The sequence below is a fragment of the uncultured Tateyamaria sp. genome (assembly GCF_947503385.1).
Classification (GTDB): domain Bacteria; phylum Pseudomonadota; class Alphaproteobacteria; order Rhodobacterales; family Rhodobacteraceae; genus Tateyamaria.
This window is the reverse complement of the sequence record NZ_CANNDO010000003.1, coordinates 1-223,879: the sequence shown is the minus strand read 5'-3', so window position 1 is coordinate 223,879 and position 223,879 is coordinate 1. Positions and strand designations below refer to the sequence as shown.

238 protein-coding genes, 1 tRNA gene and 1 pseudogene (1 of these 240 cut by a window edge) are annotated in these 223,879 nt (G+C 61.8%); 106 read left to right on the top strand and 134 right to left on the bottom strand.

Going from position 1 to position 223,879, the window contains the following annotated elements; genetic code table 11:
- The 3 genes from Q1A85_RS12175 to hpaE all read right to left on the bottom strand — a co-directional run.
- A protein-coding gene (locus Q1A85_RS12175) for a pyridoxal-dependent decarboxylase (protein WP_299689293.1) crosses the window boundary here: on the bottom strand, nt 1-1,093 show its 5' portion. The gene continues 305 nt to the left of window position 1, outside the view; 1,093 of the gene's 1,398 nt are visible here — the first part of the coding sequence; it begins with the start codon at nt 1,091-1,093; its stop codon lies beyond the left edge, outside the window.
- A gap of 18 nt (nt 1,094-1,111) precedes the next feature.
- Nucleotides 1,112-2,092 (bottom strand): 3,4-dihydroxyphenylacetate 2,3-dioxygenase, encoded by a 981-nt coding sequence (hpaD, locus tag Q1A85_RS12170; RefSeq protein ID WP_299689290.1) that lies wholly within the window; start codon nt 2,090-2,092, stop codon nt 1,112-1,114.
- A 105-nt stretch (nt 2,093-2,197) separates the two neighbouring features.
- Complete coding sequence (gene hpaE, locus Q1A85_RS12165; protein ID WP_299689287.1) at nt 2,198-3,709, bottom strand: 5-carboxymethyl-2-hydroxymuconate semialdehyde dehydrogenase; 1,512 nt, start codon at nt 3,707-3,709, stop codon at nt 2,198-2,200.
- Between the two features lie 90 nt (nt 3,710-3,799).
- On the opposite strand from hpaE, the gene Q1A85_RS12160 reads away from it, so the two are divergent.
- From Q1A85_RS12160 to Q1A85_RS12125, 8 genes are read left to right on the top strand one after another with little or no spacing between them, the layout of a single operon-like run.
- Nucleotides 3,800-4,600: an IclR family transcriptional regulator gene (locus tag Q1A85_RS12160; protein ID WP_299689284.1), complete on the top strand. Its 801-nt coding sequence runs from the start codon at nt 3,800-3,802 to the stop codon at nt 4,598-4,600.
- On the top strand, nt 4,597-5,958 hold the full coding sequence (locus tag Q1A85_RS12155; protein WP_299689281.1) for an aminotransferase class III-fold pyridoxal phosphate-dependent enzyme: 1,362 nt from the start codon (nt 4,597-4,599) through the stop codon (nt 5,956-5,958). Before Q1A85_RS12160 ends, Q1A85_RS12155 begins: the two co-directional genes overlap by 4 nt.
- A 50-nt stretch (nt 5,959-6,008) precedes the next feature.
- Nucleotides 6,009-6,695: a tripartite tricarboxylate transporter TctB family protein gene (locus tag Q1A85_RS12150; protein ID WP_299689278.1), complete on the top strand. Its 687-nt coding sequence runs from the start codon at nt 6,009-6,011 to the stop codon at nt 6,693-6,695.
- 1 nt (nt 6,696) lies between these two features.
- Nucleotides 6,697-8,187 carry a tripartite tricarboxylate transporter permease gene (locus Q1A85_RS12145; protein ID WP_299689275.1) on the top strand — a complete coding sequence of 497 codons (1,491 nt, stop codon included), beginning with the start codon at nt 6,697-6,699 and terminating at the stop codon, nt 8,185-8,187.
- Between the two features lie 32 nt (nt 8,188-8,219).
- Nucleotides 8,220-9,152, top strand: coding sequence for a tripartite tricarboxylate transporter substrate-binding protein (locus tag Q1A85_RS12140; RefSeq protein ID WP_299689272.1), 933 nt, complete (start codon nt 8,220-8,222; stop codon nt 9,150-9,152).
- A gap of 48 nt (nt 9,153-9,200) precedes the next feature.
- Nucleotides 9,201-9,914, top strand: coding sequence for a gamma-glutamyl-gamma-aminobutyrate hydrolase family protein (locus Q1A85_RS12135; RefSeq protein ID WP_299689269.1), 714 nt, complete (start codon nt 9,201-9,203; stop codon nt 9,912-9,914).
- Entirely contained in the window at nt 9,911-11,131 is a 1,221-nt protein-coding gene (locus Q1A85_RS12130) for a cytochrome P450 (RefSeq protein WP_299689266.1), read from the top strand. Before Q1A85_RS12135 ends, Q1A85_RS12130 begins: the two co-directional genes overlap by 4 nt.
- A 6-nt stretch (nt 11,132-11,137) precedes the next feature.
- Nucleotides 11,138-12,406 carry a glutamine synthetase family protein gene (locus Q1A85_RS12125; RefSeq protein ID WP_299689263.1) on the top strand — a complete coding sequence of 423 codons (1,269 nt, stop codon included), beginning with the start codon at nt 11,138-11,140 and terminating at the stop codon, nt 12,404-12,406.
- Between the two features lie 151 nt (nt 12,407-12,557).
- Here Q1A85_RS12125 and Q1A85_RS12120 read toward each other — a convergent pair whose 3' ends face one another.
- Nucleotides 12,558-13,301 (bottom strand): SDR family oxidoreductase, encoded by a 744-nt coding sequence (locus Q1A85_RS12120; protein WP_299689260.1) that lies wholly within the window; start codon nt 13,299-13,301, stop codon nt 12,558-12,560.
- A 1-nt stretch (nt 13,302) separates the two neighbouring features.
- Nucleotides 13,303-13,938: a YceI family protein gene (locus Q1A85_RS12115; protein ID WP_299689257.1), complete on the bottom strand. Its 636-nt coding sequence runs from the start codon at nt 13,936-13,938 to the stop codon at nt 13,303-13,305.
- A 96-nt stretch (nt 13,939-14,034) separates the two neighbouring features.
- On the opposite strand from Q1A85_RS12115, the gene Q1A85_RS12110 reads away from it, so the two are divergent.
- On the top strand, nt 14,035-14,922 hold the full coding sequence (locus Q1A85_RS12110; RefSeq protein ID WP_299689254.1) for a LysR family transcriptional regulator: 888 nt from the start codon (nt 14,035-14,037) through the stop codon (nt 14,920-14,922).
- 39 nt (nt 14,923-14,961) lie between these two features.
- Here Q1A85_RS12110 and Q1A85_RS12105 read toward each other — a convergent pair whose 3' ends face one another.
- From Q1A85_RS12105 to Q1A85_RS12080, 6 genes are all read right to left on the bottom strand, one after another.
- Entirely contained in the window at nt 14,962-15,633 is a 672-nt protein-coding gene (locus tag Q1A85_RS12105; RefSeq protein WP_299689251.1) for a D-lyxose/D-mannose family sugar isomerase, read from the bottom strand.
- Nucleotides 15,630-16,553 (bottom strand): carbohydrate kinase, encoded by a 924-nt coding sequence (locus tag Q1A85_RS12100; protein WP_299689248.1) that lies wholly within the window; start codon nt 16,551-16,553, stop codon nt 15,630-15,632. Before Q1A85_RS12100 ends, Q1A85_RS12105 begins: the two co-directional genes overlap by 4 nt.
- On the bottom strand, nt 16,550-17,179 hold the full coding sequence (locus Q1A85_RS12095; RefSeq protein ID WP_299689245.1) for a hypothetical protein: 630 nt from the start codon (nt 17,177-17,179) through the stop codon (nt 16,550-16,552). Before Q1A85_RS12095 ends, Q1A85_RS12100 begins: the two co-directional genes overlap by 4 nt.
- Nucleotides 17,169-17,936, bottom strand: coding sequence for an ATP-binding cassette domain-containing protein (locus tag Q1A85_RS12090; RefSeq protein ID WP_299689242.1), 768 nt, complete (start codon nt 17,934-17,936; stop codon nt 17,169-17,171). Before Q1A85_RS12090 ends, Q1A85_RS12095 begins: the two co-directional genes overlap by 11 nt.
- Entirely contained in the window at nt 17,933-19,003 is a 1,071-nt protein-coding gene (locus Q1A85_RS12085) for an ABC transporter permease (RefSeq protein WP_299689239.1), read from the bottom strand. Before Q1A85_RS12085 ends, Q1A85_RS12090 begins: the two co-directional genes overlap by 4 nt.
- Before the next feature lie 74 nt (nt 19,004-19,077).
- Nucleotides 19,078-20,097 carry a sugar ABC transporter substrate-binding protein gene (locus Q1A85_RS12080; RefSeq protein WP_299689236.1) on the bottom strand — a complete coding sequence of 340 codons (1,020 nt, stop codon included), beginning with the start codon at nt 20,095-20,097 and terminating at the stop codon, nt 19,078-19,080.
- Between the two features lie 153 nt (nt 20,098-20,250).
- On the opposite strand from Q1A85_RS12080, the gene Q1A85_RS12075 reads away from it, so the two are divergent.
- Nucleotides 20,251-21,453 (top strand): ROK family transcriptional regulator, encoded by a 1,203-nt coding sequence (locus Q1A85_RS12075; RefSeq protein WP_299689233.1) that lies wholly within the window; start codon nt 20,251-20,253, stop codon nt 21,451-21,453.
- Here Q1A85_RS12075 and ugpC read toward each other — a convergent pair.
- From ugpC to Q1A85_RS12050, 5 genes are all read right to left on the bottom strand, one after another.
- The gene (gene ugpC / locus Q1A85_RS12070; RefSeq protein ID WP_299689230.1) at nt 21,450-22,538 is read right to left on the bottom strand and encodes a sn-glycerol-3-phosphate ABC transporter ATP-binding protein UgpC; all 1,089 of its coding nucleotides are present in this window, start codon (nt 22,536-22,538) and stop codon (nt 21,450-21,452) included. The genes Q1A85_RS12075 and ugpC overlap by 4 nt on opposite strands.
- Before the next feature lie 52 nt (nt 22,539-22,590).
- Nucleotides 22,591-24,249, bottom strand: coding sequence for an alpha-glucosidase (locus tag Q1A85_RS12065; protein ID WP_299689227.1), 1,659 nt, complete (start codon nt 24,247-24,249; stop codon nt 22,591-22,593).
- Nucleotides 24,250-24,259: 10 nt separating this feature from the next.
- Nucleotides 24,260-25,414, bottom strand: a complete 1,155-nt coding sequence (locus Q1A85_RS12060) for a carbohydrate ABC transporter permease (RefSeq protein WP_299689224.1) — start codon at nt 25,412-25,414, stop codon at nt 24,260-24,262.
- Entirely contained in the window at nt 25,414-26,649 is a 1,236-nt protein-coding gene (locus Q1A85_RS12055; RefSeq protein WP_299689222.1) for a sugar ABC transporter permease, read from the bottom strand. The genes Q1A85_RS12060 and Q1A85_RS12055 overlap by 1 nt, the downstream gene beginning before the upstream one ends.
- Before the next feature lie 123 nt (nt 26,650-26,772).
- Nucleotides 26,773-28,131: an ABC transporter substrate-binding protein gene (locus Q1A85_RS12050; protein ID WP_299689220.1), complete on the bottom strand. Its 1,359-nt coding sequence runs from the start codon at nt 28,129-28,131 to the stop codon at nt 26,773-26,775.
- Between the two features lie 254 nt (nt 28,132-28,385).
- On the opposite strand from Q1A85_RS12050, the gene Q1A85_RS12045 reads away from it, so the two are divergent.
- The gene (locus Q1A85_RS12045; protein WP_299689218.1) at nt 28,386-29,411 is read left to right on the top strand and encodes a substrate-binding domain-containing protein; all 1,026 of its coding nucleotides are present in this window, start codon (nt 28,386-28,388) and stop codon (nt 29,409-29,411) included.
- Here the strand turns inward: Q1A85_RS12045 and Q1A85_RS12040 are convergent.
- Nucleotides 29,408-30,523, bottom strand: coding sequence for a Gfo/Idh/MocA family oxidoreductase (locus Q1A85_RS12040; protein ID WP_299689215.1), 1,116 nt, complete (start codon nt 30,521-30,523; stop codon nt 29,408-29,410). The two genes, Q1A85_RS12045 and Q1A85_RS12040, sit on opposite strands and share 4 nt — an antisense overlap.
- Before the next feature lie 21 nt (nt 30,524-30,544).
- Nucleotides 30,545-31,255, bottom strand: a complete 711-nt coding sequence (locus Q1A85_RS12035; RefSeq protein WP_299689212.1) for a GntR family transcriptional regulator — start codon at nt 31,253-31,255, stop codon at nt 30,545-30,547.
- A gap of 107 nt (nt 31,256-31,362) precedes the next feature.
- Between Q1A85_RS12035 and Q1A85_RS12030 the strand changes: the two genes are divergently transcribed.
- From Q1A85_RS12030 to dctP, 6 genes are all read left to right on the top strand, one after another.
- Nucleotides 31,363-32,517, top strand: coding sequence for an LLM class flavin-dependent oxidoreductase (locus Q1A85_RS12030; RefSeq protein WP_299689209.1), 1,155 nt, complete (start codon nt 31,363-31,365; stop codon nt 32,515-32,517).
- Nucleotides 32,517-33,407: an aldo/keto reductase gene (locus tag Q1A85_RS12025; RefSeq protein WP_299689207.1), complete on the top strand. Its 891-nt coding sequence runs from the start codon at nt 32,517-32,519 to the stop codon at nt 33,405-33,407. The genes Q1A85_RS12030 and Q1A85_RS12025 overlap by 1 nt, the downstream gene beginning before the upstream one ends.
- Complete coding sequence (locus Q1A85_RS12020) at nt 33,407-33,916, top strand: flavin reductase family protein (RefSeq protein ID WP_366140583.1); 510 nt, start codon at nt 33,407-33,409, stop codon at nt 33,914-33,916. Before Q1A85_RS12025 ends, Q1A85_RS12020 begins: the two co-directional genes overlap by 1 nt.
- Before the next feature lie 87 nt (nt 33,917-34,003).
- Entirely contained in the window at nt 34,004-34,588 is a 585-nt protein-coding gene (locus tag Q1A85_RS12015) for a TRAP transporter small permease subunit (RefSeq protein ID WP_299689204.1), read from the top strand.
- Nucleotide 34,589: 1 nt separating this feature from the next.
- Entirely contained in the window at nt 34,590-36,062 is a 1,473-nt protein-coding gene (locus Q1A85_RS12010) for a TRAP transporter large permease (protein ID WP_299689201.1), read from the top strand.
- A 32-nt stretch (nt 36,063-36,094) separates the two neighbouring features.
- Complete coding sequence (gene dctP, locus Q1A85_RS12005; RefSeq protein WP_299689198.1) at nt 36,095-37,153, top strand: TRAP transporter substrate-binding protein DctP; 1,059 nt, start codon at nt 36,095-36,097, stop codon at nt 37,151-37,153.
- 415 nt (nt 37,154-37,568) lie between these two features.
- Here dctP and Q1A85_RS12000 read toward each other — a convergent pair whose 3' ends face one another.
- Complete coding sequence (locus Q1A85_RS12000; RefSeq protein WP_299689195.1) at nt 37,569-39,158, bottom strand: calcium-binding protein; 1,590 nt, start codon at nt 39,156-39,158, stop codon at nt 37,569-37,571.
- A gap of 581 nt (nt 39,159-39,739) precedes the next feature.
- On the bottom strand, nt 39,740-40,210 hold the full coding sequence (locus Q1A85_RS11995) for a tetratricopeptide repeat protein (RefSeq protein ID WP_299689192.1): 471 nt from the start codon (nt 40,208-40,210) through the stop codon (nt 39,740-39,742).
- On the opposite strand from Q1A85_RS11995, the gene Q1A85_RS11990 reads away from it, so the two are divergent.
- The gene (locus tag Q1A85_RS11990; RefSeq protein WP_366140589.1) at nt 40,106-41,521 is read left to right on the top strand and encodes a cytochrome c peroxidase; all 1,416 of its coding nucleotides are present in this window, start codon (nt 40,106-40,108) and stop codon (nt 41,519-41,521) included. The two genes, Q1A85_RS11995 and Q1A85_RS11990, sit on opposite strands and share 105 nt — an antisense overlap.
- Nucleotides 41,522-42,282: 761 nt before the next feature.
- Here Q1A85_RS11990 and Q1A85_RS11985 read toward each other — a convergent pair.
- From Q1A85_RS11985 to Q1A85_RS11965, 5 genes are all read right to left on the bottom strand, one after another.
- Nucleotides 42,283-43,068 carry a carnitinyl-CoA dehydratase gene (locus Q1A85_RS11985; RefSeq protein WP_299689189.1) on the bottom strand — a complete coding sequence of 262 codons (786 nt, stop codon included), beginning with the start codon at nt 43,066-43,068 and terminating at the stop codon, nt 42,283-42,285.
- Entirely contained in the window at nt 43,065-43,670 is a 606-nt protein-coding gene (locus tag Q1A85_RS11980) for a DJ-1/PfpI family protein (RefSeq protein ID WP_299689187.1), read from the bottom strand. The genes Q1A85_RS11985 and Q1A85_RS11980 overlap by 4 nt, the downstream gene beginning before the upstream one ends.
- A gap of 3 nt (nt 43,671-43,673) precedes the next feature.
- Complete coding sequence (locus tag Q1A85_RS11975; RefSeq protein WP_299689184.1) at nt 43,674-45,674, bottom strand: acetate--CoA ligase family protein; 2,001 nt, start codon at nt 45,672-45,674, stop codon at nt 43,674-43,676.
- 100 nt (nt 45,675-45,774) lie between these two features.
- A complete protein-coding gene (locus Q1A85_RS11970) occupies nt 45,775-46,935 on the bottom strand; it encodes an acyl-CoA dehydrogenase family protein (protein WP_299689181.1) in 1,161 nt (386 codons plus the stop codon).
- Nucleotides 46,936-47,017: 82 nt separating this feature from the next.
- Nucleotides 47,018-48,691: a thiamine pyrophosphate-binding protein gene (locus Q1A85_RS11965; RefSeq protein ID WP_299689178.1), complete on the bottom strand. Its 1,674-nt coding sequence runs from the start codon at nt 48,689-48,691 to the stop codon at nt 47,018-47,020.
- A gap of 83 nt (nt 48,692-48,774) precedes the next feature.
- Here Q1A85_RS11965 and Q1A85_RS11960 point away from each other — a divergent pair, with 83 nt between their 5' ends.
- A complete protein-coding gene (locus tag Q1A85_RS11960; RefSeq protein ID WP_299689175.1) occupies nt 48,775-49,302 on the top strand; it encodes a thioredoxin family protein in 528 nt (175 codons plus the stop codon).
- Between the two features lie 60 nt (nt 49,303-49,362).
- Here Q1A85_RS11960 and Q1A85_RS11955 read toward each other — a convergent pair whose 3' ends face one another.
- The 3 genes from Q1A85_RS11955 to Q1A85_RS11945 are packed head-to-tail and all read right to left on the bottom strand — an operon-like array spanning nt 49,363 to nt 52,129.
- Nucleotides 49,363-50,136 (bottom strand): GH25 family lysozyme, encoded by a 774-nt coding sequence (locus Q1A85_RS11955; RefSeq protein WP_366140582.1) that lies wholly within the window; start codon nt 50,134-50,136, stop codon nt 49,363-49,365.
- Nucleotides 50,133-51,206 carry an FAD-dependent oxidoreductase gene (locus tag Q1A85_RS11950; RefSeq protein WP_299689172.1) on the bottom strand — a complete coding sequence of 358 codons (1,074 nt, stop codon included), beginning with the start codon at nt 51,204-51,206 and terminating at the stop codon, nt 50,133-50,135. The genes Q1A85_RS11955 and Q1A85_RS11950 overlap by 4 nt, the downstream gene beginning before the upstream one ends.
- Complete coding sequence (locus Q1A85_RS11945; RefSeq protein ID WP_299689169.1) at nt 51,203-52,129, bottom strand: aldo/keto reductase; 927 nt, start codon at nt 52,127-52,129, stop codon at nt 51,203-51,205. The genes Q1A85_RS11950 and Q1A85_RS11945 overlap by 4 nt, the downstream gene beginning before the upstream one ends.
- Nucleotides 52,130-52,352: 223 nt before the next feature.
- On the opposite strand from Q1A85_RS11945, the gene Q1A85_RS11940 reads away from it, so the two are divergent.
- On the top strand, nt 52,353-53,018 hold the full coding sequence (locus Q1A85_RS11940) for a DUF2461 domain-containing protein (RefSeq protein ID WP_299689166.1): 666 nt from the start codon (nt 52,353-52,355) through the stop codon (nt 53,016-53,018).
- A gap of 2 nt (nt 53,019-53,020) precedes the next feature.
- Here the strand turns inward: Q1A85_RS11940 and Q1A85_RS11935 are convergent, their stop codons facing one another.
- The 3 genes from Q1A85_RS11935 to Q1A85_RS11925 form a co-directional block, all read right to left on the bottom strand.
- Nucleotides 53,021-53,572 (bottom strand): DUF4453 domain-containing protein, encoded by a 552-nt coding sequence (locus Q1A85_RS11935; protein ID WP_299689163.1) that lies wholly within the window; start codon nt 53,570-53,572, stop codon nt 53,021-53,023.
- 38 nt (nt 53,573-53,610) lie between these two features.
- The gene (locus Q1A85_RS11930; RefSeq protein ID WP_299689160.1) at nt 53,611-54,540 is read right to left on the bottom strand and encodes a CehA/McbA family metallohydrolase; all 930 of its coding nucleotides are present in this window, start codon (nt 54,538-54,540) and stop codon (nt 53,611-53,613) included.
- Nucleotides 54,541-54,680: 140 nt separating this feature from the next.
- Nucleotides 54,681-55,643 carry an MBL fold metallo-hydrolase gene (locus Q1A85_RS11925; protein ID WP_299689157.1) on the bottom strand — a complete coding sequence of 321 codons (963 nt, stop codon included), beginning with the start codon at nt 55,641-55,643 and terminating at the stop codon, nt 54,681-54,683.
- Between the two features lie 102 nt (nt 55,644-55,745).
- On the opposite strand from Q1A85_RS11925, the gene Q1A85_RS11920 reads away from it, so the two are divergent.
- Nucleotides 55,746-56,219 (top strand): MarR family transcriptional regulator, encoded by a 474-nt coding sequence (locus Q1A85_RS11920; RefSeq protein ID WP_299689154.1) that lies wholly within the window; start codon nt 55,746-55,748, stop codon nt 56,217-56,219.
- 19 nt (nt 56,220-56,238) lie between these two features.
- Here the strand turns inward: Q1A85_RS11920 and Q1A85_RS11915 are convergent, their stop codons facing one another.
- The 11 genes from Q1A85_RS11915 to Q1A85_RS11865 form a co-directional block, all read right to left on the bottom strand.
- Nucleotides 56,239-56,997, bottom strand: coding sequence for a sugar phosphate isomerase/epimerase (locus tag Q1A85_RS11915; RefSeq protein WP_299689151.1), 759 nt, complete (start codon nt 56,995-56,997; stop codon nt 56,239-56,241).
- A 104-nt stretch (nt 56,998-57,101) separates the two neighbouring features.
- Nucleotides 57,102-57,809, bottom strand: coding sequence for an urea ABC transporter ATP-binding subunit UrtE (urtE, locus tag Q1A85_RS11910; protein ID WP_299689148.1), 708 nt, complete (start codon nt 57,807-57,809; stop codon nt 57,102-57,104).
- Nucleotides 57,799-58,539: an urea ABC transporter ATP-binding protein UrtD gene (gene urtD / locus Q1A85_RS11905; protein WP_299689145.1), complete on the bottom strand. Its 741-nt coding sequence runs from the start codon at nt 58,537-58,539 to the stop codon at nt 57,799-57,801. Before urtD ends, urtE begins: the two co-directional genes overlap by 11 nt.
- Nucleotides 58,536-59,852, bottom strand: coding sequence for an urea ABC transporter permease subunit UrtC (urtC, locus tag Q1A85_RS11900; RefSeq protein WP_299689142.1), 1,317 nt, complete (start codon nt 59,850-59,852; stop codon nt 58,536-58,538). Before urtC ends, urtD begins: the two co-directional genes overlap by 4 nt.
- A gap of 3 nt (nt 59,853-59,855) precedes the next feature.
- The gene (gene urtB, locus Q1A85_RS11895) at nt 59,856-61,760 is read right to left on the bottom strand and encodes an urea ABC transporter permease subunit UrtB (protein ID WP_299690194.1); all 1,905 of its coding nucleotides are present in this window, start codon (nt 61,758-61,760) and stop codon (nt 59,856-59,858) included.
- Nucleotides 61,761-61,898: 138 nt separating this feature from the next.
- A complete protein-coding gene (gene urtA, locus Q1A85_RS11890; RefSeq protein WP_299689139.1) occupies nt 61,899-63,176 on the bottom strand; it encodes an urea ABC transporter substrate-binding protein in 1,278 nt (425 codons plus the stop codon).
- Between the two features lie 297 nt (nt 63,177-63,473).
- Nucleotides 63,474-63,857 carry a hypothetical protein gene (locus Q1A85_RS11885; protein WP_299689136.1) on the bottom strand — a complete coding sequence of 128 codons (384 nt, stop codon included), beginning with the start codon at nt 63,855-63,857 and terminating at the stop codon, nt 63,474-63,476.
- 265 nt (nt 63,858-64,122) lie between these two features.
- Nucleotides 64,123-64,198: transfer RNA gene (locus tag Q1A85_RS11880), tRNA-Gln, on the bottom strand.
- A gap of 72 nt (nt 64,199-64,270) precedes the next feature.
- Nucleotides 64,271-65,590, bottom strand: a complete 1,320-nt coding sequence (locus Q1A85_RS11875) for a mechanosensitive ion channel family protein (RefSeq protein WP_299689133.1) — start codon at nt 65,588-65,590, stop codon at nt 64,271-64,273.
- On the bottom strand, nt 65,587-66,579 hold the full coding sequence (locus Q1A85_RS11870; protein ID WP_299689130.1) for an NADPH:quinone reductase: 993 nt from the start codon (nt 66,577-66,579) through the stop codon (nt 65,587-65,589). The genes Q1A85_RS11875 and Q1A85_RS11870 overlap by 4 nt, the downstream gene beginning before the upstream one ends.
- 81 nt (nt 66,580-66,660) lie before the next feature.
- Complete coding sequence (locus tag Q1A85_RS11865) at nt 66,661-67,119, bottom strand: SH3 domain-containing protein (RefSeq protein ID WP_299690191.1); 459 nt, start codon at nt 67,117-67,119, stop codon at nt 66,661-66,663.
- Between the two features lie 158 nt (nt 67,120-67,277).
- Between Q1A85_RS11865 and Q1A85_RS11860 the strand changes: the two genes are divergently transcribed.
- The 8 genes from Q1A85_RS11860 (at nt 67,278) to Q1A85_RS11825 (ending at nt 76,951) form a co-directional block, all read left to right on the top strand.
- Entirely contained in the window at nt 67,278-68,264 is a 987-nt protein-coding gene (locus Q1A85_RS11860; protein ID WP_299689127.1) for a D-glycerate dehydrogenase, read from the top strand.
- Between the two features lie 70 nt (nt 68,265-68,334).
- Nucleotides 68,335-70,116: a gamma-glutamyltransferase gene (ggt, locus tag Q1A85_RS11855; protein WP_299689123.1), complete on the top strand. Its 1,782-nt coding sequence runs from the start codon at nt 68,335-68,337 to the stop codon at nt 70,114-70,116.
- A 27-nt stretch (nt 70,117-70,143) separates the two neighbouring features.
- Complete coding sequence (locus Q1A85_RS11850; protein WP_299689121.1) at nt 70,144-71,556, top strand: FAD-linked oxidase C-terminal domain-containing protein; 1,413 nt, start codon at nt 70,144-70,146, stop codon at nt 71,554-71,556.
- Nucleotides 71,549-72,196, top strand: a complete 648-nt coding sequence (locus tag Q1A85_RS11845) for a spondin domain-containing protein (protein ID WP_299689118.1) — start codon at nt 71,549-71,551, stop codon at nt 72,194-72,196. The genes Q1A85_RS11850 and Q1A85_RS11845 overlap by 8 nt, the downstream gene beginning before the upstream one ends.
- Before the next feature lie 199 nt (nt 72,197-72,395).
- Nucleotides 72,396-74,897, top strand: coding sequence for an FAD-dependent oxidoreductase (locus Q1A85_RS11840; protein WP_299689115.1), 2,502 nt, complete (start codon nt 72,396-72,398; stop codon nt 74,895-74,897).
- 105 nt (nt 74,898-75,002) lie between these two features.
- The gene (ppk2, locus tag Q1A85_RS11835) at nt 75,003-75,866 is read left to right on the top strand and encodes a polyphosphate kinase 2 (protein ID WP_299690188.1); all 864 of its coding nucleotides are present in this window, start codon (nt 75,003-75,005) and stop codon (nt 75,864-75,866) included.
- Nucleotides 75,867-75,883: 17 nt separating this feature from the next.
- Nucleotides 75,884-76,120 carry a YdcH family protein gene (locus Q1A85_RS11830; protein WP_299689113.1) on the top strand — a complete coding sequence of 79 codons (237 nt, stop codon included), beginning with the start codon at nt 75,884-75,886 and terminating at the stop codon, nt 76,118-76,120.
- Between the two features lie 153 nt (nt 76,121-76,273).
- The gene (locus Q1A85_RS11825; RefSeq protein WP_299689110.1) at nt 76,274-76,951 is read left to right on the top strand and encodes a hypothetical protein; all 678 of its coding nucleotides are present in this window, start codon (nt 76,274-76,276) and stop codon (nt 76,949-76,951) included.
- Nucleotides 76,952-76,996: 45 nt separating this feature from the next.
- Here Q1A85_RS11825 and Q1A85_RS11820 read toward each other — a convergent pair whose 3' ends face one another.
- The 9 genes from Q1A85_RS11820 to xdhA all read right to left on the bottom strand — a co-directional run bounded on the left by Q1A85_RS11820 (nt 76,997) and on the right by xdhA (nt 87,554).
- Nucleotides 76,997-77,719, bottom strand: a complete 723-nt coding sequence (locus Q1A85_RS11820; protein WP_299690185.1) for a transporter substrate-binding domain-containing protein — start codon at nt 77,717-77,719, stop codon at nt 76,997-76,999.
- A gap of 163 nt (nt 77,720-77,882) precedes the next feature.
- Nucleotides 77,883-78,965, bottom strand: coding sequence for a BMP family ABC transporter substrate-binding protein (locus tag Q1A85_RS11815; RefSeq protein WP_299689107.1), 1,083 nt, complete (start codon nt 78,963-78,965; stop codon nt 77,883-77,885).
- A gap of 31 nt (nt 78,966-78,996) precedes the next feature.
- On the bottom strand, nt 78,997-79,917 hold the full coding sequence (locus Q1A85_RS11810; RefSeq protein ID WP_299689104.1) for an ABC transporter permease: 921 nt from the start codon (nt 79,915-79,917) through the stop codon (nt 78,997-78,999).
- 4 nt (nt 79,918-79,921) lie between these two features.
- Nucleotides 79,922-80,308, bottom strand: coding sequence for a hypothetical protein (locus Q1A85_RS11805; protein ID WP_299689101.1), 387 nt, complete (start codon nt 80,306-80,308; stop codon nt 79,922-79,924).
- On the bottom strand, nt 80,308-81,390 hold the full coding sequence (locus Q1A85_RS11800) for an ABC transporter permease (RefSeq protein ID WP_299689098.1): 1,083 nt from the start codon (nt 81,388-81,390) through the stop codon (nt 80,308-80,310). The genes Q1A85_RS11805 and Q1A85_RS11800 overlap by 1 nt, the downstream gene beginning before the upstream one ends.
- A 54-nt stretch (nt 81,391-81,444) precedes the next feature.
- Nucleotides 81,445-82,962 carry an ABC transporter ATP-binding protein gene (locus tag Q1A85_RS11795; RefSeq protein WP_299689095.1) on the bottom strand — a complete coding sequence of 506 codons (1,518 nt, stop codon included), beginning with the start codon at nt 82,960-82,962 and terminating at the stop codon, nt 81,445-81,447.
- Nucleotides 82,959-83,882 (bottom strand): xanthine dehydrogenase accessory protein XdhC, encoded by a 924-nt coding sequence (gene xdhC, locus Q1A85_RS11790; RefSeq protein WP_299689092.1) that lies wholly within the window; start codon nt 83,880-83,882, stop codon nt 82,959-82,961. Before xdhC ends, Q1A85_RS11795 begins: the two co-directional genes overlap by 4 nt.
- Nucleotides 83,875-86,178 (bottom strand): xanthine dehydrogenase molybdopterin binding subunit, encoded by a 2,304-nt coding sequence (gene xdhB / locus Q1A85_RS11785; RefSeq protein ID WP_299689088.1) that lies wholly within the window; start codon nt 86,176-86,178, stop codon nt 83,875-83,877. Before xdhB ends, xdhC begins: the two co-directional genes overlap by 8 nt.
- Nucleotides 86,175-87,554 carry a xanthine dehydrogenase small subunit gene (xdhA, locus tag Q1A85_RS11780; protein ID WP_299689085.1) on the bottom strand — a complete coding sequence of 460 codons (1,380 nt, stop codon included), beginning with the start codon at nt 87,552-87,554 and terminating at the stop codon, nt 86,175-86,177. Before xdhA ends, xdhB begins: the two co-directional genes overlap by 4 nt.
- 208 nt (nt 87,555-87,762) lie before the next feature.
- Between xdhA and dnaE the strand changes: the two genes are divergently transcribed.
- Nucleotides 87,763-91,263 (top strand): DNA polymerase III subunit alpha, encoded by a 3,501-nt coding sequence (gene dnaE, locus Q1A85_RS11775; protein WP_299689082.1) that lies wholly within the window; start codon nt 87,763-87,765, stop codon nt 91,261-91,263.
- A 74-nt stretch (nt 91,264-91,337) separates the two neighbouring features.
- Nucleotides 91,338-92,456 carry a hypothetical protein gene (locus tag Q1A85_RS11770; RefSeq protein ID WP_299689079.1) on the top strand — a complete coding sequence of 373 codons (1,119 nt, stop codon included), beginning with the start codon at nt 91,338-91,340 and terminating at the stop codon, nt 92,454-92,456.
- Between the two features lie 428 nt (nt 92,457-92,884).
- On the opposite strand, the gene Q1A85_RS11765 is transcribed toward Q1A85_RS11770, so the two are convergent.
- On the bottom strand, nt 92,885-93,079 hold the full coding sequence (locus Q1A85_RS11765; RefSeq protein ID WP_299689076.1) for a SlyX family protein: 195 nt from the start codon (nt 93,077-93,079) through the stop codon (nt 92,885-92,887).
- A gap of 117 nt (nt 93,080-93,196) precedes the next feature.
- Between Q1A85_RS11765 and hisS the strand changes: the two genes are divergently transcribed.
- From hisS to Q1A85_RS11745, 4 genes are all read left to right on the top strand, one after another.
- Nucleotides 93,197-94,669 carry a histidine--tRNA ligase gene (hisS, locus tag Q1A85_RS11760; RefSeq protein ID WP_299689072.1) on the top strand — a complete coding sequence of 491 codons (1,473 nt, stop codon included), beginning with the start codon at nt 93,197-93,199 and terminating at the stop codon, nt 94,667-94,669.
- Nucleotides 94,666-95,730: an ATP phosphoribosyltransferase regulatory subunit gene (locus Q1A85_RS11755; RefSeq protein ID WP_299689069.1), complete on the top strand. Its 1,065-nt coding sequence runs from the start codon at nt 94,666-94,668 to the stop codon at nt 95,728-95,730. The genes hisS and Q1A85_RS11755 overlap by 4 nt, the downstream gene beginning before the upstream one ends.
- Complete coding sequence (gene hisG / locus Q1A85_RS11750; protein ID WP_299689066.1) at nt 95,727-96,416, top strand: ATP phosphoribosyltransferase; 690 nt, start codon at nt 95,727-95,729, stop codon at nt 96,414-96,416. Before Q1A85_RS11755 ends, hisG begins: the two co-directional genes overlap by 4 nt.
- Before the next feature lie 138 nt (nt 96,417-96,554).
- Nucleotides 96,555-96,686, top strand: coding sequence for a hypothetical protein (locus Q1A85_RS11745; protein WP_299689062.1), 132 nt, complete (start codon nt 96,555-96,557; stop codon nt 96,684-96,686).
- Nucleotides 96,687-96,953: 267 nt separating this feature from the next.
- Here Q1A85_RS11745 and Q1A85_RS11740 read toward each other — a convergent pair whose 3' ends face one another.
- The gene (locus tag Q1A85_RS11740) at nt 96,954-97,385 is read right to left on the bottom strand and encodes a DUF1489 domain-containing protein (RefSeq protein ID WP_299689059.1); all 432 of its coding nucleotides are present in this window, start codon (nt 97,383-97,385) and stop codon (nt 96,954-96,956) included.
- A gap of 193 nt (nt 97,386-97,578) precedes the next feature.
- Between Q1A85_RS11740 and Q1A85_RS11735 the strand changes: the two genes are divergently transcribed.
- The 3 genes from Q1A85_RS11735 (at nt 97,579) to Q1A85_RS11725 (ending at nt 102,137) form a co-directional block, all read left to right on the top strand.
- Complete coding sequence (locus Q1A85_RS11735) at nt 97,579-99,873, top strand: adenosylcobalamin-dependent ribonucleoside-diphosphate reductase (RefSeq protein ID WP_299689057.1); 2,295 nt, start codon at nt 97,579-97,581, stop codon at nt 99,871-99,873.
- Nucleotides 99,874-100,046: 173 nt separating this feature from the next.
- The gene (locus tag Q1A85_RS11730; protein WP_299689054.1) at nt 100,047-100,925 is read left to right on the top strand and encodes a lipid A-modifier LpxR family protein; all 879 of its coding nucleotides are present in this window, start codon (nt 100,047-100,049) and stop codon (nt 100,923-100,925) included.
- Nucleotides 100,926-101,072: 147 nt separating this feature from the next.
- A complete protein-coding gene (locus Q1A85_RS11725; RefSeq protein WP_299689051.1) occupies nt 101,073-102,137 on the top strand; it encodes a Hint domain-containing protein in 1,065 nt (354 codons plus the stop codon).
- A 9-nt stretch (nt 102,138-102,146) separates the two neighbouring features.
- On the opposite strand, the gene Q1A85_RS11720 is transcribed toward Q1A85_RS11725, so the two are convergent.
- The 6 genes from Q1A85_RS11720 to Q1A85_RS11695 all read right to left on the bottom strand — a co-directional run bounded on the left by Q1A85_RS11720 (nt 102,147) and on the right by Q1A85_RS11695 (nt 106,165).
- Nucleotides 102,147-103,073 (bottom strand): sterol desaturase family protein, encoded by a 927-nt coding sequence (locus tag Q1A85_RS11720; RefSeq protein ID WP_299690182.1) that lies wholly within the window; start codon nt 103,071-103,073, stop codon nt 102,147-102,149.
- The gene (locus Q1A85_RS11715; RefSeq protein ID WP_299689048.1) at nt 103,070-103,459 is read right to left on the bottom strand and encodes a hypothetical protein; all 390 of its coding nucleotides are present in this window, start codon (nt 103,457-103,459) and stop codon (nt 103,070-103,072) included. The genes Q1A85_RS11720 and Q1A85_RS11715 overlap by 4 nt, the downstream gene beginning before the upstream one ends.
- Nucleotides 103,460-103,521: 62 nt before the next feature.
- Nucleotides 103,522-103,902, bottom strand: coding sequence for a hypothetical protein (locus Q1A85_RS11710; RefSeq protein WP_299689045.1), 381 nt, complete (start codon nt 103,900-103,902; stop codon nt 103,522-103,524).
- A gap of 127 nt (nt 103,903-104,029) precedes the next feature.
- On the bottom strand, nt 104,030-104,737 hold the full coding sequence (locus tag Q1A85_RS11705) for a TIGR02594 family protein (RefSeq protein WP_299689042.1): 708 nt from the start codon (nt 104,735-104,737) through the stop codon (nt 104,030-104,032).
- 566 nt (nt 104,738-105,303) lie between these two features.
- A complete protein-coding gene (locus Q1A85_RS11700) occupies nt 105,304-105,519 on the bottom strand; it encodes a hypothetical protein (protein WP_299689039.1) in 216 nt (71 codons plus the stop codon).
- A 79-nt stretch (nt 105,520-105,598) separates the two neighbouring features.
- Nucleotides 105,599-106,165, bottom strand: a complete 567-nt coding sequence (locus tag Q1A85_RS11695; protein WP_299689036.1) for a TlpA disulfide reductase family protein — start codon at nt 106,163-106,165, stop codon at nt 105,599-105,601.
- A gap of 24 nt (nt 106,166-106,189) precedes the next feature.
- Between Q1A85_RS11695 and argH the strand changes: the two genes are divergently transcribed.
- From argH to Q1A85_RS11665, 6 genes are all read left to right on the top strand, one after another.
- Nucleotides 106,190-107,584 (top strand): argininosuccinate lyase, encoded by a 1,395-nt coding sequence (argH, locus tag Q1A85_RS11690; RefSeq protein ID WP_299689033.1) that lies wholly within the window; start codon nt 106,190-106,192, stop codon nt 107,582-107,584.
- Complete coding sequence (locus Q1A85_RS11685) at nt 107,581-107,757, top strand: hypothetical protein (protein ID WP_299689030.1); 177 nt, start codon at nt 107,581-107,583, stop codon at nt 107,755-107,757. The genes argH and Q1A85_RS11685 overlap by 4 nt, the downstream gene beginning before the upstream one ends.
- Before the next feature lie 4 nt (nt 107,758-107,761).
- The gene (locus tag Q1A85_RS11680; RefSeq protein ID WP_299689027.1) at nt 107,762-108,079 is read left to right on the top strand and encodes a DUF2834 domain-containing protein; all 318 of its coding nucleotides are present in this window, start codon (nt 107,762-107,764) and stop codon (nt 108,077-108,079) included.
- 93 nt (nt 108,080-108,172) lie between these two features.
- Nucleotides 108,173-109,339 (top strand): sugar-transfer associated ATP-grasp domain-containing protein, encoded by a 1,167-nt coding sequence (locus Q1A85_RS11675; RefSeq protein WP_299689025.1) that lies wholly within the window; start codon nt 108,173-108,175, stop codon nt 109,337-109,339.
- 39 nt (nt 109,340-109,378) lie between these two features.
- On the top strand, nt 109,379-110,644 hold the full coding sequence (gene lysA / locus Q1A85_RS11670) for a diaminopimelate decarboxylase (RefSeq protein ID WP_299689022.1): 1,266 nt from the start codon (nt 109,379-109,381) through the stop codon (nt 110,642-110,644).
- Between the two features lie 34 nt (nt 110,645-110,678).
- Nucleotides 110,679-113,297, top strand: coding sequence for a TIGR02302 family protein (locus Q1A85_RS11665; RefSeq protein WP_299689019.1), 2,619 nt, complete (start codon nt 110,679-110,681; stop codon nt 113,295-113,297).
- Between the two features lie 14 nt (nt 113,298-113,311).
- On the opposite strand, the gene Q1A85_RS11660 is transcribed toward Q1A85_RS11665, so the two are convergent.
- A complete protein-coding gene (locus Q1A85_RS11660) occupies nt 113,312-114,190 on the bottom strand; it encodes a zinc-ribbon domain-containing protein (RefSeq protein ID WP_299689016.1) in 879 nt (292 codons plus the stop codon).
- Nucleotides 114,191-114,333: 143 nt separating this feature from the next.
- On the opposite strand from Q1A85_RS11660, the gene Q1A85_RS11655 reads away from it, so the two are divergent.
- Genes Q1A85_RS11655 through Q1A85_RS11640 form a run of 4 tightly spaced genes read left to right on the top strand, consistent with a single transcriptional unit; the run spans nt 114,334 to nt 117,233 of the window.
- On the top strand, nt 114,334-115,011 hold the full coding sequence (locus Q1A85_RS11655; protein WP_299690179.1) for an ATP-binding cassette domain-containing protein: 678 nt from the start codon (nt 114,334-114,336) through the stop codon (nt 115,009-115,011).
- The gene (locus Q1A85_RS11650) at nt 115,008-115,913 is read left to right on the top strand and encodes an FtsX-like permease family protein (protein ID WP_299689014.1); all 906 of its coding nucleotides are present in this window, start codon (nt 115,008-115,010) and stop codon (nt 115,911-115,913) included. The genes Q1A85_RS11655 and Q1A85_RS11650 overlap by 4 nt, the downstream gene beginning before the upstream one ends.
- Nucleotides 115,913-116,644, top strand: a complete 732-nt coding sequence (locus Q1A85_RS11645; protein ID WP_299689011.1) for a lysophospholipid acyltransferase family protein — start codon at nt 115,913-115,915, stop codon at nt 116,642-116,644. The genes Q1A85_RS11650 and Q1A85_RS11645 overlap by 1 nt, the downstream gene beginning before the upstream one ends.
- Nucleotides 116,631-117,233 carry a pyridoxamine 5'-phosphate oxidase family protein gene (locus Q1A85_RS11640; RefSeq protein WP_299689009.1) on the top strand — a complete coding sequence of 201 codons (603 nt, stop codon included), beginning with the start codon at nt 116,631-116,633 and terminating at the stop codon, nt 117,231-117,233. Before Q1A85_RS11645 ends, Q1A85_RS11640 begins: the two co-directional genes overlap by 14 nt.
- A 70-nt stretch (nt 117,234-117,303) precedes the next feature.
- Here Q1A85_RS11640 and Q1A85_RS11635 read toward each other — a convergent pair whose 3' ends face one another.
- From Q1A85_RS11635 to mdh, 20 genes are all read right to left on the bottom strand, one after another.
- Nucleotides 117,304-117,804, bottom strand: a complete 501-nt coding sequence (locus tag Q1A85_RS11635) for a fasciclin domain-containing protein (RefSeq protein ID WP_299689007.1) — start codon at nt 117,802-117,804, stop codon at nt 117,304-117,306.
- Between the two features lie 188 nt (nt 117,805-117,992).
- Nucleotides 117,993-119,381, bottom strand: a complete 1,389-nt coding sequence (lpdA, locus tag Q1A85_RS11630) for a dihydrolipoyl dehydrogenase (protein WP_299689005.1) — start codon at nt 119,379-119,381, stop codon at nt 117,993-117,995.
- Between the two features lie 74 nt (nt 119,382-119,455).
- Nucleotides 119,456-119,854 (bottom strand): MAPEG family protein, encoded by a 399-nt coding sequence (locus Q1A85_RS11625; protein ID WP_299689003.1) that lies wholly within the window; start codon nt 119,852-119,854, stop codon nt 119,456-119,458.
- Complete coding sequence (locus Q1A85_RS11620; protein ID WP_299689001.1) at nt 119,851-120,234, bottom strand: hypothetical protein; 384 nt, start codon at nt 120,232-120,234, stop codon at nt 119,851-119,853. The genes Q1A85_RS11625 and Q1A85_RS11620 overlap by 4 nt, the downstream gene beginning before the upstream one ends.
- Nucleotides 120,231-120,623, bottom strand: coding sequence for an MAPEG family protein (locus tag Q1A85_RS11615; RefSeq protein ID WP_299689000.1), 393 nt, complete (start codon nt 120,621-120,623; stop codon nt 120,231-120,233). The genes Q1A85_RS11620 and Q1A85_RS11615 overlap by 4 nt, the downstream gene beginning before the upstream one ends.
- Nucleotides 120,620-120,976 carry a VOC family protein gene (locus tag Q1A85_RS11610; protein WP_299688998.1) on the bottom strand — a complete coding sequence of 119 codons (357 nt, stop codon included), beginning with the start codon at nt 120,974-120,976 and terminating at the stop codon, nt 120,620-120,622. The genes Q1A85_RS11615 and Q1A85_RS11610 overlap by 4 nt, the downstream gene beginning before the upstream one ends.
- Before the next feature lie 4 nt (nt 120,977-120,980).
- A complete protein-coding gene (gene odhB, locus Q1A85_RS11605; RefSeq protein WP_299688996.1) occupies nt 120,981-122,489 on the bottom strand; it encodes a 2-oxoglutarate dehydrogenase complex dihydrolipoyllysine-residue succinyltransferase in 1,509 nt (502 codons plus the stop codon).
- Nucleotides 122,490-122,493: 4 nt separating this feature from the next.
- Nucleotides 122,494-125,451, bottom strand: a complete 2,958-nt coding sequence (locus Q1A85_RS11600) for a 2-oxoglutarate dehydrogenase E1 component (RefSeq protein WP_299688994.1) — start codon at nt 125,449-125,451, stop codon at nt 122,494-122,496.
- A gap of 3 nt (nt 125,452-125,454) precedes the next feature.
- Nucleotides 125,455-126,060, bottom strand: a complete 606-nt coding sequence (locus Q1A85_RS11595) for a hypothetical protein (protein WP_299688992.1) — start codon at nt 126,058-126,060, stop codon at nt 125,455-125,457.
- A gap of 126 nt (nt 126,061-126,186) precedes the next feature.
- The gene (gene sucD / locus Q1A85_RS11590) at nt 126,187-127,071 is read right to left on the bottom strand and encodes a succinate--CoA ligase subunit alpha (RefSeq protein ID WP_299688990.1); all 885 of its coding nucleotides are present in this window, start codon (nt 127,069-127,071) and stop codon (nt 126,187-126,189) included.
- A 12-nt stretch (nt 127,072-127,083) separates the two neighbouring features.
- Nucleotides 127,084-127,902, bottom strand: a complete 819-nt coding sequence (locus tag Q1A85_RS11585) for a glycosyltransferase family 25 protein (RefSeq protein WP_299688988.1) — start codon at nt 127,900-127,902, stop codon at nt 127,084-127,086.
- On the bottom strand, nt 127,899-128,414 hold the full coding sequence (locus Q1A85_RS11580) for a hypothetical protein (RefSeq protein WP_299688986.1): 516 nt from the start codon (nt 128,412-128,414) through the stop codon (nt 127,899-127,901). Before Q1A85_RS11580 ends, Q1A85_RS11585 begins: the two co-directional genes overlap by 4 nt.
- 34 nt (nt 128,415-128,448) lie before the next feature.
- Nucleotides 128,449-129,165, bottom strand: coding sequence for a lipoprotein (locus tag Q1A85_RS11575; RefSeq protein WP_299688984.1), 717 nt, complete (start codon nt 129,163-129,165; stop codon nt 128,449-128,451).
- A complete protein-coding gene (locus Q1A85_RS11570; protein WP_299688982.1) occupies nt 129,166-129,615 on the bottom strand; it encodes a hypothetical protein in 450 nt (149 codons plus the stop codon).
- Nucleotides 129,612-130,805, bottom strand: a complete 1,194-nt coding sequence (gene sucC, locus Q1A85_RS11565; RefSeq protein ID WP_299688979.1) for an ADP-forming succinate--CoA ligase subunit beta — start codon at nt 130,803-130,805, stop codon at nt 129,612-129,614. The genes Q1A85_RS11570 and sucC overlap by 4 nt, the downstream gene beginning before the upstream one ends.
- A 169-nt stretch (nt 130,806-130,974) precedes the next feature.
- Entirely contained in the window at nt 130,975-131,817 is an 843-nt protein-coding gene (locus tag Q1A85_RS11560) for an adenylate/guanylate cyclase domain-containing protein (protein ID WP_299688977.1), read from the bottom strand.
- Nucleotides 131,818-131,895: 78 nt separating this feature from the next.
- Nucleotides 131,896-132,156, bottom strand: coding sequence for a hypothetical protein (locus tag Q1A85_RS11555; protein WP_299688975.1), 261 nt, complete (start codon nt 132,154-132,156; stop codon nt 131,896-131,898).
- Between the two features lie 101 nt (nt 132,157-132,257).
- On the bottom strand, nt 132,258-132,575 hold the full coding sequence (locus Q1A85_RS11550) for a hypothetical protein (protein WP_299688973.1): 318 nt from the start codon (nt 132,573-132,575) through the stop codon (nt 132,258-132,260).
- Nucleotides 132,576-132,627: 52 nt separating this feature from the next.
- Complete coding sequence (locus Q1A85_RS11545; RefSeq protein ID WP_299688971.1) at nt 132,628-132,903, bottom strand: hypothetical protein; 276 nt, start codon at nt 132,901-132,903, stop codon at nt 132,628-132,630.
- Between the two features lie 307 nt (nt 132,904-133,210).
- Nucleotides 133,211-134,173 carry a malate dehydrogenase gene (gene mdh, locus Q1A85_RS11540; protein ID WP_299688969.1) on the bottom strand — a complete coding sequence of 321 codons (963 nt, stop codon included), beginning with the start codon at nt 134,171-134,173 and terminating at the stop codon, nt 133,211-133,213.
- A 166-nt stretch (nt 134,174-134,339) separates the two neighbouring features.
- Between mdh and Q1A85_RS11535 the strand changes: the two genes are divergently transcribed.
- Both Q1A85_RS11535 and Q1A85_RS11530 read left to right on the top strand, forming a co-directional pair.
- Complete coding sequence (locus Q1A85_RS11535; RefSeq protein WP_299688967.1) at nt 134,340-135,095, top strand: sulfite exporter TauE/SafE family protein; 756 nt, start codon at nt 134,340-134,342, stop codon at nt 135,093-135,095.
- A complete protein-coding gene (locus tag Q1A85_RS11530) occupies nt 135,092-135,529 on the top strand; it encodes a GNAT family N-acetyltransferase (RefSeq protein WP_299688964.1) in 438 nt (145 codons plus the stop codon). Before Q1A85_RS11535 ends, Q1A85_RS11530 begins: the two co-directional genes overlap by 4 nt.
- Nucleotides 135,530-135,584: 55 nt before the next feature.
- On the opposite strand, the gene Q1A85_RS11525 is transcribed toward Q1A85_RS11530, so the two are convergent.
- Nucleotides 135,585-135,893, bottom strand: a complete 309-nt coding sequence (locus Q1A85_RS11525) for a hypothetical protein (RefSeq protein ID WP_299690176.1) — start codon at nt 135,891-135,893, stop codon at nt 135,585-135,587.
- A 367-nt stretch (nt 135,894-136,260) separates the two neighbouring features.
- On the opposite strand from Q1A85_RS11525, the gene Q1A85_RS11520 reads away from it, so the two are divergent.
- From Q1A85_RS11520 to Q1A85_RS11455, 14 genes are all read left to right on the top strand, one after another.
- Complete coding sequence (locus tag Q1A85_RS11520) at nt 136,261-137,115, top strand: CoA ester lyase (protein ID WP_299688961.1); 855 nt, start codon at nt 136,261-136,263, stop codon at nt 137,113-137,115.
- A gap of 1 nt (nt 137,116) precedes the next feature.
- Entirely contained in the window at nt 137,117-137,674 is a 558-nt protein-coding gene (locus Q1A85_RS11515; RefSeq protein WP_299688958.1) for an NnrU family protein, read from the top strand.
- A 4-nt stretch (nt 137,675-137,678) separates the two neighbouring features.
- A complete protein-coding gene (locus Q1A85_RS11510) occupies nt 137,679-137,882 on the top strand; it encodes a DUF1737 domain-containing protein (RefSeq protein ID WP_299688955.1) in 204 nt (67 codons plus the stop codon).
- Nucleotides 137,882-138,925, top strand: coding sequence for a MaoC family dehydratase (locus Q1A85_RS11505; RefSeq protein WP_299688952.1), 1,044 nt, complete (start codon nt 137,882-137,884; stop codon nt 138,923-138,925). Before Q1A85_RS11510 ends, Q1A85_RS11505 begins: the two co-directional genes overlap by 1 nt.
- Nucleotides 138,926-138,996: 71 nt before the next feature.
- On the top strand, nt 138,997-139,707 hold the full coding sequence (locus Q1A85_RS11500) for a DUF4344 domain-containing metallopeptidase (protein WP_299688922.1): 711 nt from the start codon (nt 138,997-138,999) through the stop codon (nt 139,705-139,707).
- 50 nt (nt 139,708-139,757) lie between these two features.
- Nucleotides 139,758-140,417, top strand: coding sequence for a DUF1194 domain-containing protein (locus Q1A85_RS11495; RefSeq protein WP_299688919.1), 660 nt, complete (start codon nt 139,758-139,760; stop codon nt 140,415-140,417).
- Between the two features lie 150 nt (nt 140,418-140,567).
- Complete coding sequence (gene sdhC, locus Q1A85_RS11490) at nt 140,568-140,951, top strand: succinate dehydrogenase, cytochrome b556 subunit (protein WP_299688916.1); 384 nt, start codon at nt 140,568-140,570, stop codon at nt 140,949-140,951.
- A gap of 10 nt (nt 140,952-140,961) precedes the next feature.
- Entirely contained in the window at nt 140,962-141,333 is a 372-nt protein-coding gene (gene sdhD, locus Q1A85_RS11485) for a succinate dehydrogenase, hydrophobic membrane anchor protein (protein ID WP_299688913.1), read from the top strand.
- A gap of 23 nt (nt 141,334-141,356) precedes the next feature.
- Complete coding sequence (sdhA, locus tag Q1A85_RS11480; protein ID WP_299688910.1) at nt 141,357-143,162, top strand: succinate dehydrogenase flavoprotein subunit; 1,806 nt, start codon at nt 141,357-141,359, stop codon at nt 143,160-143,162.
- 64 nt (nt 143,163-143,226) lie between these two features.
- Entirely contained in the window at nt 143,227-143,910 is a 684-nt protein-coding gene (locus Q1A85_RS11475; protein WP_299688907.1) for an FkbM family methyltransferase, read from the top strand.
- Complete coding sequence (locus Q1A85_RS11470; RefSeq protein ID WP_299688904.1) at nt 143,907-144,236, top strand: hypothetical protein; 330 nt, start codon at nt 143,907-143,909, stop codon at nt 144,234-144,236. The genes Q1A85_RS11475 and Q1A85_RS11470 overlap by 4 nt, the downstream gene beginning before the upstream one ends.
- A 13-nt stretch (nt 144,237-144,249) precedes the next feature.
- Nucleotides 144,250-145,029, top strand: coding sequence for a succinate dehydrogenase iron-sulfur subunit (locus tag Q1A85_RS11465; RefSeq protein ID WP_299688901.1), 780 nt, complete (start codon nt 144,250-144,252; stop codon nt 145,027-145,029).
- A gap of 7 nt (nt 145,030-145,036) precedes the next feature.
- The gene (locus Q1A85_RS11460) at nt 145,037-146,038 is read left to right on the top strand and encodes a hypothetical protein (protein WP_299688898.1); all 1,002 of its coding nucleotides are present in this window, start codon (nt 145,037-145,039) and stop codon (nt 146,036-146,038) included.
- Nucleotides 146,039-146,057: 19 nt separating this feature from the next.
- Nucleotides 146,058-146,909 (top strand): DUF1989 domain-containing protein, encoded by an 852-nt coding sequence (locus Q1A85_RS11455; protein ID WP_299688895.1) that lies wholly within the window; start codon nt 146,058-146,060, stop codon nt 146,907-146,909.
- Between the two features lie 186 nt (nt 146,910-147,095).
- On the opposite strand, the gene deoD is transcribed toward Q1A85_RS11455, so the two are convergent.
- From deoD to Q1A85_RS11435, 4 genes are all read right to left on the bottom strand, one after another.
- Nucleotides 147,096-147,800, bottom strand: a complete 705-nt coding sequence (deoD, locus tag Q1A85_RS11450; protein ID WP_299688892.1) for a purine-nucleoside phosphorylase — start codon at nt 147,798-147,800, stop codon at nt 147,096-147,098.
- Nucleotides 147,801-147,846: 46 nt separating this feature from the next.
- Nucleotides 147,847-148,164, bottom strand: a complete 318-nt coding sequence (locus Q1A85_RS11445; protein ID WP_299688889.1) for an H-NS histone family protein — start codon at nt 148,162-148,164, stop codon at nt 147,847-147,849.
- 181 nt (nt 148,165-148,345) lie between these two features.
- The gene (locus tag Q1A85_RS11440) at nt 148,346-150,307 is read right to left on the bottom strand and encodes a protein meaA (protein WP_299688886.1); all 1,962 of its coding nucleotides are present in this window, start codon (nt 150,305-150,307) and stop codon (nt 148,346-148,348) included.
- A 197-nt stretch (nt 150,308-150,504) separates the two neighbouring features.
- A complete protein-coding gene (locus Q1A85_RS11435) occupies nt 150,505-150,993 on the bottom strand; it encodes a hypothetical protein (RefSeq protein ID WP_299688884.1) in 489 nt (162 codons plus the stop codon).
- On the opposite strand from Q1A85_RS11435, the gene Q1A85_RS11430 reads away from it, so the two are divergent.
- The 6 genes from Q1A85_RS11430 (at nt 150,992) to Q1A85_RS11405 (ending at nt 157,166) form a co-directional block, all read left to right on the top strand.
- Nucleotides 150,992-152,368, top strand: a complete 1,377-nt coding sequence (locus tag Q1A85_RS11430; RefSeq protein WP_299688881.1) for a 1-acyl-sn-glycerol-3-phosphate acyltransferase — start codon at nt 150,992-150,994, stop codon at nt 152,366-152,368. The genes Q1A85_RS11435 and Q1A85_RS11430 overlap by 2 nt on opposite strands.
- Before the next feature lie 113 nt (nt 152,369-152,481).
- Nucleotides 152,482-153,762: a crotonyl-CoA carboxylase/reductase gene (gene ccrA, locus Q1A85_RS11425; RefSeq protein ID WP_299688878.1), complete on the top strand. Its 1,281-nt coding sequence runs from the start codon at nt 152,482-152,484 to the stop codon at nt 153,760-153,762.
- Between the two features lie 214 nt (nt 153,763-153,976).
- Nucleotides 153,977-154,183, top strand: coding sequence for a hypothetical protein (locus tag Q1A85_RS11420; protein WP_299688875.1), 207 nt, complete (start codon nt 153,977-153,979; stop codon nt 154,181-154,183).
- Nucleotides 154,134-154,850: an autoinducer binding domain-containing protein gene (locus tag Q1A85_RS11415; protein WP_299690171.1), complete on the top strand. Its 717-nt coding sequence runs from the start codon at nt 154,134-154,136 to the stop codon at nt 154,848-154,850. The genes Q1A85_RS11420 and Q1A85_RS11415 overlap by 50 nt, the downstream gene beginning before the upstream one ends.
- A 112-nt stretch (nt 154,851-154,962) precedes the next feature.
- Nucleotides 154,963-155,598 (top strand): acyl-homoserine-lactone synthase, encoded by a 636-nt coding sequence (locus Q1A85_RS11410; RefSeq protein WP_299688872.1) that lies wholly within the window; start codon nt 154,963-154,965, stop codon nt 155,596-155,598.
- A gap of 41 nt (nt 155,599-155,639) precedes the next feature.
- Nucleotides 155,640-157,166 (top strand): AAA family ATPase, encoded by a 1,527-nt coding sequence (locus tag Q1A85_RS11405; RefSeq protein WP_299688869.1) that lies wholly within the window; start codon nt 155,640-155,642, stop codon nt 157,164-157,166.
- Between the two features lie 78 nt (nt 157,167-157,244).
- Here the strand turns inward: Q1A85_RS11405 and Q1A85_RS11400 are convergent, their stop codons facing one another.
- The 16 genes from Q1A85_RS11400 to Q1A85_RS11325 form a co-directional block, all read right to left on the bottom strand.
- On the bottom strand, nt 157,245-157,994 hold the full coding sequence (locus Q1A85_RS11400; protein ID WP_299688866.1) for a TIGR02186 family protein: 750 nt from the start codon (nt 157,992-157,994) through the stop codon (nt 157,245-157,247).
- Nucleotides 157,994-158,911, bottom strand: a complete 918-nt coding sequence (locus Q1A85_RS11395; RefSeq protein WP_299688863.1) for a sulfite exporter TauE/SafE family protein — start codon at nt 158,909-158,911, stop codon at nt 157,994-157,996. Before Q1A85_RS11395 ends, Q1A85_RS11400 begins: the two co-directional genes overlap by 1 nt.
- Nucleotides 158,912-159,006: 95 nt before the next feature.
- On the bottom strand, nt 159,007-159,972 hold the full coding sequence (locus tag Q1A85_RS11390) for an ABC transporter permease (RefSeq protein WP_299688860.1): 966 nt from the start codon (nt 159,970-159,972) through the stop codon (nt 159,007-159,009).
- 3 nt (nt 159,973-159,975) lie between these two features.
- On the bottom strand, nt 159,976-161,085 hold the full coding sequence (locus tag Q1A85_RS11385; protein ID WP_299688857.1) for an ABC transporter permease: 1,110 nt from the start codon (nt 161,083-161,085) through the stop codon (nt 159,976-159,978).
- Between the two features lie 106 nt (nt 161,086-161,191).
- Nucleotides 161,192-162,712, bottom strand: coding sequence for an ABC transporter ATP-binding protein (locus Q1A85_RS11380; RefSeq protein WP_299688854.1), 1,521 nt, complete (start codon nt 162,710-162,712; stop codon nt 161,192-161,194).
- 73 nt (nt 162,713-162,785) lie between these two features.
- On the bottom strand, nt 162,786-163,781 hold the full coding sequence (locus Q1A85_RS11375; RefSeq protein ID WP_299688851.1) for a BMP family ABC transporter substrate-binding protein: 996 nt from the start codon (nt 163,779-163,781) through the stop codon (nt 162,786-162,788).
- Nucleotides 163,782-163,983: 202 nt separating this feature from the next.
- Nucleotides 163,984-164,391 (bottom strand): ribosomal protein S18-alanine N-acetyltransferase, encoded by a 408-nt coding sequence (gene rimI / locus Q1A85_RS11370; RefSeq protein WP_299688849.1) that lies wholly within the window; start codon nt 164,389-164,391, stop codon nt 163,984-163,986.
- Nucleotides 164,388-164,963 carry a tRNA (adenosine(37)-N6)-threonylcarbamoyltransferase complex dimerization subunit type 1 TsaB gene (tsaB, locus tag Q1A85_RS11365; RefSeq protein WP_299688846.1) on the bottom strand — a complete coding sequence of 192 codons (576 nt, stop codon included), beginning with the start codon at nt 164,961-164,963 and terminating at the stop codon, nt 164,388-164,390. The genes rimI and tsaB overlap by 4 nt, the downstream gene beginning before the upstream one ends.
- Nucleotides 164,960-165,334: a GFA family protein gene (locus tag Q1A85_RS11360; protein WP_299690168.1), complete on the bottom strand. Its 375-nt coding sequence runs from the start codon at nt 165,332-165,334 to the stop codon at nt 164,960-164,962. Before Q1A85_RS11360 ends, tsaB begins: the two co-directional genes overlap by 4 nt.
- Before the next feature lie 46 nt (nt 165,335-165,380).
- The gene (locus tag Q1A85_RS11355; protein WP_299688843.1) at nt 165,381-165,944 is read right to left on the bottom strand and encodes a NifU family protein; all 564 of its coding nucleotides are present in this window, start codon (nt 165,942-165,944) and stop codon (nt 165,381-165,383) included.
- 75 nt (nt 165,945-166,019) lie between these two features.
- Nucleotides 166,020-167,375, bottom strand: coding sequence for a hypothetical protein (locus Q1A85_RS11350; protein ID WP_299688840.1), 1,356 nt, complete (start codon nt 167,373-167,375; stop codon nt 166,020-166,022).
- A gap of 9 nt (nt 167,376-167,384) precedes the next feature.
- Nucleotides 167,385-167,840 (bottom strand): universal stress protein, encoded by a 456-nt coding sequence (locus tag Q1A85_RS11345; protein WP_299688837.1) that lies wholly within the window; start codon nt 167,838-167,840, stop codon nt 167,385-167,387.
- 143 nt (nt 167,841-167,983) lie between these two features.
- A complete protein-coding gene (locus Q1A85_RS11340; protein WP_299688834.1) occupies nt 167,984-168,844 on the bottom strand; it encodes a branched-chain amino acid aminotransferase in 861 nt (286 codons plus the stop codon).
- Nucleotides 168,845-168,901: 57 nt separating this feature from the next.
- A complete protein-coding gene (locus Q1A85_RS11335) occupies nt 168,902-169,753 on the bottom strand; it encodes an SDR family NAD(P)-dependent oxidoreductase (protein WP_299688831.1) in 852 nt (283 codons plus the stop codon).
- Nucleotides 169,754-169,808: 55 nt separating this feature from the next.
- Nucleotides 169,809-170,045: a hypothetical protein gene (locus Q1A85_RS11330; protein WP_299688828.1), complete on the bottom strand. Its 237-nt coding sequence runs from the start codon at nt 170,043-170,045 to the stop codon at nt 169,809-169,811.
- A gap of 9 nt (nt 170,046-170,054) precedes the next feature.
- A complete protein-coding gene (locus Q1A85_RS11325; protein WP_299688825.1) occupies nt 170,055-171,224 on the bottom strand; it encodes a MalY/PatB family protein in 1,170 nt (389 codons plus the stop codon).
- A gap of 99 nt (nt 171,225-171,323) precedes the next feature.
- Between Q1A85_RS11325 and def (Q1A85_RS11320) the strand changes: the two genes are divergently transcribed.
- From def (Q1A85_RS11320) to Q1A85_RS11305, 4 genes are read left to right on the top strand one after another with little or no spacing between them, the layout of a single operon-like run.
- Entirely contained in the window at nt 171,324-171,848 is a 525-nt protein-coding gene (def, locus tag Q1A85_RS11320) for a peptide deformylase (protein WP_299688822.1), read from the top strand.
- Nucleotides 171,849-172,352, top strand: a complete 504-nt coding sequence (def, locus tag Q1A85_RS11315; RefSeq protein WP_299688819.1) for a peptide deformylase — start codon at nt 171,849-171,851, stop codon at nt 172,350-172,352.
- A 3-nt stretch (nt 172,353-172,355) separates the two neighbouring features.
- Nucleotides 172,356-173,267 carry a methionyl-tRNA formyltransferase gene (fmt, locus tag Q1A85_RS11310; RefSeq protein ID WP_299688816.1) on the top strand — a complete coding sequence of 304 codons (912 nt, stop codon included), beginning with the start codon at nt 172,356-172,358 and terminating at the stop codon, nt 173,265-173,267.
- A gap of 3 nt (nt 173,268-173,270) precedes the next feature.
- The gene (locus Q1A85_RS11305) at nt 173,271-173,507 is read left to right on the top strand and encodes a hypothetical protein (RefSeq protein ID WP_299688813.1); all 237 of its coding nucleotides are present in this window, start codon (nt 173,271-173,273) and stop codon (nt 173,505-173,507) included.
- A 65-nt stretch (nt 173,508-173,572) separates the two neighbouring features.
- Here Q1A85_RS11305 and Q1A85_RS11300 read toward each other — a convergent pair whose 3' ends face one another.
- The 10 genes from Q1A85_RS11300 to Q1A85_RS11255 all read right to left on the bottom strand — a co-directional run bounded on the left by Q1A85_RS11300 (nt 173,573) and on the right by Q1A85_RS11255 (nt 179,120).
- Nucleotides 173,573-173,869: a hypothetical protein gene (locus tag Q1A85_RS11300; RefSeq protein WP_299688811.1), complete on the bottom strand. Its 297-nt coding sequence runs from the start codon at nt 173,867-173,869 to the stop codon at nt 173,573-173,575.
- Between the two features lie 263 nt (nt 173,870-174,132).
- Nucleotides 174,133-174,534, bottom strand: coding sequence for a hypothetical protein (locus Q1A85_RS11295; protein ID WP_299688808.1), 402 nt, complete (start codon nt 174,532-174,534; stop codon nt 174,133-174,135).
- Nucleotides 174,531-174,986 (bottom strand): ribonuclease HI, encoded by a 456-nt coding sequence (gene rnhA, locus Q1A85_RS11290; RefSeq protein ID WP_299688805.1) that lies wholly within the window; start codon nt 174,984-174,986, stop codon nt 174,531-174,533. The genes Q1A85_RS11295 and rnhA overlap by 4 nt, the downstream gene beginning before the upstream one ends.
- Complete coding sequence (locus tag Q1A85_RS11285; RefSeq protein ID WP_299688802.1) at nt 174,979-175,569, bottom strand: class I SAM-dependent methyltransferase; 591 nt, start codon at nt 175,567-175,569, stop codon at nt 174,979-174,981. The genes rnhA and Q1A85_RS11285 overlap by 8 nt, the downstream gene beginning before the upstream one ends.
- A 1-nt stretch (nt 175,570) precedes the next feature.
- Nucleotides 175,571-176,020 (bottom strand): DUF3429 domain-containing protein, encoded by a 450-nt coding sequence (locus Q1A85_RS11280; protein WP_299688799.1) that lies wholly within the window; start codon nt 176,018-176,020, stop codon nt 175,571-175,573.
- On the bottom strand, nt 176,017-176,466 hold the full coding sequence (locus Q1A85_RS11275; protein WP_299688796.1) for a YdeI/OmpD-associated family protein: 450 nt from the start codon (nt 176,464-176,466) through the stop codon (nt 176,017-176,019). The genes Q1A85_RS11280 and Q1A85_RS11275 overlap by 4 nt, the downstream gene beginning before the upstream one ends.
- Complete coding sequence (locus Q1A85_RS11270; protein ID WP_299688794.1) at nt 176,463-177,077, bottom strand: LysE family translocator; 615 nt, start codon at nt 177,075-177,077, stop codon at nt 176,463-176,465. Before Q1A85_RS11270 ends, Q1A85_RS11275 begins: the two co-directional genes overlap by 4 nt.
- 65 nt (nt 177,078-177,142) lie before the next feature.
- Nucleotides 177,143-177,532 (bottom strand): RidA family protein, encoded by a 390-nt coding sequence (locus Q1A85_RS11265; RefSeq protein WP_299688792.1) that lies wholly within the window; start codon nt 177,530-177,532, stop codon nt 177,143-177,145.
- Nucleotides 177,529-178,479 (bottom strand): 4-hydroxy-3-methylbut-2-enyl diphosphate reductase, encoded by a 951-nt coding sequence (gene ispH / locus Q1A85_RS11260; RefSeq protein WP_299688789.1) that lies wholly within the window; start codon nt 178,477-178,479, stop codon nt 177,529-177,531. Before ispH ends, Q1A85_RS11265 begins: the two co-directional genes overlap by 4 nt.
- A 68-nt stretch (nt 178,480-178,547) precedes the next feature.
- Nucleotides 178,548-179,120, bottom strand: coding sequence for an NYN domain-containing protein (locus Q1A85_RS11255; RefSeq protein ID WP_299688786.1), 573 nt, complete (start codon nt 179,118-179,120; stop codon nt 178,548-178,550).
- 132 nt (nt 179,121-179,252) lie between these two features.
- Between Q1A85_RS11255 and folK the strand changes: the two genes are divergently transcribed.
- From folK to recO, 14 genes are all read left to right on the top strand, one after another.
- Entirely contained in the window at nt 179,253-179,840 is a 588-nt protein-coding gene (folK, locus tag Q1A85_RS11250; protein WP_299688783.1) for a 2-amino-4-hydroxy-6-hydroxymethyldihydropteridine diphosphokinase, read from the top strand.
- An 81-nt stretch (nt 179,841-179,921) separates the two neighbouring features.
- Nucleotides 179,922-180,275, top strand: coding sequence for a DNA-directed RNA polymerase subunit omega (rpoZ, locus tag Q1A85_RS11245; RefSeq protein WP_299688780.1), 354 nt, complete (start codon nt 179,922-179,924; stop codon nt 180,273-180,275).
- A gap of 22 nt (nt 180,276-180,297) precedes the next feature.
- Nucleotides 180,298-182,445, top strand: a complete 2,148-nt coding sequence (locus Q1A85_RS11240) for a bifunctional (p)ppGpp synthetase/guanosine-3',5'-bis(diphosphate) 3'-pyrophosphohydrolase (RefSeq protein ID WP_299688777.1) — start codon at nt 180,298-180,300, stop codon at nt 182,443-182,445.
- A gap of 21 nt (nt 182,446-182,466) precedes the next feature.
- Nucleotides 182,467-183,150, top strand: a complete 684-nt coding sequence (locus Q1A85_RS11235) for a DUF2062 domain-containing protein (protein ID WP_299688774.1) — start codon at nt 182,467-182,469, stop codon at nt 183,148-183,150.
- Nucleotides 183,151-183,247: 97 nt separating this feature from the next.
- Nucleotides 183,248-183,997 (top strand): pyridoxine 5'-phosphate synthase, encoded by a 750-nt coding sequence (locus tag Q1A85_RS11230; protein WP_299688771.1) that lies wholly within the window; start codon nt 183,248-183,250, stop codon nt 183,995-183,997.
- Nucleotides 183,994-184,302: a Dabb family protein gene (locus Q1A85_RS11225; RefSeq protein WP_299688768.1), complete on the top strand. Its 309-nt coding sequence runs from the start codon at nt 183,994-183,996 to the stop codon at nt 184,300-184,302. The genes Q1A85_RS11230 and Q1A85_RS11225 overlap by 4 nt, the downstream gene beginning before the upstream one ends.
- 3 nt (nt 184,303-184,305) lie before the next feature.
- The gene (locus tag Q1A85_RS11220; RefSeq protein WP_299688766.1) at nt 184,306-184,926 is read left to right on the top strand and encodes a LysE family translocator; all 621 of its coding nucleotides are present in this window, start codon (nt 184,306-184,308) and stop codon (nt 184,924-184,926) included.
- A complete protein-coding gene (gene acpS / locus Q1A85_RS11215; RefSeq protein WP_299688763.1) occupies nt 184,923-185,330 on the top strand; it encodes a holo-ACP synthase in 408 nt (135 codons plus the stop codon). Before Q1A85_RS11220 ends, acpS begins: the two co-directional genes overlap by 4 nt.
- A gap of 78 nt (nt 185,331-185,408) precedes the next feature.
- Nucleotides 185,409-186,233 carry a signal peptidase I gene (lepB, locus tag Q1A85_RS11210; protein WP_299688760.1) on the top strand — a complete coding sequence of 275 codons (825 nt, stop codon included), beginning with the start codon at nt 185,409-185,411 and terminating at the stop codon, nt 186,231-186,233.
- Nucleotides 186,230-187,228, top strand: coding sequence for a signal peptidase I (gene lepB / locus Q1A85_RS11205; protein WP_299688757.1), 999 nt, complete (start codon nt 186,230-186,232; stop codon nt 187,226-187,228). Before lepB (Q1A85_RS11210) ends, lepB (Q1A85_RS11205) begins: the two co-directional genes overlap by 4 nt.
- Nucleotides 187,225-187,911: a ribonuclease III gene (gene rnc / locus Q1A85_RS11200; protein WP_299688754.1), complete on the top strand. Its 687-nt coding sequence runs from the start codon at nt 187,225-187,227 to the stop codon at nt 187,909-187,911. The genes lepB (Q1A85_RS11205) and rnc overlap by 4 nt, the downstream gene beginning before the upstream one ends.
- On the top strand, nt 187,908-188,816 hold the full coding sequence (gene era / locus Q1A85_RS11195) for a GTPase Era (RefSeq protein ID WP_299688751.1): 909 nt from the start codon (nt 187,908-187,910) through the stop codon (nt 188,814-188,816). The genes rnc and era overlap by 4 nt, the downstream gene beginning before the upstream one ends.
- Nucleotides 188,817-188,906: 90 nt before the next feature.
- Nucleotides 188,907-189,236 carry a DUF1491 family protein gene (locus Q1A85_RS11190; RefSeq protein ID WP_299688748.1) on the top strand — a complete coding sequence of 110 codons (330 nt, stop codon included), beginning with the start codon at nt 188,907-188,909 and terminating at the stop codon, nt 189,234-189,236.
- Between the two features lies 1 nt (nt 189,237).
- The gene (gene recO, locus Q1A85_RS11185; RefSeq protein ID WP_299688745.1) at nt 189,238-189,963 is read left to right on the top strand and encodes a DNA repair protein RecO; all 726 of its coding nucleotides are present in this window, start codon (nt 189,238-189,240) and stop codon (nt 189,961-189,963) included.
- On the opposite strand, the gene Q1A85_RS11180 is transcribed toward recO, so the two are convergent.
- Nucleotides 189,947-190,336 carry an META domain-containing protein gene (locus Q1A85_RS11180; RefSeq protein WP_299688742.1) on the bottom strand — a complete coding sequence of 130 codons (390 nt, stop codon included), beginning with the start codon at nt 190,334-190,336 and terminating at the stop codon, nt 189,947-189,949. The genes recO and Q1A85_RS11180 overlap by 17 nt on opposite strands.
- Complete coding sequence (locus Q1A85_RS11175) at nt 190,333-190,857, bottom strand: TetR/AcrR family transcriptional regulator (RefSeq protein WP_299688739.1); 525 nt, start codon at nt 190,855-190,857, stop codon at nt 190,333-190,335. The genes Q1A85_RS11180 and Q1A85_RS11175 overlap by 4 nt, the downstream gene beginning before the upstream one ends.
- A gap of 161 nt (nt 190,858-191,018) precedes the next feature.
- On the opposite strand from Q1A85_RS11175, the gene Q1A85_RS11170 reads away from it, so the two are divergent.
- On the top strand, nt 191,019-191,609 hold the full coding sequence (locus tag Q1A85_RS11170) for a hypothetical protein (protein WP_299688736.1): 591 nt from the start codon (nt 191,019-191,021) through the stop codon (nt 191,607-191,609).
- Here the strand turns inward: Q1A85_RS11170 and Q1A85_RS11165 are convergent.
- Nucleotides 191,606-192,202, bottom strand: a complete 597-nt coding sequence (locus Q1A85_RS11165) for a LysE family transporter (RefSeq protein ID WP_299688733.1) — start codon at nt 192,200-192,202, stop codon at nt 191,606-191,608. The genes Q1A85_RS11170 and Q1A85_RS11165 overlap by 4 nt on opposite strands.
- Before the next feature lie 73 nt (nt 192,203-192,275).
- A complete protein-coding gene (locus Q1A85_RS11160; RefSeq protein ID WP_299688730.1) occupies nt 192,276-193,964 on the bottom strand; it encodes an acyl-CoA dehydrogenase family protein in 1,689 nt (562 codons plus the stop codon).
- Between the two features lie 143 nt (nt 193,965-194,107).
- Between Q1A85_RS11160 and Q1A85_RS11155 the strand changes: the two genes are divergently transcribed.
- Nucleotides 194,108-194,875, top strand: coding sequence for a sulfite exporter TauE/SafE family protein (locus Q1A85_RS11155; protein WP_299688727.1), 768 nt, complete (start codon nt 194,108-194,110; stop codon nt 194,873-194,875).
- Between the two features lie 3 nt (nt 194,876-194,878).
- Here Q1A85_RS11155 and Q1A85_RS11150 read toward each other — a convergent pair whose 3' ends face one another.
- On the bottom strand, nt 194,879-195,238 hold the full coding sequence (locus Q1A85_RS11150; protein WP_299688724.1) for a helix-turn-helix transcriptional regulator: 360 nt from the start codon (nt 195,236-195,238) through the stop codon (nt 194,879-194,881).
- Between the two features lie 191 nt (nt 195,239-195,429).
- On the opposite strand from Q1A85_RS11150, the gene Q1A85_RS11145 reads away from it, so the two are divergent.
- Nucleotides 195,430-196,290: a LysR family transcriptional regulator gene (locus Q1A85_RS11145; RefSeq protein ID WP_299688721.1), complete on the top strand. Its 861-nt coding sequence runs from the start codon at nt 195,430-195,432 to the stop codon at nt 196,288-196,290.
- 68 nt (nt 196,291-196,358) lie between these two features.
- Complete coding sequence (locus Q1A85_RS11140) at nt 196,359-197,087, top strand: hypothetical protein (RefSeq protein ID WP_299688718.1); 729 nt, start codon at nt 196,359-196,361, stop codon at nt 197,085-197,087.
- A 15-nt stretch (nt 197,088-197,102) separates the two neighbouring features.
- Here Q1A85_RS11140 and Q1A85_RS11135 read toward each other — a convergent pair whose 3' ends face one another.
- Nucleotides 197,103-198,701 carry a phosphoenolpyruvate carboxykinase gene (locus tag Q1A85_RS11135; protein WP_299688715.1) on the bottom strand — a complete coding sequence of 533 codons (1,599 nt, stop codon included), beginning with the start codon at nt 198,699-198,701 and terminating at the stop codon, nt 197,103-197,105.
- 338 nt (nt 198,702-199,039) lie between these two features.
- Between Q1A85_RS11135 and Q1A85_RS11130 the strand changes: the two genes are divergently transcribed.
- The 7 genes from Q1A85_RS11130 to Q1A85_RS11100 all read left to right on the top strand — a co-directional run bounded on the left by Q1A85_RS11130 (nt 199,040) and on the right by Q1A85_RS11100 (nt 204,398).
- Complete coding sequence (locus tag Q1A85_RS11130) at nt 199,040-199,741, top strand: response regulator transcription factor (protein WP_299688712.1); 702 nt, start codon at nt 199,040-199,042, stop codon at nt 199,739-199,741.
- A 90-nt stretch (nt 199,742-199,831) separates the two neighbouring features.
- Nucleotides 199,832-201,505 (top strand): sensor histidine kinase, encoded by a 1,674-nt coding sequence (locus Q1A85_RS11125; protein ID WP_299688709.1) that lies wholly within the window; start codon nt 199,832-199,834, stop codon nt 201,503-201,505.
- Nucleotides 201,506-201,511: 6 nt separating this feature from the next.
- Nucleotides 201,512-201,928 carry an HPr kinase/phosphatase C-terminal domain-containing protein gene (locus Q1A85_RS11120; RefSeq protein WP_299688706.1) on the top strand — a complete coding sequence of 139 codons (417 nt, stop codon included), beginning with the start codon at nt 201,512-201,514 and terminating at the stop codon, nt 201,926-201,928.
- Entirely contained in the window at nt 201,925-202,818 is an 894-nt protein-coding gene (gene rapZ, locus Q1A85_RS11115) for an RNase adapter RapZ (protein ID WP_299688703.1), read from the top strand. The genes Q1A85_RS11120 and rapZ overlap by 4 nt, the downstream gene beginning before the upstream one ends.
- Nucleotides 202,815-203,210, top strand: a complete 396-nt coding sequence (locus tag Q1A85_RS11110; RefSeq protein WP_299688700.1) for a PTS fructose transporter subunit IIA — start codon at nt 202,815-202,817, stop codon at nt 203,208-203,210. Before rapZ ends, Q1A85_RS11110 begins: the two co-directional genes overlap by 4 nt.
- Before the next feature lie 3 nt (nt 203,211-203,213).
- A complete protein-coding gene (locus tag Q1A85_RS11105) occupies nt 203,214-203,483 on the top strand; it encodes an HPr family phosphocarrier protein (RefSeq protein ID WP_299688697.1) in 270 nt (89 codons plus the stop codon).
- 39 nt (nt 203,484-203,522) lie between these two features.
- On the top strand, nt 203,523-204,398 hold the full coding sequence (locus Q1A85_RS11100; RefSeq protein WP_299688694.1) for a lysophospholipid acyltransferase family protein: 876 nt from the start codon (nt 203,523-203,525) through the stop codon (nt 204,396-204,398).
- 27 nt (nt 204,399-204,425) lie between these two features.
- Here Q1A85_RS11100 and Q1A85_RS11095 read toward each other — a convergent pair whose 3' ends face one another.
- Entirely contained in the window at nt 204,426-205,301 is an 876-nt protein-coding gene (locus Q1A85_RS11095) for a 3-hydroxybutyryl-CoA dehydrogenase (RefSeq protein WP_299688692.1), read from the bottom strand.
- 151 nt (nt 205,302-205,452) lie between these two features.
- Between Q1A85_RS11095 and Q1A85_RS11090 the strand changes: the two genes are divergently transcribed.
- The gene (locus Q1A85_RS11090; RefSeq protein WP_299688689.1) at nt 205,453-206,274 is read left to right on the top strand and encodes a DUF6473 family protein; all 822 of its coding nucleotides are present in this window, start codon (nt 205,453-205,455) and stop codon (nt 206,272-206,274) included.
- A gap of 49 nt (nt 206,275-206,323) precedes the next feature.
- Here the strand turns inward: Q1A85_RS11090 and Q1A85_RS11085 are convergent, their stop codons facing one another.
- Nucleotides 206,324-207,253, bottom strand: a complete 930-nt coding sequence (locus Q1A85_RS11085; protein ID WP_299688686.1) for an FAD-binding protein — start codon at nt 207,251-207,253, stop codon at nt 206,324-206,326.
- Nucleotides 207,253-208,011, bottom strand: coding sequence for an electron transfer flavoprotein subunit beta/FixA family protein (locus Q1A85_RS11080; protein ID WP_299688683.1), 759 nt, complete (start codon nt 208,009-208,011; stop codon nt 207,253-207,255). The genes Q1A85_RS11085 and Q1A85_RS11080 overlap by 1 nt, the downstream gene beginning before the upstream one ends.
- Nucleotides 208,012-208,195: 184 nt before the next feature.
- Between Q1A85_RS11080 and Q1A85_RS11075 the strand changes: the two genes are divergently transcribed.
- Nucleotides 208,196-208,561 carry a VOC family protein gene (locus tag Q1A85_RS11075; protein WP_299688680.1) on the top strand — a complete coding sequence of 122 codons (366 nt, stop codon included), beginning with the start codon at nt 208,196-208,198 and terminating at the stop codon, nt 208,559-208,561.
- An 87-nt stretch (nt 208,562-208,648) separates the two neighbouring features.
- On the opposite strand, the gene Q1A85_RS11070 is transcribed toward Q1A85_RS11075, so the two are convergent.
- The 4 genes from Q1A85_RS11070 to Q1A85_RS11055 all read right to left on the bottom strand — a co-directional run bounded on the left by Q1A85_RS11070 (nt 208,649) and on the right by Q1A85_RS11055 (nt 211,016).
- Nucleotides 208,649-209,224 carry a cob(I)yrinic acid a,c-diamide adenosyltransferase gene (locus tag Q1A85_RS11070; protein ID WP_299688677.1) on the bottom strand — a complete coding sequence of 192 codons (576 nt, stop codon included), beginning with the start codon at nt 209,222-209,224 and terminating at the stop codon, nt 208,649-208,651.
- 4 nt (nt 209,225-209,228) lie between these two features.
- The gene (locus tag Q1A85_RS11065) at nt 209,229-209,435 is read right to left on the bottom strand and encodes a twin transmembrane helix small protein (RefSeq protein WP_299688674.1); all 207 of its coding nucleotides are present in this window, start codon (nt 209,433-209,435) and stop codon (nt 209,229-209,231) included.
- 73 nt (nt 209,436-209,508) lie between these two features.
- A complete protein-coding gene (locus Q1A85_RS11060; RefSeq protein ID WP_299688672.1) occupies nt 209,509-210,339 on the bottom strand; it encodes an SDR family oxidoreductase in 831 nt (276 codons plus the stop codon).
- Nucleotides 210,340-210,398: 59 nt separating this feature from the next.
- Complete coding sequence (locus Q1A85_RS11055; protein WP_299688669.1) at nt 210,399-211,016, bottom strand: SH3 domain-containing protein; 618 nt, start codon at nt 211,014-211,016, stop codon at nt 210,399-210,401.
- A 222-nt stretch (nt 211,017-211,238) separates the two neighbouring features.
- Between Q1A85_RS11055 and Q1A85_RS11050 the strand changes: the two genes are divergently transcribed.
- The 3 genes from Q1A85_RS11050 (at nt 211,239) to Q1A85_RS11040 (ending at nt 215,950) form a co-directional block, all read left to right on the top strand.
- A complete protein-coding gene (locus tag Q1A85_RS11050; protein WP_299688666.1) occupies nt 211,239-213,530 on the top strand; it encodes a DNA topoisomerase IV subunit A in 2,292 nt (763 codons plus the stop codon).
- Between the two features lie 63 nt (nt 213,531-213,593).
- A complete protein-coding gene (locus Q1A85_RS11045; protein ID WP_299688663.1) occupies nt 213,594-214,805 on the top strand; it encodes a DUF898 family protein in 1,212 nt (403 codons plus the stop codon).
- The gene (locus Q1A85_RS11040; protein WP_299688660.1) at nt 214,805-215,950 is read left to right on the top strand and encodes a M48 family metallopeptidase; all 1,146 of its coding nucleotides are present in this window, start codon (nt 214,805-214,807) and stop codon (nt 215,948-215,950) included. The genes Q1A85_RS11045 and Q1A85_RS11040 overlap by 1 nt, the downstream gene beginning before the upstream one ends.
- Before the next feature lie 81 nt (nt 215,951-216,031).
- Here Q1A85_RS11040 and Q1A85_RS11035 read toward each other — a convergent pair whose 3' ends face one another.
- From Q1A85_RS11035 to Q1A85_RS10990, 10 genes are all read right to left on the bottom strand, one after another.
- Nucleotides 216,032-216,853, bottom strand: a complete 822-nt coding sequence (locus tag Q1A85_RS11035) for a fatty acid desaturase (protein WP_299688657.1) — start codon at nt 216,851-216,853, stop codon at nt 216,032-216,034.
- Between the two features lie 26 nt (nt 216,854-216,879).
- On the bottom strand, nt 216,880-217,227 hold the full coding sequence (locus Q1A85_RS11030) for a hypothetical protein (RefSeq protein WP_299688654.1): 348 nt from the start codon (nt 217,225-217,227) through the stop codon (nt 216,880-216,882).
- 13 nt (nt 217,228-217,240) lie between these two features.
- Complete coding sequence (locus Q1A85_RS11025; protein ID WP_299688651.1) at nt 217,241-217,681, bottom strand: hypothetical protein; 441 nt, start codon at nt 217,679-217,681, stop codon at nt 217,241-217,243.
- A gap of 26 nt (nt 217,682-217,707) precedes the next feature.
- Entirely contained in the window at nt 217,708-218,244 is a 537-nt protein-coding gene (locus Q1A85_RS11020) for a MarR family transcriptional regulator (protein WP_299688648.1), read from the bottom strand.
- Between the two features lie 88 nt (nt 218,245-218,332).
- Nucleotides 218,333-218,590, bottom strand: a complete 258-nt coding sequence (locus Q1A85_RS11015) for a hypothetical protein (RefSeq protein ID WP_299688645.1) — start codon at nt 218,588-218,590, stop codon at nt 218,333-218,335.
- Nucleotides 218,587-219,201 carry a glycerol-3-phosphate 1-O-acyltransferase PlsY gene (gene plsY / locus Q1A85_RS11010; RefSeq protein WP_299688642.1) on the bottom strand — a complete coding sequence of 205 codons (615 nt, stop codon included), beginning with the start codon at nt 219,199-219,201 and terminating at the stop codon, nt 218,587-218,589. Before plsY ends, Q1A85_RS11015 begins: the two co-directional genes overlap by 4 nt.
- Nucleotides 219,201-220,484, bottom strand: coding sequence for a dihydroorotase (gene pyrC, locus Q1A85_RS11005; protein ID WP_299688639.1), 1,284 nt, complete (start codon nt 220,482-220,484; stop codon nt 219,201-219,203). The genes plsY and pyrC overlap by 1 nt, the downstream gene beginning before the upstream one ends.
- Before the next feature lie 40 nt (nt 220,485-220,524).
- On the bottom strand, nt 220,525-221,073 hold the full coding sequence (locus tag Q1A85_RS11000) for a hypothetical protein (protein ID WP_299688636.1): 549 nt from the start codon (nt 221,071-221,073) through the stop codon (nt 220,525-220,527).
- Nucleotides 221,070-221,549: a hypothetical protein gene (locus tag Q1A85_RS10995; RefSeq protein WP_299688633.1), complete on the bottom strand. Its 480-nt coding sequence runs from the start codon at nt 221,547-221,549 to the stop codon at nt 221,070-221,072. The genes Q1A85_RS11000 and Q1A85_RS10995 overlap by 4 nt, the downstream gene beginning before the upstream one ends.
- Nucleotides 221,546-222,490, bottom strand: a complete 945-nt coding sequence (locus tag Q1A85_RS10990; RefSeq protein WP_299688630.1) for an aspartate carbamoyltransferase catalytic subunit — start codon at nt 222,488-222,490, stop codon at nt 221,546-221,548. The genes Q1A85_RS10995 and Q1A85_RS10990 overlap by 4 nt, the downstream gene beginning before the upstream one ends.
- 413 nt (nt 222,491-222,903) lie before the next feature.
- On the opposite strand from Q1A85_RS10990, the gene Q1A85_RS22975 reads away from it, so the two are divergent.
- Nucleotides 222,904-223,197: a hypothetical protein gene (locus Q1A85_RS22975; protein ID WP_366140580.1), complete on the top strand. Its 294-nt coding sequence runs from the start codon at nt 222,904-222,906 to the stop codon at nt 223,195-223,197.
- A gap of 323 nt (nt 223,198-223,520) precedes the next feature.
- Nucleotides 223,521-223,879 (top strand): annotated as a pseudogene (locus tag Q1A85_RS10985) (transposase); the annotation flags it as partial.

Here is a 223,879-nt window from a genome sequence, read left to right as displayed (position 1 = left end):
GCAGCCCCTCCATCCCGTAGTGGCGCATCAGGAACCACAATTTGAGCGCGCGGAACCGACGGCCCAGCGGAGTGGACCATTCGGAGTAGTCGATGATGTCATGAGTGCCGTGCGTCTTGAGGTATTCGGGCCGGATGGCAAGGGTCTGCCGCAGCACGTCCGGGTCGCGCAGGAAATGCGCAGCGCAGTCGAATTGCGCACCGAGCCATTTGTGCGGGTTGAACACGATGCTGTCGAACCGTTCCGCCCCGGTCCAAAGTGTGCGAAATTCCGGGCAGATCATCGCCGACCCCGCCCATGCGGCGTCGAGATGGGTGTAAAGCCCGTGTTCTTCGGCCACGGCGGCAACGCTTTCGAGATCGTCGCAGGCCCCCATGCCGGTTGCCCCGGTGGCAGCGATGATCCCGGCGGGCACGCGCCCGGCCAGCTTGTCTTCGGCAATCGCGGCCTCGAGGTCCATCGGATCCATATGGCGCAGATCGCCCGTTGTGCGGATTTTGACCAGATTGTTCTGCCCGATGCCTGCCACCCAGATCGCGCGGTCGATGGAGCTGTGAACCTGATCCGAGCAATAGATGCGCAATTGCGGTTGGCCATGCAGCCCGTCGATATTGCCGCGGAAGTTCAACGCGCGCTCGCGCATGGTGAGAACAGCGGCAAGGGTTGCCGATGATGCGCTGTCCTGAATCACGCCCTGAAAGCCGCGGGGCAGGCCAAGGCCCTGCCGCAGCCAGTCAAGCATCCGCGTCTCCATCTCAGTTGCCGCCGGAGAGGTCTGCCACAGCATACATTGCGGCGCGATGATCGCTGCGATGAATTCGGCCAGAACGGATGCGGGGGCGGCATTCGAGTTGAAATAGGCAAAAAAGCGGGGATGCTGCCAGTGGGTGATGCCGGGCATCACGACCCGTTCGAAATCAGCCATGATCCTGTCGAGGCCGGTGCCTGTCTCGGGTGGGCTGGTGTCCAGCAGGGCGGCGATATCACCGGGTTTGGTCTGGGCGCGGACTGGCTGATCACGAATTGTCTTGCGATAATCGGCCCCCCAGTCGGCAGCGGCCTTGGCGTAGTGGGCGAAGTCGTCCCAGCTCATCATCTTATCCTTTTGCGGTCAGGGTGCCACGATGGGCTGTGCCTTGAGAAGGGGGTCAGAGGTGGGCACGGCATCAAAATTGCTGCCCTGCTCGAACCAGCTGCGCGGGGCGGGTGCCCCCCACAGCGTCTGGCGCTGCGGGTCCTTGAGGTCCCATTTGATCGGTTCGTGATCCGGATCGACGGTCTGGTAGTCGGAACAGTAGATCTCGATCCGGTGGCCGTCCGGGTCGCGAATGTAGAGGAAGAAAGCATTGGAAATGCCGTGCCGTCCGGGGCCGCGTTCGATGTTCTCGCGGTAGCCTGTCGTGCTCATCAGGTCGAGCAGGTCGATGATATTGAGCGGCGTTGGCACCCAGAAGGCGCTGTGATGCAGGCGGGGGCCGATGCCGTTGGTAAAGGCCACATCGTGCACGCCGCCCTTACGGTGCATCCACGCGGCCCAGCATTTTCCCGTCTCGGCGTCTTCGGTATATTCGGTCGTCCGGAAGCCCATCCGTGAATAAAACGCGACTGCGCTGTCGACGTCTGGTGAAAACAGGTTGAAATGGTCGATCCGGAGCGGTCTGACGCCCCGGTAGAGCGCGTAGTTTTGGGTGATGTTTGGCAGGCGTTCCATCTCGACGTAGAATTCGAGCGGGACCCCCCACGGATCTGTGGTTTGCAGGACGCGCCCCATGAAAGGGCGTTCGATCCATGATGTTGGGCGCCCTTGGGCCTTGAACCATGCTTCGGCCTTGTCGAGGTCGGGGTGGTCGTAGAGCTTGAAGCCAAGACGGGCGACGTTCGCTTGGGTCGCTTGGGTGAGGATCATACAGTGGTGGCCGCGTTCCTCCATCGCACGCAGATAGATCGTTTGTGCGTCCTCGTGGGTGACTTGCAGGCCCAGCGTGTCCACGTAAAAGCCACGGGCGGCGGCCAGATCGGTGACACGGTATTCCACATGGCTCAGGCGCACGATGTTGAACGGCGGGTAAAGCTCGGGCGGGGGGACGGGCATGGCTGTTCCTAAAAGGGGCGGCTTTGCCGCACGCGATTCATTTTGTCTGATGAGGGGCTGTCTGCCCCTCAAACACCCCGATGGTATTTCTGGTCAGAAGAAGCGTCATGCGCCCAAGCGGGGGATGTTTGGGTCACCGGTGGCGATGCCGATATGCTTTTGCTCCATGTAAAATTCGAAGGACCAGTCGCCGCCGTCGCGGCCAATCCCGCTGGCTTTCATGCCGCCAAACGGTGTGGGCAGGTGGCGGACATTGGCGGAGTTGACCCATATCATACCAGCCTCGAGCCGGTCGGTGAAGCGCATGGCGCGGGTGACATCTGCCGTCCACACATAGCCGGTGAGGCCGTAGGCGGTGTCGTTGGCGATCCGGAGCGCCTCGTCTTCTGTCTCGAAGCGGATGGAGGTCAGCACGGGGCCAAAAATTTCGTCTTGCGCAATGTTCATATCATTCGTTGCGTTGGTGAAAAGCGTTGGCGCCACGAATTGGCCTATGTCGCCCACGCGCGTGCCGCCTGCGGCGATTGTGGCGCCCTCGGCCTGTGCGGTGGCAAAGCTGGCCTCGACTTTCTCGCGGTGGACCGCGTGGATCAGGGGGCCCAGTTCGGTTGCGGGATCGAGCGGGTGGCCCACCTTGATCGCCGCGGCGCGCGCGGCCAGTTTTGTCTCGAAGTCGTCGGCGACCGTGTCTTGGATCAGCAGGCGCGAGGACGATGTGCAACGCTCGCCGTTGAGCGAATAGATCATGAAGATTGCCGCATCGAGGGCGCTGTCCAGATCGGCATCGTCAAAGACCACCACCGGGTTCTTGCCGCCCAGTTCGAAGTGCACACGTTTCAGCGTCGGAGCGCCCTGCGCCATGATGGCGGAGCCGGTTCTGGATTCGCCGACAAAGGCGATGGCGCGGATATCTGGATGTTCGGTGAGCGCGCGGCCTGCCTCCTCACCCATGCCATTGACGAGGTTCCAGACCCCGGGAGGCAGGCCCGCGTCTTCGGCAATTTCCATCAGGATACGCGCAGTCCACGGACTGAATTCGGCGGGTTTGTGCACCACTGTGCAACCGGCAGCGAGGGCCGGGGCAATTTTCCAGGTGGACAGCATGAACGGCGTGTTCCACGGGGTGATTACACCCACAGGGCCAATGGGCACGCGGGTGGTGACGTTCATCAGCGTGGGCGACGGCAGGGCCTGACCGTCACGGGCGGCAGGCGCGCGGTCTGCAAAAAAGCGGAAGTTGGCCGCGCCGCGCAATGCCGCCTTTGACATAAAGCGGAGCGCCTGTCCGGTGTCCCAGCATTCGCAGAGCGCGATGTCTTCGGCGCGCGCCTCAATGCCGTCGGCGATGGCGTGCAGGATACGCTTGCGTTCGGTCGGCGCGATATCGCGCCATGCCGGAAAGGCGGCCTTGGCCGCCGTGGCGGCGGCATCGACGTCGCGCGCATCGCTGCGCGCAACGCGGGCGATCAGGCTGTCATCAACCGGTGAGTTTGTGTCGAACCACGCACCGTTTGCTGCGGGCTGTGCCATCCCGCCAATGTGGTTGAGAATGCCCGTGTCGGCCACCTTGGCGAGATGTGGCGCAAGTTTGGCGATGTTGTCCTGAAGTGCTGACATTCCATGCAATCCTCTGGCGTGGTTCAAATAATGAACCGATAGACGCAAAAATATATTGCAAGGGCGTTTTTCCTGCGTCAAGCTGAATTCATGTCAACGATTTCCAAAGCGCTTGGCCTGTTGGATCTGTTCAGCGAAGCCCATCCCCGTCTCGGGTTGACGGATGTTCAGCGCATGACCGGGCGGGACAAGGCGACGGTGCATCGCCATCTGACCGCCCTCGAAGAGATCGGATTTCTGGAGCAGGATGCGGGCACACGGGCTTACCGCCTTGGGCCTGCGATCACGCGGCTTGCGGGGATGCGCGCGCGCACGGTTGCCGAAGTGGAGATGGTGCGCAGCGTGATCGACGCGCTAAGCCGTGATGCAGGGGAGTTGGTGCATATCAGCCGCCTGCAGGGTTTTGACCTTGTCGATGTCTATCACGCGGAGCTTCACGATCACCCGGTAAGGGTGAGCTTTGACGCCTACGGCCTGCCGCCGCTTTTTGCGACCGCGTCGGGCAAGGCGTATCTGGCCTTTTCCACATCTGGCCTGCTGGACATGGCGCTGGCCGATCCGCGCACCGTGCAGGAGGGGGCCGCGCGCCCCGACCCCCATGCCGTTGCAGCCGAGCTGTCCCAGATTGCCAAACGCGGCTATGCCAGCAACCGCGACACGTTGCGGATCGGCGTATCATCCGTTGCGATCCCGGTGTTTGATGCAAGCGCGCGGGCCTTTGCGACCTGTTCCATCGCCTATCCGACAAGCCGTGGCGGCGCGCGGCGCGCGGCGGACCTGGCCGCGCTTCTGATGTCGCGCGGGCGCGACATAACCGAGGCGATGGGTGGGGCCGTACCACCTGATGTGCAGACGATCTGGACACCCGAAGCCGAAAGGGCCGCGTCATGAAAGACAGCAATTTCCTCAAGGAAAACAATGCCCGCCAGTTCTGGCACCCGATGGCGCATCCGGCAGACAGCATGGCCAACCCGCCGACGATCCTGACCGGAGGCGAGGGGGTATACATCACGGATGTGGACGGGCACCGCAGCATCGATGCAGTGGGGGGGCTGTGGAACGTGAACCTTGGCTATTCCTGCCAGCCGGTCAAGGACGCCATTGCCGCGCAGTTGGAGGCGTTGCCCTATTACTCGACCTTCCGCGGCACGTCGAACGACAAGGCAATCGAACTGGCCTACCTGCTCGCCGAATTCTTTGGGCCGGATGGCATGGCGCGCAGCTTTTTCACCTCTGGCGGGTCAGACAGTATCGAGATCGCGCTAAAGCTCGCCCGCCAGTTCCACCGGATAAGGGGTGAAGGCACGCGGACCAAGTTCATCAGCCTCGACAAGGGCTATCACGGGACCCATTTCGGCGGCGCATCGGTCAACGGCAATGCCAAGTTTCGCAATACGTATGAACCGTTGATGCCGGGCTGTTTTCATATTCCGGGACCGTACCTTTACCGCAATCCTTTCGGCGCGACAGACGCAGCAGAGCTGGCGCGGTTGAGCGCGGGGATGCTGGAGCGCGAGATTGCCTTTCAGGGGGCCAACACGATTGCCGCCTTTGTGATGGAGCCGGTGCAAGGTGCGGGCGGGGTGATCCCGCCGCATCCCAGTTTTATGCCGATGGTGCGCGATATTTGCGACAAGCATGGTGTGTTGCTGATTGCGGATGAGGTGATCACCGCCTTTGGCCGTGCGGGAACGGAAACGGGGTCGCGCCACTGGGCTGTGCAGCCGGATTTGATGTGCACCGCCAAGGCGATCACAAATGGCTATTTCCCCTTTGGAGCCGTGATGATCTCCGACCGCGTCGCGGCGGTGTTCGAGGATGACGAGACCGGCGTGGGATCGGTCGATCAGGGCTATACCTATTCGGGTCACCCGGTCGGGGCTGCGGCGGCTGTTGCGGCCCTCGAAGAAACGATGCGCATCCGCCCTTGGGAAAACGCAGCCGCCCGTGGGCCGGAACTCAAAACCGGGTTGGAGGCATTGGCACACCGCTATGACATGATTGGTGACGTGCGCGGCGAAGGGCTGATGTGTGCCATCGAACTGGTCCGCGACCGCGCGACCAAAACGCCGGTGGGCAAGGCCCTGCCTTTGGCCTTTCAAAAGGCAGCCTACGAAGACGGGGTGATGATCCGGGTGTCGGGGAACAACGCCATCTTTTCGCCGCCGCTGGTGGTGGATGCAGGCCATGTGCAGAAAATCCTGTCTGCGACGGAAACGGGCCTCAAGGCCATGGAAGAGGCCGCTTGAAGAGCGGCACGACCTCTGTTGCGCTGAAAAGCGCATGTTCAGAGCGCGCCATGCGCTCTGCAACCGGGACACGTGGATTTGTCAGCACGTGCCCGCCGGATGCAAAGATCAACGTACAGGATGTCACCGATTTTCGCCGGGGCCGGGGGGATTTGGTGTTCTCGCTGGTGATGGTCGCGATTGCCCTGTTCTTCTTGGTGTTTTTCTTTTCCCAGACCGGGTGGGAGGACCGAAAACTGCCCGCCAATATGGCGCGTTACTGGATGGACCAGTTTGGCATCACCTCGCCCGAGGAACGCCCGGCACGGCTGGGCCGCATCCTGAAACAAAGTTGGATTGCACCGCTGGCCTGCCTGACCTTGCTGGTGCCTGCGGCGCTGTGGAACCTTTATGGCGCGGTGCGGGCCTACCGCTGGCGCGCGCGGTTCCAACTGCCCAACGGCATGGCGCATGAGCTGACGCAGTGGGTCTGTGCACTGGAATTTGTGGCGTGGTTTGTCGTCTATACGCTGCTGGTGCCGGTGCTGGGGTATCTGATGTCGACCCTGCTGCTCGGCACGGGATTGCCGTGGCGGCTGGGTTATCGGGGGGCGCGGTGGATGGGCATCTGTCTGGCGACCAGCCTCGCGATTGTGCTGGTGTTTCGCACTGGCCTGCAAATCCGAACGCCGGTGAACATCTGGCTCTATGATCAACTCCCGCAAGGCCTGAGCACTTTCCTGAAGGTGTGGTTCTGAGATGGAGGCGCTGTGGCAGGGCATCGACAACCTCGCCGCGTGGCCCGTCCTTGTCGCCATCCTGATCGGGTCGGTCGGCGGGCTTGCCATCGGGGCCGTGCCGGGGATCGGTCCGGCCATTGCCATTGCGATCCTGTTGCCCGCGACGGTGTTTCTGGACGATCTGGTCAGCCTTGTTCTGCTGTTGGGTGTCTATGGCTCAAGCATGTATGGCGGCGCAATCCCGGCGATCCTGATCAACACGCCGGGCACGCCCGTGAACGCGCTGACCACCTATGACGGATACGCCATGACCCGGCGGGGCGAGGCCGCGCGCGGGTTGGCGCTGGCCTATTCGGCATCCTTTTTTGGCGGGTGTTTTTCGATCCTGCTGGGACTGTCGGCGCTGATCCTCTTTGGTCCTTACCTGCGGGATTTGGGCGCGCTGTTTGGGCAGCGCGATATCTTTATGGCTGCCGCTCTGGGGGCTGTGCTGCTGATCGCGGCGCACCGGCGCAACATGGGGATTGCCGCGCTGCTCTTTGCCTTTGGGATGCTGATTGCCATGATCGGGCGGCAATCGCTGAAACAGATCGACCGGTATACGTTTGGCATCGACTACTTCTATGCGGGGTTCAACCTGATCGTTGTTATCGTCGGACTCTTTGCCATTTCGCAGGCGCTGTTTTTGTTGACCGGCAAAGACGCAGACCCGCCCGAGGCGCGGCTGCGCGGCGGCCTTCTGCGCGGTTTTGGTGAGTTAAAGAAACATCCGCTCGTTGTGACGATCAGCGCAGGTTACGGCACCATAATGGGCATCATCCCGGGTGTGGGTGAGTTTGTGGCGCAGTTCTTCAGCTATTCGACCGCCCGCGCGCTGTCCAAGGAACCGGGCAAGTTCGGGCGCGGTGCGCCGGATGGCCTGATCGCGTCCGAGGCCAGCAACAACGCTGTGCCCGCCGCCGCCATGGTGCCGCTGCTGGCGCTGGGTGTGCCGGGCGAGGCGCTGACCGCCATGATGATGGTCGTATTCTTTGACGCGGGGATCAAACCGGGGCCAGATATCTTTGAAAACAATGCGGATTTCCTGTTTTCGCTGTTTATCGCGCTGCTGATCATCAACGTATTGGTTGTCGTGACGCTCCTCGCTTCTACGAAGCTCCTCGCCCGGATCATCTATGTGCCCAACCGGCTGCTTGGGGCGTTCATTCTGATCCTTGCTTTTGTCGGCGTGTTCTCGATCCGCAATTCCTTCACCGATTGCATGTTTGCCGCCGGGTTCGGCTTTCTCGGCTATATCCTGCGCCGTCTCGACTGGCCGCTTGTGCCGATCGTGCTGGGCCTCGTGCTGGGGTCGATCATGATCGACAAGCTCACCGCCGGGGCGAGCCAGATCAAGACGGTCTTTGACCTCGTCAACCGGCCTGTGTCGGGCACGTTGTTCATCGTGATCCTTTGCGTTCTCGTCTTCACTTTCGTCACCGCCCTGCGACAGCGCAGGTTCGAACATTGAAAACCAAAAGCAAAACAACAGGGAGACAAACCATGAAAAAGCTTTTGACATCCGCGGCCTTTGCCTTGGCCGCGCTGGCCAGTCCTGCGCTGGCCGAATACCCGACCGGTCCCGTTCAGTTCATCGTGCCATGGCCTCCGGGTGATTTTGAGGACATCCTGACGCGCATGATTGCCGCCGACATGGCCGAGGCGACGGGCCAGCCCGCCAGTGTCGTGAACCGCCCCGGTGGCGGTGACGGGCCATTCCCCGGCGCGCTCGAAGTGCTCGAAGCGCCCAATGATGGCTCTGTCATCGGCTCATTTGTCATCGGCGTGCCAGTGGTCGGTCCCAAGATCGACATCGGTATCGAAGAAGACAGTTTCGTGCCCGTGGGCATCTTTCTGACCTATCCGTTTGTGTTGGCCGCCGCTGGCGATGCGCCCTATTCCAACATGGCGGAACTGGCGGATTACGCGAAAGAAAACGACGTTGTGCTGGGCCATTTTGGCGCAGGCCTGACGCCCACGGCTGTGTCCATGGCGGCGGCGGCCAAGATGGGATTTGAATTTGCGGATGACAGCGCCTTTGACCTTCTGGATTGCAACACGTTGTCCTCGGGCGACGCGGATGTGATCAACACCACACTGGCACTGATCGAACCCTGTTTGAGCGAACTCAACGTGCTGGGCAATATTGGCGCCGATCCCATCGCCAAGCTCGATGGGGTGGAGACCATCGCCGCGCAGTCCGGTGTCAACGATGTGGAACTGTGGAACGGTCTGTTCGTGACCAAGGGCACGCCGCAGGAGGTGATCGACACCATCGCGGCGGTGGCTCAGAAAACGATGGCGTCGGAGGCCGCACAACAGCTGATGGCCGAAACGGGTGCTGCTGTCTATTGGCAGGGTCAGGACGAAGCGCAGGCGCGCATCGAAGCGGACCGCGCCAAATCGGCTGAGATCAACAAGATCCTGGGCCGCTGAACCATTGGGGGGCGTCAGTGCGCCCCCCTTTTTGCCAACGGGGTGAACATGGCACGTCTGAAACTGGGACTTTTGCAGGTGAACCACGACCGGTCGGTCGAGGTGGGTGATGCGTTCCCGGATGACAGCCACCGGTTCCGCGATCTGTTTGACGCGCAGGATCAACGGTTCAACTACCGGGTCTATATGACCATCGGGGGCGAGGTGCCGCGCGATCTGGACGAACAGGACGCGTATCTGATCACCGGCTCACCGTTGAGCGTGCTGGACGATCTGGCGTTTTTGCCAGCACTCTATGGTTTTATCCGCGCGTGTGACGCGGCCCGCAAACCGCTCTTGGGGGCCTGTTTCGGGCATCAGGCGATTGCTGTGGCCCTCGGGGGCCGGGTGGAACGGCAGGCGTGGAACATCGGGATCGACCATCTGCGGATCGACACGGGCTTGCCGTGGATGACGCCTGCGGCGCGTGCGCTGGACCTCTATCAATTTCACCATGACGCGGTGACGGGCCTGCCTGACGGATGCACGCGCTACGTCCAGTCCGACGCCTGCGCGATAGCCGGGTTTGCCAAGGGACATCACATTTTTACAACGCAGGCGCATCCCGAATTCACCGACCCATTCATGCGCTGCGTTCTGGATGCGACACGCCCGCATCTGAGCCCGGAGGACGTGGCGCGGGCCGAATCCACGCTGACGCGCACCGCTCGGGGCGATGTTTTTGCCGATTGGGCCACACGGTTTTTCGGAGGCACGCCATGAAGAACCTCGCCGATCATGACAGCTTTGTGGATGGCGTCCCGCATGACACATTCGCGCAGATGCGCGCGGACGCGCCGGTGCATTGGACCGCGGCGCATGGCGGCGACAAGGGCTTTTGGTCGCTCACCCGCTATGCCGATATTATGGCGGCGCAGCGCGATGCGGCCCTGTTTTCCAGCGCGCGCGGCATCCGGATCGAGGATCAGAGCCATGCGGAATACATGGCCCGTCGCACCTTTCAGGAAACCGATCCGCCCGAACACACAGCCACCCGCCGCACCGTGAACCCCGCCTTTGCCAAACCGGTTGTGGCGCGGTTTGCGCCGCTCATTCAAGACCTTGCGCGAGATATCGTCGGCGCGGCGCTGGAATACAGCGCATTTGACGGGGTGGAGCATATCGCCAAACGTCTGCCGATGCTGATGCTGGGTCGCATTCTGGGTGTGCCGGACGACGACCTCGATTGGTTGGTGGAGCGGGGCGACGCGCTGATCGGCAACACGGATCCCGATTTCACCGACACCGTTCTGGACAAGGTCGACACCGACGCCTACCGGATGATGCCCTTTCGGTCGCCTGCGGGCGTTGAATTGTATGACTACGCCGACGCGATCCTGAACGGTACGCGCGGGGTGGACCCGGACGGCATTCTGGCGCGTGTGCTGAACAGCCCCGAGGGTCGGATGGAGGGGCAGGACTTCAAGAACTTCTTTTGCCTGCTGGTGGCGGCGGGCAATGACACGACGCGTTATTCGATTGCCATGGCGCTGTGGCTGATCGCGCAGGACAACGGGCTATTGCAGCGGATGCAGGCAGGTGACGTCTGGGGTACGGCTGCGGATGAGATCATCAGGCTTGCCTCACCCACCTTGCATTTTCGCCGCACCGCCACGCGGGATGTGGAGATGCACGGTCAAACGATCCGGGCGGGGGACAAGGTGCTGATGTGGTTCGTGTCCGGCAACCGTGATGCCGCAGCGTTTGATGCGCCGGAGACCGTAATGCTGGACCGCAGTCCCAACCGCCATATGGCCTTTGGTCAGGGCGGGCCGCATGTCTGTCTGGGCATGTGGCTGGCCAAGCTCGAGGTGACAGCGGTGTTGCAGGAACTGTCATCGCGGCTCAGCGGTCTTGAGGCGGTGTCGGCCCCCACCTGGACCCGTTCGAATTTCATTTGCGGGGTCAAATCCCTGACCCTGCGCCCCAAGCTGAAGTGACTGATTATGACGACCCGCACGCGCGCCCTTTTCTGTGATCTGTTGAACCTGCCCCGGGGCAAATACGTGCCGTCGGATGTTGCGGCGGGGGGCAGGATCGGGTTTGCGCGCGGCGTGTTCGGCACGACCTTTGACCGGGACCTGATCCCGGTGCCCGGTGCGGGCGTGTTTGATGGCATCCCGGATATGGAGCTTGTGTTGGATGACGCGCGCCGACCGGACTGGAAGGAGGGGACGGAAATTGCGCTTGGCACGCTGCACGCTGATGGCGCGGTTATGCCGCTGTGCGCGCGCGGGCGTCTTCAGGCGACAGTGGCGGCGTGGCAGGCGCGGGGGCTCGCGCCGAAGGTCGGTCTGGAGTTGGAGGCCTATGTGTTTGAGCAGGACGAGGCCGGGGTCTGGCGGCCCTATGACACACCCGGCGCCTTTGTGTACGGGACCGGACCCCAGAACGATCCGCGCGGTCTGATGGATGCCATCTGGCGCATGGCAGAGGCTGTGGAACTGCCCGTGGAATCGATGAACGGAGAATATGACAACGGGCAGTTTGAACTGACCCTGCGGTTTGGCGATGCCATGACAGCCTGTGATAATGCATTTCTTTTCAAGACGATGGCACGGGACGTGGCCGCGGGCATGGGCTTGTTGCTGACGTTCCTGCCCAAACCCATCCCCGAAAGGGGTGGGTCAGGACTGCACGTGAATTTCAGCTTTGAAGACGGGCAGGGGGCCAATGTGATCGCGCCGGATGGCGTGTTGTCGGATGTGGCCCAAGGGGCGATGGCCGGGCTGATCCACCATCACGAGGGATTGGCGGGCCTGCTGGCGACCACCGTGAACAGCTATGACCGGTTGGGCCCTGCGTCGATGGCCGGGTATTGGGCCAATTGGGCCGATGATCACCGGCTGGTCACCACGCGGTCCTGCGTGGCTGCGCCCCGGTCGGCGCGGCTGGAGCATCGGATGGCGGATCCGGCGACAAATCCGTATCTGGCGGTCACAGCCGTTTTGCAGGCGGCTTTGCTCGGGGTGACGGAAGGCTACACGCTGGCACCCGCCGAGGATCTGGACGGGCTTGAGACTGTGCGGGCCACACGGCACGTGCCGTCGGCGTTGGACAAGGCGCTGGACGCGCTGGACGCGGACAAGCCGCTGCGGATGGCGGTGGGGGAGGGGATGTGCGACGCGCTGATCTTTCTCAAGCAGGATGAATGGAAACGGCTCAAGGACAAGTCCGTGGATGAGGTGCGGGACTACTACCTGCCGTTCGTATGAGAGGCCGGTAGACCACAGACCGCACGCACCGCCAAAACGGCGCGCGCGGTGATCCAAAGGACGCTGCGCGACGACATTATTCAGGGGGCTCTGCCCCCCGCGCGTGCCGCGCGTCCCCCGTGGTATTTCTGGTCAGAAGAAACCAGCGAGGTCAGGCGATGGGGGGAAGACCCACGAGGCTGCGCTCTTTGTTTGTTTTGAGGGTGAAATCGATGCCGCTATAGGCGTCGCCAACAGGACCCATAAGCATTCCGATGGCCTGACCGACCCATTCGGGCGGGATGTGTTTGTCCCAGTCAAGTTGGCTGACGGGGTTGATACCGGAGGCTTTGATCTCGCGCTGCATGTCGGTGGCGACGGTGCCGGGCGACAGGCCGATGACGCGGATGCCTTTGTCGCGCATTTCCTTGTCGGCGTTGCGTGTGAGGGACAGCACCGCAGCCTTGGTGGCGCAATAGTGGCTCCAACCTTCGAGCGCGCCGGTGGCGGCACCGGAGGAGATGTTGATGATGGTGCCGCCACCTTGGGCCACCATGCGCGGCAGGGCGGCGCGGATGCCGTGATAGACGCCCTTGACGTTGACGTCGACGACCTTGCCCCATGCGTCCGGGTCGCTGTGTTCGAGCCGGGCGATGGGGTCGATGAGACCTGCATTGTTGACGAGCACGTCAACTTTGCCTGCGGCCTCCATCAGCGCCTCGACTTGGCCGTAGTCGGAGACGTTGCAGGGCACCGCGAGCCCGCCGGTTTCGTTGGCGAGCGTCCGGAGCGCGTCGGCTGAGCGGGCGGCGAGGACCACCCGCGCACCGTGTTCTGCCAGCACGCGGGCCGTGGCGGCCCCGATGCCTTTGCTGGCGCCGGTAATCACCACGGTTTTGCCGTTTACATGTTCCATCTCAGCGCCCCCAGTTGCACGGAATATTCGTCTCGGATGCGTTTGTGCATTGCACGAGGTCAAAGTGCAAATCCACATCGACGCTGAGACCGGTAGGGCTGTCGAGAAATGCGATAAAGTCCATGCCGTGTTCAAGGCGCAGGATTTCGCCCGTCGCTTCAAAGCCCACCACGCGCACCTCGTCGTAGTTGGGGATGAAATCGGGGTAGGTCCGGTCGCGGACCAATTCGAAGTCGAGCGTGACGGGTGCTGCGGTGCCGCGCAGGGTCAGGTCGCCGTGCAGTTTGCCGGAGGTTGGGGTGAGCATCTGTATTGCGGTGGAGGTAAAGGTGATCTGCGGATTGTTTGCCGCATCCAGATAGTCGGCGGCGCGCAGGTGTTGGTCGCGGGGGGCGTGATTGCTGTCGTTGCTGGTGGCGTCGATGGTGAAGGTGATGCGTGATGCTTCGGGATTTTCCTCGTCGATCAGAAAGCTGCCGTCAAAGCTGTTGAACCGCCCCACGGTGCGGCTGAGGCCCATGTGGTCGATCTCCCAGCCGATATGGGCGTGTCCCAGATCGAGGGTCCATTCGGTGGGTGCCGCGTGGGCTTGGGCGGTGGCCAGAAGGATGGCGGCGAGGGGGAGGGTGCGGTGCATATCATGTCTCCGGTTTGGTGTGTTGACAGAGCTACGCCGTGCGATGTGCGCAAAAAAGACTTCGCTTTGCAGGATAATCGTGCAAATTTGGCATGAATGGATACGGATGCCCTCAGGATCGTGCAGTTGGTTGCGCAGCATGGCAGCTTTGCCGCGGTGGCACGGGTGATGGCCATGGATCCGTCATCGGTCAGCCGCACGGTGGCAGGGATCGAGGCGCAGTTGGGGCTGCGCCTGTTCCAGCGATCCACACGGCAGTTGCGTCTGACCGAGGCGGGGGCAGTCTATCTGGCCCGCCTTGGTCCTTTGCTGGATGATCTGGACCTTGCGCGTGATGCGGCGGCAGAAATTGGCACCGTGCCCAAAGGGCGCGTGCGGCTGACGGCTTCGGTGGCCTTTGGCCATGACGTTTTGGTGCCTGTGCTTGGCGCGTTGCGGGCTGAGTTGCCGGACATCGCGCTGGAACTGATCCTGAGCGATCAGAACGTGGATCTGGTGGCGGGGCAGGTGGATCTGGCGATCCGGTTGGCGCCCGCGCCCAAGGGCGATTTGATCAGCACGCGGCTGCGGTCAACCCGCTACCGGGTCGTGGCGTCACCGGATTACGTGGCCGCGCATGGCGCGCCCGACCGGCCCGAAGCATTGGTGGACCACGAGGTGCTGCGTCTGACCCTGCCGGAGTACCGCACCGATTGGCATTTTCGGGGGCCGCGCGCGGTGACGGTGCCGGTTGCAGGCCCGGTGCTGATTTCCAACGCGCTGGCGCTGCGCGCGGCGGTACTTGCGGGGCTGGGGCCTGCCTTGCTGGCGGATTGGCTGATTGACGCGGACATTGCGGATGACCGTCTGCTGGACCTGTTTCCGACCTACGCGGTGAGCGCCACCACTTTCGACACCGCTGCATGGTTGCTGTACCCCAGCCGTGCCTATCTGCCGACCAAGGTGCGGGCCGTCATAGATGCCCTGCGGCGGCACATCAGCTAAGCGCGCCGCTGCGGCTTTCGCCCATTTTGCACCGGCGTGTCAGGTGTTGTAATCGCTGACCAGCAGGTGGGTCGGCGCCACGTCCTCTTCGATGTTCGAGAACCGCCCGATCGGTTCGGCAAAGATATTGTCGGTGAGGTCATCATTGACCGTCGAAACCTCGTGGATCAGGCAATCGCCGCCCTCACCCCAAAAGGCGTGCCATGTGGTCGGGGTCAGTGTGACAGAGGCCCCCACAGGCAGTTTGAGGTGCCCGCCAGCGGGCAGAGTCACAGGCACGCCATCGGTCCGCACATGCACATCCGCCTTGCGATCGATCCCGCCGTGGTCGTCGCAGGTGAACAGTTCCAGCACCAGCGTGGCACCGCCGCGGTTGATGATATCCTCTGTCTTGAGGACGTGGCGATGCATGGGTGACAGTTGATCCTGCCGCGAGATCATCAGCTTTTCCGCGTAAAGCATTGCGCCCTGCTGGCCCATCTCGCTGAGATCGCCGTTGCGCAAGGTGAACAGAAACAGGCCCATCTCGTCAAACCGACCCTCGCCGTAATCGGTAATGTCCCAGCCAAGGCGGCGGTCGCGGATCTGGGCGGCTTTTTCGGACCGCATGTCGTCCGGGCTCCACCCTGCGAAGGGCGGCAGGGACCAGCCGTGTTTGGCAAAAAAGGCCGCACCGTCGGCGAGGATGTCATTTACGCGGGATCGTTTCATGTGCCGTTCTCCAACTCGTGCGCCCATGGCGGATTGGCCCCGGCGCGGGACACGGTGACAGAAGCGACGCGGGCAGCATAGGCCAGCATGTCGGTCAGCGCCGCAGCGTCGAGGTTCAACAGGGCGGCTGGCGTCAGCGCGCCCGCTTGGCGCAGGGCAATGAGGCAACCTGCGTTGAACGTGTCGCCCGCGCCCACCGTATCGACCACGCTCACCTTTTGGGCGGCCACGCGCACAGAGGTGCCGCCACGCAGGTAGGCCGTGGCGCCGTCGCCCCCTTCGGTCAGCAGCAGCATCTTGGGACCCATGTCGAGCAGGGCGTGCGCCTTGGCCGTCAGATCACCGTCGGGGATCAGCCAGCTGATGTCATCGTCGGACAATTTGGCGATGTCGACCCGGCCCAGCAGTCGGGTCAGCCGGTCGCGATAGGCCGTCTGGTCGCGGGCAAAGCCGGGGCGGATGTTCGGATCGGCCATCACCAGCGTGCTTGCGGGAATGCCAATGGCCATGTTGATCAGGCTGTCGGCCACGGGTGGGTTGCACAGAGAAATGCCGCCAAAGAACACCGCCTCGGTGCCCATAGGCACGGCAGGCAGGTCGGCGGGTTGGATCGCGCTGGTCGCCGTTTCCTCGTCGTAGAAGGTGTAGGTGGCGTTGCCCTGATCCAGATGAACAAAGGCCAGCGTGGTGTTCCGGCCCGAGCGGACCGAATGGGATGTGTCCACATGGCTTGCGTGCAGGTGGTCGGCAATCATCTGGCCAAACGGGTCCGAGGACAGGCCCGTCACGAGGCCCGAAGGCGCACCCAGCCTCCCCAGCGCCACGGCGGTGTTCAGCACCGCGCCGCCCACATGGGGCACATAGGCACCGTCGTCGTTGGGGATCATGTCGATCAAGGCTTCGCCAGCGCACAGGATCATGTCGGGGCCTCCGTGAGGGTAATATCGGCTGCGGTCGAACCCGTCAGCACGGTTGCGGCATTTGGCACATCATTGCTTTCGATCCAAGCCATCGGATCGGGTTTTCCGTGCTGTGCCCACCGGTCGCGCAATCTGGCGACAATCTCTTGCTTGGGGGGGTGCAGCGCGATGGACAGGGACCAGCGGTCATGCAGGTCACACCAAGGCGGTGTCTTCAACAGCAGGTAGTTCCCTTCGACCAGAACCGTCCGGCAGGATGCCGGCACGCGCCCGGCCCCTGCGATGGCAATTTCCCGTTCCCGGTCAAAGACCGGGAAAATCACCGCGTCCGGCGATTGCAGGGCTGTCACAAGCCGGACAAAGCCTGGGGCGTCAAAGGTATGAGGCGCGCCCTTGCGGTTTTTGGTGCCGTCCGTTTCCAGCAGCCGGTCGTCGAGGTGAAAGCCGTCCATAGGCACCACCGCCGTCTCTTCCCCGGCCATCCGCAGCGCAGCGGCGAGCGCAGAGGCGAAGGTTGATTTGCCACTGGCAGGCGGACCAGCAACGGCGATGAGTCTGCGGTGCGGTGTGGGAGAAAGCGCGGTGATGCGCGTCACCACATCCGCAAGGGTGACGTCAGGCGGCAAGGTCCGGCTCCGCCGCGCCGGTCATGTAGGCCACCGCGTCCGACATCGAATGCTCGGACGGATCAATGACACACAGACGTTTGCCCAGCCGGTGCACGTGGATGCGGTCGGCCACTTCGAACACGTGGGGCATGTTGTGGCTGATCAGGATGATCGGGATGCCGCGCGATTTGACGTCCTGAATCAGTTCCAGCACCCGGCGGCTTTCCTTGACGCCCAGTGCGGCCGTTGGTTCATCCAGAATGATGACCTTGGAGCCAAAGGCCGCCGCACGGGCCACAGCGACACCCTGCCGCTGGCCACCGGACAGGGTTTCAACAGCCTGATTGATGTTCTGGATCGTCATCAGGCCAAGTTCGCTGAGCTTTTCGCGGGCGAACGCCTCCATTTTGCGCCGGTCCAGTTGGTGAAAGACCTTGCCCATCAGCCCCGGTTTTTTCAACTCGCGGCCCATGAACATGTTGTCGGCAATCGACAGGGCAGGGGACATGGCCAGCGTTTGGTAGACGGTTTCGATCCCCGCTTCGCGCGCGTCGATGGGGGTGCGGAAATGCACCTGCTGGCCATCAAGGAAAACTTCGCCCTGATCGGGGATCACAGCACCCGACAGCGCCTTGATCAACGAGGATTTGCCCGCACCGTTGTCGCCGATGACAGCGAGGATTTCGCCGGGATACAGTTCAAAGTCGCAGTGATCGAGGGCCGTGACCTTGCCATAACGTTTGACCAGATTTGTGGCGTGCAAAATGGGTTTCATGCCGAGACCTTTCTAATCCATTGGTCGACCGCCACGGCGGCGATGATCAACATGCCGATCAGCATGAAGGTCCATTGCGGGTCGGCACCCTGCATCCGCAGACCCATCTCGAACACGCCGACGATCAGCGCGCCAAAAAAGGCGCCAAAGATCGAACCACGCCCGCCAAACAAAGAGATGCCGCCGATCACCACCGCCGTGATGGCCTGAATGTTGCCAATAACCCCGGTAGACGCGGACGGCGTGACGGAACTGAACCGTCCGATCATCACCCAGCCCGCCACGGCGCAGATCAGGCCGGTCAGGATATAGACGGACATCAGCGTGCGGTGGACGTTCACACCGGCCAGTTCCGCCGCTTCCGGGTCATCGCCTACAGCGTAGACATGGCGTCCCCACGCGGTCGAGCGCAGCGCATAAGCCAGACCAATGACGATCAGGATCATCAGGATCACGCCATAGGTGAAATTCGCCCCGCCGATGGAAATCTTGTTGCCAAGAAACAGAAGTGTTGGCGCTTCCTCGCGCAACTGGCTGGAGCGCAGCGTTTCGTTGCGCGAAAACAGATAGGTCGAGGCCAGCACGATCTGCCACATGCCCAGCGTCACGATGAAGGGCGGGATTTTTACGCGGCTGACCAGAAATCCGCTGATTGCGCCAATGGCCGCGCCAAAGCCGATGCCGATGATCAGGCTTAATTCGGCGGGCAAGCCGTAGCGAAAGGTGAATTGCCCCATGATAACGGTGCAAAGCACGGCGATGGCGCCCACCGACAGGTCGATCCCCGCCGTCAGGATGACAAGGGTCTGCGCCGCGGCCAGCACGCCCACGATCTGCACCTGTTGCAGGATCAGCGTCAGCGTCCCAGCCGAGAAAAAGCGTTGCCCGATCAGCAGGCCAAACAGCGAAATGGCCACGACAAGAATGATTAGCGGCACCAGCGCCGGGTTCACATGCAGGGCGTGTTGAACCTTGCCCAGCAGCCCTTTGTGGTCGTCGTCGAAATGCGCAACCTCTTCGGCTGCGGACGCTTTGACGACGTTTTCATAGTCCTGTGTGTCTGCCATGTCCTGCCCCCCGGTTTTGAATGTCGGGGCGGGCCGCACTGCTGCAGCCCGCCCCGGTATCAGATGTCAGGCGATCAGCCCCAGCAGCGGTCGGTGCCTTCGGCCACGTCGATGCTGTCCACGCCATCCGCAGGCTTGTCGGTCACCAGCGACACGCCTGTGTCGAGGAAATCCTTGCCTTCGGTGTTGGCGGGCAGGGTGCCATCTTTGGCGAATTGTGCAATCGCCTCGATGCCGAGCGACGCCATCAGCAGCGGGTATTGCTGCGATGTGGCGCCGATCACGCCATCGGCCACGTTCTGCACGCCGGGGCAGCCGCCGTCGACAGACACGATCAGCACGTCGTTTTCGCGACCAATGGCGGCCAGCGCCTCATAGGCACCCGCGGCGGCAGGTTCGTTGATCGTGTAGACCACGTTGATCTCGGGGTCGCGGGCGAGGCAGTTTTCCATCGCCGTGCGACCGCCTTCTTCGTTGCCGGCCGTCACCTCGTTGCAGATGATGCGTGGGTCGTCTTCGTCGCCCCAGCGGCTCACGTCTTTGACGTCAATGCCAAAGCCGGTGAGGAACCCCTGATCGCGCAGCACGCCCACGGTGGGCTGACTGATCGCCAGATCCAGCATCGCGATTTTGGCGTCGGCTGCGGCGTCGCCCAGCGTGGCGGCAGCCCACTGGCCGATCAGTTCACCGGCAAGGAAGTTATCGGTGGCAAATGTCGCATCCGCCGCGTCAATCGGCTCCAGTGGCGTGTCGAGGGCAATGACCAGCAGGCCCGCCTCGCGCGCCTGTTCAACGGACGGGACAATGGCCGCCGTGTCCGAGGCGGTCAGCAGGATGCCCGACGCACCGTTCGCGATGCAGGTTTCGATCGCGGCCACCTGCGCCTCGTTGTCGCCGTCGACCTGACCGGCATAGGAATTCAGGGTGATGCCCAGTTCTTCGGCTTTGGCGGCGGCACCTTCGCGCATTTTGACAAAAAATGGGTTGGTGTCCGTTTTGGTAATCAGGCAGGCGGATGTGCCATGGCCATCGGCCCAAGCGGTGCCAGCGGTGACGGTCAGAGCGGCAGCAGTGCCCAGAAACAATTTCTTCATAGTGTCCTCCCAAAAATTCAACAGCCCCTCCGAACCTCCGGAACAGGCGTGCTAACCCAAGGGAAACGTGATTCTGGATGCGTGTCAATTAATAATTCAACTTGATTTATTAATTGACGGGCGTAAAAATTGCCACTGTGAGGAGGCGGTGTAATGACACTGGATCACGTGCGCAGCCTGTCCGGCGGCATCAACCAGATGGGCGTGCGGGCCTATAATGAACGGCTGCTTTTGTCGATCATGCAGCGCAATGGCGCCCTGTCCGGGGGGGAATTGGCGCGGCGCACCGGGCTGTCCCCGCAGACGACCTCCGTGATCCTGCGCAAGCTGGAACAGGACGGGCTGTTGCGGCGCGGCGACCCGGTCAAGGGCAAGGTGGGCAAACCGTCGGTGCCTTTTTCACTGAACCCCGATGGCGCGTTTTCCATGGGCCTCAAGCTGGGCCGACGCAGCGCGGATCTGGTGGTGCTGGACCTTGCGGGGCAGGTGCGTCAGCAATTGCGCCGCACCTATGATTATCCTCGTCCGGGGCCGGTGCTGGACTTTTTGAACATGGGCTTTCAGGACCTCACCAGCGCGATGTCCGACGATATGTCGAGCCGCCTGTGCGGCCTCGGCGTCGCGGCGCCGTTCGAGCTGTGGAACTGGCACGAGGTGCTGGGCGCGTCCGAGGACGATTTCGCCGCGTGGAAAGACGCGGACATGGTGGGTGAGGCGGCAGACCTGACCGGCCTGCCCGTGCGCATGGTCAACGACGCAACGGCGGCCTGCCGGGCGGAACATATATTTGGCATCGGGCGGGAATATCGCGACTACGTCTACTTCTTTGTCGGGGCATTCATCGGGGGTGGCATCGTGCTGGACCACGCCGTGTTCGAGGGCAATCAGCAAAACGCCGGTGCGTTTGGGTCGCTCATGGTGCCGGACCGCGCGGGCAGGGCGCGACCCCTTATTGATCTTGCGTCCATCCGGTCGCTGGAGAAACGGCTCGAAGAGGCGGGGCTTGATGCCCGCCAGTTGTGGGAGACGCCGCAGGACTGGTCCCATCTGGAGGACCACGTAGGCCCGTGGGTCGAAGAAACCGCGCACGCGCTTGCGGCGGCAAGCGTGGCGGCAAGCGCTGTGATCGACTTTGAGGCGGTGGTGATCGACGGCGGGATGCCAGAGAGCATACGGTCGCGTCTGGTTGCTGCGGCGTCAGAGGCGCTGCGCCACATGGACACGCGCGGGCTGATATCGCCAGTGATGACCGAAGGTCAGATCGGTGGGAATGCGCGCGGCATCGGGGCCGCTGTGGGGCCGATCATCAACCAGTATCTGCTGGATCGGCCCGCCACTTTGTTTGAACAGGCCTAGCGGTAGTAAAGCGAACGGCCATCCGCAAACAGCTGCACCTTTTCCGGCGCTGCGGTCACGGTCACGGTCTGGCCGCGCAGGCCGGGATGAATACCGGCCATCTTTGCCAGCACCGGTTCCTTGCCCTCTTCGGCCTCGAAATAGAGGATCGTAACCTCGCCCAGAGCTTCGGTGAAATCGACCTTGCCCTTGTAGATGCCATCGCCATCCGTTGCGACGCAATCCTCGGGACGCACGCCGACATTGACCTGCATCCCCATATCCGCATCGGTTGTGGGTACGGCAGAGACGGTCGTAAGACCGCTGGCCATCTTGACTGTCGTCTGTGCGCCGGTGCCGACAATCTCGCCCGGCAGGAGGTTCATGGCGGGTGAGCCGATGAACTGTGCCACAAATTCGTTTTCGGGCCGCTCGTATAGTTCCAGCGGCGTGCCGACCTGCGCGATGCCCTTGTTGGCCAGCACCACAATACGCGTGGCAAGGGTCATCGCCTCCACCTGATCGTGGGTCACATAGATCATCGTGCTGTCGGGCATCGATTCCTTGAGCTGTGCAATCTCGATCCGGGTGGCGACCCGCAGAGCCGCGTCGAGGTTGGAAAGCGGTTCGTCAAAGAGATACACTTTGGGGTCCCGCACGATCGACCGGCCAATCGCCACACGCTGACGCTGACCACCGGACAGCGCCTTGGGGAGGCGGTCAAGATAGGGTTCGAGTTGCAGGATACGCGCGGCCTTGTCGACGGCGGCGTCAATCTCTTCGGGCGACTTCTTGGCCAGTTTGAGGGCAAAGGTCATGTTGTCGCGCACGGTCATGTGCGGATACAGCGCGTAGGACTGGAACACCATCGCGATGCCACGCTGCGCAGGCGGCACGTCGTTGACGAGGGTGCCGTCAATATCAAGCGACCCGTCCGTGATGCTTTCCAGACCGGCGATCATCCGCAAGAGCGTGGACTTGCCGCAGCCTGACGGGCCGACAAAGACGATCAACTCGCCCTTTTCGATGTCGAGGTTGATGTCCTTGAGCACGTTGACCGTGCCGCCATACGTCTTGCCGACGCCGGTAAGTTTCAAATCTGCCATCGTGTCGTCCCCTCCCCGTGGACGGACGCGCCGTTCGCCGGCGCGTCTGGTGTTATGCCTTGAGCGCCAGTGCCACTTGCCACGGACCCAGATGCAGGTCGCCGTCCGGACCGGGCGCGATGCTGCCCAGTTCCGAGCCGATGTTCAGCCATTTGCTGCCCGCGGGCAGGGCGTGGCTTACCGGCACATCGCTCAGATTGAATGCGCAGTAGATCACCTCGGTGTCGTGACTGCGGGTGAAATGCAGGACGGACCCGTCCGCGGTGACATTGTCATGCGCGCCGCTGATCAGCGCGGGATGCGCCCGCCGGAACGCCAGCGCCTTGCGATAATGGTGCAGCAGGGCGGCGGGGTCTTCTTCTTGAACCGCCGCGGCGTGGTGCAGATGCTCGGTGCTGATTGGCAGCCACGGACGTTCCTCGGAAAAACCGCCATGGCTGTTCGAGGCTTCCCACACCATCGGTGTGCGGCACCCGTCGCGGCCCTTGAACTCGGGCCAGAACTCGATCCCGTAGGGGTCTTGCAGGTCTTCAAAGGCGACATCCGCCTCACCCAGACCCAGCTCTTCGCCTTGGTACAGGCAGACCGAGCCGCGCAGCGACAACAACAGCGTGGCCAGCGTCCGCTTGGCCGCGTCCGTCAGCGCCCAGCGGGTCGCGTGGCGCATCACGTCGTGGTTGGAAAAGGCCCAGCAGGCCCAGCCGTCCGTGACATACGCGTCCACATCCGTCAGCACCTTGGCAAACCGCTCAGCAGTCGGGGCATGGCCCGACAGGAATTCAAAGCTGTAGCACATGTGCACGCGGTTATCGCCTGCGGTGTACGCGCCCATGATCTCCAGACCCTTTTGCGCGTCGCCCACTTCGCCCACGGCAGTGGTGGCGCCGTATTCGTCCATCACTGCGCGGAACCGTTCGAGGAACGCGAGGTTCTCGGGCTGGTTCTTGGAATAGAGATGCAGCTGGTGGTTATAGGGGTTCACACGCGGCGCAATGCTTTCGTCGCGCTGATCCACGGGCAGGGCGGGGTTCGACCGCAATGCCTTGTCGTGGACGTAGAAGTTGATCGTATCGAGGCGGAAGCCGTCCACACCCCGGTCCAGCCAGAACCGTACCACGTCCAGCAATGCGTCCTGTACCTCCATGTTGTGAAAGTTCAGGTCAGGCTGTTCGACGAGGAAATTGTGCAGGTAATATTGCTCGCGGCGGCTGTCCCACTGCCACGCCGAGCCGCCAAAGATCGACAGCCAGTTGTTGGGCGGTGTGCCGTCGGGTTGGGGGTCGGCCCAGACGAACCAGTCAGCCTTGGGATTGTCGCGGCTGGCGCGCGATTCCGCGAACCACGGGTGCATGTCGGAGGTGTGCGACAGCACCAGATCAATCATCACGCGCAGGCCCAGCCGGTGGGCCATTGCCACCAGCGCGTCGAAATCGGCCAGCGTGCCGAACATCGGATCAACGTCGCAATAGTCGCTGACGTCATAGCCGAAATCCTTCATCGGCGAGGTGAAGAACGGCGAAATCCAGATCGCGTCCACACCCAAGGATGCGACATAAGGCAGGCGGCTGGTGATGCCGTTAAGATCGCCAATGCCATCGCCATTGCTGTCCTGAAAGCTGCGGGGGTAGATCTGGTAGATCACCGCACCGCGCCACCAGTCTTTGTCAGCGCTCAGCGTTTTGGCCATATCGGCGTTCGCGTGTGTGTTCATGAACGGTTTCCTATTTCACCGACCCGGCCAGCAGACCGCGGACGAGATATTTCTGCATTGCAAAGAAGACGCACAGCGGCACCGCAATGGACACAAACGCTGCCGTCGCGAGGATTTCCCAGTTGCCACCACGGGTCCCCAGCAAGTTCACGATCTGGTCGGTCATCACTGTGGTCTGCCCCGTGGCGTCAATCAGGAACACCTTGGCCACCAGCAGGTCATTCCACGTCCACAGGAACTGGAAGATTGCAAAGGACGCCAAGGCGGGGAACGACAGAGGGAGGATGATCTTGGTAAAGATCTGAAAATCCGTCGCGCCGTCCACCTTGGCGTTTTCGATGATGTCCCGGGGCAGGCCAACCATGTAATTTCGCAAGAGGTATATCGCCAGTGGAAGGCCAAAGCCGGTATGGGCGAGCCACACCCCCAGATAGCCTTTGCCGATGCCAATCCCGACATGCAGTTTCAGCAGCGGGATCAGCGCCAGTTGCAGCGGCACCACCAGCAGACCCACTACACAGGCGATCAGGATCGCGCGTCCCGGAAAGTCCATCCATGCCAGCGCATAGGCGGCGAATGCGGCCACAACGATGGGAATGATGGTTGCCGGAATGGTCACTGTCAGCGTGTTGAAGAACGCTTTGGCCATATTGTCGGTATCGTTGCCGCTGGTCATGATGTTCACGTAATTCTCGGTCGTGAACTCCGGGGGGGACACCGCCGTCACAAAGGCACGTTGACCGCGCCCGCTGATCTGCTCTTCGTTGCCGGACCAGGTATAGTTGCCGTCGGCGTCGACGCTGAACGTTTCGCCATCGCCGAGGTCCGCGACATCGCCCGGTTGGTAGGCGTCGACCGCACGGGACGATGTGCCCCAGCTTTGGATGTCGCCGCCGCCACCGTTTTCTTCAAAGATATTGCCCTCGACCACAAAGAGATCGCCGTTTTGCACGCGGTTCTCATCGGGGTCGGAGGCGCGGAAACGCTCGGTCTGTTCCGAGGGGAACATCGACGCCCACCAGCCCGAGCCGACAATCTGGTCCGCGGTGCGGAACGACGACACCAACAGCCCGAAGGTCGGGAACACCCACAGCGCCACAAGCAGCACAACCGAGATGTTGACGGCCCAGCCAAGGGACGATTTGGAACCAGCTATATTGTCCATTATTTCATCTCCTTACGGGCGTTGTAGACGTTCCAGACAAGGATCGGCGTCACCAGCAGCATGATGATGATGGCCGACGCGGACCCCACGCCCCAATCGTTGGCGCGGAACATTTTGTCGTACATGTAATTGGCCAGAACCTGCGTCTCCCACTGGCCGTTGGTCATCGCGAACACGATGTCAAAGACCTTGAGGACAACGATGGTGATTGTGGTCCAGACCACGACAATGGTGCCCATGATCTGCGGCACCTTGATCTTGAAAAAGATCTGGAACGGGTTGGCGCCGTCGATGATCGCCGCTTCGATCGTTTCTTCGGGAATGCCGCGCAGGGCCGCCGACAGGATCACCATGGCGAACCCGGTCTGAATCCAGATCAGCACAACCATGAGGAAAAAGCTGTTCCAGAACGGGATGGTCAGCCATGTCTGCGGCTCGCCATAGGGGTAGGTAAAAGTAAAGATACCCACCAGCGACGACAGCGACAGATATACAAGGTACAGCGCTGCAACGCCCACAAACAGGCGCAGCGGGACAAAGCCCGCACCGCCGCCACGTTCGCGGCTGTTGGCGATGGGCTGGACAAAAATCCAGCCGACATAGGCAACGATCCCGGCAAAACTCAGCAGGATTAGTGCAGGCAGGGCCTGTAGCAACAGGAACGATCCGAACCCGCCGTCAAATTGCAGCCACACGGCGTTCAGCACGCCGATCTGGCTTTGGTCTGCGGGACGCGCTTCGTACACCAGCTTGAAAATCACGCCCGCACCCACGAACGAGATCGCCATGGGCATAAAGATCAGCGATTTGGCCGCTGCCCCCCACTTGATCCGGTCGGTCAGCTGGGCCGCCAGCAGACCAAAGGCGGTCGATGCGGCAGGCACCACGATCAGCCACAGCAGGTTGTTGCGCAGCGCTTCCCAGAATTTCGGTTCGGCAAACATCTGGTTGTAGTTGGCCAGCCCGACAAACGCACCGCCTTGGTCCCTGTCCGTCAGCGACAGGCGCAGCGTTTCGAACACCGGATAAGCAAGGTAGAGGCCAAGGGCGAACATCGCGGGAAACAGGAACAGCCATGGACGCACCATATTGGCACGGTTGATATTCCGGCCTGCGTCGGGCCCTTCGGCGGGAAAGATCACCTTGTCGAGCACGACGTTCGAAAAGTAGAAATAAAATATGCACCCGCCAACACCCACAATGATGGTGGTCAGCCCGAGTAATGCGGCATCCATGGCAATCTCCCTGAATTTGAGGCCGTTTTTGGGTGGCCTTCGGACCCCGTGTCTTGCACCGGGGTTTTTTGGACCCGCCCGCGCGTCAGGCGCGGGCGGATCGGCTTCGTGAGTGGAAGCGGATTACTTCAGAGCGTCCCAGCTGGCCTGGATTTCGCTGGCCACAGCCGCGGCATCCTTGCCACCGGCATAGTCGACCATACCGGTCCAGAACGTGCCCGCACCAACGCCACCGGGCATCAGGTCGGAGCCGTCAAAGCGGAACGTGGTCGCGCCCAGCAGAACGTCACCCAGCGCGCGCAGCGTGTCGTCCTTGTAGGCTTCGGTGTTGACGCCCTTGTGCGGTGTCAAAAAGCCGGTTTGCGCCATCATGATCTCGTGGCTCAGCGGTTGCTGGAAGAATTCCATCAGCGCGTTGGCCGCATCCGACGGGTTGGTGATCGCCATCAGCGTGCCGCCACCCAGAACCGGGTTGCCCAGATCCTTGTCCGCATAGGACGGGAAGTAGAAGAAGTTTGTGTCGACACCAAACTCGACATCTTCCGGGAAGAAGGCCGGCACAAACGACGCCTGACGGTGCATGTAGCACTGCGGGGGCGAGGTGAAGAGGCCCTTGGGGCTGTCGCGGAAGTCTGTGGAGGCGACCGCACCGGCACCGCCAGACACTTTCGCGTCGTCACGGGCAAAGTGGCCGAATTCTTCGATCGCGGCGATCACACGCGGGTCATCAAACGGGATCTCGTTGGTGGTCCACTGGTCATACACAGCCGGATCAACCGTGCGCAGCATCATGTCCTCGACCCAGTCGGTTGCGGGCCAGCCTGTTGCCGCACCGGACCCCAGACCGATGCACCACGGGGTCTCACCATCGGCGACGATCTGGTCTGTCAGGGCCTTCAGCTCTTCCATCGACTCCGGGATGTCATATCCGGCGTCTTCAAAGTTCTCGGGGTTGTACCACACGAGGCTCTTGACGTTCACATTGTAGAAAAAGCCGAACATCTGGTCGTTGCCGTCCGCGTCCGCATAGGTGCCGAGGTCAACCCACGACTGGCCCGCCGCATAATTGTCGGCAACCCAGTCACCCATGCCGGCAGGCAGGGGATGCAGCTGACCCTTGGAGGCCATCACAGCCGCAAGGCCGGGCTGCGGGAACACCGCGACGTTGGGGGCAGAGCCCGCTTCGGCGTCGATCACGATCTGCTGCTCAAAGCTGTCGGAGCCGGTGTAGATCACGTCAGCGCCTGTCGCTTCCTCGAAATACGCCAGCGCATTGTTCAGGTAGCCATCCTCGGGCGTCAGCCACGGGCCGAACACGGTCACAGTCTGACCGCTCAGGTCAGGGGCGTTTTCGGCCCATGCGTTGTAGCTGTCCCAGCTGAAAGGCCCTTCGCCGGGCGCAAATGTCAGGTGGCCGTCAGCCGAAGCCATCGATGCCACCATCGCAAAGGCCGCTGTGCTGGCCAGAAGAGTGTTTTTCATTTTGGTCGTCCTCCCAAATTCAGTCCCATTCAGCCGGGCTCTTCCCCCGGCTATACGCGCTTGGATTGATTCCATCTCCCCCAAAGCGCTTTGGAATGATTGACCGTCGCGCAAAACGACACCCGAGTCAAACGTTGTGTGCGACTTGACCGGGATTCGCCAATTCGTCCCCGACCGGGCAGAAGGTTTTGACCTTGTGGTCAGGATTGGCTAGCGTCCACCGTCAGTAAAAGCGCTTTGGAACGGGTCTTTTCGTGAATCTCAAGGAACTGTCTCAGATGCTGGGCCTCAGTCAGACAACGGTCAGCCGTGCGCTGAACGGGTATCCAGAGGTCAGCGAGGCGACGCGGGCGCGGGTCGTCGCGGCGGCAGAGACGCATAACTACCGTCCCAACCCGCGGGCGCAGGGTCTGGCCACCGGCCATTCGCGCTGCATCGGTCACGTGATTTCGGCCAAGCATTCGGTCGAGACGGTGAACCCGATCTTTGGGGACTTCATGGCTGGCGCGGGCGAGACCTATGCCCGCCACGGCTACGAGACCATGCTGACCCGTGTGGATGCAGACGGTGAGGCCGAGGCCTATCGCAATCTCAAGGCGCGCGGCGCGGTGGACGGTGTGGTTGTCCATGCGCCGTGCATGAATGACCCGCGCCTGCCGGTCCTGCACGAGATCGGCCTGCCCTTTGTTGTACACGGGCGGGCCAGCGGGACTGACACGCCCTATGACTGGCTCGACGTGAACAACCGCCGCGCCTTTCAGGAGGCAACCCGCTATCTGCTCGACCTTGGGCACAGCCGCATTGCCCTGATCAACGGGCACGAGGACATGGATTTCGCCATGCGCCGCCGTGCCGGGTTCGAGGATGCCATGCGGGACGCCGGTGTCACGATCGACCCCGAATTGATGGTGGCGGGCGAAATGACCGAAGGGCACGGGTTTCGCAATGCGCAACGGATGCTGGCGCATCACGCGCCACCAACCGCGTTTTTGATTTCCTCCATCATCAGCGCGCTGGGCGTGCGCCGGGCGCTGGATGCGCGCGGGCTGCGCGTCGGGCAGGACGTCAGCATCGCGACCTTCGACGACTGCCTCAGCTATTTGCAAAACGGGGCCGACACGCCTGTGTTCACTGCCGCCCGGTCCTCTGTGCGTGCCGCCGGGGCGGCCCTTGCAGAGATGCTGATCGAACGCATCCAGAACCCGGACGGCGCACCCGCCACCTGTCTCTGGGAGGCGGAACTGGTCGTGGGTGCATCCACCGGACCGTGCCCGGACTAGCGCGGGGACATCCAGCGGCGCGGGTCGACGGCCTGACCGGTGCGGATGCTTTCCTGTGCGGCGATGCCCATCGCCACGGCGGCCCAGCCATCGTCCAATGACACTTCGGGGGCCATCCGCGTCCCCCGCACCAGTTCCGCGAACCTTTGATGCTGATAAAAGGTCGATCCGTTGTGGTCGCCCGCCTCCAGCAGCGTGGGATCAACCGGAATGTCGTGGACAACCGGACCTTTGGGCGCGCGCGGGCTACTGACCAGCTTTGCCACCGGGGCCGCGCCCAGATGCGACGGCCAGAACCGGCCCGGGCCGGGCACAAAGGCTTCGATCTTGCCTGCGGGCCCCACCGCTGACAGCTCTTCCTGATAGGTGCTGCCTTCGGCGAACATACACAGCTCAAGCATGGCGCGCGCACCGTTGTCGAAATCGACCAGCACGAACCCCGCGTCCAGAATGTCGGGCGTCTCGCCGCCATATTCCTCGTCCAGATGGTTCACCATCTGCCCCCCCGACGCCATCACCCGCACCGGATCCGCCCCCAGCGCCAGCCGCATCAGGTCAAAGAAATGGCAGCACTTTTCAACAAATGTGCCCCCGGTGTAGCGGTTGAACCGGTTCCAATCGCCGACCTTCTCCAGAAAGGGAAAGCGGTGTTCGCGAATGCTGATTTGGGTGATCCCGCCAGTTTCAACCGGCGCACGCTCCAGAAACGATGAGATCACCGGCATATAGCGATACTCCATCGCCACCCAGATCGGCGCCGGGTAGCTGTCGCGGAACGCGGCCAGCGCCTGCGCGTCGGCGGGGTCTGTGAACAGCGGTTTTTCCACCAGCATCGGCAGGGGGCGCGTTGCGGCAATCTCTTGCATCTGCGCCACGTGGCAATGGTTGGGGCTGACGATCAGCAGGCAATCCAGCGCCTCGACCGCCAGCAGGTCGGCCAGCGATGCGGCGGCATAGGCGTCCGGCACCAGCGCCCGCGCGGCGGCGGCCATGGGGGCGTTCGGCTCGAAAAAGGCGGCCACGCTGCACCCGTCGAGCAGGGCGATATTGCGAATATGCTCTTGCCCCATCATGCCGCAGCCGATGATGCCGTAACGGACGTGTTCTGCCATCTGTGGCGTTCCTTACTTAACTTACTTCAGTCTCTGGACGTAAACTGCGGTGCCCGGATCGAACCAGGTGCGCGAATATTCAATGGGGGCAGGGCGGTCGGCCCAGCTGAACCGTTCGATATAGCCAACCGTTGCGCCGGGGCGCGGACCGAAAGGCTCTGGGGCCCAAGCGGGTACGCGGCCCAGCGATACGCGGTCCTCGGCGCGGGTGATCCAGAGGCCCAGCGACTTGCGGTAGGTGGCATACAGCGATTCGGACATCACCCCTTGGTCGATGAGTCCCGCATCCGCATCCAGCCAGATTTCCTCGACCGCGATGATTGTTTCATTCAGACGCCGCAAGCGGCGGATGCGCGTGCCCCGGTCCGCGGTGCCAAAGGCGGGCAGGTCGCCCGGTTTGGCCATCACGGTCAGGTCCAGCACCTGCGCCCGCGGCAACCCGCCGCCCTCCAGCAGTTCGAGCCGGAACATCGCATAGACCGTGCCGGTGTCGCCGCTTGCCCGGATGTAATTCCCGGAGCCTTGGACACGCTCGACCAGACCCTTGTCGGCCATGATACCAAGCGCCTTGCGCAATGTGCCCACACTCACGCCCAGCTCGGTCGCCATGTCCCGTTCGGGCGCAAGACGTTCCCCGTCAATAAGCCGCCCGGCGACGATATCGCGGGTCAAAAGCTCGGCGATCTGCACGTAGATCGGCAGCGCTTGCGGAAAGTTGGCGTGATCGGTCACGTGGCGTTACAGACACATGGAAAGGAAATTGATACACTATTGATCTACATCAAAGCGGATGCTACGCAAGTGTTAAGTTGCCGTTTCAGGAAGAGGTCCATACGGACATGACCGTCGTCCCCATCACGTCCCCCGATCTGGATGCCGCCGAGGTGTCGTGGTTCTCTGCGCTGTGTTCGGACGATTACCAGTTTCTCGGGGTGCCTGACTGCGATCTGCGCTCAAGCTGGGCGCATTGTTCCGATATCGTGCGCGAGGCCGAGGCGCAGGGGTTTCGCAACATCCTGTGCCCGTCCTCCTATCAGGTGGGGCAGGACACGCTGAGCTTTGTGGCGGGCTGCGCGCCGATCACCGACCGCATCAACCTGCTGGCCGCCGTGCGCTGCGGCGAGATGCAGCCGATCATGCTGGCCCGCACCATCGCCACGCTCGACCACATGTTGCAGGGGCGGCTGACGGTGAACATCATCTCGTCCGACTTTCCGGGCGAAAAGGCCGACAGCGACTACCGCTACCAACGCTCGCGCGAAGTGGTCGAGATCCTCAAACAGGCCTGGACCCGCGACGAGATCAATTACAAAGGCGAGGTCTACAATTTCACGGGCCTCACCACTGACCCCGCGCGCCCCTACCAGACGGGTGGGCCGCTGCTTTACTTCGGGGGGTATTCGCCCTCTGCGCTCGAACTGTGCGGCCAGCACTGCGACGTCTACCTGATGTGGCCCGAACCGACCGAAAACATTGCCCAGAGGATGCGCGACGTGAACGCCGTGGCCGAAAAATACGACCGCACGCTGGATTACGGCCTGCGCGTGCACATGATCGTGCGTGACACCGAGGCCGAGGCCCGCGAATACGCAGACTATATCGTGTCCAAACTGGACGACGAATACGGCCAACTGATCCGCGACCGCGCGCTGGACAGCACTTCGCTGGGTGTGGCGCATCAGGCCAAGGCGCGCGAACTGGCGGACAAGTTCGGCTATGTGGAACCAAACCTCTGGACCGGCGTGGGCCGGGCGCGGTCGGGCTGCGGGGCCGCACTTGTCGGCTCAACGGATCAGGTCATGTCCAAGATCGAAGACTACCAAAAGATGGGCATCCGCGCCTTCATCTTCTCCGGCTACCCGCATCTCGACGAGGCAAAACATTTTGGCGCGCGCGTCATGCCGCACTTGAAAACCTGCTCACTGCCCCATGCTTATGGCCGGGTGCCCGCAACGGCCCCCGCCACACCCCTTGCCGCAGGAGAGCGCCGCTGATGGATCGCGTCACACTCGCACCGAAACTCGAAATGTCCCGCATCGTCTACGGTATGTGGCGGTTGGGCGATGACGCCGACACGTCCACAGCCCACGTGCAGGCCAAGATCCACGCCTGCCTTGACCAAGGCATCACAACATTCGACCAGGCCGATATCTATGGCGGCTACGTGGCCGAGGCGATCTTGGGCGAGGCGCTCAGGGCCGACACCGGACTGCGCGCCAAGATGGAGATTGTGACCAAATGCGATATCGTGGCCCCCGTGGGCCGCTATGCCGACGCGCCGGTCAAATATTATGACACCAGCCGCGCCCACATCCTGCAATCGGTTGAAAATTCGCTGCGCGATATGGCGATTGACCATATCGACCTGCTGCTGATCCACCGCCCCGATCCGTTCATGGACCACCACGAAACGGGTGCGGCGCTGGACGAGGTGGTGGCCTCCGGCAAGGTCGGCCATGTGGGCGTGTCGAACTTTCGCCCCTATGATTGGGAGTTGCTGCAATCGGGCATGAAAACCCCGCTTGTCACCAACCAGATTGAGGTCTCGCTGGGCGAAATCAGCCCGTTCACCAATGGTGATCTCGCATTCCACCAGCGTCACGGCCAGCACGTCATGGCGTGGTCGCCACTGGGCGGCGGCGATCTGATGACCGGGACCGGGCCGGTGCAGACGGTGCTGGACGAGATTGCGACAGGGCAGGGGGTGGACCGCGCCGCCGTCGCCACCGCGTTCCTACTGGCACATCCCGCAGGGATTGTCCCGGTGATGGGCACCAACAACATCGACCGGATCAAACGTATTGCCGAGGCCACGCGCGTGACCCTCGACCGACCCACATGGTTCCGCCTCTACGAGGCAGCCCTAGGACACGAGGTGGCCTGATGACAATGCAAAGCCCTGAGCAACCAACGATTTTCACGCCGGACGCCGACAGCAGCCGCAAGCTGCGCGATGCCTTTGGCAAATTTGCGACCGGCATCACCGTCATCACCGCCCCCAGCGCGGACGGCCCGGTGGCCATCGTGGCCAACAGCTTTTCGTCCGTATCGCTGGACCCGGCGCTGGTGCTGTGGTCCGTGGACAAGGGCGCGCGGCGCTATCCGTATTTCGAGGCAGCCGATCATTACGCCATCCACGTGCTCGCGGCAGAACAGCAGGATCTCTGCCAGTTGACCGCCCGCGACGCCCATGTGCTGGACCAGCATCCGCACGAGATAAACGCCGACGGCGTCCCACTGATTGATCATTGCCTTGCGCGGTTCGAATGCCGCAGAGTGGCAGCACATGAGGCCGGAGACCACGTGATCATCGTCGGTCAGGTCCAGCGCACGCAGATGCGCGACGGCCAGCCTCTGACCTTTTTCGCCGGCCAGTTCGGCAGCGTCGACTAGGACGCCAAGACCCGCCCGCGGGGTGAAAGCGGACAATGGGCCACGGCGGAACAAACTGCCGGGCGACCGACAATGGGAGGGCCCTTCATGGGCGCTATTCTGACGGTGCTTGCACCGATCAGCTGGGTGAACGGCGCACTGCTCAAGATCGGGCGGGGCATCGGGATCGTGGCGATTGCAGCCATGGTTGTGGCCATCCTGATTCAGGTTGTCGCCCGCTATCTTTTCAACAACGCCCTGCCTTGGCCGGACGAGGCCGCGCGGTTCTGCATGTTGTGGATGACGGGCCTCATGGCTCCGACCGCGTTCCGGCGCGGCGGGTTTGTGGCGCTCGACATGGTGTCCGGCCTGTTGCCCAAATCGGCGGCGGCGCTGCTGAGCTTGCTGTTGCTGGTCATTTCAATCGCCATTCTGATTGTGGCCCTGCCCATTGGCTATTCCGAGGTGACCGGCTTTGGCGGGCGCTTTGCCACCGCGTCGCTGTACCTGCCCACATTCGACGGCTGGTATCGGGTGCCGCGCAGCTGGATGATGCTGTCGCTGCTGGTGGGCGTGGTGCTGCTGCTGATGGTCAATGTCGAATTGATCCTGCGCAGCATCGTGACCCTTCTGGGCGGCGGCGACCGCCTGCCGGATCTCGATCTGGGCGATATGGCCGCGGGGAGCGAATGATATGCTGATCTGGTTCCTGCCGCTGTTCCTGCTGTTCCTGATGATCGGGTTGCCGGTGTTCTTTGGCCTGCTCGCGGCACCGGGCATCCTGCTGTACCTGAATGGTCAGGAAAAGGACATCACCCTGCTTTACCGTAATGTTTACAACGGGATGGACAGCTTTCCGCTGATGGCAATCCCGTTTTTCATGCTGGCAGGAGAGTTGATGAACAAGGGCGGGATCACCATCCGCCTTGTGCAGTTTTCGCAGGCCCTCATGGGGCATTTGCGCGGTGGTCTGGCACAGGTGAACGTGCTGTCCTCCATCCTGTTTGCGGGGCTTTCCGGGTCAGCTGTGGCGGACACCTCCGCGCTGGGCTCGATGCTGGTGCCCGCGATGGAGAAAGAGGGCTACACCCGCCGCTACGCCGCCGCCATCACCGCCGCCAGTTCGGTGATCGGGCCAATCATCCCGCCCTCGGGCATTATGATCATCTACGCTTACGTCATGGGCGAAAGCGTCGCTGCCCTGTTCCTTGCGGGCATCGTGCCGGGGGTGCTTGTGGGCGTCGGTCTCATGGTGATGATCCGCGTCACCGCAGACCGCTACGACCTGCCCGCCGCCCACAAGGTCGAATTCGACGGGGTCGAACTGGGCGCGCTGGAGCGTTGGACATCCTTTGCGCTTGTGCGCCTGAACATCGGCCTCTTGCTCTGGGCGTTCCTGCCTCTGGGCGAAGGCTCGGCCCTGATGCTCTGGGGAACCTTCATCGCCGCCGTTCTGGTGGCCCACGCCCTGATGCTGGCCCTGCGCACGCAAGTCTCTCCGGAATTCCGCACCATCTGCAAACGCGCCATCGTACCCCTGCAAACGCCCGTGCTGATCCTTGGCGGTATCCTCGGCGGTGTCTTCACCCCGACCGAGGCCGCCGCCGTCGCCGTGGCCTACGCCATCTTCGTGGCGTTCTTTGTCCTGCGCACCATGTCGTTCCGGGACCTGCCCGATATCCTCAGCCGCGCGGGCCTGACCTCTGCGGTGGTCCTGCTGCTGGTGGGGGCAGCGCTGGCGTTCAAAACCGTGGTGTCGCTCAGCTACGCCCCGCAAATCCTCGCCGACTTCATCCTCACCCTGTCGGAAAACCCGCTGGTCCTGCTGTTCCTGATCAACCTGCTCTTGTTCATCGTCGGCATGTTCCTCGACGCAGGCCCCGCCATCATCATCCTCGGCCCCATCCTCGGGCCCATCTTCGTCGACCTCGGCGTCGACCCGATCCACTTTGCCATCATCATGAGCGTGAACTTGACCGTTGGCCTCGCCACACCGCCCATGGGGCTGGTGCTTTTTGTGGCCGCCGCCGTCAGCCGCGAAAAGGTCGAGACCATCGCCCGCGCCATCCTGCCATTCCTGGCCATCGAGATCGCGGTGATCTTCCTGATCACCTACGTTCCGGCCATTTCCATGACGATCCCCCGCCTGACGGGGTTCGCGAACTAGACTTTGAGTTAAAAACGGGAGGACCTATCCAAATGCTCAAGACTTTGACGAAATCCCTTGCGGTCGCGGCACTTGTCGCCGGTTCCGCAATGATGGCCAGCGCGCAGGAATACACGATCCGCGCCACCGCCAACTCCAACACCAACGATGAGGATTACGACGGCCTCGTCGTCTTCAAAAACTATGTGGAGGCCGCCTCAAACGGTGCCATCGCCGTGGAACTGTTCATCGGCACACAGCTGTGCTCGAACGGCGCGGAATGCCTGCAAGGTGTGGCCGACGGCTCCATCGACGTCTACATCTCCACCTCCGGTGGCGCGTCGGGCATCTTTCCTTACGTGCAGGTCCTCGATCTGCCTTACCTGATGGCCGATGACCGTATCGCCGAACACGTGCTGTCGGGCGACTTCACCCGCAAGATGCGGGACATGGCGCTTGAGGATTCCGGTGGTGCGATCCGCCTGATGACCATCGGCAACACCGGTGGCTGGCGCAACTTTGCCAACACGCAGCGCCGTGTGGCCGAGCCTGCCGATATGGAAGGGCTGAAAATCCGCACCGTGGTCGCCGATCTGCCGCAGGAACTGGTCAAGGCTCTGGGCGCGTCCCCAACCCCGATCCCGTGGCCTGAACTCTTCACCTCGTTCCAGACCGGTGTGGTTGAAGGGTCCAAAAACGGCATCACCGACATCATGGGCATGAAATTCCCCGATGCGGGCCTGCAATACGTCACGCTCGATGGTCACGCCTACATGGGCGCGCTGTGGTGGATGTCGAACGAGAACTTCATGGCGATGCCCGAAGACATGCGCCGCGTGGTGGTCGATGGCTTCTACGCGCTGCAACAGGCGACATTCGCTTCACCCAAGCGCAAGTCGATCCAGGCCTACGAAGACTTCGTCGCCGGTGGCGGTGATCTCTATGTGCCGACACCGGACCAAAAGGCCGCCTTCGCCGCAGCCGCGGCACCGGTCTCCGAGTGGTTCACCGCCAACGTGGCCCGCGGCGACGAAATCCTCGCCGCCCTGACCGAAGCGGTCGCCGCCGCCGAGGCTGACGTAAACGCCGCACGGGCTGCCGACCTGAACTAAGGCGGATCAAGACCCGCATCCCAACGAAAGGCCGCCCCCGACCGGGGCGGCCTTTTGCATGGCATTGGCCGCTTAGGTTTGCGGGCCGTGATCCATAGATACGCCGCGTCGCCACTGGATTGCGCAGCGCGGGAAGGGGAGGTTGCAAAGTTTGACCCGATGGCCGCTTCGAGCCCAAAGTCACCGATGCTGCGTAGCCTCGAATGTCAGCGATGCGCAGGAAGCGGACACTGCAAAGTTGCAAAGCGCGAGCCTTTCAGCAACGACAGTTTTATATCGCTCTGAAGAGAGCCGTTCGATACACGGCCAAATTGGACCGATGCACCTCGAACACGTAAAGTAAAGTTGGGTTCAAGCGCCATGGACGAACCCATCCGCAAAGGCCAGGTTCGCACCAGTCAATTCTGAGCTTGTATCAGAAAATAAAGTCGGAACTTGTTAGGGAATTCATGCTAACGCCAAGCAAAGTGATCTGGTTGCCCGCTCCATCATCGATGATTGCGTTTCCTGAACCATCTTCCGTCAAGTGATTGTTTTGCAGATCGGTAAAGCTTGTAAATTCAGAGACACCAGAAAGATCGATAACTTCAAAACTGTTGGCGACATCAAAATCGTTGATCGTGTCATTCCCGAATTGACCGTTGAAAACAAAAACGTCCCAGTTCATGCCGCCGATCAAAAAGTCATTACCACTATTTCCATTTATGGTGTCGAACCCACCATCACCGTAAACGGTATCATTACCTGCACCGCCATTCACAATATCATCATGCGCATCCCCGTGTACGAGGTCGTTGCCTGAGCCACCGTTCACAGTGTCGTTTTCGCTGCCTGCCCACAGTGTGTCATTGCCGGAACCACCGTCCAGAAAATCAACGCCAGCCTCGCCAAAAAGGCGATCCGCGCCGACTTCTCCAAAGAGGGAATCGGCATTGTTTCCGCCCAACAAAGCGTCGTTGCCGTTGCCGCCATAGATTGTGTCGTGGCCACCCCATCCGGACAGCCAATCGTTACCGTCACCGCCGTACACCAAATCCTGTCCCGTCCCTGCCTGGACGTAGTCGTTGCCGTGACCACCATCAATCGTGTCGTTGCCATTTTCGGCGATTAGGCTGTCATCACCAATATTTCCCGACAAACTATCGTTTCCATTGCCGCCGTTGATTGTGTCGTTGCCACTGCCACCCCAAACAGTGTCGTTCCCTTCGCCAGCATTTACGGCATCGTCGTTCAGCCCAGCAGCTATCAAATCATCGCCGGTAAGATCCAACGTTAAATTGTTGTTGAAAGTAGCCGGGTCGTTCGGATCATCGTCATGCGTGTGCATCTCCACGCCATGTGCTATTACATCGGTGGAATCCAGATACTGATTGTCGTCATCAATGTAGGTAATGCCCGTTTGTGTAGAGTAATCAAACGGCACATGGTTTTGTGGGTCTATGTATCCAACAGTTTCGAGCGACGCTAGCTCGGATGCTGTCACGCGATGCCCCAAAGACGCACCGACGAAGTGGCTTTCTTGGTCGCCAGAGTTTGACCCGCCATTTCCATCTGTAACGCGGGCACCTTCCAATGCATAGAATACATATCCTTGACCCGTATCAATCAACAGCCACTGCTGTGTAGCAGTTTGATCATCACGAGTATCAGAATCGTATTCTACAATCCGCCAATTGTATCCTCCGGTTGTTCCTGAACCTGCCAGTAGATCATTTTCTTCGATCAGGTCGCTACCAATTCTGAGTTTATCCCTGCTGAGGTCAAAATCCTCGAGCCGCCCAACAACGACATGATCTACATTCTGCAAATTTACAAAATTAAAGGTGTCTGACCCACGAATACTCGAGCCATCGTTGTCGCCGCGTCCATGGTGACCGTACGAAAAACGATCAATACTCCCAAAGTCTAGGTCGATCGTGTCATCTCCACCTTTGGCGTAGAAGTGATTCTGCCCCATACCCACTGTTGCCAACTCAGTTTCAGTATCATTTCCTGGCGTGTACATGGCTTAAGTCCCTCATGGTGTTATTTGGTGCACACTAGGTTTTACCACCTGTGCGTGAAATTCAACCCAGAGCAGGGGTAATTTTCACTTCTTTCTCAATTATTTCTGCTTTGGCTGGTGGGCCTAGCCGCAAAAATAGAATTCGTATCGCGATCATCCCGAAGAGCCGCCAAGCCTTTGACAACTTTCTGACAAGATGTGTTTTTGAATGGATCGAAAGTTGGACTCGGAATAACGATAAAAACTCTTTCAGCGTTCGCTCAAAATCAGCCGAATTGCATGTATTGCTTAACGCCTTACTAGGTGTGCGTCGTCCACCCGGCGGTAACTCATGCGTGCGAGATGAGTGTCTCCTTTGGGCTGGAAGCCACCCTTTGGTTCATACCTGCAAAAATGCGTCCAATATACGTACACGCGTGACGTATAACGTCCTCTGTTTTGGGTGCAAAGATTAACGTATTGTGAATCCGTCTCTGTAACCCATTGAAAACACGCAGGCCGGTTTGTGTCCCAGCGTGGGACATCCCGATATCCGTGGTCCTGTTCTCCCCGCTTTTCAAACGCCCCAAGCCCTGCCAAACTCACCGGAACGGATACATCCACACCTTGTAGTCAGCGACCAGAATATGCGCCCGATCAATCTCATCCTGCGTCATTTTCTTGACCACCTCTTCCAGCGAAATCGCCGCGTCCGGGTCGCCTCCGATGGCCGACAGGGTGTACCACATATAGGCCCGCACAAGGTCCGGCGCGGGCATTCCACGGCCCACCTCGTAGTACCAGCCGACCCCGCTCTGCGCGCCGGGATGGCCCTTCATCGAGGACCGCAAATACCACTCGAAGGCCCGCTCGTCGTCCCGCTCGACCCCGAGCCCGAGGGCGTACATCACCCCGATCAATTCCTCAGCGTCGGCGTTGCCGGAGCGGGCAGCAGGCCACAGCGCCTCATAGGCGGCCTCATATGCGCCGGCTTCCATCAGGTCGCGCGCCTCCTCGATCTCCGCCCACGCTGGCAACGCCAGCCAACAAAGAGCTATGGCAAGTTTACGCATATCATACTCCTTGCAGCGACCCCGGCCTTTGCCACCGATCTGCCGCGTCCTCTGACTGCGGATGATTTCATCACCCCGGACCCTGCGCAAGCCAAACTGGGGCAACTGCTGTTCTATGATCGCATCCTGTCGGGCAACCGGAACATTGCCTGTTCCACATGCCATCATCCCGATCTTGGAACCGCCGACGGGCTGAGCCTTGGCATCGGGGAAGGCGGCGTTGGCCTTGGGCCGCAGCGCACCGCCGGAACCGGCGACAACCGCATTCGCAAGCGCATCCCACGCAACGCGCCGGGTCTGTGGAACCTCGGGGCCAAGGACCTGCATGTGATGTTCCACGACGGCCGGCTGAGCATTGCGGACACCTTTGAGAACGGGTTCAACTCTCCGGCGGAGGAATGGCTGCCCGAAGGGCTGGAGAACCTGCTGGCGGCTCAGGCGATCTTTCCGCTCGTGGCGCAGTTTGAAATGGCCGGGAACCCCAAAGAAAACGAAGTTGCCGGTGCGGTTCAAAACCGCATGGATTACGCTTGGCCGATCCTCACCGACCGGGTGCGGCACATCCCTGAATATACCAAAGCCTTTGCCGCAGCATATGATCACATCAATGGTCCCCAAGACATCACCATCGCCGACATCGCGAATGCTTTGTCCGCCTTCATGATTTTTGAGTGGACCAGTCTCGACAGTCCCTTTGACGCATATCTGAACGGGGATCTGACCGCGCTGACACAGGCGCAGCGGGCAGGAATGGACCTGTTTTTCGGTGCGGCGGGGTGTGCGGGGTGTCACAGTGGCCCCCTGATGAGCGATCAGGGCTTTCACGCCCTTGGCCTGCCGCCCTTTGGCCCCGGGCGTACGCGGCGCTTTGATCCGATGGTGCGCGATGTGGGGCGCATGGGCGAAAGCGACGCACTTGAGGATGCCTATGCGTTTCGCACGCCGATGTTGCGCAACGTGGCGCTGACGGCGCCTTATGGGCACAACGGGGCCTATCCGACGCTGGACGGGATCGTGCGCCACCATCTCAATCCGGAACAAGCCTTGGCGCAGTGGCAGCCAGAAGTTGCAGCGCTGCCCGAAGTTCCGTGGCTTGCCGCCATCGACTTCATGGTCTGGCAGGACCCGCGCGAGATGGCGCGCCAGCGGGCTGCCGTTCAGGTGCAGCCGACGGTTCTCAGCGATGCAGAGGTCGATGCGATTGTCCAGTTCCTGCACGCGTTGACAGGTCAGTCGGCGCGGGACGGATTGTTCGGTATTCCCGATGCGGTGCCGAGCGGCCTGCCTGTCGATCACGCGCAACGGCCATGAGCACCCTGGGTAAGGCACGCCCCACCGGCTGCGTGAGATTGCGTTGAACGACCAACCAGTCCCGAAGAGTTGGGGGGCATCTCAACTGCTTCATTGGCATTGCTTGCGTTGTTTATTCTTAAAACGAGATGGCCGGACTATCCCGGCATAGCCGTCGGCGACGTGGAATCTGGATTTTCGCCAAACGCGATGCTCAGGTGGCAAGCGGATTGCAGGGTTGGCTGGCCTGACATTTCTGCGCGCGCGCAAACGCAGGATTGTCTAGTCGAAACCTTCGTTGGCGGATGCACGAGCAGCGTCCGGCTTTCTGCGCGATACGGACCGGATGATTGCGGCATGGGGCTTCAGTCGATACTTCACCCCGTGGGTGGGACGGCATACGAACATGCGCACCGGCAAATTGCAGGTCTTAGCCTGTAAAAAGCCAATCTGATCCCGATGCCAGCGCCGGGCAGTCCGGCCGAGGCAGGGATAGTTTGACCGAACCTGTCCCGCGTCAATTCGGTCGGTTTCGTCGCCGGTTGCCGCCTCTAACTCCTGCGGCGAAGACGAAGACATGGGGCAAGGCCGTCGGCGATGGTCAGCGTCTTACCATCCGCCCTGTTGCGGCCACTGTTTTGGCCTAGTCCACTGTGGTCGGCTCGTGCCGGCGCAGCTGATACACCACGAGGTCCCCGTCTCTGTCCCCAAAAATCCCCCCCGGAGGGTCGATCGGACACAAAGCCCGGCGCAATGACGCGGCGCGCATCAGGGGGCAGGGGTCATCGACCCTTCCAAACCGGATCGCGCTTTTCTGCAAAGGCGCGCGCGCCCTCCAACTGATCTTCGGACCGGTACAGCGTCTCGACCGTCGCCAGTTTGCTTTGCGTGATACGGCTCATCGCGTCCTGAAACTTGGCGTCCTCGGCGTCGCGCACGATCTCTTTGATCGCGGCATAGACGAGCGGCGGGCCAGAGGCGATCAGTCGCGCCAGTTCCCATGTGCGGTCCATCAGATCCGTTGCGGGCACCACCTCGTTGACCAGCCCCCAGCGGTGCGCCTCTTCGGCGTCGAACCAACGCCCGGTCAGTAAAAGCTCCATCGCGATATGATAAGGGATGCGCTTGGGCAGCTTGACGCTTGCGGCATCGGCCACGGTGCCGGACCGGATTTCGGGCAATGCAAACGTCGCGTGATCCGCAGCAAGGATCATGTCCGCGCTCAGCGCCAGTTCCAGCCCACCGCCGCAGGCAATGCCGTTCACGGCCGCGATCACCGGTTTGTTCAGCCCGCGCAGCTCCTGTAGCCCGCCAAAGCCGCCGACGCCATAATCGCCGTCCACAGCGTCGCCATCCGCCGCCGCCTTGAGGTCCCACCCGGGGGAAAAAAATCGGTCGCCCGATCCGGTGATGATCGCCACGCGCAGATCAGGGTCGTCCCGGAATGCCATGAACGTCTCGCCCATGATGCGGCTGGTGGCGAGGTCAATGGCATTGGCCTTTGGCCGGTCCAACGTCACTTCGAGAATGGTGCCGTCGATGCGGGTCTTGATCGGGCTGTCTGTCATGGGGCCTCCGGTGCGGCAAAGGGATCGTTGTTGGCGTCGGTGTTGCGTGTGTATTCGGCCCAGCGGGCGGCGTCCTTGGCGGCCTTGGCACCAAGGCAGTCTTCAATCACGGCCAGCGTCATGTCCATGCCCGCCGACACGCCGGACGCGGTAAAGAGGTTGCCGTCACACACCCAGCGCGCCCGACGTTGCCAGTCCACACCCGTGGTCTGACCTGCCACTTTGTCAAAGGCCAGTTTGTTCGTGGTGGCCTTGCGCCCGTCCAGCACGCCGGCCTTGGCCAACAACAGCGACCCGGTGCAAACGGATGCGACATATTCCGCGCGCGCCGCTTGCACGCGAAGCCAGTTTAAAAGGGTTTGGTTGTCGACGATGCTCCGGGTGCCGCGCCCGCCGGGCACCAACAGCAAGTCATAATCCACGCCGTCCGTGACGGCATCCTGCGCCACCGTGTCGGGCCCGCCCGACGCCTTTACCGGTCCTGCCGCCAGCGCGACAGTCCGTATCTCGAACGCCTCCGGGAAAAAGCTGAACATCTCCAAGGGGCCGTACAAGTCCAGCATTTCGAAATCCGGAAACAGCACGGCGGCGATTTTGCGCATGGCTCAGGTCCCCTTTTTCATATGCAGCAGCGCATCCACGGCCACCGCCCGGGTGGACGTACACAGGAGCGGATTGATCTCGATCTCGCTTATACCCGCCCGGTGCGCGGATACGTAAGTCTGAAGCGCCATCACCGCTGACACAATCGCGGCCTCGGACGCCGCAGGCTGCCCGCGATAACCGCCGAGCACCGGAGCGATGCGCAAGCCCGACAAGGCACGGGACACCTCCGCCTCTGTTGCCGGCAGCAGCAGGGATGCGGTGTCGCGCATCACTTCGGTCCAGATGCCGCCCGCGCCGATGGTCAGGACAAAGCCATGGGCCGGATCGCGCGTGACACCCAGCAACAGTTCGGCCACGGGCCCTGTGATCATCTCTTCGATCAGCACGGTGTCCGTGCCAATCTCTCGTGCAACGCTGGCCGCGTCTTGCGGTGTCACGTTCAGCCGGACGGCTCCGGCGTCGGTTTTGTGTGCCAAGCCGACGCCCTTGACGGCAAGCGGACCTTGGAATGTCGCGACGGCCGCATCCACATCTGCAAGCGTGGTGGTGATGTTGCGTGGCGTGTCGACGCCATATGTGGCAAGGGCCGCCTTGGCGGCGCCTTCGGTTAGCAATTCCGCCCCGTCTATGCTCGGCGCTGGCCACACCGCATCGCTACGCGGCACCCCTATCTGCGCGGCCGCTTCTGCTGCGGCCAAGGCTTCGTTCAAACCGCACAAGGGCACCACGCCCCCGGCAATCAGGGTGGCGGCTGTGTCTTGGGGCATCAACTCCGGCAAGCTGGCAACAATCGCAAAAGGGCGCCCGGTGTGTGCGCGCACCGCCAATGCCGCATCGACCGTGCAGGCCCAATCGCTGGGATCGGTGCGCGGATAGTCCACGATTGACATCGTGAGGTCGATATCCGGCCCGGTCATCGCGGACCATGCCCGCGTCATCGCATCAATGTCACGCCAAATATAAGTATGGTAATCCAATGGATTGTTGAGGGCGACCATCGGGCCAAGGGTCGCGCGCAGCGCCTTTTGCTGCTGGGGGCTCAGCACTGGAAACTCGAGGCTGCGCGACAGCGCCATGTCGGCCACAAGGCTCGCCTCACCGCCAGAACAGCTGATCGAAGCCAGCCGGTTGCCGTTCAGCGGACCTGTGCAATGCAAGAGCTTCAGCGTTTCGAGAAAGTCGGTCAGCCCCCCCACGCGGGCAAAACCCAGCCGATCCAGCAGCGCTTGTGCCCCCGCATCCGACCCCGCCAGCGATGCTGTGTGCGACAAGGTTGCTACACGGGCCTGATCCGACGCGCCAACCTTGAGTGCGACGACAGGCACGCCGCACGCATGTGCCTTGGCCGCCAACGCTTCCCACGCGGCGATGTCGCCAAACCCTTCGATGTGTACACCGATGGCCGTCACGCGGGTATCATCCAGCAGGGCCAGTGCGATCTGCGCCTGAGAGGTCTGTGCCATGTTGCCACAGGTCACCACGTAGGCGATGGGCAGGCCGCGATCCTGCATTGTGAGGTTGATTGCGATGTTTGAGCTTTGCGTCAGGATTGCCACGCCCCGGTCCACCGGCGTGCAACCGTGCTGATCCGGCCAGAGCAATGCGGCATCCAGAGCGTTGATAAAACCATAGCAGTTGGGCCCAAGGATCGGCATGTCACCTGCCGCAACCACCAAACCCGCCTGTAAATCCCCGCTTGCTGCGTCCTCGCGATGCGCCTCCGCAAAGCCGGAGGCAAAGCAAACCGCTCCTCCGGCGCCCATCCGCGCCAACGCCGCCACAACCTCCACCGTGGTTTGCCGGTTCACCCCGACAAAACACGCGTCAGGGGGCGCAGGCAAATCCTCAACCGTGGGAAAGGCTCCATGCCCCGCCACGTGCATTTTCTGCGGATGCACAGGCCAGATTGCCCCGTCAAAGCCCATCAACTCCGCCTGCCGGATCACGGACGCGCACCATGCGCCCCCGCCGACAACCGCAATCGATCTGGGGCGCAGCAATCGGCGCAATGTCCCTGTCTCTGTCCCCAAAAAATCCCGGGGGGTCTGGGGGGCTGGCCCCCCAGGTCTGTCGGATGAGCCTTGCTCATTCGAAACCAAATCAGGCCCCCAACGGTCGCAGCAGGTCGCGGCTGATGATGTGCCGCTGGATTTCGGATGTGCCGTCCCAGATGCGTTCCACCCGTGCATCGCGCCAGAACCGCTCGATGGGAAAATCGTCCATCAGTCCCATGCCGCCGTAAATCTGCAAGGTCGCATCCGTCACCCGCGCCAGCATTTCCGAGGCATAGAGCTTGGCAGACGCGATTTCCCGGTTGGACGGGCCCCCCGCGTCGAGCCGCCATGCAGCGGCAAGGGTCAGCCAATCGGCGGCGTCGATCTCTGTCACCATATCTGCAATTTGAAAGCCCACGCCCTGAAATTTGCCAATCGGCTGGCCGAACTGTTTGCGCTCAGCCGCATAGTTCAGTGCATAATCGAAACAGCGTCGCGCGCGCCCCACGGAAAACGCGGCCACCGTCAGGCGCGTCGCGTATAGCCATTCGTTCATTACCGCAAACCCGCCATCCACCTCGCCCAGCACCTGCGCGTCCGACAGGCGGCAGTCAGAGAAATCGAGGATGCAATTCTTGTAACCCCGGTGGCTCACCGACGCGTAACCATCGCGCACCTCAAACCCCGGCGTGCCTCGATCCACGAGAAAGGTCGTGATGCGTTTCTTGGGACCTTTGGGGGTGTCGTCTACGCCCGTTGCGATGAAAACGATAAAGAAATCAGCGTGTTCCGCCCCCGAGATAAAGTGCTTGGAGCCGTTGACCACCCAATCGCCCCCATCCCGCACCGCCGTGCATTTCATGCCGCGGACATCCGATCCGGCATCCGGTTCGGTCATGGCCAGCGCATCCATCCGTTCGCCGCGCACGGCAGGCAACAGGTAGCGTTCGCGTTGATCGGCATTGCAGGCCATCAGGATGTTCTGCGGGCGGCCAAAGAAATGTGTCAGCGCCATGGACCCACGCCCCAACTCGCGTTCGACCAGCGTGAAATCCAAATGGCTCAGCCCGGCCCCCCCCACGTCTTCGGGGAAGTTGCAGGCGTAAAAGCCCATGTCGATGACCTTACGCTTGATCTCTTGGCCAAGCTCATGGGGGACTTGACCGGTGCGCTCGACCTCCGCCTCATACGGATAAATCTCGTTCTCGACAAAGCTGCGCACAGTGGAGACGATCATCTCCTGTTCTTGGCTCAGTCCGAACTGCATGTGGTCTTCCCCTGTCCTTCAAATGCAGCAAAGCGCATTTGCTTGCCCGCTGCTGCCCCGGTTTGCGACGCATCGCGTGTCGTTATCGGTCTCTTTCGGCCTCACCCGCCGCACGTATGGCGCTCAACGTCATGCGCGGCGTGAGCGCTTCGGCAGAGATCACCAGATCCAGCACCGCTCCGGTCGGCGAGGCCAGCGCGCGGGCAAAGGCGGGGGCAAAGTCTTGGGTCCGCTCCACCCGCTCGCCGTGACAGCCATAAGACCGGGCCAGCGCCGCAAAGTCGGGGCTGACCATTTCAGTGCCAGACACGCGGGTGGGGTAGTGGCGTTCCTGATGGGCGCGGATAGTGCCGTAGATGCCATTGTTGAGGATCAGGATGACGGGGCAGGCGTCGGCCTGCCGTGCTGTCGCAAGCTCTTGGCCCGTCATCTGAAAATCCCCGTCCCCGGCAAAGCATATCACGGTGCGCAAAGGCTCTGCCACCTTGGCGGCAATGGCGGCAGGCACCCCGTAGCCCATGGCACCGGATTGCGGCGCGAGCAGGCGCTGGCCGGGTCCAAAGCAGAAATGCTTGTTGGGCCAGATGGCAAAGTTGCCTGCACCGTTTGTCAGGATCGCGTCATTGGGCAGGACGTCTTGCAAGTGCGCCATGACGGCGGCCATATCGACGGGCGAGGGTTGCGATGGTGCGTGCAGCCCGGCCTCGTATTCGGCGCGCCCTTTTGCGCGCCAATTGTGCCATTGGCCCTGCACAGGACCCATTTCTGCAACAGCCGTGACAAAGGCACCGGGATCAGCGTGGATGCCAAGGGCGGGCTGGTAGACCTTGCCCAGTTCCGCGTCTGAGCCGTGGACGTGGATCAGCTTTTGATGGGGCACCGGCACGTCCAACAGGGTGTAGCCGTCGGTCGAATTTTCGCCGAAACGCGCGCCAAGTGCGAGGATCACATCGGCCTCACCCATCATGCGTTTGACCCAAGGCACCATGCCCACACCGGCCTCGCCCACAAAGGCGGATGAATGGTTGTCGAACTGGTCCTGATAGCGGAACACGGCGGCCACGGGGATGTCGGATGCTTCGGCAAAGCCTTGCAGTGCGGCGCGGCCAGCAGCGGTCCAATGGCTGCCCGCATAGAGGATCAGGGGGCGTTTGGCCGCGCTGAGCATTTCGTGGGCTTGCCGGACGGCATCCGGGGCCGGGTGGGGGCCGTGCAGTGATGCGGTGCCGGTCAACGGGGCGGCATCTGTGAGGGTGGTCAGCATGTCCTCGGGCAGGGCCACAACCACGGGACCGGGACGCCCTGTGGTGGCGGTGACCCATGCGCGTGCGATGATTTCGGGAATGCGATCGGCGTCGTCTATTTCGACGGCCCATTTTGCCATAGGGCCAAAAACAGCCCTGTAATCAAGTTCCTGAAACGCCTCGCGCCCCTTCATATATGTGGCGACCTGACCGACGAACAGGATCATCGGGCTGCTGTCCTGCATCGCGGTATGTACGCCGATAGATGCGTTGGTGGCCCCGGGTCCGCGGGTCACAAGGCAGATGCCGGGTTGACCCGTCAGCTTGCCCCATGCGGCGGCCATGAAGGCGGCGCCGCCCTCTTGCCGACATAGCACAAAATCAAGCGCGCCGCCGGTGTCATGCAGCGCATCGAGCACGGCAAGGTAGCTTTCCCCCGGCACGCCAAAGGCCTTGGTGGCCCCCAATCCGCGCAGGCAATCAACCAGCAGATGTCCCCCGATTTGCGCCATGTTCACCTCCCGTTTGCGCGCCAGTTGTGCGCGGCTGCGCGGCAGATGCAAGTGTGATAGAGCAGGGGCAAAGGAGAATGCGCATGTTGCTGGACACCCCCGTTTGCGACTTTGGCTGGCAGGGGCCGGATTTTACCCTGCCGGATGCTCATGGCAGGCAGCACCGGATGCAGGATCATCTGGGTGGCGCAGGGTTGCTGGTGGCCTTTATCTGCAACCATTGTCCGTATGTGATGCGGATCGCAGATCAACTGGCGGCGGATGCTGCCGCGTTGATGAATGAGGGGATCGGCGTTCTGGCTGTGATGTCCAACGACTTTGACGCCTACCCCGCAGACCGACCGGAGGAGATGGTGCGATTTGCCGCCGCGCATGGGTTCAACTTCCCCTATCTGGTGGACGCGGATCAGGCGGTGGCGCAGGCCTATGGCGCGGTGTGCACGCCGGATTTCTTTGGTTTTAACGCCTCGGGTGGGCTGCAATATCGCGGGCGGTTGACGGGACCAGACGGCACGCGGGACCTGCTTGAGGGGATGCGGCAGGTGGCGGCGACCGGTCGCGGCCCGCAGGCGCAGGTGGCGTCCATGGGGTGTTCCATAAAATGGCGATGAAGCGCGGGCGGCACCCCGGCCCTTCGGGGAGGATTTTTCGGGGACAGAGACGGGGCGGGATCAGCGAATGGTGCGTTCGGCCTTCCAGTTTGCCCAGTCGGTCGCGGAGCCGTTGAAAGCATTGATGTCGATCGCACCCGGTGTGCCGGGCAGGGTGCCGGTCGCGGTATATTGCCAAAAGCGCCAAGGCTGGCCGGGATAGGCCTGTGCGGGAGTTTTGGCCGTTGTACGCAACCAGAATTCATAGCCGTTCAAACGGTTTAGTCCGGCATCCTTGTAAAAGCCCGGCGTGGTGTAGATGACGGGACGTTGGCCGTAATGCACGGTCACAATGTCAAGCCACCGTTTCATTTCAGCGCGGACCGTCGCGCCGTCCGGGCGGCGCTGGCAGGTCGGGGAAAACGGGTTCCATTCCATATCGAGCACGGGAGGCAGGCTGCCCCGGGTGCGGGGGACATTGCGTATGAACCAGCGGGCCTGCACCTCTGGCGCGGTGCAGAAATAATAGAAATGGTAGGCACCGCGCGCGATGCCTGCGCGGGCGGCATCGCGCCAGTGATCGCGGAATTTCGGGTCCAGCAGGTCGCCACCTTCGGTCGCCTTGAGGAAGACAAACTCGATACCCACGGCCCTGGCGCGCGGCCAGTCGACATATTGTTGAAACCGGGCCGCATCCATGCCGCGTACCGCAAAGCTGGTGGGCTGGCGTCCGGCAAAGCGGACCGGTGCACTGTCGCCGATCACCATGGGACCAATCGGCACTTGGGGGGCGGGGCGCGGGGTGCCGCACGCGGCAAGAAACACGAGCATCAGGGCGGCGGCACGGCGCATCATATCACAGGCTCCGACTGTGTGGCAAAACGTGTGGCAGACAGGGCGCGCACGGTCTCGGGATCAAGCGCAGGCGCATGGCCCATCGTCAGATCGGCCAGCAACTGGCTGGCCGCCGGTGCGGATTGGAAACCATAGCCGCCTTGGCCCGCGCACCAGATGAAATCAGGTTGCTGCGGATCGGGGCCAAGGACCAGCGCCCGGTCAGGGGCAAAGCTGCGCAACCCGGCCCATGATGTGTCGAGCCGCGTGACCGGCTCCGTCACGGCGCTGGCGTACCGATCAAGCCCGTGCGCAAGCACCATATCATCCGCCCATGCGTCGTGCGGCTCCACCGGATCTTCGTCCGCGGGAGAGACCAGCAGCGCCCCGGCATCGGGTTTCGCGTACCAGCTTTCGCTTACGCCGAAGATCATTGGCCAGCTTGTCACATCGTGACCGCCCGGCGCGGGCAGGCGCGCCATGGAACGGCGAAAGGGTTTGATCCCAATGGGTTGCACACCGGCCATCGTGGCAACTACATCTGCCCATGCACCTGCCGCGTTTACGATCCGTTTTGCTTTATACGCACCGGCCTTGCTGTCCACGTGCCAGCCCGGACGTATCGCGGTGACGCGCGCCCCGGTGATCACTTGGCCGCCATGCTGGCGCACGGTTCGGGCAAAATCCTGCAACATGCGGTCGGTATCGATGTCTTGCGCATCTGCGTGATATGCCGCGCGCGTCACGGTGTCGTTCAGGATGGGAACCAGACTGCGGGCTCTTTCCATGTCGATCTCGGTTAGGCGCATGTCGTCCATGTCAGCCTCGAACGCGGCATCTTCGCCCTGTCGTGCCACCAGCAACAGTCCGCGGGGACTGAGATAGGGCTGATGAAAGGCGGCGCTGGCGCGGTTCAGGGCGCGCACGGGCGGCAGGCCATAGTTCTGTTCGAACAGCGCGGCAGAGCGGCCCGAGGCGTGATATCCCAGCGCATCCTCAGCCTCCAGCACGGTGACATGGCCGTGTGGGGCCAGCCGAGCGGCGGCGGACAGGCCTGCAATGCCACCGCCAATGACAACAAAATCGCTCATGCCTCTTCGATCCTGTCGGTTGCTGGCGGCGGCGTCACGCTGAGCGCTGTCATCCTGTCATACAGTTCTGCCGTCATCTCGATGTCGCGGGCCGCCAGCGACGGGGCGAGCTGTGCCGTCGACCGGGCCGACACGATGGGGCGCGGGCGCGCGGGATGGGCCATGGCCCACGCCACGGCGAGGCTGGCGGGGTGTACGCCCATCTCGTTGGCGAGTGCGGTGAGCCCGACGGCCGCCTCGCGCATCCATGCCACGTTGTAGCGGGCGGCATAGCGGTGATCCTCGGTCAGGCGGCCAGTGCCGCCGGAGGCGTATTTCCCGGTCAGCAAACCACCGCCCAGCGGGGAATAGGTCGCAAGTTCAATGCCTTGGTCCACACAGGCTGGGAAAATTTCGACCTCGGCCTGCCGTTTGATAAGACTGTGCATCGGTTGCGCGATGTCGATGCGTATATCGAACCCGGCGGCCACGCCCTGCGCCTTGACGATTTGCCAAGCGGCAAAGTTGGACACGCCGATGTGCCGGATGCGACCGGCATGTTTCAGCGTGGCCAACGCGTCAAAGGTTTCCTGCAACGGCGTGTCATCATCAAAACGGTGCAGGTAGAGGATGTCGACGACATCCATGTCCAGCCGACGCTGCGAGATGTCGAACCCGTCGAGGATATTGCGGCGGCTTGAGCCTCCCTCATACGCCGCCTTGGTTGCGATGATCAGGCTGTCGCGGTCGGCCTTGGCGCATTGGCCCAACAACGTTTCGGAGGCCCCGCCTGTATAGACATGGGCGGTGTCGAAATGCGTGATCCCTGCGGTGCGGGCAGCGTCGAACATCGCCGCACTTTGCGACGCATCGGCGCTGCCACCGAATTGCATCGTGCCGAAGGTGAGAGGCGATAGCGGGGTGCCGTTAAGAGACGTGATCATGTCCGAATTGGTGGCATGGGGGCACGGTACGCGCAACGGTTAACGTATAGCGTGTCGCGAAACGGTCGTGTGGCCCGCCAAAGCCCGGTTCTGCAGACGCATGTCTGTGCATAGCCACCCGCAAACAAGGGCGAGGGGTATATTTGCGACCACAGTGTTATCGGTGGACGGAGGCTGGCGCAGCGATAGGGTAGGGTGACACGCACCGCACGGAGGGCATGAGATGGCGGACGGGTTCGAGACGATGGTAGACGATGCTGTGCGCTTTTTCACTGAGCTGGAGCAGAACAATTCCAAGGCTTGGTTTGAGCCGCGCAAAGCCCATTACAAAGAGGCGATAGCCGGTCCTGCGGGGTTCTTTGCCGATCTGATGGCCGAGGATATCGCCCGACTGACCGGCAAGGCGCACAGACCAAAACTGTTCCGCATCTACCGCGATGTGCGGTTTTCTAAGGACAAGACACCGCTGAACACACATCTACATTTGATGTGGTCGCCCGCTGATCAGGATGCGCTGGCACCGTCATGGTTCTGGGGGCTTGCACCGTCCTATTTCATCGTTGGCATGGGGATCATGGGACTAAAGGGCGAAACACTGACGCGCTACCGTGCCTTTGTCGACAACTGGGGTGATGGCGTGCAGGAGGCACTGGATGGTGCCGCGCAATCCGTTGGCGCACAGATCAGCGATTGGGGGTCGGAGCCGCTAAAGAAGGTCCCCAAACCCTATGATCCCGATCACGCCCATGCGGATTTGCTCAGGCGCAAGGCGCTGGCGGTGTCAGCGCCGATGGCGGACGATTGGCGCACAGCGGGTGTGCTGAAGGCGTCGCTGTCGAGGGTAGAGGCATTGCTGCCCGTCTGGCAGCAGTTCGATATGCACCTCTGAGCCTATCCGGCCCACAGATCACAATCGCCCTCGGCCACGACATCCGCGAACCAGCCACCGCTACGGAACGCACGGGTGTCGGTGTAGGTGGTCACGTAGCTCCAGCCATTTGCGGGCAGGTGGGCATAGCTGATGGTGTCACCCGGTGTGATCTGGCCAATTACAGGCGCATTGGCGGAGGGGGCTGCGCGCAGGGCCAACGGCGTGGCGCGGTACCCGATACAGGCGCTTTCCAATCCGTCCGCGATGGGCAGCGCCAAAAGTTGCAGGCGCAGGTCGCGGTCGGGCAGGTTCAGCACAGGCTGGCTGGTGTCGACGCGGCACTGATAATCGGCCTCAAGACCGCGGATCTGGTTCACCGCGGCGGTGCTGGCGGGGTCCAGCGACACGGTTTTGCCGATGCAGCCTGTGTTGTCGAATTGTGCCTGCCCCAGCACAGAGCCAAAGCAGTAGCCAGCCCGGTCGATCACGAGGTTGCGGGTGAACCACCAGTCGTGACAGGCGTCGGCCCATGCGGGGCCTGCAAGCAGGCAGAGGAGAATGGTGAAGCGCATGAGATCAGCGTGGCGTCTGGGCGCGCGATGGTCAAGCGTCACATGGGCCGGTCGAACACCGGATTGGTCCATGCACGCTTGCCCGCAGCGTCTATGATGGTGGCGCGCAGCCACGGGCTGCCTGCGAACCGGTCCAGCGGCAATGTGGCATGGGTGAGCGCATCGCCCCGGACACAAGCGGACGCGGTGCCTTGGCCCTGAACGATAACCGAGATGGCGGCGGAACATTCGATGGTGACAGTGTCTTTGGTCCAGTGGACGCCGTGGAATTCGGGGCCTGTTGAGGCATAAAAGTGACCCGCTTTCAGCGCGACAAGCAAGGCGTCGGGATCGAGGCTGTCGGCCTTGACCATGACCCAGCCGCCAAAGGCGTCAGGTGTGCTGAAATGCGCGTCGTCCGTGGCACAAAGCGTCAGCTGTCGTCCTTCGCTCAGCAATTGATCGAGGGTGTAGAACCCGTGAGGCCGGTCGCAGTCGACGGCACAGCCGTGGTTGTAGATTTCGACAGCATGGGCGGCGTCGATGCTGCGGGCATCTGCGGTGGTCAGGCCGGACCATTCCGGATGCGCCACGGCGACAAAGGCACCCGCGTCGCGGGCACGCCGGGCGATTTGGGCCCCGGTTTCCTGATCTGGAATAGGCCGGAAACTTGGCGCGTTCGAAGGTGCGAAATCAGGTGGCAGCCCTACAGCGAGGATATGCCACAGCTCGCCGTTTTCCATCGCACCCGAGTGCAGTTCGGCCCCAAGGATCGTGGTGAAGTCGTCCGAGCGGTAAGGCGTCGTGTCCACGATTGGATAGTCAAAGGGGCCGACAAAGTGGTCGGTCAGCGCAATGAAATCATAGCCTTCGGCGCGGTAACGGCGGCAGACCTCGTCCGGGGGCAATGCCCCGTCGGACCGGGTGGAATGGGTATGCAGATTGCCGCGGTAGAACTGGCCGGGCAGGGCAAAGATATCTGTGGGCATGGGACGGGTCCTGATGGTCTGCTGCTGCATTAGCGCCATCGCAGCTGTTCATGGCAAGCAGATGACGTATCAGACCGTGCGCAAACCGGGTTGCGCAATTGCAAAGGGCCACCGGTACGAGACCGGCGGCCCCATTGTTGTCACATCCAGCTGGCGGGGACATAGGCATAGGCGTCCCCCGAGGTGACGACGCGGCCAAAGCCGGGGAAGGGCAGGTGGCTGCCCGCCACCAGCATTTTGTCCGCCGATATCTGGTCGAGCAGTGCCCGCCGCGAGGCTGCGGCCTGCGCCGAATCCACGTCAAAGCCAAAGCGGGTGTCAGGCAGAGCGAGGTGCAGCACCGAATTGTGGATTGTATCCGCAATCATCATCAGTTGCTGGTCGCCACCGTCGATGGACAGCGCTGCGTGGCCGGGGGTGTGACCGGGGACCAGTTGCATCGTGATGCCCGGCGCGACCTCTGTCCCATCGGCCACGGGACGGACGCGATCGGCATAGGACGCGTACATGGTTTGCGCGATCTGGAACAGGCCTTGGGCCTCCTCCGGCGCCTGCGCCATCATACCTGCATCCCCCCAAAAGCCGAACTCGACCTCGGAGATGATCACTTCGGCGTTGGCGAAAATCGCGCCGTCACCGCCGATCATCCCGCCAATGTGGTCGGGGTGCGCGTGGGTGACGATGATGGTGTCCACGTCGTCGGTGGTAATGCCCAGTGCCGCCAGCGCGTCAAAGGTGCGGCCAAAGCCCGGCCCAAGAATATCCACCGCGCCCATGCCCGCGTCGATCAGAATTGTGCGGTCGTCCGATTGCAGCAGGAATGCGGTGACCGGGGCAGGCAGCGCGTCGCCGGTGATGCCACCTGCGGCAAGGGCCGCGTCAATCTCGCCTTGATCCGGTCCGGAGAAGAATCCCTTGGCCAGACCCGCCATGCCATCAAACAGGGCCGTGATGCGGTACGCGCCCAAAGGGGCGTCGAACATGGCCGGTGCGGCCTTGGGCGTGGCGTGGGCGGCCGCCAGCGTTGCCCCGGCAGACAGGGTAGTGATCGCGGGCGCGGCAAGCAGACCTGCGCCAAAGGCGCGGCGGGTGAACATGGGCATATGATCTCTCCTATATTTAATTCGTATACGAACTAATCCAGCACGAATATACAGAAGTCAAGCCTTTCCAAGGCTGACATAAGTCTTTAGCGTCCGATGGCTATGAAAGACGCAAAAGACATCGCTCATCTCACAAGCCTGCTGTGCTTTAATGCCTATGCGCTGAACCGTGCGTTTGGCCGGTACTATCAGGCGGCGTTTGGTGAGACGGGGCTAACCTACCCGAAATTCGTCATCCTGACCGCGTTGAACGAAGCCGGGCCCATGACCGTGTCGGAACTGTCCGCGCGGGCGGCGGTGGAGCCGAACACGCTGTCGCCGCTGTTGAAAAAGATGGCGTCGTTCGACCTCATCACCCGGCAGCGCGCCGAAGAAGACGAGCGCCGCGTGGTGCTTGCCATTGCAGACACCGGTCGCGCGGTTCTGGCGCGGGCCCATGCGGTGGTGATGCAGGGATTTGAGGATTTGGGGCTTGATGCTGATGCGGTAGAGCAGGCCGTGCAGTTCATGCAACAGGCGCGCGGCAATGTGGACGCGGCAAAGCCGCCGCGCCTTAGCCTTGATGATCTGAAATAGCGCTGGCGCGTGCTACGGCTCAGCCTGCCATCCAGCCGTTGAATGTCGCAATCGCCTGCTCTGCAAAGACGTGGGGGTCACGCGGATTGTCATGTTCGGCAATCCACAGCACGTCGCCTGCCTCGGCCTTGATCGCCGCGATCAACGCGGGCCAGTCCACGGTGCCGTCACCCAAACCGGACCAGCCATCCTGATCAGCGTTTTCGCCTTTGGGCGCGATGTCCTTGACGTGGACCGCTGTCATGCGACTGCCGTATTTGCCGATCCACGCCGCCGGGTCCGCACCACCGCGAATGATCCATGCGATATCCGCCTCCCATGCCATGTCCGGCGCATCAGAAAGGATGACGTCCATGCCGGTGCTGCCGTCGCGCAGTGGGACAAATTCAAAGTCGTGGTTGTGCCACGCAAAGCCAAACCCCGCATCAGCACAGCGCCGGTGCAGCGCGCCCAGTTCGCGGGCCAGCGCGGCGTAACCGGTCCTGTCGTCAGGCCGTTTGGTTGCATCGAGATAGGGCGCGATTATCGTCTTGACGCCCAAGGTGCGGGCCACATCCGCGCAGCCGTCGAAATCCCTGCGCAGATCGGCAAGGCCGAAATGCCCTAACGGCATGGTCAGGCCAGCCTCGTCCAGCGTGGCGCGGACCGCTTGCGGGTCGGAATAGGCCCCGCCGAACCCTTCGACATGGGCGTATCCCATGGCGGCCAGATCAGTGAGAAAGGCGGAGAGGGTGGGCACGTTGCGTGCCGAGTAGAGTTGTAAGCCGAATGGGGTCATGGCTTGGACCTGTGGTGCCGCGTACGGACTTCTGTTTGAGGAAACCAGTGGCGCGGATGCGCGTGAGTTTTGTCTCACGCGGGGGCGCGTTTGTCCAATTGCGATCAGACAGAGACGGCGGCGTGCAGCCTGTCGCGTTCAATGTCGCCCGCCCGCCCGCTGAGTTTCTCGGCGCCGCGTTCGAGGACAAGGAACCGATCCCCGAGGTCAAAGGCAAAGTCAAAGAACTGTTCGACCAGCACGATGGCCATGTCGCCGCGTGTGCGCAGTTGGCCGATCACTTCTCCGATCTGTTTGATGATGTTTGGCTGAATGCCTTCTGTCGGCTCGTCAAGCAGCAAGAGTTTGGGCCGCGTGATCAACGCGCGGGCGATGGCCAGTTGCTGTTGCTGCCCGCCGGACAGATCGCCACCCCGGCGGCTGAGGAAATCCTTGAGGATCGGGAACAGATCAAAGATCTCATCCGGCAAGTGATGCTGGTCGCGGGGCAGACAGGCAAAGCCCGTCTCGAGGTTTTCGCGCACGGTGAGGAAGGGGAAAATCTCCCGCCCCTGCGGGACATAGGCCACGCCTTTCTGGGCAAGCGCGTGGGCGGAGGTTTTGCCGATATCCTCACCGTCGAGCGTGTAGCTGCCGCCTGACCGGGGATGCGTGCCCGAGATGGCCTTGAGCAGCGATGTCTTGCCCACGCCGTTCGTGCCCATGACGCATGTCACCTCACCCACCGCAGCGGTCATGTCTACACCGTTCAGGATTTGGCTGCCCCCATAGTGCAGCGTGAGATTTTCGAGATGGAGGAGGTCAGCGGCCAAGATACACCTCAATGACTTTCTCGTCCGATGTGACGCGATCAAGCGTGCCTTCGGCCAGCACCGACCCTTCGTGCAGGACGGTGACCTTGCAATCGAGCCGTCGGACGAATTCCATGTCATGTTCGACAACCACCACGGCGCGGGTCTTGGCCGCCTCAACAAGCAGAGCTGTGGTGTGTTCGCGTTCGGCAGGCGTCATTCCGGCGGCAGGTTCGTCCACGAGCAACAGTTGCGGGTCCTGTGCCAGCAGCATCCCAATCTCGAGCCATTGTTTCTGCCCGTGGCTGAGTTCACCTGCCTTGCGGTGCAGGGCGGCCTCAAGTCCGATTTCCTGCGCGATCTCGGCCACTTTGCCGTGATCCTGTGCGCTTGCCCTAAAGCGCAGGACCGACAGGGGGCTGCGGTTTTTGCGCAGCGCGAGCATGAGGTTGTCGGCCACGCTCTGGTCTTCGAACACTGTGGGGCGCTGGAATTTGCGGCCAACACCGGCTTGGGCAATCTGGCTTTCGGACATAGCGAGCAGGGACTGGGATTTGTCACCCCAAAGCACGCGGCCCGCGTCAGGCTTGGTCTTGCCGGTGATGATGTCCATGAAAGTTGTCTTTCCGGCACCATTGGGTCCGATCACGGCGCGCATCTCTGCTTGCCCGATCTGAAAGCTCAGATTGTTTATGGCGCGGAAGCCGTCGAATGAGACAGAGACGCCGGAAACCTCGAGAAGAGTGCTCATGTCTCGGCCTCCTTCTCGCGCAGGGCACCTGGGTCGGGGCCAAGGTCCGCGCCGTGGCGATTGGGCGTGGTGCGGCGTTCAATGATGACGATGAGACCGCCGATGCCCTTGGGGGCAAAGAGGGTGACGGCGACAAAACTGAGGCCCAGCAGGATCGTCCACCAGTCGACCCATTGGATCGTGTAGGGCCCGAGGTTGATATCCGGGGCCTGACCGCCGGTGAACCATGTGGACAACAGCGATACGAAAGCGGCCCCGATCACCGCCCCATAGAGCCTGCCGCGCCCGCCGATGGCGACCCAGACAGCGAGGTAGATGGAGGCGATAGGGGCAATTTCGGCGGGGTTGATGATGCCGGCCTGCGGGTAGTAGAGCGCGCCTGCGATACCGGCAATCACTGCCGTGACGGTGAAGATGAAGAGCTTGTACGCCTCCACCGAGTAGCCGAGGAACCGCACCCGCGCCTCGTCATCGCGTATGGCGCGCAGGACCGAGCCGAACTTGCCCGAAACGATCCACGCGCAAAAGAGGTAGCCAAGGCCGAGGGCGGCAGCCGAGGCCCAGAGGAACCACATGGACACGGTGGATTGCGGTACGTCACCAAGGCCGGGGAGGTTTTGCAGGCCCGAAAGGCCGTTATTGCCCCTTAGACCGCTGTCATTCTGGAACAGGTAAAGCGCGAGGGCGAGCGTCATGGCCTGCGTGAGGATCGACAGATACACGCCTGTGACCCGGCTGCGAAAGGCAAGCCAGCCAAAGACAAGCGCGATGAGGCCGGGGACAAGCACAACGGCGGCCAGTTGCAGCGGCAGCGAGTGGGCGACGGCCCAGATCGGGGGAAACTCGGATGCGCCGACCACACCGAAAATCTGCGCGGCGATCCCATCGGAGATTTCCTGTGGCGTTGGTGGCAGCGGGGCCTGAGCAAGGCTTTCAACCACGATAAGTTCGGTGCGGGCATACATCAGCCACATGCCGATGGCGTAGCCGCCGATGCCAAAGAACGCCATGTGACCGAGCGACAGGATGCCGGTGTAACCCCAGACCAGATCCATGGCGAGGGCGACGAGACAGAGGCACAGCGTTTTGCCCAGCGTTTTGACGAAGCTGGTGGAGATTACGCCGATGCCAAACCCTTCGGCAAGGATCGTGATGCCAAGTGTGAAGAGCGCGAGGCAGCCGATAAAGATCAGCACGGATGGGTGGCGTTGGACGAGAGGTTTTGCGCCGCCTGACGGCGTCGCCAAACGCGGGGGCTCTGCCCCCGCACCCCCGGAGTATTTGGAAAGAGAAGAAGGGGCGGTGTCGGTCATGGGTTATGCCTCGGCCGCGCGGCCCTTGAGGGCGATGATGCCCTTGGGCCGGAACTGAATGAAGAGGATGATAAAGAGGATCATGTAGGTTTGAGCAGCAAGCGTGTTGGACGGGTTAAGGAATTCGATCCCCTTTTGCAGCGTCCCGACCATAGTGGCACCCAGCAGGGTGCCCCAGATATTGCCCACGCCGCCCACGACCACGGTCATGAAGGATTGGACGATATAGTCCGCGCCCATTTCGGAGGTGACCTTGGCGTAAAGGCCGATCGCCACGCCTGCGATGCCCGCGATGCCAGAGCCGAAGCCGAAGGTGAGCATATTGATGCGGTCGGGGTTGATGCCCATGGAGGCGGCCATGCGCGGGTTTTGGGTGACGGCGCGCACTTCGAGCCCCAGCCGCGTGCGGTTCATGACAAACAGGAACAGCGCAAGGAATGTCAGCGCCAGCACGAAGATTGCGATGCGGATGTAGCTGATCGAGACGATGTCGTTGATGACCCATGACCCGTCGAGCCAGCCGGGTGCGGTCAGGGGGCGGGCCTGCGTGCCGAAGATGTTTTTGGCCAATTGTTGCAGTGCGATGGAGATTCCGAAGGTGGCCAGCAGCGTTTCCAGCGGGCGATGGTAGAGCCAGCGGATCACCAGACGTTCCATGGCAACGCCTGCGCCGAACGTAACAGCAAAAGCCAGCGGCAGGGCCACAAGGATCGAGAGCGTGTAGTCGGGGATAAAAAGCTGGACCACGTAGCCGGTGTAGGCGCCCATCATGATGAACTCGCCATGGGCCATATTGATCACGCCCATCACGCCGAAGGTGATGGCAAGGCCGATGGCGGCCAGAAAGTAGATCGAGGCGAGGCTGAGCGCATCAAGTGCGAGGTCCGCAGTCTGGTTGAAGGCCACGGCGGCTTCAATGTCGTCGAGAGCAGCCTGGGCTGCGGTCGCGACGCGGGGTGGAGCACCGATGAACACCTCAAAGAAGGTAACGGCACCGAGGGCCGCGCGGACCGTCTCATCTGTCACCAGAGGATCAGCGGCACCGTTCCGGGCGAGGGCGGCGTAGGCTTTGAGCCGGGCTGCATCATTGTCGAGCGTGGCAATCTGGATGCCTGCGACGGTCGTGCCGTTGATGTTGTCGATCAGAGTCTGACGAATGGTAGAGGCGTCGGTGCGCGCAGGCGCATCGCCTGCACTGACCATGAGGTCATAGGCGTCTGCCACGCCGAGCGTGTCCGCGCCGGGGATCAGGATCACGGCACCTTTGGGGGCGGTTTCGGCGTACTCCACGCGGGTCGTCACCAGCGGGTTGAGCGCGGCGCGCACATCGACGCCAAGGTCGCCTTTGAACCCTACGATGGCGGCGATGCGGGTGTCGTCATCGTCGTCGAAGCGGATGGTGAGCAGCCGTTCCAGCCGGGTCTTGCGGGCCTTGATCTGGATGTTGGGTTCGCTGTCGATGGCGGCACGCAGGGCGGCGAGGTGCGAGGCTTCTGCGTCGCGTTCGATCGCATCAAGTGCTGTCGTGCGCGTGTTGGGGTCCGGGTCGGACAGTTGGAACTGCACCAGAGCGGCGGCGATCATGCCGCGGATGCCCGAGTTGGGTTTGAGTTGTTTGTAGGCGTTCTTCTCGGCTGTTCCGATCTCGGACCCGTCTGACACGTCGAACAGGCGCAGCTGCCTGTTCTCAATCTCTTCGGCAAAGACGAAGACTGCGGTGTCTTTGTTGAACCACATTTCCTTGTCCTGCCAGCGTTGCAGAACAACTTGCGCCTCTGCCATGCCGGAGGCGGCAAGCGCGTCGATGGCGGGGCCGATGGATTTGCGGGAAGATTTGGCGATGATCTCGCCATGGGTCTGCAAAAGCTGCTGGATTGGCGCGTCCAGTTGTTGCGCGCCTGCGCCCATGGGCATCACGGCCACTGCGCAGAACAAAAAAAGGCGGCAGAGCCAGAGCATGAGTCAGACCTTTGGGAGAGCGGCAAGGTGGCACCCGAGGACCGAGGGAGGAGATAAGACCCCCGGGTGCCGGTCGTTTGCGACGGATCAGTAGTTGGACTTGATCTGCACGCAGGTCTCGGTTTCGGTGTTGTACATACCGCAGCCCAGTGTCGCCCAGTCGGACTTCAGCACGGCGCTTTCCGGCAGGAAGTCGGTCCAGGCGTCGCCCGGCACTTCTACGGTCTGGGAGATGATGTCAAACTGGCCGTCTTCCTGAATCTCGCCGATCAGGACGGGTTTGGCCAAGTGATGGTTCGGCAGCATCACGGCGGTCCCACCTGTGAGGTTCGGGAACTCTTGGCCGTACATGGCCGTACGGACAGCGTCCACGTCGGTTGTCCCTGCCTCGGTGGCCGCATTCACCCACATGTTGAAGCCGATGTAATGCGCCTCCATCGGGTCGTTGGTTACGCGGTCTTCGCCCATGCGAGCTTTCCATGCTTCAACCCATGCCTCGTTGGCGTCGGATTCGGCGGACTGGAAGTAGTTCCATGCCGCGAGGTGACCGACAAGGTTGGAGGTGTCGAGACCGGCAAGCTCTTCTTCGCCCACGGAAAAGGCGACAACGGGGATGTCGTCGGCGCTGATACCGGCGGCAGCCAGTTCCTTGTAAAAGCCTACATTTGCATCACCGTTGATGGTGGAGATCACGCCGACCTTTTTGCCGTCGGCACCCAACGCCACGACGTCAGCCACAATCTTGGACCAGTCGGAGTGCCCGAAGGGGGTGTAGTTCACAAAGATGTCTTCCTCGGCGATGCCTTTGTCTTTCAGGTACGCCTCAAGGATGTTGTTGGTGGTGCGGGGATAGACATAGTCCGTGCCCAGCAATGCGAATTTCTCGACCTCAAGCTCTTCGAGGAAGTAGTCGGTGGCCGGGATGGCCTGCTGGTTTGGCGCGGCACCGGTGTAGAACACGTTTTTCGACGATTCTTCGCCCTCGTATTGCACAGGATAGAACAGGAGGCCGTTCAGTTCCTCGATCACGGGCAGAACGGATTTGCGGCTGACAGATGTCCAGTTGCCAAAGATCACGTCGACCTCGTGCACGGTCAGCAACTCGCGTGCTTTTTCAGCAAAAAGCGGCCAGTCAGAGGCCGGGTCAACCACAACCGCCTCAAGCTCACAGCCCAGAACGCCGCCCTTTTCGTTTTGCTGTTCGACCAGCATTTCCATCGTGTCTTTGAGCGTCGTTTCCGAGATCGCCATGGTGCCGGACAGCGAATGCAGCACGCCCACCTTGATAGGAGCGTCGCAGGCATAGGCAGCGCCAGCGCTGGCAATCAGCACAGCAGCAGTGCTGGACAGGAGTTTACGGGTCATCTTTGTTCCTCACGTTACGCGCGTCAGGGGGCTTGCAGCGTGGGGCGGGACCCCTCATATGCCTCTGACGCAATCTATTGCGGCGTGCGACGGCCAAACGGTTTCCTAGGCCAGGTCGTCGTACGTGTTCCTCCGGACACCAAAGGCGCCCGCTTCAGGTGGTAGGTGGGAAAGCGCGCAGGCAGGAGTCGTTTCCGGCCAAATCGGCCCGACACGTCAAAAGCGGCGCACAATTATTACGCGCATCTGCCGAAACAGCTTAATCATTATGCGGTCTGCTATCGAAATGCAGGCGGATCAGCTGTCCAGCAGCATCTCGGTGCAGGACATGAGGTGCCATTTTGCCCGCATACGCGCCTGTTTGGCCCGGTCGGGGCGGTCGCTGAAGGTGGCGATTGTCAAAAGAGAGGCATGGGCCAGCTTGGATTCGATCCGGTGGTGCAAGGCGTCACGTTCCTGTCCTTGGGCCAATGTCGCGTCGAGCAGCGTGAGAAAGGTCAGCCGCTGCCCTTCGTAGTCGGGGGCGGCGGGGTCATTCACCAACCATGCGTGTTCCATCTGTGCTGACATGCGCCCGGCGCACCCGGCAAAGGTTTGCACAAGATCAGGACTGGCCAGCGTTGGGGTGGCCATTGAGGCTGTGATGATGCCTGCGAAAGATAGTGTTTTTATTCTGCTCACATCTTGAGCATGTCTGCAAAATTTCCGCCTGACAAGCGTGCGTTCTGAAAACTTTTAGGGGTTGGGTGTGGTGGCAACAGCAAAGCGCGCTTCGACACGGCTTGGGACGCGGCAACAGCCTGATTGGCGTTTCGCACGTGGTGCATCGTGTCTGCTTGGTGGTTAGGTGTCGCGGCGCAGCGTTCATTCCGTTTTGCACGCAGTTCAAACAGCGGGCGGTGCTGGTGCAGGGTGCACAAGACTGTCCAAGACGGATGTAGAGAAGTGGCTGGGATGGTAGGACTCGAACCTACAACCTACTGTACCAAAAACAGTTGATCTACCAATTGATCTACATCCCAACGTGCGCCGGTTGATACGCCGCGTTTTGATCGTGTTCAAGCCCTGATCTTTCGAAAAATTCAGGCTGAGATTTATTCTTCTCTTAAGGTCTCGCGGTTGAGCAAATCTTCGTTTGCGCCGTCCTCGCGTTCTTGGTTCACGATGGCCTCCAACGCCGCCTCGTCCGTGGCTTGGACGTCCTGTGCTGCGACCTCTGGCACAGGGGCTGGGGCGGCTGGTTTTGGCGCTGGGGCGTCGGCGTCCACCTCACCCACACCCAAGACGCGCAGGGTGGTTTCCGGCATTACGATGCCTTCGGCGTCAAAGGCGGCAATGCACAGTCGCCACGCCTCGCTGCGCGCTTTGAGGAACGAAGTCTCGTGTTGCGCGATCCATGCGGCGACCTTGATGATGACGGCGCTGTCGCCCAACTCTTCGATCCAGACGGAGGGTTCGGGCGCATCCAGCACAAAGGGCAGGGCGCGCACGGTGTCCAGCGCCAGCGCCTGCGCACGGGCCAGATCGGTGTCGTAGGCCACGCCCAGATCAATCAGGAACCGGCGTTCATCATTGCGGGTGTAGTTGACGATTCGGCTTTTGAAGACGGTGGCGTTGGGGATGCGGATGTGGTTGCCATCAAAGCTGAGCAGGATGGTGGCGCGGGACGTCAGGCGGATGACTTTGCCAATGTCGCCTTCGATTTCGATGGTGTCATTGGGGCGGAACGGCTGGCGGATCGACAGCATGATTGAGGCGATAAAGTTCTCGACGGTGTCGCGGACGGCAAAACCAATGGCCAGACCCACAATACCGGCAGCGCCGAGGATTGTCCCCAAAAGCGCTGTCGCGCCAAGGATATCAAGGGCAATGACCACGCCACCCACAAGAAACAGGATGCGAATGACCTGCCGGTAGATGTCCGCGATAAATGCGTTGGGCGCGATCCTGTCCCACGGATAACGCAGGCGCGCGATCACCACACCCAAAGCAGTCACGAGCACGAAGGCAAGCAGGGCCACAGTGGCCAGCGGCAACAGGGCCACCATCTGCTGCATCCGCGCCATAAAGCGATCCACGGCAGGGTTCAGTCGGGCGACCACGTCCGTTGTCTCTGCCACTTCGTTTTCGATGGCGACAACGCCTGCGACCCTGCCAACCAGTTCGTTGAGGCGTTCGGCGGTGGCGGCGTCCACGGTTGTGCCGCGCAGGGTCACAATACCCGAAGAGACGGTCACAGTGACCTCTTCGTAGCCTTCCAGCTCGCCAAGGATGTCGCGTATGCGCACGGCAATGGCGGCGTCTTGGGTGGCGCTGTCTTCGACTGCGATGGTGCCGCTGGGTTGATCGGCAGTCTGTGCCGCGAGGCCGAGCGGCAGACACAGAAACAGGACAAGGCAAAACGCGCGGATCATGTCGCGACCTCCAGCAGGATGGCACCGTCACGCGCACCACGGGCAACCGCGTCATGGGCGCTGTGGCAGTCCGCGAGGGCAAAGATTTGCGCCACGGGGCTGTCCAGCGCGCTATCTGACAGGGCATCGTGCAGCTTGGATATCGCGGTGGCGCGCTGTTGTGGTGGCAGGATATAGATTAGGATGATGTCCAGCTTGGCCGCCTTGAACAGCATTGGACCAAAGGGGATCGTGGGGGTCATGTCCCGCGCAGAGCCATAGGCACAGATGGTGCCGTTGGGTGCGATCACCTCGGCATCCGTGGCCGCGTTCAGGCCGTATTCCACCTCGACAATCCGGTCCACAGGCGCGTCGCCATTGGCGGCCAGCACCTTTTGGGCAAGTTCGTCGCTGTCAAAGTCGACCACATGATGCGCACCGGCACGGGTGCAGCGGTCAAGCCCGGCCCCGCGCGCCGTTGCAATCACCTGTGCGCCGCCCCAGCGCGCCAGTTGCACGGCAAGGTGGCCAACCGTCCCAGAGCCGCCTTGGATCAACAGGGTTTTGCCCGCGACGTCGCCGCCTCCGAACACGGCGTGCGCTGCGGTCAGGCCGGGGATGCCAAGCGTTGCGCCCACCGTTGCGGACACACCGTCGGGCAGGGGGACGGCTTGCACTTCGGGCAGGCAGATATGCGTGGCGGCGGTGCCAAAGGGGCGTTGCCACTGCCCGTTCCAGATCCAGACAGACTGGCCGATCCGGTCTTGTGGCACGCCATCGCCCACGGCGACGACCCTGCCAGCACCGTCGCTGTGCGGCACGATCAGGTCAAAGGGTGGCTTGGTCACGCCCGGGCGCGCACCCGCGCGCGCCTTGATATCAGAGGGATTGACCCCGGAATGGCTGATTTCGACCAGCACTTCACCCGGTGCAGGGTCTGGTGTGGGCAAGTCTGTCAGCGCAAGGACGTCAGCAGGAGCGCCAAAGCGCGAATAGGTAATGGCGTGCACGGCAATAGGCTTTTCTTTGGAATCCGGGTTGCGGGTCAGATTAGCGCAGAGGCGCGCAGATGAAAGGCCGTTGTGACCGGATCAGTTGCGCAATTCATCAATGGCCACACCCCACAGGCGTGCCTTGGGGGCCCAGCCGCGATATCCGCCCGAGGAAACGCGGCACCATTCCGGCCCGCATTTTCCAAGACGCGCGATCACGCCTGCCTCAAGCGCTGCGGTTACGGGCGCGTTGGTGTCGGGGCGGGTGCGCAGGGTCAGCATGTCTTGTTCGACCAAAACAGTGCGGCTGCCCGACAACAAAGAATAATGTACCCAGCCCCCCATGCCGTCACGGTCTTCGACCCGGCGCCAATGGCCATGTTCGGCGGTAATCCGCAGGGGCATGTCCCGGCGCTGGAACACCCAGTCAATCCGGTGGGTGAGCGAGGGGCCTCGACGCACATTGCCTTCGGCAGCCTTGAGCGACACGTAACGGGGCAGGGGCAGATTGGTCACAGGGCCGGTATCGCGCGCCGCAGCAGGCAGCGCGACAAGCATCACGGTCAGACACAGGCACAGCCTGCACAAATATCCCCACATGGTGACGGGCCTACTCATCTCTCGCCTCTTGATGCGGCCGAGGTTCTTGTGCCTCGTGCTCACATCCGCCACCATGCCAGTCATGGGCCGTGAGGCCAAGCGCGGGGAGGGCGTCGATGCCAAAGGAACGTCTGAGTGTTGTCGTTACGCGACGGTTGCCGGATGAAGTTGAGACGCGGCTGAGCGAGCTGTTCGACGTGCGGTTGCGCGAAGACGATGCGCCGATGTCGCGCAACGACATTGTGGAAGCGATGAAGACGGCGGATGTGCTGGTGCCGACGATCACCGACACTGTGGATGCCGCGATGATCGGACAGGCGGGGGACCGCCTGAAACTGATCGCCAATTACGGTGCAGGGGTCGACAATATCGACGTGGCCACCGCGCGGCAGCGCGGCATTCTGGTGTCCAACACGCCCGGCGTGCTGACGGATGACACCGCGGATATGACCATGGCGCTGATCCTCGCCGTGACGCGCCGCATCCCCGAAGGGCTTGCGGCCATGCAGGGCGATGACTGGTCCGGCTGGGCACCCACCGCGTTCCTCGGGGGGCGGGTTGCGGGGCGCAGGCTGGGCATCCTTGGCATGGGCCGGATTGGACAGGCGGTGGCGCGCCGGGCGGCGGCGTTCGGGATGCAGGTGCATTACCACAACCGCAAGCGCCTGCGCCCCGAAACCGAGGCCGCGCTGGATGCGACCTATTGGGAAAGCCTCGACCAGATGGTGAGCCGCATGGATGTGGTCAGCGTGAACTGCCCGCATACGCCGTCCACGTTCCACCTGATGAACGCGCGGCGTCTGAAACTGATGAAACCGGACGCGGTGATCGTGAACACGTCACGCGGGGAGGTGATCGACGAAAACGCCCTGACGCGGATGTTGCGTGCAGGTGAAATCGCCGGTGCCGGGCTGGATGTGTACGAGCAGGGACGGGAGGCGAATCCCCGCCTGCGCGAACTGAAGAACGTGGTACTGTTGCCGCATATGGGGTCCGCCACCCGGGAAAGCCGGATCGAAATGGGCGAAAAGGTCATCATCAACATCAAAACGTTCGATGACGGCCACCGCCCACCGGATCAGGTGGTGCCCTCAATGCTGTGACGGATCGGACAACGGTGCGTTTTCCGATCAGGAATTTTTGTAAAATTCTTTTGCGCCCAAGGAGGACCCCATGCGCTTTTGCCTGACTGTTGCCCTCACCCTGATTGCCAATGCCGCGATTGCGCAGGAGACGGCAGATGCCGTGCAGCCCGAGGGCAGCACCTCCGGTTCGGCGGCCGTGTTGTCGGAGGCGGCGGCCGCCGCGCAAGCTGCGAAAGACGCAGGCACGCCGGTATCCGCCCAAAGCTACATGGTCGTGGCGGCGAACCCGCTGGCTGTTCAGGCGGGGGTCGATGTGCTGGCCGAAGGCGGGACTGCCGCAGACGCGATGGTGGCTGTGCAGGCGGTGCTGGGTCTGGTGGAACCGCAGTCCTCGGGCCTGGGCGGGGGTGCGTTTCTGGTTTGGTATGATGCTGCGCGCGGCGCATTGACGACGCTGGACGGGCGCGAAACAGCGCCGTTGGCGGCCACGCCGCGGTTGTTTCAGGACGACGCGGGCGAACCTCTGAAATTCTTTGATGCGGTCGTGGGTGGGCGGTCTGTCGGGACCCCCGGTACACCTGCGCTGCTTGAGGCGTTGCATGAACGCTGGGGCAATCAGCCATGGGCGGGGCTGTTCGATGATGCAATTGATCTGGCGGATGGTGGCTTTGCCGTGTCGCCGCGCCTTGCCGGGTTGGTGGAGCGTGACGCCGAACGCCTGTCACGCTTTGCCGATACCTCGGCCTATTTCCTGCCTGGCGGCACGCCGTTGCAGGTGGGCGACACGCTGACCAACACAGCCTATGCGCAGACATTGCGGGCCATTGCCGCAAGCGGGACGGACGCGTTTTACACTGGACAGATTGCTGCGGATATCGTGGCAACCGTCGCGGGCGCCGACGGCAATCCCGGCGTGCTGTCTGAACTTGATCTGGCAGTTTACCGGGTCAAAGAGCGGGCACCGGTCTGCGCCGCCTATCGTGGCCATGATGTCTGTGGCATGGGCCCTCCGTCCTCAGGGGCGCTGACCGTCGGTCAGATACTGGGCATGTTGGACAGCTACGACCTCGCCGCACTGGGGGCCGAAAATCCCGAAAGCTGGCGGTTGATCGGGGATGCCTCGCGGTTGGCCTTTGCGGACCGGGGGCGGTACATGGCCGACAGCGACTTTGTGCCCATGCCGACGGCGGGGTTGGTAGACCCGGCCTATCTTGCCGAACGTGCCGGACTGCTGTCCGGTGACGCCGCACTGGCAGAGGTGTCACCGGGAGCGCCGGCTTTCGATCATGCGCTGAACTGGGCGGATGATGAAAGCATTGAGCTGCCTTCGACCTCGCATATCTCCATCGTCGACAGTTTTGGCAATGTGGCGTCGATGACGACAACCATCGAGAACGCGTTTGGCTCACGCCTGATGACCAACGGGTTCCTGCTGAACAACGAGTTGACGGATTTCAGCTTTCGCACCCAGAGCGACGGCGTGCCGATTGCGAATGCGCTGGCACCGGGCAAACGCCCGCGGTCGTCCATGTCGCCGACCATCGTTATGAAAGACGGCGCACCGGTGCTGGCCGTGGGCTCGCCCGGCGGCAGCCGCATCATTGGCTACACCGCCAAAACGATCATTGCGCATCTGGATTGGGGGATGGATGTGCAACAGGCTGTCGATCTGCCTCATGCTGTGAACCGGTTTGGCACGTATGACGTGGAGGCCGGCACGACGGCAACAGAGCTTGCCCCGGCGCTTGAGGCCATGGGATACGAGGTGAACATGCGCGATCTGACTTCGGGCCTGCACGCCATCGCCATTGGTGACGGTCTGCAAGGCGGGGCCGATCCGCGTCGCGAGGGGATTGCGCTGGGCGATTGAGCCCTGACGCCATGAGGGAGGACATGCATGGCACAAGCCATTGATCTGCCACGCAATGAAGCGGGCATTGCCACTGCGCTGGGTGTTTTGAAACAGCGTTTTGGCGATCAGTTTCAGACCGGGCAGGCCATTCGGGACCAACACGCCCACACAACCACATGGATCAGAGCGCAGGCACCGGATGCGGTGGTCTTTCCGGCGTCGACCCAAGACGTGTCAGAGATCGTGAAGATCTGTGCCACACACAAGGTGCCGATCATCCCTTTTGGTACGGGCACCTCGCTTGAGGGGCATGTGAATGCCCCCGCGGGCGGCATTTCGGTCGATATGAGCCGGATGGACAAAATACTGGCCGTTCATGCCGAAGACCTCGACTGTGTAGTTCAGCCGGGTGTGACGCGAGAGGATCTGAACACCCATTTACGGGACCGAGGGCTGTTTTTTCCGATTGATCCCGGCGCCAATGCGTCACTCGGAGGGATGGCGGCGACGCGGGCATCGGGCACCAATGCGGTGCGCTACGGAACGATGAAGGACAATGTGCTGAGCCTAGAGGCCGTCATGGCTGATGGCCGCGTGATCCGCACTGCGCAAAGAGCCAAAAAGACCTCTGCCGGATATGACATGACCCGGTTGCTGGTGGGCTCAGAAGGCACACTGGGCCTGATCACTGAAATCACGCTGAAGCTGCAAGGCATACCGGAGGCTATTTCGGCGGCGCGGATGTCCTTTCCGTCGATTGATGCGGCCTGTCGGGCGGTGATGACGACGATTCAGTACGGGATTCCGGTGGCGCGGATCGAACTGATGGACGAACTGAACGTGAAGGCCGCCAACGCCTATGCCAAGCTCGACCTGCCCGAAACGCCGCTGTTGCTGCTGGAATTCCACGGATCCGACCGGGGTGTGATTGAACAGGCGGAGATGTTCGGGTCCATTGCAGAGGATGTGGGCGGCACCGATTTCGCAACCACCGCCACGGCGGAGGAGCGCAACAGGCTGTGGAAGGCGCGGCACGATCTGTACTGGGCGACGCTGCAATTGCGGCCCGGTGCGCAAGGCATTTCGACGGATGTGTGCGTGCCCATCTCACGGCTGGCCGAGGCGGTGACAGGGGCGCAGGACAAGGCGGCGGAACTGGGCCTGCTGGCCCCGATTGTCGGCCATGTGGGCGATGGGAATTTCCACAGCCTCGTTCTGATCGACATGGAAGATGCCAGTGAAATCGAACGCGCCGAAACGTTCACCGCCTTTCTCGCCGACGAGGCGATCCGGATGGATGGCACCTGCACCGGCGAACACGGGATCGGACAGGGCAAGATGCCCTATCTGGTCAAGGAACTGGGGGCCACAACAGAATTCATGTCCGCCATCAAGGGCGCGCTGGACCCGCAGGGGATCATGAACCCCGGCAAGATTTTCGGCCCGCGCCGTGACTAGGCGTCTTATCGCTTGGGTGTTGGCCAGTTGTTGTGCGGTCACGGGCGCGCTGGCCGATGAGACGGCGCGCTACCGCGTTGAGATTGCATTGAACTGGGACGGGTCTGTGCAGGATGGGCATCCGGCGGACAAACACTGGTCGCGGTTGATCGCGTTTGCGCATTCGTCGCGTTACACGCTTTTTGCTGATGGGGACACAGCGTCGAGCGGGCTGGCCTTGGTCGCGACAAACGGGCGTGTCGGCGTGCTGGAAGCCGAACTGGCCGAAGCCCGCCGTCGGGGGCGCGTGGGTGCGCAATTGGTTGTGCCGGGGCTGGATGCGGGCGTTGGCACATTCAGTGTAGAAGTGGAGGTCACGGATAGGTTCCGTTTTGTGTCCTTTGCGACCATGTTGGCACCAAGTCCGGACTGGTTTTCGGGCGCAAGCGCGGTACCGCTGATGGATGATGCGGGTTGGCTGGCCTCCGTGACGGTGCCCTTGTGGGTGTGGGATGCGGGGGCTGACAGTGGCCCGGCCTTCATGGGGCCAAACGCAGACACGCAGCCGCGCCAGTCGGTGCGGTTGCTGAGCCACCCTGCATTCCTGACCCCGGAGGGCCTCGCGCCCATTGGCACCGCAACATTCACCCGACTGCCCTGATCCCAATGCCGCTGCGCGACGACATGTTTTAGGGGGTCGTTGCCCCCCGGCCTGCGGCCTCCCCCCAGGATTTTTCAGGACAGAGACGGGGACGCCTGTTGGCGCGCGTCGTTTTTCTGCTGTGACCGGTCGGCTTGTTGGCGCGGCGGTCCTGCACTTTTCCTAGAACGTGGGGGACGATGTCATGGGGAGTCGGGACATGAAAACGCAAGTCAAAGCGCTGGTTGTGGGTGGTGGTGCTGTCGGCACGTCGATTGCGTACCATCTGGCGCGCGCGGGCTGGGACGATGTCATGTTGTTGGAGCGGGACGAGCTGACCTCCGGCTCCACATGGCACGCGGCGGGACTGCTGCCCTATTTCAACATGTCCTATGCGACGACGCATATCCACGACTATTCGATCAAGTTCTACAAGACCCTCGAAGAGGAGACCGGCCTGAATGCGGGCTTTGCCGTTGTGGGCAATTTGCGTATGGCGCAAACGGATGAGCGGATGGAGGAGTATATGCTTTATGCCTCCACCGCTGAGACCTGTGGGGTGCCTTACGCGTTTATGACGCCCGAGCAGATCAAGGCGAAGTGGCCACTGATCCGGACCGAGGACCTCAAGGGCGCGCTCTATCACCAGACAGATGGCTACATTAACCCGGCGGATGTCACCATGGCGATGGCCAAGGGCGCACGTCAGCGGGGCGTGATGATCGAACGCAAGTGGCAGGCGGACGCGTTCCACTGGACCGGAGACGCGTGGGAGGTCACGGCCACCAAGATGGTCGAAAAGGGCGGCAACCTCGTGCCGTCGGACGAGCAGATTGTGATCACGGCCGAACATGTGGTGACGGCGTCCGGCAACCATGCGCAGCGTACGGCCCGGATGCTGGGCATCAAGATGCCCGCCATTCCCGTCGAGCATCAGTTCATTGTGATGGAACAGGACTCCGAACTGGTCAAATTCCGAGCCGAAGGTAATGCTGAACATCCGGTGATCCGGGATGCTGACGCGCAATCCTATGTGCGCGAAGAGCGCGGCGGCTGGATACTGGGTGTCTATGAACACGGCGCGCCCGCACGGTTCGAACACGGCGTGCCCGACAGTTTCCGGGCCGATCTGTTCCAGTTGGATCTGGAGCGGATCGAAGAGCAGTATATGGCGATGATCCACCGTGTGCCGTCCTGTGAAACATCCGGGCTCAAGGACGATTTTAACGGGCCGATCTGTTACACGCCTGATGGCAACCCGCTGGTTGGCCCGGCACCGGGTCTGCACAACATGTGGCTGGCCGAAGGGTTTTCGTTCGGAATCACGGCCGCGGGCGGCACCGGTTACTACTTGGCGCAGATGATGGTGGAGGGTGAGGCCGAGATCGACATGGCCTCGCTCGACCCCAAGCGGTACGGCGATTGGATGACCACCGAGTACGCGGCGCGCAAGAACGAGGAATGCTACGCGCATGTTTACATCCTGCACCACCCGGATGAGGAGCGCGAAGCCTGTCGTCCGCTGCGCACCGGCCCTGCCTATGACCGGCAAAAGGCCGCAGGTGCGCAGTTTGGCTGTGTGAATGGCTTTGAGCGGCCAAACTACTATGGGCCGCTGGATGCGCCGGACAGTTTTGACCACGACGCGCGGTCGTTCCGCCGGGGTGGCTGGTGGCAATATGCGGTCGACGAGGCAAAGGCCATCCGCGAGGGTGTCGGGCTGATGGATGCGACGGCCTTTACCAAGCACCGGATTTCCGGGCCGGGGGCAACCGCGTTCCTCGATTGGTTCACCACCAACAAGCTGCCCAAAGTTGGCCGGATCAACCTGACTTATGCGCTGACAGAAGCGGGCACCACGCGAACCGAATACACCATCGTACGGCTGGCCGAGGATGACTATTACCTCGTGTCGGCGGGCGCTTGGCACGCCTATGATCAGGATTACCTGTACAAGGCCGTTGCGGAGAAAGAAGCCGCATTCGGACGGATCAATGCAGAGGATGTAACGACCCGTTGGGGTGTGTTTGCCATTGCCGGACCCAAGTCGCGCGACGTGCTGAACACGCTGGTCAAGGATGCCGATCCGGCAACGGTTCTGTCGAACAAACGGTTCCCGTGGCTGTCCTATCGGGACATCGAACTGGGCATGTGCCCGGTGCGCGCAATCCGCGTGGCCTATACCGGAGAACTGGGCTGGGAATTGCACCACCCCATTGAGATGCAGAACTACCTTTGGGATCAATTGGTCCGGGCTGGTGAGCCGCACGGTATGAAACTGGTAGGAGCGCGGGCGCAGAACTGGCTCCGGCAGGAGAAATCCTACCGCGCATTCGGGACAGAACTGGGTCGGGACGCGACACCGCTTGAGGCCGACCTGCCGCGTTTTGTCGATCTGTCGAAAGATTTCCATGGCAAGGCCGCGATGGAAGACAAGGGCATTCGATCCAAATGCGTGACCCTGCTGATCGACGGGCCAGACGATGCGGACCCATGGGGCCGTGAGGTGCTGTACGATGGCGAAACCCGCGTGGGGCGTCTGACATCCGGCGGCTATTCGGTGGCGTTTGGCAAGTCCATCGGCATGGGCTACGTGACGCCCGATCTGGCCGTGCCGGGCACCAAACTGAAGGTCAAGATGTTCGATCAGTTGTGGGACGCCGAGATTGTCGAAGACAGCCCCTATGATCCAAGCAACACGGTGATCCGGCAAGACGGCTAGCGATTGACGCACGTCAAAGACAAGGGCGGCTGAACGCGGTCTGATGGGGCAATTCCGAAACCGGAGGTGCCCGCCGTGACCAAGACCGACAGTCCGCTAAAACCCGTGCCCGTGCCGGAGGCTGAACACGCCTCTGCGCAGGCCTTTGACATATCCGAATACCCATATTCGGACCGCATGACCCGGTCGGACTATGAGAAGGAAAAGGCCGCGCTTCAGGTCGAATTGCTCAAGGTGCAGTTGTGGGTGCAGGACACCGGCCAAAAGTTCGTCTTGCTGTTCGAAGGACGGGACGCTGCGGGCAAGGGCGGGACGATCAAGCGGTTCATGGAGCATCTGAACCCGCGCGCCGCGCGTGTTGTGGCGTTGAACAAACCCAGCGACGAAGAGCGTGGGCAATGGTTTTTTCAACGTTACATCAAGCATTTGCCGACCAGCGGTGAAATCGTCCTTTATGACCGGTCGTGGTACAACCGTGCAGGTGTCGAGCGGGTGATGGAGTTTTGTGCACCGACCGAATACCTCGAATTTATGCGCCAGACGCCTGAATTCGAACGGATGCTGACACGCTCCGGCATCCGCCTGTTCAAGTACTGGTTTTCGGTCACCCAAGGCGAGCAGCGCCGCCGGTTCGAGGCGCGTCAGACCGACCCTCTCAAACAGTGGAAGCTGTCGCCGATTGACCGCGCCAGCCTCGACAAATGGGACGAATACACCGAGGCGAAAGAGGCGATGTTCTTCTATACGGACACGGCGGATGCGCCGTGGACAGTGATCAAATCCAACGACAAAAAACGCGCGCGCATAAACTGCATGAAGCACTTTTTGTCCAGCATCGACTACCCGGACAAGGATCTGGACGTAGTCACGCCGCCGGACCCGAACATCGTGCATCATGCCGACACGGTTGTGCACGCGTCGGATCACATCCTTGCAGCATCGCTGCATCCAAAAACACGCAAAAGCTAACATCAGGACAAAGAAACATGACGCATACCCCGCACGAACTGGCCAGTGACTTTCCCGAACATGCCGAACGCATTTCCGAATTGCGCCAAAGTGATGCGCATTTTGCGCGGCTGGTCGACAAGTACCACGGGCTCAACCGCGATGTGCACCGGGCCGAAACCGACGTGGAGCCGGTGAGCGACACGCATATGGCCGATATGCGCAAGGAGCGGATGACGCTCAAGGACGAGATTTACGCCATTCTGTCGCGCTGATGCACAAGTCCAACGCATTTTAGTCAAAGCCGTCACAGATCACCGGGCGCAGGCAAGGTTCTGTCAATGTGGCGCGGTCCATATGACCGCACGCGATGATTTCAGAACGGAGTTGCGATGCGTGGGTTTTGGGGCGTTTGCCTTGCAAGCGTGATGACGGTAACGGCTGTGCCCACATGGGCAGAGATTGTGCCGATGATGCGGCGGGCGAGCCTTTTGACCGAAGCGGCGCCGCTTTTTGACCGGGCGACCCCGGCGGCCGCCGGGCAGGCGAGCCTGTTTGTCGGCACCACCGCAACCAGCCTGTTTGGCAAGGCGTTGTCGGACCCGTCGCTGCCCCGTGGCACCGGCGGAACGGCCCTTCAGCAATTGCGCAGCCTCATCGCCAAGGCCGAGGCCGGGGCCAAAGGGTATGACGCGGTTCAGTATGGTGCATGGGTGTTGCCCGGCGCGCCGCCAACGCAGATGACGCTGGGCGACATATATGCGTGGATCGATGCAACCCCGGGGATGCCGCACGCGATTGGGCGATACCAGTTCATCCCCCCGACGCTGCGCCGCTTGGCCAATCGTTTGGATCTGAGCGAGAGCACGGTGTTTACGCCGCGTGTTCAGGACGCGCTTGCCGATGTGCTGCTGCGCGAGGCGGGCCTGCACCGTTTCCTCGCCGGGGAAATGCCGCGGCACGGGTTTATGAACAACCTCGCCAAAATCTGGGCCGGTTTGCCGAATGACACGGGCAAGTCACATTATCACGGCTATGCAGGCAACAAGGCGACAATGACGTGGGCGGCATTCGACGCACAGATGGCGCAGATTTTTCCCGGTTGAGCCCCGCATTTGTCGGCACAAAGGCACACGTCGGTCTGACGGTGACTAATTGGCCTCGTACCGCTCCAATATACCGGTGAGTGTGCCGTCATCATACATGGATTGTACTGCCGTGCGGTATGCTGCTGTCACGTCGTCGGGTAAGTCCGTGCTGGCCACCATCGAAATGGGGACAGAGTGGATGATGTCGCCAAAGATCAGCGCAGGCGATGCATCGAGTGCACTCCACACCCGCTGCATATTGCTTTTGGTCAGGAACCACGCTTCGACCCGGCCGGATTCCAACATGCGTGCGCTGGCTGCGGGATCGTGCATTCGAATGACATTCTCGAACGCGCGACGATTTAATAGGATCTCTCCGGTCGTACCGGTTTCCACCACGATGGATTTCAGCGCTCGCGCGGTATCCAGGTCGTCAATCCGGCCCGTTGTCGATGCAAACCGAAGCTCTGCCACGTTTATGTCGACCACCCACAAGAACAGGTCATCACGCTCTTTGCCGCGGAAAAGCGCGGGCATCAACGTGCCGGGCGTGTTCTGCAATTCAAAGATCGCACGTTCGAACGGAAGGAAGGTAATATCGACAGAACGACCTGCCCGCCGCGCGGCTTCGCGCATGATTTCAATGGCATACCCCGGATATTCGGTATCGCCCGCCACCATGAGCGGTGGATAGTGCGCAGCGACAACCCTGTCGCGAGGCTCCGCGGCAAGGGACGTCCATGCACTGCCGATGGCAATGGTAAAGGCAGCAATGAGAAGATGCATTTGGCGCACGATCGCAAATCTCCAAAGCTTGGTTTGTCGTTCAATGATAACGTACTTAATGGAATATTGCGCGTTTCAACTATTTAAAGTTGAATCTGTTCCCTGACATGAAAAAGGCCCCGCCAGAGGCAGGGCCTTACGCAGGTGTTTCGTTCCGTGCGATTTACTGCGGAATTTCGCCTTCGATGCCTTCGACATAGAAGTTCATGCCGGCCAGCGTGCCGTCATCCGCTGTCTCGCCATCCGCCAGCCACGCCGTCCCGTCCTGCTTGTTCAGGGGGCCGGTAAATGCGTGGTAGGACCCATCGGCCAGCGCGTCACGCAGGGCGATTGCCTCGGCTTTCACCTCTGCCGGCACAGCGTCGGAGATCTCGCCGATTTTCACCATGCCCGGACCGATGCCGTCCCACGTGTCCATCTGTTCCCAGGTGCCTTCCATCACGGCACGTGTGCGCGCGATGTAATAGGGCGCCCAGTCGTCGATGATTGACGACACGCGCGGGAAGGGCGCGTATTGCCCCATGTCGGAGGCCTGACCAAAGGTCACAACGTTGCCCGCTTCCTGAGCGGCGGCTTGCGGCGCGGTGGAATCAGTGTGTTGCAGAACGACATCCGCGCCTTGTTCGATCAGCACTTTGGCCGCGTCAGCCTCCTTTGCCGGGTCGAACCACGTGTACACCCAGACGATTTTCATCTCGACATCCGGGTTCACCTTCTTGGCGTGGATATAGGCCGAGTTGATTCCGCGGATCACCTCGGGGATCGGGAAAGATCCGATATAGCCGATGATGTTGGACTTGGTCATGTTGCCCGCAATGTGGCCTTGCACCGCGCGCCCCTCGTAAAAACGTGCGGAATAGGTCGACACGTTCGGATGCAGACGTTTGTAGCCTGTGGCGTGTTCGAATTTCACATCGGGGAACTTGGCCGCGACGTTATTGGTTGGGTCCATGTAACCAAAGGACGTGGTAAAGATCAGGTCGGCCCCATCCAGCGCCATCTGCGTCATCACACGTTCAGAATCGGGGCCTTCGGCCACGTTTTCGACGTAGACTGTTTCGACCTTGTCGCCAAACTCCGCCTCGACGGCGAGGCGGCCCTGGTCGTGTTCGTAGGTCCAGCCGCCGTCGCCCACCGGGCCGACATAGACAAAGCCGACCTTGGTTTTTTCGTGGCCATCGGCAAAGGCAGCGCCGCCGACACCCAGTGCCAGCACAGCGCCAGCAAGCAGTTTTCCGAATTTCATGAGTGGATGAACCCCCCGGTTTTATTGGCCTCTAGCTTGAGGCGTGGAATGTGCGCCCCAGTGAGCCGGGGGCGCGCGATTTGTCTGCGCTCAGAATCACCAGAACGATGATCGTCACGATGTAGGGGGACATTGCCAAATACTCGACCGGAATGGCAACGCCTGCGCCTTGCAGGTTCAACTGCAACTGAGTGATCCCGCCAAAAAGATAAGCACCCAGCAGCACCCGCCACGGTTTCCAACTGGCAAAGACCACCAGCGCCAGTGCGATCCACCCCACGCCCGCCGTCATGCCTTCGGTCCATTGCGGTACGCGGATCAGGCTGATGTAGGCGCCCCCCAGTCCAGCGCAGGCCCCGCCGAACATGATGGCAAGCGTGCGGATGCGCTTGACCTTGTACCCCAGCGCGTGGGCGGCATCGTGGTTTTCACCCACCGCGCGCAGGATGAGGCCCGCGCGGGTGAATTTCAGAACCGCCCATGTGGCCGCGATGATGACCAGCCCCAAATACACGATCAGGTCATGGCCAAAGACGATGGGTCCGATGACTGGAATGTCCGCGAGGGGCCCCAGAGGGGTCGTCTCGGTCCGGGGCGGTTTGATGCCGACATAGCTCTGGCCCATCAGTGCCGAAAGACCGAGACCAAAAAGCGTCAGCGCCAGACCGCTCGCCACCTGATTGGCGAGCGCCACCTGCGTGAGAAAGGCAAAAAGCAGCGACAGAACCGCACCGCCCATGGCCGCCGCGATAAACCCCACGGTCGGAGAACCGCTGTTCACCGTGATGATAAAGCCGCAGACCGCCCCGGTGATCATCATGCCCTCGACCCCAAGGTTCAGCACACCCGCGCGTTCCACCACCAACTCGCCAATCGCGGCGAGCAGGATGGGGGTTGATGCGGCGATCATCGCGGCAATCAGTAGTACAGGGTTGATGGCAGACAGGTCCATGGGCTCACTCAATCGGGTGGGTCAGACAACGCATCGCCCGTCCGGGGGCGGCGTCGCTCGACAGGGTCAACAGGATGACATCCGCTTGTGTCACGGTCGCGATGGCGCGCAGCTCTCCGGCAGGGGCTATGCCAAAGGTGCGGCCACGGGTCTTGCCGATCATCGCCAATTGCCCGTCAGCAAGCGTCCATGCGCCGCGCCAGTCGAACTGATGCGTCACGCCCTGCGGGCGCACCGTGCCCGTCGCGCTGAAATCTCCGCCCGCGCTCAGGGTAAAGTCGATGCGGACCGCCGCGTGGGGCGCGTCTTCGCCGGGCACCAGACCGCTGGTGCAAAACCACTGCCCGTGCCCGACGGAGGCGAGGAAGATCACGGCGGCCAAACCTGCCATCACGCCACCTCTGCCGTGCCGATGCGCACGCGGTAATTGGTCAACAAATCCAGCGCCAACAGGAAAAACAACAGCATCCCCTGAAACACCTGAATGGCAGCAGCAGGAAGGCCCAGTTGCGATTGCGCAATGTCACCCCCGATATAGGTCAACGCCATCAGCAGTCCCGCAGCGACAATTCCCAGCGGATTCAGGCGACCCAGAAAGGCCACGATGATTGCTGTGAACCCGTAGCCCACGTTGAAATCAATGCTGATCTGGCCGGACGGCCCCGACACTTCGAACATGCCCGCAAGTCCCGCCAGCAGGCCCGACATGCCCAGACAGAACAGGATCAACCGACCCGGATTGACCCCGCCAAAGCGCGCCGCTCGTGGGGCCTCACCGGTGACGCGAATGGCAAAGCCCAAGCGATGCCGCGACAGCAGCACATAGGCAAAAATGACAGCAATCAGCGCGGCGACAACACCCCAATGCATCCCCGTTTCCGCAATCAGTTCGGCATTATGCGCGGACGGGTATTGCTGCAAATTGCGACTGCCAGGAAAACCAAACCCTTCGGGGTTCTTCAGAAATCCCAATGACATGGAGGCCAGCAATTGTTCCGCCACATAGACCAGCATTAGGCTTACCAAAATTTCGTTTGTGCCGAATTTTACCTTGAGAAGGCCGGGGATCATGGCCCATGCCCAGCCCCCCAGCGCCCCCGCCAGCACCATCAGTGGAAAGATCAGCGCGCTTTCGGTCGGATAAAACGCCAAGCCCACCGCAGCGCCACATATGGCGCCGACAATGTACTGCCCCTCGGCGCCGATATTCCAGATGCCCGCCCGAAACCCCAGCGCCAGACCAATGGCGATCAGGACCAGCGGCGCGCCCTTGATCAGCAATTGCGGACGGTAGAAAAACGCGAACTCGCCAAAGATCGGCTCCCAGAAAATCGTGGCAATCGCCGCGACCGGATCTTTGCCCAGCACTGCAAATAGCGCGCCGCCAAAGATCATGGTCAGCACCACCGCCAGTACTGGCGTGGCATAAGCCATGGCCTGTGACGGCTGCGGGCGCGCCTCAAGCCGGATCATGGGCGCCGCCTGTTGTTTCTTCTGACCAAAAATACCACCCCCGGAGGGCCCGCCTCACACATGCGCGACCTCCATTCCATGTGCGCCTCCCAGCATCAGGCCGATCTGCTCCACGTCCAGTTCCGAGGTGGGGCGCGGCGCGCTCAACCGTCCTTCATTCAACGCGGCAAAGCGGTCCGAGATCTCCATAAGCTCGTCCAGATCCTGCGAGATCACCACCACAGCGGCACCGCCTGCCGCCAGATCCAGCAGTGCCTGCCGGATCGCTGCGGCTGCGGCTGCATCAACGCCCCATGTGGGCTGGTTCACCACAAGCACTTCGGGCCTTTGCAGCACCTCGCGTCCGATCACGAATTTCTGCAGGTTCCCACCAGACAGCGACCGCGCCGCATTGCCGGGGCCCGGTGTGCGCACGTCAAAGCTGTCAATAATCCGTTCCGCAAAGGCGCGCGTCTTGGCCCAGTCGAGAAAGCCGCGCCGCGCCAGACCTTGGCGCGCCGCGCCTGTCAGCATCGCATTTTCGGTGAGCGACATGTTGGGCGCGGCGGCATGGCCCAGACGTTCTTCGGGTGCGGCCAGCACGCCCATGCCCCGGCGCGTTTCCGGTCCGGCACCACTCAGGCAGCGTCCGTCAAAGGCCACCATGCCCGGTGCGCAGGGCACCTCGCCCGACAGGGCCGCCAGCAGTTCGTCCTGTCCGTTGCCTGCAACGCCCCCGATGCCCAGCACCTCGCCCGCCTGCACGTCGAACGATACGTCCTTGAGCGACATGCCAAAGGCAGAAGGCGAGGCCACGCTCAACCCTTTCACCGCCAGTTTCACACCGCCAAAGCTGTGGTCCTGCGCCTTGGGCGCAACCAGTCGCGCGCCCACCATCATCTCGGCCATGTCGCGCGCAGAGGTGTCCTGCGGTACGCAGGTGCCCACCACCTTGCCGCCACGCAGAATGGTTGCGGCGTCACATAAGGACCGGATTTCCTCTAGCTTGTGCGAGATGTACAGGATCGCGGTGCCTTCGGCGCTCAGCTTGCGCAGGGTCTCGAACAATATGTCCACCTCCTGCGGCGTCAGAACCGATGTCGGCTCGTCCATGATCAAAAGCGACGGCTCCTGCAGCAGGCAGCGGATGATTTCGACCCGTTGCCGTTCGCCTGCCGAAAGATCACCCACAACGCGGTCCGGGCTCAATGGAAGGCCATAGGTCTCAGAGACTGCGCGGATTTGATCGGCCAGCGTGCGCATGGGCGGCGGGGTCTCCATCCCCAATGCGATGTTTTCGGCCACGCTCAGCGCGTCGAAGAGTGAAAAATGCTGGAACACCATGCCCACACCCACACCGCGCGCCGCCCGCGGGTCCGTGGGCGCAAAGGGCGCGCCGCGCATCTCCATATGTCCGGCATCGGGCTTGACCAGCCCGTAAATCATTTTGACCAGCGTCGACTTGCCCGCACCGTTTTCACCCAGCAATGCGTGGATTTCGCCTGCCGCTATGGCGAGGCTCACATCGTCGTTTGCAACCACGCCCGGATAGGCCTTGGTCAGTCCGTTGATGGACAGCAAAGGTGTGCTCATGCGCGTGCCTCGCGTGTGGCACCAGTGCCAAGCCGCATCTGCGCAAAACGGTGTGCGACGCCAAGGGCGATCATGTGCGGCTCCTTGCCCAGTGACGGATCACCGATCGGGCAGGTGATGCGGGAAATCTGCGTTTCCGTGTGCCCAAGCGCGCTCAACCGTTTGCGGAACCGCGCCCATTTGGTACGTGATCCGATCAGACCGCAGGAGCCAAAGCCATGCGCCAGTGCGGCGTGGCACAGGCCAAGGTCGATTTCATGCGAATAGGTCAAGATCAGGTGATTTGCATGTGTCGGCGCGTGGGCCATGAGCCGCGCAGGGTCTGTGGCCACCACGTCGCGGACGCTCTTGGGGATGTCCGTCGGGAACCGATTGGCTGCCGTATCGACCCATGTCAGCGTGTGCCCCGGCATATGTTGCAAAACATCGACCAGCGCGCGACCCACATGGCCTGCGCCCCAGATCCACAGGTCGCGATCTGCCGGGCGCGCCGGTTCGATCAGCCATCCGTCACACAGTTGCGTGGGCGGCAATTTGCCCTGATTGCGCGCGGCTTTCATCATGCGTTTGATCGACAGTGGCATCGGGTCTGGCCCGCGCGCGATCACGTCCTTGGGCAGGGCCTGCGCACGCGCCAGATCGTAGACTTCGCTCAGGACGTCGACCACGCCGCCACAACACTGGCCCATGTCAGGCCCCAGCGCGTGCTGGCTGAACGCGTCGCGCGTCAGGGTCCGCGCCCGGCGGGTCAATTCAAACTCCAGCGCACCGCCCCCGACAGTGCCCGACTGCCCATTGTCCCACACAAGCATTGCCGCCCCGGTTTCGCGTGGGGTGGAGCCGTGCACGCGGACAACTACGATCCTGACCACGGTGCCATGGGCCCTGCAGGCTGCGATCAGCGCGTCCCGGTCAAACATCGCCACGCGCCGTTTTGACTGCGCGCAGCACCGCTTCGGGTGTCGCGGGGGCGTGCAGGTCCGGGTAATGCGGCCCGCAAGCCGCCGCCGCCTGACCGAGCGCCAAGAAGGCCGAAATGCCCAGCATCAGGGGCGGCTCGCCCACGGCTTTGGATTTGTAGATGGTCTCAGCCTTGTTCTCCCCTTCCCACAACGCGACGTTAAAGATGTCGGGCCGGTCTGCACAGGCGGGGATCTTGTACGTCGCGGGGGCGTGGGTGCGCAATGCACCTGACGCGTCCCAGATCAGTTCTTCGGTCGTCAGCCAGCCTGCGCCCTGCACATAACCCCCTTCGACCTGCCCGATATCCAGTGCCGGATTCAGCGACGCGCCTGCATCATGCAGGACATCCGCCCGCAGGATACGGTTTTCGCCCGTGAGCGTGTCGATCACGACCTCGGTCACGGCGGCGCCGTAGGCAAAATAGAAAAACGGCCTGCCATGCCCCCTGATCCGGTCCCACTGAATGTCCGGCGTCTTGTAAAACCCAGTGGACGACAAGCTGATCCGCGCCTGATGGCACATCGCCGCCACTTCGCCAAAGCTGTAGGTGGCTTCGCCCGCCTGCACTGTCCCGTCGGCAAAGCGCACCACATCCGGGCGGCATTGGTGCAGTTGTGCCACGTGTTCGGCCATACGCGTTCGCAGGGTATCACAGGCGGCTTTGACCGCCATTCCGTTCAGGTCACTGCCCGAGGACGCAGCTGTGGCGGAGGTGTTGGGCACCTTGGCGGTGTCGGTCGCGGTGATCTTGATGGCGTCCATCGGCACACCAAACCGGCTTGCCGCGACCTGTGCCACCTTCTGAAACAGGCCTTGCCCCATCTCAGTCCCACCGTGGTTCAGATGAACCGAGCCGTCCTGATACACATGCACCAGCGCGCCGGCCTGATTGAGGTGGGTGAGGGTGAACGAGATGCCGAATTTTACGGGCGACAGGGCAATGCCCTTCTTGAGCACGGAATGCGTCGCGTTCCACGCGGCCACGGCCGCTCTGCGCGCGGCATAATCGGATGTATCGACCAGTTGCGCGACCAGTGCGTCGCCAATGAAATCGTCCACCACCTGCCCATAGGGCGTCGTCCGCCCCGTCTCTGTCCCTGAAAAATCCCCGCCGGAGGCATAAAAGTTCTTTTGGCGCAGGTTCAGCGGATCAAGATCCAGCGCCGCGGCCACGTGGTCCATGATCCGCTCCATCGCGACCATGCCCTGCGGCCCGCCAAAGCCGCGAAACGCCGTGGCGCTTTGCGTGTTGGTGCGCAAACGGTGGCTTTCGATGCGTATGTCAGGCAGCCAATAGGCGTTGTCGGCATGCAGCATGGCCCGGTCCGCAACCGGCAGGCTCAGATCCTGCGCCCAGCCGCAGCGGGTGAACTGGCGCACGTCCAAGGCGGAGATATGACCCTCTCCGTCAAAGCCCACATCGTAGGCGATGCGGAAATCGTGACGCTTGCCGGTGATGACCATATCATCGTCACGGTCATAGCGCATTTTGCAGGGGCGTCCGGTGGCGCGTGCGGCGACGGCGCAGGCAACGGCAAGGGCGTTGCCCTGACTTTCCTTGCCGCCAAACCCACCGCCCATGCGCCGTGTCTCGCAGCGCACCGCGTGCATCGGCAGGCCGATGGCATCGGCCACCTTGTGTTGAATTTCGGTGGGGTGCTGGGTCGACGAGATGATGTGCATATCGCCATCCTCGCCGGGCATGGCGAGGGCGGCCTGTCCTTCGAGATAGAAATGCTCTTGCCCGCCGATCTCGAACGTGCCGGACAGGCAATGTTGCGCCGCTGCCAAGGCGGCCTGCGCGTCACCTCGGGCATAGATGCGCGGCCCATCTTCGAAGCGGCTGTTGCGCGCCAGCGCATCGTCGATGCTGAGTATGGCAGGTGCGCCAGCAATCTCGATACGCGCATGACGGACCGCGCGCCGCGCCGCCATGTGCGACCGTGCGATGACAAGAAAAATGGGCTGTCCGACGTAATGCACGGTGCCTGTGGCCAGCAGCGGCTCATCATGCGCGGACGGCGAGACGTCATTGGCAAAGGGCAGGTCGTCTGCGGTTAGAACCGCCACCACGTCCGTCGAAGCGCGCACCGCATCAAGGTCGAGGCGCGTGATCTGCCCGCAGGCCGTGTCACTGATGCCAAAGGCAAGGTGCAGCGTTCCGGCGGGCACCGGCATATCATCTATATACCGGGCCTGCCCGGTTACGTGCAGGTGGGCCGCGTCGTGGGGCAGGGGCTGGGCGACGCTCACGGGCACACCTCAAGTACGGATGTGGCCTGCGCCTGATCTTCCAGCCACGCCCGCAGCAGCATGTTCTGCGCGGCCTCCATCCTGTAGGCGGCTGAGGCGCGCATGTCCGACATTGGGGCAAAGTCACGTTCCAGCGCTGTCATCGCCGCACCCACCGTTCCATCTGTCCAAGGCATCCCGCGCAGCGCAGCCTCTGCGTGGGGGGCGCGTTTCGGGGTACCGGCCATACCGCCAAAGGCAAGCCGCACCTCGCGCACCTCGTCGTCTGCAACATCTATCCAGAAACAACCGCACACGGCCGAGATGTCCTGATCAAAGCGTTTGGACAGCTTGTAGCAACGCAAATGGTCCGTTTGTCGGTCAAAACTGATCGCTTCGACAAATTCGTTCGGAGCGCGGTCTTGCTTGCCGTAGTCGATGAAGAAATCAGCGATTGGCACAGAGCGCGTGCCATTGACGCTGCGCAGATGGACATAGGCATCCAGCGCAATCAGCGCGGGCGAGCCGTCACCGATGGGTGATCCGTTTGCCACATTGCCGCCAATGGTGGCGGCATTGCGCACCTGCACGGAACCGTATCGGCGGATCAGTTCGGCAAAGGCCGGATGATAAGGGGCAATCGCCGCTTGCAGATCAGTCAGGGTGGTGGCCGCGCCAATGCGAATTTCGTCCTCGGTGATTGCAACACCCGCGAGACCCGGGATGCGGTTGAGGAAAACGGTCGGACCCAGATCGCGAAATTGCTTGGTCACCCAAAGGCCCACATCGGTGGCCCCGGCCACGAGCGTGCCATGCGGATTCTGATCCAGCCATCTTGCAAGGGCGTCAGGCGTGGTTGGGGGCTCTGCCCCCGGCTGCGCCTCCCCCGTGATATTTTTGGTCAGAAGAAGCGGGGCGTCGTTGACGTGATCGGGGACGGGCGCATCTGCCGCCGCTTGTGCTGCGCGGATGATCGGTGCGTAGCCTGTGCAGCGACACAGGTTGCCCGCCAGTTCAGTGTCGAAATCTGTGACCCCGTTCAGATGTGCCGTGGCCATTGTGGTGATGAAACCGGGTGTGCAGAACCCGCATTGTGCGCCGTGATGACGCACCATCGCCGCCTGCACGGGATGCAGCGTTCCGTCGGGCGATGCGATGCCTTCGACGGTGCGAACGGCCTTGCCCTCAAGCTGGGGTATAAACAGGATGCAGGCGTTCAGCGCCCGCGCGCCGCTGGCGTCCGTCACCATGACGGAACAGGCGCCGCAATCGCCTTCGTTGCACCCTTCCTTGGTGCCGGTGAGGTTCTGATCCTCGCGTAGCCAATCGAGCAATGTCGTGGTGTCGGAAGTGTCAGCCGTGATCTCGCTTCCGTTCAGAAGAAAGGTCGTGCGCATGGATGTCGCCTGCCGCGGTACCAAGCCCTAAGTGGTGGCGCGAACCTCGATGCGGCGTAGAGGTCGGGCCGGGCGTCCCGATGCAGGCTACGGTGTGGCGGGTTGTCTTTGCAAGACCCCAAGCGATGCGGCGGGCCCTGCGTATTTGGTGTGCATAACTTTGCGGCACCACTGGATATGGGGGCAGTTGGGCCATAGTCTGCCGGATATGACAGATGCCCCCCGATTCATTCACCTGCGCACCCATTCCGAATATTCGCTGCTCGAAGGCGCGCTGCGGCTGAAGAAGCTGCCGGGTATGGTGCGCGATGCGGGAATGCCCGCGATTGCGCTGACCGACACCAACAATATGTTCGCCGCGCTGGAGTTCTCGGTGGGTATGTCAGGGGCGGGCGTGCAACCTATCGTCGGCTGTCAGGTGGATGTGCAATACGTCACCCCGCGGCCCGGTGAACGTCCGCGGGACCCGGCACCGGTTGTGCTGCTGGCCCAAAGCGAGGCGGGTTATGAAAACCTGATGAAGCTGAATTCGTGCCTTTACCTGCGGGAGGGGTCGGAGTTGCCGCATGTGACGCTGGACGAGTTACGCGCCCATGCCTTGGGTACGATTTGCCTGACCGGGGGGGCGGACGGTCCGGTGGGGCAGCTTTTGCAGGCAGGCCAGCGCCCGGCCGCAGAGACGCTGATGGATGCGCTCAAGGAGATGTTCAGCGACCGTCTTTATGTCGAATTGCAGCGGCACCCTGGTGACGGTGGCGCACCGCAGGCAGAACGGTTGACCGAACGGCCCTTCGTCGAAATGGCCTATGCAAAGGATCTGCCGCTGGTGGCCACCAACGACGTCTATTTCCCGAAATCGGACATGTACGAGAGCCACGATGCGCTGATCTGTATCGCCGATGGGGCCTATGTCGACCAGCAGGAACCGCGCCGCCGCCTGACGCCGCAGCACTATTTCAAATCGCAGGCCGAGATGGTGACGCTGTTTGCGGATCTGCCCGAAGCGGTTGAGAACACTGTGGAAATCGCCCGTCGCTGCGCTTTTATGGCGTATCGGCGCGATCCGATCCTGCCAAAGTTCGCCGATGACGAAGTGGAGGAGTTGCGCCGTCAGGCCAATGACGGCCTGCAAGCCCGGCTCAAGGTCATCCCGCACGCGGCCAGCGAAGAAGATTACCAGAAACGGCTCGATTTCGAGTTGGACATCATCGAAGGCATGGGCTTTCCCGGCTACTTTCTCATCGTGGCCGATTTCATCAAATGGGCCAAGGATCAGAACATTCCCGTGGGGCCGGGGCGCGGGTCAGGTGCCGGATCGCTGGTGGCCTATGCGCTGACCGTGACAGACCTCGATCCGCTGCGCTATGCGCTGCTGTTCGAGCGGTTTTTGAACCCCGAACGGGTGTCCATGCCCGACTTTGACATCGACTTTTGCATGGACCGGCGCGAGGAAGTGATCCGCTACGTGCAAGAGAAATATGGCCGCGACAAGGTGGGGCAAATCATCACCTTTGGTGCGCTGTTGTCCAAGGCTGCGGTGCGGGATATCGGACGCGTTTTGCAGATGCCTTATGGTCAGGTGGACCGGCTGTCCAAGCTGATCCCGGTCGAGGGCGTCAAACCGGTCAGCATCGAGAAAGCCCTGACCGATGAGCCGCGCCTGCGCGAGGAGGCGCGGAACGAAGAGGTCGTGGACCGGCTTCTGACCTATGGCCAGCAGGTCGAGGGGCTGCTGCGCAACGCGTCGACCCACGCGGCGGGCGTTGTGATCGGGGACCGGCCGCTGGACGCGCTTGTGCCGCTTTATCAGGACCCGCGATCCGACATGCCCGCGACCCAGTTCAACATGAAATGGGTCGAACAGGCGGGGCTGGTAAAATTCGACTTTCTGGGGCTGAAAACCCTGACCGTGATCCAGAACGCGGTGGATCAGATCCTCGCCTCGGAGCGTCCGCTTCACATCGCCGCGGATGGCACTGAACTCTATGCGCCAGCGGAGGGGATGGAGAACGACATCGGGGGCATCCCGTTGGACGACGAGGCGTCGTACAAACTCTACGCAGCCGGCAAGACGGTCGCCGTGTTCCAGGTGGAAAGCTCGGGCATGATCGACGCGCTCAAGCGGATGAAGCCCACCTGCATCGAGGATATCGTGGCTCTTGTGGCGCTCTACCGTCCCGGCCCGATGGAGAACATCCCGAAATATTGCGAGGTCAAGAATGGCCTCAGCGAGCGCGAACTGCTGCACCCCACGGTCGATCACATCCTCGACGAGACCCAAGGCATCATCGTCTATCAGGAACAGGTGATGCAGATCGCGCAAGAGATGGCGAATTACAGCCTTGGGGGGGCCGACCTGTTGCGCCGCGCGATGGGTAAGAAAATCCAAGAGGCGATGGACGCCGAAAAGCCGAAATTCCTTGCCGGTGCCAAGGAAAACGGCGTCGATGAGGCCAAGGCGATGGAGACCTGGGCACTCCTCGACAAATTCGCCAACTACGGCTTCAACAAATCGCACGCGGCGGCCTATGCGGTGGTCAGCTACCAGACCGCGTGGCTCAAGGCGAACCACCCGGTTGAGTTCATGGCCGGTGTGATGAATTGCGATATTCATCTGACAGACAAGCTGTCGATCTATTTCGAGGAGGTCCGTAAGGGGCTGGGGCTGCCTTGGGTGCCACCCTGCGTGAACCGCAGCGATGCGACGTTCAAGGTGGTGGACGGCGCGCTGGTCTACGCGTTGGGCGCGCTCAAGAATGTCGGTGTCGAGGCGATGCGGCTGGTACAGGAGGCGCGGGAAGACAAGCCCTTTGTCAACTTGTTCGATTTCGCTCGCCGGGTAGACCTCAAACGTGTGGGCAAACGTCCGCTTGAGATGCTGGCGCGGGCCGGGGCGTTTGATCAACTGGACCCGAACCGGCGGCGCGTCTTTGACGCGCTGGATGCGCTCAGTGCCTATTCGGCGGCGATCCATGATCAGAAAAATTCGAACCAGGTGTCCCTGTTTGGTGAGGCCGGGGATGACCTGCCGGAACCGCGCCTGATGCCCGTAGACGACTGGCTGCCCGCTGAGCGGCTGGGCGAGGAACACAAGGCCGTGGGCTTCTACCTGTCCGGCCATCCGCTGGACGACTACGCGGGCGCACTGAAACGCAAAGGTGTGGTCACATTGGACGAGGTCACCGCCAAAGCCGAAGGCGCGCCGCTGGTGGCCAAGCTGGCGGGCGTGGTTTCGGGCCTGCAGATCCGCAAATCCGCGCGGGGCAATCGCTTTGCCTTTTGCCAGATGTCAGACCACACGGGGGCGTATGAGGTCACTCTGTTTTCCGAGAGTCTGGAAAAGGCGCAGGACACGCTGGAGACCGGCGCAAAAGTAATCGTGACGGTCGAGGCGACGATGGAATCCGATCAACTCAAGCTGCTGGGCCGATCCGTGGCGCCCATCGACACGGTTGTGGCGGACGTCACGGGCATGGGGCTGCGCATCTATGTCGAGGCCCCTTCGGCCATCGCATCGGTCGCTTCGGTACTGGACGGCGCGCGGCAAGCGGCCAAGGGGGCAGGGCGCGGACCAATCTCTGTCTGCCTTATGGACGACAGCTTGCCGGGGGAGGTTGAAATGGACCTTGGCGCCGAATTTCCCGTGTCCCCTCAGATCCGCGGCGCTATCAAATCACTGACCGGTGTGGTCGAGGTCGAAGAGATCTGACGGCGGACCCTCGCCCGCGCGCTGGACGCAGAGGTTACGAGACGGTAAACCTGTGGAAAACTGGGGGAGGCGCAATGCGCAGGACTTGGTCAGCACTACCGATCCTTGCGGCTTTGGCCGCGTGCGGCGACCCTTTGGCGGGCATCGAACGCGTGTCGGAACTGCCTGAGCTGCTGCCCCAGACAGACGCGGCGTCGGCGCTGCCAGACAGCACTGAGGTTAATGCCGACACACCCATCTTTGCAGGGTTGTTCCGGCGCAAGAAGCCCGCGCCAGATCCCGCGATCGAAGCTGCCCTGCGCGAGGCCAATGGTGTCGCGCCCGCGATTGATGCGTCCGAAGAGGTCGCACCGGAACTGGACTCCGCTGCCAGCGCTGCATCGGCTGGGCTACCCCCCGCGACCCCGGTCCCCGCGACCGTTGCAGAACGCCGCGGCGTGCTGGGGTGGTTGCGCCGTGCAGCGGACAATCAGACGGCGGAAGCCGGCGCTGATCTCTCTCCCGCAGATGCGGTGACCGATGTCGCCGAAGCGGAGTTGGCCGTTGCGCCTGACAAGACGGCCGACGTTCCCGAAGATGTCGAGATCGCGGCATTGGACACCGCCGTGCTGGCACCAGAGCCGCAGAAGCGGCGCGGTCTATTTGGTCTGCGCAGCAACCGCACCCCGTCCATTGGCAGGCCAAAGACACGAACGGGACCGGATGCGCGTGACGTCGCGCTTGGGACGATGTTGCCGTTTGGCGAAATTGCCCGCGTCTGCGACGCCACTCCGCGCGATATGGGCGAGATCGTCGCCCGCGCTGCACGCAAGGGGCGTGGGTATGTCCTGTATGACAGCGTGCCCAACAGCCCGACCGCCCGAACGTTTTATGTTACGGGTTTCGCGGATAATTGCCCCCGTCAGTTCACGGCTGCAATTGCTCTGTTTGGGGAGCCACTGCTGCATGAACAGCTGCGCTACGGGTTGCCTGCGCGCGATTTCCCGTATTCCGCCACGGACGAAGCCTATGAGAAGGTCAAGGCGCGGGTGTGCAACGTGGGGCGTACAAAGCCGTGCGGCCCACGCATCTCTCGGCTCGACAACACCACAACTTTTGTGAGCGTGTATGAGAATTTCGGCGAGAATGCGCGCTGGAATGACATCCTGCTGCACGATGGTCAGGTGTTGGCGGCAGCGCTGAAATCGCCTTAGCGCCGACCAAGCTGAACCCGGCCCTTCGGGGAGGATTTTTGGGGGACAGAGACAGGGACGGCGGTGTTTTGTAACGTCGTGCGCAATCGTGTGGGGCAGGTGGACGGAAATCTTAGCTATTTTATCCGCAATGTCGAAAGAGGTGTTGTACAGAACCTTCCGATCACCGCGCATTAACCTTAATGCGGATCAACCTTAACAAGCACTAAAGTTTACACGTCACGGGCGGTTGTCACGGGCGGTTTAGGGTAGAGTCCGACCCCCGGTCGCATTGGACCAAGGGCCGTCTCCGTCCACACCGGTTCGCATCCCTGCTCCCGGTGCAACTCCAAATCACACGCATATGGTTGAGAAAGCGTGAACGCCGCCCCGTCTCTGTCCCCCAATAATCCCCCCCCGAAGGTCGATTGGCCAAGACGCGTGCGGCATCAATAATGTGGTGGGCGTTCGTCACCAATGACCACGCCACCTGTCCCAGCGGCGTCGCGTTCGGCCTCGCGCTTTATCAATATGTCGGCTTGCCGGATCAGGCGCGCAATTTCGGCATCCTGACGGGCAACCACGTCTGACAGGTCTTCGACGGCGCGTTCAAGATGGGCGATGCGTTCTTCCAACTGTGTCATGGTGGGCCTCCTTACTCCGTCATCTGGGCCCGATCGCACCGCAGCGCAAGGCCGCGCCTTGCCCCCTTGGCGTGGCTGGGCTAGTGACGCGCCCGTACCGCAGATGGAGTGGCAGGCATGGCCAAGCCCAAGAAGACCCCCCGCCCCAAGGCGCAGACGCCCAAGGGGTTCCGCGACTATTTCGGCTCGGACGTGACCGAACGCGCCGAAATGCTGCAAAAGATTGCCGGGGTCTACCATCGTTACGGTTTTGATGCGCTGGAAAGCAGTGCGGTGGAGACGGTCGAGGCGTTGGGCAAGTTCCTGCCCGATGTGGATCGTCCGAACGAAGGTGTGTTCGCTTGGCAGGAGGACGATGACTGGCTTGCCCTCCGCTATGATATGACCGCCCCTTTGGCGCGGGTCTATGCACAGCACCGCAACGATCTGCCGAGCCCCTACCGCCGTTTCACGATGGGTCCGGTGTGGCGCAATGAAAAGCCCGGCCCGGGCCGGTTTCGGCAGTTTTATCAATGTGATGCGGATACTGTTGGCTCGGCCTCAATGGCGGCGGACGCTGAGATTTGCGCAATGCTGAGCGATTGCCTCGAAGAGGTCGGCATTCCGCGCGGCGACTATGTCATCCGGATCAACAACCGCAAGGTTCTGAACGGCGTGATGGAGGTTGCGGGTCTGGCAGGTGACGACAGGGCTGCCGCCCGGGGCATCGTGCTGCGGGCCATCGACAAGCTCGACCGGCTGGGGCCCGAAGGTGTGCGCGCGTTGTTGGGGGCCGGGCGCAAGGACGACAGCGGGGATTTCACCGATGGTGCAGGTCTGTCCGATGACAGGGCAGACATCATAATGAGGTTCATGGACGCACGGGAGGACGACAATGCTGGCACGGTGGCGCGTCTGATGACTCTCGTCGAGGGGTCGGAGATCGGCCAAAAAGGTGTCGCTGAACTTCAGGACATCGAGGCGCTGCTGTCCTCCCAAGGGTACGGACCAGACCGGATCATCATCGACCCGTCCGTTGTGCGCGGTCTGGGATATTACACCGGTCCGGTCTACGAGGCGGAGTTGACCTTCGAAGTCACCGACGAAAAGGGTCGTCCGCGCAACTTTGGGTCGGTCGCAGGCGGCGGGCGGTACGACGATCTGGTCAAGCGGTTCACCGGACAAGAGGTTCCTGCAACGGGTGTGTCCATTGGCGTCGACCGCTTATTGGCCGCGCTGCGCGCCACGGGTCGTGTTGGAACGGACAGTCATGGGCCGGTGGTCGTCACCGTTATGGACCGGGACCAGATGGCCGATTACCAGTCTATCGTGGCGGAACTGCGCAATGCGGGCATCCGGGCCGAAGTCTACCTTGGCAATCCCAAAAACTTTGGCAACCAGTTGAAATACGCGGACAAACGGGGCAGCCCCGCAGCGATCATCGTGGGCGCCGAAGAGCGCGGGCGCGGCGTCGTTCAGATCAAGGATCTGGTCCTCGGCTCTAAAATCGCAGAGACCGCCACACATGAGGAATGGGCCGAAAACCCAAGCCAGTTCGAAGTGCCCCGCGATCAGATGGTGGCCAAGCTGCGCGAGATACTGACCCCATGATACGTGCCCGCGCGCTGGCGCTGCGTGACCGATTTGCGGGGATGGGGGCGCGGGTGGTTGAACCGCCTGTGCTTTTGCAGGCGGATGTGCTCTTGGACCTCTATGGTGAGGACATCCGGGGACGGGCCTATATCACGGCGGACGCGCTGCGGGGCGAACAGATGCTGCGCCCGGATTTTACGGTGCCCGTCGTTCAGATGCATCTGGCCGACGGCACGGCCCCTGCGCGCTACACCTATGCGGGCGAGGTGTTCCGCAAGCAGGAAGACGACCCTGAGCGCGACAATGAGTACCTGCAAGTGGGATACGAGGTGTTTGACGCCGCCGATCCTGCGGCTGCGGATGCCGAGGTGTTTGCCACTTTGGCCGACACGGTGACACATTTGCCGGTACGGGCCGCGACGGGTGACATCGGCATTCTTATGGCGGCAGTGGATGGGTTGCAGACGTCGGACAGGCGCAAGGCCGCCCTCCGGCGGCATATCTGGCGTCCACGGCGTTTTCGCGCCTTGCTCGACCGGTTCGGGGGACGCACGGCGGCACCGGCCAGCCGCAAGGCTCTGCTCGCCGGAGAGGTTGCGGCAACCGGTCCGCTGACCGGATTGCGCAGTCAGGCAGAGATCGACGCACGCATCGCGGCCTTGCACGAAGATGCCGCCCAACCCCCCATAAGCGCGGGCGAAATGGAAGGGCTTGATGCGCTGCTGAACGTGCGCGAAACGCTGCCCTTTGCGTTGCAGCAGTTACAGAACCTTGCGGCTGATTTGCCGTCCATCGGGGTGGCGGTTGCGCGCCTGCGTGCGCGCACGGACGCTTTGGCCGAACGAGGTGTGGATGTGGCATCGCTGGAATTCGAGGCGAGCTTTGGGCGCACATCGATGGAGTATTACGACGGTTTTGTCTTTGGGTTTTACGCCACATCGCGACCCGATTTGCCGCCTGTTGTCTCGGGCGGGCGCTATGATGCGCTGACCCGCCGTTTGGGTGGGGCCGACGGGGTTCCGGCGGTCGGCGGCGTGATCCGCCCCGGTCTCGTTGTCGCGCTGGAGGAGGCGACATGACGCTGAAACTGGGCGTGCCGTCCAAGGGGCGGCTTATGGACAAAACCTTTGACTGGTTTGCCAAGCGGGGCATTACGCTAAGCCGCACGGGGTCCGACCGTGAATATGCGGGTGCGGTCGAGGGTATTGAAAACACGTCTCTTGTCCTGCTGTCCGCCAGCGAAATTCCCCGCGAACTGGCCGCCGGGCGCATCCACCTTGGCGTGACCGGCACTGATCTCGTGCAGGAAAAGCTGCCCTTGTGGGAACAGCAGGTCGAACCGCTGGAAGAGATGGGGTTTGGCCATGCCGATCTGGTGTTGGCCGTGCCGCAGGGCTGGATCGACGTGGACGTAACAGATGACCTTGATGCTGCCGCCGCGGCATTTCGGGCTGCCCACGGTTTTCGGCTGCGCATCGCGACCAAGTACCACCGGCTTGTGCGCGATTTCCTGCGGGATGCGGGTGTTGCGGATTATGCCATCGTGGACAGCCAGGGGGCGACCGAAGGCACCGTGCTGAACGAGACGGCGGAGGCGATTGCCGACATCACCTCAAGCGGTGAAACCCTGCGCGCCAACCACCTCAAGATCCTGACGGACGGTCTGATCCTTGCAAGCCAGGCCACGTTGTGGCGCAGCCGCACGGCGCCGGTGGATGATGCAGAGCGCGCGGCACTGCGCGCGCTAAAGGCGCGGCTGGGCTGAACAATTGGCCTGCGCGCGCCTGTTGTGGCGCGCGATGTGCGTGATGCACCGCCCCCAAGATCGACGTGAAACGATGGACAGCAACATGGGGAGCTGCGCAGCGTGGCGACATGCGCATTTTTCCAAAGGGGTACTTTGATGGCCACGCACGCCGAACTGACCCAAATAGCGGCGCGTTACACAGCAGCTTGGAATTCCAAATCACCGGAGGCTGTGGCATCGTTTTGTGTCGCGGATGACGTGATCGTCCTCAACCGGGGCGAGCCGTGAAATGGTCGCGCCAAGGTGGCCGAGATGGCGACCGGCTTCTATGCCGAAGTGCCTGACCTGACACTCACATACGACCGGGTGCGCGCGGCGGGGGATCATGCAGTGTTTTTGTGGTCCGTCACTGGCCATGACACCACCATCAAGAACCCGTTGACCATATCCGGATGCGAGGATTGGGATCGCGATGCCAATGCACAGGTCAACGCATCGCGCGGCTGGTGTGATGGAGATGACTGTCCCCGGCAGGTGGCGGAAACACAGGCGGGTTCAGAGAACACCGATTTCCGCCAAAGCGCGGTTCAGTTCGACGGGAAGCGGCTCTTCGAGCGCGCGGCCCTTGGGCAGGTCGGGCGGGCTGTCTTCGGTGTTGAGGTAGCGCCAGCCCTGAAACGGGCGCTTGAGCGCGCCTTGCACCCGGACCAGTTCGGGATCAGAGACAATGGCGCAGCGCCGGATGCCGTCATCGCCAATCACTTCGTCCAGACGGATCACGCGCTGGCGGCAGGTCACGACGCCTTTGACGATCCAGTAGATGGAACCGCCGTTCAGTATCTCGGCTTCGCGCTTGGGCCACATCCGGGTCACATGGCGGGGATAGCCGTCCGCCGTCTGCGCCCGCTTGGTCGATTGCCACGCCACAAGGTCGTCGTAGCTGTCGCTGCCGACGCTGAGTTTGATCAGATTGACGGTTTTTTCCACAGACTCACCTCTTGTCCACACCAAATATTGTAGCGCGGCGTGCAAAAGCTGCAACCTATTGTGCTTTCGCTGCCGCTAGATTTGGTAGGCGCGGGGTCAAGTGCATCTATCAGTTGTGGTTTGCGTCAGAAATGGTAGCTTGTTCGCCTGCACAGCTGCCGACAGAATCGGCGGCTCTCATGGGGATGCTCTGATGACACGCTTTGCCGCGCCGATTGCCGAACAGATCTGGGACATGAAGTATCGCTTCAAGGAGGCCGATGGCACACCCATTGACGGCACGGTCGAGGATACGTGGCGGCGCATCGCGCGCGATCTGGCGTCGGTTGAGGCAGACCCGGCGGAGTGGGAAGACACGTTCTATGCGGCGCTTGAGGATTTCAAATTCCTGCCCGCCGGCCGGATCACAGCAGGCGCTGGCACGGCGCGGTCGGTGACGTTGTTCAATTGCTTTGTCATGGGGACGATCCCGGACAGCATGGGTGGCATTTTCGACATGCTCAAGGAGGCCGCGCTGACCATGCAGCAGGGCGGCGGCATCGGCTATGACTTCTCGACCATCCGGCCCAAGGGGGCTGCGGTCAGCGGTGTGGCGGCGGATGCGTCGGGGCCATTGTCCTTTATGGACGTGTGGGACGCGATGTGCCGCACGATCATGTCCGCAGGCAGCCGCCGTGGCGCGATGATGGCCACGATGCGCTGTGACCATCCCGATATCGAAGAGTTCATCACCGCCAAGTCGGATGCCGCACGGCTGCGCATGTTCAACGTGTCCGTGCTGGTCACGGATGCGTTCATGGACGCGGTCAAGGCGGACGGGTCGTGGGATTTGGTGTTTGGCGACACGGTCTACAAGACCGTGCAGGCGCGGGACCTGTGGAACGCGATCATGCGGTCGACTTATGATTATGCCGAGCCGGGGGTGATCTTTATCGACAGGATCAACGCGGCCAACAACCTGAACTATTGCGAGACGATTGCCGCCACCAACCCCTGTGGCGAACAGCCCCTGCCGCCCTATGGCGCGTGCCTGTTGGGGTCGATCAACCTCGCGCGGTTGGTCCGCGACCCTCTTGACGCTGCGGCGCAACTGGACGAAGCGGGACTGGCCGATCTGGTGGGCACGGCAGTGCGGATGATGGACAACGTGGTTGATGCCTCGAAATTCCCGCTGGAGGCGCAGGCGCGCGAGGCGCAGGCCAAGCGGCGCATCGGCCTTGGGGTAACGGGGCTGGCCGATGCGCTGTTGATGGTCGGTCTGCGCTATGGATCCGACGAGGCGGCGCGTCAGACGGAGCACTGGCTGAAAGCGATCGCCCGCGCCGCGTATCTGGCGTCGGTGCAATTGGCGACCGAAAAGGGCGCCTTTCCACTCTTTGATGCGGAGGGGTTCCTGAAGTCAGGCGCGATGCAGGCGATGGATGCGGACGTGCGGGACGCGGTGGCGGAACATGGCATCCGTAACGCCTTGCTGACGTCCATCGCGCCCACGGGCACGATCTCGCTTTATGCGGGGAACGTCAGTTCGGGGATCGAGCCCGTCTTTGCCTATTCTTACACCCGCAAGGTGCTGCAAAAGGATGGCACGCGTACCGAGGAAGAGGTCGAAGATTACGCCGTACAGATGTGGCGCGAGATGTTTGGTGACGCGGACCTGCCCGACTATTTCGTGAACGCGCAGACACTGGCCCCGATCGAGCATGTGAAGATGCAGGCGGCGGCGCAGAAATGGGTCGACTCTTCGATCTCCAAAACGATCAACTGTCCCGAGGACATCAGCTTTGACGATTTCAAGGACGTCTATATGGCGGCGTGGGATCAGGGGTGCAAAGGCTGCACGACCTACCGGCCCAATGACGTCACGGGCAGTGTTTTGAGTATTTCAGAAGAGAAGAAGGACGCAGGTGCGCGGGATGTCGTGGCCACGGATGATGCAGAGCCGCTGCAGCCCCATGGCGATGTGATCTATATGGCGGAACCGCTGGACCGACCAAGTGCCCTTGAGGGCAATACGTATAAAGTGAAATGGCCCGACAGCGAACATGCGCTTTATATCACCATCAATGATCTGGTGATCGGTGGGCACCGGCGCCCGTTCGAGGTGTTCATCAATTCCAAGAACATGGAGCACTTTGCGTGGACCGTGGCGCTGACCCGGATGATTTCGGCAGTGTTCCGGCGCGGTGGCGACGTGAGCTTTGTCGTGGAGGAGTTAAAGGCGGTGTTCGACCCGCGCGGCGGTGCGTGGATGCAGGGCAAGTACATTCCCTCGATCCTTGCGGCCATCGGTGGTGTGATCGAGCAGCATATGGTGGCCACAGGGTTCATCGAAGGCGAGGGCATGGGATTGAAGACCGATCCGCAGGCGCAGGTGGTGGGGCTTGATGCGCCAAAGGGCAAAGCCTGTTCCAGTTGCGGCAGCTTTGAGATGCGGATGATCGAAGGTTGCATGACCTGCGCGTCTTGCGGCTATTCGAAATGTGGCTGAGGTGGCCTGACCCACGCAAACCAGCGGACGGGCATCGAAGAAAACGCAAGTGTTGCCAACAGGCACTAGGCAAGTCACGCCTGCAACAGTAGCACGGTCTGGCTCGGGGGGGCGCAGACTGGGGATTTTGGTCCATGCTTCGTGCGACCCTTGCGGGCTTAGCCCTTTTTGTGATGAGCGTCCCGGCCGCAGACGCCGCCGGGCGCACCAAACTGGGCTTTGGCAATCTGCTTACCAACGACATTGTGGATGGCGCGGCGGATCGCTGGCGCACCGGGTCCTATGCCAGTTCGCGGGTGTGGGGGCCGACATGGACGGGTGCGGCACCGTCTGGTTTTGGCGATCTGTTGGAGTTGCGGTTCAATGGCGAGATCATAACACCTGAAAATCTGCGGTTTCCGGCGCCGGGTGATCGCCATTATGCCGGGGCGCTGTCGCTGGGTCTGCACACGCATATGCAGCGCGGTGCCATGGAATACGCGATTGGCGGTGATCTGGTGTTTGTGGGTCCACAAACCGGGCTCGACAGTTTCCAGACCGAGTTACATGACCTCTTGAACGTCTCAGAACCTTCGGATCGGGTGCTGGACGCGCAGATTGGCAATGCCATCCGTCCGACCCTTGTGGTCGAGATGGGCCGGCCCATCCGTATGGGCGCGCAGTCCACCTTGCGGCCCTTTGTCGAAGGACGTGCGGGTGTGGAGACGTTGGCGCGGGTGGGGTTTGACTGGACCTTTGGCAGTCTGGGGCAGGGCGAGCTTTTGGTGCGTGATCCGGTGGCTGGTCAACGCTACAGGGTCATCACGCAGGACTGGACGGGCTATAGCTTTACCGTGGGTGCCGACTTTGCCTATGTGGACAGCAGCGTGTTTTTACCCGACGATCAGGGGCCCGCGCTGGACAACACCCGCGAACGTGTGCGGGTGGGTGTGATGTGGCAAGGCGAAAGCGGATTGTCGAGTTTTGCTGGCATCACCTACCTCGGAGAAGAATTCGAAGGGCAGGACGAGGGGCAGTTTGTCGGCTCGATCAAAGTGCGGTTGGGCTTCTGACGATTGGCATCGCCAAGTGATGCATTCGCGCATCACCTCAACGAATCATCACAACACATTGGAATCTTATCCGAATCCACCCTTTAGAGATCGGCGGGTTTTTGCTACCGTTGAGATAATAAAAAACTAAAGGCAGGCATACAGGCAATGAAGACGGGCTTTCGTGGCACGTTCGTCATCTCCTGGTCGCAAACACAAGTGGATGGTCTTGAGGCCGCACCGGTGCAGTCGTTGACCGTAGGTGCAGCCTGGGCGTGGCGTGGGGACGCGTTGCGCGTGGATGGACCACAAACTGTGTTGCGCCTCGATGGGGCGGATGGATCTGAGGCAATGCGGCGCCGCGCAGCGCGTATGGTGGAACGTTTGGTGGGTGCCGCTCTTGAGCACAAGCCCATCGAAGCGGTGACAGACACCGATGATGCGCGCGACCTCGATAGCAGTTTCGTGGTCACCGATGGCGCCAAGAGCTACACAGTGACCTTGATCGAAGTGGGGCGCGGTGCGCAGCCGCTTTTGATGTTCCTTGACGATATCCCGCCCCGGGATCAGGAATTATGGGTCGTCCACCACACGTTGAACACGCAGCCCGGTGACCAGACCGGCGACAATGCGGGCGGTGTGATATGTTTCACCCCCGGTACGCGGATCGACACACCAGATGGCCCCCGTCTGGTCGAAGAACTGGGCGAAGGCGACAGCGTCCTGACCAAGGACAGCGGCGCGCAGGACATTTTGTGGGTGGGCAAGCGCCGAATGACGGGTGCGCGCCTGTTTGCGATGCCACGCCTGCGGCCTGTGCGGTTCCATGCGGGTGCATTGGGTTCGGATCGACCGGATCAGGAATTGCTGGTCTCACCCGAACACCGGATGCTGATCAAGGGCGACGTCGCGCAGGCCCTGTTCAACACGCCCGAGATACTGGTGGCGGCCAAGGATCTGGTGAACGGCTCGACCGTGACAGTGGACGTCAAGGTGCGCGAAGTGACCTATATCCACATGCTTTTGCCCCAGCATCAGGTGATCTGGGCAAACGGTGTCGAGACCGAAAGTTTTCATCCCGCCAATACCGCACTCAGCACGTTGGATGACGGTGACCGGGCTCGCCTGGTGGCGCAGTTTCCCGATCTTGAATACGATCCGCACCGCTATGGTGCATATGCGCGGCGCAACCTCAGTGCCAGCGAGGCGGCGATCCTGCGCCACGCGGCATAGGCGCGCTGCTTAGAAGCCGGGTGTGCCTGCATCCTCTGGATGTCGCGCCAGATGTTTTGCCTTGATCGTGGCGGAGGTGTCGCGCGTTCCGTCATGGCTCCAACCCGGCGGGGCAACGGCATACATCACCCGTTCACGCCACGTCAGACCCGGTTGGGCGATGTCGCGAAAGATGCCGACCCATTCGTGAAACGCAACCCGGATCGGGTTGAAGGTGCCAAGGTTCTGCACCAGCCCGTAATCGGGCCGCTCTTCCTCCAATTCGGGGACGAAGGTGCCGAACATCTTGTCCCAGATGATGAACACCCCGGCATAATTGGCGTCGAGATAGCGGGGATTGCGCCCGTGATGCACCCGGTGGTGACTGGGCGTATTCATCACCGCCTCAAACCAGCGGGGCATCCGCCCGATGGCTTCGGTGTGAATCCAGAACTGGTAAATCAGGTTGAGCCCGCCCACGAACAACACCATCGCCGGATGAAAGCCCAGCAGGATCAGCGGCGCCCGCACGATCATCATAAAGGTGAACGTGCCTGTCCATGTCTGGCGCAAGGCGGTGGTCAGGTTGTAGTGCTGCGACGAGTGATGGTTCACATGGGACGCCCAGACCCAGCGGATGCGGTGCCCGAACCGGTGCACCCAGTAGTAGCGCAGGTCATCCAGCACGAAACAGAGCAGCACAACCCAAACGCTGGTGCCAAGATTGAGCGGCGTGATGGCCCACAGCACCATGAAAAAGCCCCACGCGACAAAGCCCAGCAGGATACCGGACGCCACATTGCCCGCCCCCATGATCAACGACGTCACCGCGTCGCGCGTCTCGTACCGCCCGCCGCACCCCTTGATCACGATCCAAGCCAGTTCCACCGCAATCGCGGCGATAAACAGCGGCACGGCCCACTGCACCACGTCGGGATATGTCAAATCGCTCATCATATGCGCGCCATCCAGTCTGCCCATTCGGCCTGTTCATCTTGGGTCAAGGTCACGGTGACGCGCGGTGCGGCGTAATCCTTGAGGTACAATGTCACGCGGCCCCGGCGCACATGCGCCTCTTCTATGCCGTGCAGACGCCGCGCGCAGGTATCGGCACCCATCTGCCAGACCACGCCGCGCCCGTTATCCGTTTCCACGCGCGCAGCGCGCCCGTCGCTTGTGACATCCGTGCGGTCAACCCGGTCATCTGGAAACGCACGCAGCCATGCGCTGCGCGCGCTGGCTTGGGTCAGCGGCGGCGCTTTGGTCAGGCCCAGCAGATGCAGCGCAAGCGCAATGCCTGCGATCCCACCAATCACCAGAATGAGCAGAATGTGCAGCGGCACGCAGGACCCTCCCCACGGCCATAGCAGCGAAGCGGCGCGCGTTGGTCAAGCGTGGCGTTGCGTCAATGCAGGGCCCGTCGCATCGCGAAATTCGTGGGCAGGCCAATAAAGTCCAACGCCGGGGCGCTGGTGTCAAAACGGGCGCACTGGACCGACGGCAGATCGACGGCAAGCCGCCGCACGACGGCGTCCATCGTCACCTTTGCACTGCCATCCGCGGCGACAAAAGCGATCTTTTTGCGGCAGTCATTGCGGCGATAGATGCCGACAACAAGGCTCAGGACCGCGTCCAGTTCCTGCGGAGTGATCGTCACGTCCTCGACTTGCCGTGCGTCGCACAGCTCGTGGTGGTTGGGCGCGCTGAGAAAGTCCATCTCGAACTGGTCAAAAAACCCGAGCACATCCTGCAATCCGATGACACCGGAGTAGACCACGTGAAACATCTCTCTGCCCGGAAGGGGGCGGTACCATATGGGCATGAGAAACCTTTTGTGATTTTGGCGACGGAGTAAAGGAACACCTCCCGCATCGGACCCTTGCGACCGGCTTGGGCCACAAGGGCGCGGCGCGCTACTGTTCGGTCACGCTGATCAGCACGCCATTGGGTGAGGCGTGGCGGACAAGCCCCGTTTCAGGGCGAGATTGCGGCCAGCGCGCCTGTAACAGGCGGGTTTTCGGCATCCTTTTGATGTTGACGGCGTTCGATTGATTGCCTCCAAGGCAATGGTAATGGGTATCGTCCTCTGCCCAGTAGAACCCGACATGGCCTTTCCAACTGTCGGGGCTGGTACGCCAGAACACCAGAACGGAGCCGAGTTGTGGCAGGGCTTCGCGGCCATAGCTGCCCCATTTGCGTGCGCCCAACGGGTTGCTGGGCAGAGGGTCTTCGGGCACGCCGGTGGTCATGCAATGGGCGACAAACAGGCCGCACCACGGCACCTCGTCACTGGCAAATCCGATGTCCAGCGTGTCCGCCCAATCGTCGATCACCGCGTTGCTTTGCCCCGGAGCCGTGTTTTCGCGCACGCCGATCAGGCGCGCGGCTTCGGACAGCCATGTCATCTCGGATGGGATCGAGGTGTCGGCCTGGGGCGCGCGGGCGCTTTCGCCGAACAGGGCCGCGCGGGTGTTCGGCCCGACGATGCTGTCAACGGTCAGGCCTGCGCTTTGCTGAAATGCCCGGATCGCGGCTCGCGTCATAGGGCCCATGGCTCCGTCAATCGGGCCGGGGTCAAATCCCTTGTCTCTCAATGCCGTTTGAATTGCGCGTACGCTCATAACAAAATTCCTTTCTGTGTAATAAGAAGGAACTTTAGCAAAAAAGACGCGGTTTGATTACTACTTTTACTGGTGGCTTCGGTGCGATGGCTGCGCGTCGTGCGTCTGCAAGGACCGGATCTGATCCATCTTTGGCGCTATCAGTGTGCGGATCAGCGTTGCGAGACGTGGACAATACGGCACTTCAGGCGTTTATCCAGTTCGAGGATCTTGCGGGTCGATTCCGATGCACTGGCGCGGGTTTTGGCTGCGCCGGTCTGACATTCCAGCAAAGCCTGTTCCTGCGCCGATGCCGGGTTGGATTAGTTGATGGACCACCCAAAGCTGGAGCTGTCGTCGATCGCGAAAGCACCGAGCGGTCCCGTTTTTCGCCGTTTCGTGAACGGCCCTTGAAACGACTTTTATGCGCCCTGACCGATCGTCGTGCCCGTCCTTTTCGGGTCATAGTCCCGTGGCAGTGAATAGGCGTATTCGAAACAGGCATCGGGTTGTGACGAGCGCCCCCGGCACAGCGTCATGGCGTCGCTGCGTGCCTGTTGCAGAGTGTGCATACCCTTGACGGACCCCTAGGCACGGTCTTGAAGGGAATTAAAAATGATGGCGCCAAAATAGTTCGGGTTCTTGCGCCATTGGCGGAATTCTTTCCTGCTTTTGCGTCCAATGTCCTGCGCGCTGACCACTTGAATCTGTCGACCGGTTTTCTGCAAGATCACGGCGTCTGACACCGCAGCCGTTGCAGCCAAAGCCGAGACGAAAGCAATCAAAAGACCCAGTTTGGACATGCAGTGCCCCACATATCTCGGTTTTCCGGGATGACGCTATTGCGCGCCATGATTGCAGTCAATTCCGGTGTGGTGCGCTTTAGCTGTCCCCGTCACCGATCAGAGCGGTGATCACCGCCTTGGCGCTGTCACTGGACCAGTCCGCATCGCCACGCAGACGTGCGATTTCGCGCCCCTCTTGGTCGATCAACACGGTGATTGGCAGGCCGAAAATGCCCATCTGTGCCGCAAGCTTCTGTTTTGGGTCTTGGTGACGGGGCAGGTTGTCGACGCCGATTTCGTCAAAAAATTTGACGATTGCGACCGGGTTGTTGCGGCCCGTGGCGATGGTGACGACCTCGAATGTGTCGCCGCCCAGTTCCGTCTGCAACTCCGCCAGCATCGGCATCTCATGGCGGCAGGGCGCGCACCATGTGGCCCAAAAATTCACCAGAATATACTTGCCCGCATAGTCCGACAGGCGGCCTTCGCCGGCACCATCAGCGAGATCATAGCTGGCGCTCGACACCGCTTCGGGCGTGGTATGGAACACCAGCTTTTTCATGTCGCCCTCGCGGGCGGCCATGGCGGCATCGACGTCCGCAAGCGCAGGAATTGCGCCCAAGCTCAGGGCCATGTAGACGGCGGCAGCAATCGTTTTCTTCATAAACTCTTCCTCAGGGGCGTGCGCATGACCGACAAAACCGCAAATACCATGTGGGGCGGCCGTTTCGCGGCAGGGCCCGATGCGATCATGGAGGCAATTAATGCCTCGATCGGATTTGACCAGCGCATGGCGTCCCAGGATATCGCGGGTTCGCGCGCCCACGCCGCCATGTTGGGCGCCACGGGCATCCTGAGTGATAAGGATGTTAAGTCGATCCGGGAAGGGCTGCTCACAGTCTTGTCAGAGATCGAAGGCGGCACCTTTGCCTTTTCCACCGCGCTTGAGGACATTCACATGAATGTGGAGGCGCGGCTGAAGGAGCTGATTGGTGAACCGGCGGGCCGTCTGCACACGGGTCGTTCGCGCAACGATCAGGTGGCAACGGATTTCAAACTGTGGGTGCGGGACCAATTGGACGCGGCGGATGGCGCGCTGGTGTCGCTGATCGCGGCACTGCTGGATCAGGCAGAGGCGGGGGCCGATTGGGTCATGCCCGGCTTTACCCACCTGCAAACCGCGCAGCCGGTCACATGGGGTCACCACATGATGGCCTATGTGGAGATGTTTGGCCGCGATCTGTCTCGGGTGCGGGATGCGCGCGCGCGGATGAACGAGTCGCCCCTTGGGGCAGCGGCGCTTGCCGGCACGTCCTTTCCCATCGACCGGCAGATGACGGCAGAGGCGTTGGGTTTTGACCGGCCCGCTGCCAATTCACTTGATGCGGTCAGTGACCGCGACTTTGCCCTCGAATTCCTGAATGTGGCCAGCATCTGCGCCATGCATCTCAGCCGTTTTGCCGAAGAACTGGTGATCTGGTCGTCGGCCCAATTCCGCTTTGTCACGCTGAGTGACCGGTTCTCCACCGGCTCTTCCATTATGCCGCAAAAGAAAAACCCGGATGCAGCCGAACTGATCCGCGCCAAGGTCGGGCGTATTTTTGGTGCGAACACCGCCTTGATGATGGTGATGAAGGGGCTGCCGTTGGCCTATTCCAAGGACATGCAAGAGGACAAGGAACAGGTCTTTGACGCCGCCGACAACTGGATGCTGGCGCTGGCCGCGATGGACGGGATGGTGCGCGACATGACCGCCAACCGCGACAGCCTTGCCGCTGCCGCAGGCTCCGGCTTTTCCACGGCGACCGATTTGGCCGACTGGCTGGTGCGCGTGCTGGGCCTGCCATTTCGCGACGCGCATCACATCACAGGCGCGCTTGTAGCGCTGGCGGAATCCGAGGGCAAGGACTTGCCTGACCTCACGCTTGAGCAGATGAAAACCGCGTATGACGGCATCACCGCAGAGGTGTTCGACGTTTTGGGCGTGGAAAATTCGGTGAATTCGCGTACATCTTACGGGGGTACTGCGCCCGTTCAGGTGCGCGCGCAGGTCGCCCGCTGGAAAGAGGTGTTGTCAAGATGATCCGAGCTGTTGCCCTCCTGTCGTTCTTGGCGCTGGCTGCATGTGGCGCGGATGGCGAACCTGTGCAGCCCGACGCCAGCATCGGTATTGGCATCGGGTCTGGTGGCGTCCACGCCGGTGGCACCATCGGTGTCAGCAGCGGGCCGCTGCGTATCGGCGTCAGTCTGTTCTGAGGATATGAGCCCGCTGCGCGCACTCTATCTGGGCCTTGCCATATGGGGCTCCATCCACCCGATGTTTTATTTCATCCGGTGGTTCAACGAAAATGGATACAGCCTGTCGGCCATGGTTGATGCGTGGCATGTGAACGATGCCACCAGCGGGCTGGTTTGGGATCTGACCGTCGCCGCTGTCGCCCTTACGGTCTGGATCATCGCCGAGGTGGCCACGCGGCGGAACTGGCTTGCCCTTGTGGCGATCCCCGCCACGTTCTGTATTGGCGTCAGTTGCGGCTTGCCGCTCTATCTGTTCCTGCGCTCGCGGCCGGTGACTTAGATTTTTCCGAAAAACGGAAACAATCACGCCCCATTGTTGCCAAAATCGCCACTTACGCTGATCCCAACGTGAAGACAGGCAAGGCGACAGGCAATGACCGATACGAGCATGGACGCGCCAAAAGGCGCATTGTTGGACGGGCCAGAGGCGGCCACATCGGCAAACACACCGGTGATCGTGCAGGTGGCGAAACAATACGGGGTCAGCCCGTTGCGCCAGCTGCGCGAAAGTTGGTCGATGCGGGGCGGCGCCCAAAAGCTAGGCTCGAACGAGTATTACAGTCTTGGGCTGTTTGATCCTGACATGCCACGCGCGGCCAAACGTGCTTTTGTTGGGCAAAAGGGTATCAATGCGATCAACGCCCGTATGAACCCGCCCGCAGCGGTGCCGACACGGGCCTTTGTGGGCAATAAGCTGCTGTATACCCAATTGCTGGAACAACTGGGCATCGCAACCGCCCGGACCCAGGCCCTTGTCAGCACGCACCGGTGCGCAGGCCAGATGCGCGTGTTGCGTGATGCGGCCACCCTTGCGGCGTTTCTCGAAGACGGGGCACGCTATCCGCTGTTTGGTAAACCGCATCACGGGTCGCTGTCCGAGGGGTCTGTGCGCCTGACAGGGTGCGCGGGCGGTGTGTTGCACATCGCCAATGGCGACACGCGACCGGTGATGGAATTCGCAGAAGAGATCATGCGCCGCTATCCCGGCGGATTCATTCTGCAAAGCGCGCTTGATCCGCATCCCGACATGGCGCACATCGCTGGCCCGGCCATTGGCTGCGTGCGCGTGGTGACCATCAATGACGGTGACGGGCCAACCCCGGCCTATGCGGTCTGGAAACTGCCCGCACCGCGGGCCATGTCCGACAATTTCTGGCAGGCGGGCAGCTTGCTGGCGCATCTGGACCTTGAGACGGGCGCTGTGACGCGCTGCGTTATGGGCACCGGTCTGGCGCAACAGGACATGCCGCAGCACCCCGTATCCGGCGCGCCCATCGTGAGCCGCACGATACCGCATTGGGACGACACGCTGCGCATCGCTTGCGACGCTCACGCGGTGTTCCCTGAATTCGGCATCTGTGGCTTTGACATCGCCGTGACAGCTGATGGACCCAAGGTTCTGGAATGCAACGATAATCCGTCGCACAATCTCTATCAGATCGGTGCCGGGCGGGGGCTATTGTCGCCCGACCTTGCACCCCTGTGGGACCGTGTGGCTGACCGTCAGGCCAAACAGCTTGCACGGCTCAAGAGCAAGTGACCAATTGATCCCGGGCCTTCGCGCGGGTATGCGCGGGCCATGGATCATTTTCTGTACCAAAACGGCGTGTTGCACGCCGAAGATGTCCCACTGCCTGAGATCGCGGCAGCGGTTGGCACGCCGTTCTATGTTTACTCGACCGCGACGCTGCTGCGCCACTTCACCCTGTTCGACGAGGCGCTGAACTGGACCGATCACCTCGTGTGCTACGCGATGAAAGCGGCCTCCAACCAAGCGATCCTCAAGACGCTGGCGCAGGCGGGGGCGGGCATGGACGTGGTGTCGGGCGGTGAATACCTCCGCGCCAAGGCCGCAGGGGTGCCCGGAGACCGCATCGTGTTTTCCGGCGTCGGCAAAACCGCCGAAGAGATCCACATGGCCCTGACCGGCGGCATCCGCCAATTCAACGTCGAATCCGAACCCGAAATGGTTGTGCTGAACCGTGTCGCGGGCGAGGTTGGCGTGACCGCGCCCATCACCATCCGTGTCAACCCGGATGTGGATGCCAAAACCCATGCCAAGATCGCAACGGGCAAGTCCGAGAACAAATTTGGCATCCCCATCGCCCGCGCCCGTGAAGTATATGCGATGGCCGCCGCGATGGAGCATCTCGACGTTATCGGCATCGACGTCCATATCGGCAGCCAGTTGACCGAACTGGGCCCGTTTGAGCAGGCGTATCTAAAGGTGGCGGAACTCACTGAACAGTTGCGCGCCGACGGGCACGACATTCGCCGCCTTGATCTGGGGGGTGGCCTTGGCATTCCCTACACCCGCTCGAACGAAGCCCCGCCGCTGCCGATGGAGTTTGGCGCGCTGATCCAGCGCACCGTGGGGCATCTGGGCTGCGAGATCGAGATTGAACCGGGCCGCCTGATCGCAGGCAACGCCGGGCTGATGGTCAGCGGTGTCATCTACGTCAAATCGGGCGAGGGGCGGGATTTTCTGATCCTTGACGGTGCGATGAACGATCTGATCCGTCCCGCCATGTACGAAGCCTATCACGATATCATTCCCGTTACCGAACCGGCACCCGGCACCGAACAGGCCCCTTTCGACATTGTGGGACCAGTTTGCGAATCGGGTGATACCTTTGCCAAACAGCGCATGATGCCGCCTGTGGCTGCTGGCGAGCTTGTCGCGTTCCGGTCTGCCGGGGCATATGGCGCGGTAATGAGCAGCGAATACAACACGCGGCCCCTAATTCCGGAAGTTCTGGTGAAAGGTGATCAATACGCAGTGATCCGCCCACGCCCGACCTTTGACGAAATCATAAATCGAGATACCATCCCCGAATGGCTGTAGGCGCTATGGTGCGCCGCGCCCTGCGAGGACCCATATGGCCGATCAGACCCAGACCGATCTGCGTGACCGTCTCAAAGGGGCGCGCCTTGCGCTGAACCTGACATGGGCCGGGCTGCTCAGTGAACGGCTGACCCTCGCGCTATGGCCTTTGATCGCCGTCGTGCTGGCGGTGCTGGGCGTGCTGATGCTGGGCCTGCAGGACCTTGTGGGTGTTGAACTGGTCTGGGGCTTTGCCGTCTTGGCTGTGGCCGGCGCGACCGCCGCCTTGGTCTACGGCCTGCGGATCTTCCGCCTGCCCAGCCGTGCCGAAGCGATGGTGCGACTGGATGAAACCATGCCGGGACGCCCGCTGCGGGCGCTCATCGACACCCAAGCCACCGGCGATACCGATCCCGCCTCACTCGCCGTCTGGAAGGCGCACAAGGCCCGAATGCTGGAGCGCGCGGCACAGGCCAAGGCGGTGGGCGGCGATCTGCGCGTGTCGCGCCGCGACCCATATGCGCTGCGCTATCTGGCGGCGCTGGTCTTTGGCGTGGCATTGATCTTTGGCTCGATCTGGCGCGTGGGTTCTGTGGCAGAAATGGCACCTGGCGCGGGCGGTGGCCTTGCCTCTGGTCCGGTTTGGGAAGGCTGGGCCGAAAGCCCCCGCTACACAGGCCGTCCCACCATCTACCTTAATGACATTGCCGAAGGCCCGCTGGCGGTGCCCGTGGGCAGTCTGATCACCTTGCGCATCTATGGCGAGGTGGGCGCGCTGACTGTTGCCGAAACGGTGTCGGGCCGCACCGGAGAGGTGCCCCCGGCCTCCGCCCCGGAACAGGATTTTACGGTCGTCCAGTCAGGTGAGATCGCCATAAACGGCCCCGGTGGCCGCACATGGGACGTGGCTGTCATCCCGGATGCCGCGCCACAGGTCAGCATCTTGAGCGCCCCTGATGCGTCTGCACTGGGCGAAATGACGCTGCCGTTTCAGGGCATTGATGATTACGGCGTCGAGGCGGGCGAGGCGCGCTTTGCGCTTGATCTGTCGGCGGTAGACCGCCGCCATGGTCTGACCATCGCGCCTGATCCGCGTCCCGAACTGACCGTGGCCCTGCCCATGCCCATTGCAGGCGACCGCACCGCGTTCGAAGAAAGCCTGATCGACGACTTCTCCGAGCATCCGTGGGCCAACCTGCCTGTGGCTATGACGCTCAGTGTGCTGGATGCTGCCGAACAGCAGGGCGAAAGCGAACCACAGACCTTTGTCTTGCCGGGCCGCCGCTTTTTCGATCCGCTGGCGGCCGCGATCATCGAACAGCGCCGCGACCTGCTGTGGGCGCGGGACAATGCGCCACGGGTGGCGCAGATGCTGCGCGCCGTGGCCTTCATGCCCGACGATGTCTTTCGCAAGGAAGTCGACCAGTTGCGCCTGCGCCGCGCCATCACCAAACTGGAAACGCTTGCCCGTTACGGGCTGACGGACGAACAGCAAGAGGACGTGGCCCGCGACCTCTGGGATCTTGCCCTCGGCATCGAGGAAGGCGACCTGTCCAGCGCGTTGGAACGACTGCGCCGTGCCCGCGAACGGCTGGAACAGGCGATGCGCGACGGCGCAAGCCAATCCGAGATCGAAGAATTGATGCGCGAACTGCGCCGCGCCACCGACGATTATATGCGCCAACTGTCCCGACAGGCGCAGCTGGACGATGAGGCCAACGAAGAAAACCGCGGCCCCAGCAACTCCGAAACCATGCAGATGAACCAAGACGATCTGCAACGCATGATGGACCGCATTCAGGAACTGATGGAGCAGGGCCGCATGGCCGAGGCTGAACAAGCGCTGCGTGAACTTCAGGAAATGCTTGAAAACATGCGTGTCACCCAGGGCGAAGGCGGCGAGGGCCAGCAAAGTCCGGGTGAGCAGGCGATGGAAGGCCTTGCAGAGACGCTGCGCGAACAGCAAGGCCTCAGCGATGAGGCATTCCGCGATCTGCAAGAGCAGTTCAACCCGAACGCCCAAGCCGGTGAAAACCAAAACAATCAGGGCCGCAGCGGCGGTCAGGGTCAGGGACAGGAACACAGCCAGCAGGGCGGCCAGCAAGGCCAGGGCGAACAGGATGACGGCCAGCAGGGCGGCAGCGAAGGTCAGGAACAGGCCGAAGGCGAGGGGGGCGGCGACGGCGCGCTGGCCGACCGCCAGCAGGCGCTGCGCGACGAACTGCGCCGCCAGCAGGGCAGCTTGCCCGGTGCGGGCACGCCCGAAGGCGACGCCGCCCGCGATGCGCTGGACCGGGCGGGTCGCGCGATGGACGGGGCCGAAGAGGCGCTGCGCAATCAGGACTATGCTGAAGCCATCGACAATCAGAGCCAGGCGATGGAAGCCCTTCGCGAAGGGATGCGCGCGCTGGGTGAGCAAATGCAGCAACAAGCGCAAAATGGCGAGCAAGGGCAAGGCACCAGCGAAGCCGACCGCCGCGCCGAAGCGCAGGATCCTCTGGGCCGCGAGCCGGGGTCAAATGGCAGCACCGGAACCGAGGAAAGCCTGCTTCAGGGCGAGGATGTCTATCGCCGGGCGCGTGATCTGCTGGACGAAATCCGTCGCCGCGCAGGTGAAGGGGAGCGGCCGGATCAGGAACTGGACTACCTCAAACGGCTGCTTGACCGGTTCTAGGTACTAGGACAGCGTCATTCGCTTTGGATCGCGGCGGCGTCCAGCATCAACAGGAGTTGCTGTACCTGCCCGTCTAGCCATGACCGCGCAACATCCACTTGCGCCACATAAGCGCTTAGATACGGGTCAGCCTGCGGCACTGCCTGCGCGATCTGCGGCGCAAAGATGTAAAGCGCGGCGAGAAACGCAGCGACAAAAACCATCAGCAAAAACCCGCGCCGGAACCCGCCGCGTTTCGGCGTCTGTTCGGCGGTGTCTGGGCTGGGTTCGGCCATGCGCTGCTCGCGCTCGCCCGAGGAGCGCAGTGTTGAATTGATCTCTTCGATATCGGGCAGCAACTCGCGTCGCGATCCAACGGCGGCGGCGGTTGCCACCGCTTCTGTGGCCTCGACCGGATCCACGGGCGGTGTTTCACCGCGCAGCCGGGCCATACGCTCACGCGCTTGGCGGGCACGCCGGTCGCCCTCGCTTTCGGCGGAATCAAGGCCCAGATCGGGCTGCGTCTCAATCCCGGCACCGGCGCGCGCCTGCGCTTCGCGCTCGGCCTCTTCGCGCAGAATGCCTGCGACGTCGGGGTCAATGATGCGCTGTTGCGGCTCGGGTGCGGGTGGCGGCGGGGGAGCCGGTTCCGGCTCGGGGTCCAAATCGGGCGCTGGCGCAGGGGGTGGGGGTGGCACGGCGTCTGTCCGTTCCTCGTCCTCGACTGGATCGTCCTCAGGATCGGCAAGGTCGGGGGGCAGGTCGGCAGGGGCCTCTTCGGCGGGCGCATGGTCGGGATGATGCTGGAACCACGTCTGGCCACAATTGGAACATTGTACATCACGGCCTTCGGCCGGAATAACGTCGTCGACCACCTCATATTGCGCATCGCAATTTGGACAGATTAACCGCATCGCTCGCCCCAACCCTCTTTTTGGCAACCATATGGCTCAACGCGCGCGCAGAAAAGCGGGAACTGCCCAAGCGCGCGGCAGGCAATCAGATTGAAACGCGCCTGATGCTGGGGCACAACAGGGGCAAGAACGAGGGGACAGGCGTGATCGAGCTGGAAAATGTAGCCTACAGCTACGGCGGGGGTGAGCTTTTGTCGGATATCTCCGTCAAATTGGCGCCGGGGTCGTTCCATTTTTTGACCGGGCCGTCAGGGGCGGGCAAGACGACGTTGCTCAAGCTGTGTTACGGCGCATTGTTGCCGACGGCAGGGCATGTGCGCCTGTTCGAGGCCGATGTGCGGGGACTCAATCGCGACGACGTTGCGCTGATCCGCCGCCGGATCGGTGTGGTGCATCAGGACGTACAATTCCTCGACCATCTGCCGGTGGCCGACAATATCGCGCTGCCGCTGACCGTGTCGGGACGCCACGCCGAAGCGGGGGGCAGTGATCTGAACGAATTGATGGGCTGGGTGGGTTTGCAAGATCGTGCCGCGGCTCTGCCGCCCGAGTTGTCGGGGGGCGAACGCCAGCGCGCGGCGCTGGCGCGGGCTGTCATCATGTCACCGGAGGTGGTGCTGGCGGACGAGCCTACGGGCAACGTGGATTGGGACATGTCACAGCGCCTACTGACCCTGCTTGTGGAACTGAACCGCATGGGAAAAACGGTGCTGATCGCGACACATGACCTCAGCCTGATCCGCGCCGCCAAAGCGCAGGTGCAGGCGCGCGTTCTGCGCATTGCCAACCGGCGTGTGCAACTTGCGGGGGCGGATCTATGAAGCTGGATCTTGCGCAGTTGCGCGCGTTGCTGGCGGGTGACCGGCAGGCCGACAGGGTGGTGCCGCCATCGGGGTACACAGCACAACTGACCCTGTTTGCCGCCGGAGCAATGGCGTTTTTGGCCGTCTTTGCGCTGGCGCTGTCGCTTGCGGCGGGACGGCTGGCGGAACGATGGGGTGCAGAGCTTGCCCACACCGCGACCCTGCGTATTGTCGCCCCGGCGGACCAACGCGCCGAACAGACCGCGGCGGCTTTGGCCGTTCTTGAAACCACGCCGGGTGTGGCGGAGGCGCGTGCGCTGACGGATGCGGAACAGGCGGCGCTTCTGGCCCCGTGGTTCGGGGCTGATCTGCCGCTTGACACGCTGCCCGTGCCGCGCCTGATCGAGACGAAGACCGAAAGCGGATTTGACCCCACGGGCCTCAGTCTGCGGCTGGCAGCCGAAGTGCCGGGTGCCGTTCTTGATGATCACGGGCGCTGGCGCGCGCCGCTCGTGTCTGCGGCAAGTCGGCTGCGTGTTTTGGGCTGGGTGGTGGCGCTGCTGATCGTGGCTGCGGTTGCTGCCATGGTGACGCTCGCCGCGAACGCGGCGCTGGCTGCAAATGCGCAGGTTATTGCGGTGTTGCGCCTTGTCGGGGCCACTGACAGCTATATCGCCAACGCATTTGTCCGGCGGTTTACCCTGCGCGCCCTGTCCGGGTCGGCGGTGGGTGTGATCGTCGGGCTGCTTGCTGTGTGGCTGATGCCCACAGGCAGCGCGGATGCGCCGGGCCTTTTGACCGGTATCGGGTTTCGTGGGGCGGGCTGGCTGGTGCCGCTGATGGTGCCGCTGGTGGCCGGTCTTGTCGCCTTGCTGGCGACCAACACCGCTGCGCGCCGCGCACTCGGAGGGTTGACCTGATGCTGCAACTGATCCGTTCGACCACCTTTGTCGGACAAATCTACGTCATGATGCTGGTCATCGGCCTTGTCTTTGCGCCTTACGCCATCATCAGCCGCCACGGCGCCCGCGCCGCCTGCAAAAGCTACAGCCGCTATGTGTTCTGGACGATGCGGTGGTGGGTGGGCATCCGCGCCGAAGTGCGCGGAGAGGTGCCGCAGGGCGAGGTGCTGATTGCCGCAAAACACCAATCCTTCCTTGATATCATGATGATCTTTACCGCGCTGCCGTCGGCCAAATTCATCATGAAACGGTCGATCCTGTGGACGCCGATCATCGGCCTGTATGCCAAACGGCTGGAATGTGTCCCGGTGGATCGTGGCAAGCGGGGTGCCGCCATCGCCAAGATGGTTGAGGACGTAGAGGCCGGGCGCGCCAATCCGGGTCAGCTTATCATCTACAGTCAGGGGACCCGCGTCGCACCGGGGGTCAAAGCGCCTTACAAGGTTGGCACCGCCGTGCTCTACGAGCAGTTGGGCCAGCCTTGCGTGCCGGTGGCCACCAATGTGGGCGTGCTTTGGCCGCGGACGGGACTGCGACGGACACCGGGTCTGGCTGTGGTGGAATTCTTGCCCGCTATCGAACCGGGCATGGAACGTGAAGCGTTTCTGGCGCATCTAGAGGACGTTGTCGAAACAAGATCTGACGCGCTGATGCGCGAATTGGGGTACGATCCGCATGGAGTACATTGAAGACATCGCGGCGCTTGAGGCGCTATACGGCACACCCGGCCAACCGTCATTGCGCAAGGTGGCGGACCATCTGACGCCGCTTTACCGCAAATGGATCATGGCCGCCCGGTTTGCGGTGCTGACGACCGTGGGCACGGGCGGCACCGATGGCAGCCCGCGCGGAGACGACCGCCCGGTCGTGACCGAGCTTGATCCGCGCACCTTGGCCATGCCGGACTGGCGCGGCAACAACCGCTTGGATTCGTTGCGCAATATCGTCTCTGACGGGCGTGTGTCGCTGATGTTCATGGTGCCGGGATCAAACACGGTGGTGCGCATAAACGGCCTTGCCCGGTTGACAGCGGATGCCGATTTGCGCGCCCGGTTCGAACGTAAGGGCCGCCAACCTGCAACCGTCATCGTGATCCGCATCTCCGAGGTTTATACCCAATGCGCCCGCGCCGTGATGCGCGCGGGGCTGTGGTCCCGCGACGATTCCGATGGTTTGCCAACACCGGGCGAAATTTTGTCCGAGGTGTCTTCGGGCGAGGAAGGCGGAGCGGAATATGACGCCGCGTGGCCTGCACGCGCCGCCAAATCCATGTGGTAGATCTGCCATCTGATGCAGAGGGCGGGCCGGACATCAAGGCTGTGTTCCGGCACCGCGCAGTTGTGATGGATTAGGGCAGCAGGACCGCGTCAATGGCGTGGATTACACCGTTCGAGGCAAAAATATCCGGCTGGATCACGTTGGCGTTGTTCACTTTCACGCCCGTGCCGACCTTGCCCACTTGGCCATTCACGTCCAGCGTGCCGCCCTGAACCGTTGTGACCTGCTGGCGCGTGCCCAGTACGTCCCCGGCGGTGATCTGGCCCGGCACCACGTGATAGGTCAGGATGCTGACCAGTTGATCCTTGTTTTCAGGCAGCAACAGGCTGTCGACCGTGCCCGCGGGCAGTGCGGCAAAGGCGTCGTTGGTCGGTGCAAAGACGGTGAACGGGCCGGGCCCCTTGAGCGTGTCCACGAGGCCCGCGGCCTGTACGGCGGCGACCAGCGTGGAGAAGTTGGGGTTGCCAGCAGCGATATCGACGATGTCGTCACCCGCAGGCTGCGCGCACGCGCCCAGTGCGACAAGAGCGGCGCCACCGCCAATGAGTTTCAACGTATTGCGACGGTCCATGATGTGATCCTTTGAAATGCGTCCGAATGTGGGTTCAGCAATGCCACATGCAGATCACATTGAAAGGGCCTGCACGCGGTTGCGTACGGACAAACGTAGCGGTGGGCAGGAAAGTTCCAGCACGGGGGCCGCTGGCGGGCGGTTTCCCGCCCGCCATGCCGTGCGGAAGCGTCCGAAGGGACGCAAGATTACATGTGTATGGCACCTTGACCGCAGGCCAGGGCAGCTTCGCGCACCGCCTCGGAATAGGTCGGGTGGGCGTGGCAAGTCATTGCCAGATCCTCGGCCGAGGCGCCAAACTCCATCGCCACGCAGACCTCGTGGATCAGATCGCCAGCACCGGGGCCGATGATATGCGCGCCCAGAATGCGATCGGTTTCGGCGTCGACGAGGATTTTGACAAAGCCGTCTGCGGCAAAATTCGCTTTGGCCCGTCCGTTGCCCATGAAACTGAACTTGCCCGCCTTGAACGCGCGACCCGCGTCCTTGAGGCTCTGTTCCGTCTCGCCCACATTGGCGACCTCCGGATGCGTGTAGATCACGCCGGGGATCACACCGTAGTTCACGTGCCCATGTTTGCCCGCGACCACATCGGCGGCGGCGACGCCCTCATCTTCGGCCTTATGTGCGAGCATCGGCCCGTCGATCACGTCGCCAATGGCGTAGATGCCTTTGACGTTGGTCTGCCAGTGGGCGTCCACCTTGATCTGGCCACGCTCCGACATCTCAATGCCCAGTGCATCCAGACCCAGACCGTCCGTGTAGGGCTTGCGCCCGGTGGCGACCAGCACCACGTCGGCATCTGCCACGTGGTCGCTGTCATCCTTGCGCAGCTTGTAGTGGACCTTGGCCTTTGTCTTGGTCGCCTCAACCTTTTGGACGGCGGCCCCCATGGTAAAGGTCAGCCCCTGTTTGGTCAGGATCTTTTTGAACTGCTTTTGCACTTCGGCGTCCATGCCGGGTGTAATCGCGTCGAGGAATTCAATCACCTCAACCTCTGCGCCCAGACGGGCATAGACAGACCCCAGTTCCAGCCCGATCACACCCGCGCCGATCACCACCATTCGGCGCGGGACCTTGCCCAGCTCAAGCGCGCCGGTGGAGGTCACGACAACCTTTTCATCCACCTCAACGCCCGGCAGCGAGGACGGCTCGGAGCCGGTCGCGATCACGATGTTTTTGGCGTCATGGACGTCGTCGCCCACTTTGACCTTGCCCGTCGCAGGAACGGATGCCCACCCTTTGATCCAGTCCACCTTGTTCTTCTTGAACAGGAATTCGATGCCGGAAGTGTTTTGGCCAATCGTGTCCATCTTGTAGGTCTGCATCTGCTTCCAGTCGACCGACGGTGCCTTGCCCTTGAGACCCATGGTGGCGAAATTATGCTCGGCCTCATGCAGCATGTGCGAGGCGTGCAGCAGTGCCTTTGATGGGATGCAGCCGATGTTCAGGCAGGTGCCGCCAAGGGTCTCGCGCCCCTCAACCACGGCCACCTTGAGGCCGTTTTGTGCCGCACGGATCGCGCAGACATAGCCGCCCGGGCCGGAGCCGATCACGATGAGGTCGTAAGATGCCATGGGTCAGGTCCTTTTTATGAGGTTGGAACCGGGGCGCTGCCCCGGACCCCGGAGTATTTGGAAAGAGAAGAAGGTCATATCAATGCTGCCACCAGCATGATGACCGTGGCGGAAAAGCCCACCATCCAGATGTAACTGCGCCATGGCACCCAGCCAAAGGCATAGGCCGGTACGTAGAGAATGCGTGCGGCGAGGTAGATGAAGGCGCAGGTGGTCGTCACGGCAGAGGACTGGTCCGACAGGGTGATCACGACGCAGGCGATGGTAAAGAGGATCAACCCTTCGAAATGGTTGCCCAAAGCGCGATAAAGCCGTGCGGTGCGCGGGCTTAATTGTTCTTCCAGCCCGCCCTTGTCGCGGGTGCCGAGGGTGCGGCCCTGACCCAGTTCGAGATTTGCCGGCACGGACATCAGCACGAACTGTATCACCTGCAGAAGGGCGGCGAGGGTGAGGGCGGTCAGTTCCGGCGTCATGGGCGGCCCAGCTCCCCCTTGTGAACGAGAATGACGAGGACCGCAGTTTGGGCCGCGAGTGTGACCGGGTGGCGCAAGACACCTGCGAGCGTCAGAGCTTGACCTTCGAAAGGGTCGGCACCGAGGATATAGTGCAGTCTGTAGGCCAGCACGTGAACGACAAAGAGCCAGAGCGCCGCCGTTGCGCGTAGCCATAGCGCCAGTGCAATGGCGATGGGCAAGGCGAGTGCCGGGGAGATCCGAAAGAGGCCCGGCAGGCCGTCCTGCAACTCTGCCACCATGCGAGGCAGGTTGAAGATGACGAAGTCATAAAGCGCAAACGCCGCGGCAATAGACGCCGCCGCGGTCGTCATCCAGTAAAGGGTGCGCGCCGGGCTCATGCGCCCAGCAGCGGCAGGATCATGAGGACAAGACCGCCAAGCGAGGCAAACCACGCAACCGAACGCACCATCGGCACGCCAGAGGCGTAGGCGGGAATGTAGGCGACGCGCGCCCAGAACCACAGCGCTGCACCGGTTGCGGTGGTGGCGGAGCCAAGGTCAGTCACCTTGAGCATCAGGGCGAGGGCCATAAAGGCGGGAAGCGTTTCGAGGTAGTTCTTGAGCGCGCGCTGGATGCGCCCTGCGACAAGGTTCTGGTCCCGGTGTTCATCCTGCGGGCCAAGCGCCCAGCCGAGGCCTTTGGACAAGTCGGAAAACGTCGCCTGTAGGATCGCATGGGCGATCAGCAGGATAACGGCATAGGTCAGGTAGGTGAGTTCGGGTGTCATGCAGGCCCTTCCATGATTTTGAGGCCATTTCCGCTGGGGTCCTCGCATTCGAGGCTGCGGGTTCCGTCGGCATTTTCGTGGATTTGCGCCGTGACCAGCGCCGCGATGCGGTTGCGCACGCCGTCCAAATCCGGGGCGGAGAGGTGGAAATCCAGTGACCCGCCCGACGCCCTGTCACCACCGCCCTTGCCCGGCACATAAAGCGCGAGACCCGGCGCGGGCGCGCCGAACTGCGCCCAGCCGTACTCTTCGGCGACAAAATCAGCCTCTTGTCCCAACAGCGCTGCGTAGAAGGGCACGGATGTGGCCAGATCGGTCACCGGGACTTTCAAGAGGGCGAGGTGCAGGGACATGGGATCACAAATCCATCAACAACCGCCGCGGATCTTCCAGGGCTTCTTTGACGCGGACAAGGAAGGTCACAGCGCCTTTGCCGTCCACGATGCGGTGATCGTAGCTGAGCGCGAGATACATCATCGGGCGCACCACGATCTCGCCGTTCACGACCATGGCGCGGTCCTGAATCTTGTGCATACCGAGGATACCGGATTGCGGTGGGTTCAGGATGGGCGACGACATGAGCGAACCGTAGACGCCTCCGTTGGAGATGGTGAACGTGCCGCCCTGCATCTCTGCCATGGACAATTTGCCGTCACGCGCGCGCGCGCCCTTTTCGGCAATCGCCGCCTCGATTGCGGCGAAACTCATGCCATCCGCATCGCGGATGACTGGCACGACGAGGCCCGTGGGTGTGCCTGCGGCGATGCCCATGTGGACGAAGTTTTTGTAGACGATGTCGGTGCCGTCAATTTCGGCGTTTACCTCCGGCACTTCTTTTAGGGCGTGGCAGCACGCCTTGGTGAAGAAGGACATGAAACCCAGTTTGATCCCGTGTTTCTTGAGGAACAGATCCTTGTATTCATTGCGCAGAGCCATCACGGCGCTCATGTCCACCTCGTTATAGGTGGTGAGCATCGCCGCGGTGTTCTGGCTGTCCTTGAGGCGTTTGGCGATGGTCTGGCGCAGGCGGGTCATCTTGACCCGTTCTTCGCGGGCGGCGTCATCTGCGGGGACCGGGGCGCGGGGCGCTGCGGCAGCGGCGGCAGGGGCCGGTGCGCTGGCGGCAGCGGCCACAGCCTTGGCTACGTCATCTTTCATGATGCGTCCGTCGCGGCCCGTGCCAGTGACCTGATCGGCCGACAACCCGGCTTCGGCCATCGCTTTTTCGGCAGATGGCGCGTTGGAGATATCGGTGCGTCCACCGCTGGCCGGAGCGGCGGCCGCCGCGGGGGCCGCTTCGTCTGGTTTGGCCACGGGGGCCGCGCCGGAGGATGAGATCACCGCAAGCTTGGCGCTGGCATCCACCGTGGTGCCTTCGGGGGCCGTGATCTCGGCCAGAACACCGGCGGCGGGGGCGGGCACTTCGACGCTGACCTTGTCGGTTTCCAACTCGCACAGCATCTCGTCCTGCGCGACGGCGTCGCCCACGGCCTTGAACCATGTGCTGACCGTGGCCTCGGTCACGCTCTCGCCAAGTGTCGGCACCATCACGTCAACGCTGTCACCTGCCGGGGCCGCCTCTGGTGCCGCAGGCGCGGCCTTTTCGGCAGGGGCAGCGGCGGCTTCGCCACCTTCGGCGATGGTCGCCAGCAGGGCATCGACGCCCACGGTCTCGCCCTCGGCGGCGACGATATCACCCAGTGTTCCGGCAACGGGCGAAGGCACCTCGACCGTGACCTTGTCGGTTTCCAACTCACACAGCATTTCATCCACAGCTACAGCATCACCCGGCTTTTTGAACCAGGTGGCGACGGTGGCTTCGGTGACGCTTTCGCCCAGGGTGGGTACGCGAACTTCGGTGGTCATGGTCTTATCCTTCGATGGTCAGCGCGTCGTTCACGAGGGCTGCTTGTTGGGCTTTGTGTTGGCTCGCCAGACCCGTGGCGGGCGAGGCGGATGTGGCGCGGCCCACATAGAGGGGCCGTGTGTGCTTGGCCTTGATGCGGCTCAGCACCCATTCGATATTCGGTTCGATAAAGGTCCAGCCGCCCTGATTTTTGGGCTCTTCCTGACACCAGACCATCTCGGCCCCCTTAAAGCGCTCCAGCTCTTTGACGAGGGAGATTGCGGGGAACGGGTAGAATTGTTCGATGCGCATCAGATAGATGTCGTCGATCCCGCGCGCATCGCGTTCTTCGAGCAGGTCGTAATAGACTTTGCCGGAACACATCACGACGCGCTTGATCTTTTTGTCGGCGACCAACTTGGTGTCCGAATTGCCATGCTCGGCATCGTCCCACAGCACGCGGTGGAAGGACGACCCATTGGTGAACTCTTCGGCCTTGGACACCGCCAGTTTGTGACGCAACAACGATTTGGGCGTCATCAGGATCAGCGGCTTGCGGAAATCACGGTGGATCTGGCGGCGCAAGATGTGGAAGTAGTTCGCCGGCGTCGTGCAGTTGGCGACGATCCAGTTGTCCTGACCGCACATTTGAAGAAAGCGCTCCAGTCGGGCCGAGGAGTGCTCCGGCCCCTGGCCCTCAAAGCCATGGGGCAGGAGGACGACGAGGCCCGACATCCGCAGCCATTTCGACTCGCCCGAACTGATGAACTGATCGAACATGATCTGCGCGCCGTTGGCAAAATCGCCGAACTGCGCCTCCCACAGGGTCAGCGCGTTGGGTTCAGCCAGCGAATAGCCGTATTCGAAGCCGAGCACCGCATATTCGCTCAACATCGAATCGATCACTTCGTACTGGGCCTGACCCTGCCGGATCGCGTTCAGCGGGTAATAACGTTCCTCGGTCTCTTGGTTCACGAGACCAGAATGGCGTTGCGAGAATGTCCCACGGGTGGAATCCTGCCCGGCCAGCCGCACCGGATATCCTTCGGTCAGCAACGAACCAAAGGCCAGCGCCTCACCGGTGGCCCAGTCAAACCCCGCACCGTTGTCGAACATCGCCCGGCGCGCGTCCAGCAACCGGCCCACCGTTTTGTGGAGCGGGAACCCTTCGGGCACCGATGTCAGCGCGACGCCCACCTGTTCCAGCGTTTCCTCGGCAATCGCGGTCTTGCCGCGCTCATATTCTTCACCGTTCTTGTCGAGATGTGACCACTTGCCGTCCAGCCAGTCGGCCTTGTTCGGTTTGTAATCCTTCCCGGCTTCGAATTCGTCGTTCATGCGGGCCTGAAAGGCCGCTTTCATGTCCTCGATCTCGCCCTCGGGGATCAGTCCGTCCCGCACCAGACGTTCGGTGTAAAGGGTCAGCGTTGTCTTGTGCGACTTGATTTTCTTGTACATCACCGGGTTGGTGAACATGGGCTCGTCGCCCTCGTTATGGCCAAAGCGGCGGTAACAGATGATGTCGATGACCACGTCCTTGTGGAATTTCTGGCGGAACTCGGTTGCCACTTTGGCGGCATGGACCACAGCCTCCGGGTCATCTCCGTTCACGTGGAAAATCGGCGCTTCGACCACCAGCGCGTTGTCGGTGGGGTAGGGGGAGGAGCGGGAAAAATGCGGCGCTGTCGTAAACCCGATCTGGTTGTTGACCACGATATGCATCGTGCCGCCCGTTTTGTGCCCCTTGAGACCAGACAGCGCAAAGCATTCCGCGACCACGCCCTGCCCGGCAAAGGCCGCATCGCCGTGCAACAGGATCGGCATCACGGTTGTCCGGTCGTGGTCGTTCAACTGATCCTGCTTGGCCCGCACCTTGCCCAGCACAACAGGGTTCACCGCTTCGAGGTGGCTGGGGTTCGCAGTCAGCGACAGGTGTACTTCGTTTCCGTCAAACTCGCGGTCTGACGAAGCGCCGAGGTGATATTTGACATCGCCCGAACCATCCACGTCTTCGGGCTTGAAGCTGCCCCCCTGAAATTCATTGAAAATCGCCTTGTAAGGTTTGGCCATCACGTTGGCCAAAACGCTCAGACGGCCCCGGTGCGGCATCCCGATGACGATGTCCCTAAGACCCAGCGCGCCGCCGCGTTTGATGATCTGTTCCATCGCAGGGATCAGGCTTTCGCCGCCATCAAGGCCGAACCGCTTGGTGCCCATGTACTTAACGTGCAGGAACTTCTCAAAACCCTCGGCTTCGACCATCTTGTTCAGGATCGCCTTGCGCCCTTCGCGGGTAAAGGCAACTTCCTTGCCAAAGCCCTCAATCCGCTCCTTGAGCCAACCGGCTTCTTCGGGGTTGGAGATGTGCATGTATTGCAGCGCGAAGGTGCCGCAATAGGTCCGATTCACGATCGCGAGGATTTCGCGCATCGAGGCGACCTGCAAGCCCAGCACATTGTCGATGAAGATCGGCCTGTCCATGTCGGCTTCGGTAAAGCCATAGGATTTCGGGTCCAGTTCCGGGTGCGGGGTCTGGTCACGCATTCCCAGCGGGTCCAGATCCGCCACGAGGTGCCCCCGGATGCGGTAGGCGCGGATGATCATCAGGGCGCGGATGCTGTCCAGTACGGCGCGCTTGATCTGATCGTCACTGACACTCACGCCTGCTTCGGCGGCCTTGGCTTTGATCTTGTCGCCCGCCGCCTTTGCCTCGGGCTCCGGTGCCCATTCGCCGGTGAGTGCCGCGGTCAGATCATCGCCGGGCTGCGGCGGCCAATCGGCCCGCGCCCAGGACGGGCCTTCAGCCTCGCGTTTGACGCTAACCTCGTCATCGCCCATCGCTCGGAAAAACGCCTGCCAGCTTTCGTCCACCGCATTGGGATCGTTGGCATAGCGGGCATACATCTGTTCGAGGTATTCCGCATTGTGCCCCTGCATGAAGGACGAGGCATGGAACTGGTCGTTGGGGGATTGGTCGGTCATGGTTCAATCTCTCCTGGGAAAGTATTCGGCGAACAGGCCAACCGTCGCCAAAAGCGGCGCCGCCGAAAAAACAGCCGTGGTTTCATCTTTCACTGCGGATAGCCAAACCCGCAGCGGGTCATCCTTGCCGGTTGCAGCAACGTAGTGCAGGCTTGGACCCGTATCGCTGGCCCGGCCCTTTGATGTCAGGGACGCAATGTGTGCTCCAAGCTCTTCGATGCCCGTTCGGTCGGCGGTCGCTGCGCTGCATTGCAAGCGATTTCCCTGCCGTTTCCAATGGACGTTCACGACCGTAGCCAGATCAGCGGATTGCAAGGTCGCAGAGTAGAAGTAATCCGAGGTCTTGCGCTTGACCCGTGACAGCGCTTTCCGGAACTCCGCTTCCCTCAACTGCATTAGGGCCTGCGGTTCCTCCACAGTCTGGGTCAATAGAAAGCCACCGTCGCCCAGATGCCGTGCGGCCCGTTCAAAGTCGTCCGGCACTACGGTCGTCCAGCCGGCAGCGCTTAGACTTTCAGTTATCGAAGCTGCCTCAGCTTTCGGGTCGGTACAGTGTACAATCACCTCAGAAAGCTCAGCGTTGGCTGCTGCTGCGGCAGGCAAGATCAATGCTGCAATCAGGGAAACCGCTGTGAATGCCCGGCGAATACACGTAGTCCACGCGCTCAAGCCGGGCAAAGCCCCCAACTTGGAACCCAAAACGGACCGCGGTGTGTATGAAACCCGAGCAGACATTCAGCCCTTAATCGCCTCCATCACGGCCTCACCCAGCGTCGCAGGGCTGTCGGCCACCACGATGCCAGCGGCGCGCATTGCTTCGATCTTGTCTTCGGCGCCGCCTTTGCCGCCCGCAACAATCGCGCCCGCGTGGCCCATGCGGCGGCCCGGAGGGGCGGTGCGGCCCGCGATGAAACCGGCTGTGGGTTTCCAGCGGCCTGCTTTCTTCTCATCCGCGAGGAACTGGGCGGCGTCTTCTTCGGCGCTGCCGCCGATCTCACCAATCATGATGATGCTTTCCGTTTCGGGATCGGCGAGGAACATCTCAAGCACGTCGATATGTTCGGTCCCCTTGATCGGGTCGCCGCCGATGCCCACAGCCGACGACTGGCCGAGGCCCATATCCGTGGTCTGCTTCACCGCCTCATAGGTCAGCGTGCCGGAGCGGCTGACAACACCCACCGATCCGCGTTTATGGATGTGGCCGGGCATGATGCCGATCTTGCAGGCGTCGGGCGTGATCACGCCGGGGCAGTTGGGGCCGATCAGCCGCGAAGACGAGTTTTCCAGCGCGCGCTGCACTTTCATCATGTCCAGCACCGGGATGCCTTCGGTGATGCAGACGATCAGAGGCATTTCGGCGTCAATCGCTTCGAGGATCGAGTCGGCGGCAAAGGGGGGCGGCACGTAGATCACAGACGCATTGGCGTCCGTCCGCTCCATCGCCTCGTGGACCGAGTTGAACACAGGCAGGTCCAGATGCGTTTGCCCACCCTTGCCGGGTGTTACGCCGCCGACCATTTTGGTGCCATAGTCGATGGCCTGTTCGGTGTGGAACGTGCCTTGCGACCCTGTCAGGCCCTGGCAGATCACTTTGGTGTTTTCATCGATGAGTACGGCCATGACAGGTCCTTTTTACGTCTCGGAAGTTTGGGTGGGCGCGCCCGCGTGGGCGGCATAGGGGACGGGGGTCAGAACGATCTGACCGGTGAAGAATTTGAAATAGGTCGACAGCGGATACGACACCTCGCGCCAGCCGCGCTTGAGCTTTTGCACGGTCAGCGCCCAGCCTTCGGGGCGCTTGCGGTGGTTGAGGCTGGGTTCGACGCCGTCGGGTTCATTGCCCTGCTGCACCAGCGCCGGGCTGATCTGATAGGTCACCACGCTGCGCGCCGCAGGAGAGGCGTTGCGGTTGAACAGGTAATTGTCGATCGACACTGCAAAGGGTCGATGCGCCAGCATTCGCTGCGCCCCCTCGCGGTTCAGGATGTAACCGGCGGACCCGACGTGGCGGCCAAACAGCCGCCGCAGCTCGCGGCCGAGGTGGCGTGGCCCATCCTTTGCCAGCAGCACCTTGGTGTTGCGCCCGTTCCAGCGCTCGATCTTGACGAGTTGCGCATCTGCGGGCCACCACGACATGTCCCGCAGCCACGCGGCCAAGTCAGGAGAGACAAAAACGTCGTCTTCAAGGATCACGGCATAATCCGCGTCCGAGGCCATGAACCGGTCCCACGCCATTTCGTGGCTGATGGTGCAGGCCATGTTGCCCGGCTGAAACGTGCCCCATGGGCCGTTTTCCTTGCAATGGTGCAACATCACTTCGGGCGGATGTTCCTTCATGTCGAAGGCGGGGGGGAAGGCGGCGTCGATGCCCGCGCGCTCCAACTCGGTCTGCATATGCGCGCGGCGTTCGGTGGCGCGGGCGAGATTGATGACCTCGACATAGACACTCATGACCCGAACCCCTCGCCCGCAGGCAGGCGGTCTACGCGCAGAAAGGTTTCGGCAGTGTCGCCGCGCACCCCGATATGGACCACGGCGACCCGACGGCGGAGCAATTCGCGCGCTTCGATATAGGCGGTGCCGGGTGTGGCGGCAAAGGGGGCAGGCAAGGGCAGGGGCGTACCGAAGACGGGGGGCATCGCCATCTTGGCTTGCACGGCATCCACTGCGGCGCCCGCTTGGTCGCCTGCAAAGGCCACCTCGCACCGGCGTTCGGAATGGGCGGGAGTTCCCGGTGCGGGTTCAAGCGATTTGTCCCAGAAGGTCAGTTCAAACGGCAAGGGTGCGCCGGCATTCCGTTCCATGTTGGCGCGTGCGACAGCCGCCGTCTGACCCGCCTTAAAGCAATAGCTGGTAAACGCCTTAATGCCCGGATGCACAGGCCCGACCTGCGCGCTCACGGCAAAGCCGCAGGCACAGATCACGCCAGCGATCAGACAGATATGCCGGGCGAACGGTTTCATTATTGTGGGCTCCGCGCTCCGGATGTGCTGTGCATCAACGCCATGAGATCCACGCCCCTGTCACGATCTGGCCAAGGAAATTGCGGCGGCTGTTGACCCGCAGGATGGTGCCGGGCGCTGCACCGTCAATCTGCCATGCGCGCTGTGCGTCAGCATCTGCAACCGGTGTCAGGCCGTAACCCGCAGCCCCCAGTGTCGCCACCAAGGCCTGCGCAAGCGCGGACGCATCCTGCCGCCGCGCACCGACACTGCATTGATTGATGTCGCGCCCACGGCCCGCCTGAATAAAGACCGACAGCGCCACATCACCTTGCGCGCCCTGTCCGCCCAGCAAAGTCCGCGACGACTCCTCTGGTTTTGTGCCGAAATACCGTTCATTCGCGCTGCGGGCCTGCGCGCGCACATTCTGCATCGTGGGCAGGCTGGCCACACAGGCGTCTGCAAAGGCGCGCGCCGCAAGCGCAATTGTGCCGGTCGGGACCGGCTGAGCCGACAGCGGTTGTGCCGCCGGTTGAGATGCGGGCTGCACCACGGCCTGACGACGGGCCGCGTTCTGCTGTGCTGCCCGAATTTCGGCTGCACGTTCCGCACTTTGGCTGGTGAGCGCTTCGCGGTCTTCGAGCCATATGGCGGTCGCAGCGAGGCCAAGGGGCGGCAATTCAGGGCCTGTCGGGCCGGTCGCTCGCGAGATCGGGCTTTCGCAGGCGGCCAATGCCACCACGATGCCCAGAGCAAGTATAATTTGTTTCATTCAGGCCCCCGATACAAAGAATGCATAATAGGATCGTCCACCAAACACGCGCGGCACACCGGTTTGCACGCTGTTAAGCGTGCCCAGTTGCGCAAGACTGTCGCGCGCACCAGACGTGCCGACGACCATCGAACAGCGGCCCGGCACGACCTTGACCGACATGTCATAGCGCTGGTGGAAAAATGTGCCCGTCTTGGCACTTTGGGCAAAACCACCGGCGCGGGCCAAAGCGCGCGTCGCGCCCTGAAAATCGGGTTGCGTGTCGATGCAGGCTGTTTGCAGCACAGTACGGGCAAAGCGCACCGGAGTGTTGGCTGACCCCGGTTCGGCACTGGCAGAGCGGAAAATCGGCTCCGGCGCGTTTGGGGCCGGACCGGCCCCGTCATCGCAGGCGGTCAGAGCCAGCAACGCCAGCGCCACCGCTCCAATATGCCGCGCGCGGCGGATCATCCCTTGACGGCCTGCACGATCTTTTGAGCGCCGTCCTTGAGGTCATCAGCGGCGATGACGTCGAGGCCGGAATTGTTGATGATGTCCTTGCCCTGCTGCACGTTCGTCCCCTCAAGACGCACCACAAGCGGCACTTGCAGGCCCACTTCCTTGACCGCGGCGACCACGCCTTCGGCGATCACGTCGCAGCGCATGATGCCGCCAAAGATGTTGACGAGGATGCCTTTGACGTTGGGATCGGAGGTGATGATCTTGAACGCCTCGGTCACCTTTTCCTTGGTGGCGCCGCCACCCACGTCAAGAAAGTTGGCAGGCTCGGCCCCATAGAGCTTGATGATGTCCATTGTCGCCATGGCCAGACCGGCACCGTTGACCATGCAGCCAATCTCGCCATCCAGTGCGATATAGTTCAGGTCGTATTTAGAGGCGGCGAGTTCCTTGGGGTCTTCCTCGGTCTCGTCGCGCAGTTCGTTGATGTCGGCGTGGCGGTAAATTGCGTTGCCGTCAAAGCTGACCTTGGCATCCAGCACCTTGAGATCGCCGCTGTCGGTGACGATCAGCGGATTGATCTCAAGCATTTCCATGTCTTTTTCGATGAACGCCTTGTAGAGCAGGCCCATGAGGCCCACGCATTGCTTCACCTGTTTGCCTTCCAGACCCAGCATGAAGGCGATGCGCCGACCGTGATATGCCTGATACCCCGTCGCGGGATCGACGGAAAAGCTCAGGATCTTCTCGGGCGTCTCTGCGGCCACCTCTTCGATGTCCATGCCGCCTTCGGTCGAACAGACAAAGGACACGCGGCTGGTTACACGGTCAACGAGCAGGGCCAGATACATCTCGGTCTCGATGCCCGAACCGTCCTCGATATAGATGCGGTTCACTTGCTTGCCCGCCGGGCCGGTCTGATGCGTGACCAAAGTACGGCCCAACATCTTTTTGGCTTCTTCGGAGGCTTCCTCAACCGATTTGGTGAGGCGCACGCCGCCCTTTTCGCCTGCGTCCGCTTCTTTGAAGGTGCCCTTGCCGCGACCACCGGCGTGGATCTGCGCCTTGACCACCCACAACGGGCCATCCAGCGCGCCCGCTGCTGTCTTTGCGTCTTCGGCCCGCAAAACAACGCGCCCGTCCGAGACCGGAGCCCCGTAGCTGCGCAGAAGGGCTTTGGCCTGGTATTCGTGGATGTTCATGACAAATCGGTCCCGTTTGGTGGTGCAGGTTCCTGCCTATTCGACCGATGCTGAAGGTCAGGTAAACGGGTAAGATGTCGCAGGGCGGGGAAATCGGCGGAATTTCCGGATTTGTGATCACACGTTGAAAAAGTGTGATCACAAAATTTCAGACAAGGATCGAATCACGTCAGCCCGGCTGCGACTCTTCCTGCACTTCGGTGGCTTCCGCGGCCTTCAGCTTGCGCCACCGGCTAAAGAGAATCCATGCAAGCGCGACGGTCGGCACAACCGTAAGGACCGGGCTGAGATCAAATATGATCTCTACCAGAACTATTGCACCGATCGCTGCGCCCAACCGCCTGCCGTCCTTGCGAAACTTGCGGCGCATCTCTGCGATTTGCGGTGGCACCTCCTCGGGGGAGGGTGTGGGCGCACCATCCTCGAGGACCGGCGGTGGGGGTGGGGGAATATGGACCTTTGGGCCCAGATTGTCCGGCAGACGCGGTGCCACGATGCCGGGGGCCACAACCGCATAGACGCCCACTTCGTCCTGCAAATGCTTTGGGGTGGCCGGGCCAAGCGGGCGAAATTCGACCGGCCCGAGTTTTCGGCGCACCTGATCATAGACCTGTTGCGAAATCAGGATGCCGCCCACGTCCGCCATTTCCTGTAGGCGCGCAGCAAGGTTTACACCGTCTCCCAACAGGTCTTGCCCTTCGACAATCACGTCGCCCAGATGCACGCCCAACCGAAAGGACAGATGGTCGGGCGTGTCATTCAACACGGTCTGGATGTTCACCGCGCAGGACACCGCGTCCACGACTGACGGAAATTCTGCAATCAGACCGTCGCCCGATGTGTTCGCGATCCGGCCACCGCGCCCGGTGATAGACGCATCAATTACCGCCCGCGCAGCGCGCAGCGCGCGCACGGTGCCCTCTTCGTCGGTGTGCATACGGCCAGAGTAATTGGCAGCATCCGCAGCAAGGATCGTGGTCAGCTTTCGCTCAATGGGGCGGGTCTGTGGCATATGGCGACTATATGGGCAGTCTGGCGGCGCGGCGACAGGCCAATCGCGGAAAATTCTGTACCGGTTTCAATCGTCCGCCTATCCGTATCGGCGAAACCATGCGAACTGCAGCCTGTGCCACAGGGATTTGAACAGGAATCCACGCGCCTTTTTGCGGCGGATTTCGTCCGTTTTCACCGTGGGTTCAAAGCCGATATGTGTCACGTCGCCCGCCTCAAGATAGACTAGGCGAAAGCCGCGCAGCTTGTGATAATGGCTCAGGTCGCGCTCCGGCCCGATTTGCGCGTAGGGGGCACGGGCAGAGTAGTCACTGGTGCGGCGCAAGCCGGGATTGAACAAAAACTGCCCCAGCGCCGGTGCGCCTTGGGGTCGGCAATGCGCAGGGGCACGCCCGCAATCTCGGACGGCGCCGCGTGGTTCTGAGCGTCCGTTGCTTTGGACTATGCGCGCAGCATCACCGCATGAACGTCCGCGCGCGCCTCAAGGACGGCGCGACTTTCCTCAATGAACAGCGACGTGGGAAACAGCCAATCATCCTCGCAATGGTAGATGTAAGGCGTCTCCACATGACTGTACGCGCGATCAATCGAGGCGATCTGACCCAGCTGTTTCCGTATGTTGCAGAACGGATGCGGCACGGATGCCAGACGTCTTGCGACGACCTCGGCAATGCCGGGATGGTCGCTGTATTCGATCACGATGATATTGCGCACGGCACTGAGGTCGCGCGCCGCGAGGCTCGCCAGCGTCTGATCCAAGAGCTCAGGACGTGCAGGATACCAGAACAATCGTGGTGTCTTGGGTCATTGCTCAAGGCGCAGAACTGCGCTCGTATATAAAATACGCTGTGGTTTCAAAGTTTTTGCCACCCGAAGAGACCGAGTAGCGGTAGATATCTGTGCCAATTTGAAACGCAGGAAACCTGCGCCCGCGCTTTTCGATCAAACCCGTTGGTTTGGTGCGACCGGATGATGCCACCTGTTTGACGAGCCGGGCCATGATGCTGTCGAACTGTGCACGGTCGCGGATCGCTCCGTTGATGCGCAACTTGCATTCGCGCTTTTTGCGGCGCGTATCAAACGCCATTTCGGCGCTCCATCCATGTGCGCCGTCGGGGTTTGGCATCCTGAAAGTGGCCTTGCGACCGGACTGTACATAAGACGACGGTACCGCCCGCACCACGCCTGTCTCGATCCACGCCACACAGGTTTTTACAAACGCGTTGTGTTGGTCGAGGACCCTGCTTTCTAGGGGGGCTGCGTGCGCCGCGGAAATAAAGAGGCCGCTGCACAGAGCCGCTGCGTTCAGCGTTGCCTTCATACTCCCCCCATTGACCGTAATCGTGTGGATCGCCCGCGGCGCAAGAGCCGCGCGCGATCCGTTGTGCTGTCGATCAGGCGAGGCTGTCGTCGATGCCTTTGCACGCGTCGACCAGGCCCTGCACGGCTTTGACCGAGGCGTCGAACATCTCTTGCTCTTCTTTGTTGAGCTTGATGTTCACGATGCGCTCGATGCCGCCCGCACCAATCACGGTGGGCACACCCACATACATGCCCTTGAGGCCAAATTCACCGTCGCAATTCGCTGCACAGGGCAGCACGCGCTTTTGATCCTTGAGATAGGCTTCGGCCATCTCAATGGCGGATGTGGCAGGTGCATAATAGGCGGAACCGGTTTTCAGCAGGCCAACGATCTCGGCGCCGCCGTCACGGGTGCGTTGCACAATCGCGTCCAGCTTTTCCTGTGTGGTCCAGCCCATGTCGACCAGATCGGGCAGCGGGATACCTGCAACAGTCGAATAGCGCACAGATGGCACCATCGTGTCGCCATGGCCGCCCAGCACAAATGCCGTCACGTCCTTCATCGACACGTCGAACTCCTCGGCGAGGAAGTGGCGGAAGCGCGCGCTGTCCAGCACACCAGCCATGCCGCAGACCTTTTCAGCGGGCAGGCCCGAGAACTGTTGCAGCGCCCAAACCATCGCGTCGAGCGGGTTGGTGATGCAGATGACAAAGGCGTCGGGGGCGTTGGCGGCAATGCCTTCGCCGACGGATTTCATAACCTTGAGGTTGATGCCCAAGAGGTCATCGCGGCTCATCCCCGGTTTGCGCGGCACACCGGCGGTCACGATGCAGACATCTGCGCCCGCGATGTCCGCGTAGGACTGTGTGCCCTTCAGCTTGGCGTCGAACCCTTCGGAGGGACCGGATTCCGCGATATCCAGCGCTTTGCCTTCGGGCGTGCCTTCGGCGATGTCGAACAGGACGATGTCGCCCAGTTCCTTGAGCGCTGCGAGGTGGGCAATGGTGCCACCGATCTGCCCGGCGCCGATCAGCGCGATCTTGGGTCTGGCCATGGGTGAAATTCTCCGCACTAGGGGTTTTCGTTGGCGCGGTGCCTAGCGCTTGGGCGCGGACCTTGCAAGTCTGCTGCACTGCGGCACGACCGCCCGCCTGCTCTGGCGGTGACGCACGCCGCGCGCTAAGGGAAAGGGAACGCACAGTTTTTACGGACGTTTTCCGATGCTCGACCTGACTTGGGCCTTTTTTGCCATTGCCGGGCCTGCTGCCATCTTTGCGGGCATCTCCAAAGGCGGGTTCGGGTCGGGGGCCGCGTTCGCAGCCTCTTCGATTCTGGCACTGGTGGTGGAACCGGGACTGGCGCTGGGCGTCATGCTGCCCCTGCTGATGCTGGTCGACGTGGCGACGCTGCGGCCCTATTGGCGCAAATGGCACTGGCCCACGGCGCGGCTGATGATCCTCGGCGGTGTGCCCGGAGTGGCCATCGGGGCGGCGTTCTACGCCCAGTCCAACCCGGACGTGCTGCGCGTGCTCATCGGTGTGATTTCCATCGGGTTTGTCATCTGGCAACTGGGCCGATCGCGCGGCTGGATTCGCATCGCCGCGTCGGCCCTGCCACGCTGGGCGGGCGGGCTGGCGGGCACGGTCGCGGGCTTTACCAGCTTTGTCAGTCACGCGGGGGGGCCACCTGCGGCCGTTTACCTGTTGTCGCTCAAGACAACCAAGACCGAGTATCAGGCCAACACGGTGCTGATCTTTACCGCCATCAATATCGCCAAATTCGTGCCTTACGCCTTTCTGGGGATGTTCACGGCGGAAACGGGACTTGCCAATCTGGCGCTTGCGCCTTTTGCTCTGCTGGGCGCCTGGATCGGGGTCAAGATGCACTTCATGGTGCCGGAACGCATATTCTTTGCGCTCACCTACGTGTTGCTTACCGTAACAGGGACCAAGCTGATCTGGGACGGACTGACATGATCCGCGCCTTTTTCGCCGCTGACACGGACGCTGCCATCCGGCTTTACCGGCATCTGGTCGGGGACCAACCGCTCGCTGCGCCGGAGACGTTCGCAGCTGTCATCGCTCATCCCGGAACGACCGTGCTGGGCGATTGGGACGGGGCATTCGCCCGCGCCATGGCAACGCTGCACATCCTGCCCAACATGACCCAAGGCGGGCGGCCCTACGCACTGATCGAAAATGTGGTCACTGATGCCGATCACCGTGGTGCCGGTCACGGTCGCCGTGTGATGGAGGCGGCCGTGCAGGCCGCATGGGGCACTGATTGCTACAAGATCATGCTGTTGACCGGTCAGACCGCAGAGGCCCGCGGGTTCTACGAGGCGCTTGGCTTCAGCGCAGACGAAAAATGGGGCATGACCCTGCGCCGCGCGCCGCTGCGGCGACCATGAAAAAAGGCGCACCACTTGGCGCGCCCCTTCCTGATTTCCAATTCAGGCCCGGATCTCAGGCGTCGTTGCCCTTGGCAGGCAGCGCCTCGGCCAGTTCTTCGAACGCCTGACCAGAGGCAACAAGGCAAGTCATGCCGTTGGGTGTGGTCACCGTGATGGTCCAACTGCCCGTCTCCTCGGAGGCAAACACCTCGATCACCGCGTTGTTGGCACCCAGCCCCATGGACTGCCGCGTTTCACCGTACCCTTCGGCCAGCCGCGTCACCACAACGTCGCGGGGTCCGCAATTGCGCTGTTGCTGTGCGTCTGCCGCAGTGGCACCAAAAGCACCCAGCAGGGCGGTCGCGGCCAGTGCGCCCATCATCATGAAATTCCGTGTCATCACGTTCGCCTTTCCCAAGCAAGTGGCAAAACCACTGGTCATCTGGCCCATCCGGATCGTCCGGCGATGACCGGGCAGCCCCGGTTCGATGTTCCGCGTCTCACTCCCGCAAAGTCCTCGGCGGCCCTGCCGAAACGGCCCTCCCGAAGAGAGCGGAACGGGGATCAGCCTGCGCCGTGAGGTTGAATTAATGGTTAACCCTGCGCGCGGTGTTCCTTGCAATTTGAGCGATGCGGCCTTGCAGCACAGATTTTACGCAGAAATTTCTGCACTGCAGCGCAATTGCTCTTGAACTATGTGCAAAAAAATGCCCCTTTCCGCGCAACTTTATGACTTCAGGAATCCGCCCATGGCCACTGCCCGTCCGCTTCGCTCCGTGCTTTACATTCCCGGCTCAAAGCCGCGTGCGCTGGACAAGGCACGCGGGTTGCCTGTGGACGCGATTATCTTTGATCTCGAGGATGCTGTGTCGCCGGACGAAAAGGAAACGGCGCGCGCAACTTTGGCAGAGGCCTTGGCAACAGGCGGATATGGCCATCGGATGAAAATCGTCCGCATCAATGGTTTTGACACCGATTGGGGCTTGGCTGACGCTGTCGCGGCGGCAGGGATGGGGGCTGATGCCATTCTGCTGCCCAAGGTGGACAGCCCTGCCGATCTTGATGCGCTGGCGGCCCATACCGGCGATATACCCCTGTGGGCCATGATGGAAAGCCCGCTGGGAATGCTCAATGCCGCCGACATCGCAGCCCACCCAAAGCTCGAAGGCATGGTCATGGGCACCAACGACCTCGCAAAAGAGCTTCAGACCCGGTTCCGGGCCGACCGGCTTGCGCTGCAAACCGGGCTTGGCCTGTGCGTGCTGGCGGCCAAAGCCCACGGGGTTGCGATCATCGACGGTGTCTACAACGCCTTCAAGGATACGGACGGGCTTGCCATGGAATGCGAACAGGGCCGTGATATGGGCTTTGACGGCAAAACGTTGATCCACCCGGCGCAGGTCGATGTGGCCAACGCGGCCTTTTCCCCGTCTGAGGACGAGGTCGACCTTGCGCGCCGTCAGATCGCCGCCTTCGAAGAGGCCGAGGCGGCAGGGCAGGGCGTCGCGGTTGTGGATGGACGGATCGTCGAAAACCTGCACATCGTGACCGCGCGCGAGACCCTGGCCAAGGCCGAGGCGATCGCGGTCATGGCGGAGGGATAGCATGTACTGGATCATTTTATGTGTCGGCGTTGCCCTGTGGTGGGCGGCCCATCTGTTCAAACGTGTGGCCCCTGATCGTCGGGCGGCGATGGGCGACGGCGGCAAGGGGATCGTAACGGCGGCGCTGGCCATTGGTATCGTGCTGATGGTCATCGGCTATCGTGGGACGGAGTTTGTCCCGGTCTGGCAGCCGCCTGCATTCATGGTCCATATCAACAATCTGGGGATGCTGGTTGCCATCTACTTGCTCACTCCGGCGGCCAAACGCGGCAAGCTGCTGGCGGGGATGCGCCATCCGATGCTCACCGGGTTCTCGATCTGGGCGGTCGTGCATCTGCTGGTGAATGGCGATCTGGCGTCAATCATTCTGTTTGGCGGATTGCTGGTCTGGGCGATTGCCACCGCGCGCATCATCAACGCGGCCGAGCCGAACTGGAGCCCGGCGCCTGCTGAACGCTCCTATGCCAAGGATGCGATGTTCATGGCGGCGTCCGTGGTCGCCTTGGGTGCCATCGGCTTTGTCCACAGCTGGCTGGGTGTCTGGCCGTTCCCGGGGTAAACATATGAAACTCTACCGTTTTCTGTCCGAAGAGGACACGTCCGCCTTTTGCCACAAGGTCACGGCCGCGCTGAATACAGGGTGGGAGTTGCAGGGCAGCCCGACCCAGACATGGGACCACGCAGCGGGTGTGATGCGCTGCGGACAGGCGGTCGTCAAAGACGTGGCGGGCGACTACCACCCCGACATCAAGCTGGGAGACCAATGATGGCCCATGCCAAAGCCAAGACCAATGCGGGCCGCTTTTTTGAAGACTACCGCGTGGGTCAGGTGATTGACCATGCTGTGCCGCGGACTGTCGGCGCTGGCGAGCGGGCGCTTTATCATGCGCTCTATCCGGCGCGGCACGCGCTGTATTCATCGGATGCGTTTGCGCAGGCCTGCGGCCTGCCAGCTGCACCGCTGGATGATATGATCGCCTTTCATACGGTGTTTGGCAAAACCGTGCCTGACATCTCTCTGAATGCGGTGGCCAATCTGGGCTATGCCGAAGGCCGTTGGCTGGCGCCGGTTTGGCCGGGGGACACGCTGCGGTCGAGTTCCGAAGTGATCGGGCTGAAGCAGAATTCCAATGGCAAGACGGGCGTGGTCTGGGTGCGCACGACCGGGCGCAATCAGCACGGAACAGCGGTATTGAGCTATGTGCGTTGGGTTATGGTGCGCAAGCGGGATATGGACGCAGCCGCGCCCGAAACGGTGGTGCCCGCGCTTGCCGACGCAGTGCCCGCTGAAAGCCTTGTGGTGCCGCAAGGTCTCGACTTTGGCAGCTATGATTTTGCCCTCGCCGGGGAGCCGCATCGCTGGGGCGACTATGCAGTGGGTGAGCGCATCGACCATGTCGACGGTGTCACGGTCGAGGAGGCCGAGCACATGATGGCCACGCGCCTTTGGCAGAACACGGCCAAAGTGCATTTCGATACGTCCGCGCGACCTGACGGCACGCGGCTGATCTATGGTGGGCATGTGATCTCTATGGCGCGGGCGTTGAGTTTCAACGGCTTGGCCAACGCGCAGTTGGTGGTGGGGTTGAACGCAGGGGCTCATGCCAACCCTTGTCTTGCCGGGGACACGATCCGCGCGTGGACGGAAGTTCTGGACAGCGCCGAAACGGCAGCGCCGGGGGTCGGTGCGCTGCGCCTGCGTCTGGTGGCGACCAAGGGTGGCGCGCCGTTCGCGTTGCGCGGCGCAGACGGCAAATACCTGCCCGACGTCTTGCTCGACCTTGATTATTGGGCTTTGCTTCCGGTGTAGGGATACCGGGTGACGTGCGTTCTGACGAACGACACCCCACCCGCCATCCCTTAAGCGCCCGGAGGAGGCTGATGTTGCGTTACCTGATCTTCTGTCTGCTTGTTCCTGGCATTGCCTTTGCCAACGCGGACGAGGACCGATTTGTCGCGGCAAACCTCTTGAGTGTCTTTTATCACGAGTTGGGCCACGCGATGATCGACGTGCTGGGCCTGCCTGTGTTCGGCCAAGAGGAGGATGCCGCCGATGTCGCCTCCATCCTGATGATCGACACGTTCTATGAGGAGGATGTCGCGCAGGATTTGGCCTATGATGCCGCCTTTGGGTTCTGGGCAGAGGCGGAACTGGGCGCGGATGCCATCTACTGGGACGTGCACGGGCCAGACGAACAGCGTTTTTTTAACACCGTCTGCCTGTTCTACGGCGCCAACCCGCAAGCGCGCGACGGTTTTGCAGCCGATATGGGCCTGCCCGAAGAGCGTGCCGACACCTGCCCCGAGGAATACGATCTGGCGATGGACAGTTGGGGCGCTGTAATGGACGAGATCGCAGGCCCCGGCGACAGCCTGATTTTTGATGCGGATGGCAAGCAGTCCATGACAGCTGAACTGGTTGGTGCGGAGGTGGCGGCCCTCAACGGCGATTTCATCTTTCCTGAACCCATTGCCGTGCGCGTTGCACCCTGTGGCGAGGCCAACGCCTATTACGATCCCGCCACGGTCGAGATTGTGATGTGTACCGAATTCGAAGCTCATTTGCGCGCACTCTTTGCCTTGATTGAATAGACGCGGAAATGTGATCGACCTACGGGCAAAAGCCCCGCTAGGGTCGGGCCATGCTGCGATACGCCACCCTTCTGTCGATGCTGCCCACGCTTGGCCATGCTTGCGATCTGGCCTTGCTTCTGGCGGTCGATGTGTCGGGATCGGTGGATCGGCAGGAATTCCGCGTCCAGATGGGCGGACTGGCCACGGGCCTGCGTGACGGGATCGTGGCAGACGCGCTGGTCAGCCAGCAGGCCCATGTGGCGCTGGTGCAATGGACGGGCGCGTCACGCCAACGCCAGACAATCCCATGGACGCCGATGCACAGCTATGCAGATGTTTTGGCGCTGGCTGACCGAATTGATCAGGACGAGCGGATTTGGCGCAACTATTCCACCGCCATTGGAGAGGCGCTTGCCGTGTCGCGCGCGGCCTTTGCAGAGGTGCCGCAGTGCGCGCGCCGGGTCATCGACGTGTCCGGCGACGGCATTTCGAACGAAGGCATCGCGCCAGACACGCAACGCGCCGCTCTCAATGCAGATGGGATCACTGTAAATGCCCTGGCCATTGAGACCGATAGCACCGACCTGACCGCCTATTTCTTTGAGAACCTGATTGCGGGTCCGGGTGCCTTTGTGATGACGGCGGATGGATTCGCGGACTATCCGGTTCAGATCAAACGCAAACTCCAGCGCGAGACCACAAGACAGGCCGTCGATGTGGCAAAGTAGCTCTTTGTGATCACAGCTTGGAAATAAGTGATCACGTTGTCGGCGAATTCCCTCTAATGCGCCAAAAAACCGCGCCACTTGTGACCGCTGGGCACGTGACTTGCGCGTAAAATCCGCTATCACTGGCTCAGCCAAAGAAAAGGAAGCGCCATGGCCGATGTCAATCGGGGCAATCGCCCGCTCTCGCCACACCTGACCATCTACCGCCCGCAACTGACGTCGATGACGTCGATCCTGACACGGATCACAGGCAATGCCCTTTTGATCTCGTCGCTGTTGGTGATCTGGTGGTTGCTGGCTGCGGCCACGTCGCCTGAGTATTTTGCAGTGGCCGACGGGGTGCTGACCAGCTTTTTCGGCGATCTGGTGATGACCTTGTCGCTGTGGGGGCTGTGGTATCATACGCTGGCTGGCGTGCGGCACCTGATGTGGGACAACGGCATCGGCCTTGACCTCGACACAGCGGAAAAGATGGGCTGGGCCGTGATTGGCGGGTCTGTTGTTCTGACCCTGTTCACCATCATCGTGATCTGAGGAGAGACGGATGCGCTATCTGACCGACCGCAAACGCGCCGTGGGCATGGGCTCTGCCAAGACCGGCACCGCACATTTCTGGGCCATGAAAGTCAGCAGCTTTGCACTGCTGATCCTGATTCCCCTGTTCGTCTTTACCTTTGGTCCGATGTTGGGTGAAAGCCACGCGGATGTGACGGCGTATTTCGCGCGGCCTTTCCCGGCGATTGTGGCCGCGCTGACCATCGTGGTGACCATGATGCACTTTAAGGACGGTGTGCAGGTGCTGATCGAGGACTACGTTCATGGAACAGCGCAGAAGGTGGCGATCCTCGCCATGATCTGCCTGAGCTACGCCGCGGCGGCGACAGGCGTGTTCGCCATCGCCCGCATCGCACTTTGATTGAAGCCCAAGGAGGCAAGTCCATGGCTGCTTACGATTACGAAACACATGAATATGACGTCGTTGTGGTTGGGGCCGGTGGGGCCGGATTGCGCGCAACCCTGGGCATGGCCGAACAGGGCCTGCGCACCGCCTGTGTGACCAAGGTTTTTCCGACCCGCTCGCACACTGTGGCCGCTCAGGGCGGCATTGCCGCATCGCTGTCGAACATGGGGCCCGACAACTGGCAGTGGCATATGTACGACACAGTCAAGGGTTCGGATTGGCTGGGCGACACCGATGCCATGGAGTACCTCGCCCGTGAGGCGCCCAAAGCGGTTTACGAGCTTGAACACTACGGCGTGCCGTTTTCGCGCACCGAAGAGGGCAAGATTTACCAACGCCCCTTTGGCGGACACACCACAGAATTTGGCGAAGGGCCCCCGGTGCAACGCACCTGTGCCGCAGCGGACCGGACCGGCCACGCGATCCTGCACACGCTCTATGGTCAATCGCTCAAGAACAACGCGGAATTCTACATCGAATATTTCGCCATCGACCTGATCATGGGCGATGACGGGGAATGTCAGGGTGTGCTCTGCTGGAAGCTGGATGACGGCACGATGCACCTGTTTGCGGCCAAGATGGTCGTGCTGGCGACGGGTGGCTATGGCCGCGCCTATTTCAGCGCCACATCCGCGCACACCTGTACCGGCGACGGCGGTGGTATGACGGCGCGCGCAGGTTTGCCGCTGCAGGATATGGAATTCGTGCAGTTCCATCCCACTGGCATCTACGGATCGGGCTGCCTGATCACTGAAGGCGCGCGGGGCGAGGGCGGTTACCTCACCAATTCCGAGGGTGAGCGGTTCATGGAACGCTATGCGCCCACCTACAAGGACCTCGCCAGCCGTGATGTGGTCAGCCGCTGCATGACGCTGGAGATCCGCGAAGGGCGTGGCGTGGGCGCGGAGGGGGATCACATCCACCTGCACCTCAACCACCTGCCGCCGGAAACGCTGGCAGAACGTCTGCCGGGCATTTCGGAAAGTGCGCGCATTTTCGCAGGCGTGGACCTGACCAAGGAGCCGATCCCGGTCCTGCCCACTGTGCACTACAACATGGGTGGTATCCCGACGAATTACTGGGGCGAAGTGCTCGCCCCAACCAAAGACAACCCCAACGCCATTGCACCGGGCCTGATGGCCGTGGGTGAGGCAGGCTGTGCCTCTGTTCACGGGGCGAACCGTCTGGGCTCCAACTCTCTCATCGACCTCGTGGTCTTTGGCCGTGCGGCGGCCATTCGCGCCCGCGAAGTTGTGGATGCAGAGGCAGCGGTGCCCACGCCCAGCAAGCGGTCGATCGAGGCGGCGTTCAGCCGGTTTGACGGGCTGCGGTATGCGGGCGGCCACGTGCCAACGGCAGAACTGCGGCTTGAGATGCAAAAGACGATGCAGCAGGATGCGGCCGTCTTCCGCACCGACAAGACATTGGCCGAAGGTCAGGAGAAAATGGAGGGCGTCGCGGGCAAGATCAGCGATCTCAAGGTTTCGGACACGTCGCTGGTGTGGAACTCCGACCTGATGGAAACGCTGGAACTGACCAACCTGATCCCCAACGCTGTGGCCACAGTCACGGCGGCGGCAGCCCGCAAGGAAAGCCGCGGCGCCCATGCGCACGAGGATTACCCGGACCGCGACGACGAGAACTGGCGCAAGCATTCGCTCATCTGGTTCAAGGGCAATGAGGCATCGCTTGGTTTCCGCGGTGTGATCACGCAGCCTCTGACCAGCCACAATGACGGGGGCATCGACCTCAAGAAAATCGCGCCCAAGGCGCGGGTCTACTAAGGCCGGTGGCCCTGTGCTGTCACACGCCCCCATGCTCGCCCCGGCGGCGGGTTTGAGGCCGCCCATGCTGGGTGAGCTCAGAGAACTTGCGCGCAAAGAGGGGCTGGTCATCCACCCCCACAAAACGCGCCCGTTCTACCTGCGCACCTACGGGTTCGAGCCCGCCACCGTTTTCGACGTGGGCGTGTTCGAAGGAACGCCGTGGCTGTATGACAGCTTTCCCGACGCGCATTTTGTGCTGATCGACCCGCAAGGCGATTTGCCCGGTCCGCGCCCGGCCAAGGGCGACTTTCACGCGGTAGCCGTTGGGTCCGCGCCGGGGCAGATGACCCTGACCATCCCCGAAACCAAACCGGGGCAGGGCGGGGCCATGGCCAGCCTGCTGGAACGGCGCGACGCACTTGCGGGCAGTTTTACCGACACAAAGACCCGCGATGTGCCCGTCGTGACCCTCGACAGCCTTGCCACAGGTCACGTCGGCCCCTTTGGGATCAAGATCGACACCGAAGGGTTCGAGGCACAAGTTCTTGCCGGGGCGACAGAAACATTGAAACAGACCGACTTTGTGATCCTTGAGCTGTCCATGGCCCGCCGTTTCGAAGGGGTTGATCCGCCTTCGGCCGCGATTGCCACGCTTGCCGCCCACGGGCTGGAAATGCGCGACGTTCTGGCCATTGCCGATGGTCCAACCAAACGGTCGCAGCCCCGGCATATGGACCTGCTCTTTACACGGTGGGACGCCGCATGATCCGCACGCTGGCCCTTGTCACGCTTTTGACCCTGACGGCCTGCGCGGAGGCGACCCAGGCGGTGGACGATGTCGCTCGCCGCAGCGCCAAGGCGGCGGTGGCCGAGACCCTCACCACCCGGTTCCCGGCGGTGCCGAAACAGGCGGTCACGCCCTTTACCGACTGCGTGATCGACAACGCCACCGCCCGCGAAATCGGCGAATTTGCCAAGGACGCCGTGATCGGCGTCTCAGAAACCACAGTTGCGCTGGTCACCCAAGTGCTCCAGCGCCCCGAAACTCAACAGTGCGTCACACGGGCAGGGCTTACCCTGCTCACCGCGTGAAAGGAGAACCGCAATGGTCCAACTGACACTTCCCAAGAACAGCCGCATCACAACCGGCAAGACGTGGCCCAAGCCCGAGGGTGCCACCAATCTGCGCAAATTCCAGATTTATCGCTGGAACCCCGATGACGGCAAAAACCCGTCCGTCGACACCTATTTCGTCGACATGGACACCTGCGGTCCGATGATTCTGGACGCGCTGATCAAGATCAAGAACGAGATCGACCCGACGCTGACCTTCCGCCGTTCCTGCCGCGAGGGGATTTGCGGATCGTGCGCGATGAATATCGACGGCATCAACACGCTCGCCTGCATCTACGGCATGGACGAGGTAAAGGGCGACGTCAAAATCTATCCGCTGCCCCACATGCCCGTGGTCAAGGACCTGATCCCAGACCTCACCCATTTCTACGCGCAGCACGCCAGTATCATGCCGTGGCTTGAGACCAAGACGAACCGCCCCGCCAAGGAATGGCGTCAGTCGATCGAGGACCGCAAAAAACTCGACGGTCTCTATGAATGTGTGATGTGTGCGTCGTGCTCCACGTCCTGCCCCAGCTACTGGTGGAATGGCGACCGCTACCTTGGGCCAGCAGCGCTTTTGCACGCCTACCGCTGGATCATCGACAGCCGGGACGAGGCCACAGGCGAACGGCTCGACGACCTTGAAGACCCGTTCAAGCTGTATCGCTGCCACACCATCATGAACTGCGCCAAGACCTGCCCCAAGGGCCTGAACCCCGCCGAAGCAATTGCCAATATCAAAAAAATGATGGTCGAGCGCACCGTCTGAGGGTTTCGTGAAAATCCTTTTTCATGCCAACGACCTGGGCCTGCGCGGAACGGCCCAGGCCATCTATGACTACGCTCATTTTGCCGAAGCCCTGCTCGGGCACGAGGCGATGGTGTGTTATCCAAAAGGCCAGGCGGAAACGGACGCAGGGATCGTGGCCAAGTTCGCCGCGCGTTTTCCGCTGACGGAATACGAGCGGTTGGGCGACATCGCGGGGTCCGGTGCTGACCTTACCTATTTCATCAAATATGGCGGGCAGGACGGGCTGGTCAGCCCCGACACACCCAGCGCTATCCATGCGGTGTTTCAGGCCTTTGATCCGCATGGCGCCAGCTATGCATACGTGTCCGAATGGTTGGCGCTGTACTGCACCGGGGGCCGCTATCCGCACGTACCGCACATTGTCACCTTGCCGCCGGGCACGTCGCAGCGTGACGCTTGGGGAATTCCCGAAGGTGCTTTTGTCTATGGCCGCTATGGTGGCTACGACACGTTCGATCTGGATTTCGTGAAATCGGCCCTGCCGCAGTTGCTGACGGACGAAGATGTATGGTGTGTGTTCGTTAACACGGCACCTTTCATTGATCATCCCCGCGTCCTGTTCCGTGATCCTGTGACCGACCCGGTCGACAAATCGAATTTCATTCTGTCCTGTGACGCGATGATCCACGCCCGCAAGCGAGGTGAAAGTTTTGGCCTCGCGATTTGCGAATTCCTGTTCCACGACCGGCCCGTGCTGGCGTGGCAGGGGGGCAAAGACGGCAACCACCGCACGATCCTGCACCCGGCCCCTGGCGCGCTTTACCGCGATGCGGACGACTTTCTGGCAAAGGCGCGCGATTTGCGCAGTGCCGCCCCCTATGACTGGAAGGGCCTCGTGGCGCCTTTCGCGCCGGCGGCCGTGATGGAGCAGTTTGAGCGCGTGTTTGTCAGTCGCGCCGACCCGCCACGTGGCTTTGTTGCAATGACCCGCGCGGGATTCAAACTGCGCAAACTGCTGCGCACATGATCGCAGAAAAGGACCCGCAATGACCCAGCCGTCCGACGCCGACGCCGACGCCCGCCGCGCCATCGCCCCGGTGATCTGCTATCCACCCGAAACATTGCCGCAGCCCGATCTGACGCTTTATGCAGCGGCCCGCGCCACAGCCACACCCCTTTGCGTGGTCACAGCTGACCCGCGTGAGGCCGCGTGTTTCGAAGTGCCGGCAGGCTGCTTTTTCCGCATCACAAGCGTCGATGGCCCGCAAGTTGGGGATTTGAACCTGTGGAACCTGCACGACCTCTCCGAACGGTTCTATTCCGGCAAGACCCGCGCCCTGCACGGCACACATGTAAACACCGGCGACCGGCTCTGGAGCAGTTTTCCCTTCTTGCGCCCGATGGCCACGATCACCACCGATACGCTCGACTGGTATGGGTTCGACGATTTTGGCGGCGGTGTGCATGACGTGATCGGCACGCGCTGTGACCCATATACCGGCAATCTGCTGCAAGGCGGCCATTACCACCATTGTTGCCATTCCAACCTGACGCGCGCGCTCAGCGCGCATACCGGCCTGCCACTGCGCGAGGCCGAAATGCAGGTGCACGACGTCATGAACGTGTTCATGTGCACGGGCTTCACCCGCGACACCGGTCAATACTTTATGAAGGCGAGCCCGGTGCGCCCCGGTGACTACATCGAATTCTTTGCGGAAATCGACCTTTTGGGTGCGCTCAGCGCATGTCCCGGTGGTGATTGCGGGTCAGAACATACGTCCGATGTGGCCCCGTGCCACCCGCTCAGGATTGAGGTGTTCCAACCGGCCCCCGGTACGCTTCACGGATGGCAATCGCCGCCCAAAAACGCCTATGATCGGACGCACGGCATGGGCTAAAGCGCCCCTGCCGTCTCTGTCCCCAAAAAATCCTCCCCGAAGGGTCGGACTGCCACACGCGTCGGCGCGCGCCCAACTTGGGTGGGCGCGAACCAAGGGTTTATCTGCATCTTACATGTCCGCGACGGGGGGCCGCACAGAGGCCGCATTTAGGCCAATGGCCCGGTGCTCAAGACGAACTTCGCCTCAGGCAAACGCCGCTTCCAGGGCAATTTCGACCATATCGCCAAAGCTCCGCTCGCGATCTTCCGATGGCAATGCCTCGCCGGTCTGGAGGTGGTCGCTGACCGTCAGCACAGCCAGCGCCCGACGTCCATGCCGCGCGGCAAGGGTATAAAGCTCTGCGGCCTCCATCTCGACCCCCAGAATACCATGTCGCACCATTTGTTCGTCGAGATCGGGGCGCTCGGCGTAGAATACGTCAGACGAATAAATCCCACCCACATGCGTCTTGGTGCCTTTGGCATCTGCCGCCGCGACGGCGGCCTTCAGCAGGCCGTAGTCTGCACACGGTGCATAGTTCACTTCGCGGAATATGCCCGAGGAGGGTGAGGTGATCGTGGAGGCTGTCATCGCGATAATCACATCGCGAATACCGACATGCGCCTGCATCCCGCCACAGGACCCGATACGGATCAGCGTCTGCGCGCCGTACTCCGCCATCAATTCGTTGGCGTAGATGGACAGGGACGGCATTCCCATGCCGGACCCCTGAATGGTGACCCGGTTGCCGCGCCATGTGCCGGTAAACCCCAACATGCCGCGCACTTCGTTGACCAGCTCCGCCCCGTCAAGAAAGGTCTCGGCGGCCCAACGCGCGCGGTAGGGGTCGCCCGGCATCAAAACGGTTTCAGCGATTTGGCCGGGCGCGGCCCCGATATGGACGGTCATGTCACTCTCCTGATTGGTGTCGAGTGACTGGTAGCCTGACTGGGGATCAGACCTCAAGCGTTGCGGGATCGGTGCCCGCAGCCATTGCATCCTTGTACCATTTCGGCTGGCGGCCTTTGCCAGTCCAGGTTTGCGATGGGTTTTCGGGGTTGGCGTATTTGGCAACACCGCCCTTGCCAGAAGATTTGCCGCCAGAGCCGCCCATCAATTCCGCCAGCGTAAAGCCATATTCCGCTGCTGCGGCTTCTGCAGCTTTGCGCGCCTCCTTTTTATCCCGTTTCTTTGCAGCCATCAAAGCGGCGTCCACATCTGTACGCAATTTTTCAAGCTCCTGATGGGACATCTTTTCGAGACTCTTGGCCATTCTTTTATTCCTAATTCTGAGTGGTTTTTATCCAATACGAGAATAAATGCGCTACAAGCAATGGGTTGGCCGTCCGCATTTGTGTCAAGGTCGGCAAAAAACAGCCGATTGCCACCGCTGCGCGAACGGATGTAACTCTGACGCGAAATTTGCTGAACTCAGGCGGGCACTTTAAATAGGATTATTCCGCCGCAACTGCCGTCGGATCAGCCAATGTCACGATATCCATCATGATCATGTTCAATTCGAAATCTTTTGGCGTATAGACGCGCGCCACGCCAAAGGCGCGCAGTCTTTGGGCATCTTCATCCGGAATAATGCCGCCGACAATGACAGGAATGTGGCCCAAACCTTCGGCCTGCATCCGCTGCATCAGATCCTCGACCAATGGGATATGACTTCCTGACAGGATGGAGAGGCCCACCACGTGGGCTGCGTCGTCACGTGCCGCCGCCACGATCTCTTCGGGGGTGAGGCGGATGCCTTCATAGGCGATGTCCATGCCGCAATCGCGCGCGCGCACAGCAATCTGTTCAGCCCCATTCGAATGACCATCAAGACCCGGCTTGCCAACAAGGAATTTCAGCCGCCGCCCCAAACGGTCACTGACCGCGTCCACGGCGTCGCGCAGGTCATCCAGCCCTTCGGTCTTGTTCGACCTGCCAGACGAAACGCCAGTGGGACCACGATATTCTCCGTGAACGGCGCGCATCTGTGCGGCCCATTCGCCCGTTGTTACGCCGGCGCGGGCGCAGGCAATAGAGGCAGGCATGACGTTCTCGCCCGCAGCGGCTGCCGCGCGCAGATCGGCCAATGCTTTGGCCACCGCATCGCTGTCGCGTGCAGCGCGCCATGCATCCAGCCGCGAAATCTGTTCGGCTTCGACCGCAGGGTCCACAACCATGATACCGCCATCACCTGTCATTAGCGGCGACGGCTCGCCCGCCTGATATTTGTTCACGCCGACGACAACCGTTTCACCCTTTTCGATCCGACCAAGGCGGTCGGCATTGGATTGCACCAATTGCCCTTTCATATAGTCAATTGCCGCAATTGCTCCGCCCATTGCATCGAGGCTGGCCAATTCATGGCGCGCGCCGTCCTTGAGCGCTTCGACCTTGGCGTCGACTGCCGGGTTGCCGTCAAACAGATCGTCAAATTCCAGCAAGTCGGTCTCGTAGGCCATAATCTGCTGCATCCGCATCGACCATTGCTGATCCCACGGGCGCGGCAGGCCAAGCGCTTCGTTCCACGCGGGCAATTGCACGGCGCGGGCGCGGGCTTTCTTCGACAGGGTGACGGCCAGCATTTCGATCAGAATACGGTAGACGTTGTTTTCTGGCTGCTGTTCGGTCAGGCCAAGCGAATTGACTTGAACGCCATAGCGGAAACGGCGAAATTTTGGATCGGTCACGCCATAGCGTGTTTCGCAAATCTCGTCCCACAAATCGACAAAGGCGCGCATTTTGCACATCTCGGTCACAAACCGGATACCCGCATTCACAAAGAAGGAAATGCGCCCGACCACGGCCGGAAAATCCTCCGGCGCGATGCGGGGTTTCAGAGCGTCCAGCACCGCAGTGGCGGTCGCCAGAGCAAAGGCCAATTCCTGTTCTGGCGTCGCACCCGCCTCTTGCAGGTGATAGGAACAGACGTTCATCGGGTTCCATTTGGGCAGATTGGAATAGCAGTATTCGGCCACATCCGCGATCATCCGAAGGCTGGGTTCCGGCGGGCAAATATAGGTGCCGCGGCTCAGGTATTCCTTGATCAGGTCATTTTGTACGGTGCCTTGCAGTGCTGACACGTCTGCGCCCTGTTCCTCGGCCACAGCGATATAGAGCGCAAGCAGCCATGGGGCAGTCGCGTTGATCGTCATTGACGTGTTCATCTGTTCCAGAGGGATCTCCGAAAACAGGGTGCGCATATCGCCCAAATGCGCGACCGGAACGCCGACTTTGCCCACTTCGCCCCGTGCCAGAACGTGGTCGCTGTCATATCCGGTCTGCGTTGGCAGATCGAAGGCCACGCTGAGGCCGGTCTGTCCTTTGGCGAGGTTTGCCCGGTACAGCGCATTGGATGCGGCAGCGGTGGAATGGCCAGCATAGGTGCGGATCAGCCAGGGGCGGTCTTTCTGGGTCATGGCGGCCTCGTGAATCATCTGAGCAAGAAAATTGCGTTATAGGCGTGATAAACGAAACTTTGTCTCTCCGTCAATCCGCTGCGTCGCGGCATTTCTGCCGCGCTTGCAAACGGCGTCGGCATTTCTGCCGCGCTTGCAAACGGCGTCGGCATTTCTCCTGCGCTTGCAAACAGCGTCGGCATTTCTAATCGGTGGGATCAAACTTGGGGAGGGGCAGGACGCTGTGTCTTGCGCCGGGGCAGCATCGCCACACCCAGCATCAACCATCCAAGCACACCCACGGAATGTGCCGACAATGTCGCGTCTCCGGTAAAGGTCATGTAGGCCAGCAATTCTTCGGGGCGGGGCGGGGCCTTGATCACCGACTGTGCGGGCAACCCGTCAAAGATCAGACGGTAATAGGTATAGTAGCCTTGGGGCGACAGCCAGATAAAGCTGATGAACAGCACCCCCCAAATAAAGGGGCGCAATATCAGGGGGCGGTGAAATGTCATCAGCCGCGTCACACCCAACGCTGCCGCCGCCATAACCAAAGACAAGATCAGCAAACCAATCTGACCCGCCACCCCGAGGGTAAAGAAACTGTCGCCATCATACATGCCACTATGTTGCGCCGACGGCGCACGGGCTGCCAGCGCAAAGTTACGTGTTGTCCCGCGCCCATACGCCTGCAAGTGTTGCGCCATGTGGCAAACCGTTGAACTTCCTCTGTGGTTTTTTGTGCTGATCGTGCTGTTTGCCGCGGTCACCTTTGCGTCGCACTTTTTGTTTCCATCCGTCCGCTGGTTCTTTCGCCGCAGGCTGGAGCGGGCCGTGGCACGGCTGAATGAACGGCTGACGGTGCCGATTGAGCCGTTCAAGCTGGCCCGCCGCCACGACATGATCCAGCGGCTGATCTACGATCCGGAGGTCAGTCAGGCCATTGTGGTCCATGCCAAGGAAAATGACGTCCGCGAAGACGTGGCGTTTCAGATGGCGCGGCGCTATGCGCGGGAAATCGTGCCCAGCTTTTCCGCCTTTGCCTATTTCGGCTTTGGCATTCGCGCCGCGCGCTGGCTTGCCAACTCACTGTATACGGTACACACGGCCACGCAGAACACTGCGCATCTCAAGGATATTCCCAGCGATGCAACGGTGGTCTTTGTGATGAACCACCGCAGCAACATGGACTATGTGCTGGTGACCTATCTGGCCGCGCGCGCCTCTGCGCTCAGCTATGCGGTTGGGGAATGGGCGCGGGTCTGGCCGCTCAGCCGGTTGATCAAATCCATGGGGGCCTATTTCATTCGCCGCAAATCGCGCGGGCAACTGTATCGAAAGGTGCTGGCCCGATATGTGCAACTTGCGACCGAAGGTGGCGTGACTCAGGCGATTTTTCCCGAAGGCGGGTTGAGCGTCGATGGCACGCTCAAGCCGTTCAAGATGGGGCTGCTGTCATATGTGATCGACGCCTACGACCCTGAAGGCCGCGATATCGTCTTTGTGCCTGTGGCGATCAACTATGATCGCGTATTGGAGGACCGTGTGCTGATCGCGGCCCATCAACGGGGGGACCGCCGGTTTCCGGCGCGCATTTCCGTGGTCATGGGCTTTGCGCTCAAGATGTTCTGGAAACGTATCCGGGGCAAGCACATGGGGTTTGGTGCGGCCAGTGTCAGCTTTGGTCAGCCGCTGTCCTTGCGGGCGCAACCAGATGTGGGCGCGGTCGAGTTGTTGGCGGCAGAGCTGAAAGAGCGGGTGGAACGGTCGATGCCCGTCTTTGGCGTGCCGCTTCTGGCGCATTTGTTTCTGCACGCGCAGGGACCGTTGAGCAAGGCGGCGTTGATGGAAGAGGCCGAGGCGCTGTTTCGGTTGACAATCGGCACCCGTCCCCGTGTGTCCCGCGACAGTTTTCCGGGCTTTGTGAACGCGGCGCTAAAGCGGATGCACACGCGTGGCATGATCATCAAGGACGACGATCATTGGGTCATGGTCGCGGCGGAACAGCCGCTATTGCAATATTACGCCAACAGCATCCGGATCGCGCCCGACGTCGAAAATGCTGCGACCGCAAAGTCATAAAATTACAAAATCAGACTTTTTCGTGTTGCTTTCTTTCGTTTTGAGCCATATCCACGGCAAATACCGCATCGATTCTGCGCTGCGGCGGAAAAATATTGGCTATGGAGGCTGCAATGGCACTCGACACCAGCATCGCGTCCTACGACGCACCGGAAAAAGACCTCTATGAAATGGGGGAGATGCCGCCCATGGGCTACGTGCCCAAGCAAATGTACGCATGGGCCATCCGCCGCGAGCGTCACGGTGAACCCGATACCGCGATGCAGTTGGAAGTGGTGGACGTGCCCGTGCTGGACAGTCACGAGGTGCTGGTGCTCGTGATGGCCGCAGGCGTGAATTATAACGGTGTTTGGGCGGCTTTGGGCCAGCCGATCAGCCCGTTTGACGGGCACAAACAGCCATACCACATCGCCGGTTCCGATGCGTCGGGCATCGTGTGGGCGGTGGGCGACAAGGTCAAACGCTGGAAGGTCGGCGACGAGGTCGTGATCCACTGCAATCAGGACGACGGCGACGACGAACACTGTAATGGTGGCGATCCAATGTATTCGCCCAGCCAGCGTATCTGGGGCTACGAGACGCCCGACGGCTCCTTTGCCCAATTTACCAACGTGCAGGCGCAGCAACTGATGCCGCGGCCCAAACATCTGACATGGGAAGAGAGCGCGTGCTACACGCTGACACTCGCCACGGCATACCGGATGTTGTTTGGTCACGAACCGCATGACCTGAAACCGGGCCAGAACGTGCTGGTCTGGGGCGCTTCGGGTGGTCTGGGGTCCTATGCGATCCAGTTGATCAACACCGCAGGCGCCAATGCGATCGGTGTGATCAGTGACGAGAGCAAGCGTGACTTTGTCATGGACCTCGGTGCCAAAGGTGTCCTGAACCGCAAGGATTTCAATTGCTGGGGGCAACTGCCCACGGTGAACACGCCTGAATATGCGGACTGGTTCAAAGAGGCGCGCAAGTTCGGCAAGGCGATCTGGGACATCACCGGCAAGGGCAACAATGTGGATATGGTGTTCGAACATCCCGGCGAGGCGACGTTCCCTGTGTCCACCTTTGTTTGCAAAAAGGGCGGCATGGTTGTGATCTGTGCAGGCACCACCGGGTTCAATTGCACCTTTGACGTCAGATATATGTGGATGCACCAGAAGCGTTTGCAGGGCAGCCACTTTGCGCACCTGCAACAGGCGTCGGCTGCGAACCACCTGATGGTGGAGCGTCGGCTGGATCCGTGCATGTCCGAGGTGTTCGATTGGGATGACTTGCCGCAGGCCCACATGAAGATGCTCCGCAACGAGCACAAGCCCGGCAACATGTCGGTGTTGGTGCAAGCACCCAAGACGGGGTTGCGCACCTTGGAAGACGCGCTGGAGGCGCGCTCCTGACGGTCACACGCTTAAGGTGAGTGTGAAACGCCCGCGAATCACCCTATGGTGGCGCGGGCGTTTTGCGTTTTTTGACCGGTCCAACCGTTTCAAACACTTAAAATTTGCGACCTCACCATTTTTGGGGAGGAGAAATACGTGAATTTTCAAGGGAAGTTAACACATGCTATAGTTGTGTTAATCTTTCGTTAACCAATGAGAAGTGACTCTGACCATGAAAAGTGACTGGATACTGGACGTTCTCGCTGACCTTAAAACATTTGCCCATGCAAACGGGATGCCGGCCTTGGCTGAGCAGCTGGATGACACGGCAATTGTGGCGTTGGCCGAGATCGCCGCGATGAAGGATACGCAGCATGGTCAGCGCAGCAATGGCGAAACAGCCGTTGGAATTCATTTTGGAGGAGCTGGAGCAAGCTGACGGTCTTGAGGCCCTCCAGCGCGCGTCAGAACAAATACGGGACCATTACGGGATTGATCATGTGGTGTACCACTGGGTCGACTCCGCCGGGGATCAGTATGGTTGCGGCACCTACTCGGACGCGTGGCGGGAACGGTATCTCGAGCAGAACTACCTGCGCGTTGATCCGGTCATTGTCGGGTGTTTTCAACGGTTTCACCCAGTGGACTGGAAGCGCCTCGATTGGTCAAGCAAGGCCGCCCGCGCGTTTCAGGCCGAAGCCATCGCATACGGGGTTGGCAATCAGGGGTTTTCGGTGCCGATCCGGGGGCCGAACGGACAATTCGCACTCTTTACCATCAGCCACTCATGCAATGATGACACGTGGGCAAACTGGACCGAAACGCATCGCCGCGATCTTATCTTGATCGCCCACGACTTTAACCAAAAAGCACTGGAGCTCGAACCCGACCGCACGCCAGAACAATCCCAGGCCCTCAGCCCGCGTGAGGTGGACGCGATGACATTGCTAGCCATGGGCTACAGCCGCGCACAGGTCGCCGACACGCTGTCGATTTCCGAGCATACGCTGCGGGTCTATATCGAAAGCGCGCGGTTCAAATTGGGGGCGCTGAACACAACACATGCCGTCGCCCGCGCCATGAGCCGCGGTTTGATCGTCGTCTGAGCGGCCTGTTGCGCTGTGCAGGATTGCACCGTACGCGGGTGGTAGTAGACGTTAACGCACGTATCGGTAGTATTTCAGTCATACCTGCCCCGGTTTGACAAGGAGTCCACCAATGCTGCGCTACGTTTATGCGTCCGACCTCGCCGACTATCCCCTTTTGGCCCGCACAATGTTCGAAGACCGTGCCGATCAGTTCAAGACACGTCTTGGTTGGGATGTGGACATTGACGGCGACGGGCAAGAGCGTGACCAGTACGACCAACTAAACCCTCTCTACGTGATCTGGGAAGAACCTGACGGGCGCCATGGCGGGTCCATGCGGTTCTTGCCCACCACCGGGCGGACCATGGTGAACGAGCATTTCGGTGAACTGATTTCGGGTCCCGTGACCAGCCCGCTGATCTGGGAATGCACCCGCTTTTGCCTCGCGCGCGGCGCGGGGGGACATGTGGCGGCTGCGCTCATGCTGGGTGGTGGTGAGATCATGCAAAACTTTGGCGTGGAACATTTCGTTGGCGTGTTCGATGCCCGCATGGTGCGCATCTACCGCATGATCGGATCCTCGCCCGAGGTGCTCGGCAGTGCCGGCACTGGCCGCGACCAGATCAGCGTGGGCCTTTGGCATTTTGACCCTGACGCCGCGTCTCGGGTGGCCGCGCGGGCCGGGATATCCCTTGCGCAATCGCGTCAGTGGTTTGACCGCGCCTTTGGCACCCAAACACACCCCAGCTTTGCCCAAAGCGCCTAAGCCGTCTGGTCCCTGTCGGAAGTGGCCTATAGGGTCGCGCCATGACCAATCTTGCCCTCTCCGACGATCAGGCCAGCGCCTTTGACAGTGTCACCGAAATGCTGCGGGGCGCGGGAATAGACCTCGACGACGCGCTGCTGACGCCGTCCAAATCTTCGGCCACGTCGGTGATGGCCGTGACGGGCAAGGCGGGGTCGGGCAAGACCATGTTGCTGTCCGAACTCTACAAGGCGCTTGAAGGGGCAGGGGTCGAGGTCGTGTCGGGCGACTACGAAAGTCGCAAGCGCCGGGACAAACGCACGCTGGCCATCCTTGCGCCGACGAACAAGGCGGCAAGCGTGCTTCGCTTTCGCGGTGTGCCGGCCACCACGATCCACCGTATCCTCTATACTCCGGTCTATGACCCCGAATACGAGCGCATCGCGGAATGGCTGGCTGGCAATGGCGAACGTCCCGAGGTCGAGGGGCTGACCGAAGAGGCACTGGACCGCGCTTCCGCCTTTTTCCAGAACAACAAATCGATTCCCGGTGCCTTGGCGGCGGCGGGCCTGCGCGGCTCGGACTTTATCACGGGTTGGAAACGGCGCGAGGAACCGCTCGATATCGGGTTCGTGGATGAAGCCTCAATGCTGGATGACCGCCAGTTCGAGGATCTCAAGGAAATCTTTCCGACACTCCTGCTGTTTGGTGATCCCGCGCAGCTTGCCCCGGTGAACCAGTCAGGTGCCATGGTCTTCGACAGCCTGCCCGCACCTCGGGTGCTGAACCTTGGCCGTATCCACCGGCAAGCGGCAGACAACCCGATCCTCGATCTGGCCCATGCGCTGGCTGATCCAGAGGTGGATTTCCACCGGTTCGAACGCATGGTCGAAGACGCCGCAGCGCGCGATGACCGCGTGGTCTGGGGCCAACGGGTCGAAGTTGACCTGATGGCGCGCAGCCCCGCACTTGTCTGGCGCAATGTCACCCGCGTCCGGCTGATTCAAGCGTTTCGCACCGTGTACGGGGCCCCGGATGATCGCCTGCTGGAAGGCGAGCCCTTGATTTGCGACGGGCTGGAACTGCCTCTGAAACATAGGAAAAAACGGCTCGACCTCGAGGCGCGTGGGCTGATCAAAGGCGCGCAGGTCATCTATCTCGGCGAGGGGCGCAAGCCGGGCTTCTCGCGCTTGCACGTGATGGGGGCCGAGGACCCGCAAGTGTCCGCCGCGTCCATCGTGAAAATAGAAAAACCCGATGAGGAAGAGCCGTTTATCCCCTATGCAGCCCGCATGGGCGCTGCTTTTCTCCACGGAGCGGCCGTAACCATCCACAAGGCACAAGGCAGCCAGTGGAAAACTGTGCAGGTCTTTGCCCCCGACCTTTACACCGCCGCCCGCATGGGCCGGACCGAAGCAGGCCAACCCTTGTGGAAACGGCTGGCCTATGTGGCAATCACGCGGGCACAGGAACGGCTGATCTGGGTTGTACGCAACCGGCTGGCCAAGCCATCTGCGCCGCTGACGATTGACGATCTGCGCAGCACTCCAGCGGCCCCCCTGACCCTCAGCGAACCAACCGAAGATTGATCCGTTTCTTCTGACTAAAAATACCACGGGGAGCGCGAGGGGCTGGCCCCTCGTTCCTGCGCGTCACAGGCCGTGCCGTCAGTTTCGGATCAGAGAAAAGACCGCTGACGCGCCCCAGCCAGCGGCGATGGCGATGGCCAGTGACATGATCCCGTACCAAAACGGGTTCTCGCGGCTCATACTGTACAGCCAGCGTTCCAACCCGACCTTGCGCACCTCAATGGTCGTATCATAGCGCGATACAACCGCTCCGTCGCGCGTCAGCAGGATGCGGGTCTGATATGCGCCCTCTGTTAGCGCGGCGGGCAGGGCGATGCGCGTGCGAAACAGCGATTCCTGATCGACAACGACCTGACCTTCAAGCTCTTGGTAGATCCCGGCGTCCTGCCGCACGCGGATCAGCGCCGCAACGTAGGCGCTTGCGTCCAGAACCGAACTGGGGACCGTCAGGCTGCGCAGCAGGCTCGGCACCGTGACGCGGTGTTCAAGGTTGTCACGAATGCTCAGCACGTCGTCCAGCGGTGCGCTTGTCGCCACGGCATAGTAGCTTGGCGCGCCTTCCAATTGCACCTCTTCGGTGTTGACCCAGATACCATAGCGGCGCTCCTTGCGGCGCACGGAAACCGGCTCCGCCGGGCCCGCAATGGTAACCAGAACGCCAAGCTGTCCGGGTGGCGGGGGCGCGTCACGCTTGATTGCGCCAAAGATCAGGATTTCCGAGCCGTCAAAGCTGGTCGTGATGGCAACCTCTTTTTGCGACAGGCCCAGCACGACCTCTTCGGCGGCTGCCGGCAGCACCATGAGGAAAAGGGCCAGCACCCAACGCATCAGTGGCCCCCTGCCTTTCCGACGCTGTACAGCTCTGATGGCATGACCAGCAGATCAAAGGCCAGTTTGCCACAAACAGCCAGCACCATCATCGCCAGCAGGATGCGCAGTTGTTCGGCTTTCATTTTGACGCCGATACGGGTGCCGATTTGCGCGCCGATCACACCGCCAACCAGCAACAGAACGGCCAGCATCACGTCCACGGTATAGTTCGTGGTCGCGTGCAGCATAGTGGTGAAACCGGTAACAAAGATGATCTGGAACAGTGACGTGCCCACCACCACCTTGGTGGGCATTCCCAGCAGGTAGATCATCGCAGGCACCATGATGAACCCGCCGCCCACCCCCATGATCGCGGCCAGCACGCCCACACACAAACCCACGAGCAGGGGAGGGATGACCGAGATGTAGAGGCCCGACACCCGGAACCGCATCTTGAATGGCAGTTTGTGTATCAGCCCGTGTTTCTTGCGCTTGGGCAGGGCCGTGCCGCGATTGGTCTTGCGGATCGCGTTGAGGCTTTCGATGAACATCAGCCCGCCGATCACACCCAGAAAGACCACGTAGCACAGCCGCACAAGCAGATCGACTTGCCCCAGCGACTTGAGATAGTTGAACAGCAGAACACCCAGTGCCGCCCCGACAAGCCCGCCGATGAGCAGCACGGTGCCCATCCTGAGGTCCACCGTCTTTCGCCTGAGATGCGCAAGCACGCCGGAAAAGGAAGAGGCGACGATCTGGTTGGCCTCGGTCGCCACGGCCACGGCCGGTGGGATGCCAATAAAGAACAGCAGGGGCGTCATGAGAAAGCCGCCGCCAACGCCAAACATGCCTGACAGAATGCCCACCAGCCCGCCCAGCCCCAAAAGCAGGAAGGCGTTGACCGATACCTCGGCGATGGGCAGGTAGATTTGCATGGACCCTGTTAGTCCCTGCGCTTCGCAGAAATCAAGGGGTCTTGCCGCCGCGCAGCAATCTGGAACGAAAAAAGCGGGGAACTGGCCTTATCGGCTCAGCGCTCTTTCACATAGGGTTCGCCACCGGCCCGCGGCGGGATCGCCTTGCCACCGACACCGGCAAGGATCACGACCACAAGGATATAGGGCAGGGCGTCCATCAACTGAACCGGCACCGTGATCACACCCAGATCGATGTTCTGGAACCGCAGTGCGATGGCTTGCAAAAAGCCAAACAGCAGACAAGTCCATAGCGCGGACCAAGGCCGCCATTTGGCGAAGATCAGAGCCGCGAGAGCGATAAAACCACGGCCCGCCGTCATGTCCTTGACGAACCCCGCTTGCAGGGCCGTGGCGAGATAGGCCCCCGCAATCCCGCAGAGCACGCCACAGATCGCCACAGCGGCATAGCGCAGGCCAACCACAGATACGCCCGCAGTGTCCACCGCTGCGGGGTTTTCGCCCACAGCGCGCAGGCGAAGGCCAAACCGGGTGCGGAACAGGACGTACCATGTCGCGGGCACCGCAAGGAACGCGATATACACGAGGATGGAGTGGCCCGAGACCAGTTCGGAATAGGTCGGGCCAAAAATCGGGACACTGCCTAGGCTGTCGGCAAAGGGCAGGTCAAACCCTTCGAACCGGCCAGCACCGGACAATTGCGGGGTGCGCCCGCCTTGGCTGAACCAGTCCTGCGCTACCAGCACAGTGATGCCAGCGGCGAGGAAATTGATCGCAACGCCGGAAATCAGTTGGTTGCCGCGGAAGGTGATGGAGGCCAGCCCGTGAATGATCGACAGAAACATCGACGCGCCGATGCCTGCCAGCAAGCCCAGCCAGACATTGCCGGTGATAGCAGCGGTCGCAGCAGAGAACATGGCCGCGGCCAGCATCTTGCCCTCAAGCCCAATGTCGAAGATGCCCGCACGTTCCGAAAACAGTCCGGCAAGGCAGGCCAGCAGCAGTGGCGTGGCGAGGCGCACGGAACTGTCGAGGATCTGAATGAGGGTCAGGAAATCCATGTCTTACTCCCCCGCCTGCACATTCGGGCGGCGGCGCATGGCAAGAAACATCCGTTCCAGCGGCATCCGCACCATATTGTCGAGCGCGCCCGTGAACAGGATCACGAGCGCCTGAATGACGACAATCAACTCGCGCGGGATTGACGTCCAGAGCGCAAGTTCAGCCCCGCCCTGATAGAGAAACCCAAAGAGAATCGCGGCAAGAAAGACGCCAAACGGATGGCTGCGCCCCATCAGGGCCACGGCGATGCCGATAAAGCCCGCCCCTTCGACGGCGTTCAGCACGAGGCGCTCGGCCTCGCCCATGACATTGTTGATGGCCATCATGCCCGCCAGCCCGCCGGACAGCAGCATGGCGATCATGGTGATGCGCACTGCCCCGATGCCTGCATATCGCGCCGCCCGGTGTGATTTGCCGAAGGATCGTATTTCGAGGCCCAGAGGCGTGCGCCAGATCAGCAACCACACCAGCACGCAGGCGATCAGAGCGACCACGAGCGACACATTGGCCGGAGCAGCCTTGGAAAAGTTGATGCCGATGGGGGCCAGCATCTCGTGCAGGGAGGGCAGGTGCACCGCCTCGTCAAAGCGGGCGGTGGCGGGATCCATACTGCCCGCGGGGCGCAGCACGTTCACCAGCATGTAGTTCAGGACCGCAGCGGCGATGAAGTTGAACATGATCGTGGTGATCACGATATGGCTGCCCCGGCTGGCCTGAAGATAGGCCGGTATCGCGGCCCAAAGCGCACCAAACACGGCAGAACCGACGACGGCGGCAATCAGCGCCATGGACCAGTGCGGCCACGGGATGAACAGGCACACCAGCGCCACGCCAAGCCCGCCCAGCATAGCCTGCCCTTCGCCACCGATGTTGAACAGGCCCGCGTGAAAGGCGATGGCGACGGCGAGCCCCGTGAACATGAAATTTGTGGCGTAGTAGAGCGTATAGCCCCAGCCATAGGTCGATCCCAGCGCACCGGTGATCATAAGTCGTACAGCGGCCACCGGGTCCTCGCCGATGGCGAGGATCACGAGGGCCGACAGGATCGCAGCGAGGATCAGGGAGATGAGCGGCACGAGGATGACCTCGGCCCATTTGGGCATTACATCCATCGTCCCGCTCCGTTTCCTGATTGAGTGCTGCGCACACGCCATTTTTTGGGGGGTTTCACCCCCGTCGCTGCCGCGACGCCCCCATGGTATTTTTGGTCAGAAGAAGTCATGCCGTCACCCCCGCCATGAGGAGGCCCAGCTCCTTTTCATCCGTATCGGTGGCGGCGCGTGTGCCCATGATCTGACCATCAAACATAACCGCAACACGGTCAGCGAGGCCGAGGATTTCCTCAAGCTCGACGGAGACCAACAGGACCGCCTTGCCCTGATCGCGCAGGGCGACAATCTGCTGGTGGATGAATTCGATGGCACCGATATCCACGCCACGGGTGGGCTGGCCCACCAAAAGCAAGTCCGGGTTGCGCTCGATCTCGCGGGCGAGAACGATTTTTTGCTGGTTGCCACCGGAGAAATTCTTGGCAGCAAGATGCGGATGGGGCGGGCGGACGTCAAAGCGGTCCATCTTTTCCTGAGTATCGGCCTTGATCGCGGCGTTGTTCATCAGGATGCCAGACGCGTAGCGCGGATCGTGGTGATAGCCGAAGGCTGTGTTCTCCCACGCGGAAAAATCCATGATCAGGCCTTCGCGCTGGCGGTCTTCGGGCACATGGGCGATGCCGTTGGCCCGGCGTGACCGCCCGTCGGAGTTCTTGCCGGTCAGGTCGATGGGCTGGCCGTTGAGGGTGATTGTACCGGTGCCGGTGGCATAGCCGCCCAGAACCTCAAGCAATTCGGATTGGCCGTTGCCTGCCACGCCTGCAATGCCGAGGATTTCGCCCGCGCGCACTTGCAGGTCAATGCCCTTGAGCCGTTCGACGCCCTGTTCATCGCGGACCCGTAGATTCTGCACATCCAACACCACGTTACCGGGTTGTGCTGGCGTTTTGTCGACGCGCAACAGGACCTTGCGGCCCACCATGAGTTCGGCCAGATGCTCGGGGCTGGTCTCTGAGGTTTTGACCGTTGCGGTCATCTCACCCCGGCGCATCACGCTGACCGTGTCGGTGATGTCCATGATCTCGCGCAGCTTGTGGGTGATCAGGATGATCGTTTTTCCTTCGTCCTTGAGGCGGCCAAGGATGCGAAAAAGCTGATCGGCTTCGGCGGGGGTCAGCACGCCTGTCGGTTCGTCAAGAATCAGGATATTTGCCTGACGGTACAGGGCCTTGAGGATTTCCACGCGCTGCTGCATTCCGACGCCGATTTCTTCGATGACGGCGTCCGGATCGACCTTGAGGTCATATTCCTGTTCCAGTTCCAGCAGGGACTTGCGGGCCTTGGCGAGAGAGGGGCGCAAAAGAGCGCCGTCCTCGGCGCCCAGGATGATGTTTTCCAGAACGGTGAAGTTTTCGACCAGCTTGAAGTGCTGGAACACCATGCCGATGCCTGCGGCGATGGCCGCTTGGCTGTCGGGGATTTCGGTGCGGTTGCCAGAAATAAAAACCTCGCCTGCGTCCGCCTTGTAGAACCCGTAGAGGATCGACATGAGGGTCGATTTGCCCGCGCCGTTTTCACCGATGATGCCGTGGATCGTGCCGGGCATGACGCGGATGGAGATGTCTTTGTTGGCCTGCACGGGGCCGAAGGCCTTGGAAATGCCTTTGAGTTCGATGGCAGGGGCGGTCATGGGCGGGCCTTCGGTTGGAAAAGGGGCCGCGCCACGGGTTGCGTGGCGCGGCCCCGATATCAGTGCGCGTGATTTAGAAGTTCAGCGCGGGGCAGCTGTCGTCGGACATATAGTCATGCACGGCCAGTTCGCCCGAGGCGATGGCAGCAGACGCTTCGTCCACGGCGGCTTTCATTTCATCCGACACCAGCGGCGCGTTGTTGTCGTCAAGTGCGTAGCCGACGCCACCATTTGCCAGACCCATGACGTTGAATCCGGTTTCCATATCCGGGCCATCGGTAAAGGCCTGGAACACGGCGTTGTCGACGCGTTTCATCATGGATGTCAGCACCTTGCCCGGGTGCAGGTAGTTCTGGTTGCTGTCGACGCCGATCGACAGGATGTCCTCATCAGCGGCCGTTTGAAGAACACCCACACCTGTACCGCCTGCTGCGGCATAGACCACGTCCGCGCCCTGGGAAATCTGCGCCTTGGTCAATTCGGAGCCCTTCACCGGGTCATTCCATGCGGCAGGTGTCGTGCCGGTCATGTTGGCGATCACGTTGGCGTCGGGGTTCACAGCCTTGACGCCTTGCGCGTAGCCGCAGGCGAATTTGCGGATCAGCGGGATGTCCATACCGCCGATAAAGCCGACAGTGCCGGATTGCGACGCCTTGGCGGCCATCATGCCCACGAGGTACGAGCCTTCGTGCTCGTTGAACACGACCGAGCGCACATTGGGCGCGTCCACGACCATGTCGATGATGGTGAATTTGGTGTCGGGATAGTCAGCGGCGACCTGACCCAGCGCGTCGGCAAAGGCAAAGCCCGCCATGACGATCGGGTTTGCACCTGCTTCGGCAAAGCGGCGCAGGGCCTGTTCGCGCTGTGCTTCGGATTGCAGTTCGATCTCGCGGAAAGAGTTGCCGGTTTCGTCTGCCCAGCGTTTCGCACCGTTAAAGGCCGCTTCGTTGAACGATTTGTCGAACTTGCCGCCAAGGTCGAAGATCAGCGCAGGTTCGGCAAGGGCGGCGCCTGCGGACAGGGCCATGGCAGCCGTGGCGCCGAGGATTTTCTGCATGAAGGTCATGTGGTCGTCTCTCCCAGTTTTCGTGGTTGGGGCAGGGGCAGCAGCTCCGCCAAGCCCGGGATCAAGTTGATCATGCGGGATTAGGCCGCAGGGCTGAGGTGGGGTCAACCCGTTTTTGCGCCCGCAGCGCGGGCAAAAGGCGCTGACCTTGCGATAAGTTGACGGGGTGCGCGGTGTTTGGGCGACGCGCCTGCGCCGCCGGTCAAGACAGCGGTGCGCGCATCACCCATGCATCAGCCTTCCCATGTGGTCGGGCGTAGTATGCGGGCCGTTCGGCAACGGTTTCAAAACCGGATTTGACGTAAAGCCTGCACGCTGCGTGGTTGTCTGCGGCCACTTCGAGAAAGGCCGTGTTGGCCAGCTTTGCGGCTTGTGTCATCCAGTTCTGCATCAGCGCGTGCCCGACGCCCTGACCCTGATGCACCGGGTCAACGGCGATGGTCAGCAGTTCGGCTTCGTCCGCAACAGCGCGCCAAAGGGCAAAGCCGTGTGCCGCCGTTGTCAGGTGCGTGTGCCGGTCAGCGCAGAGATTTGCAAACTCCTCGGCAGACCACGGGCGTTCAGTGGTGAAGGCCGCCGCGTGCAACCGGGCCAGTTCAAAAGCGGTCATGGCAAGAGAGGCGGCGGAACATCCCGTGCGGGGGCCGCATCAGGCGCTTTGACGTAGAGAGGTGCGGGCGCGTCTGGTGATGCGGGCCAGCGTTCGGCACCAATCGCGGCGATTGCTTGTGCGAGGGCTTGGGGCGTGGGGTCTGGGGCCGCGTTGTCGATGCTTTGCCGTGGAACAAGGGACGGCGTTGCAGCGTCGCGGACATAGACCATGTCGCGGGGGGCGGGGATGATCACGCGGCTGCCATGCGGGATCGTTCGCGCACGGACGTCGAACCCGTCGACGCCATAGGCCGGGATGCCAAGGCCAAGCGCCAGCCCGCGCGCGGCGGACACGCCGATGCGGATGCCGGTGAAATTGCCCGGACCGACGCCCACGGCCAATGCGGACAGATCGGACCATTGGACCGCAGCGGTGTCGAGCACCTCTTGCAGCATGTCCATCAGACGCTCGGCCTGTCCGCGTGCCATGTCTTCGCCTGTGGATGCCAGCAACCGGTCGCCCCGCACAACCGCAGCAGCGCAATGCGCGGCAGTTGTGTCAAAGCCAAGAACGAGGGGCGCATCGTTCATTCGGCAGCATCACTGAGCGTGTCGCGGGCGGACCCGGTTTGGCGGGGCAGATCATCGGCAATGTGCAACCAGCGCGGCGCGCTTTCCGCGTGGCAGTGCAATTGCGGCGCTGCGGCGTCAATCTGGTCGAGAATGCCGAGCGGTACATAGACTTGCGTGGGCAAGTAATCAAACTGCGCGGCCAGCGGTGAGCCGCAGGCCGTGCAATTCCAGCGTTCGACCCCTGCGCTGTGCGAGGCAGGCGCAGGCAAGGGAGGCGTGGCGGTCAGGGCGGTGCGGTCAAAGGCGGCAAAGGCCGCCACCGGCCCACCAGTCCAGCGCCTGCAATCGCGGCAATGGCAATAGGCGACTGTTTGAGCAGGGGCAGACAGCGTCAGCGTGACCGCGCCGCAATAGCAGCGCGCGGTGAACGCGGTGTCAGACAGCGACAGGGCGCACCTCGGTCACTTCTGGGATGTAGTGCCGCAGCAGGTTTTCGATTCCCATCTTGAGCGTCAGTGTCGAGGACGGGCAACCGGCGCAAGCGCCTTGCATGTGCAGATAGACCACACCCCTGTCAAAGCCGTGGAACGTGATATCGCCACCGTCCTGTGCGACGGCGGGGCGCACGCGGGTGTCGAGCAATTCCTTGATCTGGCCCACGACAACGCCGTCTTCGCCATCATGTTCGGCGTGACCGGACGCGGGTGCGTGGCCTTCGCCCATCACAGGCTGGCCGGATTGGAAATGTTCCATGATCGCGCCCAGCAGACCGGGTTTGATGTGGTCCCATTCGACACTTTCGGCCTTGGTCACGGTGACAAAATCGGTGCCGAAAAAGACGCCGGTGACCCCTTCGACCGCAAACAGGCGTTGGGCGAGGGGGGATGTCCCGGCGGTCTCGGATGTAGGGAAATCAGCGGTGCCGGTTTCCAGCACGGTCTGACCGGGCAGGAATTTCAGGGTGGCGGGGTTCGGGGTCGATTCCGTCTGGATGAACATCGTCGCATCTCCTGCAGGGTTATATTGGATATGCGGGGCGCAGGTCGCGGTGTCAAGGTTTGGAACGGTTCTAAGTTATGGCTGCCCGGTGCTCAGGGCAATGACGCGCGCGACATCGCCTGCCAACAGCGCGTCGGTGAGCTCTGCGGCGCGCGGCTCTTGCAGATATGCTTCGGGGTCGTCCAGCGACACCGCGAGCGCCTTTGTCAACGCCTGCCCTGCGGTTTGAGACAGCTGACCGTTTAGTTCCGCGCTGTCTTCAGCCATCTTTTCCAAGTCGAGATACAGTCGCGACGGCTCACCGGCCAGCGGGTGCGTCAGCATCAAAAGGGCAAAATGCGCGCCCGCTTCGGGCGAAATGTAAAACGTCATATTGCTCGCGAATTGTGCAGGCAGCCGGTATTCGGGATCATCAAGGAAATGCCTCCAGACTTGTGACACAAAAGGCCACATGTCCGGCGATGCGAGGGCGGCAGTCAGCGCGCTCTCTGACGCTTCTGGCAAATGGAACAGGTCTACCGCGTCTTGGGCGATGCCGCGTGTCATCGGGGTTGTTGCTGCGATATCGCCCATGGTCTGGAGGATCGCAATTTCGTCCTCCGCGCTCCAATACGCACCGGAGGCAAAGTACCAGACCTCCCGATCATCCGAATGCGCGCGAAAATGGGCATGGATCCGATCCATCAAAGCATCGGTGGGCGCGGCCTTTTGCAGAATGAACATGTAGGCCAGTGCAAAAAGCGGGTCATCTTCGGCCTCGGCGGCGCGTTGCACCAGCCGGGCTACATCAGCATCCTCGGCGGCACGCCGGATCAACCTGTCGGTTGGTGTGCCCCAAAGGATATCTGTGCGGTTCTCCTTGACGGCATTGATCAGAGTATTCGTCTCGGCTGAGGCAAGCTGTTCCTGCAACGTGGCAAGTCGCGCCTCACCGGCGGCCAGCGCTGCTTTTTGGTCTTCGAGTTCTTGTTGGAAGGCGCTTTCGATCTGTGCCAGTTGCCGCTCGCGGTCGGCCTGCGCCTCGGCCAGTTGCGCGCTGTAGCGGGCTTCAAGCTGGGCGAGTTGTACGTCAATTTCGGCAGCGCGGGCCGACAGGTTCGCCTCCTTGGCGGCCAGTTCCTCTTCTGCGGCGCGCAGGGCCTCTGTGGCGATGGCCAGGTCGACGCGACCCTGTTCGAGGTCGTTCTGTACCTCGATCTTCTGCAATTCGAGCAAGGTTTTTTCATTGTCGAGCCGGGTGCGTTCCAGATCGAACAGCCCCGTCCAGAACCCAAGCCCAAGCGACGCGGTTGCAAGTATCATCGGCCCGATCACCGCGTAGATGCCCGGTTTGCGCCATGCAGGCCTGTTCAGATCGGCAATTTCGCGTTCCAGCTTGGTGCGCTCTAGGTCGTCCTTGGTCAGCGAAGATTTCGGGCTGATATCGCGCACGGAGTGGCCTCAGGTGATGGCTTCGAGCTTTTCCTTGCTCAGGTCGCCCGGCACGATGGTGACGGGAATGGGCAGATTGCCTGCGGAGCGGCTGAGCTGTGTGACAAGCGGTCCGGGCCCCTTTTTGTCGGTGCCAGCGCCCAGAACGAGCACCCCGATTTCGGAATCAGCAAGCACATGCGCCATGATTTCGTCCATGGGCTGGCCTTCGCGGATGACCAGTTCGGGGTCGATCCCCTGTTTGTCCCGCATCCACTTGGCGAAGACTTCGAAATGGGCATGGATCCGTTCCCGCGCCTCTTCGCGCATCACATTGCCCACACCAATCCAGTGGTTGAATTCATCCGGAGGAATGATCGACAGGATGGCCACGCCACCACCCGTATGCGCCGCCCGCATCGCGGCAAAGCGCATCGCGTTCAGACACTCGCGGCTGTCGTCCAGCACAACAAGAAACTTGCGCATGTGTCGGTCCTTTTGGTCGTTCGCCTGATCATGCCGGGGTGGCGCGGTGCTGGCAATTGGAAAGTGAGCAGGCGGCGCAACGGCGGCAGACCGACCCTTCGGGGAGGATTTTTTTGGGGACAGAGACGGGGACGCCCGCATGTTCAGGTGCTGGCGGCCCAGTCCCAGTACATCTCGCGCACGCGCCGGGTCATGGGGCCGATCTGGTAGGAGGTATCCTCGAACCCGGTCACAGGTGTCACCTTCATCATATTGCCAGACAGGAATACCTCGTCCGCGGCTTCGAAATCTTCAAAGCCAAGGACCGTTTCGACCACTTCTATCCCATCGGCGCGCATGTTGGTGATGTGGCGTGCACGGGTGATCCCGGCCAGAAAAGTGCCATTGGGGATGGGCGTGAACACGGTGCTGTCGCGCACCATAAAGACATTGGCGGTGGCGCTTTCGGCGACATTGCCCATGGCGTCCGTCGCCAGCGCATTGCCAAAGCCGCGTTGGCGCACCTCTGTCAGCATCCGCGCATTGTTGGGATAAAGGCAGCCCGCCTTGGCGTTGACCACGTTGTCCTCCAGCACGGGGCGGCGAAAGCGGGTGCGGCCCAAACTGGTCGAGGCGGTGGGGGCGGCCATGGGAATTTCTTCGAGACAGATGGCAAATCCGGTCTGCTCGGGCAGGGGCACGATGCCTGTCGCGTCGCCGTGGATCGCCCAGTACATGGGCCGGATGTAGACAGTGGCGTCCGCCGGATACAGGGCGAGCCCCTCGTGTACCCGTGCCACCATGTCGTCGGTGCTGACGGTCGGCGTGATCATCAGTGCGGCAGCCGACCGGTTCACGCGGGCGCAATGCGCCCACAGGTCCGGCGCGCGCCCATCAAAATATCGCGCCCCGTCGAAAACTGTCGTCCCCAGCCAGCTGCCATGATCTGCCGCCTGCATGATGGCCACATCGCTGTCGTGCCACGTGTCATTGAAATAGGTCCGAATGTTCGTGCCGACGGCCATTGTGCCCCTCCCGTTTGGCGCAACGCTATCAGAGACCGATCAGAAGGCCAGCCTCGTTTAGCGCGCGCCTGTCGCTTCGAACCGGGCGAAGGCGTCGGCATAGTCCGGGTGCCAGCGGGACAACGCGGGGCGGTTTTCGGCGATGTCCGCCGCCGCCCACGCAATGCGACGCTGGTCGCGCGTCGCATCAACGTCATTGTCGGGGCACAGCACGTAGAAATCTCCGGCTGTCATCCGTTCAAGAAAGTGGTCCACCGTCTGTTCGCTGGTCCAAGCGGCGGCGGGTTTTTCCGGCATAACGCTGGCGATCATACCGGTATAGGTAAAGCCGGGCACAAAAAGATGGGCCGAGATCGGCGCGCCTGTCGCGCGCAGTTCGTGGGACAATTGCTCGGTCACCACGCGGACTGCGGCCTTGGACACATTGTAGGCGGGATTGCCCGGTGGCGTCGTGATCCCCTGTTTGGAGCCGGTATTTACGATCACCGCGGGGCGGGCTGCGTCGATCATGCGGGGGACAAAGGCGTGCAGCCCGCGCAGGACACCGCGAAAATTCACATCAAGCAGGCGGTCCCAATTGTCCATCTCGGACCATGTGCTGTTGGCAAGGCCGCCGATCCCCGCATTGTTCATCAACACCGCCACAGGCCCCGCGCCGAACGCAGTGTCTGCGAGCGTTTGCATATCGGCATCGTGGGTCACATCCGTCGGCAGGCCAAGGACAGTGGCGCCGTCGCGGGCGATGGCTTGAACGTCGGCCACGGCACTGTCCAGTTGCGGCCCCGCCAGATCGGCGAGGATGACGCCCAGCCCCGCTTGGGCAAAGCGCATGGCCGCCACGCGACCCACGCCGCTTGCCGCGCCTGTGACGACGGCATTGCCGCCGGATTCGAGTGCTTTGCGATACATGTCATTCCCCCGTTTGGGTCAGCCTAGGCTGCGGGGGTAGGCGGGTGCAACAGTGTCAGCCGTCCTTGCGGAGCTGGTAGACCCCTTCGGGCAGGTCCAGAGCGGCGGCCAGATCGCGCACCTGTTCGGGCGACAGCGTCACCCGCATCGTGCTGTCGGTGCGGGGGTCAAACTGTTCGACGGTGATGCACTCGGCAAAGCTGTTGACGATCACGTCCTCTTGCAGGGGGGCCGCACCATCATCGACCAGCGTGATGACCGTGCTGTCGAATTCATGCTCGATGGTAAACATCACCACCCCCTATTGCAGATCGCTGAACGCATGGGCGAGGCGGTCAACCGCCTCCTGCACGCGGGCGCGGGGCGTGGCGATGTTGAACCGCAGCCAGCTGTCGCCCCCCTTGCCGAAGGTTGGCCCGTGGTTCACGGCGATACAGGCGTCCTGTTCAACCCGACGCGTGAAGTCCGCGCGCGCCATGCCGGTGCCCTCGAAGTTGACCCAAGACAGATACGTGGCCTCCAGCGCCATGCTCTTGAGCCCCGGGATTGCGTTCACCGCGTCATCAAAAAGGCGGCGGTTGCCGTCGAGATACTGCACCAGCTCATCCACCCACGCCGCCCCTTCCGGCGAATAGGCGGCGGTGGCCATGAACAGGCCAAAAGAGTTGGGCGACAAGCCCAGGGCCATCATCCGCTGCGCAAATCGCGCGCGCAGGTCCGGGTCCGCGATGATCACGTTGCCGCTGTGGGAACCTGCGATGTTGAAGGTCTTGGTGGTAGCGGTCATCATGATCAACCGATCCTCGATGCCTTCGATATGCGCCATCGGGAAATGCGAGTGGCCGGGCATCACAAGGTCATGGTGGATCTCGTCCGACACAAGGATCAGGTTGTGCCGCTTGGCAAAGGCCGCAACGGCCGCCAGTTCACCACGCGACCAGACGCAGCCACCGGGGTTGTGGGGCGAACACAGGATGACCATCCGCTCGGACCCGTCCATCTGCGCGTCATAGGCGTCAAAATCCATCTCGTACCGGCCATTGACCTGCGTCATCTCGCATTCGACCACGCGGCGGTTGTTGGCTTTGATGACCTTGGCAAAAGCATGGTAAACGGGCGTGAACAGCACCACGCCGTCGCCGGGCTGCGTAAACGTCTCCACACACATGGCGGTGCCGTTGACGAGGCCGTGGGTGGTAAAAATGTGGTCTGGATCGACCTGCCAGCCGTGGCGCGTGTCCATCCACCACTGGATCGCGGCCTTGTATTTGCTGTCATCCCCGAAATAGCCAATGATCCCGTGGTCGACCTGTGCCGTGATCGCGTCCAGCACGCATTGCGGCGGGCGAAAATCCATGTCTGCCACCCACATCGCCAGCCCGCGGTCCTGCGGCACGCCATAGAGCGCTTCCATCATGTCCCATTTCACACAATGGCTGCCGCGGCGGTCGATGATATCGTCAAAGCTCATGGGGTCACTCCGATTTCGGTTGCGCCGCAGGCTAGCGCGGGCGTTTCTGAGCGCAAGTGCGCATTGCGGCCCGCACGCTCTTGTCCTAAATCGGGTGCCATGAAACGGCCTATTCTCCTGCACCCCGATCCGCGCCTGAAAAAGGCGTCCGCCCCCGTTGCCGACCTTACGGACGAATTGCGCACGCTTGCGGACGACATGCTTGAGACGATGTATGACGCGCCGGGCATCGGGCTCGCAGCACCGCAAGTCGGTGTGCTGAGCCGCCTGATCGTGCTGGATTGCGTCAAGGAGGAAGGTGAACTGCCGCAGCCCATGGCCATGTTCAATCCCGAGATCGTGGCATCATCGGACGAGACAAACGTTTATGAGGAAGGCTGCCTGTCGATCCCCGAGCAGTTCGCCGATGTGACCCGGCCCAAACTGGTGCAGGTCCGCTGGATCGACCGGGACGGCAACGCGCAGGAACAAGAGATGGACGGGCTTTGGGCCACATGTGTCCAGCACGAGATCGACCACCTCGATGGCAAGCTGTTTATCGACTATCTCGGCCCGATGAAGCGGCAATTGATCACCCGCAAGGCCGTGAAGCTGAAAAAAGAACGCGCGCGAGAGAAGGCCTAGGTGAGCGTTCGCCCCATCCTGCAATGGCCGGACAAGCGTCTGCGCGCAGCCGCAGCCCCGGTCGCGTCGATTACGGACGATATCCGCAGCACCTGGGACGATATGGTCGACACGATGGACGCCATGCCCGGACAGGGCGTGGGCCTTGCCGCACCGCAGATTGGTGTGATGCTGGAGCTGGCCGTGGTCGATGTAACCCCAGATCGCTCGCGCCGCATCCTGTTGGCCAATCCGTCGGTTCTGCACGCCAGCGACGAGATGGAGCGCGGCACCGAAGCCAGCCCATGCCTGCCCGGTGTGGCCGCCGACATCCTGCGGCCCAAATCGGTGACAGTCCGGTTTACGAATGCCGATGGCATGGTGGACCGGCGCGACTTTGAAGGGCTTGAGGCGCGGTCGCTCCTGCACCAGATCGACCACCTTGCGGGCCGTATGTATTTCGACAATCTGCGCCCGGTGAAACGCGACATGCTGCTGCGCAAAGCAGCCAAGCAGCGGGGCTGAGCGATGCGCGTTGTCTTCATGGGCACGCCGGATTTTTCCGTGCCCGCATTGCACGCCCTGCACGCAGCCGGGCACGAGATTGCCTGCGTCTACACTCAGCCGCCGCGCCCAGCGGGGAGGGGCAAGAAGGATCGCCCGACGGCGGTGCACAGCGCGGCCGAGGCTCTGGGCCTTGAGGTGCGCCACCCGGTGTCGCTGAAATCGCCAGAGGCGCAGGATGCGTTCGCTGCCCTGAATGCCGATATCGCTGTTGTTGTGGCCTATGGTCTGATCCTGCCGCAAGCGGTGCTGGATGCGCCCACGCACGGGTGCCTGAACATCCACGCGAGCCTCTTGCCGCGCTGGCGCGGTGCGGCCCCAATCCATAGGGCGATCATGGCAGGCGATGATGAGACGGGCGTGTGCATCATGCAGATGGAGGCGGGGCTGGACACAGGGCCGGTGCTGCTGCGCGACAGGGTGCCTATCGGAGCCACGGACACCACAGCGGACCTGCACGACCGGCTGGCCGAGATGGGCGGGCGGCTGATCGTTGCTGCGCTGGCCGAACTGCCGTCACTGACACCCGCGCCGCAACCCGAGACGGGCGTGACCTACGCCCACAAGATCGACAAGGCCGAGGCCGCCATCGACTGGACGCAGCCCGCAGCACACGTTGACCGGCAAATCCGTGGCCTGTCACCATTTCCGGGCGCGTGGTTTGAACGGGACGGCGTGCGCATCAAGGTGCTGGGCGCGACCCTGGGCAAAGGCGCAGGCACGCCCGGCGTGATCCTCGATGACCACCTGACTGTCGCCTGTGGCACTGGCGCAGTGCGCCTCACCCGCTTGCAAAGAGCTGGCAAAGGAGCGCAGGACGCGGCAGAGTTCCTGCGTGGCAATCCGCTGCCACCCGGCACCCGGTTAGGAGAGTAGCCCATGTTTCTTACGCTGTTCGGCACTGTCGTGATTGCCGGTATCATCGGCTATGCCTCTGAAAGATCGGGGTTTACGCATAACGGTATCATCCCGTCGATCGTGATCTGCGTGGGCGGAGCATTCCTGTTCTACTTTGTCACGATCATGTTCCGCGTCGGTTTTGGCAGCGCCGGGCTGAACGCCATCCTCGCCTCTATCGGGGCGCTGATCATTATCCCGACGCACTGGCGTAAATAGCCGCGACCCAAAGCAGCGTTGCAATCTGGGCCGCGGACGCTGTTGCGCAGGGTTCAAGGCCCGGGTCAGAACAGTTTTTTCAGGATCAGCGCCTTGGCCTTGTCGCGGCTGGAGACATGTTTCTTTTTCTTGAAACCGTGATGTTTGTGCGCGTGGTAGGCATGGCCGTGATGTTTGAAGCCGTGACGGTGTTTCACGCCATGGTGCTTCTTGATCTTGAAGTTTGCGGGGATCACTTCGACCGTCTCGACGTCGGCGCTGATCCAGTAGGTTTTGGCGCTGGCGGGACCTAACGCGCTCAGGCTCGCAGCCGTGGCCATGGCAGCAATCAGCAGGGCGGATTTGGAAAATTTCGGTGTCATTAGAGTGTCTCCTGTGCGTGTGGCGCGGCGGGTGCGGCGCTGTTTTCGTCTTGGGAGTAAGGTAGCGGACAAGCGCTGTAACAATAAGGAACCAATCGGTCACAAACGCTCAACCTCATGCGGCGATATGAGGTCAGGTTTTCCTGACCAGACCTGAGAAATACGTTCTACGGCAGATGGTTGCGCAACGCCTTGCCTGTAACAATTCGCGTGAGCGCCGTTGAGAAAAAGCGCATTCTGCTGCATTTTCCCGGCGGTCACGGCTAAAACGCTGCCTTGATCCAGTCCAAAGCCCGCAGAAACCGTGGATCGAACCCAGCCGGGGCGTCGCCCTCAAGCGGAACCCACGAGAATCGTAACAGTGGCGCGCCATCTTTACCGTGCAGATGCTGCCAGCGGTCGCGCACAGGTGGCACGATCCGGCACAGGGCAAAGTGCCACCGCTCGCCCGCCACGATGTCGTCCGACTGGCCTATGCGCAGCGCGGACCGTGTTTCAAGACCGGCATAGTCAAACAGCGCATGTGCGGCGACGGCCTCTGGCACGGCGCCGTCACGCACATCGCCTATGACCAGTTGCAAGCCAGCACCAGAGCCGAAAAACGCAGGCACGCGCCGCGTGCCACCATCGGGGTGCAGGGCGACGGGGCAGGCGATCTGCTTCATTTCGGTTTGAACGGTGCCATGCCCGCGCGCGCCAGTTCATCGGCACGCTCATTCTCTGCATGACCTGCGTGGCCCTTGACCCATTTCCAGGTCACGTTGTGGCGCGCCTGCGCTTGGTCGAGGCGCTGCCAAAGATCGGCATTGGCCACCGGCTTTTTGGCCGCGTTTTTCCAGCCGTTGCGCTTCCAGCCATGTATCCAGCTGGTGATCCCGTTCTTGACGTAGTTGCTGTCGGTCACGATGGTGAGGGTCGAGGCGCGTTCCAGCGTCTCCAGCGCGGTGATCGCTGCCATCAGTTCCATCTGGTTGTTGGTGGTCGCCGCAGCACCCCCCTTGAGCGTCCGTTCCTTGAGGACAGTTTCGCCGTCCTTGGCCTGTAGCAGCACACCCCAGCCGCCCGGGCCGGGATTGCCCGAGCAGGCACCGTCGGTATAGGCGACCAGATCAGGCACGGGCGAGCAGGATGATAAAGGGGGCGACCTCACCGGACAGGCCGGCCTCTTCTCCGGTGCGTTCGAATTCCAGCGCAAACCCGGCATCTGTAAGCAGGGCACGCAGCGCATCACGGTCCATGTAGGAATACAGCCGTCCAATGCTGTCGCGCGTCTCACCTGTGCCGAGCTTTGTGCCCAGATGGAAAAGCCCGCCGGGCTTCAGCGCGCTTTTGATGGCCGCCACATGTGCAGGCCACTTGGACAGCGGCGTGTGCAACATCGAAAAATTGGCCCAGATGCCGTCATATGTCGCCGCTGCGGTCAGGTCGTCATATCCCGCAGCCCGCGCCGTCACCCCCGGTCGCGCCGCCGCCATGGCGAGCATCTCGGGCACAGGGTCCCATGCGTCGGCCCGCAACCCGGCAGCAGCCATGTATCCCGCAGCCGCTCCCGGTCCACAGCCAATATCCAGCACGCGACCACCGGGCGTTACGTTGTCGATAAAGCGCTGCATGTCGGCAGAGGGTCCATCGCTTTGTACAAGCGTGTCATATTCCGCGGCGCGCGCGGCATAGACTGACAATGTCTCGGGGTCATTCATCTCAAATCACCGTCGCGCCAAGGCACGCCACTACAATCGCGGTCAAAAGAAGCCGCAGGGACATCCACCAGCGTGGCGTCAGGCCCCAGCGCGAAAAGGCAAAATCAAGCATCAAGAGGCCGACAAAGCCAAAAATGAGGTTGGTGGCCGCGCTTACAGGTCCGCCGCCGGTCATGAAAAACGCCCACAGTGCGGGCAGGGTCGACAATGCGTACCCCGTGGCCGCCTGCGTGCCGTGCGCCTTGGTGGCAAAACCCCACAGCACGCCCGACATAAAGCTGAGGATAACGGAGCCATAGAAAAGCTGCACATAGGGGCCAACGAAGCGGGGGCCAAATGTGCTTGCCCCAAACTGGGCCAGCGGGTCCACAAACAGCGTCAGTGCCCCCCAGACAAAGGGGATGAGACCGGCAAGGCCCAAGAGCAAAGGGGCGCGTGGGATGGGTGTCATAGCTCCGAGATCAGCTTGGCAATGCGATTGGCGCGGGTTTCGGCCCTTTTGGCGGTGTTGACAAGATGCAAAAGGCTGCGCCGTTTGCCCGGAGTCAAGGCAGCCCAATTGGCGCTGTGGCCTGCGGCGCGCAGGGCGCAGGCGACATCGTCGGGCGTCTCCACCGCGTCGGGGTCTGCCGGTTTGATCCGCGCCTCGAACACGTCACCGGGCGCGAGACCACTGTCGCGCAGAAAGGTCTTGCCGGTGTAGACATACACGCCGTCGATCACCGGGGCCTTGGTCAGCGCCAGATTGACGGGAAACTCGCCAAATTCGCCTTCCACGCGTTTGGTGCCCTTGGGCAGCGCCTTTGTCACCTCTTCCGGCAGGCGCACGATGGTATAGGTCGCCTTGCCCCATTCCATCGGCTGGATCTGCGCCTCGAACACGACCCAGTCTGTCATGCACGTTCCAGCGCGAGGCGACCCGCAAGGGCTGCAAAGATGGCGGCAAAGCTGCGCGACAGCCAGCGCATCACCGCCTCTGACCCCAATATCCAGCGGCGCGCCACGGCGGCAAAGCTGCCGTAGCCCAGAAACACCACAAAAGTCATCGCCATAAAGACAAGGCCCATGCCCGCCATTTCAAGCGTGGCAGTGCTTGGATTGCCGCTGAGAAACGGGGGCAGCAGGGCCAGAAAGAAGATCGACAGTTTCGGGTTCAGAATATTGATCAGCGCGCCCCTGCGCGCGATGCGCCAGCCGGATTGGTTCTGGGTCTCGGCCCGGATGGCAAGCGCGCCGTCCGATTTCAGTGCGCCCCAGGCCAGGTACAGCAGGTAAGCGACACCGGCAAACTTCACGATGTTAAACAGCACGGCAGAGGTGTGCAGGATCGCCGCCAACCCAAGGGTTGCGGCCAGCAGGTGCGGCACGATGCCAAAGGTACAGCCCAACGCCGCCCACCACGATGCCCGGCGCCCCTGTCCAAGACCCAAGGCGAGCGTGTAGATGACGCCCGTTCCGGGTGCGATGACGACGACAAATGCAGTGATCAGGAATTGCAGCGAGAGCATGGCATACCTTTCGTAACAGCCACTGCCACCCTAACGGCCCGCCCTGTGCAGTGATAGCCCCGCGTTCAGGGTGCCTGTGCGATTACCCTGATTTCAACCAGCGCGCCGGGGCGGCGCAGGGCTGAAACTTCGACTGCGGTCCATGCGGGGTAGGGTGCGGTTACATAGGTTGCGTGGACTGCTTCGAACGTGTCGAAATGCTGATGGAGATCAACGTGATAAGTCGTCATCTCGATCACGTCGGCAAAGCTGGCTCCGGCTGCTGACAACACGTTGGAAATCTTGTCAAAGGCGAAGCGAAACTGGGCCTGCGGATCGTCAGGCATAGCGCCGCCGGGGAGGCTGCCGGTCATACCGGTCAAAAACAGGTGCCCGTGTGACAGGATGGCCGGGGACAGTTTCATCGGGACGTCACCGGCGCTGAGACCGGCGGGGTAGATTGCCCGCTGCGTCATGCCGGTTCGCGCAAGACCCGCGGCACCTTGAACTCGACGTTTTCGACAGCCGTCTCGACCAGATCGACGGTGACATCGAACCGGTCGCGAAAGGCGTCGATAACCTCGTTGATCAGCACTTCGGGGGCGGATGCGCCTGCTGTGATGCCGACCGACGTGATGCCATCCAAACTGCGCCAGTCGATATCGGTGGCACGCTGCACCAGTTGGGCATAGGCGCAGCCTGCGCGCGCGCCCACCTCGACCAGACGTTTGGAGTTGGACGAGTTTGGCGCGCCCACCACCAGCATCGCGTCGCAGCGCGGTGCCATGGCTTTGACCGCCTCTTGGCGGTTGGTGGTGGCGTAACAGATGTCTTCTTTGTGTGGGCCCACGATGGCGGGAAAGCGCGCCTGAAGGGCGGACACGATATCGGCGGTGTCATCGACTGACAGGGTGGTCTGCGTGACAAAGGCCAGTCTGTCGGGGTCGCGCACCTCGACTTGCGCCACGTCTTCGACCGTTTCGACCAGCAACACCTCACCTTCGGGCAGTTGTCCCATGGTCCCCACCGTCTCGGGGTGGCCTGCGTGGCCGATCATGATCATCTGCAAGCCGTTGTCGGAATGACGCTGCGCCTCGATATGGACCTTGCTGACCAGCGGGCAGGTGGCATCGACATAGATCATCTCGCGCGCCTGCGCGGCCTGCGGCACGGATTTCGGGACGCCATGGGCGGAGAAGATGACGGGCCGGTCATCCGGGCATTCGGTCAGTTCCTCGACAAATACCGCGCCCTGATCGCGCAGACTGTCGACGACAAATTTATTGTGGACAATCTCGTGGCGCACATAAACCGGCGCGCCCCATTTTTGCAGCGCCATTTCCACGATCTTGATGGCCCTGTCGACGCCCGCGCAAAACCCGCGCGGGGCGGCGAGGTACAGGGTCAATGTGGGCTTGGTCATCGCATAGCTCCTGAGTGGTCACCCCAAGAGCTATGCGTTCCTGTCGTCGGGGTCCAGCCCGTGCGCCGTCAGCTTTGGGCCTGCATCCGTTCTTCGCGCTCGGGCATCGGTTCGCGCGGGGGCCGACCAATCACATCCTTGAGCTCGTTCAGCTCGATAAAGTTGTCGGCCTGCCGTCGCAGATCGTCAGAGATCATCGGCGGCTGGCTGCGGATGGTCGACACGACCGACACGCGCACGCCCTGGCGTTGCAGGCTTTCGACCAGTGGCCGAAAATCGCCATCGCCAGAGAACAGCACGATGTGATCGACCCGGGGGGCCAATTCCATCGCGTCCACCGCCAGTTCGATGTCCATGTTGCCTTTGACTTTGCGCCGGCCCATTGAATCCGTATATTCTTTGGCCGGTTTGGTCACCATGGTGAAGCCGTTGTAATTCAACCAATCCACGAGTGGGCGAATTGGCGAATACTCATCGTTTTCGAGCAGAGCGGTGTAGTAAAATGCCCGAAGCAGCTTACCGCGCCGCATGAACTCCTGACGCAACAACTTGTAGTCGATATCGAACCCAAGCGCTTTGGCTGCCGCATATAGGTTCGATCCGTCGATGAACAGCGCCAGCCGTTCGTCCTTGTAAAACATAAAATGTCCTTCCGAAAATTCGGTGCCACCAGTTTTGTGAGTGAGTGGTAAAAAAAAACGCTGGTAGCAATCGCAGGAAAATAATTACTTTGTTTAACGCCGCAAGCCTCCAATGGGATTAAAATAAGCGAAATGCTGCCTCAAAATCGGTCAAATCTCCTTGTTGCCCTAGGGTCAAATGAGGAATCCGACCAAGTTTCCCTTACGGAAGCCCTTCAAATGGCGGTCCAATCTCTCCAATCCGAAGGCGCGGTGATTCGCGCCCGAAGCATGATCTATCATACCCCCGCGCACCCGGTCGGGTCAGGCCCCGATTACGCAAATGCCGTGATCGAGATCGAAGCCGGATGGAGCGCGCGCGAGGCCATAACCAAATTGCACACGGTTGAGGCCGGGATGGGGCGGCGCCGACGGGAACGCTGGGAACAGCGCCACATCGACCTTGATCTGCTGGCTGTGGGTGCGGACATTCGACCCGATTTGCCCACTGCGCGGGTGTGGATGCAGCTTCCGCCGGACGAGCAGAAGCAAAAGGTGCCGCAACAGTTGATCCTGCCGCATCCACGGTTGCACGAGCGTGCCTTTGTGCTGGTGCCATTGGCAGAGGTCGCGCCGGACTGGACGCATCCCATTTTGCGCCGCACTGCCACCCAGTTGCGGGACGCATTGCCACAAGCTGATCTTGACGCTGTGACGCCCATAGAAAACGGATGGGGTTAGGCCCATTGCGTCCTTGCCATTTGGGTGAATCGCGCCTAAATACGCCTCCTCACCTTCCCGCAAGTCGTTAAGGAGTGCCTCATGGCCCGTGTGACCGTCGAAGATTGCGTTGATAAAGTCCCCAACCGGTTCGAGCTTGTGATGCTTGCAGCCCACCGGGCACGCGAAATCTCTTCGGGTGCGCCCATCACCGTGGACCGCGACAACGACAAGAACCCGGTTGTATCCCTGCGCGAGATCGCGGACGAGACGCAAAGCGCCGAGGAACTGCGCGAGCGGCTGATCGAGTCGAACCAGACTCAGATCGAGGTGGACGAAGCCGAAGAGGACGCCATGGCATTGCTCATGGGGGCCGAACAGGACAAGCCCGAAGAGGACAGTATGTCCGAAGAGATGCTTCTGCGTCAGCTGATGGCTGCACAGGGGCAGGGCTAACCCTCAACTAGGTGCGGATGGCATGATATCTGCCGACGATCTGATCGCTCTGGTCCGCAACTACAATCCCAAGACAAATGAAGGTCTGATCCGGTCAGCCTATGACTTTGGTGCACAGATGCACGAAGGTCAGTTCCGGCACTCGGGCGAGCCTTATTTCACCCATCCCGTGGCCGTCGCCGCAATCCTGACCGAGCAGCAGTTGGATGATGCCACCATCATCACCGCCCTGTTGCATGACACGATCGAGGATACGAAGGCCAGCTATGCCATGGTCGCCGAAAAGTTCGGCTATGAGATTGCGCGGCTTGTGGACGGGGTCACCAAGCTGACCAACCTGCAACTCAGCAGCGTCGAGACCAAGCAGGCCGAAAACTTTCGCAAGCTGTTCATGGCCATGTCCAAAGACATGCGCGTGATCCTCGTCAAGCTCAGCGACCGATTGCACAACATGCGCACCATACGGTCCATGCGCCCCGACAAGCAGACCCAAAAGGCGCGCGAAACCATGGACATCTTTGCGCCGCTTGCGGGCCGCATGGGGATGCAGTGGATGCGTGAAGAGCTTGAAGACCTGGCCTTCAAGGTGCTGAACCCCGATGCGCGATCTTCCATCATCCGGCGCTTCATCACCATGCAGCGCGAAACCGGCGACGTGATTCAGCGGATCACTGGCGACATGCGTCACGAGTTGGAAAAGGCCGGGATCGAAGCAGAGGTGTTTGGCCGCGCCAAGAAACCCCATTCGATCTGGCGCAAGATGCAGATTAAGGACCAGAGCTTTTCCCGGCTCAGCGACATCTATGGTTTTCGCGTGATCACCCAGACCGAAGAAGACTGCTATCGCACGCTGGGTGCCATTCACCAGCGCTGGCGTGCTGTGCCGGGGCGGTTCAAGGACTACATTAGCCAGCCCAAGACCAACGGATATCGGTCGATCCACACCACCGTGTCAGGGCGCGACGGCAAACGGGTCGAAGTGCAGATACGCACCCGCCAGATGCACGACGTTGCTGAAACGGGTGTGGCCGCGCACTGGTCCTACCGCGATGGTGTGCGCTCGCAGAACCCCTTTGCCGTGGACCCGGCCAAGTGGATCAGCCAGCTGACCGAACAGTTCGACAGCGAGGACGACCACGAGGATTTCCTCGAAGCGGTCAAGCTCGAGATGTATTCGGATCAGGTTTTTTGCTTTACCCCCAAGGGCGAGGTGGTCAAGCTGCCGCGCGGTGCGACGCCCATCGACTTTGCCTATGCCATCCACACGCGGATCGGCAATGCCTGCGTGGGGGCCAAGGTCGACGGGATGCGCGTGCCGCTCTGGACGCGGGTCAAGAATGGCCAGTCGGTCGAGATCATCACCGCAGAAGGGCAAACGCCGCAAGCCACATGGCTGGAAATCGCGACCACAGGCAAAGCCAAATCCGCCATTCGCCGGTCCCTGCGCGAGGCGGACCGCGAACGGTTCATCACGCTGGGGCGTGAACTGGCGCGCTCTGCCTTTGCGCATGTGCGCAAAAAGGCGACGGACAAGGCGCTGGACACTGCCGCCAAACAATTGCGCCTGTCGAGCGGCGACGAAGTGCTGGCCCGCCTCGGATCTGCCGAACTCACGGGGCGCGAGGTGGTGCAGGCAATCTATCCCGATCTGACACCCAAGGCGGGCAAGATGGTCGATAGCAACAAGGCTGTGATTGGCCTGTCGCCCAACCAGTCATTCCAGCGCGCAACCTGCTGCCAGCCGCTTCCGGGTGAGCGTATCGTGGGCATCACCTTTCGTGGGGAGGGGGTGGTGGTTCACGCCATCGACTGCGCGCGCATGGTGGAGTATGATGACCAACCTGAACGCTGGCTGGACCTGCACTGGCATGACGGGGCACATCCGGCGGTATATGGTACCACCCTGGAACTGACCATCGGCAACGATGCCGGTGTGCTGGGACGCATCTGCACGTTGATCGGAGAATCCGAGGCGAACATTTCCAACCTCGAATTCCTTGATCGGAAACCTGACTTTTACCGTCTGTTGATCTATGTGGAACTCCGGGACGCAACTCATCTGCACACGCTCATGGGCGCGCTCGAAGCCGAAAGTGATGTGGCCGCCATCGTGCGCTATCGTCAGCCTGTTGCACCGGCCGGTGCACCGGGCCGCCGGGCAGCGGAATGACGGCCAAGGAGGTCTGAGGACTTGGTGTTCAAACGCCGCGACCGAAAGCCGATCTTGCGTGCTGCGCTGGAGTTTCTCTGGCCGCGCGGCGGATGGGCGCGTGCGTTTCACTATGTGCGCCACAGGCTGCGGCGCTTGCCCGACAGTCCCGAACGCATTGCGCGTGGCATATGGGCGGGGGTTTTTACGACGTTTTCGCCCTTCTACGGGGTGCATTTCGTGGTGGCGGGCGTCATCGCCGTGATTATGCGCGGCAATATCTTTGCCGCACTCCTGTCCACGTTTTTTGGCAATCCGCTGACCTATATCCCGATCATCGCGACGTCGATGTTTACGGGGTACTGGATGCTGGGCCTTGACCCGTCGCGCCTGCGGTTCCGCCCGCATCAGGGCGATGATGAACCCACCGTGGGCGAGCGGTTTGCCGACGCGGCGTCGGCGCTGTGGCACAATTTCAAAGCCATTTTCACCCCTGATCGCGCCGACTGGTCCAGCCTGCGCGTGTTCTATGACGAAGTGTTCTTTCCCTTCATGATCGGGGGCATCCTGCCGGGTGTTATCGCGGCCACCATCGCCTACTACCTGTCGGTCCCGCTGATCCGCGCCTACCAGCACCGCCGCAAGGGCGTGATCAAGGCCAAGTTCGACGCGCTTAAAGCCAAGGCAGCGGCAAAGGCCGCAGACATCACCCAGAAGTCGGACTGAGGCGCAAGGCTTGGTACAATTTCCCTGCTTTGTCAGTATTTTCTAAGGGTGCCTTGCGCGCTAGGTTGCGCCAGACACGGCATCAGGGAGAGGCCCCATGGAACCGCTCGGAAGACTTCGGCTTGGCGTCAACATCGACCACGTGGCCACGGTGCGCAACGCGCGCGGCGGTGACACGCCGGACCCGCTGCGCGCGGCCAAAATCGCCGAAGCCGCAGGCGCTGACGGCATCACCGCGCATCTGCGCGAAGACCGCCGCCATATCTCGGACGCCGACATCGAAGGGTTGATGGACGTGCTGGACGTGCCGCTCAATTTCGAGATGGCCGCCACGGACGAGATGCAGGCCATCGCCCTGCGTCACAAACCCCATGCGGTCTGCATTGTGCCGGAGAAGCGCGAGGAACGTACGACCGAAGGCGGGCTTGAGGTGGCGCGCGAAGAAAACCGGCTGGCGCATTTTATTGCCCCGCTGCGCGACGCGGGCTGCCGGGTGTCGATCTTTATCGCCGCAGACCAGCGTCAGATTGAGGCGGCGCACAGGATCGGCGCGCAGGTGATTGAACTTCATTCCGGCGCCTATTGCGACGCCCACCACGAAGGCCGGTTTGACGATCGCGACCGCGAGTTGGAGGCGATGCGCCGGATGAGCACTTTTGCCCATGATCTGGGTCTTGAGGTGCATGTGGGCCACGGCCTGACGTACGAGACCGTGCAGCCCGTGGCCGCCTTTCCCGAAGCGATGGAACTGAACATCGGACATTTCCTGATCGGGGAGGCGATATTCCTTGGGCTTGACGCGGCCATTCGTGAGATGCGCCGCCTGATGGACGAGGCGCGGACATGATCCGGCATTGTGTGTTTCTGCGCCTGAGCGCGTCCGCAGACACCGACGCCTTGGCCGAAGTGATGCAGGGACTGGAAGATCTGGTGGCGGATCTGCCCGGCTGCAATGATTTCATTGCCGGGCCGAACCGGGATTTCGAGAACAAGTCACCCGACCACAGTTACGGCTTTACCTTGGACGCGGTGGACGCACAGGCGCTGGCCGATTATGCCGCCGATCCACGGCACAAGGACCTTGGCGGCCGACTTGTCGACATGTGCGAGGGCGGCGAACGCGGTATCCTCGTCTACGATATCGAAGGTTGAACGATGGGACCTGAGTTTATCGCCATATGGGTGGCTTGGCTGCTTGCGGGAGGCTCGCCTGGACCGGCCACAATGGGAATTGCGGGCACGGCCATGACGGCGGGGCGGGCTGCCGCACTTGCGTTTTCGCTTGGCATATTGGCCGGGTCTGCCAGTTGGGGCATTGCCGCCGCCCTTGGCCTGTCGGCCATTATGCTTACCCATGTGTGGGTGTTCGAGATCATCCGCTATGCGGGCGCGGCCTATCTTGCGTGGCTCGCCGTCAAGGCGTTGCGCAGTGCGTGGGCGGGCGGGGACGCAGTGGCAGGCACACCGTTCCGTGGCAGTGCGGCCAATCTGTTCCTCAAGGGCGCTGCGATCCACATCACCAACCCCAAGGCGATCCTCAGCTGGGGATCGATCTATGCCATCGCCCTCCCGGCGGATGCGCGCCCGGCGCTGGTGTTCCAGTGCTTTGGCTTGCTTTACGCGGGATCGACCCTGATCTTCATCGGTTACGCATTCCTGTTTTCCAACGCGCGGGTCGTGGCGGCCTACGCCCGGGCGCGGCGCTGGTTCGACCTCGCCTTTGCGGGGTTCTTTGGCTTTGCCAGCGTTAAAATCCTGACGGCGCGTTTGCAATGATCCTTGGTATCGGCACCGATCTGGCGAACATCGAGCGTATTCAGGGCACGCTCGACCGGTTTGGCGACCGCTTCCGCAACCGGGTGTTTACGGATGTCGAACAGCGCAAGGCGGAACGACGCGCCGACACCGCAGGGACCTATGCCAAACGCTGGGCCGCCAAAGAGGCCTGCTCCAAGGCACTGGGCACGGGCCTGCGCATGGGCATCGCATGGAAGGACATGGCCGTCAGCAACCTCGCCACGGGCCAACCGGTGATGCACGTGACCGGCTGGGCGGCAGAGCGTCTGGCCGATATGACACCGGCGGGCCACGAGGCAATCATCCACGTCACCCTGACCGACGATCACCCGTGGGCGCAGGCCTTTGTTGTGATCGAAGCGCGGCCCGTCGCCGAAGGCTGACGCACATTTGGCCCCTGCGGCTTGACACCCCCGGAACGCACCCGCATGTAGCCTCAAACCGCAAGCAAGGAGCGCCTCATGGCCGCCAAGGAAAAACCCCAAGGCGGGGTGGTGGATACGATCAAGACCATCGTTTACGCGCTGCTGATTGCAGGTGTGTTCCGCACGCTCTTTTTTCAGCCGTTTTGGATTCCGTCCGGGTCGATGAAGGAAACGCTGCTGATCGGCGATTTCCTCTTTGTGAACAAGATGGCTTATGGCTATTCCTATGCGTCCTGCCCGTCGCTGCGGTTTATTGGTCTGGACGCGCAAAAGCTGTGCGGGTTCATCGACGGGGACAACACCCGCATTCTGGCTGGCGAGCCCGAGCGCGGCGACGTGGTGGTGTTCCGCCACCCTGTCACGGGCACGGATTTCATCAAGCGCCTGATTGGCCTTCCCGGCGACACGGTACAGGTGCAGAACGGCGTCGTGATCCTAAACGGCACACCTGTGCCGCAGGACGCCGACGGCAACTTTGTCGAAGAGTTTGACCGCCAGGGACCCCAGCGTCAGACGCCGCGTTGTGCCAACGGGACCGTGGGTATTGGCGCAGATTGCCTCAAGGAACGGTTCGTCGAAACGCTGCCGGGTGGGGCACAATACAAAGTGTTGAACGTAGCCGAACAGGGGTCTGACAACACGTCCGTCTACCGGGTGCCGGCGGGGCATTACTTCTTTATGGGCGACAATCGCGACAACTCGGCTGACAGCCGTCTGGCGCAGGTTGTGGGTGGCGTTGGTTACGTGCCCTATGAAAACCTGATCGGGCGCGCGGATCGTATCATGTTCTCGTCTGCGGGCCGGTCGATGCTGTTCTTCTGGACATGGCGCAGCGATCGGTTCTTCAAGGGGATCGAGTGAGCACGGCGATATCCGCAACGCAGGCACTGCGCCAGTCCTTTGACTGGACGGGCATCTCAGGCCGGACACCCTATGCCATAGCATTTGTGTTGCAGCTGTTCTTTGTCGTGGCAGGTGTCAGTTTCCCGGCGGCTCCGGCATGGATCTGGATCGCCTGTGCCATTGCCACTTTTGTTTTTCTGGGGCAGTTGCGCCGCCGTCTGCGGGACGCAGGGTGGCGCGGTGGGTGGATGTGGGTCGCCATTGTCCCCTATCTGGGGGTCATTCCGCAGATCATATTGTTGTTCCGGCGCAGTGCGGACAATCCGCGCAGGGGCGAACCGGCTGCGCTGCGCAAGATCGGGTGGGGGCTGGCCCTGTTGCTCTGCCTGCTGGTCGCGGGGCGCGGCATGTTCTACGCGCCCTATTGGATCCCGTCGACCAGCATGAAGCCTGCGCTTATGCCCGGCGACTACGTCTTTGCCGGCAGCCGGGTTTTGCAGGTGGCGCGTGGTGATGTGGTGGTCTTTCGCCATCCCGTGACCGGGATGGATTTTGTCAAACGGGTCATCGCATTGGGTGGCGATACGGTCCAACTGTTGGACGGGCAGGTGATCCTGAACGGAACGCCGGTTGCGCAGGCGCCCGGCCCGGATTTCACCGAACGTATGGCGCGCCAGGGGCCGCACGGCGTGATACCGCGCTGCGCCGGTGGGATCGTTGCCATGGATGCGCCATGCCTCAAACGCAGTTCTGTTGAAACACTGCCATCCGGGCGCAGCTACACTGTGCTGGACGTCGACGCCACGCCGGTGGACAATACCGAGGCGTTTACCGTGCCAGAGGGGCATATGTTCGTTTTGGGTGACAACCGGGATAACTCTGCTGACAGTCGCATGGCACAGGTCGTGGGGGGGGTCGGCTTTGTCCCCCTTGAGAACGTCAAGGGCCGGGTAAGCTGGATTGCGTTTTCGCTCACTGGCGATATGTCCCGCCTGTTCCGGAGGGTGCCATGAAACTGAGCGCGGACCTTCAGGCGTTTGAGACGCGGATCGGGCACCGGTTTGCAACGCCCGACCTGCTGATCGAGGCGGTCACACACGCGTCGATGTCGTCACCCACTCGGAGCGACAATCAGCGGATGGAGTTTCTGGGCGACCGGGTTTTGGGTCTCGTGATGGCCGAGGCGCTGCTGGATGCCGACCCTGAAGCCGCCGAGGGGCTGTTGGCCCCGCGCTACAACGCGCTGGTGCGCAAGGAAATCTGTGCTGACGTGGCCCGCGACATCGGCCTGGGCGACGTGCTGCGGCTGGGCCGGTCCGAGATGGTGTCGGGGGGGCGGCGCAAGCAGGCGCTGCTGGGTGACGCCGTGGAAGCCGTGATTGCGGCGGTCTACCTTGACGCGGGTTTTGAAGCGGCGCGGGACATGATCCTGAGGCTTTGGGGTGCGCGCATTGGTGCTGTCGAAGGTGATGCGCGGGACGCCAAAACAGCACTTCAGGAATGGGCGCAGGCACGCGGAATGCCACCGCCCAGCTATGCCGAGACGGCCCGCACCGGCCCGGACCACGCGCCCGTCTTCACAATCTCCGCCGCCTTGCAGAACGGGGCAACGGCCCAAGCCACCGCGGGCTCCAAACGCGAAGCCCAGCAAGCCGCAGCCAAGGCGCTGCTCGATCAGATGGAACAAGAGACATGACAACACGGGCCGGTTTCGTTGCCTTGATCGGAGAGCCGAACGCAGGCAAATCCACCCTGCTCAACCGAATGGTGGGCGCCAAGGTGAGCATCGTCACCCACAAGGTGCAGACCACCCGCGCGCGCATTCGTGGTGTGGCGATGGAGGGCGACGCGCAGATCGTATTTGTGGACACGCCCGGCCTGTTTCAACCGCGCCGCCGTCTCGACCGCGCTATGGTGGCCGCCGCGTGGGGCGGGGCGGCGGATGCTGATGTGGTTGTCCTGATGATCGAGGCGCATCGTGGTATCACCGACGGCGTCAAACGCATCCTCGATGGGCTGGCCGAGATCGGGCAGGGACGGCGCGTCGCCCTTGCCATCAACAAGATCGACCGGGTCGAAGCGCCGGTGCTGCTGGGGCTGACCAAGGATTTGAATGAACGGTTCGACTTTGCCGAGACCTTTATGATTTCGGCCGAGAAAGGGCATGGTGTGGACGACCTGCGCCGCTGGTTGGCGGCGGAACTGCCCGAAGGCCCGTGGCTCTATCCCGAAGATCAGATCGCGGACCTGCCCATGCGCATGATCGCCGCCGAGATGACGCGGGAAAAGCTGACGCTGCGCCTGCATCAGGAACTGCCCTACCAGCTCACCGTCGAGACGGAGACATGGGAAGAACGCAAGGACGGCTCTGCCCGCATCGAGCAGCTGATCTACGTGACGCGCGACGGACACAAGGGGATCGTGCTGGGTCACAAGGGCGAGACGATCAAGGCGGTCAGTCAAGCGGCGCGCGCCGAGTTGACGGAGTTTCTGGGTCGCAAGGTGCACCTGTTTTTGCAGGTCAAAGTGCGCGAAAAGTGGCTGGAGGAGGCCGAGCGCTATGATCAGATGGGTCTGGATTTCAAAGATGGCAACGCTTGAGCCTGTGGCCAACCGCCGCCCTCCTTTCGGTGGCAAAGCCGCCTGCCGGGCAATGGGACAGGATTTTTTCGCGACAGAGCCGGTTAGACCGTGCCGCGGCTGACTTCTCGGTTCTGGGTGGATGCGTATCTGGCGCGTCTGCGATTTGCCGACATTCCCGGTTTTGTAGTGGCGCATGGTGACGACACCGGCGGGGCGGTGTTGGTCAAGCTGAACAGGCTGGATGGGCGTGCGGTGCTGTATCAGCGCAGCTTTGATCTGATGACGGACACGCGAGTGTGGGCCGAACTGGCGGCAGGCGACGAGGCGGAGGTCGATGCCGCCGTGACCCGTCAGCGCGGGTTTGACCCGGATCTGTGGGTGATCGAGGTCGAAGACCGGGCCGGACGGCATCTGCTGGATCAGGAGGGGCTGGCCTGAGATGGAATGGCGCGGCGCAGGTATCCTTTTGAACGTGCGCCGCCACGGGGAAAGCAGCGCCATCATCGAAGTCTTCACGCCCGAACGGGGCAAACATGCCGGAGTGGTGCGCGGCGGCACCAGCCGAAAGATCGCCCCCAGCCTGCAACCCGGCGCGCAGTTGGATCTGGCGTGGCGGGCACGGTTGGAGGATCACATCGGCAGTTTCTCTGTCGAGCCGTTGCGCAGCCGAGCCGCATTGGTGATGAACAACCGTCTGGCACTGGCGGGGCTGAACGCCGTCACCGGCCTGCTGTCCTTTTGCCTGCCGGAGCGCGCGCCATACCCGGCGCTTTACCAACGCACCGAGCAGCTTTTGGACCTGTTGGGGCAGGATGATGTATGGCCGCTGGCCTACCTGCGGTGGGAGGTGGCGTTGCTGGATGAGATGGGCTTTGGGCTTGATCTGACATCCTGTGCGGCCACGGGCGCGACCCAAGGGTTGATCTACGTCTCGCCCAAATCCGGTCGCGCGGTCAGCGCCGAAGGGGCGGGGGATTGGGCCGATCGTCTGTTGCCTTTGCCGCCGGTTTTGCGCGGGGAAGGCGGGGGTCCGGACGCGGAAGTTGCCGAAGCGCTGCGCACCACCGGCTATTTCCTCGAAGACCGGCTGGCCCCGGCGATGGGCACGCGCCCTTTGCCCGAAGCGCGGGCGCGGTTCGTCGCGGCGTTCAGTCGGCGCGTCTAAAGACCAGACGCGCCCCGGTTTCGTCGCTCAGGATCAAGGCATCGTCCGCGCGTTCCGCGCGCGTCACGGCACGCAACGCGGCCAGAAAGCGGATTTCATCCTCAAGAGCTGGGCAGGCCCGGCGGGTCGCCGCCAGAGCGGGTGCTGAAAACCCCGGAAAGGTGCTGTTCATTGGACCAAAATACTGATTGCAGGGGGCACTGCCTGCAATGCGACCAGCCTCAGGGAATGTCAGGGTCGCCGTCGCGTCAAAGGCGGCTCCATCCAGCGTGACCAGTTGCCACGTGGTGGCGGCATCGCCAAATCCGTCCTGCGCGTCGCCCTGACATGCACACAGCAGGAGGGCCGCGCACAGTCCTGCCAGCGGCCTCACGCGTTTGCCAGAACCACGTCGATCAGCGCCGCATAGGCGACCAGACCGTCACCGTCATCAAGATGTGTCTGCTGCAATCCGATCAGCGTGCCAAATGCGGCCTTGCTGAAATCCTCGTTCTTGATGCCGATGGTGCGCATCAGTTCGTTGAGCCGCGTGATCCGTGCCGCATCGACCTGTGCCAGCACTTTGGCAACAGACGCGTCCGCTTGTGCCCATGCCCGCAATGCGGGTCCTGCCACGTCCGCCTGAACGCTTTGACCAAAGCGGATCAGTTTGTCGGTGGATGATCCATCGGCTGCTGCATCCTCGGCCAAGGTTGCCATTGTCCGGGACTTCCATTCGTCCAGCAATGCGGCCTGAAAGGCGGGTACATCTTTGAAATGCCAGTAAAAAGAACCTTTGGAGGTCTTCAGGTGGCGCGAAAGCGGTTCGGCACGCAGGGCTTGCGGGCCCAGCTTGGCCAGCTGATCAAGGCCGGCGTCGATCCATGCTGCGGGGGAGAGGGGTGTTTTCGCCATGGTTCGGGCGTACGACTGCGTATTTCCAGTTTCAAGGGAAACAGTTGCGCCTGCGGCGAATGGGCGCTTTGCTGCGCAAGGCGCGCCAAGTCTTGCCTATATCGCGAGCATCAAAGCGGTTATGGTGCGCGCAAAACACTGGGGCAGTTGTTGTGGGTGGAATGCGGTACAGTCTGAGCGGCTGGGATGTGGCCGCGCTGTTTGGCGGGTTGGCCGTGCTGGCCGCGCTGAACGTCGTGCAATTGCTGCCCGAGCCGGAACGGGCCGTCGAACCGGCGGTGCCGGAGACAGTTCAACCTGTGCGCGACCAACCTATGACGGACGACATGTTGTGGCACTACGACCGGTGGGACCGGCGCAACAGCGCCGTGGCGGTGTTCGCGCGGGGTGAGACAGCTTTTGGCTGGGTCAATTCCTATATCGACGAGACCGTCGCGCGGACGGATGCCTTGGCGTGGTGCGCGCAGCATGGGGAAGATTGCGAAGTGATGGAGGTGCGGGCCGGATTGGGCACGGCGAACGGCATCGACATCCCCTTGACGCCGCGTTTGGTCACGATTGTCGACCGGGTACGGGCGACGCCTGGGTCCGTGGCTCTGGCGGTGGCGGGAACCGGGGCCTATGGCATCGGGCGCGGCGCGTCAGCGGATGTCGCTGTGAAAAATGCTGAGGCGGTTTGCGCAAAAATGGCCATCAAGGACCGGCCCGCGTTTCTGCCGGTTCATCCGTGCAAGGTGATTTACCAGCGCTAGCTGCGCAGTTGAGTCCAGAGCGCAAGGGCCACAACCAGCAGCATGGAAGCCGCCATCGCGAAATTCACGATGCGCTGCTTGGTGGGGGCGAGGTTCAGCGCCTTGAGCTGCCCGCCGAACCAGACCCAAGCCACGTGGATCGGCAGCCAAATGGCGTTCACGATCAGGATTTTCCAGATGGCTTCGGTGATCAGCGCATCCGGCAAGATGGAAAACCCGGCAAAAAGCGCGGTGTTCACCGCGTAGGCCTTGGGGTTGATGGGCTGCAACAAAACGCCTGCCAGCACGCCGGGTTGGGTCGTTGCAGGCGCAAAGGCGAGGTTCGACCCGGCAAAGGCGATGCGCATCGCAAGGTAAAAGAGGTAAGCCAGCGACAGGACCGACAGCGCGGTGCGGATCAGCGGGTTGGCCAGCACCAGCCCGGCCAGCCCGGTGACCACGGCGAGGATGACGAGGTTGTTGCCGATAAACAGACCCAGAACATAGCGCAGGCCAGCGCGCATTCCGTATGCGGCACCGACGCCCGCAGCAGACAACACACCAGGTCCCGGTGTCACAATCAAAAAGAACACAGCGGCGGCAAAGGTCAACATGCCGCCACAGTGGCCAATTTCAGCCTGCCGTCAATCTCGCCAGCGTCCGAAATCCGTCCCGTGCAATGGGCGCTTAGCTCAGAATGCGGCGCGCGATGACTTGGGCCTGAATTTCCGCCGCCCCTTCAAAGATATTGAGGATGCGGGCGTCGCACAGCACGCGGGAAATCTTGTATTCCAGCGCAAAGCCGTTGCCGCCGTGGATCTGCAACCCGTTATCCGCAGCCGCCCACGCCACACGGGCACCCAGCAATTTGGCCATACCTGCCTCGACGTCGCAACGGCGGCCCTCATCCTTTTCGAAGGCCGAGAAATAGGTCAGTTGGCGGGCGACCATGATCTCGACCGCCATCATCGCCAGTTTGCTGGCCACGCGCGGGAAGGCGATCAGCGATTTGCCGAACTGTTTGCGGTCGATCGCATATTGCATCGAGATATCGAGGGCCGAGGCCGCCACGCCAATCGCGCGGGCCGCGGTCTGGATGCGGGCAGACTCGAACGTCTCCATCAACTGCTTGAAACCCTTGCCCTCTTCGCCGCCCAACAGGTTCTCGCCTTTGACGTGGAACCCGTCAAAACCCAGCTCGTATTCCTTCATGCCGCGATAGCCGAGCACTTCGATCTCACCGCCGGTCATGCCTTCGGTGGGGAAGGGGTTTTCGTCCGTGCCGGGTGTCTTTTCCGCGAGGAACATCGACAGGCCCTTGTAGTCCGATGTCTCGGGGTCGGTGCGCGCCAGCAGGGTCATCACTTGGGTGCGGGTGGCGTGGGTGATCCACGTCTTGTTCCCTGTGATTGTGTAGTCGCCGTTCTCATCCTTGATCGCGCGGGTGCGCAGGCTGCCGAGGTCCGAGCCGGTGTTGGGTTCGGTGAACACGGCCGTGGGCAGGGTTTCGGCGCTTGCCAGTTGCGGCAGCCATTTCTGTTTCTGTTCCTCGGTGCCGCCCGCGATGATCAACTCGGCGGCAATCTCGGAACGTGTGCCCAGCGAGCCCACGCCGATATAGCCGCGCGACAACTCTTCGGAAACGACGCACATCGATGCTTTGGACAGGCCAAAGCCACCATATTCTTCGGGGATGGTCAGGCCAAAGACACCCATTTCGGCCAGTTCCTCGATCACCTCCATGGGGATCAGCTCGTCCTTGAGGTGCCAGTCATGGGCAAAGGGTTCGACCTTTTCCACCGCATAGCGGCGGAACTGTTCGCGAATCATTTCGAGTTCTTCGTCGAGGCCCGAAGCGCCCACGGTAATTTCGGCGCTGCGCTCCTGCATCAGTTCGACAAGGCGCATCCGCGCGGCCTGTGTGTTGCCCGACTGGGTCAGCGTCATCACCGCCGGGGCCATCATGCCACGCATATCGTCTTGGCTGAGGCCCATATCCTGCAAGCGCAGCATTTCGCCCTGATTCATCTGAATGCCGCCGTAGACCTGCCACAGGTATTCGCCAAAGGCGATCTGATGGATCAGCGCCTCGACCTCGCCAAACTTGGATTGTGCGGTCAGCGTCTCGGCCCATTTCTGCATCTGGCGCAGCGCTTCGACATATGTGGCAAGCCAAGCCAGCCCGTGAGCGGCGGTCTGATGTTGTTCGACAAGCGCGGACGACACGCGCCCATCCGCACTGACAAGGGATTTCACACGGCTCTTGGCAGTTTCAAGGATCTCTTCGAGCGGGGCGATTGCCGCGCCCGTCAACTCCAGAAGGTTGTCCAACACTACGGGGGGCATGGCCCCCAAATCCTGTCCGTCATGTGCCATCTGTCAATCCTCTTTTGCGCGTCGCTCCTCCCTAGTCATTATGCAGGTGCAGCGCAACAATTATTCGTTTCAGTGCGGTAATTTGTTCATTAGTTGCGTCTTGATATTTTGCAGTGCAGCGCTAGCCACGGTAAGACACCCAAATGGAAGCTCTTTTCGGCCTTATGCCGCCCGGTCTGTGGGTCGCAGCCTTTGCCATCGCGGTCCTGGGGGGCTTGGTCAAAGGTGTGGTGGGATTCGCCATGCCAATGGTGATGATCTCGCTGCTGTCGACGCTGATTGCGCCGGAACTGGCACTGGCCGGGCTGATTCTGCCGACACTTATCACGAATGTGGCTCAGGCGTTGTGGCAGGGGGCGGGTGCCGCTTGGGCCTCGGCGCGGCGATTCTGGATTTTTCTGTGTGTGGGCGGCGTGGTGCTGCTGGCGAGCGCGCAACTGGTGCGGGTGTTGCCGATTCCCGTATTGCTGGGAATCATCGGCGTCCCGGTTGTCGGGTTTGCGCTGTTGCAACTGGCAGGCTGGCGGTTTGCACTGGCCCGGCAGCGGGCCGGGGTCGAGGCCGGGATTGGCGCCTTTGCCGGTTTTCTCGGCGGGGTCTCGGGAATCTGGGGGCCGCCGACCGTGCTGTATCTCACCGCGCTTGGCACCGAAAAAAAGGAGCAGATGCGCGCTCAGGGCGTGATCTATGGCCTTGGGTCGGTCGCCCTTGCGGCGGCGCATGTGTCGTCCGGGGTGCTCAACCCCGACACCGTCCCGTTCAGCGCCGCACTCATATTGCCGGCCCTGCTGGGACAATGGATCGGTGGAAAGCTGCTTGATCGCATCGACCAAGTGGTGTTCAGGCGCGCGACCCTTCTGGTCTTGCTTGTGGTCGGTTTGAACCTGATCCGACGCGCCCTTGTGGCCTGAGCCTCAGGAGGCGCGGCGCGTCACCGTCAGGCCCGACACATCTTCGATGAATGTGACGATACGCGACTTGATCTTTTCGTCTTCGATCGCGGCAAGCGCGTTGACGATGTCGAGACCATTGTCCCGGCGCGGCAGGCTTTCGACCTCGGCCACACCTTCAAAGAAATAGGACGTTGGCACGTCCAGAATGCGCGACAGTTCAAAAAGGCGGCTGGCCGCGATACGGTTCGAGCCGATTTCATATTTCTGAATTTGCTGGAAAGACAAATTTAGCTTTTTGGCAACATCCGTTTGCGACATACGGCGCAGCGTCCGGATTTGCTTCAGTCTTTTGCCAACATGGATGTCCACGGGATGCGACATCGTACCAATACCTCTCGTTGTTTTCCTACCCAGAGGTGTCGGCAATCGGGCGTTGTGATTCAATTGACTAGATGTGCAACGCAAATACACGCCAATGTAGCATTGATGTGTGAATCTCTTAACGTTAAGGTGTTATCTATAATACATTAAGAGGCAACCACGTGAACGCACCGGTGAAGCAGTTGAAGGAAATGAATCAGCCCCTGCTGTTCGAGATGCTGCGTTCGTTTACGACGTTGGCCAAGACGCTGAACCTGTCTCATGCGGTATCGGAATTGAACAGCACGCGCCAGACGGTGCGACGTCATATCGCCCTTTTGGAAGAAATGCGCGGCGAAACGCTGTTTCACGTCGTCAACCGCCGGTACGAACTTACCGACGAGGGGCAGGCGGCCCTTCCTGCGGCGGAATCGCTGTTGGGCCACGGGCGGCTGTGGCTGCGCGGACAGATCAAGGACGTGGATGGCCTTATGGGCATGTCCTATGTCGATGAGACGGGGTGGTATTACCATCAGCAGCAACAACCGATCAGTGTGGCTTGGTCGAACCCGTCAGGGCTCTTTCGGTCTGCCATCCAATGCTGGGCCGCCGCGCAAGGCGCGTTGGAGGATGACGCGATCCTCCCGGTGCGGCCCTACGCGCTGGTCTATCGTGATACGGCGGCGGGCTGGCTGTGTACCGAAGTCGGCGAACGGTCATTCTATTCCAAATGGTGGGGATGGGGGGCCGCGCGCAGCAGTGTGGGACGGTCACTGGACCAATTCCCGTTCGGTCCCGAATTGGCACGGGTCATGGACGTACCGTTGCGCGAAGTGCAGACCACCTGCGGGATGCGGCTTGATCAGGTTGTGACACGTATTCCGCGGTCCGTGGGTGGCATTCCCGAGCATCTGGTCTTTGAACGCCTCCTGCTGGGCTGCCACATGCCCGACGGCAGTTTCGCCCTTATGGTTATGGTGGATCGGCCCGATACGATCCGGGTTGCGGGCCTTGATCAATCTTCGCTGGAGGAGATGTCGCACGACGTAGTTGTCGATTTCAAAGGCGATTAACCACTTTTAGGCTTTTCCCTCATTCTCCGCTAAAGTGATTTCACTTTATGCGAGAAGGAGAGACTCGGGTGACTTTTCAGAATATGCGGATGGGGGAACGATTTGTCGCCTCCAGCCTGCGCTTGTTTGCATCCCACGACCTGACACTGCGGGTTGGGTATGACTTCGACCAATATCGCGCCATCCTCCGCGATGCGCGACCCAACCATCAAGTGGGCGTCCCTTTTGATCCGGATCTGAACGATTTTTCAGACGGGTCGGCCTTTTGGATCATCGGCATCAACAGCACAGGACATGTTGTCCATTCGCAGGCGTTGCGTCTGCTTGATGTTACGGGAAGTACGCTGGCCAGCCACCTCAAGGCCAATTTTACGGACTTCCCGCCGCCGTCCATCGCCCTTGATCTGGACCGCTCGTGCTATCAGGCAGGGCCGGGGGCGCAGCGCATGACGGGGCGTATGGCCTACCATGGTGAATTCTGGATTGCCGACGCCGACGGCGCCTATCGCGGCAGTGGCCTGTCTACCGTTCTGTCGCGCTATGGGTTCTGGATGGCGACCCAGCACTGGGATCCCGACCACATCTTCGCCTTCATCCTGAATCAGGTGCATTTCAAGGGGCTGGCGGCGCGCACCGGATGGATGCACACCGACCCTGCGGCCCTGCATTGGTATCCCCGCGATGGGCGCCCCCCGTTCGAGACGGTGATGGCCTATCTGCACCGCGAGGATATCGACTATCTGCTGCGTCTGCCGATCACGGTCGACAAGACAGAGCCTGCCAAGAAGGCGGCGTAGCGCACCTGCACTACGTCACCCGATTGCGGCTGCCCGGACGTCGTCGTCGATATAGGGCAGGTATTGTTCGAAGTTGGCCGAGAACATATCGACCAGCTTCGCCGCCTGCACATCATAGGCGGCCCCATCGTCCCACGTCCGGCGCGGATCCAGCAGGATGTCTGCCACACCCGGAACGGACACCGGCACGTCGAACCCGAAATGCGCGTCCTTGCGGAATTCACCCGCCGCAAGGGTGCCATCCAGCGCCGCTGTCAGCAGTGCCCGCGTCGCACGAATGGGCATCCGCGATCCGGTGCCGTAGGCACCCCCTGTCCACCCCGTATTGACCAGCCAGCAGGTCGCACCGTGCTTGGCGATCTTTTCCTGCAACAGCTTGCCGTAGACCTCGGGCCGGCGCGGCATGAATGGCGCGCCAAAGCAGGTGGAGAACGTGGGCTGCGGCTCGGTTACGCCACGCTCCGTGCCCGCCACCTTGGCGGTAAACCCGCTGAGGAAGTGGTACATCGCCTGCGCCGGTGTCAGCCGCGCGATGGGCGGCAGCACGCCAAAAGCATCGCAGGTCAGCATGATGATGTTCTTGGGGTGCCCGCCCAAAGCCGACGTGGACGCGTTCGAAATATAGTGCAGCGGATAGGCGCAGCGCATGTTCGCGGTCAGGCTGTCATCCTCGAAATCCAGATCCTTGGTGTCGGGGTCGAACACCATGTTCTCGATCACGGTCCCGAATTTCTCGGTCGTGGCGTAGATTTCAGGCTCTGCCTCGGCGCTTAGGTTGATGGTCTTGGCATAGCAGCCGCCTTCGAAGTTGAAGGTGCCTCGATCCGACCAGCCATGTTCATCATCCCCGATCAGCGTGCGGCCGGGATCAGCGCTGAGCGTGGTCTTGCCCGTGCCGGACAGGCCAAAGAACACCGCCGTGTCCACGGGATTGCCATGGGCGTGGTTGGCCGAACAGTGCATCGGCATCACGCCTTTGTCGGGCAGCAGGTAGTTCAGCAGCGTAAATACCGACTTCTTATTCTCGCCCGCATACTCCGTGCCGCCGATCAGGATCATCTTGCGATCAAAGTTCATCGCAATGACCGTTTCCGAGCGGCAGTTGTGCTTTTTCGGGTCCGCTTTGAAACTGGGGCAGTTGATGACGGTGAAGTCTGCCACAAAATCCGCGAGGTCTTCGGCATCGGGGCGACGCAGCATGTGGCGGATGAACAGACCGTGCCAAGCCAGCTCTGTCACCATGCGCACATTGATCGAATAGCTGGGGTCGGCCCCGCCGGTCAGGTCCTGCACGTAGTATTCGCCGCCCTGCATGTGGGCGAGCATGTCCTGATAAAGCGCGTCGAAACCTTCTGGCGACATCTCGGCGTTGTTGTCCCACCAGATGCTGTCGGCAACACTGTCCGTTTTGACCACATGCTTGTCCTTGGGCGAGCGGCCCGTGAACTTGCCGGTTGTGACAAGGAACGTGCCGCCCTTGCCCAATTCGCCCTCGCCGCGGGCCAGTGCGCGTTCGATCAGCACCGGTTCGATGAGGTTGTAATAGACATCGCCCAGCCCTTTGATCCCTTGATCTTCGAGGCGGAACTGCGGGTTGACCCGTCCTATTGTCATGCGATGTCTCCTGATGTCGCGGCGCGCTGTGGTGCTCAAAACGGTGCTTGCCCGCGGTGGGGCAGGGCACCTTTCGGTCATAACATGCTGATTTACGAGGTGAACAGGCGACCTTGCCGCAGTTAGCGCCACCATGGCGACCGGTTGCGCAAACACTGTTTCCGAAGTGACTCGTCAGACGCGAATGTGCGGCAATTTAGCCATTCCTAACCAATTTCTGGCGAGAGTTAGGGGCCATTCGGCATCTGATTCGCACTTCTTGATTGATTCGAAAGGCCAAAAGCGGGACTATGGCGGAAAAACAAACAATAAGTTCGAGTAGTAAAAGGAAACAGGCAATGAACAAGATTGCACTGGTGGACGACGACAGGAACATCCTGACGTCAGTCTCCATGACTCTTGAGGCCGAGGGGTTCGAGGTCGAAACGTTTAATGACGGTCAGGCGGCGCTTGACGCGTTCAACAAACGCCTCCCCGATATGGCCGTGCTGGACATCAAGATGCCCCGCATGGACGGAATGGATCTGTTGCAGCGACTGCGCCAGAAAACCACCATGCCGGTCATTTTCCTCACCTCCAAGGATGATGAAATCGACGAGGTGCTGGGTCTGCGTATGGGCGCTGACGACTATGTGAAAAAGCCGTTTTCGCAGCGTCTGTTGGTGGAACGTATCCGGGCGCTGCTGCGCCGTCAGGATGCTGTCGCCAGCGAAGAGGTGGGCACAACCGAAGAGACCAAGGTGATGGAACGGGGCGATCTTCGGATGGACCCGCTGCGCCATGCGGTCAGTTGGAAGGGCAACGACGTGTCGTTGACCGTGACGGAATTCCTGCTGTTGCAGGCGCTTGCACAACGCCCCGGCTTTGTGAAATCGCGCGACCAGCTGATGGACGTGGCCTATGACGATCAGGTCTATGTGGACGACCGGACCATCGACAGCCACATCAAGCGTCTGCGCAAGAAGATGCGCACCGCCGACGATAACTTCTCGGCGATTGAGACGCTGTACGGGATCGGTTACCGTTACAACGAAGAATAAGACGCACCAGAACGGTGCGCGCAAAGGGCTGCTAGGGGCCCTTTGACAGCAGGCTAGGAACGCGCAGTGCGAGATACAGGCACGCCACCAATGCGAGACGGCGACGTTGTGCTCGGCGAAGACTGGGTTGCGCCCGACAGCGTGGCCTCGTCCGAGATGCGCGACACCCGCGCCCGGCGGGGTCTTGTGTCGTTGCGCAGCTCGCCTCTGGCGCGCAAGATCATCACCTTCAACCTGATCGCGTTGAATGTTCTCGTCGCGGGCATCCTATACCTCAACTCGACACGCGACAGCCTCGCGGTGCAGCGCATCTCGGGCGTGATCGCGCAGGCTGAACTGGTTGCCGACGTGATCGAGGCGCAATTGCCATCCGGTGCGCCGGTGAGCCTGTCGAGCGGTGACGGCATTGACCTTGATGCCACCCTGTCCGGTCTTGATGTCAGCATCGGGAAAGACGTCTATGTCTTTGACACCAATGAGACTTTGGCGGCCCAAGCGGAGGGGAGCCTTGATCTCAGCAATGACGTTGAGGCGGAAAAGGGCAAGGCGGTCCTGACCGATGGCCTCACGTGGCTGTGGAATGTGGTGTCGCGCCCCTTCTCCACCACCTCGTCGGAACCGCGCACGCCGGTCGAGGAACAGTTGCGCGGACTTGTCGCGGCAAGCCTCAGCGGTGAGACGCAGGTCGGGAATGTCGTGAATATGGACGGTGCGCAGCTTTTTGCCATCGTGACCCCAATTGAACAGGGGGCAACCGCGATTGGCGCTGTCGCGCTGACCAGCGCTTCTGGCGAGATTGACGCTCTGGTCCGCAGTGAGCGGGAACGCGTGCTGCAAATGTTCGTGATTGCCACGCTTGTGTCTATCGGCCTCAGCCTTGTTCTGGCCTCCACCATTGCCAACCCGCTCGCCGATCTGGCCGCTGCTGCGGAACTGGGGCGCGACAAGAACGCCCGCAAGGTGAACCCGGGCCGTATCCGTATCCCAGACCTGACCGCACGCCCTGACGAGATCGGCCGCCTGTCCGGTGCGCTGCGCGGTATGATTTCGGCGCTGTACAACCGGATCGACGGCAACGAACAATTCGCCGCCGACGTCGCACACGAGATCAAGAACCCGCTGGCCTCGCTCCGCTCTGCCGTTGGCACGCTGCGCATGGTCAAACGCGACGATCAGCGCGAAAAGCTGCTTGATGTGATCGAACATGACGTGCGGCGCCTTGACCGTCTGGTCAGCGACATCTCCAATGCCTCCCGTCTCGACAGCGAGCTGGTGAAAGAAGAAGAGGAGGCATTCAACCTCCTGCAAATGCTCGACAATCTTGGCCAGTATCTGGGCGAGGATGCGCGCGGCAAGGGGATCGAGTTTATCACCGATCTGCCGCCGCAACCCATTCAGGTCCATGGTCTTGAAGCGCGTCTGGCGCAGGTGTTTGTAAACCTGATCACCAACGCGATTTCCTTTTGCGAGGATGGCGATGCGATCCGCGTCTGGGCCCGCAAGCGTGAAAACCGTGTGCTGGTCGTGGTCGAGGACACCGGTCCCGGCATCCCCGACCAAGCCCTGACCAAGATTTTCAAACGGTTCTATTCGCAGCGCCCCGAAGAGCATTTTGGCAACAATTCCGGCCTTGGCCTTGCCATCTCCAAACAGATTGTTGAGGCGCATGGCGGCGTGATCTGGGCCGAGAATATTCGCCCCACGGATGCCGACATCACCTCGGAACCGCTGGGCGCACGGTTCGTCGTGGGCCTGCCGGTCTAAGTTTCGATGATGCGGGTCCATGCGAGCGCTGTGGCCTTTGGCCCGCGCGGCGTGTTGATCCAAGGTGCCTCCGGCAGCGGCAAATCCAGCCTCGCGCTACAGTTGATCCGCATGGGCGCAACGCTCATTTCCGATGACCAGACCGAGCTTTACCTTCAGAACGACACGCTCTGGGGCCGCGCGCCCGACACCATCGCGGGCCTGATTGAGGCGCGCGGCCTTGGCCTGCTCCATGCCGACGCGGCCCCCGCACCGATCTGCGCAGCCGTCGACCTCGATACGATCGAAACCGAACGCCTCCCGCCGCAGCGCAGCATCAAACTGCTGGACAGGGAGGTGCCGCAATTGCACAAAGTGGAGAGCCCGGCTTGGCCAGCCGCCCTAGCGCAATATCTCATATCGGGAAGGAGCGACCCGGAATGAACGACACCCAAGCCAAGGCACGCCGCGTCGTGCTGGTCACAGGCCCGTCCGGGGCCGGCAGAACCAGCGCGATCCGTGTGCTTGAGGATTTGGGTTACGAGGCCATCGACAACATGCCGCTGCGCCTTGTCCACGCCTTGCTGGATGATCCCGAAGCGACGAAGCCGCTGGCCCTTGGGATTGACCCGCGCACGCGGGATTTTTCGTTGGCGGCTGTCACCGAGGCGCTGGGACTGATCGCGACAAAACCGGGGCTGGCACCCGAACTGCTTTACCTTGATTGCGCCACGGACGTGCTGCTGAACCGGTTTTCCGAAACCCGCCGCCGTCACCCGCTGGCCGCCACGGACAGGGTGGAGGCGGGTATCCAACGCGAATTGGCCATCCTTGCGCCGCTGCGCGCGCAGGCGGATGTGCTGATTGATACGACGCGGCTGAACGTCCACCAGTTGCGCAGCGAGGTGGAGCACTGGTTTGCCCCCGACGGTCAGTCGCAACTCGCCGTGTCGGTGCAAAGCTTTAGCTACAAGCGTGGCTTGCCGCGCTCCGTTGACATGGTGTTTGACTGCCGGTTCCTCAAAAATCCGTATTGGGTGCCAGCCCTGCGCGCCGCCACCGGGCAGGCGGCAGAGGTGCAGGACTATATCGCGACAGACCCGCGGGCCGAGACATTTGCCGGTCAGGTGCGCGATATGATCCTGTGGTTGCTGCCCGCCTATCTCGAAGAGGGAAAATCTCACCTGTCGGTTGCGTTTGGGTGTACGGGCGGGCAACACCGGTCTGTCGCTATGGCAGAAACGCTCGTGCAAGCCCTTGCAGAGGCGGGCTGGCAGGTGTCTATTCGGCATCGCGAATTGGATCGCGGTGAACGCAAAGAGGCCCCAGTGTGATCGGAGTTGTGATCGTTGCGCATGGCGGGCTGGCCGGCGAATACCTCAAAGCGATCGAACATGTCGTGGGCCAGCAGCCCGGCATCCGTGCCATTGCCATAGAACCCGACCATGACCGCAAGGCCAAGGAGCGCGAGATTTGCGCGGCAGCGGATGACGTGGACAGCGGTGATGGGGTCGTGGTGGTCACGGACCTCTTTGGCGGTTCGCCGTCGAACCTGAGCCTTTTGGCCTGTCGGCCCACCAATCGGCGGATTCTCTACGGGGCGAACCTGCCGATGCTGATTAAGCTGGCCAAGAGCCGTCAACTTGACGTAACGGATGCCGTGCGCGCGGCCTTGGACGCGGGCAAGAAGTATATCGACAGCCAGAACATCAGCGCAGACACCTGACCCATGCCCACCCGTACGTTAGAAATCGTGAACATCAAAGGTCTGCACGCCCGTGCCTCGGCCAAACTGGTCGAAGTGGTCGAAGGCTTCGACGCCCGTGCAGACGTGCGCAAGGATGGCATGTCGGCCTCAGGTGACAGTATTATGGGGCTTTTGATGTTGGCAGCGCCGATGGGAAGTTTTATTGACGTTGAAACGTCGGGCCCGGATGCTGAGGCCCTTGCCAATGCGCTCGAGGCATTGGTGGCGGACAAATTTGGGGAAGAGGCCTGAGACACAGGTCTGATACGTCAACGAGGTAAGACCGCTTTGGTGGACAGCACGCATAACGCAGGCAATCTGGCCAAGCCCGAAAAGGTGTCGTTCAACAAGTACGACCGCCGCAGCCTGTCCTACGCGTCGACGTTTGAAGACCCTTGGAAGGCCAGCTTTATCCGTGTGATGGAAGCGTTCACCGGCAAGCTGACGATCCTTCGCCTGATCCGCAAGTTCGAACGCAAGGGCGCGCCATCGGGGCAGGCGTTCTGGCGGGCATGTCTGGACGTGATGGGGATCGAACTGACAACCCCGCAGGTTCAACTGGATCGTATCCCGCGCGAAGGGCCACTGATTGTGGTCGCCAACCACCCGCACGGGATGGTGGACGGCATGATTTTCGCCGACCTGATTGGCCGTGTGCGGCCGGACTACCGGATTCTCACCCGGTCGCTGTTGACCGCGATTGATGAGGTGGCGGGCAGCTACATGATCCCCGTGCCGTTCCCGCACGACAAGGACGCGCAGCGCAAGGGCGTGGAAATGCGGGCCAAGGCGATGAAACATCTTAAGGATGGGGGCGTTGTGGCGCTGTTTCCGTCCGGTGTCGTGGCCGCGTCCGAGACGTGGTGGGGCCCAGCCGTCGAAGGCGAGTGGAACGTGTTTACCGCCCAGTTGATCCGCCGTTCGGGCGCGACAGTGCTGCCGATGAAGTTTCCGGGCCAGAACAGCCGCGCCTACCAGATTGCAAACCGCGTATCACCCATGATCCGTCAGGGCCTGTTGCTGCACGAGATCGTGCATTCACTGAACAAGCCGCAAGGCCCCGTTGTGGGACATCCGCTGGATCAGGATTTTGTCAACGAATGGAAAGACGACCCGCGCGGCTTTATGGCGTGGTTGCGCGACCACACGTTGTCCCTCAAGGATTGATCTGACCGGATTCCGGCGCGTCAGCCGTCAGCGGGTCGGCACCGGTACTTCGCCCCGATAATCATAAAACCCGCGTTGCGATTTGCGGCCCAGCCAACCGGCCTCGACATATTTGGTCAGCAGGGGGCAGGGGCGGTACTTGGTGTCGGCGAGGCCGTCATGCAGGACGTTCATGATGGCCAGACAGGTATCGAGGCCAATGAAATCGGCCAATTCCAGTGGCCCCATAGGGTGGTTTGCGCCCAGTTTCATTGAACTGTCGATGGACTGCACCGATCCGACACCTTCATAAAGCGTATAGACCGCCTCGTTGATCATCGGCATCAGGATACGGTTCACGATAAAGGCCGGGAAATCCTCGGCGGTGGCGGCGGTCTTGCCCAATTTGTCCACGACGGCCTTGCAGGCTTCGAACGTTTCGGCGTCCGTGGCGATACCCCGGATCAGCTCGACCAGCTGCATCACCGGCACGGGGTTCATAAAGTGAAAGCCCATGAATTTCTCGGGCCGGTCCGTGCGGCTGGCCAGCCGTGTGATGGAAATGGAGGACGTGTTCGAGGTCAGGATCGTATGCGGTTGCAGATGCGGCAGCAGGTCTTCGAAAATGGCCTGTTTGACCGTTTCACGTTCGGTCGCGGCCTCGATAATCAGGTCCGTCTGCCCCAGTTCGGTCAGGGCCAGCGTGGTGGAAATTCGCCCCAGCGCCTCGGCCTTTTCGTCGGCGCCGATCTTGCCACGGGACACCTGTCGTTCAAGGTTGCGGTCAACCGTGGACAGCCCCTTGGTCAGGGCGTCGTCCGAGATATCGTTGAGCATCACCTTGTAGCCGGCCAAGGCCATGACATGCGCAATCCCGTTGCCCATTTGCCCGGCTCCGACGATCCCGACCGATTTGATGTCCATTCCGCGCACCTCTTTGTTGCGGGCACCATAGTGGCAGGCTGCGGGCAGGGGCAAGGGCCGCAAAGGTCACGAAAATGCCCGGTTCTGTTAGGAATTGGGAAAGGGCGTCGTGCCATTTTGCCACTGGGTGAGTAACTGATGAGTGGGTGTCATGAGCTTTGATACACTGGGGCCGGGTGGTCTCGACTATTTGCCGTGCCGGTACGGGGCGTCAAAGATACTGTTTCGCGGGCCAAAGCGTCCGTTGGACGCGCCGTATGTCGCCTTTTTTGGCGGAACAACCACATATGGCAAATACATCGAGACGCCATTTTGCAGCCTGATCGAGCAGGATCTGGGCATGACTTGCGTCAACTTCGGGTGCGTCAACGGGGGCGTGGACGCTTATGCCGCCGACCCCGTTCTGCGCGAAGCCGCGATAGAGGCGCAGGTGACCGTCATTCAGGTCACCAGCCCGCGCAACATGTCGAACCGGTTTTACAAAGTGCATCCGCGCCGCAATGACCGGTTTGTCGAGGCGTCGCCGCTGTTGCGCACGATCTACCGCGAGGTGGATTTTGCCGAATTCAACTTTACCAATCACATGCTGCAGCGCCTGTACCTCGTCTCGCCCGAACGGTTCCACGCGGTGCTTGATGAATTGCGCACGGCATGGCTGGCACGGATGCGCCTCGTGCTCAGTCAGATTCCCGGCAAGACGATCCTGCTCTGGGCCAGTGATCATCCGCCCGCCGACACAGCGCTTGAGATTGATGCGGACCCCGCTTTCGTGAACCGCAGCATGATCGTCGAGATCGAACCGCTGGTGACGCAATTTGTGCAGGTGGTGGCGTCGGACAGGGCTTTGCAGGCGGGGACCGACGGAATGGTGTTTGCCGAGATGGACGCCGCCGCCGCGGCCACGATGCTGGGACCAACGGCCCACCGCGAGATTGCGGATGCGCTGTTGCCTGCCCTTGAGAACATGACATGAAAAAGCCGCCGCAAGTGGATGCGGCGGCTTTGGTTTGTAGCAGGCAGGTTTAGCCCAGCTTTTCGACCAGTTCCGGTACGGCGTCGAACAGGTCCGCCACAAGGCCGTAATCCGCCACTTGGAAAATCGGGGCTTCTTCGTCCTTGTTGATGGCCACGATGACCTTGCTGTCCTTCATGCCTGCGAGGTGCTGGATCGCACCCGAGATGCCAACCGCGACATAGAGGTCGGGGGCAACAACCTTGCCCGTCTGGCCCACTTGCCAGTCGTTTGGCGCATAGCCCGAGTCCACCGCGGCGCGCGAGGCACCCACAGCAGCACCCAGCTTGTCCGCCAGCTTTTCGATCAGGGCAAAGTCCTCTTCGGAGCCGACGCCGCGGCCGCCGGACACAACCACACCCGCCGATGTCAGTTCGGGGCGGTCGCTTTCGGCAACTTTGTCCTCGACCCAGGATGACAGGCCGGGATCGCCTGCGGCACCGATAGTCTCGACCGAAGCCGAACCGCCCGTGCCTGCCGCGTCAAAGGTGGACGTGCGGAAGGTGATGACCTTCTTGCCGTCGCCCGATTTCACGGTCTGAATGGCGTTGCCCGCATAGATCGGGCGTTCGAACGTGTTGGCGTCCACCACGGCTGTTGCGTCCGAGATCACCATCGCGTCGAGCAGAGCCGCCACGCGGGGCATGATGTTCTTGGCGTCGGTCGTGGCCGGGGCCACGATATGCTCATAATCACCGGCCAGCGATACGATCAGGTCCGCAACCGGCTCGGCCAGACGCTTGCCATAAAGCGCGTCTTCGGCGCACAGCACCTTTGCCACGCCGTCGATGGTGGCCGCTTCGGCGGCGGCATCGGCGCAGGTTGCACCGGTGGCCAGCACCGTCACGTCACCCAAGGCACCTGCGGCAGTCACAGCTTTTGCTGTGGCGTCCATCGCCAGTGCGCCATCATTGATCTCTGCGAGAAGAAGAACAGCCATTACACAGCCCCCGCTTCTTTGAGTTTCTCCACAAGCTCGTCGACCGAGCCCACCTTGATACCTGCCGCGCGGGCCTCTGGCTCAGTCGTTTTCACGATCTCCAGGCGGGGCGACACGTCCACGCCGTAATCGGCGGGCGTCTTCTCATCCAGCGGCTTTTTCTTCGCTTTCATGATGTTGGGCAGCGACGCATAGCGCGGCTCGTTCAGGCGCAGGTCCACGGTGATGATCGTGGGCATGGAGACCTCGATGGTCTGCAAACCGCCATCCACTTCGCGCGTGACCTTGGCTTTGTCCCCCGCCACTTCAACCTCTGAGGCGAAGGTGGCCTGGCTCCAACCCAGCAGGGCGGCGGTCATCTGACCGGTCGCGTTCATGTCGTTGTCGATCGCTTGCTTGCCGCACAGCACGAGGCCGGGCTGCTCTTCCTCGACCACTTTGGCGAGGATTTTGGCAACGCTCAGCGGTTCAATGTCGGTGTGCACGTCATCCGCGGCCACGACAAGGATGGCACGATCCGCGCCCATCGCCAGCGCGGTGCGCAGCGTTTCCTGAGATTGTTTGACGCCCACGGACACGGCGACAATCTCGTCGGCCTGACCCGCTTCTTTCAGGCGGATGGCCTGTTCGACGGCAATTTCGTCGAACGGGTTCATCGACATTTTGACGTTGGCGAGATCCACTCCCGATCCGTCCGCTTTCACGCGGACCTTCACGTTATAGTCGATCACGCGTTTGACGGGCACCAGCACCTTCATGAGCGTTCCTCTCCTCAAAATACGACTCAGCTTGATCAGCCACTTAGTCGGTCTCGCTCGGTTTACCCAACCCCGTGACAGGGAAACAGGACAAAATCGTCACGTCACGACGCTAGGACGCCGCGTCTTGTGCAGTATAGTGAACGTAACGTGACCTATCGCGACCAGAACGGAGGGCTTGGCCATGGAACGCGTTCAAGGATTTGGCGGTTTTTTCTTTCGTGCAGAGGGACCAGAAGCGCTGGCGGTGTGGTATCGCGACACGCTTGGCATTGATCTTGTGCCTGCAACTGCGGATCAACCGCCGTGGATGGCGGCAGGCGGGGCGACAGTGTTTGCGCCTTTTGCCGCCGACACCGAATACTTTTCCGCTGACAAGGCATTCATGTTGAATTTCCGGGTGGGTGATCTGGACGCGATGGTGGCACAGGTTCGCGCCGCCGGGGTCGAGGTCAAAGTGCTGGACGATATGCCCGGCATTGGCCGGTTCGCGCATCTGAGTGACCCGGAGGGGACACCGATTGAACTGTGGGAGCCGGAGGCGGGGTAGGGCATCGCTGCGGCTCTGCTTCTCTGGTTGAGCCCCCGGGGCTTCGCCCTTCCGGGAGCCAAACGCTCCTCCGGAGCGTTTGCCGCGCTAGGCGCGGTTCGCTCCCGGAACCCACAAAACGTCGTCTTTGCCGCCGTTGTTGGCGATGCGCGCGGCAACAAAGAACCAGTCACTCAGCCGGTTGAGGTATTTGACCGCCGCCGGGTTCACCGCCTCCATCGTGGCGAGTTCCACCGACAGACGTTCTGCCCGGCGCGCCACCGTGCGACACACATGCAGATGCGCCGACAGCGCCGACCCGCCCGGCAGGATAAAGCTGCGCAGCGGCTCCAGCGCGCTGTTCATCGCGTCGATCTCGGCCTCAAGCCGGGTGACCTGCGCATCGGCCATGCGCAGCGGCGGATATTCCGCCTCTGCGTCCTGCTCTATGTCGGGGCGGCACAGGTCCGCGCCCAGATCAAAAAGGTCGTTCTGAATACGGCTGAGGGCCACGTCTATATCCCCTTCGGTCGCCAGCCGCGCCACGCCGACAAAGGCGTTCAATTCATCCGCGGTGCCATAGGCCGTGACCCGCATCGCGTGTTTTGCCACCCGCGCGCCATTGCCCAATGCGGTTTCGCCCGCATCCCCGGTCTTGGTGTAGATCTTGTTCAGTACAACCATGCGCTCAGCCCCCGGTGCGGTTGAAATAGACGTAGGCAAGGATCAACAGCACAGCGACGAACTGTGCTGCAATCCGCGCCTGCATCAGTTTGTTGGAATTCTTCTGCGCCCAGCCGGACCCTTTGGCGAACCCGCCAAGGCCCAGCATCAGGACCACCACAACAGCCACGACAGCCAGCAGGATAAGCAGGAAAAGCGGGTCGATCCCCATGGGTCGGGTCCTTTGTTGTTCTTGTCCGCGCAGATGTAGGGGGCCGGGCGGGAAAAGCGAACCGGTATTTGCCTCAGCCCCGCGCCAGCACCCAATCCAGCGCCCGTGTGGGCAGCAAACGGCGCAATATGCCCATGATATAGGTGGGCGTCGTAACATAATAGCGCGGACGGGGCCGGTCGGCCTCAAGAGCGTGTGTCAGCTTGCGCGCTACGGCCTCGGGCGGCAACTCAAACGTGTCGGGGCCGTTGTCCTCGTATAGCCGCTTTCTCAGTTGCGCGTTGTATTGCGCGACGCGGGGTGAATTTTCCCAGTCCACCCATTTTTCGAAATGGGGGATCGAGTTTGCCCGGATCCGGCTTGTCACCGGGCCCGGTTCGATCAGCACGACGTGGATCGGCGTATCGCGCATCTCAACCCGCAGCGTGTCGGTCAGGCCTTCGAGGGCGAATTTCGTGCTGTTATAAGCCCCGCGCCACGGCAGCGTGACAAACCCCAACACCGAACTGCATTGAACGATCCGCCCGTGCCCCTGCGCCCGCATCACCGGCAGCACAAAGCGCGTCAGTTCGTGCCAGCCGAAAAAGTTTGTCTCGAATATCGCGCGCAAGGCGTCGGTGGGCAGGTCTTCGACTGCGCCGGGCAGCGCATAGGCGCCGTTGTTGAACAGCGCATCCAGCGTGCCGCCCGTGGCCTCCAGCACCTCGGCCAGACCGCTCGCGATGCTGCCCGTCTCGGCATAGTCGATGCGCGGGCTGTCAAAGCCTTCCGCTCTGAGCCGCGCGCAGTCTTCGGCTGTGCGGCAGGACGCAAAGACGCGCCACCCGCGCGCGCGCAGATGCAGGGCGCAGGCATAGCCGATGCCCGACGAGCAGCCTGTGATCAAAACGGTTTTTTGGGTCATGGGATGCGTCCGAAACGATGCCTCGGGCGCATCATGTGTCAGCCCTTGGGCTGATGCAATCAGCCTTCGCTCAGCAGGAAATCAGCCATCCAGCCGACCGTGCCTCCGTTCAGCGGACGCAGCTTCACCCAGCCATCGCCGGGATCCTGCAACACTTCGACCTGATCGCCGCGCACCAGCCGGTTCACAACGGAATAGTTGGTGCCGGGACCGCCGCGCACATTTACGCTGCGGCCAGTGACCTGCCGCACTTCGTTGGCGGGGCCAGCGGCGGCAACCGTCTGGACGGTGCCATCGTCATTGAAATCCACCGGCGTAATCACGGGACGGTCGACCAGCAGGCTCGGCAGGATGAGTGTCGGCTCTTCTTCGGTGACGGGTTCGGATGTTTCGACAGCGCGCTGCACAGCGGGCCGCGTCCGCAACGTCGAGGCAGGCCGCAGCACGTCGTCCACGGATGCAAGGTCAAGCGACACGCGGGTCACGTTCTCGGGCAGGGGGGCGGGTGTGGCAACGGATGCGTCCGCCACATCGGTGTCCAGCACAGTTTGCGTGACGTCTGCCGGGGCATCGATTCGCGCCATCCGCGTCTCAATGGGATCAAAGTCGGCCCCACCGCTCAACTCGTAGAAAGCAAAAGCCAGAAAGGCAAAGGTGATAACGATGAATCGCGTCATACCACGCGTCCCCCCAACATACTCTTGGCCACCGGCAGCTTGGTGACACATAAACGTTAACAGACCGGTCGATTCCCCACACTGGAAAAAAGCGGTCAGTTTTCCCCCCTGACAGATTGTGCTTTGTGCGCAACGCGTTCGTGCCCGGCGGGGTGCTCTCCATGCGTCAACGCCACAACAACGCCGCTTGTTCCCGGAATTCTGCTTCGCTACACAGCATGTATGTCAGACCAGGCCGATGCCCCCAACATGGACCTCAGTGAACCGCTGCGCCGCGCGTTGGGCGAACGGTATCTGACCTATGCGCTGTCAACCATTATGCACCGCGCGCTGCCCGATGCGCGCGACGGCCTCAAGCCCGTACACCGGCGGATCATCTATGCGATGCACCGGCTGCGCCTCGCCTCTGGCGGGAAATTCCTGAAATCGGCCAAGATCAGCGGCGACACGATGGGGGATTTTCACCCCCACGGGGACGCCGCGATTTACGATGCAATGGCGCGTCTGGCGCAGGATTTCAACGTGCGCTACCCGCTGGTCGACGGGCAGGGCAACTTTGGCAATATCGACGGCGATAACCCCGCCGCCTCGCGCTATACCGAGGCGCGGATGACCATGTTTGCCGAGGCGCTGCTGGAGGGCCTCGACGAAAACGCGGTCGATTTCCGCGACAATTACGATGGCCGACTCGAAGAACCCGCCGTGCTGCCCGCCACCTATCCGAACCTGCTGGCCAATGGTTCAAGCGGGATTGCGGTGGGTATGGCCACGAACATCCCGCCGCACAACATCGCCGAACTGGTCGACGCCTGCCTGCACCTGATCAAGACGCCGGATGCACGCGACGACACGCTGATGAACTACGTGCCCGGCCCGGATTTCCCGACTGGCGGCATCATTGTCGAACCGCCCGAGGCCATCGCACAGGCCTATCGCACCGGGCGCGGCGGCTTCCGCCTGCGCTGTCGCTACGAGGTCGAGGATCTGGGCCGTGGCCAGTGGCAGATCGTCGTCACCGAAATCCCCTATCAGGTCCAGAAATCCAAGCTGATCGAAAAGCTGGCCGAGGTCATCCAGACAAAGAAAGTCCCGATCCTCGCCGATGTGCGCGATGAGAGCGCCGACGACATCCGCGTCATTCTTGAGCCGCGATCCAAGAATGTGGACCCGGACGTACTGATGGGGATGCTCTATCGTAACTCCGATCTCGAGGTGCGGTTCTCGCTCAACATGAACGTGCTGATCGACGGCGTGACGCCAAAGGTGTGTTCGATGAAGGAGGTGCTGCGCGCCTTCCTTGATTTCCGACGCGACGTGCTGATCCGGCGCAGCCAGCACCGGATGGAAAAGATCGACCACCGTCTTGAGGTGCTCGAAGGGCTGATCGTGGCCTTTCTCAACCTCGACCGGGTGATCGACATCATCCGCTATGATGAGGATCCCAAGCCCGCGCTTATGCGCGAAGACTGGAGCCTCGATCACCCCCGCGCCATGACCGAAGCGGACTACGTGTCGCCCGCGCCGGGCCAGGGTGAACTGACCGATGTGCAGGCCGAGGCGATCCTGAACATGCGCCTGCGGTCGTTGCGGCGGCTGGAAGAGATGGAACTGCTGCGCGAGCGCGACGCGCTGATGGAGGAACGCGCGGGTCTGGAGGACTTGCTGGAAACGGACGACCTGCAATGGCAGGCGATTTCGGACCAGTTGCGCGACGTCAAAAAGAAGTTTGGCAAGGATTACGAGGGCGGCGCGCGCCGCACCACCTTTGCCGAAGCCGGCGAGGTCGAAGAGGTTCCGCTTGAGGCGATGATCGACCGCGAACCGATCACCGTGGTGTGCAGCCAGATGGGCTGGATTCGCGCCATGACCGGCCATATCGACCTCACGCGCGAACTGAAGTTCAAGGATGGTGACGGGCCGCGCTTTATCTTTCATGCGGAAACCACAGACCGGCTGGTGGTCGTCGGCTCAAACGGGCGGTTTTACACGCTGTCGGCGGCAAACCTGCCGGGTGGGCGCGGCATGGGCGAGCCGCTGCGCCTGATGGTCGATCTGCCGAACGAGGCGCAAATCCTCACCATCCTGACCCACAAACCGGGGCGCAAGCTGCTGGTGGCTTCGACCGCAGGCGACGGCTTTGTCGTGCCCGAAGACGAGGTGATCGCGCAGACCCGGACGGGCAAGCAGGTGCTGAATGTGCGCGGCGACGTCACCGCCCATGTGTGCACGCCAGTTGACGGCGACCACGTGGCCGTTGTGGGCGAGAACCGCAAAGTGCTGATCTTCCCGTTGTCGGAACTGCCCGAGATGGCCCGTGGCAAGGGCGTGCGGCTGCAAAAATACAAGGATGGCGGGCTCAGCGACGCCACCACCTTTACCCTCGCGGACGGGCTCAGCTGGCTGGATCCTGCGGGCCGCACCCGCACCGAAACCGAGCTGGCCGAATGGACCGCCAAGCGTGCCAGCGCGGGCCGTATGGCGCCACGAGGATTTCCCCGAGACAACACATTCTAGCCCGATTAAGATTGTACCCACGAGCAAATGGCCCAGAACGGGCGTCGTCACAGGGACAGTTTCATGAGTGCACAGATTCAGGGCCGCTATTTCGGCAAGGGTGCCCCGCTTTTCAAACTTTACTTCATCACCGCGATCTTCACGGTGCTCACACTGGGCATCTACCGGTTTTGGGCCAAGACGCGAATTCGCAAATACATCTGGTCATCTGTGACCGGCGATGACGACAGCTTTGAGTACACCGGCACAGGGCTGGAGAAATTCCTCGGGTTCCTCGTCGCCATTGTCATCCTCGCCATCTATCTGGGCGTCGTGCAACTGCTGCTGACCTTTATCGGGTTCTCTATCGTCCCGCAGGACGACAGCCCCGAAGCGTTTGCCGGACAGGCAATTGCGATCAACCTGTCGATCTTTGCCGTGCTGCCCCTGATGCTGTTTGCGCAGTACCGGGCGCGCCGTTACAAAATGGCCCGTTCACGCTGGCGTGGCATCCGGTTCGGCATGGAAAACGGCGCATGGGGCTATGTGGCGCGCGCCCTTGGCTATGGTTTTCTGACCATGATCACGCTGGGCATTCTTGCGCCGCTGGGCACCTACCGGCTGGAGAAATACATGGCCGACCGCAGCTGGTACGGCGATGGACGGTTCGATCAGGGAGGCCGTTGGCAAGACCTGTACAAAGGGATGAAGCACGTGTTCATCGGGCTGGTCCTGATGATAGTGTCGGGCGTTCTGTTCGGCATGGGTGCGGCCAATGAACAGGTTGCCCTCGCGATACTCGGCGGTATCGGCATCTTTGTGGCCTACATCTGGCTGCTGATCGGCTTGGTCTACTACCGCGTTTACGCCTTCTGCTACCTGACGGGCAAAAAGGTGCTCGACGGGCAAATCACCTTCTCGGCTCAGGTTGAAACCAGCACAATCATCGCCAAGATCATCGTCGGCGGCATCGTGATCTCGGTGCTGATGGGCGTCATCTTTGCGGTTATTGCGGGCGTCGGAGCGGCGGTTTTTGCAGGCGCGGGTGCGACGGGCCAACTGGGGGCGGGCAGCATCGTGGGGGTCGTCATCATTGCGATCCTCTACGCGCTGGCGCTCCTTGCGGCTGGGGGCCTGAGCCTCGTGATGATCACCCAGCCGATCATCGAGCATGTGGTGAACAACGTCACCGTGCACAACGCGGATCACCTCGACACCATCCAGCAACGCTCGGCCGATAGCTTTGCCGATGCGGACGGCTTTGCTGACGCGCTGGATGTGGGTGGCGCCATCTGATGGCCCCTGATGGCCAGACCTTTGCCCGGTTCTTTGACGGAGAGCAGGGCCTGCGTCTGGATGTCGAACTGCATGTGGACACAGCCGCAGAGACCCTGCGGCTGACCCATCCCGACTTGCCCATGGGCTCGCAATACTGGCCGCTCTGGGCGATCCGGGCGCTGACCGATCAGGCGCGCGCGGATCAGATGGTCCTGACGCTGGTGGCGGATGCGTCCCTCGACAGCAGCCTGATCAAAACGGCGCGGCTGACCGTGACCGATCCCGATATGATTTCGATCCTCACCCGCCTGTGCCCCAATCTCAAGAAACGGGACGTGGCGCGCGGCACCTTTCGCAAGGTTATCGCGTGGACCGGCGGTGCGGTCGGCGCTCTGGCTCTGATGATCTTTGTTATCCTGCCCGCCATGGCCAACACGCTTGCCGCCTATATTCCGATCGAACGCGAAGTGGCTTGGGGCAAGACCGTCGTGCGCGGGATGGAACGGTTTTTGGGTGGCTCCGAAGCGGGCAGCCTTGTCTGTCGCAACAAAGAGGGGCTGGCCGCGCTCAACGCGATGACAGAGCGGCTGACCGAACGGCAGGATCTGGAATACGACCTGACCATCGCGGTGTTCGATCATCGCATGGTCAACGCTTTTGCCGCACCGGGCGGGCATGTGGTTATCATGCGTGGTTTGATCAGCAAGGCCGACAGCCCGGACGAAGTGGCCGCCGTACTGGGCCACGAGATTGGCCACGTCGAATCGCGTGATGTGACGCGCAATGCGCTCCGAACCGCAGGGTCAGCGGGTCTTTTGTCACTGATCTTGGGAGATTTCGCAGGCGGCGGCGCGGCGGTGATCATCGCCGAATGGACGCTCAACGCGTCCTACACGCGCGAGGCAGAGGCCGCGGCGGACGTCTTTGCGCTGGAAATGCTGGATGCCTCGGGGACGGATGCCAGTGGCATGGCCGATTTCTTTGACAAGATCGCCGCGTTGCAGGACCGGGGCAGTGCGATGCCTGGCTTTCTCGCCAGTCACCCCGACAGTCATGGCCGGGCGCGCGCCGCCCGGGAGTTTGCCCGAACGCAGCGCTATGGCACGCGGCCCATCCTGTCCAAACGGGAATGGACCGCATTGCAGAACATCTGCGACGACTAAGGCAGACCCGATCCGGTTTGCACCAGACCGGGACACTTGGCGCGGTGAAATGAAGTCCAGCCCGCGCCAGGCGATTGTCATCTACTGACGCGCGGCCCGGGGCCGGTCCCACAGGGCGACAACAGGCACCCGCGCGGTTGCATAGCCCGGTACGGCGGCGTCCAGCCGGTTGGCCAGAACGGGCAGGCGACGGACGGGCACGCGCGGGAACAGGTGGTGTTCGCGGTGGTAGAACATCAGGTAGGCGGCGCGCGCCAGTGGCCCCCGCTGGCTGCGTCCCGCCAGACCGCTGCCGATGGTGCCCTGATGGGTGATCCACACGGCGAAAAACGCGGTCATGCACTGCCCCAGCGCCATGACGCCCAGATGCAACAGCGCCCACCGGGTGCCGATACCTGCCATGATGGCGGCAAACACCGCCACGCAGGCCCAGTCCCGCAGCACCCGCACGCGCCAGTAACCCGAGCCGGAGGCCCATGCGTTCCGGTTCAGGTCGACGGGAAAGCGCGGGCCATAGGCCAGCACCTGCCACGCGCTCATATGGGCGCATTTGCCCTCGCAATCCTCCGGGCCAAGGCCGTGTTTGTGATGCTTGAGGTGACAATAGGCATCCGCGTGGTTCGATCCCAGCATGACACCGCTGAGCACGTGCATGACGATACTGTCACCCGCGCGGCTGAGGCCCAGATTGTTGTGGATCGCCTCGTGGTTGAGGCGCAGCGCGCACAGAAAGAACATGAAACTGGCGAGCAGCCCAAGCGGCCAAAGCGCCGAGGCATAGAGAACCCAACTCAGGCCCAGCCACGGCAGGGGCAATGTCAGTTCGTGCAGGGTCTGCCAGCGGGTCATGCCGGTCAGGTCGTGCCAGTCGACGTCTTTGGGGGCTTTTTCCATCTCGCACATTGTCTCGTCCTCCCTGTTGGGGGTGTTCAGCCCATGTCGGGCTCTGGTTCGTGTTGTGCAGGCAGCAAGGCCGCGCGCAGGGTGCCCATGGCGTGGGTGAACCCAAGGCCAAGGCACAGCGCCGCAAAGCCAAGCGCCAGCATCAGCGCGGCAAAGGGCGCGTCTTCAAGCACGGGCAACACTGCGCCGATCATGATCACCCCGCCCGCGCCAAAGGCGGCAAACCCGGTGGCCACGGTGATCGATACGGCGCGGGTACGGGCCTGACTGACCGGGCAATCGCCCACCAACGCGCCGATGCGCAGGATCATGAGGGTCAGGGCAATCACAGCGCCAAGGGCAAAGGTGATGTAGAAAAATCCGAGAAGCAGCATGGTGTGTCTCCTTTCATGCAAGCGGGGGAAGGGGCCGACGCGACAGGTCGCTGCGCCAACGGTTGTAGAGATAGCCAAAGGTTCCGCCCCAAAGCGGGCCGAACAGCAGGGCAAAGAGGACCCAGAAGAAAATACCGTCCCAGTACCGACCCGGTCCCGCGACACTCAGGTACAGACCGAGCACCAGCGCCAAGACGGCCACGCTGAGAAAGCCGGCGAGGGCCGCGCCGCTTGGGCTGCCTTTGGCATAGTGCAGGTACACCATCAGGACGGGGGTGCCGATGATCAGGTACAGTGGGCCGCCAAAGAGCACGGCAAAGACCGGGATCATCAGCGCCCAGAAGCCCATGGCCGCAATGATGAGCGGGGCCAGGATCAGCGCCTTGGCAAAGGCGACCGGGTCCAGCGCATAGCGCGCTCCGGGTACGCCAGTATTTTTCGATATTTCTGTCATGAGAGAAACTTTCGGGCAAATTTTTTTCAGGCGTCGGGTTTCGAGCGGGGCAGGAGGCGTGCGATGCGCGCGCCCATCTTGATCGCCGTCAGTTGCACGGCGCGGGGCAGGCGATTCACCTCAAGATACCAGTCGTCGAACATCTTCATGGTGGTCAGGGTTTCTGCGATGCGCGCCTTTACCGCCTTGGGGGTGTTGTCGGTCTCCGCCTCTTCCTGCACCTTTTGCAGCGCCTTGAGGGTGGGGGCGTATTCGCGGGCGCGGCGGCTTTCGATCACGGCATTGACCAGGTCGAACATGTCGCGGATCGAATGGAAGTGATCGCGCCGGTCACCCAGCTTGCGGGAGGATTGGACAAGGCCGAGGCTTTGCAATTCCTTCAACCCGTTCGACACGTTGGAACGGGCAAGGTTCAGCGCCTCGCAAATCTCATCGGCAGTGAGCGGATCGGGCGAGATATGCAGCAGCGCGTGGATCTGCGCCACGGACCGGTTGGTGCCCCATTTCTGGCCCATGTCCCCCCAGTGGAGGATAAAGTCCTGCATGGCCTTGGTGAGGTACATTTCCGAATCTCTCTGACATTTCTGTAATGACAGAAATATACGAAGATACAGAATAGTCAAGCATGTTGAAACCTCGCAGCCAAGCGGGTCAGGGATCGGGCACAAGGTCCTGCACAAAGGCGGTGACCTTGTCCGCCGACATCTCACAAGGTTTCAGCCGTGTGCCGGAGGTCAGCGCAAAATGGTTGAGCGAGATGTAATCCGCTCCGCCCAATTCTTCGGCAATCAGCTTTGTTGTGCGGCTATCCGCCAGAACCGTCTTTGTGACGACATAGCGCCGCCCGTTGGACGTGCCGCGAAACGTCCCCGTCGGAAGTGCCGCCAATGCGACGGCAAAGCTGGTCACGCGGTCTTTTGCCCGATCTTGGGTTCGGTGCCGTTTTTCACCCGGCGGATGTTCTCGCGGTGCCGCCAGTAGATCAGCAATGTCAGCGCCACACCCATCAACATGGCCTGACCGTACCCCAGAAACACCATCAGGATGGTCGACGCGGCCGCCGCCACCAGCGCCCCCATGGAAGACATGCGCCAGACCGCAGCCCCCAGCAGCCAAGCGGCGCAGACACCCAGACCCACGGGCCAATGCAAGGCCAGCATCAGCCCGATAAAAGTCGCGACCCCTTTGCCACCCTTGAACCGCAGCCACACCGGGTAGCAATGCCCGACCATCGCGGCAAGACCGGCCAACTGGGCCGCATCCTCTTGCCCCGTGATCCAGCGCGCCAGCAACAGCGCTGCGGCCCCTTTGCCCGCATCCAAAAGCAATGTCAGCGCCGCCGCCGTCTTGTTGCCTGTGCGCAGCACATTGGTCGCGCCGATATTGCCGGACCCGATCTGGCGCAAATCACCAAGGTTCATCACCCGCGACAACACCATGCCAAAGGGAATGGACCCAAGCCCATAGCCAAGCACGGCCCACAGGATCAGGATGGCGGTACTGCTCTCGATTGGGGGCATCAGGTCCTCTCGTACACGCGGCTGCCAGCCACATAGGTTGCCAGAACCTTACCCTGCATCCGCGCCCCGTCAAACGGCGTGTTGCGGGATTTGGATCGCAGGTCGGCCCGGTCCATGACAAAGGGCGCGTCCGCATCAAAAAGCACGAGATCGGCAGGGGCACCAACACGCAGTCGCCCCGCCTCCAGACCCAAGCGGCGGGCCGGGTTCAGCGACAGTGCCCGCCAGAGCGCGGGCAGATCGACAAGGCCTGCGTGATGCAGGCGCATGGCCGCAGGCAGCAGCGTCTCGAGCGCGACGGCCCCACTGGCGGCGGCCTCGAAGGGCTGGCGTTTGCTTTCTTCGTCCTGCGGCGTGTGCATGGAACTGATCACGTCAATCAGACCGGACTGCACGGCCTCGGCCACGGCAAGGCGGTCATCCTCATCGCGCAACGGCGGCTTGATCTTGAAGAAGGTGCGGTAGTCCGCCACGTCCAGCGCATTCAGCGTCAGGTGGTGGATCGACGTGCCTGCGGTGATGTCGAACCCGTTGGCCTTGGCCCGTTCCAGCGGGGGCAGGGCGCGGGCGGTGGTGATCTGGTCGGCGTGGTAGCGCGCGCCGGTCATCTCGATCATCGCGATATCGCGGTCGAGCCCCATCCGTTCGGCCATGGGCGACACCGCCGGAAGGCCGCGCAGCGACGCGAATTTGCCGGATGTGGCCGCCGCCCCGGCGCTGAGCCCCGGATCCTGCGGATGGCCCAGCACCAGCGCGCCCAGCGAGCGCGCGTAAGCCAGTGCGCGGCCAAAGACCTTGGTATCCGTCACCACGTTGTCGCAATCGGTAAATGCCACGGCACCGGCATCCAGCAGGAACCCGATCTCGGTCATTTCGCGCCCTTGCCGCCCCTTGGTCAGCGCCGCCATGGGCAGCACGTTCACGGGCGCGGCCTCGCGCGCGCGGCGGATCACGAACTCCAGCGTTTCGGGGTTGTCAATGGCCGGGTCGGTATCGGGTCGCGTGACCATCGTGGTCACGCCTCCGGCGGCGGCGGCGAGCCCGGCGGTGCCAAAACTTTCCTTGTGACGCTCACCGGGTTCACAGACCTTGACCCCGATATCGACGATGCCCGGGGCCAGATGCTTGCGTCCGCAATCGACGGTCGTGCGCGCCTCCGGAAGCGGGCTGTCATCGGTGATCACCGCGCTGATGCGCCCATCCGAGATGCCAAGCGCCCCGGTGATGACGGTGCCGCCCTCGGGGTCGATCAGCTTGGCGTTGGTCAGCAGAAGGTCGGTCATGCGGCACCTCTTGGCACGGGCAGCGGGGAACGTTCAGCCCTCATCCCGCCATCCTGATGAACACGTAGGTAAAGAGCGCCAGCAGGAGCAGAACCAGCATCGCCACACGGCCCGACATGGCAGCGTCCGAGGGCCGCTTTTTCACCGTATCCGGCGGGGCGGTGTAGGGTTTGGCGGCCTCGGATGTCAGCGTGTCCTCGGCGGAATAGTCGGTACGGGTCTCGCCATAGGTGCCGATCAGGGTCAGGTTGGAGGCGGGGCGCAGCGTCGTCGCGCGATCCTCAAAGGCCAGCGAAAAGAGCACCAGCACCCACCCGCCCAGCTTGTCGAGCTTGCCCCGGTCTCGGCCGAGGGCCTCAAGCGGCACACCGGCCCCTTCGTTGAGATACCCGGCGAGGCCGACCCCTTCGAGGTCGGTGATCGGGAACAGTTCGAGGTGATTGGCATCAAGCGGTGTGTCCACGCCAAGCGCCTCGGCAATGGCGTTGGGGTTTTCGCTGAGCGTGCGCGCCTCTGCGTCGGTCATGGACAGGGCAAAGACCCGCACCACGCCACGTTCGTGGGCGGGGATATCAATCGGCGTTGTCATGTGGGCCCCATCAGTGCGGCATCGCGCAGGTTGAGAATTGTGCGGCGCGTGTCGTCCGTTGTCGGCACAAGCGGCAGTTTGACCGCAGTGCCGTTCCGCAGGCGCAGTACCAGCGACCACCACGGCCAGCGGTTGATCCGTTTTATGGCAGTCAGGGGCAGAGCGGTGTCCAGTTCAAAGGCGCTACGGATGTGGATGGCGCGGTTGGTCAGGATCCATTCCGTGGCCCGGTTGCGCGTCCAGATGCCGAAATCCCCCAGCACCCATGTCAGGAACAGCGCTAAGGGCAGGGCGGTGGCCCATTGCCAAAGCGCTGACATGGGGGCGGCCCCCCACACGAGCGCGATGACGGGAAATGGCGACAGGATCAGCGGCGTGACACAGACCAGCACGATCATGCGCAGCGCAAAGGACCGGCGCGAGATTGTCCAGCGCATGTGCTCGGTCTGTCCATCGGCGAGGCTGGGTGCGCTCATGCGGCACCCCGCAGGTCGCGCAGGTTGCGGGCCAGCAGGTCCATCGCGGCCATGCGCACGGCCACGCCCATCTCGACCTGATCCTGGATGACGCTTCGGTTGATGTCGTCGGCCAGCGTGCCGTCGATCTCGACCCCTCGGTTCATGGGACCGGGGTGCATGACGATGGCGTCGGGTTTGGCATAGGAAAGCTTCGCCGCATCGAGGCCGAAGCGGTGGTAGTATTCCCGCTCGGACGGGATAAATCCGCCGTCCATACGTTCGCGTTGCAGGCGCAGCATCATCACGACGTCCACATCCTCAAGCCCGCGTGCCATGTCGTCATAGACCTCGACCCCAAACTCGGCGATGCCCGATGGCATCAGCGTGGGTGGGCCGATCAGGCGGATGCGGTTTTCCATCTTGCCCAGCAGGATAATGTTGGATCGGGCCACGCGGGAATGGGCAATGTCGCCACAGATGGCGATGTTGAGCCGGTGCAGCCGCCCCTTGGCCCGCCGGATGGTGAGCGCATCCAAAAGCGCCTGCGTGGGGTGTTCGTGCCGCCCGTCGCCCGCGTTCAGCACGGCACAGTTCACCTTTTGCGCCAGAAGGTCCACAGCACCCGAATGTGGGTGACGTACCACCAGCAAATCGGGGTGCATCGCGTTGAGGGTCAGGGCAGTGTCAATCAGCGTCTCGCCCTTGGTGATCGACGAAGCCTGCATCGCCATGTTCATCACGTCCGCGCCCAGCCGCTTGCCCGCCAGTTCGAAACTGGCCTGCGTGCGGGTGGAGTTTTCGAAGAACATGTTGATCTGGGTGAGGCCCGCCAGCGCCTCGCTGTGCTTGGTCTCGCCCTTGTTCAGCGCCACATAGTCGTCGGCCAGATCGAGCAGAGTTACGATCTCTTCGGGCCGCAGGTGCTCGATCCCCAGCAGGTGGCGGTGGGTGAAGGTCATGGCGCTCTCCGGCAGGTGTCGGGCGGGTTATAGGAAGAGGCGGGGACAGGGGCAAGCGGTGGTGCGTTGAGGCGTGTTTGGAGTGTGATCCTTTCATGAGGTCCGAAGGACCGAAACTGGGTGCGAGGGAAAATTGTAAATCCCTGATATGACTTGAGTCCCGCGCACGGAATGTGCCGCTGCCGCGTCGATGCTGTCTGTCATTTTCTGCTTCCCAACTTTTCCTGGCTGCTTCCCAGGGAACAGCGTGGATTTTTTCCTGAAGCGGCAATGGATATCAGTCATGGGCCAAGCTCATCCCAAAACCGACAAAATCACCCCCCACCTGCCACACCGCGAAACCGTGTTCTGGGACACAGAAGTTCCCGGCCTCGATTTGAGACAGCGCGGCGCGGCTGCCACGTGGATCGTGCGTGGTCGCGAGGAAGGCCGAACGCGCAAACAAATCCTGGGTCGTGCAGACGACATCTCACTGTCGCGCGCCCCTTGTGTTGGCGCAGGACGTGCTCGGTCTCGAGGACTTGAGCGCGTCTTCGGACGTGTCTCCAACGTTGGCAGAGTTCAGTCAACGATACCTCGCTGACTGCGCGCAGAATTGGAAACCGGCCACGCGCCGCGCGCACGCGTTCGATGTCAGAAACCGTATCCTGCCCGTCCTCGGCAACAAGCGCTTGGATCAGCTATCTCGCGTGAATTTAGAGAACTGAAAAGAGACGCTGACCTGCAGTGCCGCCAGTGGCAATCGCGCGCTGGCCGTTCTGTCGGGCATGATGCGCCATGCGGAACTGTTTGGTGTACAGCCGCCGGACAGCAATCCGCGCAAGGGATTGCGTCGGCGCAAATCACAGTTCACCGCCAGCTGTCTTTCGGACCAGCAATGGAAGCGACTGGGACAAGCTCTGTCCAACTTTGCAGCAGTGCGCCCAAGGGAAGTGGGCCTGCCGTGTCTGACGTCAGCGCCTATGGGTCCAACTAGGTTGATTTGATAAGAGAGGGTTTGTTGCTCATCGTCACCACCAAGGAGTGGACGATGAGAAAGACACCGAAGAGCTCTGGCGAGCAGGTCGTCAAAGACATCAAGCGCGCAACCCGCAAGCAATATTCCAGCGAAGAGAAGATCCGGATCGTTCTGGATGACCTGCGTGGTGAAGATAGCATCGCAGAGTTGTGCCGTCGCGAGGGCATATCACAGGGCATTTACTACAAATGGTCCAAAGACTTCATGGAAGCCGGGAAGAAGCGTCTGGCGGGCGACACGGCGCGTGCCGCAAACACTGATGAGGTCAAGGAACTGCGCCGGGAGGCAAAGGATCTCAAAGAGGTGGTCGCTGAACAGACACTCGAGCTGCGGCTTCTCAAAAAAGCTATGCTCGGGGATGGGGACGACCG

Bases quoted from the DNA above. Each gene is read 5' to 3' on its own strand.
- Q1A85_RS11850 (WP_299689121.1), top strand. From the start codon at position 70,144: ATGGCACAAGCCATTGATCTGCCACGCAATGAAGCGGGCATTGCCACT.
- Q1A85_RS11765 (WP_299689076.1), bottom strand. From the start codon at position 93,079: ATGACACAGTTGGAAGAACGCATCGCCCATCTTGAACGCGCCGTCGAA.
- Q1A85_RS11650 (WP_299689014.1), top strand. From the start codon at position 115,008: ATGAAGCTGGATCTTGCGCAGTTGCGCGCGTTGCTGGCGGGTGACCGG.
- Q1A85_RS11470 (WP_299688904.1), top strand. From the start codon at position 143,907: ATGATCCGCACGCTGGCCCTTGTCACGCTTTTGACCCTGACGGCCTGC.
- Q1A85_RS11075 (WP_299688680.1), top strand. From the start codon at position 208,196: ATGGAACGCGTTCAAGGATTTGGCGGTTTTTTCTTTCGTGCAGAGGGA.
- Q1A85_RS11965 (WP_299689178.1), bottom strand. From the start codon at position 48,691: ATGGCGCAAATCGGGGGACATCTGCTGGTTGATTGCCTGCGCGGATTG.
- Q1A85_RS11325 (WP_299688825.1), bottom strand. From the start codon at position 171,224: ATGAGCTTTGACGATATCATCGACCGCCGCGGCAGCCATTGTGTGAAA.
- Q1A85_RS11580 (WP_299688986.1), bottom strand. From the start codon at position 128,414: ATGAAACCGTTCGCCCGGCATATCTGTCTGATCGCTGGCGTGATCTGT.
- acpS (WP_299688763.1), top strand. From the start codon at position 184,923: ATGATCCTTGGTATCGGCACCGATCTGGCGAACATCGAGCGTATTCAG.
- Q1A85_RS11080 (WP_299688683.1), bottom strand. From the start codon at position 208,011: ATGAAGGTGCTGGTGCCCGTCAAACGCGTGATCGACTATAACGTGAAG.
- Q1A85_RS11800 (WP_299689098.1), bottom strand. From the start codon at position 81,390: ATGATCCGGCTTGAGGCGCGCCCGCAGCCGTCACAGGCCATGGCTTAT.
- Q1A85_RS10990 (WP_299688630.1), bottom strand. From the start codon at position 222,490: ATGACCTTCACCCACCGCCACCTGCTGGGGATCGAGCACCTGCGGCCC.
- Q1A85_RS11710 (WP_299689045.1), bottom strand. From the start codon at position 103,902: ATGTTTCACGTGGTCTACTCCGGTGTCATCGGATTGCAGGATGTGCTC.
- Q1A85_RS12100 (WP_299689248.1), bottom strand. From the start codon at position 16,553: ATGATCCTGTGCGCTGGCGAAGCCTTGATCGACATGATCCCCAACGAC.
- Q1A85_RS11330 (WP_299688828.1), bottom strand. From the start codon at position 170,045: ATGTTTACCATCGAGCATGAATTCGACAGCACGGTCATCACGCTGGTC.
- Q1A85_RS12055 (WP_299689222.1), bottom strand. From the start codon at position 26,649: ATGGATGCCGCATTACTCGGGCTGACCACCATCATTGTGGGTGTTGGC.
- rimI (WP_299688849.1), bottom strand. From the start codon at position 164,391: ATGACCGCTTTTGAACTGGCCCGGTTGCACGCGGCGGCCTTCACCACT.
- Q1A85_RS11530 (WP_299688964.1), top strand. From the start codon at position 135,092: ATGATCCGCGCCTTTTTCGCCGCTGACACGGACGCTGCCATCCGGCTT.
- Q1A85_RS11825 (WP_299689110.1), top strand. From the start codon at position 76,274: ATGACGGTAACGGCTGTGCCCACATGGGCAGAGATTGTGCCGATGATG.
- Q1A85_RS11720 (WP_299690182.1), bottom strand. From the start codon at position 103,073: ATGATGAGCGATTTGACATATCCCGACGTGGTGCAGTGGGCCGTGCCG.
- Q1A85_RS11865 (WP_299690191.1), bottom strand. From the start codon at position 67,119: ATGCTTGTCGCGCTGCCTGCTGCGGCGCGCGATACCGGCCCTGTGACC.
- Q1A85_RS11435 (WP_299688884.1), bottom strand. From the start codon at position 150,993: ATGGCGCAACACTTGCAGGCGTATGGGCGCGGGACAACACGTAACTTT.
- Q1A85_RS11040 (WP_299688660.1), top strand. From the start codon at position 214,805: ATGGCCCCTGATGGCCAGACCTTTGCCCGGTTCTTTGACGGAGAGCAG.
- Q1A85_RS11945 (WP_299689169.1), bottom strand. From the start codon at position 52,129: ATGATCACGTCTCTTAACGGCACCCCGCTATCGCCTCTCACCTTCGGC.
- Q1A85_RS11815 (WP_299689107.1), bottom strand. From the start codon at position 78,965: ATGAAATTCGGAAAACTGCTTGCTGGCGCTGTGCTGGCACTGGGTGTC.
- Q1A85_RS12140 (WP_299689272.1), top strand. From the start codon at position 8,220: ATGAAAAAGCTTTTGACATCCGCGGCCTTTGCCTTGGCCGCGCTGGCC.
- Q1A85_RS11915 (WP_299689151.1), bottom strand. From the start codon at position 56,997: ATGACCCCATTCGGCTTACAACTCTACTCGGCACGCAACGTGCCCACC.
- Q1A85_RS11355 (WP_299688843.1), bottom strand. From the start codon at position 165,944: ATGTTCATCCAGACGGAATCGACCCCGAACCCCGCCACCCTGAAATTC.
- Q1A85_RS12025 (WP_299689207.1), top strand. From the start codon at position 32,517: ATGGATCGCGTCACACTCGCACCGAAACTCGAAATGTCCCGCATCGTC.
- hisS (WP_299689072.1), top strand. From the start codon at position 93,197: ATGGCCAAGCCCAAGAAGACCCCCCGCCCCAAGGCGCAGACGCCCAAG.
- Q1A85_RS11620 (WP_299689001.1), bottom strand. From the start codon at position 120,234: ATGAGCCCGGCGCGCACCCTTTACTGGATGACGACCGCGGCGGCGTCT.
- mdh (WP_299688969.1), bottom strand. From the start codon at position 134,173: ATGGCCAGACCCAAGATCGCGCTGATCGGCGCCGGGCAGATCGGTGGC.
- Q1A85_RS11755 (WP_299689069.1), top strand. From the start codon at position 94,666: ATGATACGTGCCCGCGCGCTGGCGCTGCGTGACCGATTTGCGGGGATG.
- ggt (WP_299689123.1), top strand. From the start codon at position 68,335: ATGCGCTTTTGCCTGACTGTTGCCCTCACCCTGATTGCCAATGCCGCG.
- era (WP_299688751.1), top strand. From the start codon at position 187,908: ATGACAACACGGGCCGGTTTCGTTGCCTTGATCGGAGAGCCGAACGCA.
- lepB (WP_299688760.1), top strand. From the start codon at position 185,409: ATGGCCGCCAAGGAAAAACCCCAAGGCGGGGTGGTGGATACGATCAAG.
- Q1A85_RS11150 (WP_299688724.1), bottom strand. From the start codon at position 195,238: ATGTCGCATCCCGTGGACATCCATGTTGGCAAAAGACTGAAGCAAATC.
- Q1A85_RS10995 (WP_299688633.1), bottom strand. From the start codon at position 221,549: ATGAGCGCACCCAGCCTCGCCGATGGACAGACCGAGCACATGCGCTGG.
- urtB (WP_299690194.1), bottom strand. From the start codon at position 61,760: ATGGGCGCAGGCGCGCAACAACTGGACGCGCCAATCCAGCAGCTTTTG.
- Q1A85_RS11410 (WP_299688872.1), top strand. From the start codon at position 154,963: ATGCTGCGCTACGTTTATGCGTCCGACCTCGCCGACTATCCCCTTTTG.
- Q1A85_RS12110 (WP_299689254.1), top strand. From the start codon at position 14,035: ATGGATACGGATGCCCTCAGGATCGTGCAGTTGGTTGCGCAGCATGGC.
- Q1A85_RS11685 (WP_299689030.1), top strand. From the start codon at position 107,581: ATGATCCGAGCTGTTGCCCTCCTGTCGTTCTTGGCGCTGGCTGCATGT.
- Q1A85_RS11935 (WP_299689163.1), bottom strand. From the start codon at position 53,572: ATGCGCTTCACCATTCTCCTCTGCCTGCTTGCAGGCCCCGCATGGGCC.
- Q1A85_RS11705 (WP_299689042.1), bottom strand. From the start codon at position 104,737: ATGAGCGTACGCGCAATTCAAACGGCATTGAGAGACAAGGGATTTGAC.
- Q1A85_RS11980 (WP_299689187.1), bottom strand. From the start codon at position 43,670: ATGCGCAAAATCGCCGCCGTGCTGTTTCCGGATTTCGAAATGCTGGAC.
- Q1A85_RS11920 (WP_299689154.1), top strand. From the start codon at position 55,746: ATGAAAGACGCAAAAGACATCGCTCATCTCACAAGCCTGCTGTGCTTT.
- ugpC (WP_299689230.1), bottom strand. From the start codon at position 22,538: ATGGCAGATTTGAAACTTACCGGCGTCGGCAAGACGTATGGCGGCACG.
- Q1A85_RS11105 (WP_299688697.1), top strand. From the start codon at position 203,214: ATGCCCACCCGTACGTTAGAAATCGTGAACATCAAAGGTCTGCACGCC.
- Q1A85_RS11265 (WP_299688792.1), bottom strand. From the start codon at position 177,532: ATGACGCAGCGGGCAATCTACCCCGCCGGTCTCAGCGCCGGTGACGTC.
- tsaB (WP_299688846.1), bottom strand. From the start codon at position 164,963: ATGAACGATGCGCCCCTCGTTCTTGGCTTTGACACAACTGCCGCGCAT.
- Q1A85_RS11960 (WP_299689175.1), top strand. From the start codon at position 48,775: ATGTTGCTGGACACCCCCGTTTGCGACTTTGGCTGGCAGGGGCCGGAT.
- hpaE (WP_299689287.1), bottom strand. From the start codon at position 3,709: ATGTCAGCACTTCAGGACAACATCGCCAAACTTGCGCCACATCTCGCC.
- Q1A85_RS12105 (WP_299689251.1), bottom strand. From the start codon at position 15,633: ATGAAACGATCCCGCGTAAATGACATCCTCGCCGACGGTGCGGCCTTT.
- Q1A85_RS11285 (WP_299688802.1), bottom strand. From the start codon at position 175,569: ATGAATGACCCCGAGACATTGTCAGTCTATGCCGCGCGCGCCGCGGAA.
- Q1A85_RS11940 (WP_299689166.1), top strand. From the start codon at position 52,353: ATGGCGGACGGGTTCGAGACGATGGTAGACGATGCTGTGCGCTTTTTC.
- Q1A85_RS11515 (WP_299688958.1), top strand. From the start codon at position 137,117: ATGTACTGGATCATTTTATGTGTCGGCGTTGCCCTGTGGTGGGCGGCC.
- Q1A85_RS12060 (WP_299689224.1), bottom strand. From the start codon at position 25,414: ATGGACAATATAGCTGGTTCCAAATCGTCCCTTGGCTGGGCCGTCAAC.
- Q1A85_RS11860 (WP_299689127.1), top strand. From the start codon at position 67,278: ATGCCAAAGGAACGTCTGAGTGTTGTCGTTACGCGACGGTTGCCGGAT.
- Q1A85_RS11275 (WP_299688796.1), bottom strand. From the start codon at position 176,466: ATGACAGACTGGGTCGTGTTCGAGGCGCAGATCCAGCCGATGGAATGG.
- Q1A85_RS11615 (WP_299689000.1), bottom strand. From the start codon at position 120,623: ATGACACCCGAACTCACCTACCTGACCTATGCCGTTATCCTGCTGATC.
- Q1A85_RS11135 (WP_299688715.1), bottom strand. From the start codon at position 198,701: ATGACAATAGGACGGGTCAACCCGCAGTTCCGCCTCGAAGATCAAGGG.
- plsY (WP_299688642.1), bottom strand. From the start codon at position 219,201: ATGCCCCCAATCGAGAGCAGTACCGCCATCCTGATCCTGTGGGCCGTG.
- Q1A85_RS12155 (WP_299689281.1), top strand. From the start codon at position 4,597: ATGAAAGACAGCAATTTCCTCAAGGAAAACAATGCCCGCCAGTTCTGG.
- Q1A85_RS11335 (WP_299688831.1), bottom strand. From the start codon at position 169,753: ATGTATCGCAAAGCACTCGAATCCGGCGGCAATGCCGTCGTCACAGGC.
- Q1A85_RS11950 (WP_299689172.1), bottom strand. From the start codon at position 51,206: ATGAGCGATTTTGTTGTCATTGGCGGTGGCATTGCAGGCCTGTCCGCC.
- Q1A85_RS11560 (WP_299688977.1), bottom strand. From the start codon at position 131,817: ATGCCACAGACCCGCCCCATTGAGCGAAAGCTGACCACGATCCTTGCT.
- Q1A85_RS11745 (WP_299689062.1), top strand. From the start codon at position 96,555: ATGGCCACGCACGCCGAACTGACCCAAATAGCGGCGCGTTACACAGCA.
- Q1A85_RS11535 (WP_299688967.1), top strand. From the start codon at position 134,340: ATGCTCGACCTGACTTGGGCCTTTTTTGCCATTGCCGGGCCTGCTGCC.
- folK (WP_299688783.1), top strand. From the start codon at position 179,253: ATGCTGCCTCAAAATCGGTCAAATCTCCTTGTTGCCCTAGGGTCAAAT.
- dnaE (WP_299689082.1), top strand. From the start codon at position 87,763: ATGACAGATGCCCCCCGATTCATTCACCTGCGCACCCATTCCGAATAT.
- Q1A85_RS11415 (WP_299690171.1), top strand. From the start codon at position 154,134: ATGGCGAAACAGCCGTTGGAATTCATTTTGGAGGAGCTGGAGCAAGCT.
- Q1A85_RS11090 (WP_299688689.1), top strand. From the start codon at position 205,453: ATGAGCTTTGATACACTGGGGCCGGGTGGTCTCGACTATTTGCCGTGC.
- Q1A85_RS11055 (WP_299688669.1), bottom strand. From the start codon at position 211,016: ATGACGCGATTCATCGTTATCACCTTTGCCTTTCTGGCTTTTGCTTTC.
- Q1A85_RS11095 (WP_299688692.1), bottom strand. From the start codon at position 205,301: ATGGACATCAAATCGGTCGGGATCGTCGGAGCCGGGCAAATGGGCAAC.
- rnc (WP_299688754.1), top strand. From the start codon at position 187,225: ATGAAACTGAGCGCGGACCTTCAGGCGTTTGAGACGCGGATCGGGCAC.
- Q1A85_RS12020 (WP_366140583.1), top strand. From the start codon at position 33,407: ATGACAATGCAAAGCCCTGAGCAACCAACGATTTTCACGCCGGACGCC.
- Q1A85_RS11985 (WP_299689189.1), bottom strand. From the start codon at position 43,068: ATGACAGACAGCCCGATCAAGACCCGCATCGACGGCACCATTCTCGAA.
- Q1A85_RS12040 (WP_299689215.1), bottom strand. From the start codon at position 30,523: ATGGCAGAACACGTCCGTTACGGCATCATCGGCTGCGGCATGATGGGG.
- Q1A85_RS12065 (WP_299689227.1), bottom strand. From the start codon at position 24,249: ATGAACACACACGCGAACGCCGATATGGCCAAAACGCTGAGCGCTGAC.
- Q1A85_RS11730 (WP_299689054.1), top strand. From the start codon at position 100,047: ATGAGCGTCCCGGCCGCAGACGCCGCCGGGCGCACCAAACTGGGCTTT.
- Q1A85_RS11020 (WP_299688648.1), bottom strand. From the start codon at position 218,244: ATGTACCTCACCAAGGCCATGCAGGACTTTATCCTCCACTGGGGGGAC.
- Q1A85_RS11345 (WP_299688837.1), bottom strand. From the start codon at position 167,840: ATGCGCAAGTTTCTTGTTGTGCTGGACGACAGCCGCGAGTGTCTGAAC.
- lysA (WP_299689022.1), top strand. From the start codon at position 109,379: ATGGATCATTTTCTGTACCAAAACGGCGTGTTGCACGCCGAAGATGTC.
- hpaD (WP_299689290.1), bottom strand. From the start codon at position 2,092: ATGCCCGTCCCCCCGCCCGAGCTTTACCCGCCGTTCAACATCGTGCGC.
- Q1A85_RS11445 (WP_299688889.1), bottom strand. From the start codon at position 148,164: ATGGCCAAGAGTCTCGAAAAGATGTCCCATCAGGAGCTTGAAAAATTG.
- Q1A85_RS11930 (WP_299689160.1), bottom strand. From the start codon at position 54,540: ATGCCCACAGATATCTTTGCCCTGCCCGGCCAGTTCTACCGCGGCAAT.
- Q1A85_RS12030 (WP_299689209.1), top strand. From the start codon at position 31,363: ATGACCGTCGTCCCCATCACGTCCCCCGATCTGGATGCCGCCGAGGTG.
- Q1A85_RS11520 (WP_299688961.1), top strand. From the start codon at position 136,261: ATGGCCACTGCCCGTCCGCTTCGCTCCGTGCTTTACATTCCCGGCTCA.
- ispH (WP_299688789.1), bottom strand. From the start codon at position 178,479: ATGACCAAGCCCACATTGACCCTGTACCTCGCCGCCCCGCGCGGGTTT.
- Q1A85_RS11675 (WP_299689025.1), top strand. From the start codon at position 108,173: ATGACCGATACGAGCATGGACGCGCCAAAAGGCGCATTGTTGGACGGG.
- Q1A85_RS11455 (WP_299688895.1), top strand. From the start codon at position 146,058: ATGACCCAGCCGTCCGACGCCGACGCCGACGCCCGCCGCGCCATCGCC.
- Q1A85_RS11440 (WP_299688886.1), bottom strand. From the start codon at position 150,307: ATGACCCAGAAAGACCGCCCCTGGCTGATCCGCACCTATGCTGGCCAT.
- Q1A85_RS11545 (WP_299688971.1), bottom strand. From the start codon at position 132,903: ATGGCGTTTGATACGCGCCGCAAAAAGCGCGAATGCAAGTTGCGCATC.
- xdhA (WP_299689085.1), bottom strand. From the start codon at position 87,554: ATGCGCACGACCTTTCTTCTGAACGGAAGCGAGATCACGGCTGACACT.
- Q1A85_RS11155 (WP_299688727.1), top strand. From the start codon at position 194,108: ATGGAAGCTCTTTTCGGCCTTATGCCGCCCGGTCTGTGGGTCGCAGCC.
- def (WP_299688822.1), top strand. From the start codon at position 171,324: ATGAAACGGCCTATTCTCCTGCACCCCGATCCGCGCCTGAAAAAGGCG.
- Q1A85_RS11280 (WP_299688799.1), bottom strand. From the start codon at position 176,020: ATGACACCCATCCCACGCGCCCCTTTGCTCTTGGGCCTTGCCGGTCTC.
- Q1A85_RS11600 (WP_299688994.1), bottom strand. From the start codon at position 125,451: ATGACCGACCAATCCCCCAACGACCAGTTCCATGCCTCGTCCTTCATG.
- Q1A85_RS11725 (WP_299689051.1), top strand. From the start codon at position 101,073: ATGAAGACGGGCTTTCGTGGCACGTTCGTCATCTCCTGGTCGCAAACA.
- Q1A85_RS12125 (WP_299689263.1), top strand. From the start codon at position 11,138: ATGACGACCCGCACGCGCGCCCTTTTCTGTGATCTGTTGAACCTGCCC.
- Q1A85_RS11240 (WP_299688777.1), top strand. From the start codon at position 180,298: ATGATATCTGCCGACGATCTGATCGCTCTGGTCCGCAACTACAATCCC.
- Q1A85_RS12115 (WP_299689257.1), bottom strand. From the start codon at position 13,938: ATGCACCGCACCCTCCCCCTCGCCGCCATCCTTCTGGCCACCGCCCAA.
- Q1A85_RS11525 (WP_299690176.1), bottom strand. From the start codon at position 135,893: ATGATGGGCGCACTGGCCGCGACCGCCCTGCTGGGTGCTTTTGGTGCC.
- Q1A85_RS11610 (WP_299688998.1), bottom strand. From the start codon at position 120,976: ATGTCCCTGCACCTCGCCCTCTTGAAAGTCCCGGTGACCGATCTGGCC.
- Q1A85_RS12150 (WP_299689278.1), top strand. From the start codon at position 6,009: ATGCGCTCTGCAACCGGGACACGTGGATTTGTCAGCACGTGCCCGCCG.
- Q1A85_RS11955 (WP_366140582.1), bottom strand. From the start codon at position 50,136: ATGATGCGCCGTGCCGCCGCCCTGATGCTCGTGTTTCTTGCCGCGTGC.
- Q1A85_RS11220 (WP_299688766.1), top strand. From the start codon at position 184,306: ATGGGACCTGAGTTTATCGCCATATGGGTGGCTTGGCTGCTTGCGGGA.
- Q1A85_RS11500 (WP_299688922.1), top strand. From the start codon at position 138,997: ATGTTGCGTTACCTGATCTTCTGTCTGCTTGTTCCTGGCATTGCCTTT.
- Q1A85_RS11060 (WP_299688672.1), bottom strand. From the start codon at position 210,339: ATGACCCAAAAAACCGTTTTGATCACAGGCTGCTCGTCGGGCATCGGC.
- sdhA (WP_299688910.1), top strand. From the start codon at position 141,357: ATGGCTGCTTACGATTACGAAACACATGAATATGACGTCGTTGTGGTT.
- odhB (WP_299688996.1), bottom strand. From the start codon at position 122,489: ATGACCACCGAAGTTCGCGTACCCACCCTGGGCGAAAGCGTCACCGAA.
- Q1A85_RS11700 (WP_299689039.1), bottom strand. From the start codon at position 105,519: ATGTCCAAACTGGGTCTTTTGATTGCTTTCGTCTCGGCTTTGGCTGCA.
- hisG (WP_299689066.1), top strand. From the start codon at position 95,727: ATGACGCTGAAACTGGGCGTGCCGTCCAAGGGGCGGCTTATGGACAAA.
- Q1A85_RS11575 (WP_299688984.1), bottom strand. From the start codon at position 129,165: ATGAAACAAATTATACTTGCTCTGGGCATCGTGGTGGCATTGGCCGCC.
- sdhC (WP_299688916.1), top strand. From the start codon at position 140,568: ATGGCCGATGTCAATCGGGGCAATCGCCCGCTCTCGCCACACCTGACC.
- lpdA (WP_299689005.1), bottom strand. From the start codon at position 119,381: ATGGCATCTTACGACCTCATCGTGATCGGCTCCGGCCCGGGCGGCTAT.
- Q1A85_RS11795 (WP_299689095.1), bottom strand. From the start codon at position 82,962: ATGAGCACACCTTTGCTGTCCATCAACGGACTGACCAAGGCCTATCCG.
- Q1A85_RS12160 (WP_299689284.1), top strand. From the start codon at position 3,800: ATGTCAACGATTTCCAAAGCGCTTGGCCTGTTGGATCTGTTCAGCGAA.
- Q1A85_RS12015 (WP_299689204.1), top strand. From the start codon at position 34,004: ATGGGCGCTATTCTGACGGTGCTTGCACCGATCAGCTGGGTGAACGGC.
- Q1A85_RS12050 (WP_299689220.1), bottom strand. From the start codon at position 28,131: ATGAAAAACACTCTTCTGGCCAGCACAGCGGCCTTTGCGATGGTGGCA.
- dctP (WP_299689198.1), top strand. From the start codon at position 36,095: ATGCTCAAGACTTTGACGAAATCCCTTGCGGTCGCGGCACTTGTCGCC.
- Q1A85_RS11430 (WP_299688881.1), top strand. From the start codon at position 150,992: ATGTGGCAAACCGTTGAACTTCCTCTGTGGTTTTTTGTGCTGATCGTG.
- urtD (WP_299689145.1), bottom strand. From the start codon at position 58,539: ATGAGCACTCTTCTCGAGGTTTCCGGCGTCTCTGTCTCATTCGACGGC.
- argH (WP_299689033.1), top strand. From the start codon at position 106,190: ATGACCGACAAAACCGCAAATACCATGTGGGGCGGCCGTTTCGCGGCA.
- Q1A85_RS11305 (WP_299688813.1), top strand. From the start codon at position 173,271: ATGTTTCTTACGCTGTTCGGCACTGTCGTGATTGCCGGTATCATCGGC.
- ccrA (WP_299688878.1), top strand. From the start codon at position 152,482: ATGGCACTCGACACCAGCATCGCGTCCTACGACGCACCGGAAAAAGAC.
- Q1A85_RS11300 (WP_299688811.1), bottom strand. From the start codon at position 173,869: ATGACACCGAAATTTTCCAAATCCGCCCTGCTGATTGCTGCCATGGCC.
- Q1A85_RS11270 (WP_299688794.1), bottom strand. From the start codon at position 177,077: ATGCTCTCGCTGCAATTCCTGATCACTGCATTTGTCGTCGTCATCGCA.
- rpoZ (WP_299688780.1), top strand. From the start codon at position 179,922: ATGGCCCGTGTGACCGTCGAAGATTGCGTTGATAAAGTCCCCAACCGG.
- Q1A85_RS11030 (WP_299688654.1), bottom strand. From the start codon at position 217,227: ATGCTGCTTCTCGGATTTTTCTACATCACCTTTGCCCTTGGCGCTGTG.
- Q1A85_RS11230 (WP_299688771.1), top strand. From the start codon at position 183,248: ATGGAACCGCTCGGAAGACTTCGGCTTGGCGTCAACATCGACCACGTG.
- Q1A85_RS11000 (WP_299688636.1), bottom strand. From the start codon at position 221,073: ATGACAACGCCGATTGATATCCCCGCCCACGAACGTGGCGTGGTGCGG.
- sdhD (WP_299688913.1), top strand. From the start codon at position 140,962: ATGCGCTATCTGACCGACCGCAAACGCGCCGTGGGCATGGGCTCTGCC.
- Q1A85_RS11050 (WP_299688666.1), top strand. From the start codon at position 211,239: ATGTCAGACCAGGCCGATGCCCCCAACATGGACCTCAGTGAACCGCTG.
- Q1A85_RS11035 (WP_299688657.1), bottom strand. From the start codon at position 216,853: ATGTGCGAGATGGAAAAAGCCCCCAAAGACGTCGACTGGCACGACCTG.
- Q1A85_RS11165 (WP_299688733.1), bottom strand. From the start codon at position 192,202: ATGTTGACCTTTGCCGCCGCTGTGTTCTTTTTGATTGTGACACCGGGA.
- Q1A85_RS11925 (WP_299689157.1), bottom strand. From the start codon at position 55,643: ATGCCCATGTTCACCCGCCGCGCCTTTGGCGCAGGTCTGCTTGCCGCG.
- Q1A85_RS11400 (WP_299688866.1), bottom strand. From the start codon at position 157,994: ATGCGTTGGGTGCTGGCCCTTTTCCTCATGGTGCTGCCGGCAGCCGCC.
- Q1A85_RS11695 (WP_299689036.1), bottom strand. From the start codon at position 106,165: ATGAAGAAAACGATTGCTGCCGCCGTCTACATGGCCCTGAGCTTGGGC.
- Q1A85_RS11625 (WP_299689003.1), bottom strand. From the start codon at position 119,854: ATGACGCCGGAACTGACCGCCCTCACCCTCGCCGCCCTTCTGCAGGTG.
- Q1A85_RS11380 (WP_299688854.1), bottom strand. From the start codon at position 162,712: ATGACCGCCCCTGCCATCGAACTCAAAGGCATTTCCAAGGCCTTCGGC.
- Q1A85_RS11405 (WP_299688869.1), top strand. From the start codon at position 155,640: ATGACCAATCTTGCCCTCTCCGACGATCAGGCCAGCGCCTTTGACAGT.
- Q1A85_RS12130 (WP_299689266.1), top strand. From the start codon at position 9,911: ATGAAGAACCTCGCCGATCATGACAGCTTTGTGGATGGCGTCCCGCAT.
- Q1A85_RS12010 (WP_299689201.1), top strand. From the start codon at position 34,590: ATGCTGATCTGGTTCCTGCCGCTGTTCCTGCTGTTCCTGATGATCGGG.
- Q1A85_RS11025 (WP_299688651.1), bottom strand. From the start codon at position 217,681: ATGACAGAAATATCGAAAAATACTGGCGTACCCGGAGCGCGCTATGCG.
- Q1A85_RS12135 (WP_299689269.1), top strand. From the start codon at position 9,201: ATGGCACGTCTGAAACTGGGACTTTTGCAGGTGAACCACGACCGGTCG.
- Q1A85_RS12080 (WP_299689236.1), bottom strand. From the start codon at position 20,097: ATGAAGAAATTGTTTCTGGGCACTGCTGCCGCTCTGACCGTCACCGCT.
- Q1A85_RS12090 (WP_299689242.1), bottom strand. From the start codon at position 17,936: ATGAAACCCATTTTGCACGCCACAAATCTGGTCAAACGTTATGGCAAG.
- Q1A85_RS11645 (WP_299689011.1), top strand. From the start codon at position 115,913: ATGCTGCAACTGATCCGTTCGACCACCTTTGTCGGACAAATCTACGTC.
- Q1A85_RS11225 (WP_299688768.1), top strand. From the start codon at position 183,994: ATGATCCGGCATTGTGTGTTTCTGCGCCTGAGCGCGTCCGCAGACACC.
- Q1A85_RS11295 (WP_299688808.1), bottom strand. From the start codon at position 174,534: ATGAAGCAGATCGCCTGCCCCGTCGCCCTGCACCCCGATGGTGGCACG.
- Q1A85_RS11125 (WP_299688709.1), top strand. From the start codon at position 199,832: ATGCGAGACGGCGACGTTGTGCTCGGCGAAGACTGGGTTGCGCCCGAC.
- Q1A85_RS11665 (WP_299689019.1), top strand. From the start codon at position 110,679: ATGGCCGATCAGACCCAGACCGATCTGCGTGACCGTCTCAAAGGGGCG.
- Q1A85_RS11495 (WP_299688919.1), top strand. From the start codon at position 139,758: ATGCTGCGATACGCCACCCTTCTGTCGATGCTGCCCACGCTTGGCCAT.
- Q1A85_RS11130 (WP_299688712.1), top strand. From the start codon at position 199,040: ATGAACAAGATTGCACTGGTGGACGACGACAGGAACATCCTGACGTCA.
- Q1A85_RS11170 (WP_299688736.1), top strand. From the start codon at position 191,019: ATGCGGTACAGTCTGAGCGGCTGGGATGTGGCCGCGCTGTTTGGCGGG.
- Q1A85_RS11045 (WP_299688663.1), top strand. From the start codon at position 213,594: ATGAGTGCACAGATTCAGGGCCGCTATTTCGGCAAGGGTGCCCCGCTT.
- Q1A85_RS11340 (WP_299688834.1), bottom strand. From the start codon at position 168,844: ATGGCCGTCGGCACGAACATTCGGACCTATTTCAATGACACGTGGCAC.
- fmt (WP_299688816.1), top strand. From the start codon at position 172,356: ATGCGCGTTGTCTTCATGGGCACGCCGGATTTTTCCGTGCCCGCATTG.
- Q1A85_RS11970 (WP_299689181.1), bottom strand. From the start codon at position 46,935: ATGCAGTTCGGACTGAGCCAAGAACAGGAGATGATCGTCTCCACTGTG.
- Q1A85_RS11120 (WP_299688706.1), top strand. From the start codon at position 201,512: ATGATGCGGGTCCATGCGAGCGCTGTGGCCTTTGGCCCGCGCGGCGTG.
- deoD (WP_299688892.1), bottom strand. From the start codon at position 147,800: ATGACCGTCCATATCGGGGCCGCGCCCGGCCAAATCGCTGAAACCGTT.
- Q1A85_RS11770 (WP_299689079.1), top strand. From the start codon at position 91,338: ATGCGCAGGACTTGGTCAGCACTACCGATCCTTGCGGCTTTGGCCGCG.
- urtA (WP_299689139.1), bottom strand. From the start codon at position 63,176: ATGACCCGTAAACTCCTGTCCAGCACTGCTGCTGTGCTGATTGCCAGC.
- sucD (WP_299688990.1), bottom strand. From the start codon at position 127,071: ATGGCCGTACTCATCGATGAAAACACCAAAGTGATCTGCCAGGGCCTG.
- Q1A85_RS11585 (WP_299688988.1), bottom strand. From the start codon at position 127,902: ATGAGTGTCTATGTCGAGGTCATCAATCTCGCCCGCGCCACCGAACGC.
- Q1A85_RS11995 (WP_299689192.1), bottom strand. From the start codon at position 40,210: ATGCGTAAACTTGCCATAGCTCTTTGTTGGCTGGCGTTGCCAGCGTGG.
- recO (WP_299688745.1), top strand. From the start codon at position 189,238: ATGGAATGGCGCGGCGCAGGTATCCTTTTGAACGTGCGCCGCCACGGG.
- Q1A85_RS11830 (WP_299689113.1), top strand. From the start codon at position 75,884: ATGACGCATACCCCGCACGAACTGGCCAGTGACTTTCCCGAACATGCC.
- Q1A85_RS11510 (WP_299688955.1), top strand. From the start codon at position 137,679: ATGAAACTCTACCGTTTTCTGTCCGAAGAGGACACGTCCGCCTTTTGC.
- pyrC (WP_299688639.1), bottom strand. From the start codon at position 220,484: ATGACCGACCTTCTGCTGACCAACGCCAAGCTGATCGACCCCGAGGGC.
- rapZ (WP_299688703.1), top strand. From the start codon at position 201,925: ATGAACGACACCCAAGCCAAGGCACGCCGCGTCGTGCTGGTCACAGGC.
- Q1A85_RS11085 (WP_299688686.1), bottom strand. From the start codon at position 207,253: ATGGCTGTTCTTCTTCTCGCAGAGATCAATGATGGCGCACTGGCGATG.
- Q1A85_RS11820 (WP_299690185.1), bottom strand. From the start codon at position 77,719: ATGCATCTTCTCATTGCTGCCTTTACCATTGCCATCGGCAGTGCATGG.
- Q1A85_RS11680 (WP_299689027.1), top strand. From the start codon at position 107,762: ATGAGCCCGCTGCGCGCACTCTATCTGGGCCTTGCCATATGGGGCTCC.
- Q1A85_RS11255 (WP_299688786.1), bottom strand. From the start codon at position 179,120: ATGTTTTACAAGGACGAACGGCTGGCGCTGTTCATCGACGGATCGAAC.
- Q1A85_RS12075 (WP_299689233.1), top strand. From the start codon at position 20,251: ATGACACTGGATCACGTGCGCAGCCTGTCCGGCGGCATCAACCAGATG.
- Q1A85_RS11570 (WP_299688982.1), bottom strand. From the start codon at position 129,615: ATGATCCGCCGCGCGCGGCATATTGGAGCGGTGGCGCTGGCGTTGCTG.
- Q1A85_RS12000 (WP_299689195.1), bottom strand. From the start codon at position 39,158: ATGTACACGCCAGGAAATGATACTGAAACTGAGTTGGCAACAGTGGGT.
- Q1A85_RS11805 (WP_299689101.1), bottom strand. From the start codon at position 80,308: ATGGCAGGTTTGGCCGCCGTGATCTTCCTCGCCTCCGTCGGGCACGGG.
- xdhC (WP_299689092.1), bottom strand. From the start codon at position 83,882: ATGTTTGACCGGGACGCGCTGATCGCAGCCTGCAGGGCCCATGGCACC.
- Q1A85_RS11420 (WP_299688875.1), top strand. From the start codon at position 153,977: ATGAAAAGTGACTGGATACTGGACGTTCTCGCTGACCTTAAAACATTT.
- Q1A85_RS11660 (WP_299689016.1), bottom strand. From the start codon at position 114,190: ATGCGGTTAATCTGTCCAAATTGCGATGCGCAATATGAGGTGGTCGAC.
- Q1A85_RS11640 (WP_299689009.1), top strand. From the start codon at position 116,631: ATGGAGTACATTGAAGACATCGCGGCGCTTGAGGCGCTATACGGCACA.
- Q1A85_RS11160 (WP_299688730.1), bottom strand. From the start codon at position 193,964: ATGGCACATGACGGACAGGATTTGGGGGCCATGCCCCCCGTAGTGTTG.
- Q1A85_RS12145 (WP_299689275.1), top strand. From the start codon at position 6,697: ATGGAGGCGCTGTGGCAGGGCATCGACAACCTCGCCGCGTGGCCCGTC.
- Q1A85_RS11465 (WP_299688901.1), top strand. From the start codon at position 144,250: ATGGTCCAACTGACACTTCCCAAGAACAGCCGCATCACAACCGGCAAG.
- Q1A85_RS11475 (WP_299688907.1), top strand. From the start codon at position 143,227: ATGCTGGGTGAGCTCAGAGAACTTGCGCGCAAAGAGGGGCTGGTCATC.
- Q1A85_RS11635 (WP_299689007.1), bottom strand. From the start codon at position 117,804: ATGGACCGTCGCAATACGTTGAAACTCATTGGCGGTGGCGCCGCTCTT.
- Q1A85_RS11810 (WP_299689104.1), bottom strand. From the start codon at position 79,917: ATGGACCTGTCTGCCATCAACCCTGTACTACTGATTGCCGCGATGATC.
- Q1A85_RS11390 (WP_299688860.1), bottom strand. From the start codon at position 159,972: ATGGATTTCCTGACCCTCATTCAGATCCTCGACAGTTCCGTGCGCCTC.
- Q1A85_RS11385 (WP_299688857.1), bottom strand. From the start codon at position 161,085: ATGGATGTAATGCCCAAATGGGCCGAGGTCATCCTCGTGCCGCTCATC.
- Q1A85_RS11375 (WP_299688851.1), bottom strand. From the start codon at position 163,781: ATGACCTTCATGCAGAAAATCCTCGGCGCCACGGCTGCCATGGCCCTG.
- urtC (WP_299689142.1), bottom strand. From the start codon at position 59,852: ATGACCGACACCGCCCCTTCTTCTCTTTCCAAATACTCCGGGGGTGCG.
- Q1A85_RS12120 (WP_299689260.1), bottom strand. From the start codon at position 13,301: ATGGAACATGTAAACGGCAAAACCGTGGTGATTACCGGCGCCAGCAAA.
- Q1A85_RS11840 (WP_299689115.1), top strand. From the start codon at position 72,396: ATGAAAACGCAAGTCAAAGCGCTGGTTGTGGGTGGTGGTGCTGTCGGC.
- Q1A85_RS11175 (WP_299688739.1), bottom strand. From the start codon at position 190,857: ATGGCGAAAACACCCCTCTCCCCCGCAGCATGGATCGACGCCGGCCTT.
- sucC (WP_299688979.1), bottom strand. From the start codon at position 130,805: ATGAACATCCACGAATACCAGGCCAAAGCCCTTCTGCGCAGCTACGGG.
- Q1A85_RS11505 (WP_299688952.1), top strand. From the start codon at position 137,882: ATGGCCCATGCCAAAGCCAAGACCAATGCGGGCCGCTTTTTTGAAGAC.
- Q1A85_RS11735 (WP_299689057.1), top strand. From the start codon at position 97,579: ATGACACGCTTTGCCGCGCCGATTGCCGAACAGATCTGGGACATGAAG.
- Q1A85_RS11070 (WP_299688677.1), bottom strand. From the start codon at position 209,224: ATGGTTGTACTGAACAAGATCTACACCAAGACCGGGGATGCGGGCGAA.
- Q1A85_RS12085 (WP_299689239.1), bottom strand. From the start codon at position 19,003: ATGGCAGACACACAGGACTATGAAAACGTCGTCAAAGCGTCCGCAGCC.
- Q1A85_RS11395 (WP_299688863.1), bottom strand. From the start codon at position 158,911: ATGCAAATCTACCTGCCCATCGCCGAGGTATCGGTCAACGCCTTCCTG.
- Q1A85_RS11145 (WP_299688721.1), top strand. From the start codon at position 195,430: ATGAATCAGCCCCTGCTGTTCGAGATGCTGCGTTCGTTTACGACGTTG.
- Q1A85_RS11875 (WP_299689133.1), bottom strand. From the start codon at position 65,590: ATGATCCGCGCGTTTTGCCTTGTCCTGTTTCTGTGTCTGCCGCTCGGC.
- Q1A85_RS11065 (WP_299688674.1), bottom strand. From the start codon at position 209,435: ATGGGGATCGACCCGCTTTTCCTGCTTATCCTGCTGGCTGTCGTGGCT.